Source organism: Terriglobales bacterium (assembly GCA_035651995.1).
GTDB lineage: Bacteria > Acidobacteriota > Terriglobia > Terriglobales > Acidobacteriaceae > DASRER01.
Window position 1 is genome coordinate 1 of the sequence record DASRER010000002.1, and the last position, 228,228, is coordinate 228,228.

222 protein-coding genes, 3 tRNA genes, 1 other RNA gene and 1 pseudogene (1 of these 227 only partly in view) are annotated in these 228,228 nt (G+C 63.7%); 99 read left to right on the forward strand and 128 right to left on the reverse strand.

The window, feature by feature from the left end; genetic code table 11:
* Window positions 1-339 precede the first annotated feature (339 nt).
* Genes hisI through VFA60_00055 form a run of 8 tightly spaced genes read left to right on the forward strand, consistent with a single transcriptional unit; the run spans window position 340 to window position 6,499 of the window.
* Entirely contained in the window at window positions 340-714 is a 375-nt protein-coding gene (hisI, locus tag VFA60_00020) for a phosphoribosyl-AMP cyclohydrolase (protein HZQ90159.1), read from the forward strand.
* Entirely contained in the window at window positions 711-1,580 is an 870-nt protein-coding gene (hisG, locus tag VFA60_00025) for an ATP phosphoribosyltransferase (GenBank protein HZQ90160.1), read from the forward strand. The genes hisI and hisG overlap by 4 nt, the downstream gene beginning before the upstream one ends.
* Window positions 1,580-2,824: a histidinol dehydrogenase gene (gene hisD, locus VFA60_00030; GenBank protein HZQ90161.1), complete on the forward strand. Its 1,245-nt coding sequence runs from the start codon at window positions 1,580-1,582 to the stop codon at window positions 2,822-2,824. The genes hisG and hisD overlap by 1 nt, the downstream gene beginning before the upstream one ends.
* On the forward strand, window positions 2,817-3,893 hold the full coding sequence (gene hisC / locus VFA60_00035; GenBank protein ID HZQ90162.1) for a histidinol-phosphate transaminase: 1,077 nt from the start codon (window positions 2,817-2,819) through the stop codon (window positions 3,891-3,893). The genes hisD and hisC overlap by 8 nt, the downstream gene beginning before the upstream one ends.
* The gene (gene hisB / locus VFA60_00040; protein ID HZQ90163.1) at window positions 3,890-4,480 is read left to right on the forward strand and encodes an imidazoleglycerol-phosphate dehydratase HisB; all 591 of its coding nucleotides are present in this window, start codon (window positions 3,890-3,892) and stop codon (window positions 4,478-4,480) included. Before hisC ends, hisB begins: the two co-directional genes overlap by 4 nt.
* Window positions 4,477-5,073 (forward strand): imidazole glycerol phosphate synthase subunit HisH, encoded by a 597-nt coding sequence (gene hisH, locus VFA60_00045; GenBank protein ID HZQ90164.1) that lies wholly within the window; start codon window positions 4,477-4,479, stop codon window positions 5,071-5,073. Before hisB ends, hisH begins: the two co-directional genes overlap by 4 nt.
* Window positions 5,067-5,831, forward strand: a complete 765-nt coding sequence (gene hisF, locus VFA60_00050; protein HZQ90165.1) for an imidazole glycerol phosphate synthase subunit HisF — start codon at window positions 5,067-5,069, stop codon at window positions 5,829-5,831. Before hisH ends, hisF begins: the two co-directional genes overlap by 7 nt.
* Complete coding sequence (locus VFA60_00055) at window positions 5,825-6,499, forward strand: HisA/HisF-related TIM barrel protein (GenBank protein HZQ90166.1); 675 nt, start codon at window positions 5,825-5,827, stop codon at window positions 6,497-6,499. Before hisF ends, VFA60_00055 begins: the two co-directional genes overlap by 7 nt.
* A gap of 34 nt (window positions 6,500-6,533) precedes the next feature.
* On the opposite strand, the gene VFA60_00060 is transcribed toward VFA60_00055, so the two are convergent.
* The 6 genes from VFA60_00060 to VFA60_00085 all read right to left on the reverse strand — a co-directional run bounded on the left by VFA60_00060 (window position 6,534) and on the right by VFA60_00085 (window position 13,755).
* Window positions 6,534-7,262, reverse strand: coding sequence for a hypothetical protein (locus VFA60_00060; GenBank protein HZQ90167.1), 729 nt, complete (start codon window positions 7,260-7,262; stop codon window positions 6,534-6,536).
* A 172-nt stretch (window positions 7,263-7,434) separates the two neighbouring features.
* On the reverse strand, window positions 7,435-8,064 hold the full coding sequence (locus VFA60_00065) for a protein-methionine-sulfoxide reductase heme-binding subunit MsrQ (GenBank protein HZQ90168.1): 630 nt from the start codon (window positions 8,062-8,064) through the stop codon (window positions 7,435-7,437).
* A complete protein-coding gene (gene msrP / locus VFA60_00070) occupies window positions 8,064-9,029 on the reverse strand; it encodes a protein-methionine-sulfoxide reductase catalytic subunit MsrP (GenBank protein ID HZQ90169.1) in 966 nt (321 codons plus the stop codon). The genes VFA60_00065 and msrP overlap by 1 nt, the downstream gene beginning before the upstream one ends.
* A gap of 162 nt (window positions 9,030-9,191) precedes the next feature.
* Complete coding sequence (locus VFA60_00075; protein HZQ90170.1) at window positions 9,192-10,547, reverse strand: alkaline phosphatase family protein; 1,356 nt, start codon at window positions 10,545-10,547, stop codon at window positions 9,192-9,194.
* Between the two features lie 233 nt (window positions 10,548-10,780).
* The gene (locus VFA60_00080) at window positions 10,781-12,820 is read right to left on the reverse strand and encodes a prolyl oligopeptidase family serine peptidase (protein HZQ90171.1); all 2,040 of its coding nucleotides are present in this window, start codon (window positions 12,818-12,820) and stop codon (window positions 10,781-10,783) included.
* Between the two features lie 116 nt (window positions 12,821-12,936).
* Window positions 12,937-13,755, reverse strand: a complete 819-nt coding sequence (locus tag VFA60_00085; protein HZQ90172.1) for a hypothetical protein — start codon at window positions 13,753-13,755, stop codon at window positions 12,937-12,939.
* Between the two features lie 415 nt (window positions 13,756-14,170).
* On the opposite strand from VFA60_00085, the gene VFA60_00090 reads away from it, so the two are divergent.
* Window positions 14,171-15,571, forward strand: coding sequence for a carboxypeptidase regulatory-like domain-containing protein (locus tag VFA60_00090; GenBank protein HZQ90173.1), 1,401 nt, complete (start codon window positions 14,171-14,173; stop codon window positions 15,569-15,571).
* Window positions 15,572-15,589: 18 nt separating this feature from the next.
* Window positions 15,590-16,249: a choice-of-anchor D domain-containing protein gene (locus VFA60_00095; protein HZQ90174.1), complete on the forward strand. Its 660-nt coding sequence runs from the start codon at window positions 15,590-15,592 to the stop codon at window positions 16,247-16,249.
* Window positions 16,250-16,297: 48 nt separating this feature from the next.
* Here the strand turns inward: VFA60_00095 and VFA60_00100 are convergent, their stop codons facing one another.
* Window positions 16,298-17,143: a retropepsin-like aspartic protease gene (locus tag VFA60_00100; GenBank protein ID HZQ90175.1), complete on the reverse strand. Its 846-nt coding sequence runs from the start codon at window positions 17,141-17,143 to the stop codon at window positions 16,298-16,300.
* A gap of 239 nt (window positions 17,144-17,382) precedes the next feature.
* Here VFA60_00100 and VFA60_00105 point away from each other — a divergent pair, with 239 nt between their 5' ends.
* A complete protein-coding gene (locus VFA60_00105) occupies window positions 17,383-19,374 on the forward strand; it encodes a winged helix-turn-helix domain-containing protein (protein ID HZQ90176.1) in 1,992 nt (663 codons plus the stop codon).
* Here the strand turns inward: VFA60_00105 and VFA60_00110 are convergent.
* The 12 genes from VFA60_00110 to VFA60_00165 form a co-directional block, all read right to left on the reverse strand.
* Entirely contained in the window at window positions 19,371-19,667 is a 297-nt protein-coding gene (locus tag VFA60_00110) for a cytochrome C oxidase subunit IV family protein (protein ID HZQ90177.1), read from the reverse strand. The two genes, VFA60_00105 and VFA60_00110, sit on opposite strands and share 4 nt — an antisense overlap.
* Entirely contained in the window at window positions 19,664-20,335 is a 672-nt protein-coding gene (locus tag VFA60_00115) for a cytochrome c oxidase subunit 3 family protein (GenBank protein HZQ90178.1), read from the reverse strand. Before VFA60_00115 ends, VFA60_00110 begins: the two co-directional genes overlap by 4 nt.
* Window positions 20,325-21,956, reverse strand: coding sequence for a cytochrome c oxidase subunit I (gene ctaD, locus VFA60_00120; GenBank protein HZQ90179.1), 1,632 nt, complete (start codon window positions 21,954-21,956; stop codon window positions 20,325-20,327). Before ctaD ends, VFA60_00115 begins: the two co-directional genes overlap by 11 nt.
* Window positions 21,957-21,958: 2 nt before the next feature.
* Window positions 21,959-22,963: a cytochrome c oxidase subunit II gene (gene coxB / locus VFA60_00125; GenBank protein HZQ90180.1), complete on the reverse strand. Its 1,005-nt coding sequence runs from the start codon at window positions 22,961-22,963 to the stop codon at window positions 21,959-21,961.
* A complete protein-coding gene (locus tag VFA60_00130) occupies window positions 22,964-23,743 on the reverse strand; it encodes an SCO family protein (protein HZQ90181.1) in 780 nt (259 codons plus the stop codon).
* Between the two features lie 113 nt (window positions 23,744-23,856).
* Window positions 23,857-24,318, reverse strand: coding sequence for a hypothetical protein (locus VFA60_00135; GenBank protein HZQ90182.1), 462 nt, complete (start codon window positions 24,316-24,318; stop codon window positions 23,857-23,859).
* The gene (locus tag VFA60_00140; GenBank protein HZQ90183.1) at window positions 24,308-25,519 is read right to left on the reverse strand and encodes a hypothetical protein; all 1,212 of its coding nucleotides are present in this window, start codon (window positions 25,517-25,519) and stop codon (window positions 24,308-24,310) included. The genes VFA60_00135 and VFA60_00140 overlap by 11 nt, the downstream gene beginning before the upstream one ends.
* Window positions 25,516-26,163: a cytochrome c gene (locus tag VFA60_00145; protein HZQ90184.1), complete on the reverse strand. Its 648-nt coding sequence runs from the start codon at window positions 26,161-26,163 to the stop codon at window positions 25,516-25,518. The genes VFA60_00140 and VFA60_00145 overlap by 4 nt, the downstream gene beginning before the upstream one ends.
* 28 nt (window positions 26,164-26,191) lie before the next feature.
* A complete protein-coding gene (locus VFA60_00150) occupies window positions 26,192-26,728 on the reverse strand; it encodes a DUF3341 domain-containing protein (protein ID HZQ90185.1) in 537 nt (178 codons plus the stop codon).
* On the reverse strand, window positions 26,725-28,128 hold the full coding sequence (nrfD, locus tag VFA60_00155; protein ID HZQ90186.1) for an NrfD/PsrC family molybdoenzyme membrane anchor subunit: 1,404 nt from the start codon (window positions 28,126-28,128) through the stop codon (window positions 26,725-26,727). The genes VFA60_00150 and nrfD overlap by 4 nt, the downstream gene beginning before the upstream one ends.
* Window positions 28,128-31,151, reverse strand: coding sequence for a TAT-variant-translocated molybdopterin oxidoreductase (locus VFA60_00160; protein HZQ90187.1), 3,024 nt, complete (start codon window positions 31,149-31,151; stop codon window positions 28,128-28,130). The genes nrfD and VFA60_00160 overlap by 1 nt, the downstream gene beginning before the upstream one ends.
* Window positions 31,152-31,241: 90 nt before the next feature.
* Entirely contained in the window at window positions 31,242-31,901 is a 660-nt protein-coding gene (locus VFA60_00165; protein ID HZQ90188.1) for a cytochrome c3 family protein, read from the reverse strand.
* Between the two features lie 186 nt (window positions 31,902-32,087).
* Here VFA60_00165 and VFA60_00170 point away from each other — a divergent pair, with 186 nt between their 5' ends.
* Both VFA60_00170 and VFA60_00175 read left to right on the forward strand, forming a co-directional pair.
* Window positions 32,088-33,056: a metallophosphoesterase gene (locus VFA60_00170; GenBank protein HZQ90189.1), complete on the forward strand. Its 969-nt coding sequence runs from the start codon at window positions 32,088-32,090 to the stop codon at window positions 33,054-33,056.
* A gap of 122 nt (window positions 33,057-33,178) precedes the next feature.
* Window positions 33,179-33,331 carry a hypothetical protein gene (locus VFA60_00175; GenBank protein HZQ90190.1) on the forward strand — a complete coding sequence of 51 codons (153 nt, stop codon included), beginning with the start codon at window positions 33,179-33,181 and terminating at the stop codon, window positions 33,329-33,331.
* 126 nt (window positions 33,332-33,457) lie between these two features.
* Here VFA60_00175 and galT read toward each other — a convergent pair whose 3' ends face one another.
* The 4 genes from galT to VFA60_00195 form a co-directional block, all read right to left on the reverse strand.
* Window positions 33,458-34,495, reverse strand: a complete 1,038-nt coding sequence (gene galT, locus VFA60_00180; GenBank protein ID HZQ90191.1) for a galactose-1-phosphate uridylyltransferase — start codon at window positions 34,493-34,495, stop codon at window positions 33,458-33,460.
* A 35-nt stretch (window positions 34,496-34,530) separates the two neighbouring features.
* Window positions 34,531-34,995 carry a YraN family protein gene (locus VFA60_00185; protein ID HZQ90192.1) on the reverse strand — a complete coding sequence of 155 codons (465 nt, stop codon included), beginning with the start codon at window positions 34,993-34,995 and terminating at the stop codon, window positions 34,531-34,533.
* 233 nt (window positions 34,996-35,228) lie between these two features.
* Window positions 35,229-36,602 (reverse strand): acetyl ornithine aminotransferase family protein, encoded by a 1,374-nt coding sequence (locus tag VFA60_00190; GenBank protein ID HZQ90193.1) that lies wholly within the window; start codon window positions 36,600-36,602, stop codon window positions 35,229-35,231.
* A gap of 87 nt (window positions 36,603-36,689) precedes the next feature.
* A complete protein-coding gene (locus tag VFA60_00195; GenBank protein ID HZQ90194.1) occupies window positions 36,690-36,854 on the reverse strand; it encodes a hypothetical protein in 165 nt (54 codons plus the stop codon).
* A 183-nt stretch (window positions 36,855-37,037) separates the two neighbouring features.
* Between VFA60_00195 and VFA60_00200 the strand changes: the two genes are divergently transcribed.
* Window positions 37,038-38,063 (forward strand): EamA family transporter, encoded by a 1,026-nt coding sequence (locus VFA60_00200; protein ID HZQ90195.1) that lies wholly within the window; start codon window positions 37,038-37,040, stop codon window positions 38,061-38,063.
* A gap of 246 nt (window positions 38,064-38,309) precedes the next feature.
* Here the strand turns inward: VFA60_00200 and cysS are convergent, their stop codons facing one another.
* The 5 genes from cysS to VFA60_00225 form a co-directional block, all read right to left on the reverse strand.
* The gene (gene cysS / locus VFA60_00205) at window positions 38,310-39,797 is read right to left on the reverse strand and encodes a cysteine--tRNA ligase (protein ID HZQ90196.1); all 1,488 of its coding nucleotides are present in this window, start codon (window positions 39,795-39,797) and stop codon (window positions 38,310-38,312) included.
* A 64-nt stretch (window positions 39,798-39,861) separates the two neighbouring features.
* A complete protein-coding gene (locus tag VFA60_00210; protein HZQ90197.1) occupies window positions 39,862-40,446 on the reverse strand; it encodes a CDP-alcohol phosphatidyltransferase family protein in 585 nt (194 codons plus the stop codon).
* Window positions 40,443-40,847, reverse strand: a complete 405-nt coding sequence (locus tag VFA60_00215) for a hypothetical protein (GenBank protein ID HZQ90198.1) — start codon at window positions 40,845-40,847, stop codon at window positions 40,443-40,445. Before VFA60_00215 ends, VFA60_00210 begins: the two co-directional genes overlap by 4 nt.
* 361 nt (window positions 40,848-41,208) lie before the next feature.
* Window positions 41,209-41,285, reverse strand: a tRNA-Val gene (locus tag VFA60_00220).
* Between the two features lie 54 nt (window positions 41,286-41,339).
* Window positions 41,340-43,601, reverse strand: coding sequence for a tetratricopeptide repeat protein (locus tag VFA60_00225; protein HZQ90199.1), 2,262 nt, complete (start codon window positions 43,599-43,601; stop codon window positions 41,340-41,342).
* Between the two features lie 259 nt (window positions 43,602-43,860).
* On the opposite strand from VFA60_00225, the gene VFA60_00230 reads away from it, so the two are divergent.
* Window positions 43,861-44,031, forward strand: coding sequence for a zinc ribbon domain-containing protein (locus VFA60_00230; GenBank protein ID HZQ90200.1), 171 nt, complete (start codon window positions 43,861-43,863; stop codon window positions 44,029-44,031).
* Between the two features lie 265 nt (window positions 44,032-44,296).
* On the opposite strand, the gene VFA60_00235 is transcribed toward VFA60_00230, so the two are convergent.
* A complete protein-coding gene (locus VFA60_00235) occupies window positions 44,297-45,007 on the reverse strand; it encodes a helix-turn-helix domain-containing protein (GenBank protein ID HZQ90201.1) in 711 nt (236 codons plus the stop codon).
* A 135-nt stretch (window positions 45,008-45,142) separates the two neighbouring features.
* Between VFA60_00235 and VFA60_00240 the strand changes: the two genes are divergently transcribed.
* Entirely contained in the window at window positions 45,143-45,352 is a 210-nt protein-coding gene (locus VFA60_00240; GenBank protein ID HZQ90202.1) for a hypothetical protein, read from the forward strand.
* An 86-nt stretch (window positions 45,353-45,438) separates the two neighbouring features.
* On the opposite strand, the gene VFA60_00245 is transcribed toward VFA60_00240, so the two are convergent.
* Window positions 45,439-47,415, reverse strand: a complete 1,977-nt coding sequence (locus VFA60_00245; GenBank protein HZQ90203.1) for a prolyl oligopeptidase family serine peptidase — start codon at window positions 47,413-47,415, stop codon at window positions 45,439-45,441.
* A 92-nt stretch (window positions 47,416-47,507) separates the two neighbouring features.
* On the opposite strand from VFA60_00245, the gene VFA60_00250 reads away from it, so the two are divergent.
* Window positions 47,508-48,494 (forward strand): DUF1028 domain-containing protein, encoded by a 987-nt coding sequence (locus tag VFA60_00250; protein ID HZQ90204.1) that lies wholly within the window; start codon window positions 47,508-47,510, stop codon window positions 48,492-48,494.
* Window positions 48,495-48,598: 104 nt separating this feature from the next.
* Here VFA60_00250 and VFA60_00255 read toward each other — a convergent pair whose 3' ends face one another.
* Window positions 48,599-48,970, reverse strand: a complete 372-nt coding sequence (locus tag VFA60_00255) for a rhodanese-like domain-containing protein (protein HZQ90205.1) — start codon at window positions 48,968-48,970, stop codon at window positions 48,599-48,601.
* Window positions 48,971-49,055: 85 nt separating this feature from the next.
* On the opposite strand from VFA60_00255, the gene VFA60_00260 reads away from it, so the two are divergent.
* Window positions 49,056-49,442, forward strand: coding sequence for a DoxX family membrane protein (locus tag VFA60_00260; GenBank protein HZQ90206.1), 387 nt, complete (start codon window positions 49,056-49,058; stop codon window positions 49,440-49,442).
* A 174-nt stretch (window positions 49,443-49,616) separates the two neighbouring features.
* Window positions 49,617-50,393 carry a sulfite exporter TauE/SafE family protein gene (locus VFA60_00265; protein HZQ90207.1) on the forward strand — a complete coding sequence of 259 codons (777 nt, stop codon included), beginning with the start codon at window positions 49,617-49,619 and terminating at the stop codon, window positions 50,391-50,393.
* A 131-nt stretch (window positions 50,394-50,524) separates the two neighbouring features.
* On the opposite strand, the gene phoU is transcribed toward VFA60_00265, so the two are convergent.
* The 7 genes from phoU to VFA60_00300 all read right to left on the reverse strand — a co-directional run bounded on the left by phoU (window position 50,525) and on the right by VFA60_00300 (window position 57,531).
* Entirely contained in the window at window positions 50,525-51,229 is a 705-nt protein-coding gene (gene phoU, locus VFA60_00270) for a phosphate signaling complex protein PhoU (GenBank protein ID HZQ90208.1), read from the reverse strand.
* Entirely contained in the window at window positions 51,226-51,984 is a 759-nt protein-coding gene (gene pstB / locus VFA60_00275; protein HZQ90209.1) for a phosphate ABC transporter ATP-binding protein PstB, read from the reverse strand. The genes phoU and pstB overlap by 4 nt, the downstream gene beginning before the upstream one ends.
* Window positions 51,984-52,874 (reverse strand): phosphate ABC transporter permease PstA, encoded by an 891-nt coding sequence (pstA, locus tag VFA60_00280; GenBank protein HZQ90210.1) that lies wholly within the window; start codon window positions 52,872-52,874, stop codon window positions 51,984-51,986. The genes pstB and pstA overlap by 1 nt, the downstream gene beginning before the upstream one ends.
* A complete protein-coding gene (pstC, locus tag VFA60_00285) occupies window positions 52,867-53,904 on the reverse strand; it encodes a phosphate ABC transporter permease subunit PstC (GenBank protein ID HZQ90211.1) in 1,038 nt (345 codons plus the stop codon). Before pstC ends, pstA begins: the two co-directional genes overlap by 8 nt.
* Window positions 53,905-54,017: 113 nt before the next feature.
* Window positions 54,018-55,628, reverse strand: coding sequence for a putative porin (locus VFA60_00290; protein HZQ90212.1), 1,611 nt, complete (start codon window positions 55,626-55,628; stop codon window positions 54,018-54,020).
* Between the two features lie 41 nt (window positions 55,629-55,669).
* Window positions 55,670-56,677, reverse strand: coding sequence for a phosphate ABC transporter substrate-binding protein PstS (pstS, locus tag VFA60_00295; GenBank protein ID HZQ90213.1), 1,008 nt, complete (start codon window positions 56,675-56,677; stop codon window positions 55,670-55,672).
* A gap of 104 nt (window positions 56,678-56,781) precedes the next feature.
* On the reverse strand, window positions 56,782-57,531 hold the full coding sequence (locus tag VFA60_00300; GenBank protein ID HZQ90214.1) for a PhoU domain-containing protein: 750 nt from the start codon (window positions 57,529-57,531) through the stop codon (window positions 56,782-56,784).
* A gap of 369 nt (window positions 57,532-57,900) precedes the next feature.
* Here VFA60_00300 and VFA60_00305 point away from each other — a divergent pair, with 369 nt between their 5' ends.
* Both VFA60_00305 and VFA60_00310 read left to right on the forward strand, forming a co-directional pair.
* The gene (locus tag VFA60_00305; GenBank protein ID HZQ90215.1) at window positions 57,901-58,791 is read left to right on the forward strand and encodes a PilZ domain-containing protein; all 891 of its coding nucleotides are present in this window, start codon (window positions 57,901-57,903) and stop codon (window positions 58,789-58,791) included.
* Window positions 58,792-59,098: 307 nt separating this feature from the next.
* On the forward strand, window positions 59,099-59,971 hold the full coding sequence (locus tag VFA60_00310; GenBank protein HZQ90216.1) for a PilZ domain-containing protein: 873 nt from the start codon (window positions 59,099-59,101) through the stop codon (window positions 59,969-59,971).
* Between the two features lie 12 nt (window positions 59,972-59,983).
* On the opposite strand, the gene VFA60_00315 is transcribed toward VFA60_00310, so the two are convergent.
* Complete coding sequence (locus VFA60_00315) at window positions 59,984-61,201, reverse strand: ABC transporter permease (GenBank protein HZQ90217.1); 1,218 nt, start codon at window positions 61,199-61,201, stop codon at window positions 59,984-59,986.
* 167 nt (window positions 61,202-61,368) lie between these two features.
* Between VFA60_00315 and VFA60_00320 the strand changes: the two genes are divergently transcribed.
* The 3 genes from VFA60_00320 to VFA60_00330 all read left to right on the forward strand — a co-directional run bounded on the left by VFA60_00320 (window position 61,369) and on the right by VFA60_00330 (window position 64,049).
* The gene (locus VFA60_00320) at window positions 61,369-62,253 is read left to right on the forward strand and encodes a fatty acid desaturase (GenBank protein ID HZQ90218.1); all 885 of its coding nucleotides are present in this window, start codon (window positions 61,369-61,371) and stop codon (window positions 62,251-62,253) included.
* A 108-nt stretch (window positions 62,254-62,361) separates the two neighbouring features.
* Complete coding sequence (locus tag VFA60_00325; GenBank protein HZQ90219.1) at window positions 62,362-63,273, forward strand: HAMP domain-containing sensor histidine kinase; 912 nt, start codon at window positions 62,362-62,364, stop codon at window positions 63,271-63,273.
* A complete protein-coding gene (locus VFA60_00330; GenBank protein ID HZQ90220.1) occupies window positions 63,270-64,049 on the forward strand; it encodes a response regulator transcription factor in 780 nt (259 codons plus the stop codon). The genes VFA60_00325 and VFA60_00330 overlap by 4 nt, the downstream gene beginning before the upstream one ends.
* Before the next feature lie 108 nt (window positions 64,050-64,157).
* Here VFA60_00330 and VFA60_00335 read toward each other — a convergent pair whose 3' ends face one another.
* The 7 genes from VFA60_00335 to VFA60_00365 form a co-directional block, all read right to left on the reverse strand.
* Window positions 64,158-64,271, reverse strand: a complete 114-nt coding sequence (locus VFA60_00335) for a CcmD family protein (GenBank protein HZQ90221.1) — start codon at window positions 64,269-64,271, stop codon at window positions 64,158-64,160.
* Window positions 64,268-64,948 carry a cytochrome c biogenesis protein CcsA gene (gene ccsA / locus VFA60_00340; GenBank protein HZQ90222.1) on the reverse strand — a complete coding sequence of 227 codons (681 nt, stop codon included), beginning with the start codon at window positions 64,946-64,948 and terminating at the stop codon, window positions 64,268-64,270. Before ccsA ends, VFA60_00335 begins: the two co-directional genes overlap by 4 nt.
* Window positions 64,945-65,622: a heme exporter protein CcmB gene (locus VFA60_00345; protein HZQ90223.1), complete on the reverse strand. Its 678-nt coding sequence runs from the start codon at window positions 65,620-65,622 to the stop codon at window positions 64,945-64,947. The genes ccsA and VFA60_00345 overlap by 4 nt, the downstream gene beginning before the upstream one ends.
* Window positions 65,619-66,371, reverse strand: coding sequence for an ABC transporter ATP-binding protein (locus VFA60_00350; protein ID HZQ90224.1), 753 nt, complete (start codon window positions 66,369-66,371; stop codon window positions 65,619-65,621). The genes VFA60_00345 and VFA60_00350 overlap by 4 nt, the downstream gene beginning before the upstream one ends.
* On the reverse strand, window positions 66,368-66,877 hold the full coding sequence (locus VFA60_00355) for a cytochrome c maturation protein CcmE (GenBank protein HZQ90225.1): 510 nt from the start codon (window positions 66,875-66,877) through the stop codon (window positions 66,368-66,370). The genes VFA60_00350 and VFA60_00355 overlap by 4 nt, the downstream gene beginning before the upstream one ends.
* Before the next feature lie 116 nt (window positions 66,878-66,993).
* Entirely contained in the window at window positions 66,994-67,443 is a 450-nt protein-coding gene (locus VFA60_00360) for a hypothetical protein (GenBank protein ID HZQ90226.1), read from the reverse strand.
* Window positions 67,444-67,483: 40 nt separating this feature from the next.
* Window positions 67,484-69,091, reverse strand: a complete 1,608-nt coding sequence (locus VFA60_00365; protein ID HZQ90227.1) for a VWA domain-containing protein — start codon at window positions 69,089-69,091, stop codon at window positions 67,484-67,486.
* Window positions 69,092-69,432: 341 nt separating this feature from the next.
* Here VFA60_00365 and thiC point away from each other — a divergent pair, with 341 nt between their 5' ends.
* Window positions 69,433-70,881, forward strand: coding sequence for a phosphomethylpyrimidine synthase ThiC (gene thiC / locus VFA60_00370; protein ID HZQ90228.1), 1,449 nt, complete (start codon window positions 69,433-69,435; stop codon window positions 70,879-70,881).
* A gap of 223 nt (window positions 70,882-71,104) precedes the next feature.
* On the opposite strand, the gene VFA60_00375 is transcribed toward thiC, so the two are convergent.
* From VFA60_00375 to VFA60_00385, 3 genes are all read right to left on the reverse strand, one after another.
* Window positions 71,105-72,403: a hypothetical protein gene (locus tag VFA60_00375; GenBank protein HZQ90229.1), complete on the reverse strand. Its 1,299-nt coding sequence runs from the start codon at window positions 72,401-72,403 to the stop codon at window positions 71,105-71,107.
* A gap of 319 nt (window positions 72,404-72,722) precedes the next feature.
* The gene (locus VFA60_00380) at window positions 72,723-72,926 is read right to left on the reverse strand and encodes a hypothetical protein (GenBank protein HZQ90230.1); all 204 of its coding nucleotides are present in this window, start codon (window positions 72,924-72,926) and stop codon (window positions 72,723-72,725) included.
* Between the two features lie 128 nt (window positions 72,927-73,054).
* Window positions 73,055-73,252, reverse strand: coding sequence for a hypothetical protein (locus tag VFA60_00385; GenBank protein HZQ90231.1), 198 nt, complete (start codon window positions 73,250-73,252; stop codon window positions 73,055-73,057).
* Window positions 73,253-73,411: 159 nt separating this feature from the next.
* Between VFA60_00385 and VFA60_00390 the strand changes: the two genes are divergently transcribed.
* The gene (locus VFA60_00390) at window positions 73,412-74,197 is read left to right on the forward strand and encodes an alpha/beta hydrolase (protein HZQ90232.1); all 786 of its coding nucleotides are present in this window, start codon (window positions 73,412-73,414) and stop codon (window positions 74,195-74,197) included.
* A 120-nt stretch (window positions 74,198-74,317) separates the two neighbouring features.
* Window positions 74,318-75,007, forward strand: a complete 690-nt coding sequence (locus tag VFA60_00395) for a hypothetical protein (GenBank protein ID HZQ90233.1) — start codon at window positions 74,318-74,320, stop codon at window positions 75,005-75,007.
* Here VFA60_00395 and VFA60_00400 read toward each other — a convergent pair.
* From VFA60_00400 to VFA60_00475, 16 genes are all read right to left on the reverse strand, one after another.
* Window positions 75,004-75,717 carry a PilZ domain-containing protein gene (locus tag VFA60_00400; GenBank protein HZQ90234.1) on the reverse strand — a complete coding sequence of 238 codons (714 nt, stop codon included), beginning with the start codon at window positions 75,715-75,717 and terminating at the stop codon, window positions 75,004-75,006. The two genes, VFA60_00395 and VFA60_00400, sit on opposite strands and share 4 nt — an antisense overlap.
* Window positions 75,718-75,773: 56 nt before the next feature.
* Window positions 75,774-76,763, reverse strand: coding sequence for an NAD(P)H-quinone oxidoreductase (locus VFA60_00405; protein HZQ90235.1), 990 nt, complete (start codon window positions 76,761-76,763; stop codon window positions 75,774-75,776).
* A 52-nt stretch (window positions 76,764-76,815) separates the two neighbouring features.
* A complete protein-coding gene (locus VFA60_00410; GenBank protein HZQ90236.1) occupies window positions 76,816-78,945 on the reverse strand; it encodes a VWA domain-containing protein in 2,130 nt (709 codons plus the stop codon).
* Window positions 78,946-82,374: a TonB-dependent receptor gene (locus tag VFA60_00415; protein HZQ90237.1), complete on the reverse strand. Its 3,429-nt coding sequence runs from the start codon at window positions 82,372-82,374 to the stop codon at window positions 78,946-78,948.
* Between the two features lie 79 nt (window positions 82,375-82,453).
* Entirely contained in the window at window positions 82,454-83,194 is a 741-nt protein-coding gene (locus VFA60_00420) for a DUF5666 domain-containing protein (protein HZQ90238.1), read from the reverse strand.
* A 189-nt stretch (window positions 83,195-83,383) separates the two neighbouring features.
* Window positions 83,384-83,665, reverse strand: coding sequence for a gas vesicle protein GvpG (locus tag VFA60_00425; protein HZQ90239.1), 282 nt, complete (start codon window positions 83,663-83,665; stop codon window positions 83,384-83,386).
* Window positions 83,665-84,591, reverse strand: coding sequence for a GvpL/GvpF family gas vesicle protein (locus VFA60_00430; GenBank protein ID HZQ90240.1), 927 nt, complete (start codon window positions 84,589-84,591; stop codon window positions 83,665-83,667). Before VFA60_00430 ends, VFA60_00425 begins: the two co-directional genes overlap by 1 nt.
* Complete coding sequence (locus tag VFA60_00435; protein HZQ90241.1) at window positions 84,563-84,958, reverse strand: response regulator; 396 nt, start codon at window positions 84,956-84,958, stop codon at window positions 84,563-84,565. Before VFA60_00435 ends, VFA60_00430 begins: the two co-directional genes overlap by 29 nt.
* Window positions 84,959-85,014: 56 nt before the next feature.
* A complete protein-coding gene (locus VFA60_00440; protein HZQ90242.1) occupies window positions 85,015-87,129 on the reverse strand; it encodes an ATP-binding protein in 2,115 nt (704 codons plus the stop codon).
* A gap of 33 nt (window positions 87,130-87,162) precedes the next feature.
* A complete protein-coding gene (gvpA, locus tag VFA60_00445; protein ID HZQ90243.1) occupies window positions 87,163-87,456 on the reverse strand; it encodes a gas vesicle structural protein GvpA in 294 nt (97 codons plus the stop codon).
* A gap of 33 nt (window positions 87,457-87,489) precedes the next feature.
* Window positions 87,490-87,816 (reverse strand): gas vesicle protein, encoded by a 327-nt coding sequence (locus VFA60_00450; GenBank protein ID HZQ90244.1) that lies wholly within the window; start codon window positions 87,814-87,816, stop codon window positions 87,490-87,492.
* Window positions 87,817-87,974: 158 nt separating this feature from the next.
* On the reverse strand, window positions 87,975-88,349 hold the full coding sequence (locus VFA60_00455; protein HZQ90245.1) for a gas vesicle protein K: 375 nt from the start codon (window positions 88,347-88,349) through the stop codon (window positions 87,975-87,977).
* Entirely contained in the window at window positions 88,346-89,014 is a 669-nt protein-coding gene (locus tag VFA60_00460; protein ID HZQ90246.1) for a GvpL/GvpF family gas vesicle protein, read from the reverse strand. Before VFA60_00460 ends, VFA60_00455 begins: the two co-directional genes overlap by 4 nt.
* 43 nt (window positions 89,015-89,057) lie before the next feature.
* Window positions 89,058-89,288 (reverse strand): gas vesicle protein, encoded by a 231-nt coding sequence (locus VFA60_00465; protein HZQ90247.1) that lies wholly within the window; start codon window positions 89,286-89,288, stop codon window positions 89,058-89,060.
* A 1-nt stretch (window position 89,289) separates the two neighbouring features.
* Entirely contained in the window at window positions 89,290-90,093 is an 804-nt protein-coding gene (locus tag VFA60_00470) for a GvpL/GvpF family gas vesicle protein (GenBank protein ID HZQ90248.1), read from the reverse strand.
* Window positions 90,094-90,239: 146 nt separating this feature from the next.
* The gene (locus tag VFA60_00475; GenBank protein ID HZQ90249.1) at window positions 90,240-92,183 is read right to left on the reverse strand and encodes an ArsA family ATPase; all 1,944 of its coding nucleotides are present in this window, start codon (window positions 92,181-92,183) and stop codon (window positions 90,240-90,242) included.
* A gap of 140 nt (window positions 92,184-92,323) precedes the next feature.
* On the opposite strand from VFA60_00475, the gene VFA60_00480 reads away from it, so the two are divergent.
* Window positions 92,324-94,135 carry a glycosyltransferase family 39 protein gene (locus tag VFA60_00480; GenBank protein ID HZQ90250.1) on the forward strand — a complete coding sequence of 604 codons (1,812 nt, stop codon included), beginning with the start codon at window positions 92,324-92,326 and terminating at the stop codon, window positions 94,133-94,135.
* 74 nt (window positions 94,136-94,209) lie between these two features.
* Here VFA60_00480 and hpnI (VFA60_00485) read toward each other — a convergent pair whose 3' ends face one another.
* The 3 genes from hpnI (VFA60_00485) to VFA60_00495 form a co-directional block, all read right to left on the reverse strand.
* Window positions 94,210-95,373 carry a bacteriohopanetetrol glucosamine biosynthesis glycosyltransferase HpnI gene (gene hpnI, locus VFA60_00485; protein HZQ90251.1) on the reverse strand — a complete coding sequence of 388 codons (1,164 nt, stop codon included), beginning with the start codon at window positions 95,371-95,373 and terminating at the stop codon, window positions 94,210-94,212.
* A gap of 68 nt (window positions 95,374-95,441) precedes the next feature.
* On the reverse strand, window positions 95,442-96,704 hold the full coding sequence (locus VFA60_00490; protein ID HZQ90252.1) for an ABC transporter permease: 1,263 nt from the start codon (window positions 96,702-96,704) through the stop codon (window positions 95,442-95,444).
* Window positions 96,701-97,912 (reverse strand): ABC transporter permease, encoded by a 1,212-nt coding sequence (locus tag VFA60_00495; protein ID HZQ90253.1) that lies wholly within the window; start codon window positions 97,910-97,912, stop codon window positions 96,701-96,703. The genes VFA60_00490 and VFA60_00495 overlap by 4 nt, the downstream gene beginning before the upstream one ends.
* A gap of 203 nt (window positions 97,913-98,115) precedes the next feature.
* On the opposite strand from VFA60_00495, the gene rnpB reads away from it, so the two are divergent.
* Window positions 98,116-98,570: RNase P RNA component class A (rnpB, locus tag VFA60_00500), an RNA gene on the forward strand.
* A 351-nt stretch (window positions 98,571-98,921) separates the two neighbouring features.
* Here rnpB and VFA60_00505 read toward each other — a convergent pair.
* Entirely contained in the window at window positions 98,922-99,713 is a 792-nt protein-coding gene (locus VFA60_00505) for an enoyl-CoA hydratase/isomerase family protein (GenBank protein ID HZQ90254.1), read from the reverse strand.
* A gap of 109 nt (window positions 99,714-99,822) precedes the next feature.
* Between VFA60_00505 and rpiB the strand changes: the two genes are divergently transcribed.
* The 6 genes from rpiB (at window position 99,823) to VFA60_00535 (ending at window position 106,890) form a co-directional block, all read left to right on the forward strand.
* Window positions 99,823-100,281 carry a ribose 5-phosphate isomerase B gene (gene rpiB / locus VFA60_00510; protein HZQ90255.1) on the forward strand — a complete coding sequence of 153 codons (459 nt, stop codon included), beginning with the start codon at window positions 99,823-99,825 and terminating at the stop codon, window positions 100,279-100,281.
* 3 nt (window positions 100,282-100,284) lie between these two features.
* Window positions 100,285-100,737 carry a GNAT family N-acetyltransferase gene (locus VFA60_00515; GenBank protein ID HZQ90256.1) on the forward strand — a complete coding sequence of 151 codons (453 nt, stop codon included), beginning with the start codon at window positions 100,285-100,287 and terminating at the stop codon, window positions 100,735-100,737.
* Between the two features lie 367 nt (window positions 100,738-101,104).
* A complete protein-coding gene (gene glyA / locus VFA60_00520) occupies window positions 101,105-102,379 on the forward strand; it encodes a serine hydroxymethyltransferase (protein HZQ90257.1) in 1,275 nt (424 codons plus the stop codon).
* 158 nt (window positions 102,380-102,537) lie between these two features.
* A complete protein-coding gene (locus tag VFA60_00525; GenBank protein HZQ90258.1) occupies window positions 102,538-104,409 on the forward strand; it encodes an ABC transporter ATP-binding protein in 1,872 nt (623 codons plus the stop codon).
* 106 nt (window positions 104,410-104,515) lie between these two features.
* Window positions 104,516-105,649, forward strand: a complete 1,134-nt coding sequence (locus VFA60_00530) for a glycosyltransferase family 1 protein (protein ID HZQ90259.1) — start codon at window positions 104,516-104,518, stop codon at window positions 105,647-105,649.
* 458 nt (window positions 105,650-106,107) lie between these two features.
* Window positions 106,108-106,890, forward strand: coding sequence for a hypothetical protein (locus VFA60_00535; protein ID HZQ90260.1), 783 nt, complete (start codon window positions 106,108-106,110; stop codon window positions 106,888-106,890).
* A gap of 348 nt (window positions 106,891-107,238) precedes the next feature.
* Here VFA60_00535 and VFA60_00540 read toward each other — a convergent pair whose 3' ends face one another.
* From VFA60_00540 to VFA60_00570, 7 genes are all read right to left on the reverse strand, one after another.
* A complete protein-coding gene (locus VFA60_00540) occupies window positions 107,239-108,345 on the reverse strand; it encodes an alpha/beta hydrolase family protein (protein HZQ90261.1) in 1,107 nt (368 codons plus the stop codon).
* Window positions 108,346-108,620: 275 nt separating this feature from the next.
* Complete coding sequence (gene alr, locus VFA60_00545; GenBank protein HZQ90262.1) at window positions 108,621-109,757, reverse strand: alanine racemase; 1,137 nt, start codon at window positions 109,755-109,757, stop codon at window positions 108,621-108,623.
* Between the two features lie 10 nt (window positions 109,758-109,767).
* Window positions 109,768-111,132 (reverse strand): replicative DNA helicase, encoded by a 1,365-nt coding sequence (dnaB, locus tag VFA60_00550; GenBank protein ID HZQ90263.1) that lies wholly within the window; start codon window positions 111,130-111,132, stop codon window positions 109,768-109,770.
* A 1,085-nt stretch (window positions 111,133-112,217) separates the two neighbouring features.
* Window positions 112,218-113,915: an RNA polymerase sigma factor RpoD gene (gene rpoD / locus VFA60_00555; GenBank protein ID HZQ90264.1), complete on the reverse strand. Its 1,698-nt coding sequence runs from the start codon at window positions 113,913-113,915 to the stop codon at window positions 112,218-112,220.
* Window positions 113,916-114,172: 257 nt separating this feature from the next.
* A complete protein-coding gene (gene dnaG / locus VFA60_00560; protein ID HZQ90265.1) occupies window positions 114,173-115,969 on the reverse strand; it encodes a DNA primase in 1,797 nt (598 codons plus the stop codon).
* Window positions 115,970-116,332: 363 nt separating this feature from the next.
* The gene (locus tag VFA60_00565) at window positions 116,333-117,793 is read right to left on the reverse strand and encodes a GH1 family beta-glucosidase (protein HZQ90266.1); all 1,461 of its coding nucleotides are present in this window, start codon (window positions 117,791-117,793) and stop codon (window positions 116,333-116,335) included.
* Window positions 117,794-117,857: 64 nt separating this feature from the next.
* Complete coding sequence (locus VFA60_00570) at window positions 117,858-120,359, reverse strand: Smr/MutS family protein (protein HZQ90267.1); 2,502 nt, start codon at window positions 120,357-120,359, stop codon at window positions 117,858-117,860.
* A gap of 113 nt (window positions 120,360-120,472) precedes the next feature.
* On the opposite strand from VFA60_00570, the gene VFA60_00575 reads away from it, so the two are divergent.
* The 10 genes from VFA60_00575 (at window position 120,473) to sucB (ending at window position 127,654) form a co-directional block, all read left to right on the forward strand.
* A complete protein-coding gene (locus VFA60_00575) occupies window positions 120,473-120,625 on the forward strand; it encodes a hypothetical protein (protein HZQ90268.1) in 153 nt (50 codons plus the stop codon).
* A 91-nt stretch (window positions 120,626-120,716) separates the two neighbouring features.
* Window positions 120,717-121,775, forward strand: coding sequence for a porphobilinogen synthase (gene hemB / locus VFA60_00580; GenBank protein HZQ90269.1), 1,059 nt, complete (start codon window positions 120,717-120,719; stop codon window positions 121,773-121,775).
* A gap of 69 nt (window positions 121,776-121,844) precedes the next feature.
* The gene (lipB, locus tag VFA60_00585) at window positions 121,845-122,606 is read left to right on the forward strand and encodes a lipoyl(octanoyl) transferase LipB (GenBank protein ID HZQ90270.1); all 762 of its coding nucleotides are present in this window, start codon (window positions 121,845-121,847) and stop codon (window positions 122,604-122,606) included.
* The gene (locus tag VFA60_00590; GenBank protein ID HZQ90271.1) at window positions 122,603-122,842 is read left to right on the forward strand and encodes a hypothetical protein; all 240 of its coding nucleotides are present in this window, start codon (window positions 122,603-122,605) and stop codon (window positions 122,840-122,842) included. The genes lipB and VFA60_00590 overlap by 4 nt, the downstream gene beginning before the upstream one ends.
* Window positions 122,843-122,847: 5 nt before the next feature.
* Complete coding sequence (locus VFA60_00595) at window positions 122,848-124,164, forward strand: thiamine pyrophosphate-dependent dehydrogenase E1 component subunit alpha (protein ID HZQ90272.1); 1,317 nt, start codon at window positions 122,848-122,850, stop codon at window positions 124,162-124,164.
* Between the two features lie 6 nt (window positions 124,165-124,170).
* The gene (locus tag VFA60_00600; protein ID HZQ90273.1) at window positions 124,171-125,145 is read left to right on the forward strand and encodes an alpha-ketoacid dehydrogenase subunit beta; all 975 of its coding nucleotides are present in this window, start codon (window positions 124,171-124,173) and stop codon (window positions 125,143-125,145) included.
* 27 nt (window positions 125,146-125,172) lie between these two features.
* Window positions 125,173-125,661 carry a pyridoxamine 5'-phosphate oxidase family protein gene (locus tag VFA60_00605; GenBank protein HZQ90274.1) on the forward strand — a complete coding sequence of 163 codons (489 nt, stop codon included), beginning with the start codon at window positions 125,173-125,175 and terminating at the stop codon, window positions 125,659-125,661.
* A gap of 8 nt (window positions 125,662-125,669) precedes the next feature.
* Window positions 125,670-126,047 (forward strand): EVE domain-containing protein, encoded by a 378-nt coding sequence (locus VFA60_00610; GenBank protein HZQ90275.1) that lies wholly within the window; start codon window positions 125,670-125,672, stop codon window positions 126,045-126,047.
* A gap of 5 nt (window positions 126,048-126,052) precedes the next feature.
* Window positions 126,053-126,193 (forward strand): hypothetical protein, encoded by a 141-nt coding sequence (locus VFA60_00615; GenBank protein HZQ90276.1) that lies wholly within the window; start codon window positions 126,053-126,055, stop codon window positions 126,191-126,193.
* Window positions 126,194-126,295: 102 nt separating this feature from the next.
* On the forward strand, window positions 126,296-127,654 hold the full coding sequence (gene sucB / locus VFA60_00620) for a 2-oxoglutarate dehydrogenase, E2 component, dihydrolipoamide succinyltransferase (protein ID HZQ90277.1): 1,359 nt from the start codon (window positions 126,296-126,298) through the stop codon (window positions 127,652-127,654).
* Here the strand turns inward: sucB and VFA60_00625 are convergent.
* The 22 genes from VFA60_00625 to VFA60_00730 form a co-directional block, all read right to left on the reverse strand.
* The gene (locus tag VFA60_00625) at window positions 127,651-128,154 is read right to left on the reverse strand and encodes a glucosaminidase domain-containing protein (protein ID HZQ90278.1); all 504 of its coding nucleotides are present in this window, start codon (window positions 128,152-128,154) and stop codon (window positions 127,651-127,653) included. The genes sucB and VFA60_00625 overlap by 4 nt on opposite strands.
* Window positions 128,151-128,381 carry a hypothetical protein gene (locus VFA60_00630; GenBank protein HZQ90279.1) on the reverse strand — a complete coding sequence of 77 codons (231 nt, stop codon included), beginning with the start codon at window positions 128,379-128,381 and terminating at the stop codon, window positions 128,151-128,153. The genes VFA60_00625 and VFA60_00630 overlap by 4 nt, the downstream gene beginning before the upstream one ends.
* A complete protein-coding gene (locus VFA60_00635; GenBank protein ID HZQ90280.1) occupies window positions 128,378-130,696 on the reverse strand; it encodes a hypothetical protein in 2,319 nt (772 codons plus the stop codon). The genes VFA60_00630 and VFA60_00635 overlap by 4 nt, the downstream gene beginning before the upstream one ends.
* 18 nt (window positions 130,697-130,714) lie before the next feature.
* Window positions 130,715-131,689 (reverse strand): hypothetical protein, encoded by a 975-nt coding sequence (locus VFA60_00640; protein HZQ90281.1) that lies wholly within the window; start codon window positions 131,687-131,689, stop codon window positions 130,715-130,717.
* Window positions 131,689-132,234 carry a hypothetical protein gene (locus VFA60_00645; protein HZQ90282.1) on the reverse strand — a complete coding sequence of 182 codons (546 nt, stop codon included), beginning with the start codon at window positions 132,232-132,234 and terminating at the stop codon, window positions 131,689-131,691. Before VFA60_00645 ends, VFA60_00640 begins: the two co-directional genes overlap by 1 nt.
* Window positions 132,235-132,258: 24 nt before the next feature.
* Window positions 132,259-132,684, reverse strand: coding sequence for a hypothetical protein (locus VFA60_00650; protein ID HZQ90283.1), 426 nt, complete (start codon window positions 132,682-132,684; stop codon window positions 132,259-132,261).
* Window positions 132,681-133,337 (reverse strand): hypothetical protein, encoded by a 657-nt coding sequence (locus tag VFA60_00655; protein ID HZQ90284.1) that lies wholly within the window; start codon window positions 133,335-133,337, stop codon window positions 132,681-132,683. Before VFA60_00655 ends, VFA60_00650 begins: the two co-directional genes overlap by 4 nt.
* Before the next feature lie 142 nt (window positions 133,338-133,479).
* Window positions 133,480-134,451 carry a hypothetical protein gene (locus VFA60_00660; protein HZQ90285.1) on the reverse strand — a complete coding sequence of 324 codons (972 nt, stop codon included), beginning with the start codon at window positions 134,449-134,451 and terminating at the stop codon, window positions 133,480-133,482.
* A gap of 90 nt (window positions 134,452-134,541) precedes the next feature.
* A complete protein-coding gene (locus VFA60_00665) occupies window positions 134,542-135,006 on the reverse strand; it encodes a hypothetical protein (protein HZQ90286.1) in 465 nt (154 codons plus the stop codon).
* A gap of 43 nt (window positions 135,007-135,049) precedes the next feature.
* Window positions 135,050-135,625 carry a hypothetical protein gene (locus VFA60_00670; protein HZQ90287.1) on the reverse strand — a complete coding sequence of 192 codons (576 nt, stop codon included), beginning with the start codon at window positions 135,623-135,625 and terminating at the stop codon, window positions 135,050-135,052.
* 42 nt (window positions 135,626-135,667) lie between these two features.
* Window positions 135,668-136,861 (reverse strand): phage portal protein, encoded by a 1,194-nt coding sequence (locus VFA60_00675; protein HZQ90288.1) that lies wholly within the window; start codon window positions 136,859-136,861, stop codon window positions 135,668-135,670.
* A gap of 37 nt (window positions 136,862-136,898) precedes the next feature.
* The gene (locus VFA60_00680) at window positions 136,899-137,702 is read right to left on the reverse strand and encodes a DUF3037 domain-containing protein (protein ID HZQ90289.1); all 804 of its coding nucleotides are present in this window, start codon (window positions 137,700-137,702) and stop codon (window positions 136,899-136,901) included.
* 36 nt (window positions 137,703-137,738) lie between these two features.
* Window positions 137,739-138,521, reverse strand: a complete 783-nt coding sequence (locus VFA60_00685; GenBank protein HZQ90290.1) for a HipA family kinase — start codon at window positions 138,519-138,521, stop codon at window positions 137,739-137,741.
* A 99-nt stretch (window positions 138,522-138,620) separates the two neighbouring features.
* On the reverse strand, window positions 138,621-140,018 hold the full coding sequence (locus VFA60_00690; protein ID HZQ90291.1) for a terminase: 1,398 nt from the start codon (window positions 140,016-140,018) through the stop codon (window positions 138,621-138,623).
* A gap of 184 nt (window positions 140,019-140,202) precedes the next feature.
* Window positions 140,203-140,520 carry a hypothetical protein gene (locus VFA60_00695; GenBank protein ID HZQ90292.1) on the reverse strand — a complete coding sequence of 106 codons (318 nt, stop codon included), beginning with the start codon at window positions 140,518-140,520 and terminating at the stop codon, window positions 140,203-140,205.
* Complete coding sequence (locus tag VFA60_00700) at window positions 140,521-140,706, reverse strand: hypothetical protein (GenBank protein HZQ90293.1); 186 nt, start codon at window positions 140,704-140,706, stop codon at window positions 140,521-140,523.
* A 37-nt stretch (window positions 140,707-140,743) separates the two neighbouring features.
* Window positions 140,744-141,496, reverse strand: coding sequence for a hypothetical protein (locus VFA60_00705; GenBank protein ID HZQ90294.1), 753 nt, complete (start codon window positions 141,494-141,496; stop codon window positions 140,744-140,746).
* Window positions 141,497-145,606: a hypothetical protein gene (locus tag VFA60_00710; protein HZQ90295.1), complete on the reverse strand. Its 4,110-nt coding sequence runs from the start codon at window positions 145,604-145,606 to the stop codon at window positions 141,497-141,499.
* 42 nt (window positions 145,607-145,648) lie between these two features.
* The gene (locus VFA60_00715; GenBank protein HZQ90296.1) at window positions 145,649-146,107 is read right to left on the reverse strand and encodes a dual specificity protein phosphatase; all 459 of its coding nucleotides are present in this window, start codon (window positions 146,105-146,107) and stop codon (window positions 145,649-145,651) included.
* 62 nt (window positions 146,108-146,169) lie between these two features.
* Window positions 146,170-146,409, reverse strand: coding sequence for a hypothetical protein (locus VFA60_00720; protein HZQ90297.1), 240 nt, complete (start codon window positions 146,407-146,409; stop codon window positions 146,170-146,172).
* A gap of 223 nt (window positions 146,410-146,632) precedes the next feature.
* A complete protein-coding gene (locus VFA60_00725; protein HZQ90298.1) occupies window positions 146,633-147,205 on the reverse strand; it encodes a hypothetical protein in 573 nt (190 codons plus the stop codon).
* 305 nt (window positions 147,206-147,510) lie between these two features.
* Entirely contained in the window at window positions 147,511-147,741 is a 231-nt protein-coding gene (locus VFA60_00730) for a hypothetical protein (protein HZQ90299.1), read from the reverse strand.
* Between the two features lie 196 nt (window positions 147,742-147,937).
* Between VFA60_00730 and VFA60_00735 the strand changes: the two genes are divergently transcribed.
* Together VFA60_00735 and VFA60_00740 are read left to right on the forward strand one after the other, a co-directional pair.
* Window positions 147,938-148,654, forward strand: a complete 717-nt coding sequence (locus tag VFA60_00735; protein HZQ90300.1) for a S24 family peptidase — start codon at window positions 147,938-147,940, stop codon at window positions 148,652-148,654.
* A 69-nt stretch (window positions 148,655-148,723) separates the two neighbouring features.
* Window positions 148,724-148,936 carry a hypothetical protein gene (locus VFA60_00740; protein HZQ90301.1) on the forward strand — a complete coding sequence of 71 codons (213 nt, stop codon included), beginning with the start codon at window positions 148,724-148,726 and terminating at the stop codon, window positions 148,934-148,936.
* A gap of 65 nt (window positions 148,937-149,001) precedes the next feature.
* Here VFA60_00740 and VFA60_00745 read toward each other — a convergent pair whose 3' ends face one another.
* From VFA60_00745 to greA, 7 genes are all read right to left on the reverse strand, one after another.
* On the reverse strand, window positions 149,002-149,373 hold the full coding sequence (locus VFA60_00745; protein HZQ90302.1) for a hypothetical protein: 372 nt from the start codon (window positions 149,371-149,373) through the stop codon (window positions 149,002-149,004).
* A 167-nt stretch (window positions 149,374-149,540) separates the two neighbouring features.
* Entirely contained in the window at window positions 149,541-151,439 is a 1,899-nt protein-coding gene (locus tag VFA60_00750; GenBank protein HZQ90303.1) for a LysM peptidoglycan-binding domain-containing protein, read from the reverse strand.
* Window positions 151,440-151,567: 128 nt separating this feature from the next.
* Entirely contained in the window at window positions 151,568-152,761 is a 1,194-nt protein-coding gene (locus tag VFA60_00755; GenBank protein ID HZQ90304.1) for an aminotransferase class I/II-fold pyridoxal phosphate-dependent enzyme, read from the reverse strand.
* Between the two features lie 65 nt (window positions 152,762-152,826).
* On the reverse strand, window positions 152,827-156,492 hold the full coding sequence (locus VFA60_00760; GenBank protein HZQ90305.1) for a TonB-dependent receptor: 3,666 nt from the start codon (window positions 156,490-156,492) through the stop codon (window positions 152,827-152,829).
* 147 nt (window positions 156,493-156,639) lie between these two features.
* Window positions 156,640-157,593 carry an isoaspartyl peptidase/L-asparaginase gene (locus VFA60_00765; GenBank protein ID HZQ90306.1) on the reverse strand — a complete coding sequence of 318 codons (954 nt, stop codon included), beginning with the start codon at window positions 157,591-157,593 and terminating at the stop codon, window positions 156,640-156,642.
* A gap of 22 nt (window positions 157,594-157,615) precedes the next feature.
* On the reverse strand, window positions 157,616-158,260 hold the full coding sequence (locus tag VFA60_00770) for a CDP-alcohol phosphatidyltransferase family protein (GenBank protein ID HZQ90307.1): 645 nt from the start codon (window positions 158,258-158,260) through the stop codon (window positions 157,616-157,618).
* Window positions 158,257-158,739, reverse strand: a complete 483-nt coding sequence (gene greA, locus VFA60_00775) for a transcription elongation factor GreA (GenBank protein ID HZQ90308.1) — start codon at window positions 158,737-158,739, stop codon at window positions 158,257-158,259. The genes VFA60_00770 and greA overlap by 4 nt, the downstream gene beginning before the upstream one ends.
* Window positions 158,740-158,982: 243 nt before the next feature.
* On the opposite strand from greA, the gene VFA60_00780 reads away from it, so the two are divergent.
* Window positions 158,983-159,510, forward strand: a complete 528-nt coding sequence (locus tag VFA60_00780) for a CarD family transcriptional regulator (protein ID HZQ90309.1) — start codon at window positions 158,983-158,985, stop codon at window positions 159,508-159,510.
* 101 nt (window positions 159,511-159,611) lie between these two features.
* On the opposite strand, the gene VFA60_00785 is transcribed toward VFA60_00780, so the two are convergent.
* Window positions 159,612-160,724 (reverse strand): AI-2E family transporter, encoded by a 1,113-nt coding sequence (locus VFA60_00785; protein ID HZQ90310.1) that lies wholly within the window; start codon window positions 160,722-160,724, stop codon window positions 159,612-159,614.
* Window positions 160,725-160,800: 76 nt separating this feature from the next.
* Here VFA60_00785 and ruvX point away from each other — a divergent pair, with 76 nt between their 5' ends.
* The 6 genes from ruvX to VFA60_00815 all read left to right on the forward strand — a co-directional run bounded on the left by ruvX (window position 160,801) and on the right by VFA60_00815 (window position 165,396).
* Window positions 160,801-161,226 (forward strand): Holliday junction resolvase RuvX, encoded by a 426-nt coding sequence (gene ruvX / locus VFA60_00790; protein ID HZQ90311.1) that lies wholly within the window; start codon window positions 160,801-160,803, stop codon window positions 161,224-161,226.
* A 46-nt stretch (window positions 161,227-161,272) separates the two neighbouring features.
* Complete coding sequence (mltG, locus tag VFA60_00795; protein HZQ90312.1) at window positions 161,273-162,250, forward strand: endolytic transglycosylase MltG; 978 nt, start codon at window positions 161,273-161,275, stop codon at window positions 162,248-162,250.
* 70 nt (window positions 162,251-162,320) lie between these two features.
* A complete protein-coding gene (locus VFA60_00800; protein HZQ90313.1) occupies window positions 162,321-163,265 on the forward strand; it encodes a hypothetical protein in 945 nt (314 codons plus the stop codon).
* Window positions 163,266-163,291: 26 nt separating this feature from the next.
* Window positions 163,292-164,392: an FtsX-like permease family protein gene (locus tag VFA60_00805; GenBank protein ID HZQ90314.1), complete on the forward strand. Its 1,101-nt coding sequence runs from the start codon at window positions 163,292-163,294 to the stop codon at window positions 164,390-164,392.
* Window positions 164,393-164,491: 99 nt separating this feature from the next.
* Window positions 164,492-165,031 (forward strand): AbrB/MazE/SpoVT family DNA-binding domain-containing protein, encoded by a 540-nt coding sequence (locus tag VFA60_00810; GenBank protein HZQ90315.1) that lies wholly within the window; start codon window positions 164,492-164,494, stop codon window positions 165,029-165,031.
* A 44-nt stretch (window positions 165,032-165,075) separates the two neighbouring features.
* Window positions 165,076-165,396, forward strand: a complete 321-nt coding sequence (locus tag VFA60_00815; protein HZQ90316.1) for a hypothetical protein — start codon at window positions 165,076-165,078, stop codon at window positions 165,394-165,396.
* Here the strand turns inward: VFA60_00815 and VFA60_00820 are convergent.
* The gene (locus VFA60_00820) at window positions 165,393-165,683 is read right to left on the reverse strand and encodes a hypothetical protein (GenBank protein HZQ90317.1); all 291 of its coding nucleotides are present in this window, start codon (window positions 165,681-165,683) and stop codon (window positions 165,393-165,395) included. The two genes, VFA60_00815 and VFA60_00820, sit on opposite strands and share 4 nt — an antisense overlap.
* Before the next feature lie 193 nt (window positions 165,684-165,876).
* On the opposite strand from VFA60_00820, the gene rplM reads away from it, so the two are divergent.
* The 12 genes from rplM (at window position 165,877) to VFA60_00880 (ending at window position 178,350) form a co-directional block, all read left to right on the forward strand.
* Window positions 165,877-166,317, forward strand: a complete 441-nt coding sequence (rplM, locus tag VFA60_00825; GenBank protein ID HZQ90318.1) for a 50S ribosomal protein L13 — start codon at window positions 165,877-165,879, stop codon at window positions 166,315-166,317.
* A gap of 77 nt (window positions 166,318-166,394) precedes the next feature.
* Window positions 166,395-166,790: a 30S ribosomal protein S9 gene (gene rpsI / locus VFA60_00830; protein HZQ90319.1), complete on the forward strand. Its 396-nt coding sequence runs from the start codon at window positions 166,395-166,397 to the stop codon at window positions 166,788-166,790.
* A gap of 150 nt (window positions 166,791-166,940) precedes the next feature.
* On the forward strand, window positions 166,941-167,843 hold the full coding sequence (gene rpsB / locus VFA60_00835) for a 30S ribosomal protein S2 (GenBank protein HZQ90320.1): 903 nt from the start codon (window positions 166,941-166,943) through the stop codon (window positions 167,841-167,843).
* A gap of 172 nt (window positions 167,844-168,015) precedes the next feature.
* Entirely contained in the window at window positions 168,016-168,684 is a 669-nt protein-coding gene (gene tsf / locus VFA60_00840; GenBank protein HZQ90321.1) for a translation elongation factor Ts, read from the forward strand.
* 139 nt (window positions 168,685-168,823) lie between these two features.
* Window positions 168,824-169,312: a hypothetical protein gene (locus VFA60_00845; protein ID HZQ90322.1), complete on the forward strand. Its 489-nt coding sequence runs from the start codon at window positions 168,824-168,826 to the stop codon at window positions 169,310-169,312.
* Between the two features lie 14 nt (window positions 169,313-169,326).
* Window positions 169,327-169,605: a hypothetical protein gene (locus VFA60_00850; GenBank protein HZQ90323.1), complete on the forward strand. Its 279-nt coding sequence runs from the start codon at window positions 169,327-169,329 to the stop codon at window positions 169,603-169,605.
* 87 nt (window positions 169,606-169,692) lie between these two features.
* Window positions 169,693-170,406 carry a UMP kinase gene (gene pyrH, locus VFA60_00855; GenBank protein ID HZQ90324.1) on the forward strand — a complete coding sequence of 238 codons (714 nt, stop codon included), beginning with the start codon at window positions 169,693-169,695 and terminating at the stop codon, window positions 170,404-170,406.
* 111 nt (window positions 170,407-170,517) lie between these two features.
* A complete protein-coding gene (frr, locus tag VFA60_00860) occupies window positions 170,518-171,099 on the forward strand; it encodes a ribosome recycling factor (GenBank protein ID HZQ90325.1) in 582 nt (193 codons plus the stop codon).
* Between the two features lie 292 nt (window positions 171,100-171,391).
* Entirely contained in the window at window positions 171,392-173,512 is a 2,121-nt protein-coding gene (locus VFA60_00865; GenBank protein ID HZQ90326.1) for a molybdopterin-dependent oxidoreductase, read from the forward strand.
* Window positions 173,513-173,768: 256 nt separating this feature from the next.
* Entirely contained in the window at window positions 173,769-176,630 is a 2,862-nt protein-coding gene (bamA, locus tag VFA60_00870; GenBank protein HZQ90327.1) for an outer membrane protein assembly factor BamA, read from the forward strand.
* Window positions 176,631-176,780: 150 nt separating this feature from the next.
* Window positions 176,781-177,503, forward strand: a complete 723-nt coding sequence (locus tag VFA60_00875) for an OmpH family outer membrane protein (GenBank protein HZQ90328.1) — start codon at window positions 176,781-176,783, stop codon at window positions 177,501-177,503.
* A 115-nt stretch (window positions 177,504-177,618) separates the two neighbouring features.
* Window positions 177,619-178,350, forward strand: a complete 732-nt coding sequence (locus VFA60_00880) for an energy transducer TonB (GenBank protein ID HZQ90329.1) — start codon at window positions 177,619-177,621, stop codon at window positions 178,348-178,350.
* A 247-nt stretch (window positions 178,351-178,597) separates the two neighbouring features.
* Here VFA60_00880 and lepA read toward each other — a convergent pair whose 3' ends face one another.
* The gene (gene lepA / locus VFA60_00885) at window positions 178,598-180,403 is read right to left on the reverse strand and encodes a translation elongation factor 4 (GenBank protein HZQ90330.1); all 1,806 of its coding nucleotides are present in this window, start codon (window positions 180,401-180,403) and stop codon (window positions 178,598-178,600) included.
* 192 nt (window positions 180,404-180,595) lie between these two features.
* Here lepA and VFA60_00890 point away from each other — a divergent pair, with 192 nt between their 5' ends.
* On the forward strand, window positions 180,596-181,105 hold the full coding sequence (locus VFA60_00890) for a GAF domain-containing protein (protein HZQ90331.1): 510 nt from the start codon (window positions 180,596-180,598) through the stop codon (window positions 181,103-181,105).
* On the opposite strand, the gene treZ is transcribed toward VFA60_00890, so the two are convergent.
* Window positions 181,071-182,858: a malto-oligosyltrehalose trehalohydrolase gene (gene treZ, locus VFA60_00895; GenBank protein ID HZQ90332.1), complete on the reverse strand. Its 1,788-nt coding sequence runs from the start codon at window positions 182,856-182,858 to the stop codon at window positions 181,071-181,073. The genes VFA60_00890 and treZ overlap by 35 nt on opposite strands.
* Window positions 182,859-182,933: 75 nt before the next feature.
* Here treZ and VFA60_00900 point away from each other — a divergent pair, with 75 nt between their 5' ends.
* Complete coding sequence (locus tag VFA60_00900) at window positions 182,934-183,491, forward strand: Maf family protein (GenBank protein HZQ90333.1); 558 nt, start codon at window positions 182,934-182,936, stop codon at window positions 183,489-183,491.
* 40 nt (window positions 183,492-183,531) lie between these two features.
* On the opposite strand, the gene tatA is transcribed toward VFA60_00900, so the two are convergent.
* Window positions 183,532-183,696 carry a twin-arginine translocase TatA/TatE family subunit gene (tatA, locus tag VFA60_00905; protein HZQ90334.1) on the reverse strand — a complete coding sequence of 55 codons (165 nt, stop codon included), beginning with the start codon at window positions 183,694-183,696 and terminating at the stop codon, window positions 183,532-183,534.
* A 76-nt stretch (window positions 183,697-183,772) separates the two neighbouring features.
* Complete coding sequence (locus VFA60_00910; protein HZQ90335.1) at window positions 183,773-184,909, reverse strand: M20 family metallopeptidase; 1,137 nt, start codon at window positions 184,907-184,909, stop codon at window positions 183,773-183,775.
* Between the two features lie 92 nt (window positions 184,910-185,001).
* Between VFA60_00910 and fabZ the strand changes: the two genes are divergently transcribed.
* From fabZ to VFA60_00935, 5 genes are all read left to right on the forward strand, one after another.
* Entirely contained in the window at window positions 185,002-185,532 is a 531-nt protein-coding gene (fabZ, locus tag VFA60_00915) for a 3-hydroxyacyl-ACP dehydratase FabZ (protein ID HZQ90336.1), read from the forward strand.
* A complete protein-coding gene (gene lpxA / locus VFA60_00920; protein ID HZQ90337.1) occupies window positions 185,529-186,329 on the forward strand; it encodes an acyl-ACP--UDP-N-acetylglucosamine O-acyltransferase in 801 nt (266 codons plus the stop codon). The genes fabZ and lpxA overlap by 4 nt, the downstream gene beginning before the upstream one ends.
* Window positions 186,326-187,186, forward strand: coding sequence for a UDP-2,3-diacylglucosamine diphosphatase LpxI (gene lpxI / locus VFA60_00925; GenBank protein ID HZQ90338.1), 861 nt, complete (start codon window positions 186,326-186,328; stop codon window positions 187,184-187,186). The genes lpxA and lpxI overlap by 4 nt, the downstream gene beginning before the upstream one ends.
* Window positions 187,183-188,253 carry a Gfo/Idh/MocA family oxidoreductase gene (locus VFA60_00930; GenBank protein HZQ90339.1) on the forward strand — a complete coding sequence of 357 codons (1,071 nt, stop codon included), beginning with the start codon at window positions 187,183-187,185 and terminating at the stop codon, window positions 188,251-188,253. Before lpxI ends, VFA60_00930 begins: the two co-directional genes overlap by 4 nt.
* Window positions 188,254-188,452: 199 nt before the next feature.
* Window positions 188,453-189,562 (forward strand): TonB family protein, encoded by a 1,110-nt coding sequence (locus tag VFA60_00935; protein HZQ90340.1) that lies wholly within the window; start codon window positions 188,453-188,455, stop codon window positions 189,560-189,562.
* Window positions 189,563-189,698: 136 nt separating this feature from the next.
* Here VFA60_00935 and VFA60_00940 read toward each other — a convergent pair whose 3' ends face one another.
* Complete coding sequence (locus tag VFA60_00940; protein HZQ90341.1) at window positions 189,699-190,502, reverse strand: winged helix-turn-helix domain-containing protein; 804 nt, start codon at window positions 190,500-190,502, stop codon at window positions 189,699-189,701.
* A gap of 148 nt (window positions 190,503-190,650) precedes the next feature.
* Between VFA60_00940 and miaA the strand changes: the two genes are divergently transcribed.
* From miaA to VFA60_00975, 7 genes are all read left to right on the forward strand, one after another.
* The gene (miaA, locus tag VFA60_00945) at window positions 190,651-191,592 is read left to right on the forward strand and encodes a tRNA (adenosine(37)-N6)-dimethylallyltransferase MiaA (protein ID HZQ90342.1); all 942 of its coding nucleotides are present in this window, start codon (window positions 190,651-190,653) and stop codon (window positions 191,590-191,592) included.
* Window positions 191,592-193,550, forward strand: a complete 1,959-nt coding sequence (locus VFA60_00950) for a glycoside hydrolase family 3 N-terminal domain-containing protein (GenBank protein HZQ90343.1) — start codon at window positions 191,592-191,594, stop codon at window positions 193,548-193,550. The genes miaA and VFA60_00950 overlap by 1 nt, the downstream gene beginning before the upstream one ends.
* A gap of 34 nt (window positions 193,551-193,584) precedes the next feature.
* Window positions 193,585-194,097, forward strand: a complete 513-nt coding sequence (locus VFA60_00955) for a hypothetical protein (GenBank protein ID HZQ90344.1) — start codon at window positions 193,585-193,587, stop codon at window positions 194,095-194,097.
* A gap of 42 nt (window positions 194,098-194,139) precedes the next feature.
* Window positions 194,140-194,769 carry a zinc ribbon domain-containing protein gene (locus VFA60_00960; protein HZQ90345.1) on the forward strand — a complete coding sequence of 210 codons (630 nt, stop codon included), beginning with the start codon at window positions 194,140-194,142 and terminating at the stop codon, window positions 194,767-194,769.
* Between the two features lie 78 nt (window positions 194,770-194,847).
* Window positions 194,848-195,423 carry a bifunctional pyr operon transcriptional regulator/uracil phosphoribosyltransferase PyrR gene (gene pyrR, locus VFA60_00965; GenBank protein HZQ90346.1) on the forward strand — a complete coding sequence of 192 codons (576 nt, stop codon included), beginning with the start codon at window positions 194,848-194,850 and terminating at the stop codon, window positions 195,421-195,423.
* A gap of 8 nt (window positions 195,424-195,431) precedes the next feature.
* Complete coding sequence (locus tag VFA60_00970; GenBank protein HZQ90347.1) at window positions 195,432-196,337, forward strand: aspartate carbamoyltransferase catalytic subunit; 906 nt, start codon at window positions 195,432-195,434, stop codon at window positions 196,335-196,337.
* Window positions 196,338-196,363: 26 nt separating this feature from the next.
* Window positions 196,364-197,668 (forward strand): dihydroorotase, encoded by a 1,305-nt coding sequence (locus VFA60_00975; protein HZQ90348.1) that lies wholly within the window; start codon window positions 196,364-196,366, stop codon window positions 197,666-197,668.
* Between the two features lie 508 nt (window positions 197,669-198,176).
* Here VFA60_00975 and VFA60_00980 read toward each other — a convergent pair.
* From VFA60_00980 to VFA60_01000, 5 genes and pseudogenes are all read right to left on the reverse strand, one after another.
* Window positions 198,177-199,394, reverse strand: a complete 1,218-nt coding sequence (locus VFA60_00980) for a glycine C-acetyltransferase (protein HZQ90349.1) — start codon at window positions 199,392-199,394, stop codon at window positions 198,177-198,179.
* 30 nt (window positions 199,395-199,424) lie between these two features.
* Window positions 199,425-200,477, reverse strand: a complete 1,053-nt coding sequence (tdh, locus tag VFA60_00985; GenBank protein HZQ90350.1) for an L-threonine 3-dehydrogenase — start codon at window positions 200,475-200,477, stop codon at window positions 199,425-199,427.
* A 55-nt stretch (window positions 200,478-200,532) separates the two neighbouring features.
* Window positions 200,533-200,850 (reverse strand): annotated as a pseudogene (locus VFA60_00990) (DUF1572 family protein).
* The gene (locus VFA60_00995) at window positions 200,811-201,080 is read right to left on the reverse strand and encodes a DUF1572 family protein (protein ID HZQ90351.1); all 270 of its coding nucleotides are present in this window, start codon (window positions 201,078-201,080) and stop codon (window positions 200,811-200,813) included. The pseudogene VFA60_00990 and the gene VFA60_00995 overlap by 40 nt, the downstream one beginning before the upstream one ends.
* Before the next feature lie 130 nt (window positions 201,081-201,210).
* Window positions 201,211-202,827 carry a hydantoinase B/oxoprolinase family protein gene (locus VFA60_01000; protein ID HZQ90352.1) on the reverse strand — a complete coding sequence of 539 codons (1,617 nt, stop codon included), beginning with the start codon at window positions 202,825-202,827 and terminating at the stop codon, window positions 201,211-201,213.
* Between the two features lie 140 nt (window positions 202,828-202,967).
* On the opposite strand from VFA60_01000, the gene VFA60_01005 reads away from it, so the two are divergent.
* Complete coding sequence (locus VFA60_01005) at window positions 202,968-203,390, forward strand: MerR family transcriptional regulator (GenBank protein ID HZQ90353.1); 423 nt, start codon at window positions 202,968-202,970, stop codon at window positions 203,388-203,390.
* A 293-nt stretch (window positions 203,391-203,683) separates the two neighbouring features.
* Here the strand turns inward: VFA60_01005 and VFA60_01010 are convergent.
* A tRNA-Pro gene (locus tag VFA60_01010) sits at window positions 203,684-203,760 on the reverse strand.
* Window positions 203,761-203,978: 218 nt separating this feature from the next.
* Here VFA60_01010 and hpnI (VFA60_01015) point away from each other — a divergent pair.
* A complete protein-coding gene (hpnI, locus tag VFA60_01015; protein HZQ90354.1) occupies window positions 203,979-205,184 on the forward strand; it encodes a bacteriohopanetetrol glucosamine biosynthesis glycosyltransferase HpnI in 1,206 nt (401 codons plus the stop codon).
* On the opposite strand, the gene VFA60_01020 is transcribed toward hpnI (VFA60_01015), so the two are convergent.
* Both VFA60_01020 and VFA60_01025 read right to left on the reverse strand, forming a co-directional pair.
* Window positions 205,181-206,977 (reverse strand): glycosyltransferase family 39 protein, encoded by a 1,797-nt coding sequence (locus tag VFA60_01020; protein ID HZQ90355.1) that lies wholly within the window; start codon window positions 206,975-206,977, stop codon window positions 205,181-205,183. The genes hpnI (VFA60_01015) and VFA60_01020 overlap by 4 nt on opposite strands.
* On the reverse strand, window positions 206,974-208,269 hold the full coding sequence (locus VFA60_01025; protein ID HZQ90356.1) for a glycosyltransferase family 39 protein: 1,296 nt from the start codon (window positions 208,267-208,269) through the stop codon (window positions 206,974-206,976). The genes VFA60_01020 and VFA60_01025 overlap by 4 nt, the downstream gene beginning before the upstream one ends.
* Window positions 208,270-208,379: 110 nt before the next feature.
* Here VFA60_01025 and VFA60_01030 point away from each other — a divergent pair, with 110 nt between their 5' ends.
* Window positions 208,380-210,179 carry a tetratricopeptide repeat protein gene (locus VFA60_01030; GenBank protein HZQ90357.1) on the forward strand — a complete coding sequence of 600 codons (1,800 nt, stop codon included), beginning with the start codon at window positions 208,380-208,382 and terminating at the stop codon, window positions 210,177-210,179.
* A gap of 439 nt (window positions 210,180-210,618) precedes the next feature.
* On the opposite strand, the gene VFA60_01035 is transcribed toward VFA60_01030, so the two are convergent.
* On the reverse strand, window positions 210,619-211,671 hold the full coding sequence (locus VFA60_01035; protein HZQ90358.1) for a S41 family peptidase: 1,053 nt from the start codon (window positions 211,669-211,671) through the stop codon (window positions 210,619-210,621).
* A 181-nt stretch (window positions 211,672-211,852) separates the two neighbouring features.
* The gene (locus tag VFA60_01040; GenBank protein HZQ90359.1) at window positions 211,853-214,372 is read right to left on the reverse strand and encodes an RNB domain-containing ribonuclease; all 2,520 of its coding nucleotides are present in this window, start codon (window positions 214,370-214,372) and stop codon (window positions 211,853-211,855) included.
* 285 nt (window positions 214,373-214,657) lie between these two features.
* Between VFA60_01040 and VFA60_01045 the strand changes: the two genes are divergently transcribed.
* On the forward strand, window positions 214,658-215,203 hold the full coding sequence (locus VFA60_01045; GenBank protein ID HZQ90360.1) for a polymer-forming cytoskeletal protein: 546 nt from the start codon (window positions 214,658-214,660) through the stop codon (window positions 215,201-215,203).
* 88 nt (window positions 215,204-215,291) lie between these two features.
* Window positions 215,292-215,498 carry a hypothetical protein gene (locus tag VFA60_01050; protein ID HZQ90361.1) on the forward strand — a complete coding sequence of 69 codons (207 nt, stop codon included), beginning with the start codon at window positions 215,292-215,294 and terminating at the stop codon, window positions 215,496-215,498.
* A gap of 63 nt (window positions 215,499-215,561) precedes the next feature.
* On the opposite strand, the gene murJ is transcribed toward VFA60_01050, so the two are convergent.
* Window positions 215,562-217,199, reverse strand: a complete 1,638-nt coding sequence (gene murJ / locus VFA60_01055) for a murein biosynthesis integral membrane protein MurJ (GenBank protein ID HZQ90362.1) — start codon at window positions 217,197-217,199, stop codon at window positions 215,562-215,564.
* A gap of 5 nt (window positions 217,200-217,204) precedes the next feature.
* Here murJ and VFA60_01060 point away from each other — a divergent pair, with 5 nt between their 5' ends.
* Entirely contained in the window at window positions 217,205-218,398 is a 1,194-nt protein-coding gene (locus tag VFA60_01060; GenBank protein ID HZQ90363.1) for an FkbM family methyltransferase, read from the forward strand.
* Between the two features lie 223 nt (window positions 218,399-218,621).
* Here the strand turns inward: VFA60_01060 and VFA60_01065 are convergent.
* Window positions 218,622-218,715, reverse strand: a tRNA-Ser gene (locus VFA60_01065).
* Between the two features lie 129 nt (window positions 218,716-218,844).
* On the opposite strand from VFA60_01065, the gene VFA60_01070 reads away from it, so the two are divergent.
* The gene (locus tag VFA60_01070; GenBank protein ID HZQ90364.1) at window positions 218,845-220,035 is read left to right on the forward strand and encodes a tyrosine-type recombinase/integrase; all 1,191 of its coding nucleotides are present in this window, start codon (window positions 218,845-218,847) and stop codon (window positions 220,033-220,035) included.
* A 54-nt stretch (window positions 220,036-220,089) separates the two neighbouring features.
* Here the strand turns inward: VFA60_01070 and VFA60_01075 are convergent, their stop codons facing one another.
* Window positions 220,090-220,317, reverse strand: coding sequence for a hypothetical protein (locus tag VFA60_01075; protein ID HZQ90365.1), 228 nt, complete (start codon window positions 220,315-220,317; stop codon window positions 220,090-220,092).
* A gap of 468 nt (window positions 220,318-220,785) precedes the next feature.
* On the opposite strand from VFA60_01075, the gene VFA60_01080 reads away from it, so the two are divergent.
* The 4 genes from VFA60_01080 (at window position 220,786) to VFA60_01095 (ending at window position 222,792) form a co-directional block, all read left to right on the forward strand.
* Window positions 220,786-221,064, forward strand: a complete 279-nt coding sequence (locus tag VFA60_01080) for a helix-turn-helix domain-containing protein (protein HZQ90366.1) — start codon at window positions 220,786-220,788, stop codon at window positions 221,062-221,064.
* Window positions 221,065-221,185: 121 nt separating this feature from the next.
* Window positions 221,186-221,335, forward strand: a complete 150-nt coding sequence (locus VFA60_01085) for a hypothetical protein (protein HZQ90367.1) — start codon at window positions 221,186-221,188, stop codon at window positions 221,333-221,335.
* Between the two features lie 697 nt (window positions 221,336-222,032).
* The gene (locus VFA60_01090) at window positions 222,033-222,344 is read left to right on the forward strand and encodes a hypothetical protein (GenBank protein HZQ90368.1); all 312 of its coding nucleotides are present in this window, start codon (window positions 222,033-222,035) and stop codon (window positions 222,342-222,344) included.
* The gene (locus VFA60_01095) at window positions 222,328-222,792 is read left to right on the forward strand and encodes a hypothetical protein (protein HZQ90369.1); all 465 of its coding nucleotides are present in this window, start codon (window positions 222,328-222,330) and stop codon (window positions 222,790-222,792) included. Before VFA60_01090 ends, VFA60_01095 begins: the two co-directional genes overlap by 17 nt.
* On the opposite strand, the gene VFA60_01100 is transcribed toward VFA60_01095, so the two are convergent.
* Window positions 222,772-223,095 (reverse strand): hypothetical protein, encoded by a 324-nt coding sequence (locus tag VFA60_01100; protein ID HZQ90370.1) that lies wholly within the window; start codon window positions 223,093-223,095, stop codon window positions 222,772-222,774. The two genes, VFA60_01095 and VFA60_01100, sit on opposite strands and share 21 nt — an antisense overlap.
* A gap of 383 nt (window positions 223,096-223,478) precedes the next feature.
* Complete coding sequence (locus VFA60_01105; GenBank protein ID HZQ90371.1) at window positions 223,479-223,655, reverse strand: hypothetical protein; 177 nt, start codon at window positions 223,653-223,655, stop codon at window positions 223,479-223,481.
* Between the two features lie 410 nt (window positions 223,656-224,065).
* Between VFA60_01105 and VFA60_01110 the strand changes: the two genes are divergently transcribed.
* The 4 genes from VFA60_01110 to VFA60_01125 are packed head-to-tail and all read left to right on the forward strand — an operon-like array spanning window position 224,066 to window position 226,115.
* Window positions 224,066-224,950 carry a hypothetical protein gene (locus VFA60_01110; protein HZQ90372.1) on the forward strand — a complete coding sequence of 295 codons (885 nt, stop codon included), beginning with the start codon at window positions 224,066-224,068 and terminating at the stop codon, window positions 224,948-224,950.
* Complete coding sequence (locus tag VFA60_01115; protein ID HZQ90373.1) at window positions 224,947-225,213, forward strand: hypothetical protein; 267 nt, start codon at window positions 224,947-224,949, stop codon at window positions 225,211-225,213. Before VFA60_01110 ends, VFA60_01115 begins: the two co-directional genes overlap by 4 nt.
* Window positions 225,194-225,436 carry a hypothetical protein gene (locus VFA60_01120; protein ID HZQ90374.1) on the forward strand — a complete coding sequence of 81 codons (243 nt, stop codon included), beginning with the start codon at window positions 225,194-225,196 and terminating at the stop codon, window positions 225,434-225,436. The genes VFA60_01115 and VFA60_01120 overlap by 20 nt, the downstream gene beginning before the upstream one ends.
* A gap of 25 nt (window positions 225,437-225,461) precedes the next feature.
* Entirely contained in the window at window positions 225,462-226,115 is a 654-nt protein-coding gene (locus VFA60_01125) for a hypothetical protein (GenBank protein HZQ90375.1), read from the forward strand.
* 287 nt (window positions 226,116-226,402) lie between these two features.
* Here VFA60_01125 and VFA60_01130 read toward each other — a convergent pair whose 3' ends face one another.
* Window positions 226,403-226,765: a hypothetical protein gene (locus VFA60_01130; protein HZQ90376.1), complete on the reverse strand. Its 363-nt coding sequence runs from the start codon at window positions 226,763-226,765 to the stop codon at window positions 226,403-226,405.
* 291 nt (window positions 226,766-227,056) lie between these two features.
* Between VFA60_01130 and VFA60_01135 the strand changes: the two genes are divergently transcribed.
* From VFA60_01135 to VFA60_01150, 4 genes are all read left to right on the forward strand, one after another.
* A complete protein-coding gene (locus VFA60_01135; protein HZQ90377.1) occupies window positions 227,057-227,698 on the forward strand; it encodes a hypothetical protein in 642 nt (213 codons plus the stop codon).
* Window positions 227,695-227,871 (forward strand): hypothetical protein, encoded by a 177-nt coding sequence (locus VFA60_01140; GenBank protein ID HZQ90378.1) that lies wholly within the window; start codon window positions 227,695-227,697, stop codon window positions 227,869-227,871. The genes VFA60_01135 and VFA60_01140 overlap by 4 nt, the downstream gene beginning before the upstream one ends.
* A gap of 92 nt (window positions 227,872-227,963) precedes the next feature.
* On the forward strand, window positions 227,964-228,188 hold the full coding sequence (locus VFA60_01145; protein ID HZQ90379.1) for a hypothetical protein: 225 nt from the start codon (window positions 227,964-227,966) through the stop codon (window positions 228,186-228,188).
* A protein-coding gene (locus VFA60_01150) for a hypothetical protein (protein HZQ90380.1) crosses the window boundary here: on the forward strand, window positions 228,188-228,228 show its beginning. The gene runs 625 nt beyond the window's last position; 41 of the gene's 666 nt are visible here — the first part of the coding sequence; its start codon is at window positions 228,188-228,190; its stop codon lies beyond the right edge, outside the window. The genes VFA60_01145 and VFA60_01150 overlap by 1 nt, the downstream gene beginning before the upstream one ends.

Here is a 228,228-nt window from a genome sequence, read left to right on the forward strand (position 1 = left end):
TTCAGAAAATGTTGGAAATGCTCCTCAATCCGGATTATCTTCGCCATCGGGTGTAGGTCTCCTTTCCAGGAACGGCTTCGCTTGCTAGGCAAAGCCAACTTACACCCTCTCGCTTTTTACACAATCAACGTTACGTCACCCGGCCGGCACGCCGATTTGACAGTCCCGAGCCGCTCGCTGTACCATCACTTCCCTCATGACCACGCCGACCCATCGCCACCATCATCACCACGCGGCGAGCGTGTCGGCGAAGGTCTGCGGATAGAGCCCTAAAAAGTTCATCATCCCGGCCCGCTGACGCGGCAACGTCAGCGGGCATTTTGTTTTTGCGAGGAAGACATGAAACCAGGTTCGCGGGAAGAGATCTCGATTGATTTCGAAAAAATGCAGGGGCTGGCGCCGGCCATCGTGCAGGACGCCGCAACCGGCGAAGTGCTGATGCTCGGCTTCATGAACGCCGCTGCGTGGTTCGCCACGCTGCGCTGCGGCTTCGTCACGTTCTACAGCCGAACGCGCAACAAGCTTTGGATGAAAGGCGAGACGAGCGGCAACCGGCTGGCGCTGGTCTCGGCGGCGACGGATTGCGACTCCGATTCGCTCCTGCTGCGCGTGCGCGTGGAGGGCGCCGGCGTGGTGTGCCACGAAGGCACGCGCTCGTGCTTCACGCGTCCCATCGCGATTTCGGCGCCGGCGGCGCAGGAGGCGGCGCAATGAAGCTCCGACTCGGCATTCCCAAGGGCAGCCTGCAGGAAGCGACGCTGCAACTGTTCGCGCGCGCCGGGCTGAACGTCTACACCAGCCCGCGCTCGTACTTTGCTTCGACCGATGATCCCGAGATCGAATGCATGCTGATTCGCGCGCAGGAGATGGCGCGCTACGTGGAGCACGGCGTGCTCGACGCCGGACTCACCGGCCGCGATTGGGTGGTCGAGAGCGGACTCGAGGTGGTCAGCGTGGCCGACCTGATCTACGCCAAGCAGAGCCGCGGCAAGGTGCGTTGGGTACTTGCGGTGCCGGAAGATTCCAGGTTCCAGAACGCGCGCGATCTCGAGGGCTGCATCATCGCCACCGAACTGGTCAGCGTCACGCGCAACTGGTTTGCCGAGCGCGGCGTAAACGTCACCGTCGAATTTTCCTGGGGTGCGACCGAGGTCAAGCCGCCCATGCTCGCCGACGCCATTGTGGAGGTCACCGAGACCGGCAGCTCGCTGCGCGCCAACCGGCTGCGGATTCTGGAAACCGTGCTCGAGTCAAACACGCAGGTGATCGCCAATGGGAAAGCGTGGGAGGACGCCGCACGGCGCCGCAAAATCGAGAACCTGGCGCTGATGCTGTGCGGCGCCATCGCCGCGCAGGGGCGCGTGGGACTGATGCTCAACGTGGAGAAGCGCGACCTGACCAACGTGCTTGCCGTGCTGCCGGCGCTCAAGCGTCCGACGATCTCGCAACTGAGCGACGACGGCTGGGTGGCCGTGAACACGGTCATCGAAGAAACGGCCGCGCGCGAGATCATCCCGCGGCTGAAGGCAGCCAATGCGCAGGGCATCGTGGAGTACCCGCTGAACAAGGTGGTGATGTGATGCGCATCGTGGCAGGCGGAAGGGCCGCAGCGACGGTAGCGCGGCTGGCGGACCGTGGCGCGGCAGCAACGGCGAGCGTAGAGCCGGCGGTGCGGCGGATTGTCGCCGCGGTGCGGCGCGGAGGCGATCGCGCCCTGGTTGCTTATGCGCGCAAGTTTGACGGGCTCGCGGCGAACCAGGCGCTGCGAGTGTCATCCGACGAATTGCAGGCGGCCTGGCGCGAGTGTCCTGCCGATCTGCGGGCGGCGCTTCGCGCTGCCGCGCGGAACATCCGGCGGTTCGCTCAGTGGCAGCGGCCGGCCGAATGGCGCCGGGAGATCGCGCCAGGGGTGTGCGTCGGGCAGCTCGTGCGGCCGCTCGAGTCGGTGGGCTGCTACGTTCCCGGAGGCAGGTATCCGCTGCCTTCGACGCTGCTCATGACGGTGGTCCCGGCGCAGGTCGCGGGCGTGCGGCGGATCGCGGTGGTTTCGCCGCGACCCGCCAAGGAAACGCTTGCCGCGGCGGCGATGCTGGGTGTTAAGGAGTTTTACCGCATTGGCGGCGCACAGGCGATTGCGGCGCTCGCCTACGGAACGGAAACTGTTTCGCGCGTGGCAAAGATCGTTGGGCCGGGAAATCTTTATGTCACTGCCGCGAAGAAAATAGTGGCGTTCGATTGCGGAATTGATTTCCTCGCCGGTCCGACCGAGGCGCTGCTCGTCAGGGACGACGGCGACCTGGAATTCATCGCCGCCGACCTGGTTGCGCAAGCGGAGCACGATCCCGCGACACTGCCGGCGCTGATTACTTGCTCGCGAGCGCTTGCGCAAGACGTGGCGGCGATTGTGCGGCGCAAGTCGCGTGAGAACTCGGTTGCGCGAATGTCACTGCGCCGCAATGGCGTGATTCTGCTCGCGCGCTCGCCGGAGCAGGCGATGCAATTTGCCAATCAGCTTGCGCCCGAGCACGTGAGCGTCAGCGCGGACGCCCTTCCTTCCGTTGAAAATGCCGGCTCGATTTTTGTGGGCGACTACTCGGCGCAGGCGTTTGGCGATTACGGCTCCGGACCGAACCATGTGCTGCCCACCGGCGGCATCGCTCGCTCGCGTGGCGGGCTGAGCGTGCTCGACTTCGTCAAGCTGATCACCGTGCAGGAGATTTCGCGCGAAGGAACGCGAAGCCTGCGGTGGGCCGGGCGACTCGGACAAGCGGAGGGACTGAGAGCTCATGCCGAATCCATCGAGGCGAGGTGCGCCCGTGCCTAAGCCGCGCAAGGCCGTCGCCAGGCTGAAGGAGTACCACGCGCCCATTGCAGGCCGCACCGGCCTGCGGCTCGACTTCAACGAGAACACGCAAGGATGCTCGCCGCGCGTTCTCGAGCGCCTGCACGGGATCAGCGCAGACGACCTCGCGCGTTATCCCGAGCGCGCGCCGGTGGAGGCGCGCGTTGCGCGATTTCTTGGACTCGCGCCGGAGCAGGTGCTGCTGACCGCGGGCGTGGACGAGGCGATACACCTGGCGTGTGAGGCGTTCCTCGAGCCCGCCGACGAGGCGCTGATCGTTTCGCCGACCTTCGCGATGTACGAGATTCTTACATCGGCAACCGGCGCGACCGTTCGCGCCGTTCCTGCGGCGCCGAACTTTCAGTTCCCGGCCGAAGCGCTGTTCGCAGCGGTCAATGGGAAAACGCGGATGATCGCCATCGCCAATCCCAACAATCCGACCGGCGCAGCGGTCGATCCGAAATTACTCACCGGCCTCGCCGAGACGGCGCGCGACATCGTCGTCTTCGTTGACGAGGCGTATTTCGAGTTCTGCGGGCAAAGCGCGCTCGAAGGCGTGCGGCGACTGCCGAATTTGCTCGTAGCGCGTACTTTTTCGAAGGCCTACGGGCTGGCGGCGCTGCGCGTTGGCGCGGTGGCCGGGAGTCAGGAGATGATCTCCGCGCTGCGGCGGCTGGCCACCCCCTACAACGTGAACGGCGTCGCGCTCGCGTGTGTTGAAGCTGCGCTCGCGGACCAGGACTACGTTCGCAATTACGTCGCGCAGGTGCGCGCCGGCCGCGAGGCGCTTCAAGCCGAGCTGCTGCGATTGAACGTCCCGTCGTGGCCGAGCGAAGCGAACTTCGTGCTCGCTGCGTTTGGCGACGCCCACGAAGAATTCGTAGAGAGGATGCGCGCCCGCGGAATCCTGGTGCGCGACCGCAGCTCCGATCCTGGCTGCGCCGGCTGCGTGCGCATCACGATCGGCGCCGATGAGCACAACCGACAGCTCCTGGCGGCGTTGCGCGATGCGGTCGGCGAACTGCGCCAGCGGCAAGGAGCGGCGCGATGAAACGCCGCGCGCGGCTGCACCGCAAAACCAACGAAACCGACATTCGCGTCACGCTGGCGCTCGACGGCCGCGGGCGGTACCGGGTCCGGACCGGCATTCGCTTTTTCGATCACATGCTGGAGCTTTTCGCGCGGCACGGAGGATTTGACCTGGAGGTCGAGGCGCGCGGCGACCTCGACGTGGACCAGCACCACACGGTGGAAGACGTGGGCATCGCGCTGGGTGAGGCTTTCGCCGCCGCGCTTGGCGATAAGCGCGGGATCTTGCGCGCGGGCTACTACCTGATGCCGATGGACGAGACGCTCGGGCTGGCTGCGATTGACTTCGGCGGGCGGGCAGCGGCGGTGGTGGCCACCAAGGTCCGCGTAAGGCTGGTGGGCGACTTGCAGAGCGAACTGGTGCACGACTTCTTCGAGGGCTTCGCGCGGGGCGCGCGCGTGAACCTGCACGCGCGCGTGCTTTACGGCCGCAGCAATCACCACAAGATCGAAGCGCTGTTCAAAGCGTTTGCGCGGGCGCTGCGCGTGGCGGTGGCGCGCGATTCGCGTCTTTCGCGCATGCTGCCTTCGACGAAAGGATTGCTGTGATCGCGATCGTGGACTACCAGGCGGGGAATCTCGCGTCGGTAAAGAAGGCGCTCGATCACCTCGGCTTCGAGTCGGTGATCACAAACGATCGCAAGTTTGTGGGAAGCGCCGGCAAAATCATTCTGCCGGGTGTGGGCAACTTCGCGGCGACCTCAGCTCTCCGCAGTTCAGGACTTGCGGAAACGATTCGCGAAGCGATCGCACGCGGAACCCCGTTCCTGGGCATCTGCGTGGGCATGCAATGGATGTTCGACGGCAGCGAGGAAGCGCCCGGCGTGGCGGGGCTCGGAGTGTTCCCGGGCCGATGCGGACGCTTCCCTTCCGGCGTGAAGTCCCCGCATGTGGGCTGGAACCGGCTTCAGCCGCGGCGACCGTCGCAGCTGCTCCGAGGCATCGAGCCGGGGGCCTTCGTTTACTACACGCACTCGTATCGCGCGCCCGCCGGCGCGGGCACGGTCGCGGAAAGCAGCTATGGCGGCCAGTTTGCGGCCGTCGTGGAGCGCGGGAATGCGTTCGGCGTTCAGTTTCATCCGGAAAAGTCGGCGGAAACAGGGCTGAAGCTGCTGGCGAATTTCTGCGAGGCGGCATGCTGACGCGCCGCATCATCGCGTGCCTCGACGTGGATGGCGGCCGCGTGGTGAAGGGCGTGAGGTTCCTGCACCTGCGCGATGCCGGCGATCCGGCGGAGCTTGCGCGGGCGCACGCCGCCGCAGGAGCGGACGAAATCGTTCTGCTCGACATCACCGCGACGCACGAGCGGCGCGCCACCTTGCTGGACTGCGTGCGCCGAACCGCGCGTGAACTGTTCATCCCGTTCACGGTCGGAGGCGGAATCCGAACGCTCCGCGACGCGGCCGCGGTGTTCGACGCCGGCGCCGACAAGGTCGCGATCAACTCGGCCGCGGTCGAGCGCCCGGAACTGATCGGTGAAATTGCCGAACGTTTCGGCTCGCAGGCGGTGATCGTGGCGGTGGATGCGCGCCGAGCGAACGGAAACGGCGCCGAAGTGTACGTATCCGGCGGGCGCATTCCAACCGGTCGCGATGTGATTGCGTGGGCGCGCGAAGCGGAACAGCGCGGCGCGGGAGAGATCCTGCTCACTTCCATGGACCGTGACGGCACGCGCCGGGGCTTCGATTGCGAGCTGACGGCGAGCATTGCCGCGGCGGTGCAGATTCCCGTGATCGCCTCGGGCGGCGGGGGCAGCGTGGCGGATTTTTTCGATGTGTTCCGCGCCGGCCGCGCCGATGCCGCGCTGGCGGCGAGCATTTTTCACTTCGGCGTCCACAGCGCGGCCGAGCTGAAGCAGCGCCTTGCCGCCGCCGGCGTTCCGGTGAGGTGGCCGTGCTGATTCCTTCGATAGACCTGATGGGCGGCAAGATCGTGCAGCTGGTGGGCGGCGCGCGGAAGACGCTGGAGACTGACGACTTCGACGGCTGGATGGCGCGCTTCGCCCCGTATCCGATGGTGCAGCTGATCGATCTCGACGCCGCCATGAACAAGGGCAGCAATCGCGAGCTGGTCACCAGGATCGCTTCGCGACTTCCCTGCCAGGTCGGCGGAGGCGTGCGCGACCTCGCCGCGGCCGAGGAGCTGCTGGCCGCGGGAGCGCGGCGAGTGATCATCGGCTCATCGCTGGTGAGAAACGGGAAGCCGGATGTGGCGTTTGCGGCAGCGATTGCGGCGGCCGTTTCCTCCGAGCGGCTGGTGTTTGCGGTGGATTCGCGCGCGGGCAAGGTTGCGGTCAGCGGCTGGAGCGAGCAGACCGCGCTCGAACCCATCGAGATGATGCGAGCGCTCGAGCCCTGGTGCGGAGCATTTCTGTATACGCACATTGACACCGAGGGACAGCTACGCGGGTTTCCGCTGGACGTTGCGGAACAACTGCGGCGAGCGACCGCACGGCAAATCGCTGTCGCAGGCGGCGTCCGGTCACACGAAGAAGTCGCGGCACTCGATGCGCTGGGCCTGGACGCGGTGGTGGGCATGGCAATCTACACCGGCGTGATGCAGGCGTAGGCGGCCGCCGCGCGTGGAAACACTGCTCTGTTCGCTACGACGACCTCGCGGCACGGGCGAGGTCACCCGGTTCCGCGCCGGTCTTGTTGGTGCACGCTGCCACCACGAGCACGCAGAGTGAGCTGATCAGCACCGGAAACCAGACGGCGGACACCCAAGGCTCGGGGATAAGAAAGAGCACATCGAGTTCGGTGAGCGATTGCGGCCAGCGCACAGTGACCCGGAGACCTGCGTAGTAGCAGATGTCCCACCAGGAGAAGATCCAGAGGAATGCGGCGAACCGCTCACGACGGCCGCGAGCGGCAACGGCGGCGACGGCGACCAGCATGAGGATGGTCGCCGCTTCCCGGAAGAGTTCGACCGTCATGAGGCTTGCCGGGAATTGCGCCACCGAGTCAAGGTGAACGCCAGCGCCGGTTTGCCCGGCGAGTCGCGCCACGTCGGCGAGCGTGCCGTGATAGCCCGGCAGCATGCCTGCGGCGGCGCGCAGGTAAACCACCACGGCAGCCTCCACAAAACCGAAACCAATACCAAACAGCGCGAGGTAGAACAGGTCGGCGCGCGTGAGTTGCAGCGGCCGGCGGCGCCAGCTGAGCCATGCGGCGAGGGGAACCAGGAGAAGAAGGTTCACCCAGTACGGGTAGGCCAATCCGTAGTACGACATGGCCGAATGATAGAGCCAGTCGCGACCCGGTTGCTGGCGATTCGCACCCCATTCTTTCCATGGCAACCAGCAAAGGCTCCCGCGGTCGGTGGCAACCACCGCTCATCTCACAATTCGGAAACTACTACAGCGGTAGTAGCGCCACCAGCGCTGCTCATCTTCCGGTTTCCGCTGCCGGATTGTCTTCGCTTTGCGAAGCGATGCGAGTCAAAAGGTATGCGCACGGTATGTGGCGCATTGCTCTGGGCCTGTCCGGGGCATTTTGTTAGCGCTATTCCGCCTCGGCGGTAACGACCTTGGCGCGGGGCGCGGCCGTTGGAATCAAGCGTTGCACCAGGCGATAGAGCAGCAGCACACCCAGGATGACGGCGTAGACGGCGGGAAGGGTGATGTCTGCCTTCACCAGCCACCAGTAGTGCACCACGCCCGCGATGGCGCTGGCGTAGATGAGGCGGTGGACCAGTTGCCAGCGCTTTTTCAGCTTGCGAATCGCCCATTGCGTGGACGTGAGAGCGAGCGGAATCATGAGCGCGAAGCCGAGAAAGCCGACGGTGATGAAGCGCCGCTTGGCGACGTCGGCAAGCATCTCGCGGATGTCGAAGAACTTGTCCAGCCAGATGTAGGTGATGAAGTGCAGCACACCGTAGAAAAACGCAAACAAGCCCAGCAGGCGGCGGAAGCGGATGAGCCACAGGCGGCCGGTGAGCTTGCGGATGGGAGTGATCGCCAGCGTGGTCAGCAGCAGGCGCATGGTCCAGTCGCCGGTGGCGTGGGTAATGACCTCGATCGGATTGGCGCCGAGGCCATCTTGCGCGAACTTCAGGCCGAGCAGCGCGAGCGGCAGCAGGCACAGCACCCACACCGCGACCTTCATCGCCACGATGGCGCGATGCGACGGCATCAGAAGTTCTTCCTCAAGTCCATGCCGGAATACAAGCTGGCCACCTGGTCGCCGTATCCGTTGAACATCAGCGTGGGACGCTTGAAGAACTCGCCGATGCGCCGCTCCTTCGCCTGGCTCCAGCGCGGATGGTCCACGGTGGGATTCACGTTGGAATAGAACCCGTATTCGTTGGGCGCGGTGCGGTTCCAGGTGTTGATCGGTTGGCCCTCGACCAGGCGGACCTTGACGATCGCCTTGATGCTCTTGAAGCCGTACTTCCACGGCACCACGAGGCGGATGGGCGCTCCGTCCTGGTTCGGCAACACGTCGCCGTAGAGGCCGACGGCGAGGATGGCGAGCGGGTTCATGGCTTCGTCGAGGCGCAAGCCTTCGACGTAGGGCCAGTCGAGGACGCTGCCGCCCTGCCCGGGCATCTGGCTGCGGTCGAGGATGGTGGTGAACTCCACAAATCTCGCTTTGCCTAGTGGCTCGACCTGCTTGAGGAAGTTTGCCAACGGGAAACCGACCCACGGAATCACCATGGACCAGCCCTCGACGCAGCGATGCCGGTAAATGCGCTCTTCCAGCGGGTTCGATTTCAAAATGCTGTCAATGTCGAGCGTGAGCGGCTTCTTCACCAGGCCTTCCACGCGGACCGTCCATGGACGCGTGCGGAAGTTGCGCGCCAGCCCGGCGGGCTCATACTTGTCGGTGCTGAACTCGTAGTAGTTGTTGTAATTGGTGATGTCCTTGAACGGCGTTTGCTTCTCGCTCGTGCTGAAGGCGCTCTTACCAACCGGGCCGGGCAGTGAGCCGGCATGAGCAGTTTCCACGTCGCCGCCCATGCGCAGCAGACCCGCACTGGCCGCCGCCACCGCTCCGGCGCCAGCAGCCGCCATCCCGATGAACTTGCGGCGGTTCAGGTAGAGCTTCTTGTCGGTGATTTCCGAGGACTTTATGTCTGCCGGTTTACGAATGAGCATACGATTCCCGCGGCCTCACGTCTGGTCTCTTAGACATTTTAGGTACGAAAAAGTGACAAATACAGATTTTAGTTCCTCGCCCTGATTGGGGCGCATCGCAGCGTAACGCCGACGAGCACGGGGGAGTCCGCGTTCGTCAGCCTCGAGTCCCAATCATCCCGTTTACGGCAGGTGGTCGAAGTAGCAGGGCCTTCCGCTGGTCGGCGTGGGCGGGGTTGGCGGCGTGGCCAGCGCCGCGTTGCTGAAATCGAAGAACTCGGTCATGTCGGGCTGTGCGGCGTCGCGCGCGGTAAGGTTGGGCAGCCCAAAGCGCGTCTCGATGAATTTCAGGACCGCGGAGTAGTCCATCGGGGTGTGCGAGACGAAGTGCGGCTTCACGAAAGGCGAAATCACGATCAGTGGCACGCGAAAGCCCGTGATGGTGAAGTCGCCCTGGTGGTCGGTGGGTTTCAGGTCGAGCGGCTTGATGCCGTCGGGGCTGACCGTATCCATGGGCGGGACGTGGTCGAAGAGCCCGCCGCCTTCGTCCCAGGTGAGGATGAAGACGCTGTCCTTCCACGCCGAGCTGGTCATGAGCGCGTTGATGATGTTGGCGGTGTGCTTCACTCCGGGTGTGATGGCGTTGCCGGGGTGCTCATCCAGGCCCGACGTCTCGCCGGTTTCGATGAGCGCCACCTGCGGCAGCGTGCCCGCGGCGAGGTCGGCGAAGTACTGCGAGAGCGGAACAATGTTCTCCTTGTGCTGGGTGGCGAACGGCTGAAAAACGTTCAGCGTGGTGATGCCCGGATCGGTCACGTACACCTTCCACGATATGTTCGCGTTCTGGAGCAGATGGAAGATGGTCTTGATGGGCAGCGTCCGCGGTGGATCGTTGGTGTACCCGGCCGACGTGGCCGCCAACGAGAAGATGCGGTTGGGCGGCGTTCGCGCGGGCAGCGGCGAGAACCAGCGGTCCGACGTCGCGAACGCGGTCGCCATGAAGTAGTAGTAATTGAGCTGGTCCGAATCGTAGTGGCCCATGGCGCGCCGGCCTTCCTGGTCGAAGAAGTTATTGTCACGCGCGTACTTGGCGGCGGTGTAGACGAAGCCGTCCATGGTGGCGGGCGCGCTGGGAGTGCCCGGATTGTTGCGGTTGCGATCGCGATGGCTCTCGTTCCATGAGGGGCTCGTGTTCTCCTGGCATTGGGTCGCCATCTTGAATGCTTTGATCGTTCCAGAGCCGTCGAACGTGGGATTCGACGCGTTCGCCGGGACCCCGTCCACATCGGGGCCCAGTCCCTGACTGATGCGGAACGCATTGAGCTGTCCGAAGTAGCTGTCGAACGAGCGGTTCTCCTGCATCATGAAAACGATGTGATTGATGTTGCTCTGGAAGCTGCCGCTGGGAGCCGGAGTGGGCGAGGGCGACGGCCCGGCTACGCTCTCGGGCGGTCCCTGTCTTACACCCTGACAGCCGGCAAGTGAGATGGCTACAACGATGAGAGGAATGAAGACGCGCAAAGCCCTGGGGATCGGCACCGGCGGTTCTCCTGCTGCCGATTAGAGGGACTGAAATCCCGCGCGAGTTGGCTTGTTTGGAGTTCGCCGAAGATTTTGTGAGGCAACTCGGAGCAGAGTAGCCGGGCAGAGTAGTAAGGAGGTTGAGGGTCCGAAGCCGTGAGGTTTCGAAGGGGCGTTGTGATCGCCGGCACCGCGCGCCCCCACTCGCAACAGTCCTGGAAGCGCCGAAACCTCGAACCTTCCAACCTGCTCTACTGTGCCGTCTGCATTGCTTCGCCGACCGATTCGCCGCGCTTCAGGATGCGGTCGAAGAACTCGGCGCCGGCGGCGTAGGCGCGGACCCAGTTGCGCCAAAGCAGGAAGTCGTGGATTTCGTCGGGAAAAACGATCTGCTCAAAAGGCACGCCCCGGGCCCGCAGCCGCTGGGCCAGGTCCACCGTCTGGCTGAAGGCGACGTTGCGGTCGTCGTCGCCCTGGATGAGGAGCACGGGCGATTTCCAGGTGGCAATCGAGGCGTTCGGCGACGACTCAAAGGCCAGCTTGGCGGCGGCAAGAGCGTCGGGCGCATCGCTGGCCGGCCCGCCGATTCGGCGAAGCGTGGACCAGTCGTGAACCCCGTGAAGGTCAACACCGGCGGCAAAGATGTCGGAGTTCCGGGCCAGGCCCATCGCGGTGAGAAATCCGCCGTAGGAGCCGCCCCATAGACCAACCTTTTTCGGATCGACGATCGGCAGAGACTGCAGGTACCGCCCGGCGGCGACGATGTCTTTGTATTCGGAGGCGCCGCGCCACCCGCCATCGGGCGGTTCGCGAAAGTCGCGTCCGTACATGATGCCGGTGCGATAGTTCACCGACAGGACGACGTAACCCAGGCTGGCGAGATACTGATTCGCCTCGTACGCATTGTGGTAGTAGTAGCCGTAGTGGAAACCGAGCAGCATTTGGCGCATTGAGCCGCCGTGAATGTAGACCAGCGCCGGGCCAGGCGCGGTGCGTCCGCGGGGAACGAAGAGCTGGCCGTGGATGCTCCAGCCGTCTTCGGCCTTGAAGATGACCTGCTTCGGTTCCACGAGCTGTGCCGAGGGGAAGTCTGCCGGCAGCGCCTCGGGCGCGATCATTTCCCTGCCCGACGACGTCAGCCGGTACGGCATGGCGGGCGAGGTCCCGCTCGAGCCGAAGCAGACGACGAACTTGCCATCACCGGTCTCCATGGGGCGCCACTCGATGGTCTGGCCGCGAGTCAGCGCCTGTGGGCGGCCGCCCGCGACGGCGACGCGCCAGAGGTGGCGGCGATCAACATCGTCCTGGTTCGACGAGTACAGCACGCTGTTGCGGTCGACGCTGAGGCTGACGTGCTCGACGTCGAAGTCGCCAGAGGTGAGCAGCGTTGCGGGGCCGCCGCTGGTCGCGACCGAATAAAGATGGTTGCGTCCGTCCTGCTCGCTGGCGAAGACGATTCGGCCGTTGGCAAACTGGAACGACGCGTCGGCAGTGAGCCGCGGAAAGGAGCTGCGCAGGTCAGCGGCGCTGCGCCAGATCGCGCGCGCAGTGCCGGTGGAGGCGTCGGCGATCCAGATGGACCAGGGTTGCGGCGCCACGGGGATGAGCGGCTGTCGCTGCTGGCGTCCGGGAAGGCGGATGAACGCGATCTGCCTGCCGTCAGGTGACCAGCGGGGAAAAAGATCGCGGTCCACGCTGGGTGCCAGCCAGAGAATGGTGTCGCGCTGCGCGTCGTAGACGCCGATAAAGCTGTGATCGCCGCGATCGCTGCGGAACGCCACACGTTTGCCGTCGGGCGACCACTTGGGATCGGAGTTGTCGCCGCGGACATAGGCCAGCGCCTTGGCAGGCACGCCCCCAGCGACGGGAGCGACCCACAACTGCTTGCGCGCCGCCCACAGCGCGGTCTGGCCGTCGGGCGAGATCTGAATGTCCTCGCAGCCTTCTTCGCCGCAGGCCATTTCCCCGAGCAGGCGCGGCTGCGCGGCGCCGTCAATCTCCATCGCCCAAACCTGCTGCCTGGGCTGCTCCACGCTGCTGTTGGGATTGGCCACTTCTTTGTCGTTGTTGGTTTCGCTGCCGCGAGCATAGACAATGGTCTTGCCGTCGGGCGTAAGCCGCACGCTGGAGATGGCCTGCCCGTCATCGCCGCTGTAGCGCGTGACCCGGCGGGCGCGGAAGTCGGGTGCGTCGGCGATCCACACGTTGCGCGCACCCTTGGCGGCAAAGACCCAGGCGATGCGGCCGCCCCGCGGTTGCACCGCGAGGTCGGAGGGAAACGGCGAACTCATCACTTGCTCGAGCGTGAATGAGCCCGCGGCCAATGCGACCGGGCACAGAGCGAACAGGCACACTAAAACGCGAGGAGAAAGACGAATGAGGCGGTTCATGGCGCCAGCAGAGTAATTCAGCGCGGCGTCTTTTCCAAGCGAGCTGGACTGAAGTCGGCGGGCTTGCCACCATAGCTGACGCCGGCGCGCTTGAGCTCCTCAAGCGTTGCGCCGGCGCGAATGTAGACGTCTTCCGACTTGTCGTCCGGCTGAGCCAGCACGAGCAGGCCATCGCGCAGTTGAAAAATGCCGCTCTTGGCAGGCGCGCGCGAATCGCCCGCGGGCGCCGCCAGGGTGAACGTCTGCGCGGAGAGGTCGTAACTACCTGCCGTCGTCCGCATGGGCACGCGGATCTTGGCGAGACCATCTCGCGTGAACTCATGGAAGGTGTTGCGCGCGATTTCTGCCAAAGCGGCGGCGTTCCTTGAGCCTGCTTCCTGGCCCGCGCCCTCGGCGCTGAGCGCAGCCTGGTTTGCTTCGGGCGCCGGCGCGTCCAGGACCCACACACCAACGATCGGCGGATCGCCGGGACGCGCAGGGGTCAGGCGCTTGAATCGCGCCTCGCGCCGCTGCGCTGAGCCGGGAGACGACTGGAACATGTAGTCGCCCTCAAAGCGGATCGCGGTGATCATTGGCTTGGCGTCAGGCCTGGTGGACCCGGAGGGGAGAATCAACTGGTGACCCTCAACTCGATACGGTTCCTCGACGATGGCGCCGACTGACATTCGCAGCGTTCCGCCCGGCATGAACTCCCAAATCGAGCCCAGCCCTCCCAGCGAGCGATGCACCGCTACCCACGTGCCGACGAGTTGCGCCTCGGTGACTGGTGGGGCGTTGGCCGGCTGCTGAGCGAGCGCGAGGGCGGTCAGCGCAAAGAGGAGGACTGCGTGCTTCATCGCCGATATCTCAACACTTCCATTGACGGAGGTGCAAGCCGATGACGCTGCTGAGGCAAACGCCGGACAGAAAAGATACGGTGCGGACTTCCGAAAGCGGCGTGCCATCGCTGTGCCGCGCTGTTCGTCCCATCTACTCTGCTTGCAGCAAGAACATCCCAGAGAAAAACGATCTCTGGAAAGCCGCATCCAGAGCGGCTTTCGACGTTCCTAAAAATAAGGGCCAAACTCAATCCACACGCAACCCGCATAACTGCTGGGCCATCTCTCCGAATAGAGTTGTTTCCTTCGCGGTAAAGCAGAAGCGCAGCGGACCAGGGCGCACGGTCCTCCCGTCCAGCGTGAAATTCGACCCTGCCAGGGTTTTAGTATGTTTCGGGCCCCTCGTTTCTTCTTCCTCCTCTTGATGGCCTTGATGGCCTTCACTCTTTGCAGCCAAGCCGCGTTCAGCCAAAGCGGAGACTTCACCATCGTCCTGCTGCCCGACACACAGAATGAAGCGCAGTTCTATCCCTCCGTCTTCGCCGCCCAGACGCAGTGGATCGCCAGCAATCGCTCGGCGATGAACATCCAGGTTGTGCTCGGCCTGGGCGACATTGTGAACGACGGCGCCGACAACGCGCAGCAGCAGAACGCCGACGCCGCCATCCGCAATCTCGATAACGCCAAGGTCCCCTACCTGCTGGCCATCGGCAATCACGACTACGACCAGGCAAACACCGGGGCCGCCAGGCGAACCGACACGGGATACGAAAAGTGGTTCGGGCCGGCGCGCTACGCCGGCTACAGCTACTACAAAGGCGGGTTTCCCCCGGGGACAAACGCGAACTTCTACGGCACCTTCAACATCAGCGGCAAAGGTTACCTGATGCTGGTGCTCGAGTATGTGCCGCGTGATTCTTCTCTGGCGTGGGCGGCACAGGTGGTGCAGGCAAATCCCGACAAGGAAGTGATTGTCGTAACCCATAGCTACATGTTTTACGACGCCACGCGCGTGGACAAATGCGACACCAACGACCTGAATCGCGATAACGACGGCGATGAAACCTGGCAGAAGTTCGTCAGCCAGTACGCCAACATCAGCACGGTGGTGAGCGGACACATCACGTCGGTGGGCGCGTCCCGCCGCAGCGACCTGGGCGTGAATGGCAACCTCGTGAACCAGATGTTCTCCAACTATCAAACGCTGGCGCACGGCGGCGACGGCTGGCTGCGCATCCTGACGTTCCATCCGGCGAGCGACACGATTGACGTAAAGACGTACTCGCCCTATCTGGACGCCTTCAAGACCGACGCGAAAAACCAGTTCACGCTGCGCTGGCACACGCCCGCTCCAGGCGCCACCGGCGGCGTCACCGGCCGGGTGGATTCGGCGGACTGCACCGACCTGAGCGGCATCAAGGTCACGGCGGGCAGCGCGTTGGCCACCACCGACAGCGCGGGCCACTACTCCATCAGCGGCCTGGCGCCCGGCAGCTATGTGGTAACCGCTTCCGGCTTGGGATGGACCACGGCATCGCACACTGTGAACGTGCGCGCGGCGTATCCGCCAGATGTGAACTTCTACCTGACGTCCTCGGGGAGCGGCGGCGGCCCGTGCCCGCTGAACCCCGCGGATCCGTCGGTCACCATCTGCACGCCGGCGAACGGCGCGACCGTGCCTTCGCCTGTCCACATTGTGGCGGGTACGACCGACTTGAATACGGTTTCCTTGTTGCAGATCTACGTGGATGGTGTCGCCAAGTACACGGTCAACGCCAAGTCGCTCGACACCAGCCTGGCCATGACGAATGGCGCGCATCGTGTGACGGTTTAGGCGAAAGACAGCGCCGGAGTGATCTTCAAGTCCACCATCAACATCACGGTGGGCAGCACGCCCGCGCCGGGCAGCGTGAGCCTTACGCCCACCAGCCTGAATTTCGGAACGCAGAACGTGGGCGCCACCAGCACGCCGCAGAACGCGACGCTCAGCAACAGCACATCGGCTGCCGTGGCGATCAGTTCCATTACGACCACGTCTGATTACGCCCAGACGAACACCTGCGGCAGCAGTCTCGCGGCCGGTGCGAGCTGCTCGATCGCCGTGACCTATGCGCCTTCGGCCGCCGGCACCGACAACGGCTCGTTGACCGTGACGGCCGCCGACGCCGGATCGCCGCACATTGTGTCGCTGAACGGATCGGGCGGCTCCACCTCGCCGCCTCCTCCGCCAGGACCGTGCACGATGAATCCGGACAACCAGACGGTCACAATCTGCACGCCGGCGAACGGTGCGGTCGTTGCGTCGCCGGTGCACATCGTCGCCGACACCACAGATAGCAACCCGGTGAACCTGGTCCAGATTTACGTGGACGGCGCGGCGAGATATACGGCGTTCGCCGGCAGGCTCGATACGAGCCTCGCCATGACGCCGGGCGCCCACCGGCTGACTGTGCAGGCGCGCGACACGACCAGGCTCTACTTCAAGAGCACGATCAACATCACCGTGCGATGAATGATCCAGAGCCTGCGGTATTTCTCGAAGGAATGCCCGCAGTCTCCTTCAGCGCCGCATTTGTGCCGCTGATCGTTCAAAGTCGAAGGTGATGCTGGAGACGGGAATGCCGCGCGGTCCGATGACGCCGTCGAACTGTGCGTCCTCCGGCGCGCGGTCCAGGACAAGGGCGCGCGCGCCGGCCAGCCGCAGGCCGTCGATCCAAAGATCGCCAACCTCTACTTCCGTCTCAGCCGCGGGCCCGGCCATACTGCGCATCTCGCGCGAGCGGGGGGTTTGCATTGGGCGAGGCGGCGGCAGTGTCCCGCTGGGAACGCGGTCACGATAGAGCAGAAGGCCATCGAATCCCGTGTCCACCTGGAGCCGCAAGGGCGTAGACCCAAGACGTCCCACAAGGACCAGATACGGCAGCCGCGGATCGAGCGCCACGGCATCCTCCCTGGTATGAACGCCGAAGACGATCTGCCTGCGATGGTAGTCCAGAGTGAAGCTCGCCCCGCGAAGCACGTCCATGCCCACCAGCATGTCGAGGTGGATTCCAAGGGTGCCCGACATTTCTTCCAGATCGAGGACGAAAACAGGCAGGTTTAGCACCCGTATGGGCCCAACGCGCAGTTCCGGCAACCGGCCCACGCGCGCCGGCATGGGGCGGTTCAGGGCAATGGTTTGGCCCGGCTCGGTGCGAAGCCGCAGCCGGTCGGCGATGCGCCGGTCGAGGATGGTTCGCGTGGTTCCGGTGTCTATCAGGGCGTTGACCTTGCCCCCGCCGGGGACGTCGCAGTCGGCGATGACCAAATAGTCTCGATGCAGGCGGATGGGCAAGGTTCCCGTGGCCGTCGCGGCCTGCGCCGCGGCGACCAGGGCCAGCCACGTCAGGAAACCGCGGAGAGCCAAGGCCCGTATCTCCCTTGTCGCGCGCTCCCAGTGGTAGCGGCGGCGCGGTCAGGAAGTCGGGCGGAGAAGGTGAATTCGGCGTGATGTTTTCGTCCCTCGTGCGTCATAACCACAAGAGCCGCACAGGATGGCGTGCTGGGTTCGCGTTTCGTCCCAAGGGAATATAATTTTCAGCAACTTGGGAACGCTCCGCCGCCTTACGGCTGAGGGCCGTTCTGCACCAGTCAAGGGGCCATTCTTTGGATGGCAGCTTTCATGTCGGCAGGTGGCGCGTCGAGCCGTCGCTGAACACCATCCACGCCGGCGAAACGGTGGTGCGCCTTGAGCCCAAGGTGATGCAGGTGCTGGTGTGCCTGGCCGACAGCCCCGGGCAGGTCTTGTCGAAGGACCACCTCATCCGCCAGGTTTGGGCCGATACTTTCGTAGGCGACGAGGCCCTGAAGCGCTGCATCTCCGAACTGCGCAAAGCCTTCGGTGACGACGCGCGCGAGCCGCGCATTATCCAGACAATCCCCAAGGGCGGCTACCGGCTGCTCGCGCCCGTGGCGGAAGCGCCCGCGGCGCCAGCCGGGGGCGATGGACGCAATGGCGGCGCCGCCGTGTCGGCGGAGACCGCGGCTCCGCCGTTTGCCAGCCTCGCTGACGCCAACAGGGCACGGGCCACGCTGCGCATTCCGATCGGCCCGCGGACGCTGGGCCTGGTCACGGTGACAGCCGTCGCGCTGCTGGCTCTGCTCGCGTCTCGCTTTTGGGGCAACCCGCACGCCGCACCGGCCCACACCGTCGGCACAGCGAGCACTGGCCGGGTGATGCTGGCCGTTCTCCCCTTCGAAAACCTGAGCAGCAATCAAGAGCAGGACTATTTCTGCGACGGGCTCACGGCGGAGATGATTTCCCAGCTCGGAAGCCTCTCCCCCGAACGTCTGGGCGTGATCGATTGGCTCTCCGCCAGCGATTACAAGAACACCAAGAAGAGCGGCGACGTGATCGGCCGTGAACTTGGCGTCAGTTACCTGGTCCAGGGGACAATCCGGCGCGCCGGCGACCGCGTGCGCATTACCGCGGAGCTGGTGAGCGCCAACAACCACAGCCACCTGTGGGGGAACAGCTACGAAGGCGACCTGCGCGACGTCTTCACGCTGCAAAGCAACGTGGCCCGCTCCATCGCCAGCGAGATCCAGGTGCGGCTCACGCCGCAGCAGGAGGCGCGGCTGTCGAGCCCGCAGCCGGTCAATCCCAAGGCGCACGATGTGCTGCTGGAGGGCATGCAGCTGGCCGAGAGGCCTTCCATGCCTGCAGTTCGTGGGAGCATTAAGAAGTTTGACGAGTCCATTCAGGCCGACCCGAACTATGCCGAGGCGCACGCGAAGAAGGCGTACTCCTATGTGGTCCTAGCTATGCACAACTCGGCGACGCCGGCGGAAGCCTACCCGCGGGCGCGGGCCGCGGCTGAGGACGCCCTGCGTCTCGAGGCCGAAAACGCCGCCGCGCACCACGTACTGGGCTGGATCGCCTGGCGGTATGACTGGGACTACGCAGCGGCAGAGAAAGAGGTGCGGCGCGCCATTCAGAACAGTCCCAACGTCGCGCTCTATCACGAAACCTACGCGCTCTTCCTCAGGAGCATGGGCCGCTTCGACGAAGCGCTCCGCGAAGCCAAGCGCACGGTGGAATTAAGCCCGCGCTCCGAGGTGAGCCATGCCAACCTCGGTACGCTACTCTTCCTCATGCATCACTACGACGAGGGAATGGACAGCTTCCGCCGGGCGATCGAGTTGAATCCCGGCTTAGCCTACGTGCACCAGCGCATGGGAGCGGCGCTGGCCGGCGCCGGCCGCTACGAAGGGGCCCTCCAGGCGCTGCAGCGAGCCGCCGATATCGAGAAAGATGACCCCGAGATCACGGCGTGGATGGGCTTCACCTACGCACAGATGGGCAGGCGCTCCACCGCCATCCGCCTGCTGGAGGACCTGGAGAACCTGGCGACGCGGCGCCCCGTGCCGTCGCAATGGCCGGCGCTGATCAGCATCGGCCTGGTGCACGACGCACATCCCCACCGCCGCGAAGATGCCTTCAAGTTCCTGGGCTTCGCGGTGGACGCGCACGAAAACTGGATGGTGTATCTCGACGTCGACCCGGTCTTCGCTCCCGTGCGTTCCGACCCGCGCTTCGAACAGCTTCGCCGCCGCCTGCATCTGCCTGAGCGGCCCATCTCCCAGAGACCGGCCTAGGGCGCGCGGAAGAACCACATCCGCGTGAAGAAATCGGCCGAGGTGAGCGCCAGCAGGATAGCGACGAACACCACCCCGGCGATGGCCGCTACGCGGTTCACCGGATCACTGTACTTGATGTGCATGAAGTACAGGCCCACCAGGCCGGCCTTGAATCCGGCAATGAGCAGGGCGACGACGATGCTCAACCGGCCAAGATCGTAGAACGAGAGTCCGGCGGTGACGGCAGTGAACACCATGAGCACCGCCCAGATCACGTAATAGGTCCTGACGGGAACCACGTGCTCGCTCATCCTGCATACCCCCGGTGCGCCACCAGATACAGCAGCGGATATAAGAAGATCCAGATCACGTCGATGAAGTGCCAGTAGAGCCCGAAGTTCTCAATCGGGTTGTAGTACTCGGGCGTGTAGTGTCCCTTCCACGCGAGCCACGCCAGCACGGCTGCGATGGCCAGCCCGATGGTCAGGTGCAGCGCGTGAATGCCGGTCATTACAAAATAAAAGCCGAAAAAAATCTGGCTGTGCACCGGATCGGCGCCTTCAAAGCGGAAATCCAGCTGCGGAATGTGGTGCTCGTGGTACTCGTCGGTGTATTCCACCGCCTTGATGCCGAGAAACACCGTGCCGAGCGCGATGGTGAGCAGCAAGAAGAGCGCGATCCGCTTGTGTCTTCCCACCTGCGCCGCGTGCACGGCGAGCGCCATGGTCAGCGAACTGCAAATCAGCACGCCGGTGTTGATGGTGCCGTACTTGAACAGGAGCGCGCGGCTGGCTTCGGCCCACGCCTGCGGGTAGAGGCCGCGATACACCATGTAGCCGGCGAAGAGGCCGCCGAAGAAGAGAATTTCGGTGACCAGGAAGACCCACATTCCCAGCGTCGCGGATTGGCGCTGCTGCTCCAAATCCGCAAACTGGAACGACAAGCGCTTCGCCGGCGCGGCTGCTTGATTAACGTCCAACGGGCACCTCGGCGTCGATCTCGGCGTAGTTGTAGGCTTCCCGCACCACCGGCCCAGAATCCGGCTCAAAGTTGTGCGTCGGGGGCGGCGAGGGCGACTGCCACTCCAGCCCGGCGGCGCGCCACGGGTTTGCGCCCGCGGCGGGCCCGTAGCGGATGGACCAGGCCATGTAGATCAGCGGCAGCACGTAGCCCACGCCAAGAATGGAGGCGCCCGCGCTGGAGAGCACGTGCAGGATCTGGAATTCTTCAGGGTACGCCCAGTACCGGCGCGGCATGCCCAGGTAGCCGAGGACGAACTGCGGGAAGAACGTCAGGTTGAATCCGATGAACGTAATGAGAGCGGCCAGTTTGGCCCAGCCTTCCGGATACATGCGCCCGCTGATCTTGGGCCACCAGAAGTGAATGCCCGCCATGTAACCCATCACGGCGCCGCCGACCATGATGTAGTGGAAGTGCGCGACCACGAAGTACGTGTCGGTCACGTGTACGTCAAGACCGAGCGCCGCGAGAAACAGTCCCGTCAGCCCGCCGATGGTGAACAGGCCGATGAAGCCCAGCGCGTACAGCATGGGCGTCTCGTACGAGACGGAACCTTTGTACAGAGTCGCCGTCCAGTTGAATACCTTGATGGCCGAGGGCACCGCCACCAGGTAGCTGAGCAGCGAAAAGACCAGCGCGGCGTAAACCGACATGCCGGCCACGAACATGTGGTGCGCCCACACCAGGAAACCGACCATGGCAATGCCGACGCTGGCCGCGGCCACGGCCTTGTATCCGAAGACGCGCTTGCGCGCGAAGCAAGGCACCACTTCGCTGATCACGCCCATGCTGGGCAGAATCATGATGTAGACGGCGGGGTGCGAGTAAAACCAGAACAGGTGCTGGAACAGCAGCGGATCGCCGCCGTAACGCGGGTCGAAGATGCCGACCTGCCACACGCGCTCAACCGCCACCAGCAGGATCGTAATCGCCAACACCGGCGTCGCCAAAATCATGATGAGCGCGGTCGCGTAGTTCGACCAGATGAACAGCGGCAGGCGCGACCAGGTCAAGCCGGGCGCGCGCATGCGGTGCACGGTAACGATAAAGTTCAATCCGGTGAAGATCGACGAGAAACCGTTCACGAAGATCGCGAGCCCCACCAGGATGACGTTTCCACCGGTATATCCGGTGCTGAGCGGCGTATAGAACGTCCAGCCGGTTTCCATTCCGCCGTTCAGCATGGCGTAGATCAGCATGACCCCGCTCAGCAGCCACAGGTAGAAACTGGCCAGATTGATCTTGGGGAAGGCCATGTCCTTGGCGCCGACCATCATGGGCACCAGGAAATTCCCCAGAACCCCGGGAATCGAAGGGATAAGGAACCACCACACCATGGTGATGCCGTGCATGGTGAAGAGCTTGTTGTAGGTATCGGCGCTGACTAGGTCGCCCGGCGGCGTGAGCAGTTCGAGGCGGATCAACAACGCGTAGAAGCCGCCGATAAAGAAAAAGAACGTAATGCCGAGCAGGTAGAGCAGGCCGATGCGCTTGTGGTCGGTCGTCAGCAGCCAGGACTTGATGCCCAACTGCTCGTTCAGGTAATGCTCGCGCGTATCAATGGACGTCTGCGTATGCATCACTACTTCACCTTCTCCCCTGCGGGCGGCACGTTCGCGGGCGCCGGACGGTTGGGGATGGGCTGGCCGGCGGCAACTGCTCCGCCGCGCAGAGATTTCACGTAGGCGATAAGGGCAAGCACGCCCTCTTCGTTCACCTGCGCCTGGAAGTTGGGCATGATGGGCTGGAATCCGGCGACGACCTTCGCGCTCGGATTCAGGATCGATTCACGGATGTAGCTCTCGTCGGCGACGAGGGTGCGGCCGTCGGCCAGGTGCACGGTGTTGCCGAACAGGCCCACGAGGTTAGGCCCGCGCGCGCCGCTGTCGGCGCGGTGGCAGGTGCTGCATCCCAGTTCCATGAAGAGCTTTTCACCGTTCTGCGCCAGCGAACCCGCAGTGGCGCCGCCGGCGAGCCACTGCTGATAATCGGCCGGCGACATCACGATGACCTGCCCGACCATCCCCGAGTGCTGCGTGCCGCAGTATTCGGCGCAGAAGAGGTGATAGGTCCCGGCCTTGGTGGCGTGGAACCACACGTGACTGTAGCGGCCCGGCAGGACGTCGCCCTTGATGCGGAAGGCCGGCACGAAGAAGCTGTGGATCACGTCCTGCGAGATCATGGTCATGCGGATGTCGCGCCCCACCGGAACGTGCAGTTGATTGATCTCGCGCTGGCCATCGAGGTGCTGGAACTTCCACATCCACTGCTTGGCGACGGTGTAGACCTCTTCCGCGTCACGCGGCGAGCGGTAGGCGTCGAAGTAAGTGTTGGCCCCCCAGACGAAGATGAACAGGAAGATCAGCAGCGGGATCACCGTCCAGGTGACCTCGAGCATGGTCGAGCCTTCGATCGGTTCGGCGAGATGGCGGGTCCGGCGATAGCGCACGGCGAAGAACGTGATGGTGAAGGCAATCGCCAGCGCCACCATGCCGCAGAGCGTCAGGAGAAAGATGTAGAGCGCGTCCACATGTCCGGCGTGGGTGGCGGCGCGATCGGGAAACAGGGGGAAGTTCCAGCCGGACATTTACGCCGCCCTCCCGCGCGTCTTCGTTTGCGAATCGCGGCGCACCATCACCACGATGAACGTGCCCAGCGCCAGCAATGTGAGCACACCGCCGGCGCGGACAAGATTCATCACGACCGGCGTGTATTTTCCCGTGCCCGGATCGTAGTGGTAGCAGAACAGCAGCACCTGGTCCACCACGCTGCCGATGCGTCCCTGCGAGGCTTCCATCAGTCCCAGCTTGAGATCACGCGGCGGGTACTCGATGCCGTAGAAGTAGCGCGCCAGCCGGCCTTGCGGCGTGAGCACCATGATGCCGCTGGCGTGAGCGAACTGCCGGCTGGCCGCGTCGTACTTGTAGCGAAACCCGACAGCGTCGGCGAGAGCGCGAATGTTCGCCTCATCGCCGGTGAGGAAGTGCCAGCCGGCATCGGCGCCCGCCCGGTGATAACGGCGCAGATAGAAGTCCCTCTTCGCGGCGGCTGACTCCGTCGTGTCCTGCGGATCGATGCTCACGGTCACGATGGTGAAGTCACGCCCGGCGGTGAAGCTGACGGCGCCGAGCGCGCTGGTCATGCCCGTCATCACTTCGTTGCACAACATGGGACAGGTGAAGTAGGCCAGGTTGAGTACGACCGGCTTGTGGCCGAAGTAGTCGCCGAGCTTGACTTCGCGCCCTCCTTCATCGCGGAACACGAGATCGAGCGGGACCTGCTGGTTCAGGCGCTGATCGAGGCCAATGTCCTGGAGCATGGGCGGTTTGGGATCGTCAGGCCGGTACTGCGCGGAAGCACACGGCAAAATGACAAAGGCAAAAGTGAGAACGGCGAGAGTCACTGCCGTAACGGCGCAAACTCTTGCCTCGTGCCTTTTTCCTTTTGCCTTGGCGTGCATCCGAGTTGAGCTGAACCGGTTCATTGTCCCTGCTGCTGCTTCCCTTGCGTCTTCGACGGTTGCGGTCCTGCCTTCGGCAGGCCGCGCTGTGCAACGATCTTCATCGCTTCCGCCACCGGGATGCGAACAACGCCGGCATTCTTGTCAATCCAGGCGTATCCGTTGAGCACCTGGTCTTCGGCGGCGCGCAGCCGTTCGAGATCGGCGACCGGGTTCGATTGCAGGCGCGGCTCGGGCGGCACGCGGCCGGAGTTGATCTCCGACATAGGCCCGGGCCGGCCATCAGCACGGCGAGCATTGCCCTCCATGTAGGTCGCCAGACCGAGCACCGCCAGGTGGACGATCAGCGCGAACACCGCCAGGAGCGCGACCGCAAAGACGATCATGCGGGCGTTGAGCTGCCGCCGTTCGTAGCCAACGTGAGGAGTGCGAACGTCCTCGGGTGGAACGCTGGAAGGCGAATTGGGTTGTTCAGTGCCCATCGTGCTCTTTTTCCAGTATCTGCTCCAGCATCGGGTCGTGTAATGGGACCAGGGGATGCCGTCGCAGGGTGTGAAAGAACGCCGCAAGCCACAGGCCGCCCAGGGCCGCGGCAGCGACGATGTTCATCCACGAGAACTGCATGTGGCCGCGCGTGTCGGCGAAGCTGGGCATGATCACCCAGTACAGGTCAACCCAGCGCATGACAATGATCCACAGCGCGAGCAAAGCAATCTTGTTGGCATCGCGCTTGAACTCCTGCGAGAGCAACAGGACGAATGGCAGCGCGAAGTGCGCCACGATCAGGAGCAGGCCGACGCTCTCCCATCCGCCGCGCGTCCGGTCCACGTACCAGGTGATTTCGTTCGGCAGATTGCCGGACCAGTAAATGAGTCCCTGCGAGAACGCCATGTAAGCCCACAGGATCAGGAAGGCGAACATCAGCTTGCCGAGATCGTGGACGTGCTCCTTCGAGATCAGATCGGCGAGCGGCCGATAGCGAACCAGCCAGGCCGCGATCACCAGGGCGAAAGCAAAGCCCATCAGGCCCTGCCCCGCCATGAAGTAGAAGCCGTAGATGGTGGAGTGCCAGTGCGGGTCGAGCGACATGACCCAGTCGATGGCGGCGAAGGTCATGGTGAAGCCGTAGAGCAGCAGGCCGATGCCGCCCAGGTTCTGATAGCGCTCGCGGAAGACGGCGAGTTGCGGCTCGTCCTGCTGGCGCGACCACTGCGTCAGCATCGCGGCCAGTACACACCAGACGACGAAGTAAAGGATGGCACGGCCGACGAACGCCGGCAGGTTCAGGTACTGCGCCAGGCGCTGAATGTGCTTGTCGCCTTCGACGATCTCGGGCCGCGCCCAGACAAACAGCGTGGGAAGGCCGATCAGCACCGGAATGAAGAAAAGCGCCATGAAGAACGTGTTCATGGCGCCTGCTTCGAGGATGCGGCGCACAACAAATCCCCACTGCGCGGTGACCACGTGCTGCACCATCAGAATCGCCAGGCAGCCCAGCGTGACGCCGAGGCAGAACATGTAGGCGACCAGGTAAGAGCGCAGAAAAGCCTCGGGTGCAACGATGACGGCGATGATTGAAGCGACCACGCCAATCACGCCGGCAACAAATGCGATACGCTCGGCGCGTTCGAGCAACTCTGGTCGCTCGAAGCGGAACTCGGCGGCGCGTGCGGACTCCCTCATCGGCGGCCTCCGGGCTTCTGCGCCGGCGCAGGCTGCGCGCTCTGCGTTCCAGGCTGCTCACCCGTGCTCGAGGCTGCAGGAGCCTGGGGCAGTTGTGCCGGCGTGCCGGCGATCCGGCCGCGTTCGGCCGGTGGCACGTCGGCAACCGGCGCATGCTGGCTGTACTGCAGCACGCGGATATAAGCGGCAATCGCCCAGCGGTCCGGAGGCGCAACCTGCGCGGCGTAGTCGGGCATGGCCCCGAAGCCGTGCGTCATCACGTCGAAGAAGTGGCCCACCGGGAAGGCCCGCGCCTGTTCGGTGTGGAACGATGGCGGATGGCGATATCCGCGCTGCACGATCATGCCGTTGCCATCGCCTACGCGTGAGTGGCAAGGCGAGCAGTAGATGTTGAAGCGCTCCTGCCCGCGCTGCAGGACCGCCTCGGTGACCGGGAACGGAATGGCGTCGCCGGGCTGGTTGGGCGCAATCATGCCGCTGTAGAAGTAGGCGTCTTCCTCAAGCTGCCCGCGAGCGACGGTGCCTGCCACCGGCGTGCGCGCGGTGCGCTGGTCGGCGAAGAAGTCGCTCTGCCGCAGCGGCAGCACCTTGGGCTGGTTGTGCATGTCCTGGCGGCACCCGGCAAGAGTGAGGACGAGCAGCAACGCAGCAGTGGCGAATTGTGGCCGCAAGCTAATCGGGCACCTCGGAAATGCTTTGCGGACCCAAGGTCTGCAGGAAGCGATAGGTCTCGGAAAGCGAAAACTGCGGGTCGCGCGACTCGATGACGAGGAAAAACTTGTCTTTCGTGACGGCGGCAAAGCGCGGCACATTGAACAGCGGGTGATACGGCTGCGGCAAGCGGTTCAGCGCCAGCATTCCGAACACCGCGGCCAGCGCCGCGCCGAGAATCGTCGTTTCAAACGTGACCACGATGAAAGCGGGCCAGGAGTGGAGCGGCTTTCCGCCCACGTTCAGCGGATAGGCGTACACCGAAATCCAGTACTGCAGCAGATAGCCGCCAGCGCCGCCAAGCACTCCGCCGAGCAGCACGATCAGCGGCACACTGGTCCGGTGGAAGTCGAGTGCCTCGGCAACCTCTTCGATCCCGAACGGCGAATAGGCGTCCATGCGGCGGTAGCCGGCTCGCCGCGCCGCCCACGTGGCCTCGGCGAGCTGCGTGGGAGTGGAGAACTCGGCCAGCAATCCGTAGAGGGGATTGCGCTTCATTTCTTCACCTCGGCTTCCGGCAGCAGCTCGCGCATTTCAAAGATCGAGATCATGGGCAAGCCGCGGATGAACAGCAGCATGCCGGTCGCGAACAGACCAATCGTGCCGATGTACACCGCCCAGTCCCAGCGCGTCGGGTAGTACTGGGCCCACGCCGATGGCAGATAGTCGTGCGACAGGCTTTGCACCACGATGACAAAGCGCTCCAGCCACATGCCGATGAGCACCACAACGCTCATGCCGAACAGCGCGGGCACGCTCTTGCGGAACCGCCGTATCCAGAGCACTTGCGGCACGAGCACGTTGCACAGGATGAGCGCCCAGTAGAACGGCGCGTATTTGCCGCTCATCCGGTTGGTGATCATCTGGATCTCGTACGGATCGCCGCTGTACCAAGCGATGAACGTTTCGATCATGTAGCCGTACGCCACCATCAGCCCGGTGGCCAGCATGACCTTGGCGGAGTTCTCCAGGTGATTGGCGGTGATGTAGTCCTCGAGGCCGTACACCTTGCGGATCGGGATGGCCAGCACCAGCACCATGGCGAAGCCGGAGTAGATGGCGCCGGCCACGAAGTACGGCGGGAAGATGCTGGTGTGCCACCCCGGCTCGACCGAAATCGCGAAGTCGAAACTCACCACGGTGTGTACCGAGATCACCAGCGGCGTGGCCAGCCCGGCAAGCAGCCGGTAGGCCGAGTCGTAGCGCTTCCAGTGGCGCGCCGAGCCGCGCCAGCCCATGGCGAGCACGCCGTAGATGATCCGCGCCGGCTTGCTCACGGCACGATCACGCAGAGTGGCCAGATCGGGAATCAGTCCCTGGAACCAGAAAAGCAGCGAAACCGTGCCGTACGTCGAGACCGCGAACACGTCCCACACCAGCGCGCTCCGGAATTGCGGCCAGATGCTCATCGTGTTGGGATACGGGAACAGCCAGTACGCCAGCCAGGCGCGCCCCATGTGCAGCAGCGGGAACAGCCCGGCGCAGACCACGGCGAACAGCGTCATGGCTTCGGCGAACCGGTTAATGGAGTTGCGCCACCTCTGCTTGAGCAGCAGCAGAATTGCCGAGATCAGCGTGCCGGCGTGGCCAATGCCGATCCACCACACGAAGTTGACGATGGCGAATCCCCAGCCGACCGGATAGTTCACGCCCCAGATGCCGACGCCGCGCAACAGCAGGTATCCGATGGCGAACGCCAGCATGGTGGTGAGGCCTGCGGCGGCAGCCACCGCAAGGAACCAGCCGACCGGCGTCCGCTTCGACAGGACGATGGCGCTGATCTTGTCGGTGACGGTGGCGAACGTCTGCCCCGGCGCGATCACGGCGGCGCCGCCGGAGCCAAGCTCCATCTCCGGCATCAGCTCGTCTTTGTGCTCGTGGTTGCGCTCGTCGGCCACTAGCTTCGCTCGCCTTCCAGTTCGGGATTCGGATTGCGTACGCCCGCGGTGTACGTGGTGCGCGGCCGCGTGTTCAGTTCGGTCAGCAGGCCGTACTCGCGCGGACCTTGTTTGCGCTTGCCGACCCTGCTGGCTTTGTCGTTGATGTCCCCGAAAACGATCGCGTCGGCCGGACACGCCTGCGCGCAGGCGGTGGTGAAGTCACTCTCGACGATGCGGCGATCGGCTTCTTCCGCCTCGATGCGCGCGCGTGTGATGCGTTGCACGCAATAGGTGCACTTCTCCATCACGCCGCGGCTGCGCACGGTCACATCGGGATTGCGCATCATCTTGAACTGCGGCGTGGTCCAGTCCTGGTAGAGCAGGAAGTTGAAGCGGCGCACCTTGTACGGGCAGTTGTTGGCGCAGTAGCGCGTGCCGACGCAGCGGTTGTACACCATGTCGTTCAGGCCCTCGGTGCTGTGCACGGTGGCGTGCACCGGGCAAACGTACTCGCAGGGCGCGTTCTCGCACTGCATGCACGGCAGCGGCTGAAAGAAGATGCGCGGATTGTCGGCGCTGCCCTCGTAGTAGGTGTCCACGCGCAGCCAGTGCATGGGCCGGCGGAACAGGACCTGCTTCTTGCCCACGACCGGAATGTTGTTTTCCGCCTGGCAGGCCACCACACACGAGTTGCAGCCCACGCACTTGTTCAGGTCAATCGACATGCCCCACTTGTAGCCGTCGTACTTGACCTCGGGATACAGCGTGAGCCCCGGCGGCGGGCCGGGCGCTTCTTCACGGGCGAACTTCGGATTGTGATGAAACTCTTCCAGCGTGGCCACGCGGACCAGCTCTTTGTTCGCCATGAACTGGTCGGGCTGGATGGTGGCGATGGGAATCTTGGCTGCGCCGGCCACGCGCTCGATTTTGCCGGACGCGGTCCACGGCGTAGCGTTCGCGCGCAGCGGATAAACGTTCACGCCGGCCCCGTTCGCGGTGTGGCCCAGCCGCGTGTGTCCCCCGCCAAGGAAGACCGTGACCGCGCCCTCAGGCTGGCCCGGCTGCACGTAAACGGGAAGCTGCACTCTGCTGCCGCCAACCGAGATTTCGACCACGTCGCGCGTGGTGACGCCCAGCCGCTTGGCGTCGTTCGCGTTCATCCACACCGGATTGTCCCAGGTGACGCTGGAGATCGGTTTCGGCAGCTCCTGGAGCCACGCATTGTTGCCGAAGCGCCCGTCGTAGAGCGTGGGATCGGGACGGAAGACGATCTCGAATTCGCCCTGAGATGCGGATGGAGCGCGGGCGCCCTCGCCCGCCTTCGCCTTTAGGGAAACAGTGATAGGTTTCAGCGCGGTGTCGGCCACGAAGCCGTCGTGCAGGGCGCGCCGCCAGAACTTCTCGAACGCCGGATTGCCCGCGGAAGCACCGGCCTGCGACGACGGCTTCGTGCCGCCGAACCGCTGCTCCCAGTAAGCACGGACAATCTCGTAGCTCGACTGATCAGGATTCGCCGTAAACGCAGCCAGCACCTCGTGCGCCGTTTTTCCGCCATACAAGGGCGCGATCAGCGGCTGAATAATGCTCGCAGTGCCATCATGCGCGCGCACGTCGCTCCACGACTCCAGATAGTGCGCCTGGTTGATGTGCCAATGGCAATACTCGGCCGTTTCGTTGAAGTGCGTGCCCACGTGAATGCGCAATGGGACGCTCGATATGTTCTGCGCGAAGCCCGCATCAGCGGGTGCATCGAAGACCGGATTGCCGCCCAGGATGAGCAACACGTCCACGCGCTTGGCGACAATGTCTTCCATCAGCGCGGCAAGCGACTGCGTGTGAATCTGCGGATCGGGCTCGATCGGCTCGGTGTAGAAGACCGTCTTGCCGACGTTGCCGAGTCTTGCGTTGAGTTCGTGAGCGAGCGCGTGGACCTCCGGCGGAGCGCAGTCGCCGGCGATAACCAGCGACGAGCCCGGATGCGCCGCCAGGTCCCGTCCCATTTGCACGCCGGTGCCGCCCATTCCGGCGCCTGAAATACCCGCTTCTCCGCCGATTCCAGCCGCCGCCAGCAAAGCGTGAGCGAATTGGACTACCTCCGACGCGCGGCGGCGCACCACATGGTCCGCCTTCGCCCCCGTATTCGTCGGCGTGCTCTCCACCGCATAAAACCGCAGCATCGGCTTGCCGCTCTCCGGGTCGCGCCGCGAGGCAAACTGGCGCGCGTACGTCTGGAAACCGGGACACGTGCTGTTGAGAAAATCCGCGTCGAGCGAGATGACGACGTCAGCCTGGTCAATGCGGTAGTGCGTCTCGACGATGCGGCCGTAGGCCATCTGCGCGCCGAGCTTCACGTTGTCGCGGTTGACCGGCTCCCACTGGTGCCAGCGCGCCGCCGGATATGTCTTGAGCAGCCCGCGAATCTGCCACGCCAGCGTCGGCGAGGTCACCGTCTGCGTCAGAATGCGGATCCCCGCGCCCTTGAGCCCAAGCTGCGCCGTAACCGGCCCGCGCACCGCGCCAATGAAGTTGCCCCAGGTGCGCACGTCGCCCAGGTGCTGAATGGTTTGCGAGCGGTCAGGATCGTAGAGATCGTAGAGCGAAGCCTGGGAGAACACATCGCTTCCGCCCAGGCTCGCCGGATGCTGCGGATTGCCCTCGATCTTCGTGGGCCGGCCTTCGTGGCTCTTCACCAGCATCGGGCGGCCGATGCCGCCGAGCGGCATTGCCGTGGCGTAGAAGTTCGGCTTGCCCAGAACAATCCCTTCCGGCTGCTGCACGTAGGGGACGATCGGCTCGAGCGGCTGCTTGGTGCACGCCGTCAGCCCGGCGAGCGCGAGCGTGACGCTGGCGAGCTTGAGGAAGTCGCGGCGATTGACCGCGTCCATCAATTCAGCCTCGCCGCCGGGAAATTGCGCCTCAACCGCGCGCACGAAGTCCGGCGTCTGCGCCAGCTCTTCCAGCGTGCGCCAGTAGCGCGGGCCTTTCGCGGCGCGAAGCTCGGCCGCTGGCTCTCGATTCCGGTCCTGGTCACTCTCGTTCATGCGTAAGCAATGCGCAATTGCAAATGCAAAATTCAGCCTCGCCGCCGCGCTTGTCTTTGATTTTCATTTTGCATTTTCACTTTGCATGCCCTACCGATGGCACGTGTTGCAACTGGTGATGTCCTGCACGCTGCGCAGGTGATAGTCGTGTTTCAGTTTGTTGCCCAGCGCCATCTGGTCCTTGGGCTGCTCGTAGGCCATGTTGAACACCTCCGACCGCGGCCGCAGGTTTTTCTCCGGGCTGCGATGGCAATCGAGGCACCACTCCATCTGCAAGGAGCTGGCGGCGAACGTGAGCGGCATCTGGTCCACCCGGCCGTGGCAACTGGAGCAGCCAATGCCCTTGTCGATGTGAATGCTGTGGTCGAAGTAAACGAAGTCCGGCAGATCGTGGACGCGTGTCCATTGCAGCGATTGCCCGGTGCGGAAGCTGTTGCGCACCGGTTCGAGGACGGGCGCGTTGGTCCAGATTTGCGAGTGGCAGTTCATGCACGTCTTGGTGGGCGGGATGCCCGCGAACCCGGAAACTTCGACCGACGTGTGACAGTAGCGGCAGTCGAGCCCAAGCCCGCCGACGTGGTGCTGGTGGCTGAACGGCACCGGCTGCGACTGCGCCACGCCCATGTAGGTAACGTAAGGCGAGCGCTGGATCGCTTCGCCCATGTAGCCGAAGGCCAGCAGAACGAACACCGCGCCAAAAATGGTGAAGCGCGATATGGACGTCGTGCTGCGGTGGAAAATTTGCGGCATCGGCCAGTGGTCCGTTCGTGCAGGAACGGCCGGCTTCGCCCCGGGGCTTCAGACATCTCCGCGACGCGCCGGAGAAACAGTGGATTATAGCAGCCGGACACGTCGTTCAATTTGTGTGTTCTTTTTTTGAAAACCGCGCTCGCTGGTAAGCTGCCGCTGCATCCAACTGTTCAGTTACTAATTCCTATGACATCTCAGGCGAGATCGTTTGCCCTTGTAACGCTCCTCCTCGCCGCCGTTTCCGCATATGCCGGCGAGGCCGACATCGTACTGAAGCCGGCGTCCACCGCCAGGTTCGTGATTTATGGCGACATCCGCTTCACCAATCCCGAGAACACTTCCCCGAGCGACCCGCAGCGGCGCAAGATGCTGGTGAATCACATTGCCGGCGAGCGGCCCGCGTTCGTGGCCATCACCGGCGACCTGGTGCTCAACGGCTCGAGCACCGCCGACTGGAGCGTCTTCGACGCCGAAATTGCGCCGCTGAAGTCGGCGGTGCCGATTTTCCCGGTGCTCGGCAATCACGATCTGCGCGGCAATCTCCAGAGCGCCCTCAAAAATTACTTCCAGCGTTTTCCGGCTTTGCGCAATCGCCGCTGGTACAGCATGCAGTTCGGCAGTGCGTGGTTCTTCATGCTCGACAGTTCCGCCGACCAGGTCGATGGCGACGAGTGGAAATGGCTCCGGTCGAACCTGGCAAGCCTTCCGGCAGACGCGAAATACGTGTTCTTCCTGATGCACCATCCGCCGATCACCCGCTCGTCGGACCGCATGTTCGGCGGAGGGCACTCGGCGCGCCCGCAGGAACAAAAGCTGATGGACCTGATTGAAGGCGCGCAGACGAGTTCGCGCGCACACTTCCTGGTGTTTTCCGGGCACGTGCACAACTACGAGCGCTACGAGCACGGTGGCGTGGAGTACATCGTCTCGGGCGGAGGAGGCGCCACGCCCTACATGGTGGACCGCCAGCCCGGCGATCACTACGCCGATCCCGGTCCCACGTACCATTACTGCCGCCTCACCATCACGCCGGAAGGGCTGAAAGTGGAAATGGTGAAGATGGAGCCGCAGCGTCGCGCCGCCGGCTGGTCGGTGCGCGACTCGTTTGAGCTGAGCGCCGGCGCGAGCACACGCGCACAGCCGGCCGGCCGATGACGGCCGCGTTCCGCCGCCAAGGTCTTTTCCCGCGCTGCCATCCCGCCATTCGCAGTAGAATTCCAGCATCATGTGGGGTGGCGCGCCGTGGCGGCGCGCCTCCGAATACGCTCGGAGGAATTATGCGAACCAATTTGGAAATCAATCGCCAGGCGCAAGAGGAGGCGCAGCGGGACAATCAGCGCAACGCATGGATCGTTACCGGCTACAGCATCTTCGGACTCGTCCTGCTGGTGGTGATCGCATACACCGTCGCGCAGTACGCTGTCAGGTAATTCAGCGCTCATTCACGGTGGCGGATCAGGACTTCAGGGCCGCGCTCATCCGCGTAAGCCCGCTGTAAGAATTCCAAGAAATTGGGGAGCGCTCACGCGCTCCCCGAGCTGCTCTGCTTCTGGAAACTAGACTCCGACCGGCTGCGCCACCTCCACGCTGGCCTCGCGCAGGAACTTCGCGGCTTCCTCCGGCGGTGTGGGATTGATGTAGAAGCCCGTGCCCCACTCGAAACCGGCCATCTTGGTGAGCTTGGGCATGATCTCGATGTGCCAGTGATAATAGTCGTTGGTCGTCTCCCCGACCGGTGACGTGTGGATCACCAGGTTGTAGGCGGGGTTTTCCAGCACCCGATCCATCTTGGTGAGCACGGTCTTCAATGCTTGCGCCAGGTTCTCGTAGATGTGCGACGCCGAATTTTCGAACGCCGACTCATGGCGCTTGGGCAAAATCCACGTCTCGAACGGGAACCGGGGCGCGTAAGGCGCCAGCGTCACGAACGCCTGGTTTTCGGCGACCACGCGCACGCTGGAATCCATTTCCTGTCGAATGATGTCGCAGAAGATGCAGCGCTCTTTGTATTTGAAGTATTCCTTGGCGCCTTCCAGTTCCTCCACCACCTGCTTGGGAAGAATCGGCAGCGCAATCAGCTGGCAGTGCGAGTGTTCCAGCGACGCGCCCGCCGCTTCGCCGTGGTTCTTGAAGATCAGGATGTACTTGAAGCGCTTGTCCTGCTTCAGGTCGAGGATGCGGTCGCGGAAGGCCCAGAGCACGTCTTCGATGCGCTTTTCCGGAAGTGAGGCAAGCGTCTCGTTGTGGTCGGGCGTCTCGATGATGACCTCGTGCGCGCCGATGCCGTTCATCCTGTCGAACATGCCCTCGGCCTGCCGGCCCAGGTTGCCCTCGATGCCGAGCGCCGGAAACTTGTTGGGCACCACCCGCACTCGCCAGCCGGGCGTGTCGCGCTCCGGCGGCGGCCCGCCGTTGGCGACGGTGCGATACGCGAGCACCTCCGGCGGCGTCTTGCTTTCGTTGCCCGGATCGAAGGGGCAGAAGCCGCCTTTCATTTTGACCTGATCGCGGGCGAAATCGGTGGGGCGTTTGGCGCGGTCCGTGGAAATGATCACCCAGCGGCCGACAATCGGATCCTTACGGAGTTCGGGCAAGGCTTGGTCCTTTCGCGAGAGTTCCTCGAAACATCTTAACCTATCCGAAAGGCGCCTTTGAATAAGGTGATTTGCGGAACTCTGGATCCGGAATCGTAGTACACGCTCACCACGTCAAAGCGATACGCCGTGCGCGGCGGCTGCCGTCGCAGAAATTCGCGCGCCATGCCGATCAGTTCCTCCTTCTTGGCGCGGTCAACGGCGGCTTCGGCCGGCTTCACGTCACGCGTGGAGCGAGTCTTCACCTCGATGAAGCAGAGCATGTCGCCGTCCCAGCCGATCAAGTCCACTTCGCCGGAGCGGCGTGGCGAGCGGTAGTTGCGGGCCACGATGACGTACCCCTGCTCGCGAAGGTAGAAGTACGTGGCCTCTTCGCCGCGGCGCCCGGTGGCAGCCTTGGCGGCCGCGGCCGGGTCCTTCGTTGCAGCTGACTGAGGGCGGCGCCAGCGCGCTAGCGTGTCGAACACGCCAATGGCAGCTCGGGTCAGGCGTCGAGGCATGCCGCAGATTCTACTTCGCCGGCGGCCCCGGCAGGTGTAGCCAAGCCGCACACGACATCGCCGAAGCGAATCACGCCTTCCGTCAGAATCTGCGCCCGCACGGTGGGCACAACCGGAGACAGCGGGAACGAACTTCGCCGACGCGACCTCGTTGAGCGAAATTGCCTGCGCATCAGGCGCGGGCGCGATGCAAATTGCTTCAACCCGCCCGTTCATCTCACGCTCCCTGCGGCTTACCCGCCACCCCCGGCGACCTTCTCGACGATCCCGATGCACTCCTCGAGAATGTCGAGCGCGATATCGGCCTGTTCAGCCGTCACGACGAGCGGCGGCGCGATGCGGATCGTGTTTGGCCCGGCGCCGAGGAAGAGGGCGCCGCGCTCGAACGCCAGATCGACAATCTTGTCGCGCTCGTCGCCGGCGCGCGTTTTCGTCTGCTGGTCTTTGACGATCTCCACGCCGATCATCAGCCCCAGGCCGCGCACGTCGCCAACCATCGGATGCTTCGCCGGCCACTGCCGCAGGCGCCGCATGATGTGCTCGCCGACTGCACGCGCATTGTCCTTGCCTTCGCGCTCCAGCACATCGAGCGTGGCCAGCGCCGCCGCGATGCACACCGGATTGCCGCCAAAAGTGGACGCGTGCGATCCCGGCACCCAGTCCATGATGTCGGCACGTGTGAGCGTCACGCCGAGCGGCATGCCGCTGGCGATGCCCTTGGCGATGGTCACAATGTCGGGCTCCACGCCGGCGTGCTGGATGGCCCACCATTTGCCGGTGCGTCCCGCGCCGGACTGCACTTCGTCGGCGACGAGCAGAATGCCGTTCTCGGTGCAGATGCGGCGCAAGTCCCGCAGAAACTGCGGCGGCGCGGGCAGGTATCCGCCTTCGCCCTGGATGGGCTCGACGAAAATTGCGGCAACTTCCTCCGGCGGCAGCGACGTCTTGAACAGTTTCTCTTCGATGAAGCGTGCGCAATCCACCGCGTACTGCGTGGCATCGCTGCCTGCGGGCCGGCGATACACATCCGGATATGGAACGTGCGTCACGCCCGGCACCAGCGGAGCGAAGCGGCGGCGCTGCTGCGGCTTCGACGCGGTCAAAGAGAGTGAGCCCATCGTCCGTCCGTGAAACGCGCCGTAGAACGCGATCACCTGCTGGCGTTTCGTGTGATAGCGCGCCAGCTTGAACGCGGCTTCGATCGCCTCCGTGCCCGAGTTCCCGTAGTACACCTTGTGCGGTCCGGGCATGGGCGCGATCGCCGAAAGGCGCTCGGCCAGCGTGACCATGTTCTCGTAGTAGAAGTCGGTGCCCGACATGTGGATCAGTTCACCCGCCTGCTTCTGGATGGCGGCGACCACGTCAGGATGGCAATGTCCGGTCGAGACGACGGCAATGCCCGCGGAAAAATCGAGGAACTGGTTGCCGTCCACGTCTTCCACCACCACGCCGCGGCCGCGCTTCACCACCAATGGATACGAGCGCGTATATGAAGGCGAAATGTATTTCGTGTCGCCGTCAAGAATGCGGCGGGCGTTCGGTCCGGGCAGCGGCGTGCGAATGCTGGGCGCCGTGGCCGGCGGCATGGTGTTCAGCTTGGTTGCCATGTTTTTTCTCCTGGGTCGGTTGTGCGCTGGGCGCGTGGAAGTCCGGCCCCGTCAGGCGGGACCGCCGATTGCGCAGGGAGAAAGGAACTAGTCGCCGGCGAAGAGATTGGGACGCGAACGCGAAGGCAGCAGATGCGCCCACACACGGGGACGCGCACGCATCAGTTCGCGCAGGTTGCGGGCCTTGCGGAATGAAGATACAGCCGACTTGGCCGAGTGAAGGTGCATGCGCGCGCTAGGGCAGCGTTTCACTCCCGGAAATCCTGCCCTTATTATAGCGCCGCTTGCCACCAGCCAATCCCCGCCGGGAGTGACCTCCCGAGCACCTCGGTTTGATGCATCGCTGCGAATAGCGCCCATGCATAAACCTCATTTATGCATGATGGGGAATTTTCCAAATCGGGTGCGGTTCAGTGGATTTTTTGAGCCGCAGCGATGAGCACTGAGTCTGATATGTATTCCTTCTGGCCCATGAGCAGCGCCCGATCCAATTCGTCAGGCTCGCCGCACCCCTCGGCGACGCGCGTCTGCATCGCCTTCACGATGGTGTACGTGCTCTGGGGCTCGACGTATCTCGGGATCCGCGTTGCCGTCGAGCACATTGCGCCGCTCATGGTCGGCGCATCGCGCTTTCTTGCTTCAGGACTGATCATGCTGGCCGCATGCGCCCTGGTGGGGCGCTCGCTGCGGATCACGCGCAACGAAGCCGTGCGGCTCGCCGTCATCGGCGTGCTGCTGCTCACCGGCGGCAACGTGATGGTCGCGTGGTCGGAGCAGTACGTTTCCAGCGGACTCACGGCACTGATCGTTGCGTCCGTGCCGCTGTGGGTGATGGTGATCAATTCAGTCATGCCAGGCGGCGACCGATTGTCGCCGAAAGGCGTCGCCGGGCTGGCGCTCGGCATCGCGGGAATGGTGGTCTTGCTGTGGCCGCGGATCACCGGCGCCGGAGGGCTCGCGCGCGGCGAGCTCGCCGGTTCCGCCGGACTTGTGTTCGCGTCGGCGAGCTGGGCGCTGGGCTCCGTCCTCTCGCGGCGCTGGCAGCTGCCCGTGCATGCTTTCGTCGCCACCGCCTGGGAAATGACCTTCGCCGGCGCCTTCAACCTGCTGCTCGCGCTGGCCTTCGGCCAGCAGCATCGCACCGAGGTGACGATGCGCGGCTCCTTGGCCATCGCCTATCTGGTCGTTTTCGGCTCGCTGCTCGGGCTCACAGCCTACGTTTGGCTGCTGGAGCACGTGCCCACGCAAAAGGTTGCCACCTACGCGTACGTCAATCCGGTCGTCGCCGTATTCCTCGGCTGGCTCGTCCTGAATGAAACGGTTGACCGTTACGTGATAGCGGGCACGATCGTGATCGTGGCGGCGGTGGCGTTGGTCACCACAGCACGCGTGAAGCCCGCGCGCGAAGCGGGACCGGCGATGGCAACCAGAGAACTGACGGCGGAAACCGGCGCGGACTAACCACCTGCCCGGACAGCGGAACTGGGGGCGAGTTATCTCGATTTCGGAGGGGCGCGGCTTCCAGCCGCGGCCTTTCGTCCCACCCAACGGGAGGGCTCTAGCCCCGGAGGTATTCAGCCGCGCCGAGTACGTTTGCGGCCAGAGTCGATCGCGAATCACAAAACCGAAGGCGGCGGATGAGAGGCGCGCCTTTCCGGGAACACGTCCCGATGTCAGCGTTGATCCGCGTCCATCGGCTGCAGAAATTCATTTCCTCCTCCACCGCACCCCGTCCTTCGTGTTCTCCAGCACGACTCCCGCGTCGGCGAGCTGATTGCGGAGCGCATCGCTCTGTGCGAAGTTGCGCGCCTTGCGCGCGGCGACGTGCTCGGCAACCATGCGCTCGACCTCCGCGTCGCTGATGCCGGCCGAACGCGCGACCTGCGCCGCCGCGCCGGTGATCTTGTCTTCCCTGCCCTCGGACTTGGCCCATTCCACGGCGCGGCGGACTTTTTCGGCATCGTGGTCCTGCATGACGTTAAAGATCTCGTCGAAGCGCTTCAGCACGCCGAGCAACGGCGCCACATCGTCTTTCTTCAGCTCGCCGCGATCGGCAGCGGCGTTCGCCTGGCGCACCATTTCGAAGACGGCGGCAAGGAACTGCGCCGTGTTCAGGTCGTCTTCGAGCGCCGCGCGCATCGCCAACGTCGTTGCCGCTGCAAGCTCCGCGATTTGCGGATTGCTTCCCGGAGCAAGCTGCGCCGTCTCCAGCCGCAGCTTGAAGTTGCGCAGGCGCTCTACCGACTGCGCCGCCTGCTTCAGCCCGTCGAAGGTGAAGTTGAGCTGAGTGCGGTACGGCAGCGACGCCAGCAGATAGCGGATGGACGACGGCTTGTGTCCGAGCAGCAGCAAATCGCGCAGCGTATAGAAGTTGCCGAGGCTCTTCGACATCTTCTCGCCTTCCACCAGCAAAAACCGCACGTGGAACCAGAAGCGCGCGAACGTTTTCCCGCTGAGTGACTCCGACTGCGCGATTTCGTTCTCGTGATGCGGGAAGATAAGGTCTTCCCCGCCCGCGTGCAGGTCGAAGCTCTCGCCCAGGTACTTCATGGCCATGGTCGAGCACTCGATGTGCCAGCCCGGCCGCCCCGCCCCGATGGGCATCTCCCAGAAGGCTTCGCCCGGCTTGGGCGATTTCCAGAGCGCGAAGTCGCGCGCGTTGTCTTTCTCGTACTCGTCCACATCAACGCGCGCGCCGTTTTCTATTCCGGAAAAATCCTTGCGGGAGAGGCGGCCATACGCTGGAAACTTCGCGATGCGGAAGTAGTACGAACCGTCGTCCGTGCGATACGCGTAGCCGCGTTTCGTCAGCGCGGCGATGAACTCACTCATCTCCGCCAGATGTTCGGTGGCGCGCACCAGCTTCTCCGGAGGCTCGATGGAGAGCGTGTCCATGTCCTCCAGGAACGCCTTCTCGTAGCGCCCGGTGTAATCGCGGATGCTTTTACCTTCGCGGGCGGCGTTTCGGATGATCTTGTCGTCCACGTCGGTAATGTTCATCACGTGGCGCAGCTCGAAGCCCGACTGCCGCAGGCCGCGGCGCAGCACATCAATCGCAACGAACGTGCGGAAGTTCCCGATGTGGCCGTAGTCGTACACCGTGGGCCCGCAGGCGTACATGCGGACCGTGTTGTCGGCGGCCGGCGCGAACTCTTCGACCGTGCCGCTGAGCGTGTTGTACAGGCGCAACGCCATGCTGTGAGTTGAATTTTCGATTGTAGGGGCGTGTGAAGAAGGTGGTCAATCGCCGGCCCTCCCGTCAATCGCCGGCCGCCGCGCTCTGCCGCTCGCGCACCCGCGTTCCGATCATCCACGCGTAATGCATTCCCGAAAGAATGGCGAGCGCGATTGTGCTCCACAGCCCGACGCGGCGCGTGTAGAAGAGCCACGGTTGCGGATACACGTCGTAGAGCAGCACGACCAGCAGCGTGGCGATCTGCACGCCCGTGTTCACCTTCCCAAACAGGGTCGGCCGGAAGTCGCGAAAGCCTACGGTGGCGAACAGAACGCCGGCGATGATCACGATGAAAACATCGCGAGTGAACACCCACACCGTCACCCGCCAGGGAATCTTGTGAACGGCCGATAGCACGATGAACAGCGTGGAAAGCAGCAGCTTGTCGGCAATTGGGTCCAGATACTGCCCGAGCACCGTTCGCTGGTGAAGGAGGCGCGCCAGCAGCCCGTCGAGCAGGTCGCTCAGCGCCGCCAGGATGAAGATGATGAGCGCCTTGCCGTAGTGCTGGTCCAGGATCGCTCCGGCGGCGAAGGGCACGAAGGCGAGCCGCAGCAGCGTGAACTGGTTCGGCACGGTGAAGAACTGCCGCAGAAATTTGCGGATCACGCGCGCGTCCCCGCTCGGCGAGGCGCCGCGTCCGCTCCGCGGACGGAGACGCCAAACAGCGATTGCAGATCGCGCTCGGTGGCCGACTCCAGCCGCTGGCGCACGCTGGGCAGTCCGGCCGCTCCCTTGTCCAGGTCAATCCGCTCCACGCGGTGCATGGGGAAAAACACGGTTGCGGGGATAGCGGGCTCGCCTGCGCGCAGCGCGCGAACGAAATCGTCAATCGAATTCAGGTCCAGGCCAGTCACGCTCACGCCCGCGGCAGCAACCGATCGCACCACACCGAAGAATTTCTCCCGTGGTGACGCCAGGCTCACGATCACCACCGCTCCGTTGCCGAAAACTTCGTCAGACGGCGCCGCGGGAGTCACCCCGGGGCGCTCTTCCGCGGCTGCTCCCATGCCGTGATTGTTACTGGCGCGCCAGCGGATTGCAAGGCTGAGGCCAGCTTGTTGAGAAGGTGTCTGCGAAACATCGCGCAGCCCCGCATCGCTGCTTGGGAGAATCCACCAACACCTGCCCTGCTTCGGGCATCGCGGCCAAATTGGCACGACTCCAACGATTCAAGGTCCCGGAAGGTATCCCCGACGACAAAGTGCTGTTCCTGTCCGACATCTTCCCCACCGGATGCTTCGCGGCTGAAAACCGCACATCACGCCGGGCGACACGTTCGGGCGTCCGATTCTTCATCGGGTTGCTTGTCAGAGCGTGAACTCATTCAAGGCGGGAAACAATGAATCAAGAATCCCTGGCTGGTGGGAATGGTAGGCCCGAATGGACTCGAACCATCGACCTCTTCCGTGTCAAGGAAGCGCTCTAACCAACTGAGCTACGGGCCTACGCGTATCGTTCGATTTTATCGTGCAGCGCGCGAGCGCGGCAAACGGCGGCGATCACGATGCGCTCGCCGCCGCTGCGGCGGCCGATGCCGCTGCCGCAACCTGCGCCGATTTCAGCCGCCGGTTGGCGTGGACGCGCTTGACGCCGAGCACGAACAGCGTGAACCCGATCAGCAGCGGGATGGCGCCGATCACCGATGCGCCAAACACATTGCCGAAGGCTTCATCGCCCGCCGCATGCCGCTGGATGAACGTGATCACAATCGCCAGCGAAACAAACGAGCCGAACAGCGCGACGGTGCCGCCGGCGAAGCTCATCGCCCATCCCAGGCCGGCGCTCGGAGGCTTGTCGGGCGCCTTCACGATGGCCACCAGGTCGGCCGCGCCGAGGGACGCGGCTGCCGCAGCGGCGGAGTCCTTGGTGATTTGCACCTGCTCGCGGCGCAGGCGGTTCACCAGCTTCACCGTCCACACCGCCTGGCCAGCCAGCACCAGCACAGGAATAAACGTCAGCGGGCCGATGCTCTTGAGCGCGGCCGCGCGCTCGGCCCCCGTCAGTTTGCCTGCCGCCATCGAGGCCAGCAGCGGCGCATCGTAGATCCAGTGCATCAGCACGGGAATGATGTATCCCTTCCACAACAAACCAGCGCGCCGCGGGCTGGAGAAACGCCACTGTCCGACGAAGTACCCCATGATCGCGCCGTCGAACGCATGGCCCGGCACCGCGGTAACGGCGCGCCAAACGGCGTTCCAGAAGCCGCGGTCGGCAACGTAGGACAAGTTCTCGAAGGTCGCGAAACCGAGCGACGCCACCGCACCGTACACGATGCCGTCCATCGGTTCGTCGAATTCCTTGTGGCGCGAGCAATAGAACACCACCACCACGAACTTCATCAGCTCTTCCGGAATCGCCGCGTTGAACAGACCGTCCGCGAAGCCGTACCCGATCGGTGTCTTGAACAGGCGCACCAGCGGCTCCAGCATCCCGTCAATGAACAACACCGGCGGGATGATGGCGATGCCCAGCGCAAACGTGGCCCACAGCACGCGCGCCGGCTCGGGATACAGGTCGCGCGCGCGGAAATAGCCCAGCAGCAGAAACGAAGGCACCAGCGCGCAGCTCATGGTGAAGGCGACCAGCATGGGATGCGACCAGTTCCCCGGCAGCAGCCGATGCAGGTCGCGCTCGCCTTCCAGCCGGCTGTAGTGCATCTGGTAGACCGATACCTTGGGATCTGACTGCACCGCCAGCTTGTATTCCTCCAGCGCGCCGTCAAAGTCGCGCGCCCGCTCCAGCGCCTGTCCCAGGTTGTAGTGCGCCTTGGCGAGATTGGGCTTCAGTCGAATCGCCTCGCGAAATTCCGCCACGGAAGCATCCTGGTCTCCGGCGGCGCCGCGCTTCTCCAGTGCCAATCCCAGATCGAGATGGGCGTCGGGATCGCCGGGCTTGAGGCGCAGTGCTTCGCGGAACTCGCGGATGGAGCCCTCGATGTCCTTCTGCTGAAACAGAATTGAGCCGAGGTTGATGTGACTGCCGGAGTCGGAGGGATCGAGTTCGATCGCCCGCTGATACTCGCTCATCGCGACCTTGGTCTCGCCGCGCTCCCTCAGCGCGTCGGCCAGGTGCGCATGCGCTTCGCCGCTCTCCGGCTTGATGCGCACGGCTTCGCGGTACTCACGCAGGGCGGCGTCGGGCTGTCCGTTGTTGTCGAGCAGGATTGCCAGGTTGAAGCGGTTGTCGAGGTCGTCAGGCTTCAGGCGGATCGCCTCGCGATATTCGCGCTCCGAATTTGCCGTATCTCCCTTCGCGCTCAGCACCCACGCCAGCGCGCCGTGGGCGTCGGCGTCGGAGGGCTTGAGCCGAATGGCTTCTCGGCAGGAGGCGATCGCGTTGTCGAAATCCTTCTTCTCGGCGTAGGCAATGCCCAGGTTGTAGTGCGCCTTCACCATGTCGGGCTTCAGGCGAAGCGCTTCCTGGTATTCGCGAATGGCGGCGTCGTGGTCTTCCTTCTGGTTCAGGCACCAGGCCAGGCCGTAGTGGGCGTCGGCAAGGTTCGGATCCAGCCGCAGCGCCTCGCGCTCCTCGCCCATGGCGGCGTCAATGTCGCCCTTCCAGGAGAGCGCCCAGCCGAGGCCGGCGTGCGCTTCCGCCGACTCAGGCGCGAGACGCACCGCCTCCTGGTATTCGACCAGCGCCTTTTGCCACTCGATCTTCTGGCGGAACTCCCGGGCGGCGGCCAGGTGCTCTTCGGCGCTGGACTCGCCCGCTGCGGGCTGCTCCTGCGCCGGCAGTGACGCCGACAGGATGAGCAACAACGAAATAAGGAGAAAAGGTTGGCGCCGCGGACCGCCACTCATAGACCCACCTCAAACAGCAATGCGAAAAAGGGCCGGAAAAGCAATCAGCGCGCGGGGAAACGCCGGTGCAGACGAGGGAGTGGCGCGGATTCTATTACTCCCCGCCACCGCTGGCAATCGGGGAATGCAATGAGACCTGCGGTACATGACGGCTTCCTGCCGAGACGCTCTCGCTCCTTTTTTTGGAAGTAAAATGGTTTGTTTCTGCGAGGCGGTCATGCCTACCTATGAATATGTGTGTCTCGCCTGCCACAAGACGTTTTCTCAGGTCCTGACCCTGGCCGAGGCCGAGAAGCGGAAGATTGTTTGCCCTGGTTGTCACAGCACCAAGGTTGAGCAGCGTCCGGCAGCTTTTTATGCCGTCACGTCGAGAAAAAGCGCTGCCTAAGGCGGCAAATCTTCCGATGATGTTTTGGCTGTGCCGCGCCGGGTCCCAGGGTGGATCCGCCCCGCGTGGCCTGACTGCTACGTCCAGGTTGAGCGGCGCGCGTAACATGGGTCGATGGTTCCAGTCCGGTGGTAGGAACGTCGGCCGATTTGAAAGGGCGCGGCTCAGTCGTGCCGCGGGGCCCGTTTCTTTCGCAAAGGGACCACAGCCGAGCGAGCTTCGTGACTGAGGCGCAATTCCGAATCGAATCAATATCCAGCCCGGGTTAGCGGCTCGACGGAGGAGACAGCGACCACAGAACAGGGAAAAAACGCCAGCGTGACGGCTCAGCCACGGCGACCACGTCGAACGCGGGTTGGGTCGCCAGGAGCAGCAAGGCGCCAGAGGCCCTGCGCAGCGAACGAATGAGCACGCGCCCGTCAGCGGCTATCGCTACCACCGTCCGTCCGACCAGCTCGCGCGCTTTAACAGCGGTAGCGTCAACAATCGCTATCTGCCCCGAGGTCAGACTGGGCGCCATCGAGCCGTCAGGAACCGGAATGCCAAACACGCTTCCTTCATTTGGACACATGCTGGCGGGAACGCGCATGCGAAACGCGACATCTCGCTCGTCGATCGAACGGATTTGCGCAATCGAGACCGCCTGCCGCAAGACGGTGACAACCCGCAGCGCCTCGACGTCAGCCTCCGGATTGGCCGGCGCTACGCCCGCCCGAACACCCCCGATTGCACCTGCCGATGTCAGCGGTGCGCTGCCGGCGCGCAGATCGAAGTAATCGCGATCGCTGCCACGATCGTGCGCTAACTCCGCCAGCCGGCGCCAGTTCTCTCGCGTAGGCTCGTCCTCACCGCTCTCCCAGCGCCAGATCGTGGGGTAGGAAACGGCCATCAGGTGTGCGAATTGCGCCCGCGTAATGCCCAGCGACAGCCGCAGGTCCGCCACCCGGCGGGCCCATTCCGGACGCGCCGGGACCATTTCCACAGCCCGGCCTCTCTTTGTGGTTGACAAATATGACCTCGTAGCGTATTACGTATTGCGTATACGAGCTATGCTGCTTCAGCTTATCACGCGCAGCGGCTGGCGAAAGCGTCATACTGACTTAGCGAAATCGTGAACGCACGCAGGCGTAAAGAGACCGACGTGGTTTCCCCAGCGGATGCAGTTCGCCGCCGATGCACGCAGCCCTTCTCTGGCGGAGGCGTCTACACGCCTGAGCAGATGGCGCTCCAGTCCATCGCGCTGGCCATGACCGAAATGGCGGCCACACTGGCGGAGCTGCTCGAACTGCGCCGCCAGGAACAGCGCTTCGAGCCACTCTGAAAACGGGTCGCGAGTTCCCCATTCTGGCACGGCCGCCGCTTGCAGGTCGCCGAGAACTCGAAACTTGAAACTCGAAACTGCTTTTCTCAGTCCGCCGCCTGCTCGCCCAGCAGGAATCGCCGGACGAACATGATCGTTGCGTAGAACTGGAAGTCGCGGTTCTTCTTCTTGGCGTAGCCGTGGCCCTCGTCGTTGGCGAGCAGGAACCACACCGGCACGCCGTTGGCGCGGATCTTGTCCAGGATCTGCACGCTCTCGCTGTACGGCACGCGCGGATCGTTCTTGCCCACCACGGCGAAGAGCGGCTTCTGGATCTTCTGCGCGTTGCTCATGGGCGCAATGCGCGTCAGGTACTCGCGCATCTTCGGATCGCGCTCGTCGCCGTACTCCACTCGGCGCAGGTCGCGGCGGTAAGCCTCGGTGTGCTCCAGTAGCGTGACCAGGCTGGTGATGCCCACCACCGGCAGCGAGCAGCAGATGCGGTCGCTGTAGTAGTACGCCACGGCGTAGGTCATGTGTCCGCCGTAACTGCCGCCGGTGATCATCACCTTGTCGGGGTCGAGCCCGGGCTGCTGCTTGATCCAGTCCAGCAGCGCGCCAATGTCCTTGTAGGTGTCTTCGCGCAGCGTGCCGTTGTCTTTCGCGAGGAACGTCTTGCCGTAGCCGGTCGAACCGCGCACGTTCGGGTACACGATGGCCACGCCCAGCTCGTTCAGGTAATAGTTGTTCAGCCCGATGAAGCTTGGCCGCGACTGCCCCTCCGGCCCTCCGTGGATGTTCACGATCACCGGGCGCTTGCCGCCGAACTTCGCCGGCGGCTTGTAGAGATAGCCCGACATCGACAGCCCGTCGAAGCTCTTCCAGGTGATCAGCTCAGGGACGGCGAAGTTCCCGGCGTTGAGCCCGCCGGTTTCGCTCTCCGTCCAGCGCGACAGGACGCCGGTCTGCACGTCCACCGAATAGACGTCGGCCGGCGCCTGCGCCCAGCTGAGTGCGAAGCCCACGTCGCGGTTATTGGGATGCCACTTCAGCCCGCTGATCACGCCCGCCGGAAGTTTGGGCGCCGGCTTTTCCTTCCGCGTGGCGGTATCAAGAAAGTGCAGCACGCTGGTGCCGTTCTGATTGGCGGCGAAGGCGATCGTGCGCCCATCCTCGCTCAGGTCGTATTCTTCGATGTCCCACGGAATGGACGTCGTCAGATAGGTAAGCTGTTTGCTGGCGAGATCGCAGTAGGCCAGACGGTGGAACTCGGAATCCTTGTCGGTGGTCAGATAGATGCCCTTGGCGTCGTGGCTGAACGTGGCGGGACCGTAGAAGACTTTTTCCTTCCCCGCGCTGCCGTCGAGCAGCAGCGTCTTGGTCGCCGCCGCCACGTCCACCAGCCAGAGCTTGCTCTCGTTGGCCGAGATGAATTCGGTCAGCAGAATCTTGGTATCGTCCGGCGACCACTTCGTCGGGCCCCATCCGCCGCCCTGCAACTGAAGCAGCATGCGGTCCGACTTGGGATCGCGCGGATCGATGACCCACAGATCGGTGTCCTGCCCGGTTCGGCGCGTTGAGGTATACGCCATCCGATCACCGGCGTGGGAGAACACCGCCGCCAGGTTGCGCGACTTGCCGTCGGTCAGCAGGGTGATGTCGCCCGAGCCGACGTCGTAGCGGTAGTACTGGAACCACTCGCCCCCGCCCACGTCTTTGTGGATCACGAAATACTTGCCGCTCCTGGGCTGGAAAGCCGCACCCGCCACGCGGTCGGGGAAGAAGGTCATCTGCTTGCGCGCGCCGCCCGGCATCTTCACCCAGTGCACCTGCACGGTGTCGCCGAAGCGCGTGCCGATCAACATTTCGCGCTTGGTCGGCTCCCAATCGAACAGCGAAGCGCCCCGCGTCTCGGTGTAGCGGTCCGCCTGCTGCACCACCGACATCGGCACCGGCGGAATCCCCTGCGTCACCAGGTTGTCGCCCGGCTTGAAGACAGGCGCGGAAGCCGGCGGCGCGCCCTGGGCCCAAACCAGAGTTGCGAGAATGAGACTTGCACTGAAGGTTTGCGCGCGCTTGAACATGTATGTCCTCACCGGATGAAAACGGGAGCAAAGCTTAGAGGCAACCGCGTGGCGAATCAAGGGAGAAGCGGCTCGGGTAGAATCGACACTCCATGTTGAAGCGATTTATCCCGCTGCTTGCGCTGGCCGTCACCGCCGCGGCCCAAACCCCCGTCTCCACCTTCTCCATCGTCGCCCGCGATCCCGCCACCGGCCAGATGGGCGTCGCCGTCGCCTCGCGCTACTTCTCGGTCGGTTCGGTCGTGCCCTGGGCCGAGGCGAACGTGGGCGCCGCCGCCACCCAGGCCAACGTCAACGTCGGCTACGGACGCCGCGCGCTCGAGTTGCTGCGGCAAGGCCTGACCGCGCAGAAAGTTGTGGAACAGCTGCTCGCCGAAGACAAGTTCGACGGCAAGGACGGCCGCCAGGTCGCCGTCGTCGACGCCAAGGGCAACATCGCCGCCTACACCGGTCCCAACGCGCCCACCTGGGCGGGCGACCGCCAGGGCAAGACATGGTCGGCGCAGGGCAACATTCTCGTCGGCCCGCAGGTGCCCGAGGCGATGGGCAAGGCCTTCGACGAGGCGCAAGGCGAATTCGCGGAAAAACTCTTCGCTGCCCTCAAAGCCGGCGACGCCGCGGGCGGCGACAAGCGCGGACGCCAATCGGCCTCGATGCTCATCGTCTGCGACAAGTGCGGCCGCAACACCAACAACGACCGCTACCTGTACCTCAACGTTGACGACAACCCCGACCCGCTTACCGAGCTGCGTCGCCTGCTCAACGTGGCCCTGCTTTCGAATTATCAAGACCGCTCGTTCAAGCTGCTCACCGACAAGAAATATCCGGAAGCGCGCGACGCCGCGGCCATGGCCGTGAAATACGCTCCCGAGCGCCCGGGGCCGCACTTGAATCTGGGGCTGCTGAATTATCTGGCGGGCGACAAGGACGCCGCCCTCACCGAATTCCGCCGCGCGCGTGAACTCGATCCTGACTTCCAGAAAAATTGGGACGCCATCGTGCAGGTGCGCCCGGCATTCAAGCCAGTCATGGACGATCAGGAATTTCTCGAGAAGCTGTTTCCACCAGCTACAAAATAATCTTCGTCATCCTGGGCGAAGTCGAAGGACCCCAACCCGGGCGGCAGCACCTCGCAGTCGTCAGGCTTGCCGGCCCGGGCCCGCGTTTTCGCCGCGACGGACAACTACTCCCGCGTCAGCGGGTAACCCTTCTCTCTCCAGCCACGAATCCCGCCGTCCATGGAAATCACGTTGCTGTAGCCCATCTTTTGCAGATTGTCGGCCGCCAGCGCCGAGCGAAAACCGCCGCCACAATAGAGCACGACATGGGCGCCCGTGTCGGGCACGCGCGCTTCGATGTCGCGCTCGATAACGCCCTTGCCTAAATGGATCGCGCCGGGCAGATGGTCCTTGGCGTACTCGCTCTCCTCGCGCACGTCCACCAGAACGAATTTATCGCCGCGGTCCATGCGCGCCTTCACCTCGTCCACGTTCATCTGCCGGACGCGCTTCTTGGCATCGTTCACAATCTGTAGGAAACGCGGGGAATGCTGCACGATGTAACCTCCTGCGCCGCTCGGAATCTCACCAGCGAACCTGATATTGTTGCACACCTCAAACCGGTGAATCCGGGGGTGGACCATGTTCCCCGCATTGGCTCGCTTCACCGACTGCGCCCTGCTGCTGCTGCGGCTGCTGATCGCCGCAGTCTTCGTCAGCAGCGGCTACAACCACCTGAAAGATCCCGAGGCCCGCGCCAAAAGCATCGAGGCGAGCAAGGGCCTAACCATTTTCCTCGGCGCCGCCGAACTCGCCGGCGGACTCGGCGTCGGCCTCGGAGTGCTCATCCAGCTCGCCGCCGCCGGCCTCATCCTTGTGATGCTCGGCGCCATCCAGAAGAAGATCTTTGTCTGGAAAACCGGCTTCTGGGGCAAGCAGGGACAAGGCTGGCATTACGACCTCATGTTCGTGGTGATGAACCTGGTCATCATCGCGACCAACGGCGGCCAGTATGTACTCTGGAAGTAAGACATTTGTGATTTGTAATTTGTGATTTCAGGATTTGGGATTTGTGGCTGTTCCCCTAGCTCCTGGTCAGGGCGAGTCCAAATCGCAAATCACCAATGCTTTTCGGCGCACGAACCTGACTCGCAAATCACCAATCGCAAATCACAAATGCTTTTCGGTGATAATGCTGGGTGCATGCATCCGGCGAGCGCAGCGCTCCTGTTCGCGGCGGCGGTGTTGGCGGGCGCGCTCAATTCGGTCGCCGGCGGCGGCAGCTTCATCGCCTTCCCTGCCCTCATCTTCACCGGCATCGCCCCGGTCAGCGCGAACGCTACCAACACGGTAGCCCTCTGGCCCGGCACTCTGGCCAGCGCGCGCGCTTATCGTGAGGACTTCGGCGGCATGACGCGCGCGTTGTTCATCACCCTGATCGTGGTCGGCGTGGTGGGTGGCGTTTCCGGCGCGACCATCCTGCTGCGCACGCGTCCGCAAACGTTCGTGCGCCTCATTCCTTGGCTGCTGCTTGTGGCAACGGCCATCTTTGCGTTTGGGGGAAAGCTGGCGAACGCGCTCCGCGCCCGCAACAACGCCGCACGCCACGCTCCCGTGCTGCCCCTGCCGCTGGTCATCGTGCTGCAACTCGCGGCGGCGATTTACGGCGGTTTCTTCGGCGCCGGCATCGGCATCCTGATGCTTGCCATTCTTTCCCTCACCGGACTGGAAAACATCCACAGCATGAACGCTTACAAGAACCTCTTGGTGGGCGCGATCAACGGCGTGGCGGTGGTCACGTTCATCACGGCGCGCATCGTGGCGTGGCCGGAGGCGGTGCTCATGGTCGCCGGCAGCATCGTGGGCGGATGGGCGGGCGCGCGCGTCGTGCGCCGCTTCGATCCGGCGAAAGTGCGCGTGCTGGTGATCGTGATCGCCTGCGCTATGACGGCGTATTTCTTCTGGAAAACAGGCGTGTAGCGACGTGGCTGGCTGCGTCTCGCGCCAGGTCATGGCTGATCGGCCGTCGGCGGCTGGCCGGCTTGCCCGCGAGCGGCTTGCGTCTTGGCACGATCGTTCAAGGGGCTGAATGCTGATGGCCGGTCGCTGGTTTACGTCGTTCTCGGCGGCGTTTTCTCGGCTGCCTGCTGCTGGGCGTCGCCGAAGCTATGGCGCACGTCGGCGCCGCGCACCCAGAAGATGACATCTTCTGCGATGTTTGTCGCATGGTCGGCCACCCGCTCCAGGTTGCGGGAGATGAGCAGCGTGTCGAGCGCCTGCGGAATCACCTGCGGCGCCTGCGTCATGCGGTTTACCAGCACGACATAGGCTTCGTCGTTCATGCGGTCAACGATGTCGTCCATCTTGAGCACAGCCTCGGCCAGCTCGGCCTTGCCCTCGATGAACGATTCCAGCGCGCGCCGGACCATGCCCGCTGCGGTGGACGCGATCCGAGGAATGTCCACCGGCAGGTCCACCTGCGGCGCCTTCACCAGGTTCATCACGCGTTCGACCACGTTCACTGCCTGGTCGCCCACCCGCTCCAGGTCAGCGTTGATCTTCATCACGGCGGTGATGAAGCGCAGGTCCACGGCCATGGGCTGCTGCATCGCGAGCAGGTCGATGGCCAGTTCATCGATCTCGCGTTCGGCGGCGTTGATGGCGTGCTCGCCGGTAAGCACTGCCTTGCACGTCTTCAGGTCGCGATTGCGATAGGCCTGCGTCGCCAGCTCCACGGCCTGTTCGGCCATGCCGCCCATGGTCAGCAGCTTTTCACGCAGCTCGTCCAGGCCCTGGTGAAAGCGTGTGCGCGTCATCCAAACCTTCCGGTGATGTAATCCTCCGTCCGCTTGTCAGACGGGGTCGTAAAGATCTTTTGGGTCTTGTCAAACTCCACCAGTTTGCCCATCAGGAAGAACCCGGTGTACTCGGCCACACGCGCCGCCTGCTGCATATTGTGCGTCACGATCACGATGGTGTACTGCTCTTTCAGCTGGAAGATCAGGTCTTCGATCTTCGCCGTCGAGATGGGATCGAGCGCCGACGCGGGCTCGTCCATGAGCATGACCTCGGGTTCCACCGCCAGCGCGCGCGCAATGCACAGTCGCTGCTGCTGGCCGCCGGAGAGCGACGCGCCCGACTTCTTCTTCAGCACGTCTTTCACCTCGTCCCACAATGCCGCCAGGCGCAGGGAACGCTCCACGGTCTCGTCGAGCACGCGACGGTTGCGTATGCCGTTCAGCCTCAGGCCCGCCGCCACGTTGTCGTAAATGGACATCGTCGGAAACGGGTTCGGCTTCTGGAACACCATCCCGAGCCGGCGCCTGACCTCCACCGCGCCCGACCCGTTGTAGACGTCGAGCGCGCCCACGCGCACGCTGCCCTGTACCCGTGTTCCGGGAATCGTTTCGTGCATGCGGTTCAGGCAGCGCACGAACGTCGACTTGCCGCAGCCCGACGGGCCGATGATGGCGGTCGCGTGGTTCGCCGGCACCTCCATCACAATGTCGTAGAGCGCCTGCGTGGCGCCGAACCAGGCGCTCAGGTTGTCCACCTTGACGCTGACGCCCATCAGTCTCCTCCGTGGCCGAGCACGCCATGCCGCACCACCAGCCGCACCGCCGCGAACGCCACCACGATCAGCAGAATGAGCACCAGCGCGCCCGCCCACGCCTGGCGGTGCCACTCATCGAACGGTGAGATGGCGTAAGCAAAGACCTGCAGCGACAGCGCGGCCGTGGGCTGGTTCGGCTTCAGGTTCCAGAACTGGTTGCCGAAAGCGGTGAACAGCAGCGGCGCCGTCTCGCCGGCCACGCGCGCAAACGCCAGCATGATGCCGGTGATGATGCCGCCGGCCGCCGTCCTTAGGGTGACCGAGATCGTGGTTCGCCATTGCGGCACGCCAAGTCCCAGCGCCGCCTCGCGCACCGAGTACGGAACCATCAGCAGCATCTCTTCGGTGGCGCGCGTGACGGTCGGAATCATCATGATGCCCAACGCCACACCTCCGGCGAAGGCCGAGAAGTGCTTCTGCGGCACCACCACCAGCGAGTACGCCACCACGCCCATCACGATCGAGGGCACGCCGTTCAGCACATCGGCAGTGAAGCGCACCGCGTTGCCCCACTTGTTCCGGCCGAACTCCGAAAGGAACACTCCGGCGCCAACCCCGAGCGGGACGCCGATGCAACTGGCGATCGCCAAAATCATCCCCGTGCCCACGATCGCATTCGCCATGCCGCCGCCCGGTTCGCCGACCGGCTTGGGAGTCTGCGTCAAAAGCGCCCAGTTCACCGAGCCGACCCCTCGATAAACCAGGTATCCGAAGATGGCAAAAAGTGGGGCCAGCACCAGCAACGCGGCCACCACCGTCAGCAGCAGAACAAGCTTATCGACGACGCTGCGGCGGATGGAAGCCAGCCGCGTTCCGCGCACAACGATGCTGGTTGCGGCGCTAGCCATGCGACCTCGCCGGCGCGCCGCGGGTGATGCTCCAAACCAGCAGGCGCGCTGCCGCGTTGACGATCAACGTCACGATGAACAGGGCCAGCGCGATCTCGACCAGCGCCGAGAGGTAGATGTTTTCGGTGGCCTCGGTGAATTCGTTGGCGATCACGCTGGCCAGCGTGTAGCCGGGCGCAAACAGCGACCTGGCGATCTCCGGCCGATTGCCGATCACCATCGTGACCGCCATCGTTTCGCCCAGCGCGCGGCCGAGTCCCAGGATCACGCCGCCGACGATTCCGATGCGGGCGTTCCGCAGCACACCCACGCGGATCATCTCCCAGCGCGTCGCCCCCAGCGCCAGCACCGCCTCTTTTTGCGCGCGCGGCACCGCCATCATCACCTCGCGCGTAATCGACGCAACGAACGGCACCACCATCACCGCCAGAATCAGCCCGGCGGCCAGCATGCCAATGCCATACATCGGGCCTTCAAACAGGCCCGTCCACTTGAAGTACTTGGCCAGCCACGGCTCCACCACCGTACGAAGCAGCGGCGCGAGGACGAAAATGCCCCACAGCCCGTAGATCACGCTGGGTATCGCCGCCAGCAGTTCCACCAGGAAAAACAGCGGCCCGCGCAGCGGACGGGAACACATCTCGGTAGCGAAGATCGCCACCCCCACACCCAGGGGCACGGCCAGCAACAACGCGATCCCGGAGGAGACCAGCGTCCCGAAGATGAATGGGAGCGCGCCGAAATCGCCCGCCACCGGGTCCCATGTCTGGGCGAAAAAGAACTTCCAGCCAAACTGCTTCAACGAGAGTTGCGATCCGTGAACCAGCTCCATCACGATGAGCACCACAATCGTGATCACCGAGAGGGCGCAGAGGGCGATCAGCGCCTTGAACAGCAGGTCGGGAATCCGTCCGGTGGGGCGCTCTGCCACGCGCGAGCTCGCGCTGCGCGGCGGGACCGCGACCACGGGGCGCAACTCGCGCTCGGGCGCCGGCTGGGCGGAGGGGGGTCTGAGGATGGGGGCATCCATCTCTGCTCCATGCTAGCCAGCGATTGTTAATGTCGTGTTAAAGGCCGGTTGCGAAGGGAAAAAATTGCCGGAGGCGCCGTCGCGGGCCTCCGGCTTCAGTCAGGGGGAACAGCCTAGAAGCGGTAGATGAGGTCCAGCTGTTGCCGCTTCAGCCACGGATCGGTTCCGCCCGGCCCAATTCCCGGTGCGCGGGCGGCGTTTTGCAGGGCGGTATTCAACGTACGGCCGATCCACAGCGTGTAGCTCACCGTGGTGTTGGGGCGCAGCAGCCAGTTGAAGTACACCCGGTGTTGCAGCACATTCGTGGCCGCCCTCATATCGCTCTCGTTAAACTGCGAGATCACCGCGTCCTGCTCGATGCGCGCGAAGCTGTAACCGAACTGCAGGTCGTTACGCAGCCGCTGCTGGCCGATGGTGCCCTCGAACCAGTACGCCTTGTCCTGTTTGTCGACAGTTGCCGGGTTGAGAGGGTTCAGCTTCGCCCGCGGGTTCTGCAGGTAGTCGATCAGGATGCGGACCGGGTATCGCGACCACTTCGTCGTGATTGTGTTGTCGAGAATGACCTCGTTGTAGAGGAAGCCCGAGACAAAGCGCGTAACTGCCGCACTCCCGGTGCCGGTCACCCTGCTCGCGTTGCTGAACGTGTTCGCATTGATGATGCGAACACCGGCGCCCGAGGGGCTGGCGGCCTGCGCGATCGCGTCGGCGTTGTTCCAGTTCAGGATGTTGTAGACCGGAATCAGCGTCCACCGCTTCCCCAGCTGCATGCGCGTCTGGAAGCTGCCGCCCACCGCATTCGAGTCCTGCACGCCGCCGACTTCGTTGAACAACAGTTGGATGGCCTGTGCCTGGAAGTTCTTGAACACCTTATTGGAAAGCTCCAGCGAAATCTTCTCATTGAAGCCTTCCGGATTGGTGTCGTTGTCCCACGTCATCGGCGTGCGCGTCCAGCTGTACGCCCATTTGCCGCCGGTCAGCGAAAGCCACTTGTGCGCCGCCGGGTTGTAGGTGATCCAGCCGCGATCCACGCCGATCGTCTTGCGCTCGAAAAAGCTGGTCAGGGTCTCGTTCGTGGAAACCGGGTCCTTGAAGTCAGGCGCGCCGTTCACGACCGCGCCGGTCGCCAGGTAGATGCCGCCGGTAAAATCCTCACCCAGCTTGCCGTCGATGCCCAGGCGCGCGCGGATGCGGGCGCGGAACCGGTCAACCGCATTGTCCTGCGCGAAACTCTCGCCGCGGACACGCATGTCGCCCGAGAAACGGAAGCGTCCCAGCAGACCTTCCAGCGCCCCAATGCGCTTCTGGTCTTCCTGCGTGCTCACGGCGGCGTTGGTCTGGTTGAGTTTCACGTCAGCCACGTCGGACTTGAGCTGATTCATGCCGCTGCTGGCCTCGGTGGCCGCGGTGGCAACCTCGGCCGCCTTGGTCTCAGCCTGGTTGGCGGCAGCCTGGGCCTGCTGGGCTGCTTGTTGTGCCTGCTGCCACTGCGCATCGTGCTGCCGCAGCTCCTGCTGCAACTGCAGGATCTGCTGCTGCTGTGCTGCCAGCGCCTCACGCAGCGCGCGCAGGTCCTCGGCTGTGACCGCCGGGGGCTTTGCCGCCGGGGCCTTCGCCGTGGCGGCGCCCTTGGCCGTGCTTCGCTTCTTCGTGGTGGAGCCGGACGGCTGTGACGCCGCCGGCGCGGCGCAACTCACGATCAACAGCCACACAAGAACTTGCTTCATGGGTCCTCTCAGGAATGAAGTCGTTCAGTCAAACGTGTGAGTTAACGGATCTCCTTGATGCGCGCGCGGACTTTTTCCGCCACCGCTTTCGGCAGAGGCGCGTAGTGAAGCTGCTGCGTCATTCCCTGCCCTGAATCGAGCATCCAGGTCAGGAAGTCGGTGATGACTCTTTTTTTGTTGCCGTCGCTCCACTGGGCCGGCACCAGCAGCCACGTAAAGCTGGAGATCGGGTACGCTTCCTTGCCCGGCGCGTTGGTAATTGACACGCGGAAGTCCGCCGGCATGTTGGTGACCGAAGCAGCCGCCGCGGTGGTTGACTCCAGCGACGCCTTCACGAACTGGCCCGATGCGTTCTGCACCGGCCCATAAGGAATGTTGTTCTGCAGCGCGTAGATCAGCTCCAGGTAGCCGAGCGCGCCGTCCATCTGGCGCACCATGCCGGCCACTCCCTCGTTCCCCTTGGCGCCCAGTCCCACGGGCCACTTCACCGAAGTGCCCTTGCCCACGCTGTCGCGCCAGTCATTGGAAACTTTGGAAAGATAGTCGGTCCAGATAAAGCTCGTTCCGCTGCCGTCCGAGCGGTGCACCACCACGATCGCCTGGTTGGGCAGGTTGACGCCCGGGTTCGCCTTCGCGATGGCTGCGTCATTCCACGCCGTGATGCGGCCCAGGAAGATGCCGGCGAGAATCGCCGGCGTGAACTTCAGCTCGCCCTTGAAGCCGGGAATGTTGTATGCCGGCACCACCGCCCCGAGGACGGTGGGCAGGTGGTAAATCTTGATCTTGGCCTCGCTCAATTGCGCGTCGGTCATGGGGCCGTCGCTGGCGCCGAAGTCCACGGTCCCCGCCAGCAACTGGCGGATGCCGCCGCCCGAACCGATCGACTGGTAGTTGATCTCTACGTCCGGATGCTGATTGTGGTATTCGCTGAACCACTTTGAGTAAATCGGATAGGGAAAAGTGGCGCCGGCGCCGTTCAGATTGGTTGCCGCTGCCGCCGATAGCGCAAACATCATGGCGGCCAGGACCACCAGCAATTTCTTGATCAAGGCATGCCTCCGAAGTGTGTTCTCCTCCTGATTAGTAGGTTCGAATCTTTAAAGGCTGGTTAATGTCGTTTGAAAATCTGGTGAATACCCGCCCGAAGGCGAGATCAGGAAGGTAGGCGTCGCGGCGCCGCCGCGCCCGCGTTGCGCTCCAGCAACCATTGCAGAAACATCTGCTCGAATGGCTTGTCCTTGGCGCGCAGCAGGTGGCGCACGGTGTGGCCGCTCACCAGATGGCAGACTTCTTCGGCCACGTTCTTCACGTGATCGCCGGCGCGTTCCAGCGCCTGCGCCATGAAGAGCACGTGCAGGCTGTGCATGCCGCGCAGCGCATCGTGGCCCTCGGTATGGCGGATCACCACCAGGTTCCGCAGGCGGTCCATCTCCGAATCCATGCGCAGCACGTCGAGCGCGGCGTCAATGTCGCGCTCCTGGAAGGCGCCCCGGACGTGGGTCAGCATCGCCTCCAGCACCGACGCCATGCGGGTCAGCATTTCCAGGTCGTCCATCTCGATGCGCGAGCGCACGATCGCCACCCGCTCGGCAAAGCTCACCACCAGGTCGCCAATGCGTTCCAGGTCCACCACCAGTTTGAGGCACGCCAGGAGCTGGCGTACTTCCCGCTCACCCGCATGCACGACCGCCCGGGTGACGCGTTCGTCGATCTCGGCATCCAGCCGATCGAGTTGCTCCTCGCATTGATGGACGGCCACGAACGAGTATCGCGTCCCGTTCACCAGCGCGTCGGCCGCATGCGTAGCGGCGCTCCCGGCAATCCGGCAGGCCTCCAGCGTACGCTGGAGCACCTCGCTGCTGCTGTTGTTTGGGTCGGGCGCGGGCATCGCGGTGGAAGTCACAGCATCCTCCCGAATCTCCTGGTCCGGCCACCGGCCTGGCTGCGGGGGTTAGGGAGGTCCAGGCCGGCGCCGGACCTGCTTGCAGCTAGCATGCCGCCGCTTGGTTAAGGCTCCGTGAATGCCGCGTAAAATTCCTGAAAATCGCGCTGTCGAAGACGTTCCGCCCTGGCCTCCTCCCCCACCTTCCGTTAGCTCCGAGCGGTTCCCGAAACCGCAATCTTCCCGTTTTGGCACCCGCAGGTGGGTGAGGGAGGGCGGCGCGAATTGAACCTTTACCGCTAACCCGTGGAGCTCAATCACACTGATGCGAGAACACCAGGCGCTACCCAACTTGGCTTTGGACGTGCAAAGGCGCCTACGGGCCGGCCTGTGCTCGATACCCTTCACATTTCGCCAACCGCGCTGGACGAAATCCGCAACCAGTTCCTGCGCGAACTGCGGGTGAGCCTGCAACTGCCGATTCGTGTCTGGGGCATGGACGCGAACGGCAAGCCGTTCGCCGTCTCGGCCGAAACCATGGAGATCAGCGCGCTCGGCGCTCGGCTGCGTGGCGTCACCCCGGTGAAGAACGGCGAAGTGATCGGAATTCAGTACGAGGACCAGAAGGCGCGCTTCCGCGTAGTCTGGCTGGGCGACGCCACTACACAGAGCTCCGGCGAAATCGGCGTCCGCTCGCTCGATGAGAGCAAGTGCATCTGGTCCAATGCGCTGCAATCGCCGCCTTCGGCCAAGGCGCAGGCCGCCGCCGCCGTGCCCCTGGCTGAACAGAAGTCCCTCACGCCGAACCGGCGGCGCTACGTGCGCTACCCGTGCAATGCCGAGGTCGAGCTGAGGAGCGGAACTGCCGCCATGAGCACCAGGTTCCGCCTCAGTGACATCAGCCTCGGCGGCTGCTACGTTGAAACCATGTCTCCGCTGCCGCTCGATACGCCCGTGTTCCTCACGTTGCGCACGCCGCAAGCCGTGATCGACATCCGCGGCAACGTGCGCACGTCGCACCCCTCGATGGGAATGGGCATTGGCTTCACCGACATCGCGCCGGAACAGTGGAAGCTGCTCGCCGACTACGTTGCCCAGCTCAGCGGAAAGCCGCCCGAAGCGCCGTCCGGCCCGGCCAACGGAGCCGGCGCAACACCGGCGGCGAACTCCCAGGCGAACGTGGAAGCCTTGCTGCGCCTGCTGGAAAAGAAAGGACTCTGTACTCGCGAGGAATTCCTGCGCGAGCTGGGAAACGGCTCCCGCTCAACGTCAACGACCTGAACGCCGCCGCAACCGAACGCTCGATTCAGGAGACGGGCAAGCATGGCCGCCGCCTGGTTGATCACTGTTTCGTTCGCGCCCTGGAATTCGCCCTGATCGTGTTGCTCTTTGCTTCTGGAAGCCTGGCTCCGGCTGCCCCGATTCCCCGCGGCGAGGCCGCGCCGGGCCCTTCGCCCCATGGACGCTAAGGAACGAGTCGCCTGAATAAGTTTGCATCCGGCGCGTGTCCGTGACCTGTGCCAAGCCGTAGAAACCAATTGAGTTTCTGGGCTTCCTAACCCGCCAAAGCGTGCTAACATCGCGCCCCGTGGGCAATCCGGCTGACATCTCCCAGGCGGCTTTCGACGAGATCCGCAACAAATACTTGCGCGAGATGCGCGTCAGCATGCAGCTGGCGGTGCGTGTCTGGGGCATGGACGTGAACAACAAGCCGTTCACCACCATGGCCGAAACCATCGAGATCAGCCCGCTGGGCGCGCGCCTGAAGGGCGTCAATCCGGTCAAGAGCGGCGAAGTGATCGGCATCCAGTACGAAGACCAGAAGGCGCGTTTTCGCGTGGTCTGGCTGGGAGACCCTGCTACCAACAGCGCCGGCGAAATCGGCGTCCACTCGCTCGATGAGAGCAAGTGCATCTGGTCAACCGCGCTGCAGAACCAGCCTTCGATCAAGGAGCAGGCGGCGGCAGCCATGCCCGGCGCCGAGCACAACGCGCTCACCCAGAATCGGCGCCGCTATGCGCGCTATCCCTGTTCCGCCGACCTCGAACTGCGCAGCGGCAATGCGCTGGTCACGTCGAGGCTCCGGATCACCGACATCAGCCTGGGTGGTTGCTACGCCGAGACCCTCTCTCCCCTCCCGGTGGATACGCTGCTCACCATCACGCTGCGTTCACCGAGCGGGCCGATCCACCTTAAAGGTGTGGTCTGCACCAGCCACCAGAGCATGGGTATGGGCATCGGCTTCACCGACGTCGACCCGGAGGAATGGAAGCTGCTGGTCAACTATGTTGCCCAGCTGAGTGGCAAGCCCCTCGACCCGCCACCTCCTCCTGATCCGATAGGCCAGCCGGCGCCCCCCGCCGTCCGCCGCGACGTCGAGGTCTTGCTGCGCCTGCTGGAGAAGAAGGGACTGCTCACCCGCGAGGAATTCCTCAACGCCCTGATCAATGGTCCTGACTAATCGCGGTTGGCCCTATTCGAACCTGAGCGCTTCGATCGGGTCCAGTTGCGCCGCCCGACGCGCCGGGTAGTATCCGAAGAACACTCCCACGAAGACGGAAAACAGCACCGCGACCGCGATCGCGCTGGGCGGAATCATCATTGGCCAATCCAGAGCGCGGCCGATCCCCAGCGATCCAAAGAATCCCACGGCCACGCCCAGTGCCCCGCCGAACAGGCTGAGCAGCACCGCCTCGCCCAGGAATTGCGCCTGCACGTTCCACTCCGTGGCGCCGACCGCCAGGCGAATGCCGATCTCACGAGTACGCTCGGTGACTGACACCAGCATCACATTCATGATCCCGATACCGCCCACCAGCAGCGACACCGAAGCGATCCCAACCAGCAGGAAAGTGAACGTGCGGCTGGCGTCAAGCTGCGCCTGCACAACTTCTTCGGGCTTGCGGATGTTGAAGTCGTCGTCTTGGCCTGGCTGAATGCGGTGGCGCTCTCGCAGCAGAACCGCTAATTGTTCGGTCGCAATCGGGACCATCTCTCGCGATACGGCCGAGCACATGATGTCGTCGAGCCAGCTGTTGCCGTTCAGCTTCTTCATCACCGTGGTGTACGGCATCAGGATGAAGTCGTCCTGGTCCTGTCCGAACGACGAATAACCCTTCGCCGCCAGCGTTCCGATGACCTGGCACGGGATCGTGCCCACCCGGAGGGTCGCGCCGATCGGATTCTGCACGCCGAACAACTGCTGCTGGATCGTGTGCCCGATCACGCACACATTCGCCGCGCGCGTCACGTCATCGTCGGTGAAGTTAGCGCCGGATGCGATGCTCCAGCGCTTGATCTCCAGATACGCCGGGCCCTCACCGCGATACTGCGTGTTCCAGTTGTTGCCGCCAAACACCACCTGCGTGCGCCCGTCGGACTGCGGCGAGACAGCCTTCACCAGGTTGGTCTGCCGGGCGATGGCTTCCGCGTCGCTCACCAGCAGAGTTTTGGTGCCATGCGTCCCGGTACGAACACCGTTGGGGGCGCGCCCGCCGGCTTCGATCCAGACAAGGTTGTCGCCCAGGTTCTCCAACTGGTTCTGTATCTGTGCCGAGCCGGCATTGCCGATCGCTACCACGCAGATCACCGCCGCGATGCCGATGGTGATGCCCAGCACCGTCAGCGTGCTCCGCGTCTTATTGCGCTGCAGGAAGCGGACGCCTTCGCGCAGCAGAGAGAACAGCAACATGACTGGCGGCCATTATCCCACGACGGACACGCCGCACTTCTTAGAACACCGCGCCCGGGGCCCTGTTGCGCACTCGGCTTCCCTGCTCGCAATTACACAAGTATTACATTCGCCTCGCTTTGTGCCTGTTAACTTCAAAGGTCGTACTGAGGACAACCAACCTGCTCATGAGCTCCATGGCTGCCGCTCACCCCTGCAACCCGAAGGTCAATTTTCTAACCACCACCATCATGGCCCTGTTTCACGGCGGCGCCGTGCTGGCGCTGTTCATGTTCAGCTGGAAGGCCCTGTTCGTCTCAGTCGCCCTGTGGTACGTCGCCGGCAGTCTCGGCATCGGCATGGGATACCACCGGCTGCTCACCCATCGCGGATATCAGACGCCGAAGTGGGTCGAATATTTCCTCACCATCTGCGCCACGCTGGCCCTCGAAGGAGGGCCCATCTTCTGGGTGGCAACGCACCGCATTCATCATCAGAATTCCGACAAGGAAGGCGATCCGCACTCGCCGCGCGACGGCGCCTGGTGGGCCCACATGGGCTGGATCCTGATGGGCGAGAGCCAGCACCACAATCGCCGCGAACTGGCCCGCTACACCCCTGACCTCGCCAAAGACAAATTTCATCTCTGGATTTCGCAATATCACTGGCTGCCGATTGCGCTGCTCGGCATCGTTCTGCTGGCGGTGGGCGGCTGGTCGTTGCTTCTGTGGGGCGTGTTCCTTCGCGTGGTGGTTGGTTTGCACTGCACCTGGCTGGTAAATTCGGCCACGCACATGTGGGGCACGCGTCGCTTCGCCACGCGCGACGACTCCACCAACAACTTCCTGATCGCCATAATGACCTTTGGCGAAGGCTGGCATAACAACCATCACGCGCACCCCGGTTCCGCCCGCCACGGTCTGGCCTGGTGGGAGTTCGACATCAACTGGTACGGAATCCAGTTCCTGCGCCTCTTCGGCCTGGCGAAGAAGATCAAGGTCGCGCACCTTCCCGAGCGCGCCGCTGAGCAACAACCCTCTTCGACGTCCGGCCCCGAACTGATCTCCGCATGACCTTCGTCAACTGAAATAAGCATGGGGCCCGGCCGCCCTCGGCCGGGTCTTCGTTTTGCGAGGACGATGTAGCCGAGCGCCGAATCGCAGCGATAAAATCACTGCGGCATGCGCATCTCCAGCCGCCGCGGCACGATCGTGTTCTTCATCATTCTCGGCGCCATTCTTGTGGGCGTCGCGGTGGCGCTCAATGTCAGCTGGATCATCCGCAACCTGCATGAGATCGGCACCCTGATCCTGGGCGCGATTTTCTTCGCCATCATCATCGCCGGCCTGATTCTCAACACCATCTTCCTGGTGCGCGAAATCCGCCGCAACGAGCAGCACGACAGCTTCATCAACGCGGTCACCCACGAACTGAAGACGCCCATCGCCTCCATCCGCCTGTACCTGGAAACTCTGGAATCGCGCTCGCTCGATGACCGGCAGCGGCGCCAGTTCTACGGCATCATGCGCGACGACACCGACCGCCTGCTCGGCACGGTCGAACAGGTCTTGAAGGCCGGCGAGGCGGGGCAGAAGCGCGGACCATCGCATCCGGTGGAATTGGAGTTTTCCGAGCTGGTGCAGCAGTGCCTCGACCTGGCGCGCACGCGCTACAACCTGCCTTCGGAGGCGTTGCGCTACGCCGTGGCGCCTTCCAACGGACATCGTCCTGCCGTCCTGGGCGATCCCGACGAGCTGCGCACCGCCATCGGCAACGTACTCGACAACGCCATCAAGTACTCGGGCGGCAAGGTCAGCGTGGCCGTCGAGGTCTTCGAGCCCGATGAGAAGACAGTCGCGGTTCGCGTTACCGATCGCGGCATTGGCATCCCGCGCGGAGAGCTGCGCCGCATCTTCAAGCGCTTCTACCGCGTCCGCAATCGCGCCGTGGGAGAAGTGAAAGGCACCGGGCTCGGTTTGTTCATCGTCCGCAGCATCACGCGCCGCCATGGCGGCGACGTGCTCGCCGAAAGCGCCGGCGAAGGCCAGGGCGCGACCGTCACCATCCGCCTGCCACGGGTCCGCGCCGCATGAGCCGCCTGCTCATTGTGGAGGACGAGGCGCACCTCGCCGACGGCCTGCGCTTCAATCTCGAAGCCGAAGGCCACTCGGCCGAAGTAGTTTCCACCGGCGAAGCGGCGCTGGAAAAATTACTGTCGCATGCGAACCCGTACGACGCCGTCGTCCTCGACGTGATGCTCCCCGGCATCGACGGCTTCCAGGTCGTGACCGAATTGCGACGCGCGAACCAGTATCTCCCGGTGCTGATGCTGACGGCGCGCGGCCGTCCGGAAGACGTGCTGAAGGGATTCGAGTCCGGCGCCGACGACTATCTGCCCAAGCCCTTCGAGCTCGCCATCCTGATGGCGCGCATCCACGGCCTGCTGCGCCGCAGCGATTGGACGCGCAATCACGCGCCGCGGCCGGCCGCCTCCGAGAACCGCGAAGCGGCCCCCGCCAACGACGTAGTTTCCTTCAACGGTAAGACGGTCGATTTCCGCTCACTCGAACTTCGCGCCGCCGGGCGCACCATCCACCTCACCATGATGGAGGCTGACCTGCTCCGCCACCTGATCCGCAACAACGGCCAGGTCGTCTCCCGCCGATCTTTATTGGAGGATGTGTGGGGGCTGCGCGAAGACACCGACACCCGCGCCATCGACAATTTCATCGTGCGCCTGCGCCGCTACATCGAGCGCGAACCCGCGCGCCCTCGGCATCTGCTCACCGTGCGCGGCGTCGGATACAAGTTCATCCTGGAGCCCGCCGCCGAGGAAAAGAAAGCGCGCCTCAGCCGCTGGCGCGCTTAGCTTCGATTCTGATGTCATCCTGAGCGAAGCAAATTAGCCCGGCCAAGCCGGACTGATCTTGTGAAGTCGGACGATCCCTGCCCGCATCCGCGAACTCGGGGGCCACGGCTACTTCTTTTCCTCGAACTCCTCGCGCAACCGCTTCACCCGCTGCCCCAGGCTCAACAGATACCCGATGTGGACCACCCACGTCAGAATGTAAGCCGCATAGAGGAACTTCATCGCGCCGCCGCCCCCTCAACGGTTTGTTCGTCCAACCGCTGCCGCGCGCGCTCCAGTTGATACCGCAGCGCGATCAGCAGCAGGGCAAAACACGTAAACGCCAGCCAGTTCCACAGTACCGGCGGCCACATCGAGGGATCGAGCCCCGAGCCCTCGCCGCCGCCGATCACCGGCTGTGGATGCTGCGTGCGGAAAATGCGGTTCGACACGTACACCAGCGGCACGTCCACGAACCCGAAGACGGCCAGCACCGCCGCCATCAGCGGCGCCTGTCCGCTTGTCGAGAACCGGCGCAGCACCAGATAGCTGATGTAGATGAGCCACATCACCAGCGTTGTCGTAAGGCGCGCGTCCCACGTCCACCAGATGCCCCACACAGGCTTCGCCCACAGCATCCCCTGGATCAGCACCGTGGTGCAGAACACCACGCCGACCTCCGCCGACGCCGCCGCCACCGCATCGCTTTTGCCGTCGCGCCTGGCCAGGTACACGAGCGACGCGATGAAGTTGGCGAAGAAGCAGGCGAAGGCCGTCATCGCCGAGCCGAAGTGGTAATAGAAGATGCGCTGCACGTCGCCCATCGTGCTCTCGGTCGGCGCCACCTCCAACCCCTGGTACAGCCCCCAGGAGAGCAGTGCCAGCGTGAGCACGGCGAAGATCGTGGTTTTGTTTTTCATTCTGCGTTGAGCACAGTCTCAAACAGCAGCAGACACACCGTGGTAAACACCACGTCGTAGACCCCGAGCAGTTCTATCCAGAAGCGCGCCGACCCGTCGCCGGTCAGCACCAGCGTGGTGGCCGAAACCATGCCCAGGATCGCCGGCAGCGAAATCGGAAACAGCAGCAGCGGCAGCATGACCTCGCGGCTTCGCGTCCGCAGCGAGAGCGCGGCGAAAAACGTCCCGTTCACCACCAGCGCCCACGTTCCCATCATCGCAATGGCGATGAGCTGCTCCGGCGGCCCCACCGAGCGCAGGTTGTAGAACACGATGAACAGCGGCGCCATCACCGCTTCCAGCAAGACCACGAAGAGAAAGTTGCCCGCAGCTTTTGCCAAAAACAGCGCATTCGCCGGCGCCGGCGACGCCCTGAATCCATCGAGCACCTGGTTGTGCATCTCGCGCGCCCAGGTCTGGTTCAGCGCCACGACCGACGCAAACAGAAACGACGTCCAGATCAGACCGCCCGCGATTTTGCGCGACTCTTCCGCTGTGGGATCGAAGGCGAAGCTGAAGATGACCACCACCAGCAGCCCGAAGAAGATCATCGAGTTGATGGCGTCTTTGGAGCGCCACTCGAGCCGGAGGTCCTTGGCGAGGCTGGCGCGCGTGATCGTGAGCAGGGCGCTCACAAGTCGTCGCTCCTCCACTCCATGCGCAGCGATACGGTGGAGGTAAACTGCGCGCTTCGGGCCGGAGCGCTGCCCCCCTGGTCGGTAATGCGCCCGGCTTCCATGCTGACGTAGTTGTCGGCCACGCCATCCAGCAGCGCCGGCTGGTGCGTGATCAGGACCACCGTGCGTCCGGCGTCGCGCAGCGTGGCAAGCGCGTCCACCATGTGCTGCGCCGATCCTGGGTCCACGTTCGAAAACGGTTCGTCGAGCAGCAGTAGCGCCGGATCGTGAACGATCGCGCGCGCCAGCGACAACCGTTGCCGCATTCCCTGCGAGTACTGACCTACGCGGCGCCGCAGCTTGGGATCGAGTTGCACCGCTTCGATCACATCGTGGCAGCGGCGCTCATCGTCAATTCCGTACAGGCAGGCGGTGTAGCGCAGGTTCTCCAGCCCGCTGAGTTGGTCGTAAAGCAGCGGCGCGTGCGGCATATACCCGATGCGCTCGGCCATCTCGCGCAGGTCGGCGCTGCCGAACACGGCCACGCGTCCTCGCGTGGGCTTCATCAACCCGGCGATGATGCGCAACAGCGTGCTCTTCCCCGCCCCATTTTCCCCGACGATGACATGCAGCTTCCCTTGCGCGAAGTCGGCTGTCGCGTCGCGCAACGCGACGGAGGGGCCGAATACTTTGCTCACCGCCGAAAGCTCGACGGCCGGCGTGGCGTCGCACGCTTGCTTGCGCGTGGAATAGTCCGATGTGCTCACTGCGTGCTGGGTGCGGATGGCGAATTCGCAGGCGCGCTCGCGCTCGCCGTCGCGGCCGGTTTCGCCTCGGACTTCGGCGCAGCCGGCTGCGCCCCCGGCTTGCTGCCATCCTGCGGCGCGTACTTCGATGCGCACTTCGCCTGGATCTGCTTGGCGTGGAACACGCCGTCGCGGCCGAAGCTGCCGTCAGCCAGCGCCTGCGAATCGTCCTTGAACGTGTCCGGCGGGGCCTCGGCGCCGGTGTACTCAACCTGCAGCACGTGTCCCTGCTCCACCAGGTTGAACTCCAGGTGCGTGCCGCGGCGCTTGATCGAGCCCGGGGCCACGTTGCCGGCCACGCGCAGCCGCTTGCTGTAAGCGCTGTCGCCCATGCCGCGCAGTTCCGCGATTGTCACGTAATAGCTCTTACTTTGCTCGACGCCGGTCCAGGCCAAATACGCCAGCGCCAGCACGATCACACCGATCGCCGCGCCGAAACGAACGTACTTGGATTGCGTGTTCGCCATCTGTCAAAAGCCTATGCTCGCCCTCATCAAGGGTCAAGTGAACCCCATTCTGGCAGAGGTCGCAAAGCGGCGCTGTGACGACAGTCACGGCCCGAGAACAGGCGACGCCAGCTCAGTCAGCCGCCGCCGCGCAATGAGTCCGCGCCGGCGGCGTCGCGGTACTGCCACGCGCCGGCCATGGTTGCCGCCACGATCGCCACCAGGTACACCGCGATCGATTCGCCAACCAGCCTGCGCGGCATGAATCGCAGCTCAGCCCAAAAGATGTCGGCCACGCTCAGGCAGAACCACACAGCGAGGCCGGCCATCGCGGCGGTTTTCGGGCCGGGGCCGTGGAACGATCTCATCGACGCATACAACCACATCGTGACCACGCCTAGCGCGAAGACGCCCACGTTGAACACAACTACAAACTCGGTATTGGGAATCGGAAATCTGCTGATGCCGGCCACCGCCATTTGCCACTCCTGGCCGTAGAACATCCATGCTGGAACACCCAGCACCATGACCACCAGCCACCACAGCAGCGCGCCTGTGAGTACCCTGCCGAAGTTCACCTTGCGCATCGAGTCCTCCCCGCGGCGCCCGCGGCACGCCGGGTTCCGCTCAGTTGCCGGACCGCGCCGGAATCTCGGCAGTCCCGGTCACCGTGCCGAGCAGCCCGGAGCGATTGTCGCGAACCCCGATTTTCAGAACATACTTCCCCGGCGCCAGTTGCAGGTTCTGGCTAAACTCGAAGCGCCCGGCCATCAGTTGCGAGAAAACCTTAGGTTTGACAGCCACGTTATACGTTTCCGCCACGTTGTTTACCAGCTTCCCCGCCGGAGTAAAGGCCTGGACTACGAAGTCCACGCTGGCGGCCTGCCCGCCGTCGCCCTTGGCGACAAAGGTGAGCGTATGCGGGTTCACGCCATAGTCCACCCGCAGCGGTGCACCGGCCGACGGTGTCACCCTCACCGCAAACGTCACCGTGCTCACGTCGCTCGAGCCGAACGACATCGCTTCCACGAACTCGCGCTTGCTGACCTCCTGCGCCGCCTGCACCAGGCGCGCCGGGTCGTAGGCAAAGTAGCCCTTGCGCGCGCGCACCTTCGCGCCCTTGCGGTCCACCTTCACCTCGATCTTGCGGTACTTGCCGTCCCATTCCTTACTGTCGGGGTAGTAGCCGAGGGTGTAGTAGTTGGAGCCGTCGGCGACGCTGAGTCCAATCGCGCGGTCGATCTCGTTCCGGTTGTAATAAGCGCGGCCTCCGGTCTCCTCCGCCACCTGCTCCATCGCCAAGTGCGAATCAGGCTGTGACGCCGACCGGAACGGATCGTTGGCGACCCTTTCCGCCTGCGTGGTCTGCGCTCCACTTGTGCGCGTGGTCCACGCATTCGCCAGGTCGTTTCTGGGCAGCGCCACCAGGCCGCGTGCGTCGATCGGATAGACGGCGATCTGATCCGCCGCCAGCAGCGCCGCGGTCCTCACCAGCACGTCTCCATAGTATTCAACCGCACGCGTATAGCTCGGACCGTTGGCCGGGTCATACGACAGCGGAAAGAATCCCGACAGCCAGAGCAGGTTCTTGCGCCCCGGATACGCCGCGGCATGCGCAGCGATCTGCCGAAGCGCGGCGAACGTATTCAGCATCCCCATGCGGCGGCGCTCGGTCTCGCTGAACGCGAACGCATCCTGAATGGCCTGCGCGACCCGCGGCACTTCCGCGAAGTAGGCTCCGTCAGCGCTGGGACTCGGCCGGCCGCTGTCTTCGTCGCTGGCAAGCGCCGCGGGCTGCGCGATGATGCGATCGATCGCCGCGGTCAGGATCCTCGGATCGCTCGTAAAGTCCTGCACCAGCGTTGCGTGGTTCGCGAGCAGATAGATGCATACCTGCTGGTCCTGTTGAACGGTTTTCAGGTATTTCAAGACGTCCTGCTTGGCCCGGTTCTGGTCTGCCAGCGGCGTGTTCAGCAGATCGAGCAGCAGAATCGTCGGTGGCCGGTTCACCGGCGGCGCGAAATTGGTGAACACTCCCGGCGGCAAATTGCGCCGCGCCACCGCCGCCGCGCCTGGCTCGGGGGGAGCGTATTCCTGCGCCTGAAAGACGCGGATGTTCTGCGGTTTTCCGTTTTCCAGCACCTTGAACTGCGCCGCCTGCAACCCGGTCACTGGTTTTCCGTTTTCCGTTACAACCGCGTCAATCAGCACAAGCCCGGTCGCGGTGCGCAGCACGGCTCCGGGCGTTCCCGGCGGAAGCGATTCCACCGCGGATTGTCCGCCGGCTGCCGGCTGGCTGGCCTGGCCAATGCACGGACAGCTTGCCAGGCAGAAAACAAGCCACAAACTCACACACGCTGGCGTTGCGGCATTCGCGCAATGTCGCATTTCCATCCTCCAACATCACAAACGGCTGACCGTTGCCCGCTGAGGGCGTCGCCGACCGGCAGCTTACGCGCAAATCGCCATCGAGTCGAGCTTACGCGTGCTCGCAAGCAAGCCGCCGCGTGATACGAGTCGCATTCCCCGGCAGCGTATAATTTTCTGTTTGAACCGAGCTTCACGGAGACCCTGACATGGCCACGACCGTCGGCACCACTCCCCAAAATGCAAGCGCTGTCCCTCAGCCGCGCGCTGAATGGATTGCGCGGCGCCGCGACCAGAACACAGACGGAAACTTCTCGCAGATGCACTACGCCCGCCAGGGCGTGGTCACGGAAGAAATGATGTACGTGGCCGAGCGCGAGCAGCTCGCTCCCGAACTGGTGCGCGATGAAGTCGCCCGCGGCCGCATGATCATCCCGGCCAACATCAATCATCCCGAGCTGGAGCCGATGGCCATCGGCGTCGCCTCAAAATGCAAGATCAATGCCAACATCGGCAACTCGGCGGTTACCAGCGAAATCGACGAGGAACTTCGCAAATTGCACACGGCTGTCCACTACGGCGCCGACACCGTGATGGACCTCTCCACCGGCGGCGACATCCATCGCATCCGCGAAGCCATCATTCGCCACTCGCCTGTTCCGGTCGGAACGGTACCGATTTACGAAGCGGTCTCGCGCGTCAAGCGCATCGAGGACCTCAGCGCCGACCTCATGCTCGAAGTGATCCACGAGCAGGCCGAGCAGGGCGTGGACTACATGACCATCCACGCCGGCGTGCTCATTCAGTATCTGCCGATGGTGTCCAAGCGCATCACCGGCATCGTCAGCCGCGGCGGCGCGATCCTCGCTCAGTGGATGGCACATCACCATCGCCAAAATTTCCTTTACGAACGCTTCGACGACGTCACCAGGCTCCTCGCCCGCTACGACGTTGCCTACTCGCTCGGCGACGGCCTCCGCCCCGGCTGCATCGCCGACGCCAGCGACGAAGCGCAGTTCGCCGAACTCCGCACTCTCGGCGAGCTCACGAAGAAAGCTTGGGAGCGCGACGTGCAGGTCATGATCGAGGGCCCCGGCCACGTTCCGCTCGACAAAATCAAGGAGCAGGTGGACGAAGAAGTGAAGTGGTGCCACGAAGCGCCCTTCTACACGCTCGGGCCGCTGGTCACCGACATCGCGCCCGGCTACGACCACATCACCAGCGCCATCGGCGCGGCGCTCATCGGCTGGCACGGCGCCGCCATGCTCTGCTACGTCACGCCCAAAGAGCACCTCGGTCTTCCCAACGAAAAAGATGTGAAGGACGGCATCATCGCCTACAAGATCGCCGCCCACGCCGCCGACGTGGCCCGCCATCGCCCCGGCTCTCGCGATCGCGACGACGCCATCAGCTTCGCCCGCTACAAATTCGACTGGAACAAGCAGTTCGAGCTCTCGCTCGATCCGGAAACCGCCCGCGCCATGCACGACGAAACGCTTCCCGACGACTACTACAAAGAGACGGCGTTCTGCTCCATGTGCGGCCCGAAATTCTGCTCCATGAATTATTCGGCAAAGGTGGACGAGTACAACAAGCAGGTGCACGGCCTGGAGAAGAAGGACTACTCCGACCTGCTGGTCAAGCTGACAGCAAAGTAGAGATCGAGCAGATTCCTGCGATGGAGCCTGGCCGCCCGCGGCCGGGCATTTCCGCGCAAGCCGAAGCTGCGCGATGGAGCGGCGGGCGCCCTCGCCCACCAGCGCACCACCGCTGCCGTTCATCGAAGCTGTCATCCTGAGCGAAGCAAAACAGCCCGGCGATTGCCGGGCTTTTGCGGAGTCGAAGGATCCCTGCCCGCACCACTGCGCTTCAGGAGACTGCTTACTGCAAATCCGAATACCGCTTCGGCTCTCGCCGCGTGGCTGACTGCTCTCCGCTCGGCCGCGTCTTTTCGTAGCGATGAATGATGACCTCGTCATCGGCAACGCCGGCGTCGCGCGAGACACGGCGTGCGGGAGCAGCGGTGCTCGCCGCCGGCTTTTGCGTGTGTGACCGCGGCGCCGGGGCCGTGACGGAACGCGGTGCAGCGGACTTCGTTCCGGAACCGTCCGGAAGCAGCGTCACCGGACCGAACGGCATGGCCTGCTTCATGGTCGAGTCCGTTGGCGCCGCGGCGGGCGGCCCGCCGCTGGCGGCCATGGCCCATCCCACCATCAGCACCAGCGCCGATACGGCAGCCGTCGCAAACGCCGTGCGCCATCTGCGCGGCAGGGGCCTCCGCGGACGTCGTGGCGACAAGCGCCGATCCGGCCCTCGCGCCGCATATCCCGCCCTCTTCTTCGGAGCAGCTTCGCCGGCGCCCGCGCGCCTTGACGGTGGGTGCCCCACCCTTCCGCCTTCTGTTGGCGGAGGGTGGGCGATTCCGGGTGCGTGCGCCGCCTCCGCTCCTTCGGGCGGCGCTTTCTGCGCCTCCGCGACGATCTGCGCGATTTCCATCCCCGGCGTCACCAGGACGGACCTGGGCAGCGCCGAACCCTGCTGCTGCCGCAGGGCCTCGGCGCGCTGGCGCTCCCGCCGTGCCCGCTCGTGGGCCGCTTGCTGCTGGGCGCGGCGCAGCCGCTGCGCGTGCAGCTCGTGTTGACGTTCCCTCCGCTTCGCCAGTGAACGGTTGAGCGCCTCAATCTGTCCGTTGGCAGCGCGCGCGCCGCTCCGCAGCGCATCACCCGCCGCGCTTGCGGCATCGGTCAGCACGCCGGCCATGCTGCCGAACAACCTGCGCAGACCACTGGCCGACCGTTCTGAAAGTTCGGTCCGCTCCGGAAACCTCAGCGGAGTCGGCGCTGTCTGCATGCGCGGATCGCGGCTCTCGGCCGGCGCCGGTTCAGCCGGGTCTTCCGCGGGTGCCCCATGTTCCGAGGTCCGCTCTTGACCGCTAACGTAGGGTAGCGCGCCGCCAAAAACACCCGGCGCGGCAAAGCGGGCCACGTCGTCCGCCTGCGCTGCCACGCGCGCCATTGCCGCATCAACAGCGCAGCGTTCCACACGCAGTTCCAGCTCAGCATCCATCGAGCCCATCGCGCCCGGCGGAACAACTTCCACGGTGTAACCGCGGTTGGCAAGGTATTCGGAAACGGATTCGGCGTCGTTGGGATGATCGGCGATGATGCGGGCAACCGGCATGAGCGCGTTTTCCTCTCCGTCCGCGCGAAATTCGCAGCGGAGTCAAGACGAAAAGCCGGCGGTGGCGCGCCCGGCAGGGTGGCGTAACACCGATTTTAGACGCAAATCGACCTGTGAGGGTGGCCTCTGACCTGAGTGGAGCGGACGCCCTCGTCCGCGCTGCCGGCACAACCAAATCGCCAACCTTGCGACCGCAGCCGTTCAAACCTTCTCGGTCACGGCAGCACCACGACTGCTTTTGACTTTTTGTGAAGCGTGAAACGCGAAACGTGGACCTCGTCCCGCGCCCAAACACCGGACGACTGAGGCGCCGCGGCGCCTAGTTGGTTTCCGCGAAGTCCATCCCGTCGGCATATTGCAGGCCGGCGATCACCCGCGCCCGGTACTGCACTTCCAGGTATGCGCGCAGGATTTCAATGTGCACCATTTCGCGCTGCCGCGGACCGCGGCAGTCGAAGCGAAGCGCGTCAAGTGCCTGGTACCGGTTGTGGGCGTCGAGAAATTTCTGAATGGCCGAGGTCATGTCCCGGGATTCTCGGCTTCGCGCGCGCGCCGCAGAATCGGGCCAAACACCTAGAATGCGGACCCACGTCGCCGTAGCGCCATTAGGCTGCCTTAGCGTTCTACGCTGTGCTTCGCGCTGTACGCGAATTACCGCGGCCGGACCGAAGTCCGCCACTTGGCGTGCAGCCAGAGCACGATGCCCAGCGCGCACGTCTCCAGCGGGCCGCCGGTAGGAGGCACGAGACTGGAGAGGCCGGTGAAACCTTGCGTCGCGATCTTCACCGACCAGACAACGCCGGCGGCAGCCACCAGGCTCCCGATCCGCGACTCCCAGCGCGTATCCATCGCGCGCACTCTAGCACAACTCCAGCCTTCAGGACTTGCCATCCCGAGCACGGCGTTCTCAAATCTCAGAGGGACATGCGCACGGGGATGTTCTTACCCTTTGCCAGACCTCGGCCGCCAACCTCATGGTTCCCTTAGAAGCGACCGTGGGAGGGGTATATGTTGTCTGACGGCAATCTGCCGATGACGAACATCCTCGATCTCCCGCCGCCGGCCCCTGGAACACGCCTGCACTACGGCGCTGGCGAGCTGCAATTCGGTGAGTTGCGCGTGCCCCCGGGAACTGGCCCGTTCCCGGTCGTGGTGAATATTCATGGCGGATTCTGGCGCGCCCAATACGACTTGTGTCACGCCAGCCACCTCTGCGCGGCGCTAACTGGCGCAGGCTGTTCCACGTGGAACGTCGAATATCGCCGCGTGGGCCACTCCGGCGGCGGCTGGCCCGGCGCCTTTGACGATGTCGTGGGCGCGTTCCAGTTCTTGCCGGAGCTCGCCGGGAAGTTTCCACTCGACTTGCGGCGCGTCGTGGTGATGGGGCACTCCGCCGGCGGGCAACTCGCACTTTGCCTGGCTGCTCGCGAGCCGTCATTGCGCGGCGCAATCGCGCTCGCCCCGGTGAGCGATCTGCTCCGCGCGCATGAATTGCGGCTGGGCGCGGGCGCGGTCGAGAATTTTCTCGGCGCGCCGCCAGAGCCACCGGCCGAAAATTGGCGCGCCGCTTCACCACTCGAGCTCTCGATCCGCGTTCCTCAGCGCCTGATTCACGCCGCGCTCGATGATGTCGTCCCGATCAGCTTGAGCCGGGACTACGTCGCCGCCAAGCGCGCGCGCGGAGAAAATGCGCAGCTTATCGAATTGGCCGGCGCCGATCATTTCGATGTAATCGATCCACGATCGAAGGCATGGCCGGTGGTGCAGCGTACTGTCCTCGAGCTGCTTGGGTAGCGCCCTTCTGACGTGCGACGCGACTGGTTACAATGTTCATTCGCGGGCGCGAAAGCGCCCCGCGTTCCGCGCGCACGGAACACGGGGATGCGGCGCGCACTTGGCACTCTGGGAGATTGAATGAAGGCAGTGGTGGCGCGTGAGCGCAACAAGGGCTACTACCGTGTGCTGCACGTGCCCATCTGGGTCTGGGTGTTTTTCATCCTGCCCGGTCATCTCACCTCCGACCTCTATCAGCACGGCCCGGACCGGCGGCATTGGATTTGGCTCGCCATGGTTGTCGCGGTGTGCGCGTGGCGCGGCGCGCTCGGGCGGCTTCCCGGCGTGGAGCCGCGTCCCTACATCACGCACTACGGCATGGACAAACCGAACCTCGGTTATCGCGTGGTGTGCTACACCGCCGCCTGGATTGATCTGCTGGTCCCGTACACGCTGAACCTGATCGGCCTGGCGACCGCCAACCTCACCGGCCGCTGGATGCTGCCGGAGCTGTACACCTGGCTCTACTATCCGATGGCGATCGCCGTCGTGCTCGCCACGCTGCTCAACTGGACGCCGCGCGCGCGGCGCACCACGCGCAACGAGGGCGCGGAGAAGGCGTGGTTTTACGTCGCCATCTGGACCGTGGTTCCCTGCCAGATTGCGAGCTGGGCCATGTGGCGGCTGGGCTCGCGCATGGGCCTGGATGCGACCGCGCTGGCGCGCGCGCGCCTGGGCGTGTTCGTGCTGGTTTCGCTCAGTTTGTTCCTGGTTACGTTCCTCGGAAAGCTGCCGCGGACGGCGCGCTACTACCTTCCGGAAGAAAGCTAGCCGGATTGCGAAGCGGCCTTTCGCGGATCGGGATCGTCCATGCCCGACTTCGAGGCCAGCCAGTCGAAGAATGGTTTCTGCAAACGCATAGGAATGTGCGTGAATCGGATGCCGCCCTGCAACTCGGGACTCAGCCACACGACTTCGCCCTTCACTTCCATCTTCAGCTTGATTTCGGTGACGGTGAATTCCACCTGTCCCAGCCAGCCCACCTCGATCTTCCGGTCGAGCTGAAACGCGAGGCCGCCGCTGCTGACGTTGGTCACCGTGCCGCGGATCTCATTGTTTCCGGAAAGCAGCGACACGCCGAAGCTGACGGGAAGCCGGAAGTAACGGCGCCGCTCCTGAAGCATGAGGTTGCGCGCGGCGCGCAGGCTGCGGCCGAGCAGGTCAGGGGAAATGGGCCGCTCCAGGACAAAGTTCGCGCCCATTTCGGCGCGCTCGCGCGGAGTGCTTTCGCCGTCCACGATGGCGAACACGATCGCCCGCCGGTTGGGAGCGGAGGCGCGCACGGTTCGGAGGACTTCGGCGCCGTCTTCCACCTCGACGCAGTCCACCATGACGGCGTCAAACTTGGTCGCCTGGAGACGCGCCAGCGCATCGTCGGCAGCCGCGCACACGTTGGGATGAATGCCTGCGGACTCGAGGTGGTCAGTCAAAACCCGCAATAGAGTCGGGTTTCGGACCACCAGCAGGCACTCCAAAGTCATAGTGAGAAATTAAAGCAAACCGGGCGCGGAATCCATTGCGCGGCACGTGACCATCGTCACGCGACCACGATGACCGCCTTGCCGAAGCTCTGATTACTTTCAATGTAGGCATGGGCCTCAGACGCCCTCTCCAGGGGAAACTCGGCGTCGAGGATCGGCCGCAGAGTTCCCGCGACGAAGTCCGGCAGCGCCTCGCGCTCAAAGCTGGCGGCGGCAGCGACCTTCTCTTCGAGACTGCGTCCGCGCAGGACGGTGCCGATCAGGTGCAGGCGTTTGCCGAGCACCTTGCCGAGATCGATATCGGCGTGAGTGCCCGCGACCGTACCGACCAGCATCAGCCGGCCGCGCGAGGCGAGGGCATCAACGCTGGCCGCGACGTAGGGCCCGCCGACCAGATCGAGAACGGCGTTGAAGCCGCGCCCGCTCGTCCAGCGACGCGTAGCTTCGCCCAGCGCGGAGAAGTCGCCGCCCAGCGCGATGCCATCGACCAGGCCGAAGGCGCGAGCGCGCTCGATCTTGTCTGGCGTGCGGGAAGTCCCGAAGGGTTCTGCATTGCGGGCGCGGGCGAGTTGAACGGCCGCCAGCCCCACACCGCTGGCCACCGCGTGGATCAGTACGCGTTCGCCGGGTTGTAATTCAGCCTGGGACCACAGCGCATCGTGAGCGGTGATGAAAGCTTCCGGAATCGCCGCTGCTTCAGTCCAGCTCAGGCTGTCAGGCACAGCGGCGACAACGCCTTCATGCGCGACCACGAACTCGGCGTAAGCGCCGCCGCCCACCAGGCCCATGACGCGATCGCCCTTGCGCCAGCGCTTTACGCGCGCTCCGGTATCGGCGACTTCACCGGAAAACTCCATGCCGGGAATGTCGGCGGGAACTCCGGGAGGCGCGGGATAGCGCCCGGCGCGTTGCAGCAGGTCGGCGCGGTTCACGCCCGCGGCATGCACGCGGACCAGGACTTCGTCCGGCCCCGGCGCGGGCTGCGGCACGTCGCGCAGTTCCAGCACTTCGGGTCCACCGGGACGTGCAATGACGATGGCTTTCATGGCGGTCAGCAGTCTAACGGTTCAGATGCGCGTCGCAGGTGACCGGCGGGGGCTAGCGACGCACCAGCAGGGGCACGCGCGGGAACGCGAAGTTGCCCGCGGCGTCGTCGATCACGTTCACCTGGCATGTGTAGAAACCGGGGCGGAGCTGCGTGATGGGCACTTCGAATTGAAAAACGGCGGCGCGACGTTCCGGCGTGTTCAGTTCCTTCGCCTCCACCAGCGGCGTCTCGTAAGTCTTCAGCTTGCCGTTGAAGAAGGCGATGTTGGTGAGCAGGCGGATGGGATTCTTCGGCTGCGGCGCGTCTTTCGCGGCCTGCGCCGGCTTCAGCGCTTTGGCCGGTTCGTAGACTTCGTAATAGAAATACAGCTTCTGGTTGGCCGAGAAGACGTGGGTGATGCTGGGGATGAGCTCGGTGCCCTCGTGAACGAGCGGGCTGGCGCCCTTCTTTGCTGAGCTGTTCAGCTGGCTGCCGACGAGGACCGAACTCATGCGGAGGGGGGCTTTGCGCAGGTCGGGGATGGTGATGTCGGTCTCGAAGGAGCCGAGACGTCCAGTCTGGTTCTCGCGGATGACAAACTTCAGGTGATACGGCCCCGGCGCAAGCGTGAAGCCGGTGTTGTACTGCACGTTCTTGCGGCGAACCTCCTGCGTGCCTTCCACGTTCAGCTTCACCGTCTCACGCGCGTTGCCGACCACGCGCTTGAACTCATCGCGCACCAGACCAATGATGTCGAGCGTTGCCTTGTCTTTGTCGGCGTCACGCGTGAATGGGATTTCCGAGCCGGGCACCACGATCGAAACCGGGACGAAGTAGTGCGCGTCGTCCACGCGGAAGTAGGCGGCGGCGAGATAGACGCCCAAATCGGTGGCGGGCAGCTCCGACGCCAACTCGGCCTCGAGCTGCGACTCGCGATCGTCGCGGGTGGAGTGCTGAAAGTCGCGCGGCGCATAGTAACCGGAGCGGTATTCCAGCTTGTAGCCGGCGGTCGCCGCCTGCTTCAGCTTCACCGTGATGTGGCGGTAGCGGCCGTCGCGCACCGGGTTGTTGCTGCGGTATCCGATCAGGTAGTACGTGGCCGTGTCCTGCTGCACGCGCTGGAAGACTTTGCCGAAATCGTTGGAGTCGGTAAAGGCGCGCCCGCCGGTATCTTCCGCCAGCGTGACCAGCGTCTCCTGGCTGCTGAAGTTCGCGTTCAGCGCGTTGCGCTCCGACTGGCCCGAGTACAAGCCGACGCCGCGCAGGCTTGCCCTCTGCGCCTCGCCGCCCGGCGGCAGCGCCTGCAGGCCGCGGATATCCACCGCGTAGATGGAGACGTTGCTTTTTACGGCGGTGTTGATGGCGGCGCGCAGTTGCGTCTGGTTGTCGATCCCGGTGCGGTTCACCCCGCCGCTGAAATAAACGATGGACTTTTTCTGTTCGATCCCGCCCATCGCCTTCGCCAGCGATTGCAGCGCCTGCAGCCGGCGGTCGGTGTTGAAAGTGTTGTAGTCGGTGTCGTCGGGCGTGAACGGCGCGGCGTTGTCGGCGGTGCCCTCGGTGTCGCCGGTCGCGCCTTCCTGGAAGCCCTGGCCGGAGGAAAGATTGAATTTCTGCAACGTGCGCTTGAGCTGGACGCGATCGGCGGTGAAGTCCTGCACAACTTGCAATTGCGACGCGAGCGCGGCCACGGCCACCAGGTCGGCAGGCGACATCTGCGTATCAACGTATTTCTCGGCTGCCTTCGCGGCCCGATCGATCTCTTCCGGCTCCATGCCGGAAAGATCGAAGAACAGCACCACCAGCCGGTGATCGCGTAAGCCACCGGCGTTCGGCGGAGGCGGCGGAGCAGCAGCGCCCGGAGGCTTGGGGGCGGTGAGCACCATGGCCTGCGACGGAGCTTCGGCCGCGGGCGCCTGCGCGGTGGCCACATCCACGTCCTGCAAATCAAAACTGGCGATGGTCTGCGCTTTGTTGTCTTCGCTGACCTGGAAGTCGTCTTTGGTGAGCCCGCGAACAACTTTGCCGTCGCGATCGCGCACGACCACGTTCACCAGCACCAGCTCCGAGGAGACCTTGATTCGGAAGCCGCTCTGGTCACCCGAAGTCGAAGACGCCGGACTCTGCGCTCCGAGCGGCGAAAGCAGCATGCTGGTCAGGGTGACCAGCGCCGCGAGGCGGGTTGTGAGCGACTGCCTCATCTAGAAGTGGTACCGCGCCATAAGCTGTACTTTGCGCATCGAGCCGACCGAGACCACCTGCCCGAATGTCGGCGAATTCACCGCTGTGTCGATGGCGGCAAAGCGCGGGTGGTTGAACACGTTCGTCGCAGAGAGCCGGACTTCGAGTCCCTGCGTGTCGCGGACAACGAAGTTCTTGCTCACCGACATGTCGAAGTTGAGCATGCCCGGCCCGATGATGGTGTTGCGCCCCGCGTTGCCGAACTGTCCCGGCGGAGGCGCGACGAAGGCTGCCGTGTTGAACCACTGTTCGATGCTGGGATCGGAAATCTGCACCGGCTGGCCGGTCGCGTTGGCGCGCAGGGTGCCATTGGTGCCGCGAGCGATATCGGCGAACGCGCCCAGCACGCGCGCCGTGAACGGCGATCCCGATTGCGCGCTCAGGCTGCCGCTCCACTGCCAGTCGCCGAAGACATGCGAGAGCGCGCCGCCCCGCGACAGCCAGCGCTTGTTCGTGCCGAACGGCAGCTCGTAAAGATAATCGGCGACCAGGCGGTGACGCACGTCAAAACTCGACAGCCCGCGCTCGGCCGCCAGGTCCCGCGCATTTTGCGCCACGACGACGGCGCCGCCGCCGATGGTGGAGGCGTTGTCGATGGATTTTGAATACGTGTACGTTCCGCCGATGGAGAAGCCGTGCGCCATCCGCTTGCGGATGCGCAGGTCGCCCGAGTGCAGGATCGAAGCGCCATCCGCCGTCTGCCAGTTGAACGCCTGCACTCCCGGCAGCAGCAGCCCGTTCGGACCGCGGTTCGGGGCCTGCAACACGTCGAGCCGCGTACCCTTCGCGCCACTGTAGCCAATATTGAGGATGATCGTGCGCGTCAGTTCGCGCTGAACGTTCAGGTCCCAGTTCTGCACGTAGCCGAGCGCGTAGTTGCGGTCGGCGCCGAAGTTGTTGGTCAGCGTCCCGGCGGCGGCCGTGGGGAAACCGTTTTGCAGCGTAAGCGCGCCCGCCGTGCTGGCAATGTTGGTGGCGGTGGCGGCAAACGGCGGCTGGTACGCCATCTGCTGGACAATGCTGTTGTACGCCCCGGTGTTGTAACTGATGCCGTAGCCGGAGCGCACCACGGTTTTCTGGTTCGGTCTCCAGGCGATGCCCACGCGCGGCGCGAAGTTGTTGCGATCCGGATTCATCAGCGACGCCGGGAACTTGCCCGTAAACGGACCGATTGCGTTCGGCGTGACCGGCGCAACCGCCGTGAAGCCAGGCGCAGCGTCGAGGTTCACGATGCGGTCGAATTTTTCGCTGAATGGCGAGACATACTCGTAACGCAGGCCTAGGTTCAGCGTGAGATTGCCGCGCATCCGCCAGTCGTCTTGCGCGAAGAGGTCCCAGGAATTGCCGCGGAAGTAATAGCCGGTGGCGCCGAACTGCTCCGAGGTCTGCTGCGGCAGGCCGAGCAGGAAGTCGGCCAGGTCGTAGCCGGTGGCGAAGCCGCTGAAGATGAAGGAGCCGCGCGCGTTCGAGTCGGTACGCGGGTTGAGCTGGATGCGGCGGAAATCGCCGCCGAAGCGCCAATTGTGCTTGCCCTTTACCCAGCCCACCGTCTCGCTGAAGGAGAGCGTCTGGTCGCGGCGCAGCGCGGGCGTAATGTCGCGCAATCCGGTGTAATGCGTGAAGGTCAGCCCGGGGATGCCCCAGTCGAATGGATCGGTGGCGACTCCGTTGATGCCCAGAGAGCCGGCAACGTTGTTCACGCCGGCATAGAGGTTGGTCGTTTGCACCCGGTTGCGGTTGAAGTTTACGCGGAAATTGCTGTTGAAACGCCCAAAGGTGTGCGACCAGCCAAACGGCACGTTGAGCCCGCGGACCTTGGTGCTGCCCACCACCGACGGAAACACGTTGAGCGCTTGCGTGTGGACCTGGTTGAAGTTAATCCCGAAATTGATGTTGTTGCGCGGGCGGTTGAAAAGTCCGCGCCCGCCGCCTCTTCCGCCGCGCTGACCGCCGCCGCCGGCGCGCTGCCCCTGGCCGCGCTGCTGGTTTGCCGGCGCGCCAAAGTTCTTCACGATGCGGAAATTGAACGCGTCCACGTTCGTATCGGCCGAGTTCACGTAGTGGAAGTTCTGCGCGCTGCCCGGCTGGTTTGGCAGCGGGATAAAGTTCAGCAGACCCGCGGCGGCCGGATTGATGTTCGTGATCTGGCTCCCGGGAAAGGGCTGTCCGGTCGCCGGATTGATGATCGTGACTGGCTGCCCGTTCACGAACGTGTTGCTGAAGTTGCCGGCCCGCTCAGCCGGCGTGGGCACGGTGGCGAACGCGTCGAACGGATTTGAGGCGCGCGTCCCGTTGAAACCGATGGTGAAAAACGTGCTCGTGCCGCCGTGGTAGATGTGCGGAATGTTCAGCGGCCCGCCCAGGAATGCGCCATAGCGGTTCTGTGAGTAGTCGGCCTGTGGCGCGGGCACGCCGGTGAGCGAGTAGGGACGCGCGTCGAACACCGAATTGCCCATGGAGTAGTACAGCATGCCGTGCGGCTGGTTCACGTTGAAGCGGCCACCGCGTCCGCCGATGTTGAATCCGCCGCCGCCGGGGCCGCCCATAATGACGATCTGCGGCGCGCCGCCACCACCGCCGCCGAATCCGCCTGGGTCGCCAAACTTTATGTTCGCGCCCTGCATGCCCGGGCCAAACTCGCCGCGGCGCATGCGGTCCTGGATCTCTTGCGCAATGCGGTCGCGGAGTTCTTCGAAGTTAGCGCCCATGTCCTGACTGCGGCCCATGTTGCCGCTCACGGAAAACGACTCGGTTGCTGGGTCGGCGTTGAGCGCCAGCGGAGGCATGCCGGCGGCCAGCGCTTCGTTCATGCCGGGAATCGCTCCGTTGCCGGTGGCGCCGCCACCCGGTCCAGACGCCGGGCCAGGGTCGCCGTCCATCATGGCGGAAGCGCCATCGGCGCCCGAGAGCGCGAGGTTCTGGAAGCCGCTGCCACCGCGCATCGCGCCTGCCAATTGCTGCAGTTGCGACTGCTGCTGCTGTTGCGCCTCCTGCGCGCGCGATGCAAGTTCCATGACGACGTCAACCGTGGCGCTGCGCGCGGCGTCGTTGATGAGCGCCTCCTTGGTGGCCGGCGCGAACGCCGCCAGCTCGGCGCGCACGACGTAGCGTCCCTTGCTGGGAACCTGCAGGGTGAAGTTGCCCGCGAGGTCAGTGGATGAAATCAGCTTCTGCCCGGTGAGCGTGTTGGTGGCGCTGATGCTGACGCCGGGAAGCGGCGTGGCGCCCGCCTTCACTGTGCCGCTGATCTCGCCGTAGGGCGCGGTCGCGATGGATGCAGCGCCGGCCGGCGATGCGGGAGGCTGCGGAGACGCCGGAGGAGCAGCTTGTCCCAGCAAGAAGGGCGCGCAAAGCGCGAGCGAAGCGAAGACGGCTGACTTGATTCTCATGCGGACGAAGCGACCTCGCCACCGTCGGGTTTCGCGCTGCTTCATTGGACGTGTGCGCCGGAAATCGGTTTACGCATGGTTACTTCGGTTGCGCGGGCGGAGGGGCCTGGCCGTTTCCCGCGCCGGCTCCAGTGGCTGCTCCGGCACCGGCACCGGCGCCCATGCGCATCATGAAATTGCCGGCGCTCAGCACGGATGGGACAAAGGCGCCGTTCTTGAGTTCGCCGCGTCCCATTACGTCGTCGCCCACCTTGAAGTCGGCGAGGGTCACGCTCTCGCGGTTCTTGCGAAACGAGGTGTTCTCGTCAACTTCGATGGTTTGGGTTTGGCCGTCGGGACGATCGACGGTGATCTTGAGTCCATCGATGGCCTTGATCTTGCCGACGATGAACTTCTTGCCGAGGTCTTCGGGCGACATGCCGCCCGGGCCGCCCATCATCATGCCGCCACCGCCGCCGCGCATCATGCCGACGCCGACGAAGCGCGCGTTCCAAACGCCGTCGCTGCCCCGTTCGCCGGCGATCATCACCTGGTCGCCGGTCTTGAAGTCGGCCAGCCTGGCTTCCTTCTGGTCTTTCATGAAGCGCGTGTCGGAGGTTGTTTTCACGGTGGCGTCGTCGCCGCGCATGGTCTTGATGGTGAGCGTGTCACCATTGATGGCAGTGATGGTGCCGCCCACGCCCATGCCGCGGAAGCGCTCGCGGCGCTCGCCACGTTGCGCCTCAGCTGGCTGCCCGCCCGGCGCGGCTTGGCCTTCCTGCTGCGCCAGCAACGGCATGCCGGCCAGCGCAATAATCATGATTGCCGCTAACTTTTTCATGACACCTCCCATGCGCAGCTCCCTTGGGCGCGCACACATCTTCGGGGCAGGGTTCTCCCTCGTACCCGATTAAGACGTACAAACCCTAGATTGGTAAGCGAGTTGCGGGACAGTGTCTCACGAATTGCGATGACCGCCGACAGGTGATAAGGCGCGCAATAGAAATGCCGCCCTGGGGCCGCGTTCGGGTTACCGAGTTGGCGCTCCGGGCGGGCCTTCGTCTTCTTCTACTCCCGCAAGGGCTTTGCGGCGCCGCTGGATCTCGCGCAGCTCCTTCATGATCTCGTTCTCGGCGGCGACGTACTGCTCTTCGTTGATCTCTCCCGATTCGAGCTGCACCTGCAATTCAAGCAGCCGCTCTTTGAGCGGCGCGTCGTCGGTCCACTGCTCTTCGGCCACGCGCTGCAGGGTGCGCATGATGAACTGAAAGCCGGTAATCGGGGCCAGCAGCAGATCGTCAATGAGAAGCATCAGCCCGCCGTTCCGCGCTCCAGCTTGAGCCGGATGTTCACAAAATTGTACGGCGGCCAGGGACCGGTGTACTTGAAGTTCAGCCGGTCGCCGTATTTCTTGGCAATCTTGTTCACCGCCTCATCGAACTGCGCCTCCTTGTCTTTCTGGATGAGGAAGGCGGCGTTCATGATCATTTTGTCGCCAATCGGCTTGTTGTCGCGCGAAGCGACGCACACGCCGCGCAGTCCGTCATAGATTTCGCGAACGTACTGCGCCGAGCGCTCCACCATGGCCTTGTCGATCATGCGGCCCAGCTGCATGCGGGCGAAGTAGGTGGATTGCAGGTGCTTGCGCGTAATTTCCTGGTGGAAGCGGTGGATCTCTTCATCATCGCGCTTGAGTTCGTCGATGATGCGCTCGCGGTCCCAGGTGACCTTGAGTCCGAATTCCAACTTGCCGGCCATCTGCTTGAGGACATCTTTCAGCGACGGATAAATGCCGCGCAGCACCTCGAGAATGTCGTCTTCGGTGCGGAAGATGGTGCCGAAACTCATGGGAATGATGGTGTGGTTCTTCATCACGTTTTCGATCACATGTTCGTGGGCGAGCGCATTTTCCCGCGTTGGATCGAAGATGAAGACGCTGGTGCGGCTGACGACGGCTGCGATGTCGTTGTAGTGCACGGTATAAACCATGTCACCGAGGCCGCCGATGCCGATCTTGCCGAACGAGATGGGCTCGCGCGTCTGGATGACGCCGTACACGTAGCGGCCGGCGCTGGATGCCGCCGCGGCGGGCGCCGGCATGCGCTCCACTTGGGCCAGCACCGCGGCGCCGGCTCCGCCTGCTCCTGAGACGAGCACCGGGCTCTCTTCCGCCTGCTTAGCGCTGCGTGCCGCAGCCGGTCTCTTGCGGTTATTCGCCGCTTGCTTTTGCTTGGCCATTTCCGTCTCCCAGTAAAGCAGAAATAGTCGTAAAGAATTGCTCAATATCAATCGGCTTGAACAGCAGCGGGATGTTCCGCGTTCCCGCCTTCTCCGCCGCGTCCATGGTGGCGTAGCCGGTCAGCAGCGCGGCCAGCAGCCCGGGATCGCGCTGGCGGCCAAAATCCACTACGTCGAAACCGCTGTACTGCTCCTCGAGCGACAGGTCGCAAAGCAGCAGGTCGAATGTGGAGGTCTCAAGAATTCGCATCGCTTCGCGGGCGGAGAGCACCGCCGTGACGTCGTAACCCTGCTGCTCGAGCAGCAGACGGTAGGTCAGCAGCACCGACGGCTCGTCATCAACCACCAGAATGTGCGACTTGCCCATATTCGTGTTCTTTAGAACCGCTGCCGCCACGATTGGTCACGCCGCAAGGCGCCGCGTCAGCGCACGATCGGCAACTCGATACGAAATACAGTGCCCCGGCCTACCTTGCTTCGGACCCGGATCTTGCCGCTGTGGTTCTCAAGTATGCCCTTCACAATCCACAGACCCAGCCCCGTCCCTCGTTCGCCCTTGGTCGTGTAGAACGGCTCGAAGATGGTGGCGATCGAACTGGGCGGGATGCCGGTGCCGGTGTCGGCGATGGTGATGCGGATGGTGCCGTGCACGCTGTCGGGGCGCGAAACATGCCGGGTACGGATGCGCAGCCGGCCGCCATCGGGCATGCTGTCGCGCGCATTCACGATGAGATTGGAGAGAATCTGCCGGAACTGGTCGGCCGAGCCCAAAATCGGCGGCATCGGCTTCAACGAATTCTCAACCCGCACGCCGGCGCGCTCCAGTTGCCGCGCAAACAATGCGAGCGTGTCTTCCACCAGCGAGTTGATGTCCACGTTGGTGACCTGCTCGCTGTGCCGATACAGGCCGAGCATCTGGCGGGTGATGCGCGCCACGCGCTCGGTTTCCTTCTTGAGAATGTCGTAGATGGGCTGGCCGTGAGGCTCGACCATGGAACCCATCAGGTAGATGGAGTTCTTGATCGCCTCCATTGGGTTGTTGATCTCGTGGGCGATGGTGCCGGCCAGGCGCCCGGTGGCGGCAAACTTCTCAATCTCCAGAATGCGGCGCTCCATCTTCAACTGCTCGAGTTTGCGGAGCGCCGTGAAGTCGCGCAGCACGGTGACGGTATACGAAACCTGCCCGCGTTCGTCGTAGATCTTGCCGGAGCGCGCGTCGTAGTCCACTTCCGTCTGCAGCGTGGGGTTGAACAGGCGCAGCGGCGCGCTTTCCTTGTGGCTGAAAGCGTAAGTAAAGGTGGTGACGTAGGCCTCGAAGCGGGCGAGGTTCTTCATCTGTTCGGGGGTGCGAACAGCGTCCTCTTCTTCGGCCCCGAACAGCTCGCGCGCCAGCGGGTCGAGGAGCACGAACTTGGCGTTACTGTCGCAGACGGCGATGGGATCGCCCACGTTTTCGACGATGAGGTTGAGGCGATCGCGGTCCTGGCGGACGACTTCCTCGGCAGTGCGCAGGCGGTCGTAGTTGCTGCGCAACTCCTCGTCGGCGCGGCGCAGATCGGTGACGTCGCGCATCACGGTGACCATGCCCACGCGGACGCCATCGCGCGTTAGCGTCGGCGCGCAAACGGCCTCGAACAGCACTTCGTCGCCCTCGATGGCGTCAACCAGGGTCAGGTCGCGGGAGCTTTCCGCGTCCGAAACGGCCATCGAAGACAGCGCCGCGGAAAACAGCAGGTTGTTCAGTTCGACGGCGTGGGCTAGGCCCTCGGTGACTTCTTCGGGCAGCTTGAAGAAGCGCGCCGCGGCGCGGTTCTGGAGCAGCACCCGATGCTGCGCGTCGGTAAGGATGACCGGGTCGGGCATGCTCTGCATCACGGTGTTCAACTGCGCGATGGTGGTTTCCATGTCGCGCATGCGGTTGAAGTAATGCTCGACCTTGAAGAGCCGCGCCAGGTAGCGGTTGGCCAGTTCGGCGACGGCGCGCAGCTCCATCATCTCGCGCTCCATCCCGCGCGCGGGAACTTCCACGGCTACCAGCGCCGCGTAGGAACGCATGTCGCACACCTGGCAGACCTGTTCGTTGAGGCTGAGCCGGCGCGTGTGGTTCTGGTTGAGGACGGCCAGGCAATCGGCGGAGCGATGATCGCGCTCGGCTTCCCAGCAGGGACGCCGGTTGTTGTAGATCAGCGGATGGACGTAAAGCTTGCGGTTGCGATTGTAGGCAATGGTCGCCGGCGTGAATTCATGCAGGGCCGAGAGAACCGGCGCATCGGACCAGAGCGATACCCGGAAATAATCCTGTAGCGGCCGGGGACAGTTCAACGAAGCCACGGGACGGACCGTGGCGGACTCGAAGTCAACCTCGGCCACCAGAGCACGCGAAAAACCCAGCGCGAGAATCTCCTCCAGCAGCACGGGAAAGATTTCTTCAGCGCGTTCGGCTCCGAGCAGCCGCAGCGCCGCTCTCCGGCGGTGTCGCGCCAGATCGCTGTCCCCGTTCTGCCGTTCTACGCTGCTGTTTTGACGAGCGCGTAGCATCGGGGTCGCCATGTGGCCATGCCTCCACGCCGATTAGCGGCGGCCGGCGGCCCTCCGTTGGGTTCGCGCAGGACGCGGAGTTTCAATGACGGTTTCCTCGGCCACCGACTCCAGTTGCGGACGCGACACGATGCCGGTAAGACCAACGGCGTCGGCGTACTTGAGGTAAGTGTCGATGGACGCGACCACGACGCGCGCCTCAACCGTGATCAGATCGATGCCGACGAGGGAGATGCGCACCCAGGCGTCAATGACGATGCCCTTGTCGAGTACCCGATCAAGGACGTCAATAAGACTCGAACCGCCAGATACCCGTTCAACAGCCATTCCGGTCCTCCATTGCGACGTGCCGCCTTGCTCTTACCCGCGCCGTGTTCTCGAAGGTCGAGAAGCAGTCGGCGCTGGCCGCCTTCGCGCTCCCGGCGCGGGAGAAGGCAGCGCTTGTCGTACCTTGGGAGTCGGCCCGACCGCGGTTGTCAGGTGCGGGTCGTACTTCCACCAGTTCAGGCCGATCTGCTCCGCCTTATCCACCGAGCAAACGAGCAGCCTGATTCGAATGGTCAGCAATTCCACGTTCGCGAGGGAGATACGAACGTCGCCCGCTATCACCAGACCCTTGTCCAGCACCCGGTCAAGGATGTCGAGCAGGTTGGTTGTGCCGGAGACAGTCGGAACGCGGGTATCCATAGTTTTGTTTTCTAGGGAGACTACTGTCCGGCTGAAACCTTGAACCGAACCGTTGGATGCTAATCAGACCAGAATTGGCTGTCAACCGGCGGGAAGAAAATGCCCAACGGCAACTGGCTTGAAATTCAGCTACTTACAATCAACAGCGGCCTGCCGGCCTATTTTTCAACCAAATTTCCCACAGGCCCAAGATTGATGTTGAGCACCTCCAGGTCCTCCGGACGAAGGCCGAATTCTCTCGCCATTTCGCGGACCTTTTGCTCGAGCCTCATCAGCGCGAGACCCATCTGCTCAACCTGCTCGTCGGTCAGCGAACCTCCTTCCATGCGGCGAATCGCCTGGCGCTCCAGCACTTGACGCAGCAATTCCACCAGGCCAAGCACGAGCCGCGCGACTCCCTGCTCCACGTTTTCCGGCGAGCAGTCGATGCGGCTCGCGGCACGCTGCTGCGACTGCTCGAGCGAGCGGCGAAAATCCGCCACCGCCGCTTCGATCTCTTCCGGCGAAAGGCGCCGAGGCTCGCTGTCGCTCATCGCGGACCCTCCTCCAGCCGGACTGCCTCCACGGCGGCGAGTGGAGCCTCGTTCAGCTTCATGAATTCGGCTGGCGGCCACGGCCCGCTGACCAGCGCGCGCAACGTCTTGGGCAGGTTCACGCGCAGCATTTGATCCCGGAATTCCGCAGCGGCATCGAGTTCGATAAGCGCGTAGCAGCGAAGTTTCTCTTGTTGCTCGCTCTCCTTCCATGCCCGGGCGCAGACGCCTCGCCGCAGCGCCGTGACCGCCTCACGCAGCGCCGCTCTGCGTTCGCGGATGCGGTCCAGGTATTCGCGGCCCGAAGTCGTTTCGCCGGCGGGCGGTGTGAAGGTGAGGGCCGCGTCCATCTGCGCTAGCCCGCGAAAGTACTGGAGAGCGCGCCGGTAGGCAGCGGCATGCTGCGCGATGAAGCTGCGCAGGTCCTCCTCCGTCGCCACGGGATGGCCGAAGCGGAACGGGACGGTCTGCGCCTGGGCGAAAACCGAGCTTATCAGCCGCTGAAACTCGAGTGCCGCCTCCGTGGGCATTTTCTGCGGCTCCCACGGTGAGTAGAAACAACGCACGCCGTCCGCGTGGAGTTCGCGTACTTCGGCGCCGGCCACGCCGCGCCCGGGCGCGCGCACGTCTGCCTCGCTTTCGACGACGCAATAGCAAAGGAACATCGGAACAAAGGAAGCGGGAAAACCGCCTTCCTTGACTCGGTACTCAGTATTCGCTGCTCGGTACTTTCTTTTCCAGATGCCTGAGCGCGGTCTCCACCGAGGTTACCACTGCGTTCAGCCCAACGTAGACCAGGTCGACGCCGGCGAGGGAGATGACGATGCTGCCGTGGATGACCACGCCGGAATTGAGCACGTGGTCGAGGATCTCGACGAGAGAAACGTCGTCCTGACCGTCGCTGCCGACGAACACCACCTGCGAGGAGTTGGCCGCCATGCTATCTCCCGCTCTGGCGCGTGCTCCGCGAGGCCTTCTTGCCGGACCCGTTCGGCGAAGTGCGCGGCTCGTTGACGAAGGAGTAGGGTGGCCAGGGGCCGGTGGATTCGATGCGCGCCCCGCCCAGCCGTCCCGCGAAGCGCTGCAGCACGGCTTGGAAGCGGCGCGCTTCGGTGCGGCGCACCAGATAAGCGCCCTGCCAGAGCAATCCGGGCTGGCCGGCGCGCGGACCGGCGACGGCGTCAACGGAAACGTCGCGCAGGGCTTCGGCGAAGGCGTCAATTTCAACCGGCAGCGCCCGGCCCCGCTGCTGCAGCATAGTGGACTTCTGCCGCAGGTAGTCGGCGCCGCTCTGCGCCTGCACCGGCGCCGCGTTGGGGCCGACTTCTGAAAACACCTTCACGCCCCATTCCTCGGTTCCGGCGAGGCGGCGCAGCGTGGCGTTCACAAAGCTCTTCTGCTCCTGGACGTGCTTGCGCAAAGAGGCGTGCGAGAGAAACACCGATCCGAAGCGCGTGGGAAGCAGGTCAAGCTGCTGCGCGAGCGCGCCGACAACTTTCTGGTGCCGGACGCTGGCGCCGGCAAGCCAGTCGAGGTTCTGCATGTTCTGCTCGAGTCGCTCGGCGTATTCGCCGCGCTCCACGCGGCTGATCCAGCAGAGGAGGCCGCCGCAGGAGACGGTCTCGACGGCCGAAGCGCCGTCAATGCCGGAAACAGCATCGGGCCGGACGGCGGGACGCCCGCGACTGATGCCGTAGAGATAGAGCGCTTTTGCCGGCGCGGCTGGCGCGGGCTTGGGCGCCACACGGGCCGAACGCGGCCGTGGCCTTGGCCTTGGCCTGCGCCGCGCGGCAACACTGCGCCGGCGAAGCCGGGTTTTTCCGGCGGCGGGTCGCGATGGCCTGCGCCGAGCAGGCGGACCAGTCTTCCTGCCAGCTGTGCGGCGCGATTTCAGTCGACCTGCCATAAGCGGCGTGTGAAGGCCTGCAATCGCCGTTTGCCGGCAACCTCGCCGGGCGCTTCCGCGACGACCAGCAGGTCGCGCCCGTGATGGCGGCTGCGCAACGACGCAAGTGTCGCCATCTGCCACCGGCGCGCGCTCTGGCAACGGCGGCAGTTTCGAACCGACTCCGGTAGCAAGACGCGATTGACGACCAACGGGCCGGAGGGCGCGTGCATGCCGTGTAGTGCGCCCAGCAGACGTGCGGTTTCGCGATCGGGCAGCGGCTCGGCCAGCATGATCGGCCACACGCTAACCTGGCGCGGATCACGCAACATGCGGCCCAGCTCGCGCGCCCGCTGCTCCACGGCGGCAATCTCCACCGCCAGATCACGGACCAGCGGTAGTCTACGGTGCGGGGCCAGGGTTTTCAACAGGAGGCGGGCCCATCCCTCCATTCGGGCGGGCGTCCGGAGGAGTTCCAAGGCGTGGCCGGTTGGCGCCATATCTATGATAATGAACTGTTTACCGGACCGGACCAAATCGAGGATGCGGAAGGCGGCAAACAGCTCGTCCACGCCCGGCGGGACAACGTCGAGCAGGGCCTCGAGGACCCGGCGCTCGTAGCTCAGATCAACATGGACGCCGCCACGCGTTTCGGCGGTGAGCGCCGCGCCGATCTGCCGCCGCACGCCCGCGCTCCAGCGGGCAAACTCGGCAACGGCGTCGGCTTCGACGGCCTGGAATTTCGGGTCGCCGAGCACCGCGTGAGGCTGATCGGCGATTTCGGCTTCGAAGACGTCGTCGAGGGATGGGGCGGGATCGGTCGAGCACAGCACGACGGGAATTGACTTCCTGCGCTGGCGCTGACGAAATGCCAGCGCCGCCGAAATTGTTGTTTTGCCGACGCCGCCTTTGCCGAGTGTGAAGGCGAGAGGGACGTCGGGCGAGGGCCACGGGGCTGCGGTCAGTCTGACCTCCGGCGCGCGCGTGGGCCCAGGAGCGGCGGGAAGCTTGCCGCCCTGAAATACGTGACGGCCGAACTCGGCCAGCGACTTCGGTCCGAGCATGGGGCCGCCGGGATCCTCGCCAATCACGATCGGGAGCTTGGGAAACTCGCGCGCCAGAAACGTCCTGGCCGCGCGAGCTGCGCGGACGCGAGCCAAGCAATGATTGCACTTCCGTCCGGCGGCGACGACGGCGCGATTCAGGACAATGCGCGCGATGTCCATCGTAGGCGCGCTGGCAGCCAGTTCCCGGCGCACGCGGACGGATTCCTGCAGCGAGAAATTTTCCGGCGTGGTGACCAGCACAAGCTCAGCTTGACCGGCGCTGAGGGCCTGACGGACTTCTGCGACCATGCGCTCCCATTGAGTCACGACCGGCGGAACGGCGATGGTGGTGTGGGCGAAGGTTTCGGCCAGAACGCGATCGCGGCCGGCGGCGGTCTGAAGAAAATGGAGGAAGCGCGCGAGGTGCTCGGGTAATTGGAACAGGCGCAGCGTGTGCCCAATGGGCGCGGTGTCGACAACGATTTCGTCGTAGTCGCCGCGGGCCGCCAGGCGATGCAATGCGACCAGGGCGGCGACCTCGGCCATGCCGGGCAGCGTGGCGTCGAGCAACGGTTCGATCTCGGCGGCGGTGAAGATGGTCGCGCTCTCGATCAGCTCCAGCAGCGCGCCGCGCTGTCGCTTCAGGAAACGGGCAAATTCCTTTGAGGCATTGATTTCCCACGCCCACAGACGCGTGCCGGGGCCGAGGCGGACCGCCGTCGGCTGGTCTCCAAGCTTCTGCTGCAGGACATCGGCCAGTGAGTGTGCCGGGTCGGTGGACATGAGCAGCACGCGTCGGCGGGGCTGCTGACGCGCCGTGTAAGCGGCATAGGACGCGGAGACGGTCGTCTTCCCCACACCGCCCTTGCCGATGAAGAACGTGAGCCGCGCCATGGCGCGCATTCTATGCGCCTTCGGCCCTCTCTTGGCGGAGGTTGGTCCACCATTGACCTGCCTCGTCTTTGGCGCCTGCGCAGGCTGTTGCCTTCACCCGGTGCGGCAAAGTGGAATTTCCCCTCCCGCTATAATCCACCTTCGCCCTCGTGAACTCCGCACGCCAGACAGCAGTCCCCGCCATCGTCTGCCTTGTTGTCCTTTGGGCGCTCATCTACGTTTCCGGATTGTTTACGCCCGCGCTGCTCGACGATGCCGATTCGGTCCACGCCGAGGCTGCGCGCGAGATGGTTGAGCGCGGCGACTGGGTAACGCTGCACGCCAACGGCATTCGTTACCTGGAAAAGGCGCCGCTCATGTACTGGGCGGTGGCGGCCAGCTTCCAACTCTTCGGCGTCGGTGAGTGGCAGGCGCGCCTGCCGATTGCGCTGGGCGCCCTGGCCCTGATGCTGCTTACGTGGCGCGTCGGGCGCCGCGTTTACGGCGATTCCGGCGGGTTCGCCGCAGCATTGGTGATGGCGACCGCGGTAGGGCCGTATCTGTTCACGCGGTTTCTCATCCCTGACCTGTTGGTTGGACTTTGGCTGCTGCTGACATTCGCCTTTTTCTTGCGCGCTCTCCAGGAAGATCCGCCGTCACGGACGGCGTGCTGGGGCATGGCGGCGGCCTCCGCCTTGAACGTCCTCACGAAAGGCCTGATTGGCCTGGTGTTTCCCGCGGCGGTGATCGCGACGTACCTGCTGATCACGGGCGACACGCGGCGCCTGCTCAAGCTGCGGCTGCTCTCGTCGTCGCTGGTTTGGCTCGCCATCGCCGCTCCCTGGCACTTGATGGCCGCGCTGCGCAACCCTGCGCAGGGCGAAGTGCGCGGATTCTTCTGGTTCTATTTCGTCAACGAACACTTCCTCCGCTACCTGAACAAGCGCGTGCCACGCGACTACGACACCGTGCCGCTGCTTCTCTTCTGGGGACTGGTGCTGGTCTGGCTGCTCCCGTGGAGCGCGTTTTTGCCGCAAACGGCGGCGGAGTTCTGGCGCGCCTTGAAGCGTGCGCCAATTTTTGCGCGCGCGAGTGCGCGCGAGTTGAGCGCACGCGGGCGCGCCCATCTGGTGTTCGGACTGTGGGCGCTGGTGATCCTGGTCTTCTTCAGCTTTTCAACCCGGCAGGAGTACTACGTGGTACCGGCGATTCCGGCGCTGGCGCTGCTGGCCGGCGGCTGGCTGGGCCAATCCGGCGAGGCGGGCACCGTTCCAGCGTCCGACCGCGTGTCGTCCCTGGTCCTTCTGTTGGTCGCGACAGCGGTGTGCGTCGCCTGCCTGGGATTGGCGATCAGCGCTGCGCCGCCGCCTCCAGGCGCCGACATTGCCGACCTGCTGAGGAAGAATCCCGACAAGTACGCGCTCAGCTTCGGACATTTCTTCGACCTGACGCCTGAAGCGCTGGGCGCCTTCCGCGCGCCGCTGGTCTCGACCGGCATCGCGTTTCTGCTGGGCAGCGCGATGAACTGGTGGCTGCGGCGCCGCAATCGCGCTGCGGCCGCGAATGTGGCCCTTGCCGCCATGATGGTGGTGCTCCTGAACGCCGCTCATCGGGGACTGGTCATCTTCTCGCCGACGCTGACGAGCAGGCCGCTGGCCCAGGCGATCGCCGCAAGGCTCCAGCCCGGTGACCTGATCGTGATTGACGGCGACTACGAAGAGGGTTCAACGTTGAACTTCTACACGCGCCATCCCGTGCGCGTGCTCAACCATCGCGAGGCGAACCTGTGGTACGGCTCGCACTTCCCAGACGCGCCGCGCGTCTTCGAGACCAACGAGTCGTTCCTGAAGCTATGGGAAGGACCGGGGCGAGTTTATCTGTGGAGCCAGGTGAGCGAGCCCGGGCTTCTGCGCGGCTTGCCGGCGCACGAGGTGGCGCGAAGCGGCGGGAAGTACATCCTGACGAACCAGCCCCTGCGATAACGGACATCCACCGGGGAGGAACGGAACGCACGGGGTCGGATTCACTGTTTTTCTCTGCGGTTCTGTGGTGGGTTTCACCCTGCCGGGTGCAGCTTCCCGTCGCGCAGCACGAACTGATCGCCGCGCCAGGCAACGGTGTGTCCGGTATAGCTTGCAATCCAGACGAACACCGCGATGATGTCGCGCAGGGGGATGAGCCAGAAATCGCGAACCAGGCTCCGGTCCTGAAGGACGCCCGCGCCGACTTCGAACGCGACCGCAAGACGAAACAGCAGCGCTCCGAGCAGGAGCAACCACGACCAGAGCGCGTCGTGCGCGGCCGCCACCGCGAGCAGTGCCCAGGGAACGGCGAAGGTGAGCAGGAGTCCGGCGTAGCCCCAGCGGCGCGAGTGGCGCGTGCTGCGCGCCCAACGCAGCTGGTGCTGGAGAAACTCGGAGAAACTGTACTCGGGCAGGTGCGTGTCGACGACCACGTCGGAGAGCGCAACGCTGCGTCCGCTGGCGGCCACACGCCGTCCGAGCTCGTAGTCGTCGGCCAGATAGTCGACCAGGCTTTCGAAGCCGCCGATGGCGGGCAGGGCCTCGCGACTCAGCGCCATGGTCGAACCCAGGGCGAAGCGCACCGAGCCTTCCAGCTGTCGCGCTGCGAGGACACCGGCGTGGAAATCAGTGCTGATGCCGACGGCCTCCAGGCGTGAGCCGAGCGTCGCCGAGGCGTGCCCGCGGTACATGCACGTGACCAATCCAGTTTTGGGTGACACCAGCGGCGCCATGATGCGGCGCAGGTAGTCAGCCGGAACGCGAATGTCGCTGTCGTTAATGACCAGGTAGGGATGCCGCGCTTGCTCGAGCATCTGGATGAGGTTGCTGACCTTCAGGTTCGTGCCCAGTACCTGCGGACACACGACGAGCTTGATGGCGCGCCCGGGAAACTCGCGCATCAGACGATGCACGAGCGGAACAGCGTCGTCGCCCGGATCGCTCACGCCAAAGATAATTTCGTATTCCGGATAGTCCTGAAGACAGTGGCTGCGGAAGCTTTGATAGATGTCGGGATCAGTTCCGCGCAGCGGCTTCAGGATGGAAACTGGTGGAGTGAACGCACCGGAAACCTTCTGCGCGGCCCAGTAGCGCCGAAAGCGCCGCGCACCCCACAGGCACAGCACGTAGTAACCCACTCCGCAGCTGGTACAGACCACGGCGAGGAACTGAAGCCATTCGCGGAAAAGGTGAAACATCACGACTGCCTATCTTCCCATCCTTCGAAACGCCCGCCAATAGCACCTTAGGGCTTGGCACGACGGCGCTATTCGTACCGCAACGCCTCGATGGGATCGAGGTTGGCCGCTTTCCATGCCGGGTAGATTCCGAAGACCACTCCCACAGCGCAGGAGATGGTGAAGCCGGTGAGCGTCCAGAAAATCGACATTGTCGCCGGCAGCGACTCGAAGATCATGCGCACGGCTTGTGTGACCACGCCGCCCGCAAGGATGCCGATGGCGCCGCCGAGCGCCGAAAGCGTGATCGCTTCCAGCGTGAATTGCGTCAGGATGTCGAATTTGCGCGCGCCGATGGCCTTGCGCACGCCAATCTCACGGGTGCGCTCGGTGACCGACACCAGCATGATGTTCATCACGCCGACGCCGCCGACGATCAAACCGACGCTGGAGACGGCGAACATGAAGATGAAGACGGCGCCGGTGATCTGGTTCCAGACGTCGCTGAGCGAATCCTGGGTAAAAATGGCGAAGTTGTCCTGGTCCATCGGCCGCACTTTGCGGCGCCGGCGCAGCAACTCGCGCATCTCGTCGATGGTCTTCGGCATGTCATCGTGCGAGGTCGCCTTCACGCTGATCCAGAACTGCTTCAGCTCCGGATGCAGCTTGCGGAAGGTGCCGAGCGGAAAATAAACGATGTTGTCGGCAGGATTGCTGCCGCCCTCGAACACCGTCTTGCGCTTTTCGACCACGCCGATCACGCGGAAAAGTTCGCCTTCGATGTTGATCTCCTTGTCGAGCGGCGAGGCGTGCTGGAAGAGCTCGTCGGCGGTGTCGTTGCCCAAAACGATGACCTGCGTGTGGTGTTCATCGTCGAAGTTGCTGAACCACCGGCCTTCCCGCATTTTCAGGTCGAAGACCTCGGTGACGGCCGAGAGGTCACCCTCCAGGATCACGTTCTTGGCCTTGCGGCCCTCGTATTTCACCACGTAGGCGCCGGCGTTGAACTGCGGGATCTGATAGCGCAGGCCGGCGTTCACCGCCTTCACGTGCGGAAGGTCCTTGATGGCCATCGCGTCTTCGTAGGTGAGTTCCTTGCGCCGGCGCACTTCTTCCGGCAAACGGCCGAAGTTGAACGGCTCCAGGTGGAAGGCGAAGACAACGTCAGAGCCGATCTCGCTGATCACCTGCGTGACGTTGGCGTTGAGCCCGCGCACGACCGAGGAGATGCCGATCACGGTCATGACGCCGATCACGATGCCGAGCACGGTGAGCGCGGAGCGCAGCTTGTTCTTGCGCAGCGTCTCCAGCGCCATGGCAAAGTTTTCGCCCCAATCGTGACGGCGCTTCATAGCTCGGCCCTCAGAGCAACGATGGGATCGAGCAGCGCGGCCCGCTTGGCGGGATAGACGCCGAAGAAGATGCCGACACTGGCGGAAACGATGAGGCCGGCGAGGATGGACCAGAACTGAATCGAGGACGGCATGCCCACCAGCGCGGTGATGAGCTTGGCGAAGCCGGCGCCGATCAGCACGCCCACGATGCCCCCCACCAGCGCCATCGTCCCCGACTCGATCAGAAACTGGCGCAACACGTCGGCGCGACGCGCTCCCAGCGCCTTGCGAATACCGATCTCGCGCGTGCGCTCGGTCACCGAAACCAGCATGATGTTCATGATGACGATGCCGCCCACGATCAGGGAAATTGAGGCGATGGCGATCATGGCGAAGAAGAACGTGCTGCTGAGGTTCGACCAGAGGTCGAGAAAAGTCTCGTTCGTTTCGGCCGAGAAACTGTCGGGCGTGCCCGGCAGGTCGTGCCGGCGGGCGCGCAGGATGGCGCGCGCTTCGTCAACCGCCGACTCCAATCCGCTGCCTACGCCGTAAGACTTGCCTGAAATCCGAACGCTCTGATGTGTGCCGTACTGCTGCCGATAGGATGTGAGCGGGATGATGACGTAGTTATCGGCGCTCTGGCCAAGCGTTTTGCCCTCGCGCTTGCCGACGCCGACGACGGTATACACGCGGCCATCAACGCGAATTTCTTTGCCGATCGGGTCGAGCCCGGCGAGGAGATTGTCAACAATATCGTAGCCGATGACGGCCACCGGCGTGGCGTAGTCCATGTCGGTTTCGTTGATGAAGCGGCCGAGAACGATTTCCTTGTCGGCGATGCGGCCCATGGATGGCGTCCAGCCCCGCACCCACGTGTCCGTTGTGGACTGCGTGGCGTAGCGCACTTTGCCGCTGAAATTGATGTTCGAGGCGCCCACCACCTCGCAGTGATGACAGGCTTCCAGGACGGCGTGGTAGTCCTCCATGGTCAGGTCTTTGCGCTTCTGCGAGTCGAGCCACTGGTCGAGATTGCGGATGACCGGGCTGACCTTGTTGACGATGAAGACGTCAGCGCCCAGGTTGAAGATCTTCTCCGCTACGTAGCCGTTGATGCCGTTGACGAACGTGACCACGGCGATGACGGCCGCGACGCCGATCACCACCCCGAGCAGCGTGAGCACCGAGCGCAGCTTGTTGGCCCACAGGGATTGCAGCGCAATCCTCATGGCTTCGAAGAAATGCATATAAGGTTGAAGAGGGCCGAAAAAAGTCTACCAGAGCAGCGGCGCGCCGGGCGCAGATGCTTGCTTGAGCCGCGCGCGGCCGCCAGCCTAGATACGTCCTTGCAGATCAGCAAGTTCCACCTTGAGTTTTGGGCGCCTTTTGCGCCCCGATTGGCGCTCCGAACATCTATAATATTGAACGCAGACAGCTGGACCGGACGGTCGCTGCAGCCCGACCCGCGCTTGAGGATGCGGATGTCCGGCGTCCCAATGCTCACGCATTCGGGCGCCGAAGCGGCGCAGAGGAAAGTCCGAACTCCACAGAGCGGTGTGCCGGATAACGTCCGGGGGGCGGCCTTCAAAGGCCGCCAACGGAAAGTGCCACAGAGAACATACCGCCCGGCCGGCAACGGCTGGGTAAGGGTGAAAAGGTGCGGTAAGAGCGCACCGCCGCGGCAGTAATGCCGCGGGCACGGCAAACCCCACGCGGAGCAAGACCAAATAGGAAGGAACGCCCGGGAAACCGGGCGGCGCGCTGGCTCGGCGCGCCAAACCTTCGGGTAGGTCGCTTGAGGCGCGCGGTAACGCGTGTCCCAGAGGAATGACCGTCGCGGCGGCGCAAGCCGCCAGACAGAATTCGGCTTACAGGTCCGGATGTCGCAAAATGCCCTCCCGCTCGGAAACGTGCTGGGAGGGCATCAACTTTCCGGTTTCGTCGGCCAATCCCACCCGCCGCAATATCTCCCGGAAACGAGACTCGTTGCGCAGCCGGTCGAACGCGGGCGCGACTTTCATTATGATCATCTCTTCCGTCGCCCGTCGCTGAAGTACTCCTCTCCTGGATCACCGGTGAGGTTCTTGAACGGGAGCACCGCCATGCCGTTCGCGTAGCTGCCAGCCGACCTGATTGCGTTCCTGAGCGCGCTGTAGCTGCGCATCGCAAAAAGACTGGTGCCCTCACCGAGGACGGCAGCGGCGAGGGCATCACGTTTTGAGTGCCGCGCCGGCCAGACTACTTGTTCTTCCACACCGGCTTGCGTTTCTCGAGCACGGCACGCAGGCCTTCGTGCACGTCTTCGAGCGACATCAACTGATTCAGGTAGATGTCGTGCGACTTCTTCATCGCCTCATTCAGCGGCAGGCCCATGGAGCTGGAGATAACTTTCTTCGTCATCTCGAGAACGGGTGCGCTGAACTGCGAGATGCGGGCCTTCACTTCTTCCACCGTCTTCTGCAGTTCGGCTTCAGACACAACCCGGTTCACGAAGTTGAGCGCGTAGGCTTCCTCGGCGGAAAGGGCGCGTCCGGTAAGCAGCAGTTCGTAGCTCTTCTTCGGACCGATAAGCTGGGGAAGCATCACGGCCGCGAATGGCGGGAAGACGCCCAGGGTCACCTCCGGCTGCGCGAAACGCGCGTTGGGCGTGGCGATGATCATGTCGCCGAAGGCCACCAGTTCGGAGCCTGCGCCGATCGCCGGGCCGTTGACCACCACGATGAGCGGTTTGGAAACTTCGCCGAGCGCGGTAAACACGCGGTTGAAGGCGTCGAGCGTCTGGAAAACGCGATCGGGCTTGGAGTCTTCGAGCGAAATGCCGTACGAAAACGCCTTTTGCGAGGAGTCGAGCAGGATGGCCTTCACGTCGGCGCGGCCGTTCAGGCTTTCAATCGCCTCGGCCATCTCACCCATCAGGCCGACGGTGAGCACGTTCTTGTCGGGGTGATTGAGGGTGATGTGCGCGACGTCGCGCACCACGTCGAACTTGATGAGCTTGAATGCCTGGGCCGGGACGCTGCTGGTGGCCATGGATGAGACGCTCCCCTGCGTCCGGCGCTGGTTCCAATCTGCCGGCGCGGCGTGATTATCTGCTGAAACTGATTGCGAGACAAGCGCGCTTCGCCTCTACAATGTGGCCATGCGGATAGCTCTCGGCGCCGACCACGCCGGCTTCGAATTGAAGAACAGGATCAAAGCGCACCTTGCCGCGCGCGGCTTCGCGGTGGACGACCGCGGCACCGGTTCGTCTGAATCGGTGGACTACCCCGATTACGCCCAGGCGGTCGGCCACGCGGTGGCCTCGCGCCGCGCCGATTTCGGCATTCTGGTGTGCGGCTCCGGGATCGGCATGGCGATCGCCGCCAACAAGGTTCCCGGGGTGCGCGCGGCGCACGTCTCCAGCGAATACGAAGCGCAGATGTCGCGCGAACACAACGACGCGAACGTGCTCGCCGTCGGCGCGCGTGTGCTCGATGAGCCGAGGGCGCTGGCCATCGTGGATAAGTGGCTGGCGACCGAGTTCGCCGGCGGACGTCACCAGAAACGCGTCGAGAAGATCCACGCCATCGAAGGCGCGCGCGAGTCTGCGTCACGATAGCCGATGCCTGCGTCCCGCGACCCATATTTCGTCAGCAGCGACCCGAAACTGCTTGACGTCGGCATGGTCCATCGGTTCCTGACCAACTGCTACTGGGCCAGGGGGATCCCGCGCTCTCTTGTCGCCCGCTGCATGCGCAACTCCCTGTGTTTCGGCGCGTATCGCCGCAACGGCCGCAAGTCCGAACAGGTTGGCTTCGCGCGCGTGGTCACCGATTACGCTACCTACGGCTACATCGCCGACGTGTTTGTTCTCCCCCAGCACCGCGGCCGCCAGCTGGGCAAGCGCCTGATGCGCGCCATCATGGAGCACCCGAAGCTCCAGGGCTTCCGGCGCTGGGGGCTCGTCACCAAAGACGCGCACGGGCTCTATCGTCAGTTCGGATTCAAAAACGTGAAAGCAGCCGCGAAGTATCACATGCAGATCTACAAGCACGATATGTATCGGAAGCGGTGATCGTCGGCGACGTAATGTTCGCCCCGTTCTGTGGACTTGAAACCGGGCAACACCTGCGTGGCGCGGACGCCCTCGTCCGAGCGTGTGGAACGTCACAAACAGAGGCTTCGTCGCCCGCTGAAGATGCGGCAAACGACGTCGGTAGCTGTCCGTCTTAGGTTTGAAGCGCACAGTGAGCGCGGACAAGGGCGTCGGCGCCACGCATTTTAGGGTCGGCGGCGGATCGGAACGAACGCCAGTCTACGTCACCTGATCGCCTCAGCCTCCCACGCGACGGCGACACTGCAACGCTCTGGTTACGCCCGCTGGCGTCGTCGTACACTACTTGCTTACGTCCGAGAGGTCCTCCGTGCCCGATACAAACTGGATGTCGCGCCCCCTCGCCGAAACCGATCCGCAGATTGCGGCCGCCATTGACAATGAAGTTCGCCGCCAGCACGAGGGTTTGGAGCTGATCGCTTCGGAAAACTTCGTCAGCGAAGCCGTGCTCGAGGCGATGGGCTCGGTGTTCACCAACAAGTACGCCGAGGGATACCCCGGGCGGCGCTACTACGGCGGATGCGAATTCGCCGACGTGGTGGAGGACCTCGCCCGCGACCGCGCCAAGTCGCTCTTTGGCGCCGAGCATGCCAACGTCCAGCCGCACTCCGGTTCCACGGCAAACATGGCCGCCTACGCCGCCGTGCTTCAACCGGGCGACACCATCCTCGGACTCAACCTCGCGCACGGCGGCCATCTCACCCACGGACATCACCTGAACTTTTCCGGCAAGACGTACAGGGTCGTGCCCTACGGCGTGACGCGCGAGAGCGAGACCATCGACTACGACGTGCTCGAGGACCTCGCCGAAAAAGAGCGCCCGAAGATGATCATCGGCGGCGGCTCGGCATATCCGCGGATCATCGACTTCGCGCGCATGCGCAAGATTGCCGACAAGGTCGGTGCGATCTACCTGGTGGACATGGCACACTTCGCCGGCCTGGTCGCCGGCGGCGTGCACCCGTCGCCGGTGCCGCACGCGCAGATTGTCACCACGACCACCCACAAAACGCTGCGCGGGCCGCGCGCCGGCATGATCCTGTCCAAACAGGAGCACGCGGCGGCCATTGATAAGGTCATCTTCCCGGGCGTGCAGGGCGGACCGCTGATGCACATCATTGCAGCGAAGGCGGTGTGCCTGCTGGAAGCGTCGCAGCCGGGCTTCCGCGATTACGCCCGCCAGGTCGTCGCGAATGCCAAGGTGCTGGCGGAAACGATTGCGGCGCAGGGCTTCCGCGTCATCTCCGGCGGGACCGACACGCACCTGATGCTGGTCGACGTCTTCTCCAAAGGCATGCTGGGCAGCGAGGCGGAGAAGGCGCTGGGCGAGGCGGCGATCACCGTCAACAAGAACGCCATTCCGTTCGATCAGAATCCGCCACTGAAGCCTTCCGGCATTCGCATCGGCACGCCGGCGCTGACCACACGGGGCATGAAGGAAGACGAGATGCGCCAGATCGGCCGCTGGATCGCCGAAGTGCTGGAGAACCGTAACGACGCCGCTGTGCTCGGCCGCGTCCGCCGGCAGGTGATGGATCTGGCCGAGGCGTTCCCGCTCTATCCCGGGAGACGCGCGCGGATCCTTCAGCACGCGGGAAGCTGACGTACGCCGAATCTGCGACGTTGCGTCCGGAGCAATGCACAACGCATCTATATGCTTTCCGGTAGCACTGCATTGTGAGCACAACCATCGCGCAACCCGATGCGACACGCGCCGGCCGAACTCCGCGTAGCGGCGCGCCGCCGGCGTCGCCGGCCTCTTTGACGCCCGCGAAACCGAAGAAGCCCATCTTCCAGCAGCTGCCGGAAGTGTGGGCGCTGCTGCGGCCGCGGCGCGGGCTGCTGGCGATCGGCATGGTGCTGATGGCCATCAACCGCGTTGCCGGCCTGGTGCTGCCTGCCTCGACCAAGTTCCTGATTGACGACGTCGTCACCAAGCGGCACACGCAACTGCTCGGCCCGATTGTGGCTGCGGTGCTGGGCGCGACGATGATCCAGGGCATCACCTCGTTCGCGCTCACCCAGTCGCTGTCGAAGGCCGCGCAGCGCATGATCGCCGAGCTGCGGCGCAAAGTGCAGGAGCACGTTGGACGGCTGCCGGTCGCTTACTACGACTCGAACAAGACCGGCGCGCTGGTCTCGCGCATCATGAGCGACGTCGAGGGCGTGCGCAACCTGATCGGCACCGGGCTGGTCGAGTTCGTGGGCGGATTGCTGACCGCGGCTCTGGCCATCGTGGTCCTTTTCCGGATCAGCCCGCTGATGACGGCGATTGCGCTCGGCATCATGCTGGCGGGCGCGCTCGGTTTGCGCACGGCCTTCAAGACGCTGCGGCCCATCTTCCGCGAGCGCGCAAAGATCAACGCGGAAGTCAGCGGCCGGCTCACCGAGTCGCTCTCCGGCGTGCGCGTGGTGAAGGGCTACCACGCCGAAGAGCGCGAGCACGGCGTGTTTTCCGCCGGCGTGCAGCGCCTGCTCGATAACGTGCTGCGCACGCTCACCACCATGAGCGCCATGAGCCTTTCCAGCAGCGTGCTGCTCGGCGTCGCCGGCGCCGTTGTCATGTGGCTCGGCGCGCGGCAGATTCTGAACGGCTCGCTCACCCTGGGCGGCTACTTCACCTACACCATGTTTCTCGCCTTCATGGTCGCGCCGCTCTTCCAGGTCGTGGGCATCGGCACGCAGTTGACGGAAGCGATCGCGGGCCTGGAGCGCACCCGGGAGGTCTTGAGCGAGCGGCCGGAAAACGAAGACCCGCGGCGAACGGTGGCGCTCGCCGACATTGCCGGCGACGTCGCTTTCGAGAACGTGAATTTCGAATACGACGCCGGCAAGCCCGTGCTCCAGGATGTGAGCTTCCGCGCCGCCCCGGATACGGTGACCGCGCTGGTCGGCTCTTCCGGTTCAGGCAAGAGCACGATCATCGGACTGGTAGCGGCGTTTTACGTCCCCAGCAGCGGACGCGTGCTCGTCGATGGCGTGGACCTCTCCACCGTCCGGCTCGATTCCTACCGCACGCGCCTGGGCGTGGTCCTGCAGGAGTCGTTCCTGTTTGACGGAACCATCCGCGAGAACGTGGCGTTTTCGCGCCCGAACGCCACCGAAGACCAGATCATGGCCGCGTGCCGCATCGCGCGCGTGGACGAGTTCGCGGAGCGCTTCCCGCAGGGTTACGACACGATCATCGGCGAGCGCGGCGTCAAGCTCAGCGGCGGCCAGCGCCAGCGGGTCTCGATTGCGCGCGCCATCCTGGCCGACCCGCGCGTGCTGATCCTGGACGAAGCTACATCGAGCCTCGACTCGGAGTCGGAGCAACTGATCCAGGAAGGCCTGTCGCAACTGATGCGCGGGCGGACGACCTTCGTCATCGCGCATCGGCTCTCCACCATCCGCCGCGCCGACCAGATCCTGGTCGTCGAAGCCGGCCGCATCGTCGAGCGCGGCAACCACGCCGAGTTGTTGGCCGCCGGCGATCGCTATTGGGAGCTGTACACCAGGCAGCACGGGCTGGAGCAGAACCTCTTCCTCGCTCCCGGCGAGGGCGATACGGTGGATTCCCGCGAGTCCGCGAACGGCGCCCAGGGCGCCCGCACTCCCGATATCGCCAGCATTTTGAGCGGCCGGCAACCGTAGGAAACCGCCGTTGGTCGTCGGCCGTTGGTCGTTGGCCAAACCGATTCTGCCTGTGCCGACGGCCGCAGACCGGCCGGCGACCGCCTTCCCGCGCTAAACTAGCCTCGTGAGAGTGGCGCTTGACATGCGCCGCATCGGCGCGTTCGGCGTAGGGACGTACGTTCGCAACGTGGTGCGGGCGCTGGCGCACCTCGACACCACGAACGAGTACGTCCTGATTGGCGCGGCCGGGCGCCTGCGCGAGTGGGAAGAGCTGCCGGCTAATTTCTCGCCGGTTGCTTTCACGCCTGAACCATCGTCTCCGAACTACTACCTGGAATTCCATCGGGTCCTCCGGCGCCGGGCTTGCGACGTGCTGCATGTTCCCTACTTGTTTTATCGCCCGCTGTTCGCGCCCTGCCCGTACGTGTTGACGGTGCACGACCTGCTGGCGTTCTTCTATCCGTCGCTGAACGGCAACGGCTTCAATCGCGCGCTGCACTCCTTCCTGACGCGCCGGGCGCTGAACAACGCCGCCCACATCATGGCGGTCAGCAACTTCACCCGCAACGAGCTGAAGCGGCTCTACGGTATTCCCGCCGAACGCATCCGCGTCGTCTACAACGCGATTGATGACCGGCTCGCGCGGGGGCATGCCACGCTGGCGGAGCGCCAGACGATTGCCGAGCGCTACCAGGTGCGCTATCCGTTCCTGCTCTACGCGGGGAACATTCAGCCCCACAAGAACGTGGGGCGCATCATCGAGGCCTTTTCGGCGCTGAAGAGCGAACTGCAGAAGGAAGACAGATTCGGCGACCTGAAGCTGATCATCATCGGAGATGAGCTCTCGCAGCATCCCGACCTGCGGCGCACGGTGGTGCGCGGCGGCGTGCAGAACGACGTGCGCTTCCTGGGTTTCGTCCCGATCGATTCGCTCCGAATTTTTTACGACGTGGCCAAAATCTTTGTCTTTCCCTCGCTCTATGAAGGATTCGGCCTGCCTCCGCTCGAGGCCATGGCGCACGGCACGCCGGTCGTGACCTCGAACGTCAGCTCATTGCCCGAGGTCCTGGGCAACGCCGCCGTGATGGTGAATCCCGAGAACGTCTTCGAAATTATGCGGGCATTGCATCGCGTCCTCATTGACCAGCCGCTGCGCGAACGCATGAAAGAGCGCGGCTACATCCAGGTGCAGCGCTTTTCCTGGCACAATTCCGCCGAGCAGGTCCTCGACGTGTATCGCCAGGTAGCGCAGAAATGACTTCCCACCCGGGTACGCGCCTCTCGGCTGCCCTCGAAATACCTTGTCAAGCCCTTCTGCGGCGAATTCCCTCGTAAACCCCTCAGTGCAAACGGCAAAAATCGCCACGCTGCCTTCCCATTTCCCCTCACCAATTTGCTACTCTGGAAAAGAGGCGCAAAGAAGGCCGGATCGCCGCTCCAGTTGCTCCACTCGAGATTGCGTTCGAGGACCTGGGTTCGCGCACCTGGAGGGCCAAGACTGAAAACAAACATTTTAAGACCTCGGTCTTAACCCCAACGCCTGCAGCACGTTACCGGGAAACATCGCCGCAACTCATTGAAAAATCACAGCACCAGGGGGGTGAGGGGTAGGGGAGCACCTCAACGTTACAGACAGCGCGCCTGCCTCACTGAATAGACTGCCGGCACGATACACCCGCGCTCGTCTGTGTGGCTTCTAACCTGGCAGGAGCGGATGTGAATCGGGCTCGCAAGGTCGGGGCGGTTGGCGCGGTGTTGCTGCTGCCGGCCCTGGTCTTGGCACAGCCGGCGCCTTCGCTCGCCCATTCAGCCACCAGCATTGTGCAGAACATGGTTGCCGTGCAGCGGCGCGATGCCGCCCAGGGCCGCGCCTATACGGTGGTGCGCAACTACGAGCTTTGGGGTCACGGGCCTCAGGCGCGGCAAGCCGAGGTGCTGACAAGAGTGGATTTCGTTCCCCCGGACCGGAAGTCGTTCGCCATCCTGCGCCAGCGAGGAAGTGGACGCGGAGCGAGCGTGGTGCGGCGTCTGCTGGAAGGCGAAGTGGAGAGTAGCGCCAGCAACGGTGCAAGTGAGATATCGGAGCGGAATTACCAGTTTGCGTACACCGGGCAGGAGTTGCTCGACGGCCGCCGCTGCGAGGTCCTGCGCGTGGAGCCGCGGCGGCAGGAGCGCAATCTGCTGCGCGGACGCGTCTGGGTGGATGCCTCGACCTATCGCCTGGTTCGGCTGGAGGGAGAGCCGGCCCGCAACCCGTCCTGGTGGGTGAAGGCCACTCATGTAACCATCAACTTTGCCGAAAGAGACGGCCGCTCGCTTCCGGTAGCCAGCACCATGGCAGCAGATGTACGCCTTTTCGGACCGCATCTGCTCACCTGGCACGAAGTGTCCTACCAGGGTCAGCCCGCGCCTGTCGCCGCTGATGCGAAACCACGTGGCTCGGGCAGGTGGGGCCTGCGACGCCCGGTTCCGGCGGTCATCGAACCGCCATTGCGGTAGCCTGACCATCGAGCGCGGTCTTGCTGCGGTAAGCGCGGCACAAGCGTGCCATTGCGTGTTGCCACGCCAGGCCGTAAAATCCTTGCGCTTATCCCCACGGAAATGAAAAGGACCTTTGCCGCCATACTGCTCGTCGGCGTGTGCATCGCTCCGGTCATGGCGGAGCGCAGGCAGCACGATAGCCATCCCTACCACCCTCCGGTGGTGGAGCGGAAGGCTCGCCGTGTACCGGTTACGACGCCGCAGCGCCCACCCGCTCCGCCGCCGAAGATCGCTCGCCGAAAGTAGGAACGGCGGCTCCCGAGATCAGCAGCAACTCGTGTGGCGTCGCTTCAAGCGACGACGAAGCTACAGCGTTGTCCTGAAGAAGTTCGCGATGTGATAGCCGTCGAGGAACTTGTACGGGGCTTCGCCCAGGGTGTAGTGCCCGCAGGGCAGCTCGATGGCGCGGAAGTCGAGTTCGTGGGCGCGGAACTGGCGCACGACCTCGCGGGAAAACTCAGGCAAGAAGGTCAGGTCGTAACGCGCGTAGATGACCAGCGACTTCCTGGGATAGCGCGTGAACTTCTCAAAGTACGCCGCCGGACTGATCCCCAGCCACGCCGCGCGCAGGCGGTCCAGATCGAGCGCCGGCTCGATGCCGGCGCGAATGTGGCGCGTGCTCTGTCCCGTCCACACGACATCGGCGAAATAGGTTGAGGCGTGGTTGAAGGCGTTCACCGCCACGCGCCGGTCGTGCGCGGCGGCGAGGAACGCATAGCACGATCCCAGGCTGGTGCCCAGAATGCCGAGCCGGGAGTATCCCTGCTGCTGGAGCCAGTCCAGGCAGGCGCGCACGTCGATCACGGCCTGGCGGGCAGCGTCGGTGGTGCGCGCGATGTTCGCCGAGACGGCGTAGTCGGCGCGCTCCAGGTGCGCCGGCATGCGAATGTCGTGGTACGGCATGCTCAGTCGCAGCGCCGCGATGCCCATCAGGTTGAACATCCGGCAGAGCGAATTGTGGCTGAGCGCGTCGGAGTTCCACTGCGGCATCACCACTACCGCGCGGCGGCCGCGCGCCGGGAACCAGCGCGCGTTCACCAGATTGTTTTCTGGATACGGCGTGTGCACCGGCGAAGTGAAGCGCAGGAACTCGCCGGTTTCGTCGGGTACGTCACGGTTGCGCTGCTCGCGGTCGCTGCCCGTGGCGAAGCGCTCAACCTTGCGGCGCTCCAGGCGGAAGTCGCCGGGCGTGACGTAGGAGAAAAACGTGTCGCTCTCGGCAATGATGCGGCGGTTCAGCTCGTGCAGAAAGCGCTCGGCGCCGCTCTCGTCGGCCGGGAAGTTGCCGTTCACCAGCGGCCAGCGGCAAGCCCAGTCCAGTCCCCACTCGAAGGGACGGACCACGCGATTGTTGTCGCGCGTGGTGAGGTGCGTCTCCCACTCGTACATCCATTGCTCGTAACGCTTACGCATCGCCATTGATAGGATAGCCGTTCGGCTGAGCTGCTGCGAGTATGGTGCAGCCAATGGCGCGCAGGCCAGGGCGAGCGGCGCATGATCGGCTTGAGCGGCGAGGAATAGACGGCGCGGGCGAGGAGCAGACGGCGCCCGCGCCGTACGTGCAATCCATGAACGGCGACCAAGAACGCCGAGATTAACGAGACATCTACTCTCACTCAACCGCAAAAACGCGGGTGGAAACGATTCTGTAAAACAGTATTAGTAGCGGGTTAGGAGAAAGGGCCCGGCTATTTCACCCAGGTGCGCCGGACGCGAGCGCCGATGTCGCACAGGACCTCATAAGAGATTGTTCCGGCGAGGCAAGCGTGCTCATCGGCGTTGATTGCGCACTCCCCGCTGCAACCGAGAATGACGACCTCATCGCCGACGGCAGCGTCGCCGATTCCGGTGACGTCCGCTAGGGTGATGTCCATGGAGACCCGCCCGGCAATGGGCGCGTATTTGCCGCGCACGATGACTCGCCCGGCGGAGGACAGTTTGCGGCTGAGGCCGTCGGCGTAGCCAACCGGAAGAACGGCCAGCGTTGTTTTTGCTTTTGTAACAAACGCCCCGTTGTAGCCGACTGGCTGGCCCTTGGGAACGTCGCGCAGGCCGATAATGCGGGTCTTCCAGCTCAGCACCGGCACGACCGGCAGCACCGGCGCGACAGCGGTGTGCTTGCCGGAATTGACGTAGGGCAGTTGATAACCGTAAAGCGAGATGCCCGGACGCACGAAGTTGTGCCAGGTGCTGCGCCGCGCGGCGATGGCCGCCGAGTTTGCCAGGTGGAGAAAGCGCGGGCGCACGCCAGCCTTGGCAAAGCGCGCGAACGCCTGTGCGAAGCGCCTTTCCTGGTCAGCCGCGTCTTTCGCGTTCAGCACCTCTGCCGACGCGAGGTGGCTGAAGACGCCTTCCGCGACCACGCGGCCGGACGCGAGCAGCGCCTTGAGAAACTTCTTTTCATCGCCCTGCGCCAGGCCGAGCCGCGCCATGCCGGTGTCGAGCTTAACGTGCACCGGAACCGCGCCGACGTTCATCTTCTTCGCCGCGGCCTGAAGCTGATCGAGCGACTCGCGCTGCCAGACCGCAGGCGTGAGCTTGTGCCTGATGACGGCCTCTTCTTCGCCGCGCCAGAAGCCGGTCATGAGCAGGATGCGTCCGCCGATGCCCGCCTCGCGCAGGCGGACGCCTTCCTCGGTTGAGGTCACGCCGAGCCAGGCCGCGCCGGCCTCGATGAGCGCACGCGCGCACTCGACGGCGCCGTGTCCGTAGGCATCGGCCTTGACCACGGCGCACACGGTCACGTCAGGGCCGACGTGCTTTTCAATGACACGGAAGTTGCGCTGCAGCGCGCTCAGTGAAACCTCGGCCCAAGTGGGTCGCATGCCGAGTTTTTTACTCCTCCAGTGCTCGCGACTCAAAGCGCGTGGAGTTCTTCAAGAACGCCAGCTGTACGGTTCCGGTTGGGCCGTTTCGCTGCTTAGCGATGATGAGTTCGGCCATGCCTTGCAGCTCGGGCTCGTCGGGCTTGTACACTTCTTCGCGAAAAATGAAGGCGACCACATCAGCGTCTTGCTCGATGGAGCCGGATTCGCGCAGGTCGGCGAGCTGCGGGCGATGTCCGCGGTCGCCGCGGCTTTCGGGCGCGCGGCTCAACTGCGAGAGCGCGATCACGGGAATGCGCAGCTCCTTGGCGATCGCCTTCAGACCGCGCGAGATGGCGGAGACTTCCTGCGTGCGGTTTTCGAAGCGGCGTCCGCCGCCGAGCGGCGTGGCCGACATGAGCTGCAGGTAGTCCACGATGAGCAGGTCGAGGCCGTGCTTCTGCTGCAGTCGGCGCGCCTTGGCGCGCATCTCCTGGAGCGAGACGCCGGGCGTGTCGTCGATGTAGATGGGTGACTCGGCGAGCGCGGCGAGCGCTGCCACCAGCTTCTGATAGTCCTCGCGGCCCAGGAAGCCGGTGCGCAGCTTGTGCGAGTCCACACGCGCCTGCGAGCACAGCAGGCGGAGAAGCAGCGCCTCGCGCGACATTTCCAGCGAGAAGACCCCGACCGATTTCTTGTCGCGCACGGCGGCGTTCTCGGCGATGTTCAGGGCGAAGGCGGTCTTGCCCATCGACGGGCGCGCCGCGATGATGACCAGGTCCGAGCGCTGGAGTCCGCTGGTCATGCGGTCCAGGTCTTCGTAGTGCGTCTCAAGGCCGGTGATGCGCTGGCCGCGCTCGTAGAGCTTGTCGATTGAGCCAAAGGATTCCTTGACGATCTCCGGGATGTCGAGGAAGCCCTTGCCGATGCGGTCGTCGGAGAGGCGAAAAATTTCGGCCTCGACGCCATCCAGGACCTCGGCTGCCGGATCAGCCTGCTCCATGGCGCGGGCAATGGCGCTGTTGGCGGCGTGGATGAGGCCGCGCAGCAGCGCCTTGTCCTTGACCAGGCGGATGTGCTGGACGATGGACTCGCGGCGTGGGACACCGTCCGTCAACGAGGCCAAATAGGCGACACCGCCGACCGCTTCGACCTCCTTGTGGCGGCCCAGTTCGTCGGTGAGCGAGATGACATCGATTGGGCGTCCCGACTCGGCCAAATCGCTCATGCGCTGGTAGATACGGCGGTGGGAATCGAGGAAGAACTCGTCGGGCTTCAGCGACTCGGCGGCTTCGTTGTAGGAGAAGTTGTCGAGCAGGATAGCGCCCAGGATGGAGCGCTCAGCTTCGATGGCGGCTGGCATGCCCCGGTCGAGAATGTGATCGGTGGTGGCCATCAGTGGGTACGAGCAGAGTAGCGAGAGCGCGGGGACACGTCATCCGAAGATTGGGGCTCTGCCTGAGCAAAACTCGGAAGTCGGTGGATTTCGTGGCCCACGGCGCGATTATGGCATGGAACGACAACACCCGGGTTGTGGTGGCTTGCCGGCGAGAGGGGCGGGGTCCCCCAGCGCGCCGGGTTTTGGCGCGATGAGGTGCAGACGGCGCCCGCCGTACAACATGAAGAGCATGCCATAAAAACGAAGTGGGAGTTTGCGCCAGCCACGCAAACTCCCACCGTAGGTGAGATTTCCTTTCGCCGACCTGCCGATCAGCGGCGGCGTCTTCGTGCCGCATTGTCCCGCCAAAGCGGGACCGCGCCCTGGAATGAAGTTGCGCGGCCTTGGTCTTCCGCCGCCCGCCGAGTAGGGCGACAGAAGTGGCGCCGGCTTCGGCCGTCCCGGCTTTCACCAGGACTTGACCCCGACTTTCGCCAGGACCTGAAGCTCCAACTCGCGCTGGAACTCTGCTGCCGGGCCGCCTGACCGCAACTTCGTGTCTCCGATCGGTCCGGCCTGGAATCCGAAATCGCTTTCGGACCGCTGGTGGGACCGTAACGGGATTGCTCCCGCTGCGCTTCCCTGTGCGAAGCGAGCAACGGATTGCTCCGGCTCGCCCCCGTCGGGTGGCCCTTTCGGATTGCTCCGATTGGGGGCTACCCGCGTTGCCGGCCACGCTGCCGGCGCCATGAGCGCCAGCTGCGCCGAAATCTGGCTTCACCCGCACTGAACCGGCCACCGAAGCGGCCATTGTCCAGTCGTGGTTAGGCAAGATCCGCGTGATCGAAGAACGCGTCCCAAGCGAAAACGCCTCAGGACATCTCACGCATTTCGTTGCGCGGCACTTTGCAACAGCGCCAAGGCCGCATCAAGCGGAAAGCGGGGCCGTGTTGTGACTTTCCTGTTCAGAACGCGAAAGGTTGTGGAAACGGGTGGAAAAGGAGACTCCGTGGCGCAGATTGACGCGAGTGAGGGCAGCGTCGAAGGAGAAAAAGGGATGAACTGCGGTTCATCCCCTTTGGCGAACAGCTTCCGGACGCAGGCTACTCGCGGACGCCATCCATGAACGCGCGCAGTTTGCGCGAGCGCGAAGGATGACGCAGCTTGCGAAGGGCCTTGGCCTCGATCTGGCGGATGCGCTCGCGGGTCACGGCAAACGACTGGCCGACCTCCTCGAGGGTGTGCTCGGAGCCGTCTTCCAGGCCGAAGCGCATCTTGATGACTTTCTCTTCGCGCGGCGTCAGCGTGCGGAGGACCTGAGCAGTCTGCTCCTTCAGGTTGACGTTGATGACGGCCTCGGCGGGCGAGATCACGGCGCGGTCTTCGATGAAGTCGCCCAGGTGCGAGTCTTCTTCTTCGCCGATGGGGGTCTCCAGCGAGATCGGCTCCTGCGCGATCTTGAGCACCTTGCGGACCTTGGCCACCGGAATGTCCATCCGCTTGGCGATTTCTTCGCTCGTTGGCTCGCGGCCCATTTCCTGCACAAGCTGGCGCGAGGTGCGGATGAGCTTGTTGATGGTCTCGATCATGTGCACCGGGATACGGATGGTGCGGGCCTGGTCGGCGATGGCGCGCGTGATCGCCTGGCGGATCCACCAGGTAGCGTAGGTGGAGAACTTGTAGCCGCGGCGGTACTCGAACTTGTCCACCGCCTTCATCAGGCCGATGTTGCCTTCCTGGATCAGGTCGAGGAACTGGAGACCGCGGTTGGTGTACTTCTTAGCGATGGAGACCACCAGGCGCAGGTTGGCCTCGATCAGTTCGCGCTTGGCCTTCTCGGCGTCGATGTCTCCCTGGATGATTTCGCGCTGGGTGCGGCGCAGTTCCTGGAAGGTGACGCCCGCCTCGGACTCCATCTTCTCCAGGTCGTTGCGGATCTGGCGCGACTGGCGGCGGAGTTCCTTCTTCTGCTCTTCACTGCGCGAGGCATCGGCCTTGCGGTCCAGGTTGTTGGCCTGGATGTCGAGCGCGCGCATGGTGTCGACCGTCTTGCCCACGCGGTCGATGAGGCGCTTGCGCTCGGCATTGGTGTACGGGATGCCGCGGATCACGTCAGAAATGGCGACCACTTCGCGACCCAGGTTCCAGCGGGTGCGGCGGAATTCCTTCGGCTTCTTGGTGCGCGGAATCTCGTGCAGGCGCTCGGCGAGCACCTGCGCGCGCTTGTAGTGCTTCTGCAGGTCGTCAATCCAGTCGGTGACTTCCTTCAGGCGGTTCTGGAGGACCTCTTCGGTGATCTCCTCTTCGTCGCCGAGGGTGACGATTTCCTTGATGCTGCGCACACCGCGCTTCAGGTCGTCGCCGGTGGAGAGGATCTCGCGGATGACGATGGGCGAGCGCGAAATGGCCTTGAGCACGCGGAGTTGGCCGCGCTCGATGCGCTTGGCGATTTCCACTTCGCCCTCGCGGGTGAGCAGCGGTACGGTGCCCATCTCGCGCAGATACATGCGGACGGGGTCGTTGGTCTTCTCCAGGGCGCCGGGAGTGAGGTCGAGCTCGACTTCCTCGCCGGCCTCGATCTCCTGGTCGAACTTCTTCTCCATCGCCTGCGAGGGCAGCTTGGGGCCCTCGAGCACGTCAATGCCCTGCGTGCCGATGGTGGTGAGCAGATCTTCCAGGTCCTCGGGAGAATGCACGTCGTGCGGGATAAGGTCGTTCACCTGGTCGTAGGTGAGGTAACCCTTCTCTTTGCCCGCGTCGATGAGCTTCTTAATGTCGTCGAATTTATCTTCCAGTGCCAATACCAATCTCCACTACGGCCGCGAATGTGGGCTGCGGCGGGGGGACACACCTTTTCCGCTTGCGTCCGGGTTGCAGCTTTGAGTGAGAGACAAGACGAAAGTCTTTATACTACCACGACTTAGGCCGCGCGCCTAGCTCCTGGCCCGAAATCCACACCACGGCTGCTCTGTTTTCTAAGGGATTAGATGGCGGAAGTGGGCTGACGGTTTCTGGTTTGGAGCTGAAATCCAAGACTTTGAATGCTGCCCACTCAGGCTCAGTCCCCAGACGCGAGCTGGCGGTCAATGCGGAGCTTTTCCTGGACAAGAGAGGCCAGGAGCTCGGAATCCTGGCGGCGCTCAGCGTCGGCAATCTGGGACTTGATGTCGCGCTGGCGGCGCTCCAAGCCGCGGCGGCGGAGGGCGGCCAGCGAGCGGTCGAGCAGTTCTTGGGTCAATTCCTCGTCTTCCCGCATGAGGATCGAGGCAAGCAGGTTTCGTTGCTCAGGCTCCAGCGAGATCGAGGCAGCATCCAGAACATCGCTGGACGCGAGTAGCGCCTGGATCAGTCCTTCGGTGCCGAGGCCGTGGTGGAGGGGCTCGGAGGTGAGCAGCCGGGCACAGTGAGTGCGCAGGTCAGGGTCGCCGCCCGGGGCGAGGGCACGAACCAAGAGCCGCTCGGCGTCAGTGACCGGCGACTGGGCCGCCGTTTTGATCCCACCCGAGCGCGCCGCAGCCGCCTGTTTCAGCTCCTGGCGCAGGACGGCAGAGTCGATGCCAAGCTTTTGGGCGATGTCGGCGGCGAGTTCGTCGCGAACGATGCGGCTGGGCACGCGATGCACGTGGGGGAGCAGGAAGTTCAGGGCCTTTACCTTGCTTTCGGGCGTGCGGGGCGGGAACTGGGCGCGGGCGCGATCAATGAGATAGTCGAAGTACTTCTGCGACTTGTGTAGCGCGTCGGCGTAGGCGTCGCGGCCGCGGCGGCGGATGAACAGGTCGGGGTCGAGTCCGGATTCCAGCTGCACGACCTTTACCTGAAACTGCTCCTCAACCAGAAGCCCTAGGGTGCGCTCGGTGGCGGCAGCGCCGGCGGTGTCGGGATCGAAGTTCACCACCACGTTGCGGCTGAAGCGGGCGAGCAGGCGCGCCTGGGCCTCGGTGAACGCCGTGCCGGAAGTGGCGATCACGTTGCGGAAGCCGGCGGCGAAGACCGAGATGCAGTCCATCTGACCTTCGACCAGGATGGTGTAGTCGAGCCGGCGAATGGACTCCTTCGCCTTGTCGAGGTTGAACAGTACGCGCGACTTGGAGTAGATGGGCGTTTCGGGCGAATTCAGATACTTGGGACCTGCCTTGTCACCTTCGAGGAGCGTGCGCCCGGTGAACGCGATGACTTTTCCCGCGTCGTTCGCGATGGGGAACATGACGCGCCCGCGGAATTTGGAATACATCGCCGTCGTCGGTCTTCGGTCGTCGGTCGTCGGCTTAGACGCGGGCTCAGTGTCTTTCCAGGAAAACAGCCCGCTGGCGCGTAGCGATTCTTCATCGAACTCGCCCTTCAGCCGGTCGCGCAGGATGAAGCCGGAATCCGGCGCGTAGCCGATGCGGAACTCGCGGATGATCTCCTCCGTCAGACCGCGCCCGGCAAGGTACTCGCGTGCGCGGGCCCCTTCGGGGCGGCGAAGCTGGTCCTGCAGGAACAGGCAGGCGCGCTCGTGCATGTCGAGCAGGACGCCGCGAAGCTTCGCATCGCGCGCTTCGGCGGGCGAGTCGTATTGCTGCTCAGGCAGCGGGATGCCGAGCTTTTGCGCGACCAGGCGAACGGCCTCCGGAAACGTGACGTTCTCGATCTTCTGCACGAAGGTGAAGACGTCGCCCGAGGCGTGGCACCCGAAGCAGTGGAAGAACTGGCGCGTGGTGTGCACCGAAAACGACGGCGTCTTCTCGTTGTGGAAGGGGCAGAGACCGGAAAAATTCTGCGCACCCGACTTCTTCAACTTCACGTAGTCGCCAACAATGCGAACGATGTCGGCCTGTTGCTTGACCACGTCGGAGAATGAGCCCGGGGCGGACATGATGAGAATTCTACGGGCGACTTCGTGGCCGGGAGCCTGTGAATATCATGTCAGCTTTGAGGAGGCTCCTAATTGGCGGCGCCAGTCCGCGCTGCCGGCTCGCTGAGGCTAGCAGCAAATTCCCTCAAAGTCTGCCAATACCGCTCGCCCGTCGAATAGGAGAGATCGTCGTGGCCGGCGCGGGTCGTACCAAAAGTTGCGCTTGGGCGGGTTTGCCGCCTGGTACAGCTTGAGTCCGTGCTGGAACGAGATGACGTTCTCGGCCGCGTCCGTGCATGACCCGCGCCGGACAATGAATGGTCGCCAGCTTGTTCTCGTTTTGGACATGGTCGCACCAGGCGTGAGTCGGGCGTCTCAAAAATATCAGAGCGCCGACGCAAGCAGCTTGTTCTCTGCGGCCACTTTCGCCAACCAGCGGCCCGAATCCTTAATAATGCGCTGCTGCGTGCGGAAGTCCACGTACACCAGCCCGAAGCGCTGGGTGTAGCCCTCGGCCCACTCGAAATTGTCGAGCAGGCTCCAGGCGTGATAGCCGCGAATGTCGGCGCCGTCGCGAATGGCGCGCGAGACCGCGCCGAGGTATCCGGCATAGTAGTCAATGCGGCGCCGGTCGGCCACGCGGCCGTGCGCGTCAGGCGAGTCGAGATACGAGCAGCCGTTTTCCGTGACCTCGATGGGCACGCCGGGATGCTCGCGCGACATGCGAACGAGCAGGTCATGGAACGAATCGGGCCAAACCTCCCAACCCATGTCGGTCTGCGGGCCTCGGCGATCATCGGGCAGGCCGGCGTTGCGGAACTGCAGCAGCGGCACGCTCGGATCGTGCGCGTACACGGTGCGGTTGTAGTAGTTGATGCCGAGGAAGTCGAGCGGCGTGGGCAGCTTTTCCATGTCGCCGGGCTGCACGCCGAAGGTTTCCGGCTGGAAGCCGCCCACGATCGCGTCGGGATAACGGCCCTTGAGCAGCGGATCGACGAACCACAGGTTCGAGAAAGCGTGCGCGCGGTCGGCGGCGACACGATCTTCGGGGGAGCTCGTGGCAGGTTCAGCGTTTGTGGTCGAGTACGCGCTGCCGATCTTAAGCCTGCCGTTGACCGCTTTCATGGCCCGGAAGGCGCTGGCCTGCGTCAGATTGACGACGTGGCTCGCCCGATAGAAGGCCGCACGGTCACGGCGTCCCGGGGCGTGGCGGCCAGCAGAGTAGCCAAGCTCGGTAAACACCTTCGGCTCGTTGAACATCGTCCAGTTCGAAACGCGATCGCCGAGAGCGCGCGCGACGATTTCAGCGTAGTCGGTGAAGCGACCGATTAAGTCACGATTCGGCCAGCCGCCGGCGTCTTCGAGCGTCTGCGGCAGGTCCCAGTGGTAGAGGGTTGGGAAAGGCCGGATGCGGGCCTCGAGAAGCGCGTCCACAAGACGCTTGTAGTAATCGAGGCCCTTCGCGTTGGGTGCGCCCGAACCAGTCGGCTGAATGCGGGGCCAGGCGATGGAGAAGCGATAGCTCGTGAGGTTCAGCGCGCGCATGAGCGCGATGTCTTCAGCGTAGCGATGGTAGGAGTCGCAGGCGACGTCGCCGGTGTCGGCGCCCTTGATGGTACCGGGCTTGTGCGCGAAGCGGTCCCAGATGGACTCGCCCTTGCCGTCTTCACGCCACGCGCCCTCGACCTGATAGGACGCGGTGGCACTGCCCCACAGGAAGCCTTTGGGGAAGTCTGGCGGTTTGCTCGCTTGCGCGAGCGCGCGTGGAACGAACGGCGCGGTGGCGGCCGAAACTGCGGCGATGGCAGCGGTCTGCAGGAAGGCGCGGCGGTCGAGGACGGTCATGGGCTCTCCGGCGTGCAGATGTAACGTGGAGAGCAGGCGGCGTCAAGAATTCAGATTGGGCGTCTCACATTCTGAGTTCGACGATGGTCGCACCGGCGCCGCCTTCGTTGTGTGGCGGCTCGCTGACGGACGCCACATGAGGGTGCGTCTGCAGGAACTGGCGCAGCGCCTTGCGGAGAATTCCCATTCCGCTGCCGTGGACGACGCGCACGCGAGTCAGGCCTGCGAGGAAAGCGCGATCCACGAATTTTTCAACGCGGCGAGTGGCCTCGTCCACGTTCTCGCCGATAACGTTGATCTCGCTGGCCGCTGCCGAAACTTCGCCTTCGTCAACGGAAACCGAGATGCCGCGAGCGCGCGCGGCCGCGAGCGGAGAGGCGGCTGCGCCCGCCGCCCCAGCCCGGGTGACCACTTCGGCGATGTCGCTTCGCGCCACCTTCATCTTCATGGCGCCGACTTCGACCTCGAAGGTGTTGTCGTCTACTCGGCGCTTCACCGTGCCGTTGCGGCCCAGCGACTTCAAGCGGACCGTGTCGCCTTCGCTGACGTGGCGGACGAGCGCGGGCTGCGCGTGGCTGTCGCCAACGTCGGCGCCGGTGGTGTGCGCGACCACGGACTGGTTGAACTGCTCTTTGAACTCGCGGCGGAGCTTGGCAACGCGGCGCTCAGCTTCTTTCGAGAGCTTCAACGCCGCGGCGCGGTCCTGGACGGCGCTGACGTTCTCGCGCATCTGGTACTCGAAATCGCGCAGCGATTCTTCGAGCTTCTTCTCCAGTTCGCGGACTTTTTCCTTCTGCTCCTTGCGGCCCTCCGCGGCAAGACGGTTCTGCTCGCGCGCGACCTCCTGCTCGCGCCGGCGGAGCGCAGCGCGCTCCTGCTCGATTTGACGCAACTGCTCGTGCAGGCGGTCGAGGAAGCGCGCCACGTCCTGCGTCTGCGTGCCGAGGCGGCTGCGGGCCGACTGAATGATGGCCGGATTGAGGCCGAGGCGCTGCGCGATGTTGATGCCGGCCGACGCGCCCGGCACGCCGACGCGGAGCTCGTAAGTGGGCTGTAGCGTGTGCTCGTCGAAGCCGACGGCGGCGTTGAGCACGCCCGGCGTGTTCGCGCCGTAAATCTTCAGCGACGTGTGATGGGTGGAGATGATGCTGATGCAGCCCAGTGCGCGAAACTGCTCGGCGATGGCAACGGCGAGCGCGGCGCCTTCTTCGGGATCGGTGGCGGAGCCGAGTTCATCGAGCAGCACCAGCGACTGCGGCGTGGCAGTGCGCGAGATGAAATCAATGTTGGTTACGTGCGCGGAGAACGTGGAAAGGTTCTGTTCGATGGACTGGTAGTCGCCGATATCGGCGAGCACGGCGTCGAACACGGGCAGTTCGGCGCGCTCGGCCGGAACCGGAATTCCGGATTGCGCCATCAGCGCGAGCAGGCCGACCGTTTTCAGCGCCACGGTTTTTCCGCCGGTGTTCGGGCCGGTGATGACCAACTGCCGGTCGTCGGTCGCCGGTTGTCGGTGGGCGGCGGAAGCGCCGGCGCCAAGTTCGAGCGTGAGCGGGATGACGTGGCGGCCGTGCGCTTTCAGGTTGCGCTCCAGCAGCGGATGGCGGGCTGAGACGAGCGCCAGGCGCATCGCGCTGCTCTCGGCTGCGTGCATCTGCGGCGCCACGCACGCGTAATCCTCGGCAAAGCGCGCCTTCGCGAATTGGAGTTCGAGCTCGGCAAGCGCTTCGGCGGCGGCGATGATGTTGGCCGCTTGCCCGGCGACAAGCCCGGTCATTTCCAGCAGAATGCGGTGGGTTTCGGCGAGCTCCTCTTCCAGCAGGCGAACCAGCTCGTTGTTCTGCTCGATGGTTTCCAGCGGCTCGACGAAGATGGTTTGTCCGCTGGAACTGGCGCCGTGGACCACGCCGTTCACCTTTTTCTTCTGCTCGACTTTCACCGGAATGACGAAGCGCTCGCCGCGAATGGTGATCAACTCGTCCTGCACGGCGCCGCCTTCGGCGAGCCGCCGCAGGTAACCGCGCAGCGATTCCTGGATGAGCCGCTTCTGTTTTTCGATCTCACGCCGGATGCGCGCGAGTTCGGGCGAAGCACGGTCGTCGAGGGTGCCGTCCGGAAGGATTTTCTTGCGGAAGAAGCGGAGGAACTCGGTGAAGTCGGCGATGCCGCGGGAAAGCTCCGCGACGGCCGGCCAGGCCCCGCAGGCGGAGCTCGTCAACGACGATGGCGGATCCACAGCAATCTCGCGCCACTCGGCGGCACGATCCACAACGATCAGGATGTCGCGAATCTCGAGGGTCTCCAGCGCCGCGCCTGCGATGCGCGACTTCTCCACCAGACGCGCGGGGTCGAGCAGGCCGGAGAACTCGAAGCGTCCCCCCGCGCGGCAGTAGTCGCGAATCTCGGCGGTGAGCTGTTGCTGGCGGCGGATGTAGTCGAGGTCAGACGAGGGCGCCACCGACTGCACGCGCGCCCGGCCCAGGTCGGAGACGGCGTAGGCGCGCAGCAGTTCACGCAGCGACTCGAAATCGAGCAGGCGCGCGCTGGTGTTGGTCAATGCAGTCACACAGACATCGTATCGCGACGCCGAGCTATTCGCAGAAGATGCGGAAACCTGGACGGTTCTTGATGGTGGGGGTAGCTGACGCCGAAGGTCTTCTCCATCTGCTTGATGGAGCTGTGGCAGCCTCCAAGCGCGGCGACGAAGATCTGATCGTCGGCGTTGAGTGGAGCCATCGGCGGCAGCTCGAACTCGCCTTCCAGCGCAATGCCGCCCTCGGTGATGCGCCCCCGCTCGATGACCAGGTCCCTGTCTCCGGTCAGCTTCGTTAGCGCCTGTCAGTCGCTTTTCACGGGGGACACGCACTAGAACGATGTTGTTACCGAAGCGTTGAATTCGTCTGCTTGCTGTAGAATTCGGAGCATGTCGTTCCCTGTCACCCGAATGCGTCGGCTGCGGCAGAGCGAAGCCCTGCGGGCGATGGTTCGCGAGACGCGACTCACGCCAGAGAGCTTTGTGTACCCGCTCTTCGTGTGCCCGGGTGAAGGGGTACGCAAGGAAATTGGCTCGATGCCTGGGGTGTTCAACCTGTCGGTGGACGAGGCGGTCAAGGAGGCGCGCGAGGCGCATTCGCTGGGCATCCCCGCGCTCATCCTGTTCGGGCTGCCGGAGTCGAAGGACGAAATCGCGACCGGCGCCTGGGACGAAAATGGCATCGTGCAGCGTGCGGCGCGGGCCATCAAGCGCGAGGTATCCGAGATCTTGCTGATCGGCGACGTTTGCCTGTGCGAGTACATGTCGCACGGGCATTGTGGCGTGGTCCGCCAGAAGTTGCGCGAGTCGAAGGGCCCGCGCACGGTCGTCGCAAGCCGCGGGCAAATGGCCGCGGTGATGGAGCGAGCGCTGGCGACGGATTTCGAGATCGCCAACGACGAGACGCTCGACATCCTGTCGAAAACTTCGGTTTCGCTGGCGCGTGCCGGGATCGACATCGTGGCGCCTTCGGACATGATGGACGGCCGCGTCGCCGCGATCCGCAAGGCGCTCGACGACGCCGGCCTGGTGAACGTCCCCATCCTTTCTTATGCGGCGAAATTTGCCTCGGGATACTACGGGCCATTTCGCGAGGCGGCCGATTCGGCGCCGCAGTTCGGCGACCGGCGCAGCTACCAGATGGATCCGGCGAACCTGCGCGAGGCCATGCGGGAGATCGCGCTCGACCTGGAAGAGGGCGCGGACATGATCATGGTGAAGCCGGCGCTTCCCTACCTCGACGTGATCGCCGAGGCGCGGCGACGCTACGAGGCGCCGCTTGCCGCCTACCAGGTCTCGGGCGAATACGCGATGATCGAGGCTGCGGCGCGCAACGGCTGGATTGACCGCGAGCGGATCATGATGGAGTCGCTGACCTCCATCCGCCGCGCGGGCGCCGACGTCATCTTGACGTACTTCGCCAAGGACGCGGCACAGCTGCTGGCCTGAAGTGCCGGCGGGCGCTGGTGCGTGGCGTGTCGTAGAATCTTCTCGCCGGCCTCTTGTTGCCGTCTTTCCATGAAGCTGTCTGCCGTCCAGCTCGGAAGAGTGCCCTACTCGCTGGGCCTGGCGCTCCAGGACGAGTTGATCGCGGCGCGCAAAGAAGGCCGCATCTCCGACACTCTGTTGCTTCTTGAGCACCCGCCGGTGGTGACGCTCGGGCGCAACGCGAAGGCCAGGAACGTGCTCGCCTCGGCCGAGCAGCTCAAGAGCCGCGAGGTCGAGATCTTCGAATGCAATCGCGGCGGCGATGTAACCTTCCATGGACCAGGACAGCTGGTCGGATATCCCATTGTTGACCTGTTCGGGTTCAAGCCGCGAATCGGCGCGGTGGAGTTCGTGCGCAAGCTGGAAGAGGTGCTGATCCGCACCTGCGCAGCGTACGGCATTGCGGCGCAGCGAATTCCGGGTCTGACCGGCGTGTGGACACGGCCGCAGGCGGGCGAGCCTGCCAAGATTGCCGCCATCGGCGTGCACATTTCGCGCGGCGTCACATCGCACGGCTTCGCGCTCAATGTCAGCACCGACCTTGCTTACTTCCAGCTGATCGTGCCATGCGGCATCCAGGACAAGTCCGTGACCTCAATCGAGAAGGAACTCGGTCGCGCCGTGGAGCTCGCCGAAGTGGGCGAAACGGCAGCGCGGCAGTTCGGCAGCGTCTTCGGCGAGCAGGTCTTGTGGACGGAGACCGTCGAGGCGCTGCTGGGACGCAGCGTCGGCGTACCGCTGCGCGCGCCGGCGGGCACCGAAGCGGGCGGAGAGGATGTGTGGCTGGCATGACCGACGAAGCTCCCGAGCAGGAATTCGACTGGGAGGAGTGGCCGGAGCGTCGTGCCGAGATGGTGCAGGCGCTGGACGGACTGAAGAAGCAGGCCGGCGCGCTGGAAGGCGGGCAGCAGCTTGATCCGCTCCGCGCAGCCATGGACAAGTTCCGCCGCGATATGGAGAACGTGATCCGCGCCGGTGACGAGGAGTACCGGATGCGGCATCCGGGGGCGAAGTTCGATTCCAACTAGATTCGATGGCGAAGAAGAAAAACAATTCGTCAGAGGGACGCGCCGGTGGCAACGGACGCAGCTCGCGACCGGCGGCAAGTCGCGCGGCGAAGCCTTCGCCAAACGGCGCGGGCACTGCGCAGCGCAGCTACAGCATAGCCGACTGGCGGCTAGAGCGGCCGGACTTCCGGGTCGCCATGGTCAGCGACAGCAAGGGCGTGCGCTACGAAGTGCGTGGCGACCTTTCGGCGCCGCCACCGCCAATCCGCGATTCCAAGTACCTGACGCGCGAGCAGTGCATTGAGATCTACCGCTGGATGCTGCTCAACCGGCGCATGGAGCAGGCGCTTGAGAACCTCTACAAACAGGGAAAAGTTGTAGGCGGCGTGTACTTCGGCCTGGGGCAGGAGGGGTGCTCGTGCGCCTCAGCGTACGCGCTGAAGGAAGATGACTGGTTCGGTCCGATGATCCGCAACCAGGGCGCGCTGCTGGTGCGCGGCTGGCGCGCGCGCGACGTCATGATGCAATACATGGCCAAGGCCGATTCGCCCAGTCGCGGCAAAGACGCGAACACACATTTCGGCGACATCATCAATCGGAACCAGGTCGCGCCCATTTCCATGCTCGGCGACCACGTTCCGATCCTCGCCGGCGTTGCGCTGGGCGCGCGCATTCAGGGCCGGAACATTGCGTGTCTCACCTGGCTGGGCGATGGCGGACAGTCCACTGGCCCGACCTACGAGGGCTTCAATTTCGCGGCGGTCCAGAAACTTGGTGTGGTGCTGATCGTGGAGAGCAACCTATGGGCGTACTCGACGCCGACGGAAATGCAGGTTGGCGTGCGCGACCTCGCTGAACGTGCCATCGGGTACGGCGTGCCGGGCGTGATTGTGGATGGAACCGATCCATGCCAGGTCTATGACGCGACGCATGAGGCTTGCGAGCGCGCGCGACGCGGCGAGGGCGCCACGCTGATCGAAGCCAAGATGATGCGCATGAAAGGACATGCCATTCACGACGCCGCAGCATACGTTCCGCAGCCGCTGTTCGAGTACTGGCGTAAACGTGATCCGATCGGGCGCTTCGAAGCGTACCTGCTGCAAAAGGGCTGGTTGAGTGCGAAGGACAACACAGCGCTCATTGCCGACGTGGAGCGCGAGCTCGAAGAAGACCGCGAATTTGCCGAGGAGTCCCCCATGCCGAAACCGGAGACGGCCGCGGCGGGCGTTTACTGCGAAGCGGGCTGCCACAATATTCCGGTGAAGTACGGCAAAGTCAAAATGAAGGACCAGCGCGCAGCAGCAAAGGTCAAGGAAACCGAAGCTGCGCTGCATTTCAAATAGATAAATATGGCGCAGGTCACCTATCTCGAAGCGATTCGCCAGGGGCTCTGGGAAGAGATGGAGCAAGACCCACGCGTGTTCTGCATCGGCGAAGACATCGGCATCTACGGCGGCGCGTTCAAGGTGACCGATGGCTTTATTGATCGCTTCGGGCCGGAGCGCGTGGTGGACACACCGATCGCTGAGGCGGCCATCGTGAGCGCGGCGTACGGCGCGTCGCTGACCGGATTGCGGCCCGTCGCCGAGTTTCAGTTCATCGACTTCATCTCGTGTGCATTCAACCAGATCATCAACGTGCTCGCGAAATCGCACTACCGCTGGGGCGCGCCCGCGCCGGTGGTGCTCCGCGGGCCGAGCGGCGGAGGCGTGCACGGCGGCCCGTTCCACTCGCAGAATCCCGAGATGTACTTTGTCCACACGCCCGGCCTGAAGGTCGTGTACCCGGCCACAGCGTACGACGCCAAGGGACTGATCAAGTCGGCCATTCGCGACAACAATCCGGTTCTGTTCTTCGAGCACAAGTTCTTGTACCGCCGCGTCAAGGAAGAATTGCCGGCGGAAGATTATGTGGTGCCCCTCGGCAAGGCGCGCGTGGCACGCACCGGCCAGCACATCAGCGTGATCACTTACGCTGCCATGGTGCACGTGGCGCTTGAGGCAGCGGAAGTCTTGGCGAAGGAAGGTATCGAGCTCGAGGTGGTGGACCTGCGCACGCTTCTTCCACTGGATCGCGAGGCGATCGTCGAAACCACGCGGCGGACGAACAAAGTGATCATTCTGCACGAGGACACGAAGACGGGCGGAATCGCGGGCGAGATTACGTCCATCATTAACGAAGAGGCGTTTGACGACCTCGACGGGCCGATCGTGCGCATCGCGGCCCTCGACACGCCGGTGCCGTTTTCGCCGCCACTTGAGGAGTACTTTCTGCCCAAGGTCGCCGATGTGGTGGAGAAGGCGCGCTGGCTGCGGCGGCACTGACGCTTCAGGAAGCCGCAAGGAGATCTCATGGCCAATCCTTCCGATGCGCTCGTCGCCGAACTGCTCCGCGGCCGTTACGTGGCGTCGCTCGCGACCGAGAACGCCGACGGAAGCATCCACATGGTTGCGGTGTGGTTCGCCCACCATGAGAAACATCTGTACGTGGCGACTTCATCTCGCAGCCGGAAGGCACGCAACATAAGCGCCAAGCCCAAGGCTTCTCTGATGATTGACGTTCGCGGTGCAGAGGGGCGTGGCGTAACCGCGTCTGGATTCGCGCGCGTCATCGGCGGCCAACGCTCACGCGAGTTGAACGCCCGCATCTATGATCGCTATCTGAGCAGCGAAGCGATGGCCGACCCACGCGTTGGCCCTGTGTTTGCACAGTGGAATGACGTGACCATCGAGATTGCGCCCTCGTCCTGGATTTCCTGGGACGTGCGCGTGGCCGACCGCGAGGTATTCGGCGGCGCATTCGCCAGCAGTCCCGACTACATGCTGCCCCGGCAGCTCTGAGGAGGCCTGTGCCCTACCTGCTGAAGACCGAGCCTTCCGAATACAGTTTCGACGATCTTGCCAAGGACAAGCAAACAGTATGGGACGGCGTGTCGAACCCGGTCGCGCTCAAGAATCTCCGGGCCATGAAACCTGGCGACAAGCTGGTGATCTACCATACTGGCGACGAGCGACGCGTGGCCGGGACGGCCAGCGTGGTTTCGGTCGACGCAGCGGACCCGAAGTCTCCACAGGTGGAGATCAAGGCGGGCCGAAAGTTCGCTGAAGGCAAGACGCTCTCCGACGTGAAAGCCAGCAAGCTCTTCGCCGACTCGCCGCTGGTGCGGCAAGGCCGCTTGTCGGTGGTGCCCTTGAGCGACGCTCAGTATCGCTGGCTTACGGAGTAGCGGGCATGATTCGCAAAACGCCGAAGGGCTACGTCCTGTATTCCAAGTCCACGCCTCGCCGGCGTCTCGGCGGGCCGTACAAGACGCGTGCCGAGGCGGTGAAGCGGGAGCGCCAGGTGCAGTTTTTCAAGCGGCGCAAGGGATAAGGGGTAGGCGTGGACGCCAGCGGCCCCTGAAACACCTCCTATATATAATGACCGGTTGGCCGCACTCGGCCCGATTTCACCGGCGCAGCGCGGAAGGTCCTTATGGCAACTGATGTGATCATGCCCCAGATGGGCGAATCGATTTTTGAAGGCACCATCACCAAGTGGCTCAAGAAGCCCGGCGACAAGGTGCAGCGCGATGAGCCGCTTTTCGAGATTTCGACCGACAAGGTTGACGCCGAGATTCCCGCACCGGCGTCCGGCGTGCTGCGCGAGATCAAGGTTGGCGAGGGCAACACCGTCCAAGTGAACACCGTCGTCGGCGTTATCGACGCCGATGGCGCGGGCGCCTCAGCCGCGCCGGCCGCCCACAAAGCCGCACCGGCAAAAAGCGAGGCCGCGAAACCTGAGCCAGCCAAGTCGACCGGCGCCAGCAAAGGGGGCGCCGCAGCGACCGACGGCGCAGCGGCAAAAACAGGGCCGACGTCGGCCCCACAACCGCGCGCAGCCAAGGAAGTCATTGAGTTTCCCGCCGAAGAGGAGCGCGACGTGCGCTCGTCACCGCTGGTGCGCCGGCTGGCACGTGAGAACAACATCAATCTGGAGGAAGTGTCGGGCACGGGCGCGGGCGGGCGGGTCACGAAGGAAGATATCCAAAACTACTTGCAGAACCGCGGCGCTCAGCCGGAGAGGCGGCCCGCGGCTGCTGCCGCTGCGCCGCAGGCCGCGGCGGGCGCGGCAGCGCCGGCGATCGTCCCCGGTGAGATTGTGGCAATGTCGGCCATGCGCAAGAAGATTGCGGAGCGCATGGTCGAATCCAAGCGCACGAGCCCGCACGTCCACACAGTCTACGAAGTGGACATGACGCGCGTTGCGCAAATTCGCGAGCGTAACAAGAAGACCTGGGAGCAGCGGAATGGCACGCGGCTCACGTTCATGTCGTTTATCGCCCGGGCGACGGTCGCTGCCATCCAGCAGCATCCGATCGTGAATTCGTCGGTCGAGGGCGACAACATTCACTACCACCGCAACATCAATCTCGGGATCGCGGTGGCGCTCGACTGGGGATTGATTGTGCCGGTGGTAAGACGAGCCGAAGAGCTGAACTTTCTCGGGTTGCAACGCGCGGTGAACGACCTCAGCGAGCGAGCGCGCACCAAGCGCCTTGCACCGGATGACGTCGCCGGCGGAACATTTACCATCACCAACCCGGGCAGCATCGGTGGGCTGTTTGGCCTGCCCATTATCATGCAGCCGCAAGTCGCGATCCTGGGCATAGGCGGAATCGTGAAAACGCCCGTGGTGATCAGCGACGAAGAAGGCACCGACTCGATCGCCATCCGCAGCATGATGCACGCCGTGCTCGGCTACGACCACCGCATTATCGACGGCGCCGTAGCAGGGCAATTCCTCGGAACGTTCAAGAGATTTCTCGAGACGTGGAGCGAGGACATCGGCTAGCTCATCGCCGCGCTCTCCGAAGGCTCCGCTGGCTGCGGGGCCTTTTTTCTTTCAGCATCGAGCGCGTCGAGTTTGTGATTCCGATAGATGCTGAGAATCCTGGCCGCGTACGCCGGATCGGTAGCCCAATGTTTGGCGAGCGCTCTGACAAATTGCTGTGCGTCGGTCGCGACGGCTCGCGCTTCAGCGTAATGGCTCGACCGGAGGATGAGCGCGTCGCGAAACGCGAAACACTCGCCCATGCTGGCGAATCGAGCGAACTTGGCTGCGACTTTCTCTTCTTTGCCGTCCACGATTTCGCGCGTCGGCATCTCAATGAAATCTCTTCCGCGTACCGCCTTAATTCCGAAGTAGTTGTTGGCCTCGCGCGCCAGCGCAGATCCGCCAAAATTGCTTTCGAGCGCCGCCTGCGCGAGGGTAATCCCGGGCAACAAGCCGCTCGTCGCCGACGAAGCCAGCGCGGCAGCCGCCGCCGCCCGCAGGAATTGTTCGCGTGTCAAGGCTGGTGCACTCGCGCTCGAAGATAGTCGAACACCAGGTGCGCGGCTGCGACCAAGGGCGCGAGTATCAGCGCGATGCCAGTTGCGCGCTGGATGGCCGTTTCGTGCTCCTCCACCTGAAGTTCGAGTCGCTGCAGTCGGCCGGGCTGCCCATTGCCGACGATGCTCAAGACCTGCGCCTTCAGGGTCGCCAGGTCCGATAGGACAATTTTTTCGAATTCGGTCATGCCGGGAACTCGATGTGAAACGCTGTTGTGTATCGTGAGAATCTCGGCGGCGTGGAGCCGTCATAAGCTCGTAAGAAATAGTCGGAGAGCTGCGCCGGTCGTGGCAGGGTGAATTGTTGCGTCGCAAACCGTCCGATCAGACTTGCGCTATCCGTACCCCATCCCGAATCCAAGCGACGCACTTCCACACCTCCTCCGGCAGGGGGCGGCTGTCCAACATCAATCGTGACCGTCCCGGAGCTGATGCTCACAGCCTCGGCATCCGGCAGCGACTCGGGCAGGGGCATTATGTCCGTCAGGTCGCGCGGCAGAACATCGAACAACTGCTGGCTGCGCGCCGATACGAAGCGCATGCCGGTTGGCTCCGTTGCATCGTCGGAAAACATGACCTGGTAGCGATAGCGATCGTTCACCAGGTCGACGGCCGCGACGTTCACCTCGCGGACCACGGCGGTGAACTGGGCGCCGGCGGATGGCACGTCCAGAGCGATGGCGTCGCCAGGCATGATATCTCCGTTGGGGAGGAAGTCGCTCCACACGCTGTACTCACCGGAGCGGCGCGGCTGCACGGCGTCGTCGAGCAAGGCACGGGCTGCGTTCTCGCAGTCGGCGGCAGTGAATGGCGCCGGATCCAGTACGTCGACGACGGCGGCACGCTGGCCGTCATCGCCGGGCGAGCTCAAGGCAGCGGCGCTGGCGGCGTCGGCCACGCGCGAGATCGCAGGCGCAGTCCCGCGATACCGGACCGTGATTCGCTCCTGGAACTGCGGTTTGTGGCGCGCGAAGAACTGCAGAGCCGGGCCGCCAATGAGCTGGCAGTCGCGTTCATCCGCGACGGGCCCCACACGCAGCGTCCTGAAGGGATCGCCGGGCGCAGCAGCGCGCACTTCGACGTCCGGCCCGCGAGTGACTCGAGTGGTGGCAATGTCGCAGTGCATGTTGATCGCATTCACCGGCCCATAAACCGCGAATGCGGGCGATGAAACAACGCCATCGAACAGCACCAGCGGCGGCGCTGCGAGTGAAGCGGGATTGGCCGGATCAACATCACGCACTTCGAGCACGACTCGCGAGTTTGCCGCCACCAGACCGCCGCCACGCGGGTTACCGCTCGGATGCGCCTCGGAGTGGAAGCACTGCTCGCGGCGAGACATTTCCGGCGTGTAGATGCGCGTATATAACTCGTACGTGTGTCCGCCGGCCGTCGTCATTGGAGTGCCCACGATGGCTCCGCCGATCAGCGCGGAAATGGACGGCGGCCCTGCCGAAGTAGCGATCGCAAGTCCAGCAAAGCAGTTCGAAACGCTGATGTTTCCTTCATACAGGCCGCCGAGAACACCTTGCGACGCGCCCGAGAAACTCACACTGCCGTGCGCCAGCAGCAGGGCGCCGGCAATTTCGAGCGGTTGCAAAAGAGCGGCTGTGGTTTCGCCGTCTGCGCCTGTGCCGCCGTTCACCCGCAGACGCGAGCCGCTCACGCTGATGGCGCCACCCGCATCCTGAACGTTCCAGCGTGCAGCATCAAGGGCCGAACCGTACTGCTCGTCGAGCACGATCGCGCTGTCTCGCAGGAACGCGCGCTGCGTCGTCTGAAAACTTGAGCCGACACCATCAGCGAAAAAGTATTCCCGGACATAGGCCGCCGGCCCCGGCGGACCTATCACGGTGACGTCATTGATCGCCGGAGGCTCAGTGTGCACGCTCAACCCGGCGGGCACGAACGTGGAGGACTGCGCTGACAGAACATGCGTCTGAGCGCCAATCGGGCGGAACGTAATGGATCCGCCACGGCACCGGTAGCTGGCCCGTGCGCGCGTGGCAAGGCTGGCGGCCAGTTGCGACCAGCGGCTGCCGCGATCTGGTGTGAACGCGGGCAGGATGTCGAGCGCGTCAACACCGTCGAGGTTAAAGGCGCCAGGCAGAAGCGTTTGTGTCAGCGATCTGAGCACGTCCCCGGCCGCCGCGTTGGTGAAAGCCAGCGTCGCCGGGATCGGCCGGCGATCCAGCAACGACTCGTCGCCGGCCGCGGTGACCGCAACCCGGTAGATCGGGCCTCGCTCTCCCCAACCCACGAAGTCGTAATCGGGAATTGCCGTGACGTAGCCCGTGAAGATTGATGAAGCATCTTCGCGCGCCAGCACAACGCGCGCGCTGGCACGAGGAATGGCGAGCAACGGGTCGGTGATCTGAAGCCGGAACCGGAATTCGTCGGGCGTATTCAGCCGGCGATGAACTTGCGGCAAAACTTCCGCGTCGAGCGCGGACGTGTAGTCGCGCAGTCCGGCGCCATCATGGTTGTCAACCAGCAGCTTCATGGATTTTGTCGCAGCGCGTCAGTACAGAGCGGCCGAAGCCGCCGGAAAGTAGGCGCGATAGCTGAGCATCTGTTCGCTATCGATCGGATCGACGATGGGCAGGGCGCGGAAAGATGCCGGCAGTGAATAATTCTGCAGGCTGTCGGCAATTGCCTGACTAGTCTCGTTAGCGGGGGTCGCTGCCTGCAGCCTCGGATAATGGAAGCAGAGGCGGCCACCACCATCCTCGGGCACGACGAACAGAGCCGACCACTCCTGAAAGAACGAGCTGCCATCGCGGTCCGCAAATCCCACGATGCGCTGCACGGCGGAGCCTGCCGGCGGCGCACCACCCAATAGTGGTTGCGCGAGGTCCAAGGAATTCGCTGTCAGCGTGGCGACTCGAGCGACGTTGAAACTGACCCTGCGAACGTAGTCCGTGTCGCTGTTCACGTCGACCGCCGCCTTGACACACGCGCCCGCGATTCCGGTGCCCACGTACCCAACTTGGCCGGCGTAGTCGACGTCCACCGCGACCAGATCACCGGGGGAAAACGCCGCCAGGTCCGACACACTCAGCAACAACGAACTGGCGGTCGAACCGCCCAGCACGGGTCGCGCTGACTGAGGCGTGTTCCCGCTGGAGTCTGCAACCAGGTCAGGGGCGAGCACATTCATGTGCTGCGTGCCGCAGGAAAGAGCCATCTGCAGCTTGCCCCACTGCCGGAAGTCGAACTCGACGCGTGCTTCCAGTTGCGCTCGAACCTGTGTGAGTGCCGCCGACTTGGCGCCGCCGCGCACGGCCGTCACGTTCGTCTCCGGCACTCGCCTGAAGCGGTCAATCCAACCCAGGTCAACCCATGGTGCGGGCGGGGAGGTCAGGTCAAACATGCCGTCGCGCGCGAAATTGAAGACCGTGGGTGCGCCACTGGCACGATCGACAGGCGCGAAGTAAGCTCGCACGCGTGGCGCCAGCACCGACATGCTGCCGCGATTGGCCGAAGAGGCTGCCATCAGTCTTCCATCTCCGGCATGAAGAATACGGTTAGGGATGCGCTTGCCTGCAACAGCGCTCCCTGGCTCTGCGGCATGGTGAAGCGCGGGCGGGTCCAGACAATCCGGGTCCCCAGGTCAGTGGCCGGTGATTGGGTGTAGTCCCGTTTCTCAGCGAACGGCGGCGCGCAGATCTGGAGCAACTCGAGTTCGAGCGCGTTCACAGCGCGGCCTCGATCGTTCCCCGCTCCGCCGGCGACGCCGCCCGAGCTGAACGCGATTTTGCAATCCAGCGCCAGCAGCGGACGCGGGCTCGACTGGAAGTTATCCGCCGCGCGCAGCGCGCCCCATTGCAGGTAGAACGCGTTGGGAATGGCGCTCCGTTGCGAGATCGGCTGAGTGAAGTCGACCCCCACCACGCTTGGGTCAACTTCGGTCACGGCTTCGTTTTCCGGCGACACCACGGCCGGGCGGCTCTGGCCATCGAGGACGATCGTGCGCTCGGGATTCAGCGCCGACAGCCGATCGCGCAACGTCACAAAGAATGTGTCTTTGGCAAATTGCATTTGGATCCTGTGAACTGCACCGGATTACTCGCCCGCGGTGACGCGATAAACCGTGACGATCCCGCCGAACACTTCCACAGCCAGCCCGGAGATGTGCAGCAAGGAGCCCCCGTGCACGATGCCCAGCGAGGAGTTGAACAGTGTGGCCGCGGAGTCCAGGCCGCGCGCTTCCGCCAGCGCGTCCACCGCAGATGCAGACATGAGCAGTTCGTACCGCAGCGCGCCGGAGCGCGAATCGGGCGTTAATGGCAGAATGACCACCGGCGAGACCGGCGCGTCTTCCACCGGAATCGTGCTCAGGCCGAGTTGCACTGCTGTGGCATTGCCTGCGGGAATGCCCGGCAATCGAAGGCTCACTTCTGTGCCGCCAAGCATGCGCAACATCGCATTCGCGGCACGAACAAGAGCCTGACCGTGCAGCAGCTCGCGCGATGCGGCTTGCGCTGTCACGATGCCACCTTCTGCGCCACGTAAGGCGCGAGCAACGCCGTCACGGTTTGGTCGAAGATCGAATCCTGGAAATATTCCAGGTGCATGCGATCGATGGTGCTGGCGCGCACGTTCAGCGCCGGCGTCGCCTGCGCGTTCCGAATCACCTGCGCACAGGCGAACTTCACCGCATCCGGCACGTCGGCGAGGCCCGCCGTGTACGTGATTTCGATCTCGTTGTAGGCCAGGCCGAGCGGGCCCATGGGGAAGGTCAGCTCGCCGGTCTCGCTGAAGTAGTCGATCGCGGCGGGATCCACCATCGTCCACGTTCCCGGCAATGTGAACGCTTGCGCAACGTCATATGCCAAGTCCGTGATCGGCGGCAGGTGAGTTGCCGAAGCAAACCCACCTTCGCCGCGGCGCGGCGTCGCGAACCGCGCGCGCGCTGAAACGATGGGTGACGTAGCGGGTGCTGACGCGGCCAGCGGCAAATAGCTCAACCGTGCCGTGTTCCGGCCCGCGGCGAGTCGCAGCCGCTCGACGTACTGCGCTATGCCCAGCGTGGACCGGCGGCAATGCGCGTCGAGCAGCGAGGATGCCGCCGTCACCCAAGCCTCGGGAAGGCTGGCCTCGAGGCCGTACGCCTCGTATTCCGATGGAGACAAGTAATTCATGGAAAGGTCTCAGGTTATTGGTTTCAGTTCCACGCAAGACAACCGCACTCAGTTCCCGGAAAGCAGACACAGTCGGACACTCTGCTCGCGATGCGAGACGCAACTGACTGTGAACCGCGAACCGGGAACCGAGAAGTGGTTTTTACCGGTCGACGTTCACGCGGTAGTGAGCGTAGGAAGCGCCCTTCACCACGACGCCGCCAAACTTCACCACCACCATCTGCGAGGCCAGGTTGCCGGTCATGCCGAGCTGAAAAACGCGCGGGTTGGGATCAGTGAGCCAGTGGTACTCGATCAGGTCCTCGCTCACGATGTACGCTGGCAGCACCGCCGAACCCGAGCCCGGAGTCCCGGTGTAGCCAAGCGCCCACTCCGGAATCAGCGGCAGCTCGCCGGCCTGGGTGGAAAGCGTCTTCACCGTGATGCCGCCGGCGATCTCCTTGGTGGAGAGCACGACGTTGAATTCGGTCTTCATCTCGCGGTCGATCAGGTCGAGCAGGACCGGGTTCGCGTAGATCGCGGTGGGCCGCACTTCGAACGACGAGTTCGAAACCATCTGCGCGATCGTGGACTTTAGACCATCAACGATGCTCTGGCTCGTGGTGATCGTGGCCACATTGCCGCCGTCGGTGATCTGGCCGGCCACGCCGTAATACTGCGCGGTGGTCGGACTGCTCAGCGACGTGTCGCTTCCGTTCCACAGGGCGACGTCGTGCGTACGCAGCAGGCCTTCCACAGAGTCCGCCAGGTCCTTCGCCTGCAGGAAGGCAAACTGGCTTTGCTGCGCGCCGATCTCAGCGTCGAACAGGTTGTAGTTGATCTGCGAGACGAGCGCCTTCAGTGGCACGCTGCGCTCGGAACGGCTCGGCGACCCGACCGTTGCCACGATGTTGCGCGGGTCGACGAACGCGTTGGCCGAGCTCGGCGAATTGATGGCCGTCTGCTCGAAGAAGCGTGACGGGTGACCGGTCGCCGGCACCTGCTTGATCCTTTGGCCAAAGGCCCCACGTCGGCGCACGATGTCAGTGACCTCGTTCTGGTAACGGTTGACCTCTACTGCGCCCGGCCCGAGAAAATCCGCCGCCGCGTGCAGGTCGAGAAACTGTGCTGTCATTTTCACCTCAGTCTGGTTGTCAGTTGTCGGTTGCCAGTTGGTGGAACCAACCAGCGCCGGAACTGGCCACCGGCAACTGGCAACTGCGAACTAGTCGATCAGCCCGGCGCGCGCCATTTCCGTCTTTACGGCGATGCGCTGCTCCACGCTAAGCGCGGCCAGCGACTTCTCAAGCGCAGCCGCGTCGAACCTGTCGTGCGCTTCCACGCCGTTTTTGGCGAGCAGCATGGTCATGGTCGGAGGCAGCGTCTTGCGCGCGGCGCGCTCCGCGAGCTGCGAGGCGCGCGCCTTCAGCTCGGAGTTGACGCGCTCGAGGTCGGCGACTCGGGCCTCGAGCTGCTCGCGGCAGGCCGCGCCGCTCTCGTCGATGGCGGCGACGATGCGGTCCACCTTGCTGCCGAGTTCGCTCTGCTGAGCCTCGATGTGCTGGATGACGCGCGCCATTGCGGCATCGAGCGCCTCGGCGGCGGCAGTGATGCGCTCCGCCGCTGCTGCCAATGCGGTAACGCCGATGTCGGGTTTGGGGCCGCGGTCGGTGCTGTCAGGTGTTTTCATCTGTGGTGTTGTCTCCTCGTTGCGAAATGGTTTTGTCCGTGTCTCAGACGTTGTGTGCGCTTACTACCGAAAACGACGCCTCGTTCTCCGGGCTTCCCAGTGCGATCCAGGTTGCGCCGTACGCAGCTTTCTCGCGCAGCAGCACGGCGGCTCCGGTAAACGTAAACTCCACCAGCGTCCACACAGCGGAGCGAACATCGGCGACGCGCGCGTCGGCTACTTCGTACGACATGCCAAGGTCGCGCTGTCCGGCCCCGCGGATTCGCTGGACAACTTCAGGAAAATCGCGCGCGAAGAGATACCCGCGCACGTCGACCCGCGATGCGCCCGCAGCCGCGCTTCTGACCGGCACGATGTCCGCCGCGGTGATGATGCCCACCTTGCGGCGCGCGTCATGGCCGTCGAGTTCGGGCGTGTAGTCCAGCGCCATGCCGAGCAGCGACGGCAGGGCGGCCTCCGCGGCGCGTCGCGTGAGCATCACGCGACGCCCGCGCGCGCCCGACGGCGCCTTGTCGGACGGCACGTCGAGCATCGTGAGCACGCCGTGGAATGGCTGCCGATTGGGATGCCGAGACACCCGTGGCATCTCGATCGCCATGGATTCGAGGTGAAGTCTCATGTTTTTTTGCCTGGTTTACGGTCGGAACTGTTCGCTATTTCGCTAGAGCGGCGGCAACCCACGCATCGCACGCGCCTCGTTCACCGTCAGCACACCGTTGCGCAGCAAAATTTCCTGGATCTGCACGTCCTCCATTTCGTTGCGGGCGTCCACGTCCGTAAAGACGAACTCCAGGTCGCCCCATCCGAGGCGCTTTTGAATCGCGCCACGCGACAGTTGCTCTGCGAACAGGCGCGCCGTCGGCACAATCGCAGTGCGAAACGCTTGGTCGCTCAGTTCGCCGGCGGTGGACCGGTTCACGTCGTGCTCCACTCCGAGCAGGAATGGCGGCAGGTCAAACGCATCCGCGATGATGCGCAGCAGGAACTCCTGCCATTGCAGACGCAGGTCGGCGTCGGTGCCGCCGCCAAAGCGCAGCACTTCAGGTTTCGCGTCCACCGAGAGAATCGGAACTCGGCCGGTGCCTTCGATCTCGTCCTGCCACCACCGGATCAGCCGTTCGTGATGCGCTGGCGTCAGCCCTTGCAGCCACAGGGCGTACTGCACAACCGAGTTGCTCGCCAGGCGCGCCGCATAGCGATGCGCACTGAGGAAGTTGTTGATCGTCTCGAACGCGACCTCCAATCGGCCGAGTCCAAACGGCGTGTGTGTGCGCGAATTCAGACGGATGTAGATGAGCTCGTCGTCGTTGAGCGGAACCGTCGCCTTCTTGCCCATTTTTCCAGTCGCCTGTTCGTAGCGCGGCGAATCTGGACGCCCATCCCAATCGGCGCGCACCATGATACTTGCGCCGTCCACGGGCCACAGCAGCAGCGGGCGCTCGTGGTTCCCCGTGAGCTGCACCTCGATGGCGCCGAACCCGCCCACGATCACGTCTTCCAGTACCTGCTCGGCGAACGACCGGAACGAATCTTCCGGATTTGGCGAGTCCAGGTTGTCGCTCAGGATGCGAATGCGCTCGCGAGCGCCCGGAACCTCTGGCAGCGAGCGCCCGTTCTGCGGCTGGATACGCCAGCGCATGCCGGCCACGCGGTCCTTGACGATATTGATTGCCTTGCGCGCGATCGGCGTTTCGGCAAAGCGCCGCAGGTTCGCCTGCGTCGCCTTGGGCAATGCTTCCGGCCGCGCCCAATAGGGCTGCAACAGCGACGGCAGCGATTGTGTGCGCCGCTTTTGGCGCGCACCTGTGCCTGCGATGCGGCGCAGAGCGCCGCGCAACGTTTCTGCAATTTTCATTGAGATTGAACTCGGGTAATTCGTTGACGCGTGAAACCTACAGCCGCAGTTCGCGCCGCGCCAGGTCAGCCGCTTTTGGCAGCTCGGCGCCGGTGATTACATGAACATTGCCGCGCCGCAGTGTTTCCAGCGCGAAGCCGATCTCATCGTCGTTCCTGTCGAGGCCGTCCTCCACCACCGCTGTCAGCTCGGCCTTGGTCCGGTCAACTCGCGCCATGCCCTCGGCAATTTGCGGGAAGCTGAAGGCGAGCACTTTCGCGGCGTCGATGTCGGTCTCCAGCGAGACAGCATGCAACAATTTGGTCACGCCGTTCGGGCGATAGCCGCAGTCGAGTTTCAATGGGTCGCCCCGATAGGTGTACGGCGCTACCGGAATTCTCTTCTTCATCAGCGCCCACACTCCGGCGTTCTCGAACGCCGCCCTCATTCGACCCACCAGCACCGCGCGCCCGCCCGCCTCGCGTTCCCTGGCGCGAGGCGCCGGATCCAGATAAAGCCGCGCCAACTCCTCCACTTCGCGCTCGGGAGAATCGGTAAGGCAAGCGTTTGGCGCCGATGCCTGAATGCTTCCCGAGAATGACTCGCGCATCATGTCCAGCAGCCGCTCGCGGTCTTTCACCGACTCAAGCCGCGATCGCAGGTCGTTTTCCATCGCCGCCAGCATTTCGACGTCGGCCGCCGGATCGAGGCAGCGCACGCGCTTCCAATCGCGAGCGAACCGCACGTGCGCTGAGTCATCTGCGCGGCCCAGCAGCACGACGCCGATGTTCACAAACTCATTGCGCACCGCGTCGGGAACATAACGCAGCAACACGAACTCGCATTGTTGGCGATCGGCCATGTTGCGTTTGACCTTGCCCGCGACAGCCGCAACCTGTTAGTCCGCGCTCGCTTCCGCCCGCCACTCCGGAAAAGGATCGCGCGACGATGTGCGAAACTCCTCGATCAACTCCCGCACCTGGCTCTTGCGCCGGATGAGGCCGTTGAGCAGCCGCTCCAGCGCATCCCAGTCGCCGCCGTACCACTCCGGTGGCACATCGTTGCCGCATTCCCAGATGGCCGAATCCTCGAGCTGTTCGATCCGTGTCAGGCACGGATCGAACGAGCCCCAGTCGCGAACACCCTCGTACACCTCGTTCCACGGATAGACGCCGCGCAACGGCGAGTCAGGAAATGTCCACTCACCTGCGTTGAAGCAGTACCCATGATCAATGAACGAAACCGTGTACTTGCGCTCGCGCGCCCTCTTCCAGAAGACTGCCTGCCGGCCGTTGGCGTTTGCCGTCCATTTATCGAACGCCAGCATGCCGGCAAAATCTGAAAGATTGCGCACTCGCTCCAAATGCGACTGCGGCAGCCAGTCGAGCACCTGGCCGTCGAACGGCGGCAGAATGTAACGTGAGCCGAACTGCAGCCCATCCGCGCACCGCTCGCTGCGTCCCGCCACCTGGATGGTCATCTCCGGGCTGTGCTCAATCAGCCAGGCGCTGACCTCCACGACTTCGGCCTTCGGGACCGGCAGGCCAACTTTTTCCGCCAGCCGAGTGGCCACCAGTTCGTTAGCCAGCACTCGCGGATGTTGGGGGTTGTTGCGGAATTTCACTACGTACAGGTTGCTGTCGGAGCAGCGCATCAGTTGCGATTGCGCTCCCCCGCGCATGCGTCGGACGTGTTGTATCGCTGCGATCGCCACGCCCTGTAAGCGTAGTGCCGAACAACAACTCACCCCTCAATTTGCCCATCCGGGAGGGCCGCGATTTTACCTTAACCCGTGCCGAATCGGGAGGCTGAGGAACCGCAGTCCGCTTCGGGACACAGTTGACACTTCTTTGCGCACCGCTGCTGCGATGGCCATCGCCATGATCGCATCGTCGTGTGCACCCGACGCCGCACCGGCCGAACCATCCGGACGCCGCACAAACGTTCTGCACTCGCGCAACAATCGCATACTGCTGAACAGTTGCGGCGCATCGCTCAGCAACACCGCGAACTGCTCCAGCATGTTCGGCCGCGATATGGCAGATGTGTACCAGCCCAGCTTCCCTTGCTGCTGGTAGATCTGCTGATAGTGCTCACTCGCCACCAGATGCGCGAGCACCGCCTGGCCGTGATTGTTGCGCTCCACGGCCAGCGTGGCGTGGTTGTACTCACGCCCCAATTTCGCGACCGCCGCAGCCAGCTCGCGCGGCGGCAAATGCCCGTAGAGTTCGGCGCACTGCAGGCCAGTCCTGGTCTCGACGACCTGGGCACAGGAGAAGTCTCCCTCACTTCCGCCGCCGGCCGGGTCCACACCGATGGTGTAATCGCTGCCGGGCTGCGGCGGCCACCAGATAGCGAGCCGCTCGTTGTCGCGCATTTCCAGCGGAGGCGCGCAATCAGCCAGCCGGCGGTCAATCGTCGCGACGTCGAAGACGCACTCTCCCGACGCCAGAAAACAGCTCTCGGCGTCTTCGGCGAACTCCTGCCGCGCCAGACGGCCGAACTGCGCGACAATTTCGCGCCGAAACGCGATCTGCTCGTGCGAGAGCGACCAGCGTTCCGCGAGGACCTGCTCTTCCTCCGTCAACTCCAGTGCCTGTTCCAGCGGACGCCGGTACGTTGCCTCCCACCACCAGGGAAAGAAGTGGCGGACGTAGCCGCTGTGCTCCGCCTGTTGCCACTCCCGGAAAAAACTCCCGGCGGCGCCGCTGGGAGTGGACTCCAGCACAATTTCGCCGCCGGGAACAACGGCCGCGCGCAGTGACGCCAGCGTCTCCCCGGCGTCGCGCGGCCAGCGCGCAACCTCGGAGCAGTGCAGGTTGCGAATCGTGAGCCCGCGCCCGGCATTCGCGTCACCCGCCGACTCCACTCGGTACTCGCTGTCGAGCAGCGGAAACACAATCTGCCGGACGTTGGAACGCCGCGTTTGCAGCGCCCCGGTGCGTAGCGCTTCCGGCAGGTTCTCCAAGAAGCGATGCACGATGCGGAAAATCGCCTCCGCCGAACTGTGGTCGTGCGCTACTTGCACGGTCATGCACCCGGGCCGTGTGATCGTGTCGATAAAAAACCGTGCCGCCACCCAGGTGGTGATTCCGACCTGGCGCGCCTTCAATACGATGTTGCGTGTCCCGGCCCGGCGCTCGAACTCGCGCTGCGTGGCTTGCGCCTGGAGCGGCACGCGTTGGCCCCTCTTATCGCGGACCCAGAGCAACCCTTCGATGAGTTGCAGCCTTGCGCCAAGTCTGGTGTCGCCGCGAAGCCACTCACCAAGCAAAATCAGTTCGTCGCGGTCACAGAGTGCCTCTGGCCGGACTCTCAGATCCGGTCGCCGGCCGCGCCGGCTGCGCTCGCGTCAGCTCGTTTCACTTGTCCCTCCGCAACGTCGCCAGGCTCGTTTCCCTCGCGTCCTGCATCAGCAAATCCTTGGGAATGGCGATCATCAGTCCCTTCGTCAGCGGCGATCGCAGAAACAGGAAGCATGCCGCGCCGGCTCCCGTCAGCAGCCCCGACCCAAGCGCAACCGGAAAAGTCTGTGCCGCAACCAGCGCCGTCCCCATCGCGAAGCTGAACGCCGTGCAGTAGCTCCACACCATCGCGAAGCAGAGCCGCGCCCATTCGTTCAGTCGGTGCGCTCGAACAAGCCCGACCACAAGGGCGGCGGCGCCGCTGAACGGATCCATTTAGTTTTTGCTTGCGGCAGTCGGGTGATACAGCAGCCCGCCCATGAACACCAGGAATGCGCCGAGTGACGTGAGCCCCGGATGCGTGGCCACGAACGCCGCGATCGCCGCCTGCACGCTCGGCACCTGCGCTATCGCCGTGAGCACGGCCGACGCGCTCAGCAACACTTTCGTGAGTTGCTTCATTGCTCCTCCCTTTTGGTTTTGTGGGTTCGCTGGATCTCTAGCTGCCTTTGAAGGTCGCCACAATGCAGGTCCAGAGATCGTTTGCACCCAGGCTGAACGTGGCTTTAGCAGCCTCGGTGGCGCTTACGGTCACATCTTCGCTGCCGATTTTTTCCGCCGATGTGCTCTGCCGTAGCGTCATCGGGTGCCCGTTGCCGTCGTTTCCGGCAGTAAACGTCTGCACGCCGCCGACGGATGCCGCGCCGAACACGAGTTCCTTCGCCTGCGTCGTGGTTGCGGTCGCGGTGCTGTCCGGCGCTGCGTTGGCCGCAGCGCCCGAACTTGCAGTTACCGTCTTGTCGAGCGGATCGCCAGTCGAAAGCACGCCGGAATACTCGAAAACCTGGCAACGCACCGTTGCCGCCGCCCCTGACACGGTTCCGGTAACGGTGTTGGCTCCTCCGTTGATGTTCCAGGCGTACCAAACGAAGAGGCCGTGGCCATCGCTCGTCTGATCCTGCGCTGCGGCCTGCGTCCAATGTGTGTTGCCCTGAGTGTCGGTGACCGAGGAAATCGCTCTTCCCGCGGCCGCCACACGAATCACGTAGATGGCCAGATTGCCGGCCGTACTGTTGCTCGAGTAACTCACCGCGCACGTGGTCGAGCTCCCGGGCGCGTTGTGGTTCGACTGCACATAGGTCGGCGTTCCGCCACCGCCAGCCGCGAGCGGCCGGCGCTTAACGATCGTGAGCTGCGCCGGGGCCGACACAACGACCAGCGCGGCCAGAGCCGATGTGAGAGCGCGCTTCAATTACATCGCCCTCCGAATCGTCAGCTCTACACCGATCAAGCGAGCGGTTGCCGCAATCGTATCGGCGGCGTCGTTGCCATCGCGAAACAGCTTGATGTGCAGCAGGTTTCCCGGATTACAGCCCGTAATCGTGGCTGCGCTAATCGACGACACCTGGACGCGGTTCGCCGTCCCGGGTGCCGCGGTCGTCACGGTCGAGGCCGTGTTGAATGCCGGATCATCGGTCGCGCTCGCTGCAACATCGGTGCAGGCTGTCGACAGCGACCACTTCGCATTGCCGCTCGTCGCGCTCGTCGTCCAGATGATGCGGGCATCAATGTTCCCGGTGAAGTCTGCCGGAAGAAGAAGCGTGTTCTGCGCCGAGAACCCCCCCGACGTGTCGGCGTAATCGAGCACGCCCTTCTGGGTATTCGTGCCTGTCACGCAGGCAGGGGAAGCCGGCGTGGAGGTTGGGAGGTCCCAAAACGGCGACGCAGTCGCATTGTTGCATCCCGCGGCCGGCAACCATACTTTGGTGGGGATCGTAATCACGTTGCCGCTACCCTCGGCGTCGAGCGTCTTGTTGGTCAGCGTCTCGGTGCTCGATGGCGAAACGTAGTCGGTCCCCGCCGTCGCGGCAGAAAAGGCCGACGTCCCGTTCCCCTTGACGATGCCGCTGATCGTGGTCACACCCGTGCCACCGTTGCCGACGGCGGTCGTGCCCGTTACATCGTTCGTATCGTTAAGCGCAACCTTCCTGGCAGCGGCATCGAGAGAGCCCGCCGTGCTGTGCCAAAAACCCGTGCCCGTCACCGACGAACCGCCGCCGCCGCACGGGGTGCCGGCGTCGCCAAGTTTGCCGCCGGCAACCCACTTCACGCAGTTGTCAGTTGTCGGATCCGCACCCAGGTCCGTGCTGGCGACTTTCACTCCGGGTACGCTGCCAAAGGCATCCTTCACCGCGGAAGTACCGAGCCCCAGGTTCGCCCGGGCCGTAGCGGCGCTGGCAAGGTCGCTCAAATTATTCGTGGCTTTCAGGTAGGCCACGAGCGCTCCTGAGGCTACCCACCCGGTGTTTCCCGTGCCGGATTCCTTGAAGTAGATCGACGTTCCTGCTCCGCCGTCCGTGCGATACCACGTTGATCCGACGCTCGCCGCTACCACTCCCTCGGGAGACCCCGGGCCCGACATCGCGCACACACTCCCCGCACCGAAGCAGTAGCCCTTCGAGTCGATATGCACAATGTTGCTACCGCCCACAGCCACGTAGAACCCGGCATCGGAATCCGCCAGCCCAACCGAGAGCGAGTGCGTCCCCGCGTAAAATCCGTAACCCAACGCGCTTCCAATTCGAATTCCAGGAGTTGCATTGTTTCCCGCTGGCGCTCGCAGCTGGCCGTCACAAATCGTGACTCCGTTCACCGAACTCGGGAATTGATAGAAGTAGCAACCGCCCGCGGTCGCGATTTGAAACGCCAGATCGTTGCCGCTCGTGTAGCCACCGCTGCCGTTCTTGAATGTGAGCGCCGGCGCGGTATTGGTGCCGTCCTGAGCGATCGTCACCTGCGTGAACTTGCCTGTGTTCGGTGTGGTTGCTCCGATTGTGCCTGGATTGTTCCAGTCCGTGCTTCCGCCCCCACCGGAGCCGAAACATGTCTCCGTGCCCGATGAAGCTTTTTGGCAGAGCCCGCTGCCGCTCTTGACGTACGTCCAGAACTGCCCGCTCGGCGGATTCCCTGCCGGAGTGCCCTGCGCCACCGGCTGTGTAACGCCGCGGACTTTCACGATCGTGGTCTCGTTGTACGCCGGTTTCGAGTAGTTGTAGGGGCCAGCGGGATTCGTTGTGACGTCATAGCTGGTGCTCGTCGTGTTCGCGACGAGCCCCCAAAATGAGCCGTCAGCAGGGTTGGCCGCCAGAATGTCGTAGCTTGTCGCACCGGGGGCCGCCAACCACGAAAGAGCAACGTAGTTGTTCGCGTCATAGCTGGCAGGAGTCGCGCAATTCTGGTGCCGCACCATGGCCCGGTTGCCATTCGCGTCCTTCGCCACCAGCGCATACATCCGATTGGCGCCGCCGCCGGCGCCCACGACCGAGCAGGTCAGTCCCGGCTGCATGACCGAAGCAATCTCGATTCCGCCGTGGTCAAGGCAGGTGCTTGTGCCGTCGATGGCGCACGGCAGGCCGCCAAGCTGTTGCGCCTGGTTTAGATCAAGATTGATGCCGATCAGTGGCCGCCGGAGCCCATTGGTGTGCCGCGCCTGGATGCGCCCGGACCAGCTTTCGTAAACAGGCACGCCGCCTATTGTGAGCGGCGAGCCGGCAGCGGGAAGCGTCTGATCGCCGCCGAAGTCGTCAACCTGCGACTTCGCGAGCGCCAGGTCTTTCTCAATGTTGTAGCAACTAGACGCGACCGTCGTGCCGCGGCTGAGCATCCGCGTCTGGTTGTTATCCGGAAATCCCAGGAGCCTCAGCGACGGATCAGGACAGCCGCTTCCATCCTTCACAAAGTCGAAATTGTTGTTGCGAAAGTCGACCGTCGCGTTCAACGGCATGATCACGAAGGTCTTGGTCAGGTCTGGAGTGTTGGCGCCGAAATTATTCCCGGAAATCTCCAGCGGTGGCGTCGAACTCGCCGCGGTGCCGTCAATACCCTGCTTCGAGTTTTCGCTGATATTGCCTTTGAACGTGCTCGGGTCGGTCCACCCCGTAAGCTTGAAGTCGAGGTCGTTCGTGGTGAACTCGTTGTCCTCGATCTTCCAGCTGCCATTCAGTTCGGTGATCGCCACACGGCAGTTCCCGATGAAGTTTCCGGTGATCCGGATGTTCTTGGCATTGGGATTGTTGCCGATCGTGATGCAGTCCGTGAGCCGCGTAGCCGGAAGATCGAAGTTCCCGAAGAACGTGCTGTTCTCGAAGCGAATGTCTTCCTGGTTGTTCCCCGAGTTCGACGGCGAAATCGCCACCAGCTTCGCGCCGGCGCGCGATTTTGAATTGAAATAGTCGCGCTGAAAGAGGATGTCGCTGGTAATCAGGCTGCTTCCAGCCAGATTCTGGTCGATCCTCACCACCGTGCCGGCGAGCGTGCTGCTTCCCGTTGCCCAGCCGCAGAACGCCAGCCCCTCGAACACCAGTCCGCGTGAACGGTTGATGTCGATCAGCACACCATCGTTCGCGCCCGCCCAATTGAAGCCCGCCGTCGTGCAGTCCGATGAACTGCCCTGGCCGGTGGGTGAGTAAAACTTGATCTTGTGGCGCAGATAAATCTGAACGCTTGTCGTGATCCTCATCCGAAAATTGGGCGGAACGAAGCCGCACCCGCCATCGGGGATCGCGTTGATCCACGCCTGGATCGCCGCGGAGTCATCGGTCACGCCGTCCCCCTTGGCGCCAGATGCGCGGACATCCGCGCATGGCCTCTGCGTGGCCAAATCGCTGACCGTCAATCGCCCCTGGCGCAGGTCCAGCACCGGCACACCAGCGGAGTTCGTATACGTGTCGGCGCCTGCATACGTCGAGGGGATCAGTACGGCGCCGCTCGTCCCCGCATCGTTGATCGCCGATTGGATGTTCGCGAACTGGCTCGCATAACGTACCGACGCCAGCGTGACCGGAGTGTCTCCCTGCCGGCCGAGCTTCGTCACCGTCACCGCATCCTGCGCCGCGTTCTGCGTGTCAACATAACTAACCGTGGCGTACTGCCCGGCTGAGGCGGTTGGTACCACCGAGGCGCGTATCGCCGACACCGTCGTCGGTGACGTGGTCGGCACAACCCAGGCTTCTGTGTTGGTCGTGCCGTCGTTCAATTTCAAGGTGGCTTTGTAGTAGGTACCCGGAGGCGTCGCTCCCTGATTGGGCGCCAGTGCCAGGTTCAGCGCGCCGCCGGGACCAAGTGTCACGCTCATCGCCCCCGCTGCGACGGCCTTGTGATCTGCTGTAACGAACGCGGGCCACGACAGAAGGATCGTCCCCTGCGCCGGTGCGCCGTCCGCGCGATACACAACGTCGTTGATTACCGTCGTTGCGGGCTGCGCGGCGTGCAGACAAGGCGTCAGCCAGACGCACAGCACGACGATGGCGGAAAAAGAAAGCCGCCCCGCGGGGCGGCTGAAATCAGTGCCGGTTTTTATCATGAGTTCCTGTTTCGGCTCGGTCGCTACCTGACGAAGCTGCTGCTAGTCGTTCCCCGCGGGCGCATAGCTGCGCATGAAATTCTCCACGCTGCGCACGTATACTTCCGCCAAATCCACGACGTTACGGCGGCTCACCAGCAAACGCTGCGCGTCCGCCAAACTCAAACCGCTCGCCCGCAATATCGCCAGCGTCATCATCGGCGCGCGGTGAACGCCGGCGGCGCAGTGCACGAACAGCCGGGCTGCGTCGTTCTGCAACGCAGCGGTCGCAAACTCCACACCGCGCTGAAAAACTTCGGGCGGCTTTGGCAGGAAGTCGTCATCCACAGGGTTCCACAGCACATCGATTCCGTAAGGATCAGCGAGTTTCCGGTCATCGAACTCCACCTGCATGTTGATGATGTGCGTTACCCCAGCGCGCACAACCTCAATCATGTTGGCTTCGTGCCAGATTCCGCCGCCCACGGCGATCCGCGGTGTCACCCACGTCAGGTCCATCATCAGGGTCGCGTCCGGCTCCGCGGCGGCGCTTTTCGCCCGCTCAGAGTCGGAGCGTTTCCATTCTAAATGCGGCCCTGCCCTAACTCGACTTTGCTGCCTTCGCGTACGTTACGTTGTTCCGTCTCCAGCCAGCTGATCAACTGCTTGGCCCAGTGGACACCGGCACGCTCGGTTTCCCCTGTCGCGTCCAGCGCCTGCCAGATATCAAACAGAAATCTCGCGTGCGGGCAGCTCTTTTCGGTTTGGGCCTCCCGAATGAACGTCTCCACAATGTCTGGAAGCGCCGCCGTGATCTGGGCCACCACCTGCTCGCTAACGTCTGAACTGCCTGGCCCGGCCGTCATCTCCCTGCGTCCGGATTCGCCGGCTCGCCGGTTCATCGACCGAACGCTCGGAGCTTCGCGCATAAAACGAAAGCGCCGGGCGGCTCGCCGTTGTCCCGGCGTTCCCGGCGCTTCTCAATTCCTCAGCTTCACTTTCAGAATAGCAGGTTCGGTACCCAGAATGGGAAGGCAGTCACGAAATTTATCTCGCGATGGCTGAAATGCTTACAACGTTTCCGGCCGATTTGGGGGCTTGACAACTTTTTTCCACAACCTGGTGCCGCTCGAGCGGCAACAGCAATTTTCGACGAAGCAGGATCGCCGACAGCCGATCCAACGCCTCGGGAAATCTGACCCCCACTCGGCGGCGCGAGCAGCGCAGCAGGTCCGCCGCTTCCTCTTGGGTGTAGTTTTCCAGAACCACGCACGCGATCAGCTCGCGTGAAAACGGATCGAGCAGCTTCAGGCAGCGCTCCATGTCGTGCGTGAAAATCACCGCGTCTTCAAACGTGCTGGTGCGGTACGAGCTGACGCGCGCTCGAAAAAACTCGCGACCCACAAGCGACGGCAGCCGGCCCAGTTCCACCGAAAGGCGCAAAAACTTCCGCAACAGCGCTGTGGTCCGGTCGCGATATGCCGCGATTTCCGGCGGAGCGTCTGGCTCCTGCCATTGCGCGGACGACTCCACTCTGTGCGGAGGCTTTCTGCTCCGGCTCGTGCACCCGCCGCCACCCGAAGCCAATACAGACATGCGCTCCACAGCGAGTGTGCTCATACGTTCCTCCTCAGTCTCGGCGCGGAGAGTTGCTGCTGGAGCTCTCTCCGGCATCGAAGACATTGCACTTCGTCGCTTTCGCATTTCCGAAAGAACAACCCGCCACAACGTTCGCAATACTTCAATTCGAGCTTGGCGACTGCGAGTACCGCCACTGGCATGAGCGTCTCCTCGGTGAGAGTTGAACAACACAAAAGCCCTGTGCCGCCCGGCAACTTTGGCCGGTTCAGCCCAGGGCTCGTTTTTCTTGCGAAGACCTGTGAGCTATTTAGTTTTACTCCGAGCGTTGTGCCGGCAGCTTCACCTCATAGCAGGCGAACGTCCGTGCGCCGGCTGAAGTACCCTTCTTCATACCCAGATTTCAATACCTTGCCGTTCTGCACAATCACACTCAGGCGCCCGGTGAACTGCAAATCTTCCAGGATGCGCTCCATGGCGGCCGACAGGAGTTCCGCATCGCGCACTTTCCGCCGAAACTCCAGAAATACCTGACCCGGCGCATGATGATGATGAGCCTGTGCGATTGGTGCGCCCATTGCTCCCCTGCTCTCCTGTGAGAGATTGCCAGATATAACCCTCGAACTTGTGCATGCGCAAACGCCATGATCTGTCACATCGCCATAATGTCATTTGGTTATTCTTCCCGGCTTGAGAATATCTGAACTGGAGTAACGCACGGCATTGGTGTCATGGTACTTGCTCCCGACAATATCTTTTTGTTATAAGCACCGCGTGAAAATCAAGGCACTGCAAGAAAATCTTCGCCGCATCCTTTGGTCCCGCATTGATGCCGGTCAGCTCACCGGCCTGAAGCTTGCGCGTCAGGCCGGCTTCCAGCAAGCCCACGTCTCTAACTTCCTGAACCGCAAGCGGAACCTTAGCCTCGAGTCCATGGACCGCATTCTCGCCGTTCAGCACTTATCTGTCCTCGACCTGCTTGACCCGGGTGAAGTCAGCAAGCGCGCAACCATCCTCCCTCCGAGTGACGATCAGTTCGACAATGTGCTTCTGGTTGACGCTCAAGTTGCCGCTCGCGATCCCCTCATCAGCAGCGAAAACGTCAAAGACATCCTCAAATTCAAGAAGCCTTTTCTGAAGAGGCTACGGCCTGATCCGCATGGATCACGCAATGGATGGCGGCGCTTTGTGATTCTGAAAGCCGACGCCCGCGAGGGAATGAGCATGTACCCCCGGCTGATGCCGGGCGCTACTCTGCTCATCGACCGGCATTACAACTCATTGCAGCCGTATCGTCGCGGGGAGTCGAACATGTATGCAGTCGCTGTCGACGACGGTTGTGTTGTCCGTTACGTGGAGCTCGCCGGCAAGAACCTCGTGCTTCGCCCGCACAATCAGGCATACGCAGTGGACGTGCTTCCCGTCGAAAGCGCTCGCGATGCCGCCGACCGCATCATCGGGCGTGTGTGCCACATCGGCATCGAGACGTAAGCTGCGCTGTGTCTGGCTTTGTTAAAATAGTTTCTTCGAAGCGGATCCGCTTCAGCAGTGAGGCCAGCAATGAATGATGTGGCAACGCCGGTGCTCGGGTCCCGGCGTAACGAAGACATCGCGCTCGACATGATGAAGTTCATCGCCGTGACCACTGGCTATGGCAAGACCGGCGCCGCTGCCGGATTCCAGGGCACCACCCCCGTGCGCGTCGACGAGTATGCCAACCACTTGCTGGAGCTCTACGGCCGTTGCCTCGATGCCGTGAACGGTAAGCGCTGACTCAAAAAAAAAACAAGAAGCCGCGGCCTGATTGACCGCGGCTTTTCTGTTTAACACTTGATGTCTTACCGGCGCCGCTTCTTCGACCCGCCCTTTCTCTTGCCGCCGCGCTTCGCAGCGCGCTTGCTGCCGCCGCGGCGGGAAACCGCGCGTGCTTTCTTCTTGCCGCCGGCCTTACGGGCTTTCTTGCGTGCGCCGCCCTTCTTCTTTTTTGCAGCTGCTTTCTTGGGAGCGCGACGCGGCGGACTTGGGGGAGCTGCCGGCGTGGCAGCAGGAGCTTCGACGGCCCCGCCCGTCGCGGGCGCTCCGCCTCCGGCTTCTTCCTCTTCTTCCTCTTCCTCTTCGTAGTCTTCTACTTCCTCCCCGTAGGCGCCGGCGTCTCCGTAGTCATCCATTTCGTCGTCGCGAGCATAGAGGATCTCGTCGTCTGAGAACATTACTTCCTCCTGAATCAAGACGTTTTCGGCTGAATACGCGCCGTTACAAGCGATTGCGGCATTGCCGCGCCACCGGGAAATACTGCGACCGCTACCGAACAGGCGCGGGATTATAACACAGCGTTTTTTGGGCAAAAGTCAAAGGACGACAGAGAAGTTTTTCGTCCCTAGCGGCCGTTCACAACCAGCACGTCGCCAGGGTGCAACCGCGAACTTGTCTTGCCATTGTCCCGCTGCAAAGCAGCAACCGTGGTGTTGTACTGGTTGGCAATGCTGTACAGGGTCTCTCCCGGTCGCACCGTGTGGACCTGCCGGCCCGGAACACTCGAGGCGCGTAAGCTACTGGAAGATTTGGACTTGCGTCCCTTGTGCACAGAGCTCCCCGGCATCTTGCCGTTGTCGTCAGTCGGACGATGAATCAGCAGGATACGGCCTCGGCGCAGGTCGTTTCCCTTGATTCGGTTCCACTTGCGTACCATTTCCGGCGGTACGCCCCACTCATCGGCGACCGAGGACACGGTATCGCCGCGGCGCACCTTGTAGCGGACAACCTGCCGTGAGTAGCTCGTGCGCTGCGGCTCTCGCCCGGGTGAAACCGGGATCACGAGCTTGGCATCTCTCGCCACTTCGTCTCCGTTCAGCCCGTTGACCTCGCTGATCGCCTTCACCGTGGTTCGATATTTCCGCGCGATGCTCGCCAGCGACTCGCCCTCGCCGACCTTGTGATACCGCCACCAAACGCGCATGTCGGCCGGGATCGCGGCGATGCTCGTCTCGTACTTTTCCCGAGTTCCAGCCGGCAGCTTCAGGTCGAACGGAGCGTCCTTCGGCGTTGTCATCCGCAGTAGGCTGGGATTCAGCTCCTGGAGTACAGCCACGGACGTATCCACGCACTCCGCAACGAGCCGCAAATCCACCGGATAATTGATCGTCAGGCGGTCCGTTTCCACCGGCGCTTCCGGCCGAATCTGGTCCAGCCCATACTGCGCCGGGTTCTTCGCCATGATCGTGACTGCGACGATGATCGGCACATAGTTCTTGGTTTCCTTCGGCAACACGCTGCGCCGGTATAGCTCCCAGAAATCGGCGTATCCGGTCCGCTGCACCGCGTCCTGCACGGTGCCAGGACCCGAGTTGTACGCTGCCATCGCCAGGTACCAATCGCCGAACTGGTTGTACAGGTCTTTCAGATGGCGAGCTGCCGCGCGCGTAGACTTCTCCGGATCCTGCCGCTCGTCGATCCACCAGTTACGCTGCAAACCATAACCCGAGGCGCGGCTGGCCACGAATTGCCACATCCCGCGCGCTCCTGCGCGCGACAACGCCAACGGCTGGAATCCCGACTCCGCCTGCGCCAGGTAGATCAGGTCCTGCGGCACGCCTTCCTCGCGCAGCGTCTTCAGGATCATCTCACGATAGCGGCCCGCCCGCGTCAGCGCTCGCTCCAGCGTTCCGTGCCCTCGCGCAGACGAGAAGTAGTTGATGTATCCCGCGACCTCGTCGTTGAGCACCAGCGGGAGGTCCGAGTGCGTCTGTTTCACTTCGGCTTCCGCTTTGGCCTTCAGCTTCGGATCAACCGGGAACGTCACCTGCGCCGCTTCGTCAATCGGCGCCGGCTCCGCCTTCTGCTCGGTGAACCCGTCACCCTGCTTCAGCGCCAGCATCTCCAGGTTGTTGACGCCGGTCACCACCTTTTCGAACTCAGCCTGCAGGCGCTGGTCCGAACTCACGTTGATCGGCCCCGACACGAGCACGTTGAACGCGCGATCGAACGCCGCGCGCGCCGCCTCCAGGTGTCCCGCTGCGTACTCGTCCTGGCCTGCCTGGTACTCCTTCTCCGCTTGGCGAAGTGTCTCTTCGGCCGGATCGGTTTTCTGGACTACCGATTCGGGAGCTTTCGGTGGAGGCTGTTGCGGCGCTGAAGGAACGACGTCGGGCGCCATCGCGGCCGCAGGAGGTGCTACAGCAACCTGCTTCTTTTCGGCTGTCTCGCAGCCGATGAGCAGCAGAAAAGCTGCAATCGTGCTCAGCAGGGCCGCCCGTTTTGGACCTATGTGCTTCAACAAGCTAGCCACTCCTGCTGGTTCGGGGGGCGCACCCGAACCGTGTTGCTGATTTTCCGAATCGTAGTATCGGTCCTCATCCAGGGTCAATCGAGGAATCGCCGGGCGCGTTGCATTCCGGTTACCGCGGGTCACGCCCGATCGAGTGCCTGCAACAGGTCGGCAGCCAGATCGTCTGGATTCTCGATGCCCACCGAGAGCCGCACTGTTGCCGCAGTCACGTCCATCAGCTTCAGCCGCTCCTTGCTCAGCCCGATGTGAGACGACAGCGCCGGATAGCTCACCGTCGACTCAACTCCCCCCAGGCTGGTCGCCAGGTACCACAACTCCAGCGCGTTGATAAACCGGTCTGCCGCCCGCTCGCCGCCTCTGATCTCGAACGACACCATCATTCCGAAATCGCGCATCTGCCGCTTCGCGAATTCGTGCCCGTCGCAGTTCTCGAAGCCGGGATACATCACCCGCTCCACCTTTTCGTGCCCCAGCAGCGCTTCGGCGACCGCTGCGGCGTTCTGGCAGGCGCGCTCAACCCGGATCTCGAGCGTCTTGATCCCGCGCAGCAATAAATACGATGCGCCCGGATCAAGGCACCCTCCCACCTGCTTCATAGAAGTCCGGGCACCGTCGATGAGCCGCTTGCTCCCGGCAAGCGCCCCGGCAGTGACATCGCTATGGCCTCCCAGATACTTCGTCGCCGAATGCATCACCAAGTCAGCGCCGAGTTCGAGCGGCTTCTGCAGAATCGGCGTCGCGAAAGTGTTGTCCACCACCACGCACAGCTTGTGGCGCCGTCCAATCGCGCACAGCCGCTCCAGGTCAACGCATCGCAGCGTCGGATTCGTCGGCGACTCCAAAAAAAGCATCCGCGTGTGTCGCGTAATGGAGCGCTCCAGGTTGCCCAGATCTTTGTACGCCACGCACCGGACACTCACGCCAAAGCGCTTCAGCGTATCGTCAAACAGCTTCAGTGTTCCGCCATAGACATCCAGCATCGAAACGATCTCGTCGCCCGCCGAGCACTGGCTGAACACCGCGCTGGCCGTTGCCGCCATTCCGCTGGCCGTGACCAGGCAATCCTCGGCTCCCTCCAGGGCGGCAATCTTCAGCTCGGCCGCCCGCGTCGTCGGATTCGCATAGCGCGTATACATGTACGCATCGCTCTTGCCTTCGCTGATGCGGCGCAGTTCATCGAGTCCAGGCAAGGTGAAGACCGACGTCTGTGCGATCTCCGTTGTCAGCGGTTTCCTTCCGTGCCGGTCTTCGCCGGCGTGCACGCTGAGCGTCGAATTCCCCAACTGCCTCCGTCGCGACTCTTTGGCTCGCATCGCGTCCTCCGTAAAAGAAAACGGGTCTCGCCGCGCGAGACCCGTCGGTCCGGCAACTGCTCAAATTACCACGAGAGCTTCAGCGCAAACTGGAACTGCCGCGGGTCAAACGCCGCCGTCGGCGTGCCCGCCTGCGTGTACAGCGGGTTCACGTCGGCTACGTTGAAGCGGTTGATGATGTTGAACATGTCGACGATCCCGTCCAGTTTCATTCGCTCGCCCAGGTTGATCCGTCGCGACATGCGCAGGTCCGTGAACACCACATTCGGCCGGATGCCCGCGTTGCGTCGCAGGTTTCCCGGGGCCGTTCCGTCAATGAAACATCCAGCCTGCAGGAATCCCGTCGGCGAATACTTCGACGCCACCGGCAGGTCGCCGCACGAAGTCACTGCAGCATTCGCGGCCACAACATTCGGCCGGTCAGTGTTGGAACCGAAGTCGAAGTTGGTGTCGGCGCCCGTGAGAATGGCGAACGGCCGCCCGGATGCCGCTTCGACGATCGGTGCAATCGTCCAGTCGCTGAGCAGTCCGCTCATGAATCCGCCGCTGCCTACCTTACCGCTTTGGTACACGCCGCTGATCACCAGCCGGTGACGCTGATCGAAGAGCGAGTTCGACCGCTCCGCGCCCGGGTTGAAGTTGTCTTGCGGCGAGAGCGGCGATTGCAGGTCGGTCGAGTCGTCGATCGTGTGCGACCACGTGTAGGAAACCAGGCCTTCATAGTGGTTGCTGAAGCGCTTCTTCAGATTGGCCGTCAGCCCGTGATACACCGAGCTGCCGCTCGCCACGTTCGGCGTCATCCCGCCAAACGGAACCGGCACGCCCATCCCGGTGATGCCGTAACGCTGCGCCACCGCCGCAATCAGCGGGGCCAGCGTCGGAATGGCCGGACAGGTAACGCCATTCGTCGTCGCTCCACAAAGAGCCGGATTCACTCCCGAGCGCCGGAAAAAGTTCATTACACCTGCTGACACCCAGGGCCCCTGTGGGCCTATGCCTGCGGGAAACAATGGATTCGATCCCACCAGTAACGGATTTGTTGCAAATCCAGCTTTGACTTGGGCTGGCACCGCCGGATCCGCCATTGCTGCACGCCAGTTCGAAACCAGCGCGTTGAAAATGGGCGGATTCGCATCAATCGGCCGGTTCAGGTGCCGACCGCCGTTGAAGTTGTACGCGATACTGAGTGCCGTGTTGTGGCCAAAATCGTGCTCCACGCCCAGGTTCGCCTGGTGTGAATACGCGTATTGGAAGTTCTTCGCCGTCGGAAAACCGAACGGCAGGATGGATAACGGAACGCCCGCCGTCAGAAAGTTCTGGTTTACGAAGACGGAATTCGGCAGCAGCGCATTGAATCGCTGCTCGTTCGGCAGGTAACCAAAGCTCGCCGGCAAACAGCCGAGCAAGCCTTGGAAAATCGTCGCCGCGTTGATTCCGGCAATCCCATTTCCGGTGCACGGCCCCGGCGATCCACCGGTAAACGCGAATGTCGCCGCCTGCGCGCCGTCGGCCACGTCAGAGTTGAACGCGAGCGCGAGTAGCGGATGGTCGTAGAACAATCCATACGACCCGCGCAGCACCGTCTTGCCGTCTTTCCAGGGATCCCACGCCAGTCCAATCCGTGGCGCAATATTGTTATTGTCGCGCGGAATTCCCTGCGTGATTCCCAGCGCGTTCTGTGCCGCCTGTGACAGGCTGTTGATCGCTGGAAACTCCGGCGTGAACTCAATGTCGTAGCGCACTCCGTAGTTGATCGTCAGGTTCGGGCGCGCATGCCACGAATCCTGCCAGTAAACGCCGAGTGTGTTGTTCGTGAATGAGTCGTGCGGGTTTCCGATGCCCTGAATGAACACCTGCGGTAAGCCCAGCCCGTACGCCTGCACCGGGCTGAAGCTCGGAAACGCGCGGCCGCCCAGCGGTGTGGCGAATGCCGGATTCAGCGCCGCCGCCGGCAGTTCGCCGAAGTTGTACACGCCGCCGAAGTTGACGGTGAAATCCGCCTCCAGCGGCAGATGGTTCACATCCACTCCGAACTTAGTGTTATGGCTGCCAAGTGTCCACGAATAGTTGTCCGTGAACTGATATCGCTGCTCAGTGCGGTCCACGAAGCTGAACGGTTCGCGCCCGATGAACGCGAATCCGGGAATGTTCACCGCCACGTTCGCGCCGCCCGGCGCCTGTGCAAAGTTGTAGAGCAACCCGCGCCGCGCGTACTGGAAGCGGAATTCGTTCAGCTTGTTGCTCCCGATCGTCCACGTGTCCTGCGCCGTGATTCCCGTGTCGCGGTACGTCTGCACCGAAGTGCGCGACAACGCGTTCTGCCCGAAGTTCTGCGTCGGTCCCTGCGCGTTTACCTGAATGCCGTCCACCGTGCTCGGGCTCGCCATGCCGCGCAACATGAGTTGATTGCTGTTGCTGAAACGATGATCAAGTCGCAGCGAATAGACCGTCGTCCCCTCAAAGACGGGGAAGTTTCCCGTCACCGAGTTCAGACCGACGAACGACGCCGGCATTGGAGCACAGACGGGCGTAGTCGGTTGGCAGGTCGATGGAAAGGCTGCCCGCCCGCCGAACGCCGCCGGTTGGACTCGATTCAGCGCCACCGACGAAGACGCGCCCGTCAGGAACAGATACCCCTGGAGCAGCGGTCCGGCCGCAGGGTTCGTCAACAATGCCGAGTTCGCCGCGAAGAACGACGCCTGTGCCGGCGTCACCTGGAATGTTCCGCCGGGAAACAAACCCGGAATCGCCGGAATCGTCAGCGGCACCAGCCCGAAGTTGTTCGACCCGATGCTTGAAAATCCCGTCTCATGCCGCCGGGTCGTCTCAAACGAAAAGAACACAAACGTCTTGTCCTTCTTGATCGGCCCGCTCACCGTCGCGCCCGTCTGAACCCGCGTGTAGGCAGGTTCTTTGACGGTGCTGAACGGGTTCACCGCCTGGATGTGGCGATTCCGCAGGTATCCGAACATCGTGCCGTGGAGCTGGTTCGATCCGCCGCGCGTGATGATGTTCACCACGCCGCCCGACGCACGTCCGTATTCCGGCGCGTAGCCGTTCGTGATGAGCTGAAACTCCTGCACCGCCTCCTGCGAAACCGTGGAGCGCACACCGTTCACCGAATTGTCGGTTGCGTCGGCACCGTCCACGTTCACCAGGTTGCCGCGTGCCCGCTGCCCGCCGATGTTCAACCCCGAGGTCGGCGCCGCGCCGATGCTGGGCGCCGTGTCCCGAGCCACCTGCGAATTCGTCAGCGTGAAGTTGATGTAGTTGCGCCCGTTGATTGGCAAATTGTCAATGCGCGTCTGGTCCACCGTCGTCGCCACGGACGTGCGCTGCGCCTCCACCAGTTCCGCCCCAGCCGAAACCGTTACTTCGGTCGAAGCCGCCGCGACCTGCAACGTGATCGGGAACGACGCTACCTGGCCCACGTTCAGCGTCAGGGCCGAATCCACCATGCGGCTGAAGCCGGGCGCCTCCACCGTGAACGTGTACGTGCCGGCGGGCACGAGCAGAAAGCGATACGCGCCTGCGGCGTTGGTCTTCACGCTCTGCTCGGCGCCGTTCGCGTTGTTCTTCAGCTTCAGCGTGGCGCCACTGATAACGCCGCCGCTTTGGTCAGCCACCGTGCCGCTCAGCAGCGCGCCGGTAGACGCTTCCTGTGCCGCGATGGGTACGGCGAACGACACGACCAGCAGCAAGCACAAAACTGTTCCAACAATCTTCTTCATGGCTTCGCCTCGCTGAAATCAGGTGTCCACGCAGACGAAAAGCGGCGTCTGTAATACGCAAGAATGAGGAGAATGGGTGTGCTGCAGGTTTTTACCTCATGCTGCTCTGCAAGGCAAGGCACAATGAGGTACTCGCAACGTTGTGCGCTAATGTTCCCCTCGGGGCTTCAGCTCGATGTGGTAGGCCTCGCGCTCTGCGCTCCGATACCCCACCGCCATTCGCGGCGTGTTGTGCGCCATGCCGAAACGGCCCTGGGTATCGAGCACGATGATCCCGCCGTGCCCCGCCGCGCGCGACTTCAGATACCTGATCGCGTCCCACGCAACCGGCTCCGGCGCTCCGCCTGCTCCCACGCGATCCGCGGCCCACTTGCCGAGCACCAGCTTCATGATCGGCTCGCCCCAGCCCGTGAGCGATACCGCTGCGCTCGCGTTGTCGGCATAGCATCCGCATCCGATCAGCGACGAGTCACCCACTCGTCCCGGCGCCTTGTTCAGCGTTCCGCCCGTCGAGGTCGCCGCCGCCAGGTTGCCGTTCATGTCCAGCGCCACCGCGCCCACCGTGTCGTGCGACGTCGCAAAAATATCTTCGACGGCGCCGCCGTTCTGCGCGGTTCGCAGACGCTCGCGTTCGCGCTCCAGCACCAGTTCGCTGTTGTCGATCAGCGCAATCCCGTGTTCCTGCGCGAAGCGCTCCGCGCCGTCGGCGACAAAGTAAACGTGCTGGCTCTCCGACAGCACTTTGCGCGCCGCCCGAATCGGGTTCCGGATTCGCTCCACGCACCCCACGCCGCCGGCGCGCAGCGTTGCCCCGTCCATCATCAGCGCGTCCAGCTGCACTCGTCCGTCTCGGTTCAGAAAGCTGCCGCGGCCGGCGTCGAACGTGTCGTCGTCTTCCATGCTCACGACGGCTTCTTCTGCTGCATCGAGCGCCGAGCCGCCGCGTTCCAGGACGCGCCAGCCAACCGCCAGCGCCGCCTTCACGCCGCGCAGGTGCGCCTCCACCATGTCGTCGGGAATGGACCACGCGCCGCCGTGCACCACCAGCACCGGCACGGTGCTCCGCGGGGAACTCTGATTGTCCTGAGAGCAGTCGGTCATGAATGGATGCGCCGCGGCGGGATCACGCGCGCGACGACGCCGCTACCGGCTCGCGCGTTCCTTCCCTGAGCTGCGTCTGCTGGTACGTATACATGATGCGATGGATCACGGTGATATTCGACAGCACCGCGATCACCCACAGCACCGGGGCCATGTGATTGAACAACGCCCCGATGATCACCAGCACGATCCGCTCCGGCCGCTCCATGAAACCGACCTTGCACTGTCCAATCAGCGATTCCGCCCGCGCCCGCGTGTAGCTCACCATCACCGAGCCGGTCATCACAATCGCCACCATCACGATGTAGAAGAACCGGTTCGCGCGCGCGTAATAGACGAGCAATCCAAAGAAGAGCGCCAGATCGCTGTACCGGTCGACCACCGAATCGAAGAACGCCCCGAACTGCGTCACCTGTCCGGTCGCCCGCGCCACCCGGCCGTCCACCATGTCGAAGATTCCGGCCCCGATAATCACCAGACCGGCATAGAGAAACATGCGCTGCTGGTTTTCCGGCTTGGCATAACCGAACAGCACCGCCGCGCCGATATTGATTACCAGGCCGATGAACGTCAGCAGGTTCGGTGAGATGCGGGTCAGCGCCAGCCCGTGCACAATGCCGCGCAACAGCACACGTGAACCGCGCCCCACTGCGCTCGTCCAGGTCATTGGGCGCCGCCTGCCTCGTCGTAGATCGTCTTCAGCCTCAGCACTTCCAGTTCGCGCTCGCCGCTCGGCGTCACCACCGTCGCGCTGTCCCCGATCTTCTTTCCCATCAGGGCCCGGCCGATCGGAGACGTCGTTGAAATCTTCCCGCGCGAGACGTCCGACTCCTCGCTCGTCACCAGTTGGTATTCAATTTCCTCTTCCTTGGTTTGGTCGAACACAACCACTGTCGAGCCCAGCCCGGCCCGGTCCTTCGGAATGTTGCTCATATTAATGAGCGAGAGCTCCGCCATGCGCTTTTTGAGCTGGCCCAGCCTGGCGCGGACAAACTCCTGCCGTTGCTTCGCCATGTGATATTCGGCGTTCTCGCTCAGGTCACCTAGCGCCACGGCCTTCTTCAATTCCTTGGGGAGTTCGTGGTTCAGCTCGTACTCCAGGCTTTGGATCTCGTCTTCCAACTTTTTCCGGATATGTTCTGGCATGGGCTCCAAGTCCCGTCTGGTTGGCCGCTGAAGCCAGCGGCATGGGTCTTACTATCGGATTTTATTCTTACTGCGTCAGCTTGAACACCGCCAATCGCCCAATTGCGCGTCCGCTTATCCTCAACATTCTTAATGGTCGGACCGTCAACCGGTATCTCTGCTAATCCCTGTCTTCGCTTGACCTTGGCGTGTTTTCCACATATAATAATTCATGTCCCCCCTGCCCCCGGACGGGTGCCCTTCATGAGTAGCGTTAACTTCCAGATTGGCGACAAGGTCGTATACCCGAATCATGGCGTCGGAATAATCGAGCAGATAAGCAGCCGGACCGTCGGAGCCACCGTCGAGCGGTTTTACCTCCTCAAGATTAAGTCCAGCAATCTCAAGGTGATGGTGCCTTTCCAGAACATCACCAGCGTCGGCCTTCGCCGGGTCATCAAGAACGGCGAGTGCCAGAAAATCCTCGACTACCTTACCGACGGCAAGTGCGAGAACCATGCCGACTGGAAGTACCGGTTCAAGGAAAACTCCGAAAAAATGAGGACCGGGTCGCTGCTGGAGGTTGCCGGCGTCCTCAAGAGCCTGCTGATGCTCAACCAGAGCAAGCCCTTGTCCTTCCGCGAGAAGAAGATGCTGGAGCGGGCCCGCTACCTGCTGGTCAGCGAGCTGGCCATGGCCAAGAATCTCGACGAGGCCGACATCGAACATCTGCTGACCAAGGCCCTGGCCAAGTCGAACCTGCGCTTCCCTGAGATCATTGCCGAAGCGTAAGCCTTCGCGCCTCTCGCCTGACAAGAGCCCTCGTGCGAGGGGCCTTCTTGTTCCTTAGCCAGCAGCCAGAAGCGAGCAGCCAGCAGCGTCTTTTCCCCTGTCTACTCGCCCAGCCACGCTCCCCACGGCCGCAGCGGCTCCACGTGGTCGAAGATGATCTTCATTGCCGCCGTGATCGGCACGGCTAGCACCAGACCCATCGCTCCCCAGAGCCACCCCCAGAACAACAGCGCGAGCGTCACCGTCAGCGGGTTCAGCCGAACCCGGCTCCCTACGATCTTTGGGTAGAGCACGTTCAACGCAAAGATGTGCAGCGCGAAAACGGATGCCACGATCACCAGCGCGTCTTTGAATCCGATCTGCCCCAACCCGGCGACTAGCGGCGGCAACACCGCCAGCGGCACGCCCAGGTACGGCACCAGGCTCACGAACCCGCTGATCAACCCGATAAAGTAGAAGTACGGCAGACCCAGCGTCCCGAAAATGATGCTGGCCACGGCCGCCATAAAAAGGCCCACCAGCACGTTGCCCGCGATGAACGCACGGATCATGCGCGCGATCTCGCCCAGCGTTACGTACGCCGTGTTCCGGTTCTCCATCCGGAACAGCATCACGGTTGACGCCCGCACGTGCTCCTGCCAGCTCAGCATGAAGTACACCAGGAACGGTATGAAGCTGATGATGAAAATTGCTTCCGTCAGTGACCCCGCCCAGTTGCTCAGCCATCCCGTCCAATTCGGCGCCTGCTCCACTTTGACAGTGCGCACATCGCTCGGCGCGGGCAGCACGGTCTGCGTCGTCTTCTGAATGTCCTCTGCTTTCTTGCGGAAGCGCGCCACCGTTTGCGCCATCTTGGCGGAATACTTCGGCAGGTCGCGGACGAACTGCGACGCCGCGCTGTACGAGTAGTACGTAAACCCGTACAACACGCCTGCCATCAGCAAGACCGAGATGAGAGACGCAATCGGCCGTGGAATCCGAAAACGTTCCAGCAAGTCCGCCACCGGCGCCAGGAGGAATGCGATCAAAATCGAGACCAGCAGCACCACGAACACCGGCTTGGCGAAGTAGCACGCCGCCAGCACCAGAATCAGCGCGATCACGCTCAGCGCGACATTGCTCTTCTCGCCGCGCGCGCGAGGCACCGTGACCACCGCCGGACGCTCCAGCTCCCGTTCTTGCGCGCTGTCGAGTTCCACCGGCTCGCTGCTCATGCCGTTATGGTATTCCGATGCGGCTTGGCCGCGAACCTATAATCGCCATGTGTCGCTCGAAAGTACTGCCCCACCGTTGGACCGCGGTCGTATCCTGGCCCTCGATTTTGGCGCGCGCCGCATTGGGCTCGCCGTTTCCGACCCTCTGGGCGTGTCCGCCCAGGGATTGCCGACCCTGCACCGCAAGAACAAGCGCTCGGACTTGCAACACCTATCTGAGGTCGTCAGCCAGTACAAGGTTTGCGAAATCGTCGTGGGACTGCCGCTCCCGCTCAGCGGAACTCCCGGCGCCCAGGCTGAAAAAGTCCGAACCTTTGCCGGCGATCTCCGCAAGCAATTTTCCCTGCCCGTGCATCTTTGGGATGAGCGCCTCACCTCCGCCCAGGCCAATCGTCTCCTGCGCGAAACTGAGATGAGCATCCGGCGCCGCGGCCAGGTCGTCGACCAGATGTCGGCCGTCCTCATTCTCCAGTCGTTCCTGGACCACCGTCACTACCAGTGACACCGGCTTCCGTCGACCAGGAACTCGCATCCGATACACTGCAGCCATGCGGTCCCTCGTTCGATGGATGGCCGTGTTCCTGCTCGCCGCCGTTGCCTGGCTCGTATGGGCAATCCTGGTGCCGCGGCAGCTTGCCGCGCCAATCTCGGTCCTGCTTCGCAACGGCTGGTCATCGCGCCGCATCGCCGCCGAATTGCAGAACGGCGGCGTCATCCGCAGCTCCACCGCGTTCCTCATCGTTCACTACTTCAAACTGCGTCCGCTCAAAGCTGGCGAGTACGTATTCGACGGCTCTGTCAGCACCTCCCAGGCCTACGACAAGATTGCCCGCGGCGAAATCGCTTTCCACACCGTCGTCGTCCCTGAAGGCTACAACATGTTCGACGTCGCCGCCGCCATCGAAGCCGCTGGCCTCGCCTCGCGCTCCGAGTTTCTTCAACAGGCCCGGACCGATGTCACCCTGATCTCCGATCTCGACCCCGAGGCGCGGTCCCTCGAAGGCTATCTTTTCCCCGATACGTACCGCTTCACGCGCACGCAATCCACGCAAGACATGATCGCCGCCATGGTGCGGCGCTTCCGCCAGGAAGCCGCGCACATTGGCCTGAACGCCAACGTGCACCGCATCGTCACTTTGGCGTCCATCGTTGAGAAAGAAACGGCAGTCCCGGAAGAACGCGCGCGCGTGGCCGGCGTATATACCAACCGCCTGCAGCGCAACATGGCGCTCGACGCCGATCCCAGCATCATCTACGCCGCGCTGCTCGATGGCCGCTACTCCGGCGCCATTCATCAGTCTGACCTGCAGGCGAATTCGCCATACAACACCTACAGATTTGCCGGCTTGCCGCCTGGACCCATCGCCAATCCGGGCGCCGATTCCCTGCGCGCGGCGCTCAACCCTGAGCCCAACGACTTCCTTTTCTTTGTCAGCGATGCCCAGGGGCACCACCGCTTCGCGCGCACCATGGACGAGCACAATCGCAACGTCGCTGCCTACCGGCGCGCGCTCAGCGACCGTTAGCCTGCACCGTACCGTCCCGTCGCCGCACCGTACCGTCCCGTCGCCGCGATATACTGACGGAACGTACTCAATGAGGTTTCGGCGTCCATATAGCGTCCTCCTGCTCGCGATACTCCTTCTTCCCGCAACAGGATGCCTCTTCCGCACGCACCGCGTTGAACCGCGGCCTACCGGCGCCACTCTGCGAGAAGCCACCAAGGACGACCTGGTTGAGCGCATCAACCTCGAGGCCTCCAAGATCCGCACGCTCGACGCCATCGTCGACATCGCCGTCAGCGTCGGCGGCGCCAAAAAAGGGAAGGTTACCGAGTATCGCGACATTCGCGGTTACCTTTTGGTCCGCGAACCTGACCAGCTGCGGCTTATCGGCCTCTTTCCCATCGTCCGCAACCGGCTCTTCGACATGGTGAGCGACGGCCGCGAGTTCAAGCTCTCCATCCCGCCGCAGAACAAGTTCGTGGTCGGCAGCAACGACGTGATCCAGCCCGCCAGCTCGGCTCTGGAAAACCTGCGCCCTCAGGCCATCTTTGACGCGCTTCTTCTGCATATGATTGATCCCCAGAAAGAAATCAGCGTCCTCGAAGCTGGCACGGAAGATGTTATCGATCCGAAAACGAAGAAGACCTTCGAGCAGCCCGACTACATGATTGACGTGATTCGTCACGGCGATAAGGATTGGTATCTCTCACGGAAGATCGTCTTCAGCCGCGTCGACCTCCAGCCCCACCGTCAGATCGTTTACGACAAGATGGGCAATGTCGCCACCGACACGCGCTATGAAAAGTTCCGCGACTTCGGCGGCCTCAACTTCCCGTCAGTCATTCACATCTGGCGCCCTCAGGAGGAGTACGACATCGTGCTCACCATCGAGAAGCTCCAGGCCAACGTTCCCCTGCGTGACGACCAGTTCGCGCTCCAGCAGCCGCCGGGATCGACCCTGGTGCGCCTGGGCGCCGGGCAGCCTTCCTTCACCTCCAGCGACGGCACGCATCCCCCAGCCGACAAGCCGAGGTAAAGCTCTCACCGTTTACAATCGCCGCAATGAACAAATTGGTCCTCTCCAACCTGGTGCACCGCCCGCTGCGGTCGCTCATCAGCATTGTCGCCATCGGAATCGAGGTTACGCTCATCCTCGTCATCGTCGGCCTGTCGGTCGGGATGTTGAATGACGCCGCGGAGCGTCAGCGCGGTATCGGCGCCGACATCATGATCCAGCCGCCCGGATCGTCGTTCATCAGCACCATCAGCGGTGCGCCGGTTTCCATCAAGCTCGCCGACGTTCTTCGCAAACAGCCACACGTCGCCATGGTCTCGCCCGTCATAACCCAGCTCACGACGGGCGGAACGTTGGAAGCCATCACTGGCGTGGACCTGAACACCTATCCGTTGGGGCATCCGCTGAAATACCTCGCCGGTGGCCCATTTCAAAATCCGGACGACGTTATCGTAGATGACGTGTGGGCGCGCTCGCACAACGCGCGTGTCGGGGACCGTGTGGACGTGCTGAATCACCAGGCGCGCATCTGCGGCATCGTGGAGCACGGTGTTGGCGGCCGCAGGCTGCTGCGGCTCGATACTCTGCAGGATTGGATCGGCGCTCCCGGCAAGGCGACCATCTTTTATGTGAAGGCCGACGATCCCGGCAACACCAACCTGATCGTTGACGAGCTAAGAAAGCTTCCCGGCATGGAGGGATACCAGATTCGGTCCATCGCCGATTACATGACCATGATGACGACGGAGAACCTGCCCGGCCTCTCGATTTTCCTCAACGTTGTCATCGGGATCGCGGTGATCATCGGCTTTATTGTGATCTTTCAGGCCATGTACACCGCTGTCATGGAGCGCACTCGCGAAATCGGCATACTTAAGTCTCTCGGCGCCTCCAAGGTTTACATCGTGAACGTTGTTCTGCGTGAAACCGTGCTTTTGGCGATTTGCGGCGTAGCTGTCGGAATCGGGATTAGCTTCGCCACTCGCGGCGCGCTCGAGGCCCGCTTCCCCACGCTTCCCATCGAGATCGGCGCGCGCTGGCTCGTGCGCGCCGCCGGAATCGCTGTTGTCGGCGCGCTTCTGGGCGCGGTTTACCCTGCCTACAAAGCGGCTCGCAAGGATCCGATCGACGCCCTCGCCTATGAGTAAGTTAAGTGGTTGAAAAACAAAGCTGTAGATGGCTTGAGCCGCTGACGGCTTGCCGCCTGGTAGGAAAGTAAGATATTCTTACTTGCGGAGGCGTGCGTTGTGAAGGTTCCTCCGGAAAAGATCAAACCGGCCGTCGTCCGTCTGCGCCCTAAAAACCAGATCACACTGCCCAACTCCCTGGTCGAGCGGCTTGGGTTGGAACCCGACGACTACCTCGAAGTCTGTATCGGGCCGCGCGGCGGTTTCGAGTGCGTGCCCGCCCGCTTCGTCCGCAGCGGGACTCGCGAGGCAGCCGCCGAAGAACGCCAGGTCGACGCCGAGTTGGCCGCCGGCGACTACCAGAGTTTTTCCAGCGTGGAATCCGCTCTCAAAGCGCTCGACGCGGCCGCCGCCGGCGCCAACCTCGAGACCAAAGCCGAAGCAGCCTCTTTCGCCGAAGAGTCCCTCGCAATCCACCGGCAGCTCGAGCAGGCCGACCTCGCCATCCGCAACTTGAGCCGCCTGGTGGACGACATGCGCACGCGCGCCAACGCCGTCTACGGGCGCACCGGCACGCCGCGGGAGGTTCGCCGCCAAAAGCCAAAGACCAAGAGCGCTCGCCGTCGGGATGAACGGGATGAGCTTACGGCTGGTGACTGAAACTTTGCGGCCGCATACAATGCCCGCGCGCTACTCTGCACGCCGTGGCTGACCTGGAAGTCGAAATCCGCATGCCCAATTCCTTTCGCAAGCGCTATGCCCTGCTGCTGCGCTCCCTTCGCGAGGAACAAGGCGACGAGGCGGCCATGGCCACTCGGCAAGCTTTTCAACGCGCCCTCCAGGCGCTCCAGTCCAAGGGCTGGAAGAACGCCCCTCCGTTCAAGACGGAAGGTTTCACCGGATATCGCTTTTCGTATCCCCTCTCGGCCGACTATCTGCTCATTCTCGACGTGCAAACGTTCTTCAACGATGAGAAGCCCGTTCGGCGTGTTCTCACGCTCCGCCGTATCGCCCGCGCCGGCTAGCCCAGTTTGCTGTAGAGATCGCAACCGAAGCCCAAAGTCATCAGACCGAATCCGAGCCGAGCCAGCACCACCGAGTGCCGGACCACGCCGCGCCGGAAGCGCTCATAGGAGAGCGGTCGCCCGCCGCCCGTTCTTACCGGCACGCCGGCTGCGGCGGCATCCTCCGTGGCCGCTTTTGTGCCCTCGTCCACCACATCGCGCGACTCGGCGGATAGCGCATCGATCGCCAGAATCACGCCCCCAAAAAAGTTCAGCAGTACACCCGCTACTTCGGCGTTGTTGCTCATCGGCTCCTCCCGGATCGCGAGTGTAGCAACCTCCGTTTTGCCCCGCCGTTCGTTGACAATCCGCTCTCAAGTCCTGTATCTTTTAGACTTTGCTGTACCTGCAGTTGCCCGCCTGGAGAACCCCTTTCTGTCGGTTCTGCGCGGAATGTGGGCTCAGCGGTCTTTCTTTGCGTCATTTTCTGGGAGAGTTCAGATGTCAACCTATTTCCCCAAAGAGGGGGAAATTGCGCGCAAGTGGTTCGTCGTGGATGCCTCGGGGCAGACGCTCGGGCGCCTCGCTACGCGTGTCGCCAGCATCCTCGCGGGCAAGGAAAGCCCGCGCTACACGCCCTTCATTGACGTAGGTGACCACGTCGTCGTCGTGAACGCCGACAAGATCCGCCTCACCGGCATGAAGGCCGAGAGCAAGGTGTATCGTCGCTACACCGGCTACCCCGGCGGTCTGCGCTCGGAGGAGTTCCGCAAGCGCTTCGCGCGCCGTCCCGAAGACGTTGTTGAGGACGCCATCACCGGCATGCTGCCCAAAACAAAAATGGGCCGCGCCATGGCGAAGAAGCTGAAGGTTTATCGCGGCGATAAGCACCCGCACCAGGCCCAGCAGCCGCAGGCGCTGCAGGAAGCCAAGCGGGCATAGTTTCAGGCGGGCCGTATTCGGCTCGCCTCATTTTTTGGAAAGGGTTGTCGCGGGACATCGCGCCCGCATCTGAAATCATGGCTGATCTGGTTCAGTACTACGGCACGGGACGTCGCAAGTCGAGCATCGCTCGCGTGTTCTTGCGTCCCGGCTCGGGCGAGTTCACGGTGAACGGTCGCCCCTTCGACCAGTATTTCGTGACCGAGGCGCAGCGCAACACCGCCAAGCGCCCTCTCGCCATCGCCGAAGTCGGCAGCAACTTCAACGTTGTCGCCAATGTGTCCGGCGGCGGCGTCAACGGGCAGTCCGGCGCCGTCAAGCTGGGCATCGCCCGCGCGTTGCTGGAGTTCAACGTCGAGCTCCGCTCCAAGCTGAAGGCCGACGGCCTGCTCTCGCGCGATTCCCGCGCTAAAGAGCGCAAGAAGTACGGCCAGAAGGGTGCGCGCAAACGCTTCCAGTTCAGCAAGCGCTAGTTTGGGTTTTGGTTTTCAGTTCTTTTGAGAACTGAGAACTGGCAACTGAGAAATGATCTTTCCCGTTCCGCCTCTGGCGAAGCGGGGGCGGGAAAATAATCTGCTGCCGCGCTCGTGCCGGCAGCGGATGCAATCTATCGAGGAGGTTGTTTGGCTAACATCACCATGAAGGAGCTGCTCGAAGCGGGCGTCCACTTCGGGCACCAGACCAAGCGCTGGAATCCCAAGATGAAGGAGTTCATCTTCGGCGAGCGCAACGGCATTTACATCATCGACCTGCAGAAGACGCTCAAGATGTTCAAGGAAGCGTCCAAGTTCGTGCAGGACCTGGCCGCCGAAGGACGCATCGTCCTCTTCGTGGGCACCAAGCGCCAGGCACAGGACGCGATCGCCGAAGAAGCGCAGCGCTGTGGCATGTTCTACGTTAACCAGCGCTGGCTCGGCGGCCTGCTCACCAACTGGGTCACCGTCCAGAAGTCGGTCAAGCGCCTCAAAGAGCTCGACGACATGGCCACCGACGGCCGCTACGAGCTCCTTCCCAAGAAGGAAGTCATCAAGCTGGAGCGCGAGCGCAAGCACCTCCAGGCCAACCTCGCCGGCATCAAGCAGCTCAACCGTCTGCCCGACGCCATCTTCGTGATTGACTCCAACAAGGAGCAGATTGCCGTGCGCGAGGCCCGCAAGCTCGGCATCCCGGTCGTCGCCGTGGTTGACACCAATTGCGACCCGAGCGAGGTGGATTACGTAATTCCCGGCAACGATGACGCCCTGCGCGCCATCCGCCTGTTCGCCTCCAAGATTGCCGATTCCATCGTCGAGGGCGCCCAGAGCGCGACCGACAAGCAGGCCGCGGAGTTCTCCGCCGCCGCCGAAGCAGGCGATGTCGCAACCGAGCCCGGCACAGAGATTTCAGGCGAGGGCAGCGGCGACTACGCTGCGGATTCCGAAGACGTCAGCATGGCCGACGTGCTCGGCGAGCCGGTGCGCAAGCACCCCGCAGCCGCTGAGAACGCTCCCGAACCGGCAGAAGCGCGCCACGCCGAGACGCACTGAGCCAGGCCTGAATCTCCGCGCAACGCGCCGGAATCTAATGGCTATCAGGCCCGCGCCCGGGGCTTCGCGGCGCGGGTCAACCTATGTTCGGCCTCCCTGTTGAGGCCCCAGCGCCAACCGGCGCTCAACACCAGAAAGGTCGAGTTGAGAATTTATGGGTACAACCGCAGGAATGCCCGATCCCACACAGAGCCCCGTCTCCGCCGCCCAGGTTCGCGAACTACGCGACAAGACCGGCGCACCCATGATGGACTGCAAGAACGCCCTGAGCGAAGCTCGTGGCGACATGGACCAGGCCATCATCCTGCTGCGCAAACGCGGCATGGCGATTGCCGGCAAAAAGGCCGCCCGCGCCACCACCGAGGGCTCGGTCTCGAGCTACATCCATGCCGGCGGCAAGATCGGCGTGCTCGTTGAGGTCAACTGCGAGTCCGACTTCGTCGCTCGCACCGACGATTTCAAGGAACTGGTGAAGGACATCGCGATGCACATCGCCGCGTCCGACCCCAAGTTCATCCGCAAGGAAGACGTCACGCCCGAGGCCTACGAGCGCGAGAAAGACATTTACCGCTCCCAGGCTGCGCAGACCGGCAAGCCGGCGAACGTCATCGAGAAGATCGTGGAGGGCAAGATGAGCAAGTTCTACGAGGAGGTCTGCCTCTACGAACAGCCTTTCATCAAGGACCAGACCGTTTCGGTCTCGCAGCTCATCGCCGCCAAGATCGGCAAGCTCGGCGAGAACATCAGCGTCCGCCGCTTCGCCCGCTTCAAAGTCGGCGAGCCCGGCTGGACCATCGCCCAGACCAGGCAGGCCGACGCCGGCGATGCCTCCGCGAAGTAACCGCCCGACAACACGTGATTCAACGGCGCAGCGCAAGCTGCGCCGTTTCACATTTCTGAGCGATTTCCGCAGCAGCTCGGCAACCAAATCAGCCGATTTCGCTTCAGTCTTTCTCGAGCTTTTTTCCGGAGAAAACTGAATGATGAAACGCACTTTCGCCTGGGGACTCTCTCTCCTGCTGTTTCACACCGTTCTAGCAGCCGACGCCTTCGCCGTTACCTCTACCGTCACGCCGCCCACTCGTCAGGCGATCAAGGTCGCTGCCGCCGTGCAGCGCATCGGCAGCGGCGAATACTCGCTCGTTGCTCTCCGCCTCCACAACCGGGCCGTGATCAAGGGTTACGTTTCGGAGATCGGCGCCGATTCATTCACCGTCACCGACAACGACTCCGGCATCGAGCATCGCGTCCCTTACTCGACGGTCGCCCGCCTGCAGGGAATGAACCTGGTCAGCGGAACGCAGGCCGGCATTGGCGGCGGTTTCCGCGCCGGCGTTGCGCGTGTTGCCGGTTTCCTGCTGCCGATTCACACCCGGCCGGTCAACAACCTGACCACCGGCGAGAAAACCCTGCTTATCGGGATCGGGGTGGGGATCCTGCTGGCCATCATTCTGGCTAAAGCGCTCTAGGCGACTCGCACGACTTGCACCGGGCTCCCGGCAGCGTGCGGCGCATCGGCGAGTCTGCAACGGCGGCGATTTTGCGCGAACGTGAAGTATTGCCCGGCGTCTGCGCCGTGGGCCTCACCTCCGGCGTGCCACTCGACAGCACCCGGCCCGTCTGCGTCGTTCCGCAACACCATCACCATACCAGCTACCAGAAGCCGCTCACACTCATCGCCAACGACTCCATGCTCAGCGCTGACGACAAGAAGCAAGCCACCGAGCTGATCAACCAGCGCATCGCTGTTCTGCGGAAATAATCGAAAACCAAATCACCGGGTACCGGGAACTCTCCTCGATACTCGCCACTCGGTACTGTTTTTTCGCATCGGCTATACTGAAAACTGATGCCTCCTGTCTTTAAGCGTGTTCTCATCAAGCTCTCCGGCGAGGCGCTGGCCGGCGAGCAGGGCTTTGGGGTGCAGCCGGCGCGCATTCATGCCATTGCCGGCGAGTTGCAGCAGGTGCAGGAACTTGGCGTGCAAGTCGCCATCGTGGTCGGAGGCGGCAACTTCTTCCGTGGCGTGGCCGAGCAGGCGCGCGACATGGACCGCGTTTCCGCCGACCACATGGGCATGCTTGCAACGGTCCTTAACGCCATCGCTCTTCAGGATGCGCTCGAGAAGCGCGGGGTCTACACGCGCGTGATGTCGGCGATCGAGATGAACCAGGTCGCCGAGCCCTTCATCCGGCGCCGCGCCATGCGCCACTTGGAAAAAGGCCGCTTCGTCATCTTCGCCGCCGGCACCGGCAGCCCGTACTTCTCCACCGACACCGCTGCATCACTCCGCGCCATGGAGATCAAGGCCGACGTCATCATGAAGGCGACCAAGGTTGACGGCATTTACGACGCCGATCCGGTCCTGGTCAAAGACGCCAAGATGTTCGACCAGATCAGCTATCTCGACTTCCTCAAGCGCGGACTCAAGGTGATGGACGCGACCGCCATCTCGCTTTGCCGCGAGAACAACCTGCCCATCATCATCTTCAACCTGAACCGTGCGGGAAACATCAGGCGCGTCCTTACCGGCGAAAAAGTGGGATCGCTGGTCAGCGCCTGAGCCTTCTCGAACCGCTCGAATGCCCTGCGCGGCTGAGCTTCGCTTGCGGGGCTCTCCGCTGCGCGACCTGCTTTATAATCGTGCGTTTCACAGCCCGATCAGGCGGAGCCTATGGCACAGTCAGCAAGCGTTCCCGCGCTCAAAGATACGTTTTCGCAGCTCAAATCGCGCATGGACAAAGCGGTGGAAGACTTCCGCCAGGCCATGACCGCGACCCGCACCGGCCGCGCCTCCGTCCACATGCTCGACACCGTCCGCGTGGAAGCCTACGGCACCGAGATGAAGCTCAACGAGCTCGGCCAGGTGCACGCGCCCGACGCGCAGCTCATCACCGTGCAGCCCTACGATCCCTCGCAGCTCGGGGCCATCGAGAAGGCCATCCGCTCCGCCGACCTCGGCCTCAATCCAAGCAACGACGGCAAGATCATCCGTGTGCCGGTGCCGCAACTCACCGAAGAGCGGCGCAAAGAGATGGTCAAGCACCTGCACAAGGTGCTCGAAGAGCATCGCACTGCGGTGCGCAACATCCGCCGTGACGGCAACGACCTGATCAAGAAAACCATGAAGGACAAAAAGATCAGCGAAGACGAAGAGCGCCGCGCGCTGGAGGAAATCCAGAAGCTCACCGACGCCGAGATCAAGAAGATGGAAGAGATGAGCGCGGCGAAGGAAAAAGAATTGATGCAGGGTTAGAGGCGCTTCAGTCTCGGCGACACGGCGGGCAAGGTCAACCACGAATCCGACTCGATTCGTAAGACTGAGCAGTCGTGCCTGTTTTGCCACCCACTCAGTCAATCTCGGAGTAATTCAAAACGAGCCATGCCAGGCCTCAGCGACTCGGGACTCCAGCTCAGGACGTGCCAGCGCGGCAAGCAGCAGACCACTGACGGTCCACAGTCGCCAATCGAACATTCCATTCGCGGCGCTCGGGGGAAGAGGATACGCCGGCCGCTCACGGTTCACCGCCTGCGGTACACTTGGACGCATGAAGCGCGTCGTCCACGCCGCATGCCCGCACGACTGTCCTGACGCCTGCGGTGTGCTAATCACCGTGGAGCAGGTGAACGGGGCCGAACGGGCGACCAAGATACAAGGCGACCCATCCCATCCGGTGACGCGCGGCTTCTTGTGCGCCAAGGTCGCAAAGTACCTGGACCGCGTGTACTCGCCGGATCGCGTGCTGTATCCGCTGCGACGTGTGGCGCCAAAAGGACCGTCCAGTGCCGCTTTCGAGAGAATCTCCTGGGATGCGGCCCTCGACGAAATCACCGCCAGACTGCGGGCCGTCTCCGATGAGTTCGGCTCCGAAGCCATCCTTCCCTACTCTTACGGTGGAACGCTGGGCGTTCTCGGCAACGCTTCGATGGATCGCCGCTTCTTCCACCGGCTGGGCGCGTCGCAACTGGCGCGGACGATTTGCGCCACCGCCGGCGGCGACGCGCTGCTCTCGGTTTACGGACGCAAGCTCGGCACCGAGCCCGAGCAGTTCCGCTACTCGAAAACCATCATCGCCTGGGGCGCGAACATTCACGGCGCCAACGTGCACCTGTGGCCCTTCGTCGAAGAGGCGCGGCGGGCGGGCGGACGGCTGATCGTCATCGATCCCTACAAGACGCGCACCGCGAGGGTGGCCGACTGGCACATCGCCATCAATCCCGGTACCGACGTGGCGCTCGCGTTGGCGATGATGCACGTGATCATCGGCGAAGGTCTGCACGACGCCGACTACGTGGAAAAACACGCGCATGGCTTCCCTGAACTGCGCGAGCGCGTGCGCGGGTACACGCCGGAGCGCGTTGCCACGTGGGTCGGCATCGCCGCCGCCGACATCGTAAAGCTGGCGCGCGAGTACGCCACGGCGCGTCCAGCCTCCATTCGCATGAACTACGGCGTGCAGCGCTCGGAGAATGGCGGCATGGCGGCGCGCGCCATCGCCATGCTGCCGGTGGTCACCGGCTCGTGGAAGGAAATCGGCGGCGGCTTGCAGCTCTCCACCAGCGGCAGCTTCGTGCTCGACCGCGCCGCGCTGGAGCGTCCTGACCTGATGCAGAAGAGCCCGGCCGGCCGCGCCACGCGCGTGGTCAACATGTCGGCGCTCGGCTCGGCGCTGACCGAACTCAGCGGTCCGCCGGTGAAGGCGCTGTTCGTGTACAACTCCAACCCGGCGGCGGTCGCCCCCGACCACAACAAAGTCGTGCGCGGCCTGCTGCGGCCCGACCTGTTCACCGTGGTGCACGAACAGTTCCTCACCGACACGACCGATTACGCCGACATCGTCTTGCCCGCCACCACCTTCTTCGAGCACAAGGAGCTGCAGGCTTCTTACGGCCACTACTTCCTGCAAATGTCACACGCGGCGCTGGAGCCGCTGGGCGAGTGCAAGTCGAACGTGGACCTGTTCCGCGCAATGGCATTGCGCATGGGCTTCGACGAGCTGTGCTTTCGCGAATCGGCGGACGAGATGATGGACGCGGCGCTGCGCACCGGCGATCCGTGGCTGGCGGGCATCGATCGCGCGCGGCTGGAGCGCGAAGGGCACGTGCGGCTTGCGCTCCCGTCTAACCGCGGAGGCGCGGAGACGCGGGGGACGACGGATCAGAACTTTTTTTTGCCGTTCGCCAACGGCGGCTTCGCCACCGCGAGCGGCAAGGCGGAACTTTACAGCGAATCGCTCAATGCGGAGGGGCTCGATCCCGTCGCGTCGTTCGTTGCGCCGGAAGAGTCGCGTCACAGCCCGGCCGCGCGTGAATTTCCACTGGAGCTGCTTGGTCGCAAGGCCGACAATTTCCTGAATACTTCCTTCTGCAATCTGCCGTCGATCCAGGCCATGGAAGAAAACGGTGTGCTCGAGCTCAGCGCCGCCGACGCGGCCGCGCGCGGCATTCGCGACGGTGACCGGGTGCGCGCGTTCAACCGTCGCGGCGAACTGCGCTTTACAGCCAAAGTGAATGGCGCCGTGAAGGCGGGCGTGGTCGCGGCACTGCTGAACTGGGCCAAGCTCGACCCGCAAGGCAAGAACGTCAACGTACTCACATCTGAGAAGCTGACCGACATCGGAGCCGGCGCCACGTTTTACTCTTGTCTGGTGGAAGTGGAACGCGCCTGAACGCAAGAACCCCCTGCACAGCCGTTCTCTGGGGCGGGGATTCGTGTCTTTGACGTGCGCACCTGATTGGCCAGCATGCACGAAGTCCCGTATAATTCCGGTTTCCGCGAGTCCAAGACGAGGTTGTCCCATTTCTGCCTTGCATGCCCGGGACGCTCGCGCCGAAAGCGGGGGCGCGGTGTCCTGCACGGAAAATAATGCATTCCAGTTTGGCTCCCCGGCACCTTGCTCGCGGAGGGCCCGTGCGCGCCTCTTCGTGCTGTGCCTTGCCGCAATCCTGCTTTCGGCCACTCTCGCGGTAGCGGCCCCCAAGCCGGCCGCTCCGGCTGCCGCCGCCGCTCCGCAGCAGCGGGAAGAGCTGATCACCGACATCCGCATCATCGGCAACCGGCGAATTCCGGCTGAGACCGTGCGCGCCCGCATGTTCACCAAGGCGGGCGACGTCTTCGACCCGGTTTCCCTGGAGCGCGACTTCGCCTCCATCTGGAACACCGGATACTTCGAAGACATCCGCTTCGAGCGCGAAGAGACCCCCAAGGGCGTGCGCCTCAACGTCTATGTCAAGGAAAAGCCGACCATCCGCGAGATCAAGTACATCGGTCTGAATTCGGTCTCGCAGTCCGACGTGCTCGACCGCTTCAAGGAGCGCAAGGTCGGTCTCACGGTTGAAAACCAGTACGACCCGACCAAGGTGAAGCGCGCCGAGGTCACCATCCGCGAACTGCTCGCCGAGCACGGACGCCAGTTCGCCACCATCCGCACCGAAGTCCACCCAATTCCTCCGGCCGCGGTCGGGGTGAATTTCGTGGTGAAGGAAGGTCCGAAGGTCAAGGTCGGCAAAATCAGGATTGAGGGCAACAAAAAGGTCGGATCGAAGACCCTGGTGCGTGCAATGAAGAACTCGCACCCCATCGGCATACCGCACTCCATCGTACTGGAAAGCCTCTTCCACAAGACTTTCGACGCCACCAAGCTCAGCGAAGACGCCGAGCGCGTCCGCATGGCGTACCAGGACCGCGGCTACTTCAAGGCGCTGGTGCAGGAGCCGACCACGAAGATCCGCGACACCGGCGGCGGCTTCCGCATCTGGCCGTTCGGGGGCAAAGGCAAGGCGGTGGACATCACCGTGCCGGTGGAAGAGGGCGAGCGCTTCCGCCTGGGCCAGATCACCTTCAAGAACAACAAAGCCGTCACCAACACGGCGGGCCTGCGCAAGCTCTTCCAGTTGAAAGACGGCGACGTCTTCAACCGCACGGCCATCGCGAAGGGCCTCGACAACCTGCGCAAGGCCTACGGCGAGCTCGGGTACATCAACTTCACTTCGGTTCCCAACACCGAGATCGACGACGACAAGCGGCTGATCAACCTCGAAATCGATGTTGACGAGGGCAAGCAGTACTCGGTGCGGCGCATCGAGTTCAAGGGCAACACCACCACGCGCGACAAGGTGATCCGCCGTGAGCTGGCGCTGGAAGAAGGCCAGGTTTACAACAGCCGCGCCTGGGAGTTCAGCGTCCTGCGCCTGAACCAGCTCAACTACTTCGAAGCGCTCAAGCCCGACCAGGACACCGAAACCAAGCGCAACGACCAGGCTGGCACGGTGGACCTCACCTTGAAGGTAAAAGAGAAGGGCAAGAACAGCATCGGTTTAACGGGCGGCGTCAGCGGTCTGGCCGGATCGTTTATCGGCCTGAACTACCAGACCAATAACTTCCTCGGCCTCGGCGAAACGCTCACCATTCAAGCCGACGTCGGCAATCGCCAGCGCGACTTGCTTTTCGGCTTCACCGAGCCGTACCTGTTCGACCGCCCGCTGCAGCTCGGGTTCACGGTCTACACGCGCCGTTACAACTTCGACCAGGCGCAGCAGTTCAACATCCTGGCCGGCCAGCGGCTGAACTTTTCCCAGTCGTTCCTGAACACGCTGCAGAATTACACGCAGTCGAGCACCGGCTTCACCGTCTCCGCCAGCTACCCGCTGCATCGCTCGCTCAAGCGAGTGGGCCTCACCTACGCGCTCGACAACACCAGCATCACCACCTTCAGCGACGCGAGCCGCGACCTGTTCGAGCAGCTCGCCTTCCGCAACTTCGCCGGCCCGAACGCGCTCAAGGGCGTGGTCACCAGCAAGCTGCTGCCGGTGTTCTCCTACAACAGCGTTGACCGCAGCTACAACCCGCACAGCGGGAAGAGCCTGTTCCTCTCGGCCGACATCTCGGGCATTGGCGGCAACGTCGCCTCCATCCGGCCGGTGGTGGACTTCAAGCATTTCATCCCGCTGCGCCTCTTCAAGCCCGATCGCGAAGGGCGCAACGTGCTCGGCTACCACGTGCAGGGCGCCTTCCTCACCGGTTACGCTGGCAAAGTGGCGCCGCCGTTCGAGCGCTTCTACCTCGGCGGTGAAAACGATCTGCGCGGCTTCGACATTCGTTCCGTCTCTCCGGTCGCGTTCCTCGTCGACAAGATCGACTTCCCGCTCATCAACCCCGACGATCCATGCGCCACCAATCCCGCCACCCAGTGCACCGGCGTGCTCAAGGACCCGACCAACCCGCGCCGCGGCACGGTCACCGTCCCGATTCCGGTGCATCGCATCGTCTTCCCGGGCGGCGACACCAGCATCGTCGGCAACGTGGAATATCGCATCCCGATCGCCGGCCCGGTGAACCTGGCCATCTTCACCGACCTCGGATTGAACTTTATTACGCGCTCCTCGCAGTTGCGCGTGAACGAAGACCAGCTGAACACGCTGAATACCAGCCCGTTCGGATGCCCCACGTTCGACGCCACCTTCAACTGCGTTGGGACGAGCAGCTTCACCTTTGGCTCGGAGCTGAAGCCGATTTCCGGGACGAACTATCGGCCTCGCATGTCGACCGGTGTGGAATTGCAGGTGCTGATGCCGGTGATCAACGCGCCCTTCCGCTTGTACTGGGCATACAACCCGCTGCGCCTGGACACGCTCACGACCACGCCGAGCGAGATCACGCGCAGCATGTTCCCGGCCGGCGGCGCCGGCGACTTCACCTATCACCAGGCGCTGGCAACATGGGCCCCGAACTACCGGCTGAAGGAACCGCTGAAGACGTTCCGCTTCACGGTCAGCACTACGTTCTGAGGCCGGCAGGAGTTTGACGGTGTACTCGGCACGAACCTATAATGCAGGTACCGCTACCCTGAACTTTTCCGTCGTCCGCAGGGCCGCGCGCCCCGGCTCGAGAAGTATTTCAGGAATTTCGGCATCCGTTCCGAAGGAGTCCACACAAGAATGAAACGCACGCTCACCGCATTTTCTCTGTGCGCCATTGTCGCGCTCTCCGTGACCGCGCTGGCGCAGGGCGCAGCCGCCACCAGTCCCGGTGGCGCGGCCTCCGCGCCCCCCGTCGCCCCCAGCGGGTCCAGCAAGGTCGGAATCATCAATATTCAGCAGGCCATCCTGGCGAGCAATGAAGGCCGCCGGGACTTCGAAGCGCTGGCCAAGAAGTACGAGCCCCGCCAGGCCGAACTGCAGAAGGAAAACAACGAGATCGACGAGCTCAAGAAGCAGCTCAACACCCAGGGCGACAAGATGAATGACGACGCCAAGAACTCGCTCGTCAAGCAGATCGAATCGCGCCAGCGCAAGCTTCAGCAGAATGCCGAGTCGTTCCAGTCTGACGCGCAGGCCGAGCAGAACGACCTGGCCAACCGCATCGGCCAGAAGCTGATGACCACGCTCGACAAGTTCGCGAAGGAAAACGGCTACGGCCTCATTCTTGACGTCAGCACTCCCCAGAGCCCGGTGCTGTGGGCCAACGTTGATTCGGTGGACGTGACCAACGCGGTGGTGAACGCATACAACGTGCAGTCTGGCGTGCCCGCGCCTCCGGCCGCGGCGCCTTCGGCGACTCGTCCGGCAGCGCCGGCGGCGCGCCCCGCCGGGACGGGAACGGCTCCGGTTCGTCCGGCAACGACGACACCGCCGGCAACAAATCCGCCTCCCAAGAAGTAAGAAAAAATCGGGGGATTCACGACGGCCGCCCGCTTTAGACGGTCGTTTTCTTTTGCGCGCAGGCGCCGACTTCGTCGCTCCGGTGTCAATCCATGCGAATGGAGGTGCCGCCGTGATGTTCGCCGATTCTCTCCTCCACACTCACCCATCCACAGCGCGCCGCTGGACAACGCTCATCTCTTACGGGGCGGAGCTGGCCGCGGTGAGCGTGCTGGTTATCGCGCCGCTGCTGTACACGTCAGGCCTGCCACCTATGCGGCTCGCGTCACCGTTGCTGCACGTCCCGCTCGCCGGATCGTACGAGCCGCGCCCACCGGCCTCGGGCGCGACACAGCCTTCACACACTTCCTCTCTCACTCAGTTCACCGACACAAACATCCATGCGCCCGGGAGAATTCCGCCGCGCATCGCCACCGGGCCTGACGTCGAAGCGCCGCCCCCTGGAGCATTCGTCGGCTCGGGCAGCTCGGGCATTCCCGGCGCTGGCGGCGTCCCGAGCAGCATTTTCGGCGACGCGGCCGCTCCACCGCTCCCGGCGCCGCCGCGAGAGTCTCTCGGCGATCGGATAGTTGTCTCCAATCCCGAGCCTGCAAATGCGCTCAGCCAGCCTATACCCCAATATCCGCGCATCGCTGTGGCTGCGCACGTCGAGGGCGACGTAATTCTGAACGCCGTCATCGCGCGCGACGGCTCCATCGCGCGCCTGCACGTCGTCTCCGGACACCCCTGGCTGGCACAGGCGGCGCTCGACGCCGTACGCCAGTGGCGCTATCGGCCGTACTTCCTGAACGGCGCGCCGGTGGAGGTGGAAACCCAGATCACCGTCGTGTTCCGGATGGAACACTGAGGGTGGTACTTTTTTCCGAACGCTTGTGGATAAGATTGTGGAAGATGTGCCGAGAGGGCTGCTGCGCCTACTCTCCCTAGGCGGCTATATAAATGCCATGTTAATGACGGGGATGCAGACAAGCTGTTGATTCGGCAGAGTTTTTATTGAAAGCAACAAGCCGGCACGGCCAAGTTATTTACTTCGTAACTGGCCCGAAAGCGCGCTCCTACGTTTTGCACACATGGCGGCCCACACCGCTATGAATTTATTGCCCTTCCGTCACACGCAGCACCGCCAGGAACGCCTCCTGCGGGATGTCCACCCGCCCGATGCGCTTCATCCGGCGCTTGCCTTCTTTCTGCTTTTCCAGCAGTTTGCGCTTGCGCGTGATGTCGCCGCCGTAGCACTTGGCGAGCACGTTCTTGCGCATGGCCGGAACGGTTTCGCGCGCGATCACCTTGCCGCCGATCGCCGCCTGGATGGCGACCTCGAACATCTGCCGCGGGATCAGTTCCTTCATCTTCGCCGCCAGCGCGCGCCCGCGCTCGTACGCCGATTCGCGATGCACGATGATGGAGAGAGCGTCCACCGGATCGCCGGCCACGAGAATATCGAGCTTCACCATCGGCGACTCCCACCAGCCCGACAGGTGATAGTCCAGCGAAGCGTAGCCGCGCGAAACCGACTTCAGCCGGTCGTAGAAGTCGAGCACGATCTCGTTCAGCGGCAACTCGTAGGTGAGCATGACGCGCGTGGAAGTGACGTACTCGAAATTCTTCTGCTTGCCGCGCTTCTCTTCGACCAGTTTCAGGATGCTGCCCACGTACTCCTCGTTCGTGAGGATCGTCGCCATGATAATGGGCTCTTCCACCTTGGCGATTTCGCTCTGCGGCAGCCAGCGCGAGGGATTGTCCACTTCAACCTTCGTGCCGTCGGTCCTGGTGATGATGTAGCGCACGCCAGGCGCCGTGGTGATCAGGTCGAGGTTAAACTCGCGCTCCAGCCGCTCTTGGATGATCTCCATGTGGAGCAGCCCGAGGAACCCGCAACGGAATCCGAAGCCCAGCGCTGCCGAACTCTCCGGCTCGAAGAAGAACGACGAATCGTTCAGCCGCAGCTTCTCCAAAGCCTCGCGCAGCAGGGTGTGCTCGTGCGCGTCCACTGTGTAGAGGCCGGCGAAGACCATCGGCTTGATGTCCTCAAAGCCCGGCAGCGGTTCGATGGCGGGCCGAGCGTCGTCGGTGATGGTGTCGCCTATCTTTGTGTCGGCCACATTCTTGAGATTGGCCATGAAAAAGCCGACTTCACCGGCCTTCAGTTCGTCCACTTCCACTGGCTTGGGCGTGAGGACGCCCAGCGTCTCAACTTCGGCCACGTGGCCGTTCGACCATAGGCGAATGTGCTGTCCGCGCCGCATCGTGCCCTGGAAGATTCGCGCCAGCACCACGACGCCACGGTAGGAATCAAACCACGAGTCGAAAATCAGCGCTTGGAGCGGCAGCTTCGCCGAACCCTTCGGATGCGGAATGCGTCTTACGATCGCCTCCAGCACCTCCGGCACCCCGTCGCCGGTCTTCGCGCTCACCGGCAGCGCGTTCGACGCGTCAAGGCCGACGGCGCCCTCGATCATGTCTTTCGTCCGCTGAATGTCGGCGCTGGGCAGGTCAATCTTGTTGATAACGGGAATGATTTCCAGTCCGTGATTGATCGCCAGATACGAGTTCGCCAGCGTCTGCGCTTCCACGCCTTGCGAGGCGTCCACCAGCAGCAGCGCGCCCTCGCACGAGGCGAGCGAGCGCGACACTTCGTAGCTGAAGTCCACGTGGCCTGGGGTATCGAGCAGGTTGAGCTGGTAGGTCTGGCCGTCGCGCGCGGTGTAGTTCATGCGCACGGCATGCGCCTTGATGGTGATGCCGCGCTCGCGCTCCAGGTCCATCGCGTCAAGCACTTGGGCCTGCATCTCGCGCGCGGTAAGCGCTCCGGTCAGCTCCAGCAGGCGGTCCGCGAGCGTGCTTTTGCCATGATCGATGTGGGCGATGATGGCGAAATTGCGGATGTGGGTGATGTCCATCGCGGCGGGGTCAGACCTGCTCACCGCTGACGCGCAGAGTTCGCGGGGCCTCTTTGCCTTGCAGATTCCCGGTGAAATCGGCGGCTCGGCGGTGAATACTTGATTCTAACAGGCGGCAGGGTTACTTCCGTGCCGCGTGCGGATTGCGCCGCGCCCGCGAAGCAACCTATGCTTGTCGAGAGAGGTTAGAAAATGCCTGAGCGAGCCCTCGACGTTGTTCGTCCCCTGGCGGAGAAGCTGCCCGCGGCTTCCCTTTCTGCCGACGACTTGATGCGCAAGATCTGCCATCTGCTCCACGAGCGCCTGCTCAAATACAACTGGGTCGGCTTCTACATGCTGGAAGGCGGCGCCGGCGGTGACACGCTGGTTCTCGGCCCGTTCGCCGGCAGCATGACGCCGCACACGCGCATCCAGCTGAACCAGGGCATCTGCGGCGCCGCCGCGTCGAGCGGCAGGACCATCGTCGTCGACGACGTAAACAGCGACCCGCGCTACCTGGCCTGCTCCATCGAAACCAAGTCGGAAATCGTCGTTCCGGTTTTCGTCGGCGGAAAAGTCGTGGGCGAGCTCGACATCGACAGCCATTTCCCCGCCGCATTCAAAGACGACGACCGCGAATTCGTCGAATACTGCGCGGGGTTGGTCGGCAAAGCGCTGGAAGCGGAATCTAAGGCGCCGCAGAAGACGGCGACGACTCGCTAGCCGCAGCGAGAAAGATTCGCACCGCGTACCCATCCTCCTCCGAAGCCAGCGCTTCTTCCCAACCGGGCTCGCCGGGAGCATCTGCGCCTGGCGCAAGTGATGCCGTTACCCGCAGCACAGGCCTCACCGCCGCCACGTCGAGGAAGAGCATTTCGTTCACGATGCGTGCGCGGCACGTTCGCTCGGCAGGCAGCACCACGCGCCGACGCAGGTCGAGCACGTCGCGATGCCACTTCAACATGGCGTTGTGACCGTGCAGCGCCAGGTCCCAGTTGAGCTTCGAGAGCTCGAAGGTCTGCGGGTCCTGCGGATCGGGCACCTCGTCCCAGTTGAATTCGCGGAATTCCCGGCGCCGGCCGTCGCCCACCGCGCGCTGCAGCTCGGGATCGCTGAAGTCGGTGAAGAAAAGGAACGGCGCAGCCTCGTCGTACTCCTGTCCCATGAAGAGCAGCGGCGTTTCCGGCGCGAGCAGCAGGAGCGCGGCCATCAGTCTGCGCACCCCGCGCGGGACAAGGTGGTGCAGCCGCTCGCCCAGCGCTCGATTGCCCACCTGGTCATGGTTCTGTATGCAGATCACGTGCTGCGGCAGGCGCATGTCGCGCGCCGGTGTCCCGCGCGGCCGCTCCCAGAACTGGAAGTACTCTCCTTGATAGACGAACCCCTGCTCGAGAGCGCGGGCGATCTGCTCCGGACGCCCGAAGTCCTGGTAGTAGCCCCGCCGTTCTCCGGTGAAGTAAGCGTGTACCGCGTGGTGAAAGTCGTCGCTCCAGAGCGCATCCAGTCCGTAGCCGCCGCGCCTCGCCGGACGCACGATGCGCCCATCGTTTTCGTCGGTTTCGGCGATCACGCACACCGTCCGCCCCAGTTCGCGCGCCAGTTCCTGCACGTTTTCACCGATTTCCGCGAGAATGTGCGGTTGCGACGCGTCGTGCATCGTCTGCACGGCGTCGAGCCGCAGGCCGTCGAGGTGATACTCCGCGATCCAGTAGAGCGCGTTCTCGATCACGTAGCGCCGCACGCCTTGCGATCCGGGCCCGTCGTAGTTGATGGCGTTCCCCCAAGGCGTAGGATAGCGGCCGGTCAGATACGGACCGAACATCGGCAGGTAGTTGCCCTCGTTGCCGAGGTGGTTGTAAACCACGTCGAGCACAACGGCCAGGCCGGCAGCGTGCGCTGCATTCACCAGCGTCTTCAAGCCCTCGGGCCCGCCGTAGCTCGCCTGCACCGCGTACCAGGCCACACCGTCGTATCCCCAATTGCGCGTTCCGGGGAACGCCGCGACCGGCATCAATTCGATAACCGTAACGCCGACGTCACGCAGATATTCGAGCCGCTGGAGGATGCCGTCGAAAGTGCCTTCGCGCGAGAACGTGCCCACGTGCAGCTCGTAAAGGACGTAGTCCTCCGGTCGCAACCCTCGCCAGGCATCGTCAGTCCAGCGAAACGCGTTGGGATCAACAATCTCGGTGGGCCCGTGGACTCCTTCCGGCAGCAGGCGCGAGACGGGATCGGGCACCGGTTTGCCGCCGTTCACGCGGTAAAAATAGCGGCCGCCGGGGCCGGCCTCCAGCAGCGCGGTAAACACGTCGCCCGCCTGGCGTTTCAGAGGAAACTCGCGGTAGCCGTCGCCGGCGCCGGGCTTGTCCAACAGGCGCACCACAAGCTCGCGCGCCGCCGGCGCCCACACGCGGACCTCGGTTCGGCTGCCGGACGTGATCGCGCCAAAGGTGGCGGTACGGGCTTGGATCCTCAACGATTTGAGCCGCAAGACTGCCTACTCTAAGATGCCTGCTGCGGCGCATGCGCCCGACGAAATCTGGAATCTTTCATGCTCATTCTTGCTTCTTCCTCTCCGCGCCGAGCCGAACTGCTTCGCAACGCGCGCATCGAGTTCCGCGTGTGCCCTCCCGAAGTCGTGGAAGAGCTTCACCCCGGCGAGTTGCCCATCCACTTCGCGCGCCGCATGGCGGAAGCGAAGGCGCACTGGGTGTTCGCGCGCGAGCAAGGCGCTACCGTTCTCGGCGCCGATACCATCGTGACCGTGGGCGATTGCGTCCTTGGCAAGCCGCGCGACCAGGACGACGCCATGCAGATGTTGCGCCAGCTCTCTGGCCGGACGCACCAGGTCACAACCGGGATATGCCTCATCGGCGGCGATACCGAGCTGCTGGAGGACGAGACCACCGAAGTTGTGATGAGCGAAATCTCCGAGGACGAGATTCGCGCTTACGTCGCCACCGGCGAGCCCATGGACAAGGCCGGCGCCTACGCCATCCAGGGCATGGCTTCGCGATGGGTGAGCCGCATCGACGGAGACTACTGCAACGTGGTGGGACTGCCAGTGGCGCGGGTCTGGGGATTGATGCGGGAGTTGGCGCTGCGTTAGGCGGGCGCGCCGGCGCCCGGCCGACGCGCGAACAGGCGATCTACTTCTTTTCCGGCTCGGCTTCGCCGTCCTTCATGGCGCTCTTGAAGTTCTTGATGCCTTCGCCGAGGCCCTTGCCCAGGTCAGCAACCTTTCCTGGCCCAAAAATCAGCAGCGCAATCGCGAAGATGACCAGTAGTTCCGGGACCCCTAGTTTGCCAAGCATACTTCCTCCATCTGCAGGGGGAGCTGAGAATAGGATTCTAGGCGCTCCGCCAGCCCGAGTCAAAGCAACCAGCGCCTTACGGCGCAATGGCTTCGATCAGGGCAGCCAGCAGCGCCGTCCGGCGCGGGATTTCATCAATCAAGACCGATTCGTTCAGTGCATGGGCGCCTTCACCCACGCCGCCCAGTCCGTCCAGTGTCGGTAACCCCAGCGCCGCAGTGAAGTTGCCGTCGGAGCCACCCCCGGTGGCGGCCTCGTCGAGCTTCCACCCGATCTCACCGGCGAGTTCCCGTGCCTGGCGGTAAAGCGCAATCACTCCCTTGCTGCGCTCCATCGGCGGACGATTCAGGCCGCCCGTGACCTCGAGCTTGCAATGCTTGTTCCTGGGCTTGAGCGAGCGGAACTTGCGCTCGAGCACCGGACCGTCGGCGAGTCGGGCAATGCGGACGTCAACGTCCACGCTCGCCTCCGCCGCGACCACGTTGGTGCGCGTGCCGCCGCGAATCACTCCCGGGTTCACCGTCATGCCGCGCTTCACATCGGTGAAGCGCGCAACCGCGAGCACCTGGCGCGCCAGCTCGAGGATCGCGCTCTGCCCTTTTTCGAAGTCCACACCCGAATGCGACGCGCGGCCCGTAACTTTTATCGTGTAGTCGCCCACGCCCTTGCGCGCGGTCTTGACGGCCGCGCCCTGCGCCGGCTCCAGCACCAGCACGGCAGCCGACTTCTTGGCCAGCGCCTCGGTGATCGGCCGCGACGATTCGCTCCCCACTTCTTCGTCCGTATTCAGCAACACGGAGACCGGCCGCGGCAGCGCGCCACCCAGCTCCTGCAGCCCTGAGATGGCGTACATCATCATCACGATACCGGTCTTCATGTCGAGCACGCCCGGTCCCCACAGCCGGCCGGAGTCGTTCCGCCACGGCATTCTCACCAGTGTGCCGGTGTCCCACACCGTGTCGTGGTGACCGAGCAGCATGATAGGCTTCGCCTTCGCGCGACCGCCGAAGTCCACCTGAAGATGATCTCCGTACTGCGAGGCGGAGTGAAACTTCACTTCGCCGCCAATCGCCTTGAACTTCTCCGCCAGCACGCGGCCCAGCCGGTCGACGGCGGCCTTGTCGCTGCTGGGAGATTCCATCTCCACCAGCTGCTGGATAGTGGCGATCATCTCCGGCTGGCGGCGATCGAAGTACTCGCGTAATTCGGGCATTCGAGTGGAACGCTGGCTGTGCGCGGTCATGGTGTGGGTCGGGGTGTGGCGGCATCTACTATAATTGCCACGATTCCTGTGAAGATATCAGCATGAGCCAAACCACCGAAGCAACGCCGCCCGTGGCCGGCGCCGAAGCCATCCTCGACAACGCGGCCATCCAGCGCATCCTGCCGCACCGCTACCCCATGCTGCTGATCGATCGCGTGCTCGAAATCGAGCGCCGGCAGCGCATCGTGGCCATCAAAAACGTCACCATCAACGAGCCCTTCTTCGCGGGACACTTCCCCGGCTTCCCCATCATGCCCGGCGTGCTCATCGTGGAGGCAATGGCGCAGGCCGGCGGCGCGCTACTGCTCACCGAAGTTCCCGATCGCGACGAGAAGCTGATGGTCTTCACCGGAATCGAGAAGGCGCGCTTCCGGAGGCCGGTATTGCCCGGCGATCAGCTGCGCCTGGTCATGGAGGTTCTGGCCTGGCGCACCACGGCAGTGCGCCTGCAAGGGCAGGCTTTCGTCGGCGAAAAGCTCGCGGCTGAGGCGATCATCACTTCTCAACTGGTGGACCGCGCCCGCGCCGAGGGCCGGCGCGGCTCGTCCACGCAGGAATCGCTATCGTCATGAGCGCGGTCGCCGGACAGTCTGTGCACATTCACCCCACCGCCGTCGTCGATCCGTCGGCGAAAGTCCCGGAGTCATGCCGCATCGGGCCGTACTGCACGGTCGGCGCCGCTGTCGAGATGGGCGAGCACTGCGAGCTGATCTCTCACGTCGTGCTCGATGGCCCGACGCGCCTGGGCAGCCACAACCGCATCTTTCCCTTTGCCTCCGTAGGCCTCGAGCCGCAGGACCTGAAATTTGCCGGCGAAAAAACATGGCTCGAGATCGGCGGCCACAACACCATTCGCGAGTTCGTCACCATTCATCGCGGCACAGTGGGCGGAGGCGGCATTACGCGCGTGGGCAGCCATTGCCTCATCATGGCGTACACGCACATCGCGCACGATTGCACGATCGGCGACCACGTGATCATGGCCAACGGCGCCACGCTCGCCGGCCACGTGACGGTCGAAGACTGGGCCACGGTCGGCGCGCTCTGCCCGGTCCACCAGTTCGTGCGCATTGGCGCGCACGCCTACATCGGCGGCGGCACGGTGATCACGCAGGACGTGCTGCCGTTCTCTCTCACCAGCGCCTCGCGGAACAACCGCGCCTATGGCGTGAACACCGTTGGCCTGGAACGCCGTGGGTTTTCCGCCGATCGCGTGAAGAAGATCCGCCACGCCTTCCGCGTGCTGCTCAACTCGAAGCTCAACATCGCCGACGCCCTCGAGAAGCTCAAGTCTGGGCCCGATGCCGGCGACGACGTTGCCAGGCTGCTGCGCTTCATCGAGACCTCCGAGCGCGGGATCATCAAGTGAGCGAGCTGCGCCAGCGCCTGGGCGTGATCGCCGGCAACGGCAGCTTTCCTCTGCTCGTGGTGGACGCCGCCCGCAGCCGCGGCTACGATGTGGTTGTCGCCGCGATCAAGGAAGAAACGTTTCCCGAGATCGAGTCGCGCGGGGCTTCATCGGTTCACTGGATGTCCCTCGGTGAACTCTCGCGTCTGATCGAGACGTTCCAGCGCGAGGGTGTTCACCAGGCCGTCATGGCCGGCCAGGTGAAGCACAAGCAGATTTTTTCCAGCATCAAACCCGACTGGCGCCTGGCCAAGCTGCTGCTCTCCCTGCGCACGCGCAACACCGACGCGCTGATCGGCGCGGTCGCCAGCGTCCTCGCCGGGGAAGGCATTACGCTGCTCGACTCCACCGCGTTTCTGGAGCCGCTGCTGGCGCGCCCCGGCGTACTCACTCGCCGCTCTCCGAGCGAGCAGGAGCAGCACAGCATCGCTTACGGCCGCGGCGTGGCGCGCCACCTGGCCCGCTTCGACATTGGCCAGACCGTGGTCGTGGCCGGCTCCGCCTGCGTCGCCGTCGAAGCCATGGAAGGCACCGACGCGACCATTCGCCGCGCCGGCGAGATCATGGCCGCGCTCGGCGGCGCCGCATCCACGCTGGAGCGCGCGCTCATTGTGGTCAAAGTGGCAAAGCCCAACCAGGACATGCGCTTCGACGTCCCGGTCGTCGGCGCTGGGACCATCACCGCCATGCGCGAGGCCGGCGCCGTTTGCCTCGCGCTCGACGCGGGCAAAACGCTTCTGCTCGACGGCGACGCCGTCATCGCCGCCGCCGACGCCGCCGGTATCGCCATCACTGCCGACGCGACTCCGCAAGCATGAGCAACGACTCCAACCCGTTGCGCGTTGCTGTGGTCGGCGTGGGCGCCTTCGGACGCAACCATGCGCGCGTGTACCGCGAGCTGGAGCAGGCGGGCGAACCGGTGCGGCTGGCCGCGCTCGTAGATCGCGATCGCGCCAAGGCCACCGCCCTCGTCGAGCAGCTCGGTGCCGACGCACCCGTCCCGGTGTTCGCCAGCGTTGCCCACCTGCTCGCCTCGAATGCTCAGATTGCCGCGGCCTCGGTTGCCGTCCCGACCCTAGACCACCACGCCACCGCTATCGAACTGATGAACGCCGGCGTGGACGTGCTCGTCGAAAAGCCGTTGGCTTCCACGCTCGCCGAAGCCGACTCGCTCATCGCGCTCGCCGCCCGTACAAAACGCATCGCGCAGGTCGGGCACCTCGAGCGCTTCAATCCTGCGGTGCAGGCCGCCATCCCGCTGGTGCACACGCCGATGTTCTTCGAGGTGCACCGGCTCAGTGTGTTTTCGCCGCGCGCGCTCGACGTCGACGTGGTCCTGGACCTTATGATCCACGATCTCGACATCGTCCTCTCGCTCGTGCATTCGCCTTTGCGCGAAGTCCGCGCGGTCGGGATTCCGATCCTTTCCTCGAAGGTGGACATTGCGAACGCGCGCCTGGAGTTCGAGTCCGGATGCGTGGCGAACTTCACCGCCAGCCGTGTGAGCACCGAGCGCGTGCGCAAGTTGCGGCTGTTCCAGCCGCACCAGTACGTTTCACTCGACTACTCGCGGCAGGACGTCTTCGCCCTGTCGGTCGAAGCAGCCAAACCCGGCGACCCGCCTCCGGCTGCCGCCGCGCAGTTTCCGCCCATGCCGCTGCCCGCCGGAATGCGCATCACTCCCTCGCGCCCGGCGATCGCCAGCGAGGAGCCGCTGCACGCCGAGTTGCGGTCCTTCCTGGAAGCGGTACGCGCGCACCGCCCGCCCGCCGTCACCCTCGAAGACGGCCGTCGCGCCCTCGACGTCGCCTTCCAGATCCTGGCGCAGATTGCCGAGCACTCCGGCCGCGCCAACCTGGCCGCCATGGCAAGGCCTCAAGGGTAATCTCGGCCGCTACCCATGCGTCTAATTTCATTGGCCCTTTCAAGTGCAATCAGGTGAGCACTTTAAGCCAACAGTGCGGCTCGGGCCCAAGCCCCCGCGCGGCAAATCTAATGAGAGAATAGAAGTGGCTCGTTTGCGGACGCAGTGCGCCTGTTTCACCGGACGCAAACTTCGGCCGCGCCCAGCGTCTTAAGGCCGGATGTCCATCACCGGAATTACTCCCGTCGCCAGCCCGTCGCCGCCGCAGGAAGGCGGACGCCGCAGCCCGCTCCGCCGTCACACACCAGCCCCTCCGGACTATACGCCCGAGCTGCTGCTCCAATTGCAAGACGATCTGGCGCGCTCGCGCATGCGGGAAGCGCTGTGGCTCTCCGTCATTCTGCACCTGATGGTGGTGATGGCGCTGCTGTTCGCGCCGCGCCTGCTGCCCACGCGGTCCGCGATCGTCCTGGTGACCCCGCGGGAATTGATCAACAACCAGGAACTCACCTATCTCGATCTGCCCAAGGACCAGCAGACACCGCCACCCACGCCGCCTAAGACCGACATCATCTCCGACAAGAACCGCATCGCCACCTCGCACACGCCGCGCCTCAACCGCGAGGAGCTGAAGCGCATTCTCGACAGTGCGCGTCCCGGCGCGCCCGGCGCGGGCGTGAGCGCGCCGCCCTCGCAGCCGGCGCCGCAGGTCGCGCAAGGCGGCGGCCAGCAGGCGCAGCCCCAGCAGCAGACCTCCCAGCAGCAGCAAGGCCGCGGGCCAACGCCCCCGCCGACGAGCCAGACGGCGCAGCTGGAAACGCCGCCCGGCGCAGCTTCGCCCGGCGGCGGCGCATTCCGCAGCGGAGGACTCTCACCCGGGTCACTCATCGACCAGGCTGCTCGCGCCGCGGCCGCCAATCGTGGCGCTGGCGGCGTCGGCGGAGACTTTGGCGTCGGCTCGCCAACGCAGGGACAGGTGCTGGGCAACATGGAAGTGCTCAGCGACACCATGGGCGTGGACTTCGGCCCTTACCTCTCGCGCGTGCTCCACGACGTCCGGCAGAACTGGTACCTGCTGATTCCGGAAGTCGCCCGCGCGCCCATGATGAAGAAGGGCAAGGTCTCGATTGAATTCGCCATCACGAAGAACGGGCAGGTCGCCGGCATGCGCCTCATCGCACCGAGCGGCGACGCCTCGCTCGATCGCGCCGCCTGGGGCGGAATCACCGGCTCGAATCCTTTCCAGCCTTTGCCCACCGAATTCCGCGGCGACTACCTCGCGCTCCGCTTCCACTTCTTCTACAACCCGGATAGGAACGATCTGCGGTAACGGCAGTTGTCAGTTCCCAGGTGTCGGTTGCCAGTTGAGTTCACAGTTCACAGCTCGAATCCCTTATCGGAAAATTTCTTGTGAGCGGCAGCGTACGGCCCTCAACTGGCAACTGACAACTGGCAACCGGCAACTGCTAGTACGCCATCCTCACCAGCGTCCTTTGACCAAACGGCAGGTAGAGAAGTGCCGCTGCGGCGGCGAATGCCAGGCCAAGGCCGATCCGGTCGGCCAGCAGGAACGGTGTGAGCGCCCACAACTCGTCCGCCACCAGCAGCGCGGGGAAGAGTTTCTCAAACTTGCGGGCGAAGGACCGGTAGTCGAACGCCACCGCGAAAAGCTGGAAGAAGCGCAGCGGAATGCCGGCGGACGCCACCACCATCACCGCCACCGCCAGCGCGAAGGCCTGCCGCGGTACGGCCTTGGCGATCTCGCGCTCAACGCCGGCCACATGGCTCAGCGCCGCCACGTACAGCGCCAGGTACATGATCTGCGCCAGCACAAACAGCGACCGCACCAGCGCCCGTTGTGGACGCGGAAGTTCGTCGGCCACTTCGCCGCCGGCGGCGGTCGGTTGCGTGGCGCCCTCCGCGCCCGCCGCCGTGACCGGCGCGATGAACCGGTAGCCGCGACGCGCCAGTGTTTCGATAAAGCGGGGATTCGTGCCCGAATCGCCCAGCGCTCCGCGCAGTTTGTTGATGGCCGTGTTCAGGCCGTGATCGAAATCGACGAAAGTGTCCTGCGGCCAAAGCGCTTCGCGCAGTTCTTCCCGCGTCACCACCACCCCTGGGCGATCCAGCAGGATCGCCAGCACCTGGAACGGCTGCCCTTGCAGGCGCACCTTTGCGCCGTTGCGCCGAAGCTCGCCTGACCGCAGGTCGGCTTCGAAGATGCCGAAGCGCAGCAACGACGGGCCAGGCTTGGAATCGGAAGCGGACACTCGTCAGTAGTTTACGTCAGCAGATTCACTACAATGCCGCCATGCGGCCCACCCGCGAACTCGCCGTCGGAATGCTCCTCATCGCGCTGCTGACGCTGGTGTTCATTGTTGCTCGCTACGGCCGTGTCCTGCCCTGGGCGGCGCGCTGATGTCTTCGGCTCACAGCGATCCCTTGCTGGTCGCGCTGCTCGGACCGACCGCCAGCGGCAAGACGGCGCTCTCGCTCACCCTCGCCGAACGCTTCAACGGCGAAATCCTGAACTGCGATTCGGTCGCCGTTTACCGCGAATTCGATCTGGGCACCGCCAAGCCGTCGGCAGAAGAGCGTAGCCGCGTTCCACATCACCTGCTCGATGTCCTCGCGCCTACCGAATACTTCACTGCCGGCGACTACGCCCGTCGGGCGCGTGCGGTACTCTCGGAAATTCGCGAACGCAAACGACTGCCCATCGTTGTCGGCGGCGCCGGCCTGTATCTGCGCGCGTTACTCGATGGCCTCTTTGCCGGGCCGCCGCGTTCGGAAGAGTTGCGCGCGCGTCTCCGCGATCGGGCCGCCGGAAAAGGGTCCGCGTACCTGCACCGTGTCCTCACGCGCCTCGATCGCGCCGCCGCCGGGCGCATCCATCCGAACGACGAGGCCAAGCTCATCCGCGCCATCGAAGTCTGCCTCGCCGCGCGGCAGGCGATGAGCGACCTGTGGAAGCGGGGCCGCGACCCGCTGCGGGGCTTTCGCATTCTGCGCGTCGGCCTCGATCCCGACCGCGCCCAGCTCTACGACCGCATTAACCACCGCGCTGAAGCCATGTTCCAAGGCGGCCTGGTGGAAGAAACGCGGCAGCTGCTCGATCGCTATGGCGCTGCTGCAACACCGCTCGCCTCGCTGGGCTATGCTCAAGCCGTGCAGCTTCTGCGCGGCGAACTCGACCGGAAGTCGGCCGTCGCGGCCACCGCGCAGGGACATCGCAACTACGCCAAGCGCCAGATAACATGGTTTCGCCGCGAGCCCGAGGTCGCCTGGCTGCGCGGCTTTGGCGACGATCCCGCCATCCAGCGCGCCGCCGCCGAGATAATCGAAAAGGCTCGCCGCTAGTGCCCGTCCGACGCCGCTTTGATATGTTTGCTGGTATGGTGCGCCGCTTCGCCCTCGTCTTTCTGCTCTTCTCCCTCGTTTTCACCGCCGCCGCCCCCGCCAAAGACCGCTTCCAGGCGCCTGGCGCCGTGCACCTCGATCGCGACGGCGAAAAGTGGGTGGAGAAAACGCTGAAGCACCTCTCGCTCGAGCAGAAAGTCGGCCAGATGATCGTCATCTCCGCCGAAGCGGAGTTCATGAACCCGGCCAGCGCTGAGGCAGTCAAACTGCGCGACCAGATCCGCAAATATCATCTCGGCGGAATTGTGCTGACCGTCAAATACCAGGACGGCTTCCTCTACCGCAATCAGCCCTACGAAGCCGCCGCCTGGACCAACGCCTTGCAGCGCGACGCGGAGCTGCCGCTGATCTTCGCCGCCGACTTCGAGCGCGGCCTCTCCATGCGCTTGCAGGGCGCAACCACGTGGCCGCACGCCATGGCTTTCGGCGCCGACGGCAAAGTTGCCGACGCCGAAGCGTTCGGGCGCATCGTCGCGCTGGAGTCGCGCGCCATCGGCGTCCACTGGAACTTTTTCCCCGTCGCCGACGTGAACTCCAATCCCGACAATCCCATCATCAACACGCGTTCCTTCGGCGAAGATCCGCAGCAGGTTTCGGCGATGGTGGCCGCGTACATTCGCGGCTCGCGCGCCGGCGGAATGCTCACCACCGCCAAGCACTTCCCCGGACACGGCGACACCGCCACCGACTCGCACCTCGCGCTCGCCATCGTCCCCGGCGACCGCCAGCGGCTCGAATCGGTCGAGCTGCCGCCGTTCCGTGACGCGATCGCCGCCGGCGTCGATTCGATCATGGTCGCGCACGTCACCGTGCCCGCTCTCGATTCCGACGCGAACCGTGTAGCGACCACGTCGCCCGCCGTGGTCACCGATCTGCTCAAGCAGCAGCTCGGCTTCCACGGGCTGGTGGTCACCGACGCGCTCGATATGCGCGGTCTCACCCGCCACTACGCCGGCCCCGGCGGCGTGGACAACGGCCGCGCCGCGGTCGAGGCGGTGAAGGCCGGCAACGACGTGGTGCTGCATCCGGGCAACGTCGGCGCGGCCTTCGATGCGCTCGTCGCCGCTGTGCGCTCCGGCGAGATTCCCATGGCGCGGATCGATGAAGCCGTGCGCAAGATTCTCCGCGCCAAGGCCTCGGTTGGTCTGCATCGCGCACGTTTCGTCGACCTGAATGCGCTGGCAACCTCGATCGCGCGTCCGGAAAACATCGCCGCCGCCCAGCAGGTGGCCGACGATGCCGTCACCCTGGTGCGCGACAATGGCCGCGTTCTCCCCTTGAAAAAGACCGGAACCGCGGCCCCACGACCCGCGTATGGAGAAGTAAGAGAGCCGGGGACACGTACGTTCGCCTTGGTCCTCACCGATGATGTCCGTTCCGAGCAGGGCCGCGTCCTGGCGCACGAACTGAAGGCGCGCGTGCCTGATGCCGCGATCATGCAGTCCGATCCGCGGCTGGCGCCGTTGATGGCGCCGCAGATCATCGCCGCTGCCGACCGTGCCGAGAGCGTGATCGTGGCGGCTTACATCACACCGGTGTCGGGCAAGGTGGTGAAGGTGAACGGCGGGTACGAAAACAGCGTCTCGCTCGATCCGGCCGTGGCCGCGCTGCTGCACGACCTGCTGCGCCGCAACGCCGCGAAGACGGCGATGATCGCCGTCGGCAGCCCATATCTGGGCCGCAGTTTCCCGGAAGTACAAACGTACTTGTGCACGTTTTCGAATTCCACGGTTTCAGAACTCAGCGCCGTGAAGGCGCTGTTCGGAGAGATCAACATTCGTGGGCATCTTCCCGTCACCATTCCCGACTTTGCCGCGCGTGGCATGGGCATTGAACGCGCCGCGCTGTCGGCCTCAGGAGCTTCGCATGACGTTGCCGGCAACAATTCGACCCGCTAAACCAGCCGCCTCCGTTCTTCTGCTCGCAGCCGCCTTGGTCGCTGCGGGCTGCAGCATCAACAAGAGTGAGAACGGCTCCGGCAAGAACGTGGAGCTGAAGACGCCCCTGGGCGCCATGCACGTCACCACGGAAATCGATCCCAAGGACATCGGTATCCCGCTCTATCCTGGCGCTCGGCGCAAAGCCGACGACAATGACAAGGACCAGAGCAGCGCCAACGTGAACATCTCCAGCCCGCTGTTCGGCGTGAAGGTGCTGGCCGCCAAGTTCGAGACCGACGATCCTCCCGACAAGGTCCTTGCTTTTTACCGCGACAAGCTCAAGACCTGGGGCAGCGTGGTGGAGTGTGAGGGTGCCGCCGGCGATGTCAGCGTCCATACCGGCGCAGGCGACCTCGACTGCAAGGGCGACAAGCACGGCGGCAGCACCGAGCTGAAAGTCGGCACCAGGGAGCGCCAGCACGTGGTTTCCGTGAAGCCCGCAGGACACGGCAGCGAGTTCGCGCTCGTCTACGTGCAGACCCGCGGCAAGAACGACAGCATGTGAAGTTGCGGCCTGCGCGCTCCCTGCTGTAGCTTGAACTTGCGGATGGAGCACGCCTGTTATCAGTGCGGGGCCGCGGTGCAGGACGGCGCGCGCGCCTGCTCCGCTTGCGGCGCTCCCCAGATTCGCGTCGCCGGCGGCGACCCCGAATCGTCGCCTTCCCGGAACGAACTTCGCCCGGCCCTCCTCGCGCGTTCGCGCATCGACTGGCGCCACGGGCTTCCCGCCGCCGCCACCGCCGGCATCGGCGCCGGAATCCTCTCCGCGCTGCCGTTGCTCAGCCGCGGGTTCTTCATCTGGATGCTCGCCGGTGGCGCCGTCGCCGTATTGCTGTATCGCCGGCGCTCCTCGGCGCCTCTGATCACCGGCGGCATGGGCGCGCGGCTCGGGGTGGTGTCCGGCCTGTTCGGCTTCGGCAGCTTCGCCGTGCTGCTCTCCGTGTTCCTTCTCGGACGCAGCAGCGAGATGCGCGAACTGCTGCGTCGCATGCTGGAAGAGGCCGCCTCGCGCAATCCCGATCCGCAGGCCCAGCAGATCGCCCAGCGCATGATGACGCCCGAAGGTCTCGCGGTGCTGGTCACGCTCACGCTGGCGCTTTTTTGCGTTGCATTCCTCGTGTTGGGAAGCCTGGGCGGCGCGCTCGGCGCTTCCATGGGGCCGCGCGAACCCCGCTAAACACGCCCTCTCGGGCCAGCCTGCGCACGCGACTCCGCAGCTTGCCCGGCCCGGCTGCGCCCGCGTATCATCCTGTGAATGTCTGCTATCACCTCAGCCCGCCCGTCGAACCTGCGCGAAAAATCGCAGCTCATGTCGAGCTCTGAAATTGAGCGCACGCTGGTGCGCCTCGCCCACGAAATCGTGGAAAAGAACGGCGGCACCGATCGGCTCGGGCTCATCGGTATCCGCCGCCGCGGCGTGCCGCTGGCGCAGCGACTGGCCAAACTGATCGAGATGATTGAGAAGAAGCCGGTCCCGACCGGCACCCTCGACATCACCCTCTACCGCGACGACCTTTCGACCGTCGGCGCCAAGCCGGTCGTGCAGAAGGGCGAGGTCGGCTTTGAAGTCACCGACATGAACGTCATCCTGTGCGATGACGTGCTCTACACCGGGCGCACCGTCCGCGCCGCGCTTGACGCGCTCTTCGACCACGGCCGCCCGCGCCGCGTGCAGCTCTGCGTGCTCATCGATCGCGGACATCGCGAGCTGCCCATCGAGGCGGCCTTCATCGGCCGCAAAGTGCAGACCTCGGACCGCGAGATCATCGAGGTCAAGTTTCACGAGGTGGATGGCGCCGAGAAAGTTCTTCTCGTCGAGCGCACCGACTGATCTCGCCAATGAAAGCAAGCCCGTCGCTGCTGGGAATCGAGCCGCTCGACGCGCGCCAGATCACTTCCCTGCTGCGCTCCGCGCGCCGCATGGCCCGCGGCCGCCCGCGCCCGGTCCTTCGCGGCCGCCACATCGTCCTGCTCTTCTACGAGGCCTCCACGCGGACACGCGTGTCCTTCGAGCTCGCCGCGCAGTCGCTCGGCGCAACCACGTACCTGGTGCACGCCACCGCCTCCAGTATCGAGAAGGGCGAGACCCTGCTCGACACTGGCCGCACGTTGCGCGCTATCGGCGCCGACGCCATCGTCATCCGCCATCCCTCGTCCGGTGCGCCGCACCTGCTCGCGAAACATCTCGACATTCCCATCATCAACGCGGGCGACGGCATGCACGAACACCCGTCGCAGGCGCTGCTCGACGCCTATACCATTCTCGAGCGCAAGAAGCGCATCGAAGGTTTGCGCGTCGCCGTGGTCGGCGACATCTTCCACAGCCGCGTCGCCCGCTCCGACATTCACCTGCTCTCGCGCTTCGGCGCCCGCCTCACGCTCTGCGGCCCGCCCGACCTGGTGCCTGATGTTGCCGTCACGCTTGCGCCCGGCCTGCGCGTCACCCGCTCCATCACCGAGGCGCTCACCGGCGCCGACATCGTTATGCTGCTGCGCGTGCAGAAAGAGCGTTTTGCCGGGACGGAACTGCGTCCCGAGAGCTACGCGGCCGAATATCAGCTCACGCCCGAGCGCCTGCGCCTCGCCAAGCGCGATGCCATCGTGATGCACCCCGGCCCCATGATTCGCGGCATGGAAGTGGACGACGCCGTAGCTGACAGCACGCAGGCCGTCATCCTCGACCAGGTGCGCAACGGCGTCGCCGTCCGCCGGGCAATCCTCGCGCACGTTCTGGGGGCCGCATGAGTGCGCAGAAGAACAACTCACCGCGGATGAACGCGGATGACCGCGGATCAAGTCATTCCGTTCTGATTCGTGGTGGGCGCCTGATTGATCCTGCTGCAGGCGTTGACGGCGAGCGCGACGTACTGCTGCGGGATGGCCGCGTTGCCGAGGTCGCCGCGCCCGGCACGCTCAAAGACCCCGACGAAGTCTTCGACGCGCGCGGCCTAATCGTTGCGCCCGGTTTCGTTGACCTGCACGTCCACCTGCGCGAGCCAGGTCAGTTCCACAAGGAAACGATCGCGACGGGCACAGCGGCGGCGGCCGCGGGCGGATTCACCTCCGTCTGCGCCATGCCGAACACGAACCCGGTGAACGATTTGCCTGCGATCACGCGCTGGATGCGGCAGCCCGAGCGCGGCGCCATCGTCAACGTCTTTCCCATCGCTGCCGCGACGTTCGGCAGCGCCGGCGAACGCCTCACCGACTTCGCGGCTCTTCGCCAGGAAGGCGCAGTGGCGTTCACCGACGATGGCAAACCGGTGCTCGATCCGCAGCTCATGCGCGAGGCGTTGCGCCAGGCCGCGGCGCTGGGCGTGCCCATCGTGCAGCACGCCGAAGACACGCGCATGACCGCCGGCTGCCACATGCACGCCGGCCCGACATCGTTCCGCCTCGGCCTGCGCGGCATGCGTTTTGAAGCCGAGTCGGGAATCGTGGAGCGCGACATTGATCTGGCGCGCGAAACCAAGGCGCACCTGCATGTGGCGCATCTCTCGACCGCCGCCGCGCTCGATGCCGTCCGCCGCGCGCGCAGCCTTGGGGTGCGTGTCACTTGCGAAGTCGCGCCGCACCACTTCACCCTCACCGACACCGACGTCGGCGAGTACGACACCAATCGCAAGATGAACCCGCCGCTGCGCTCCTCCGCCGATCGCGACGCGCTCCTGGCGGGCTTGGCTGACGGCACGGTGGACGCCATCGCCACCGACCACGCACCGCACGCCGCCTTCGAGAAAAACGCCGAGTTCGATCGCGCGCCCTTCGGCATCATCGGCCTGGAAACCGCACTGCCGCTCGCGATCGGCGAATTGCACCTCAAACGCCGCCTGCCGCTCACGCGCATTGTCGAGCTGCTGTCGTCGAATCCGGCCCGCATCGTCGAGCTGACAGGCCGCGGCACGCTCGCGCCCGGCTCAATTGCCGATGTGACGATCTTCGATCCGAAGAAGAAGTGGGCCTACGACGTAGCGCGCTCGCGCTCCAAGTCGCGCAACTCGCCGTTTGATGGATGGAAGATGACCGGCCAGGTGGTCATGACCGTAGTAAGTGGAAAAGTAGTTTTTCGCGGCTAGTTGCAGACAGGTCCTAGCTGCGCGGCGTCGAGGGGCAGGTGATACGTTTCTGTTCGAAACGACGCGTCGAGGGATGGATCGCCTCCATTCCATATCCCGGGAATAACCAGGTCGATCCGTTCCGGCTTTGTACTGATGTGAGCGCTTGCTTTCGTGTTCTGCTTCAGCCGGAGTCTTGGTCTACCAGACTCGTACGCAATCACAAATACGCGATCGGTCGTGCCTCCACCGGTCTCGACAATCGCAATTTTGTCTCGCACGAGCGACTGCACAACGAAATCTTGTCCCGTATCAATCACTAGCGCGCGAGCGCTGGGCGCTGACGAAAGAGCCACTAGCTGTAATCCGCCGCTGCCGATGCATCGCCTCACTTCAATGCGGGCTCTTCGACCGTTAGGGCCACATCCGTTCACGCCGCCGCTGAGAACGGCAACGCTCTTCTCACAGGGGGTTAATGCCTGTGCGAATGAGCCGAGTGTCGTGATTAACGTGATCAGAATCGCAGCTCTCACTGCACAATCCCCAGCCGCCGTGCCACTCGCCGCATGATCTCCAGCGCCTGCGCCAGCTCTTCGCGGGTGTGCGTTGCGGTGACGATCGTGCGGATGCGCGCTTTGCCTTCAGGAACCGTGGGGAACGCAATCCCCGTCGCCATAACGCCTTCTTTGAACAGCTCGCGGCTGAACTTCATCGCCAAGCGCCCTTCGCCGACGATGACCGGCGTGATCGGCGTCTCGCTCGCCGGCGTATTCACGCCGCCGATGTTGAATCCTGCGTTGCCCAGTTCCTTCTTGAAGTAGCGCGTGTTCTCCCAGAGTTGTTCAATCCGCTCCGGTTCGTTTTCCAAAACATCGAAAGCTGCAATGCACGTCGCCGCCACGCTCGGCGGATGCGACGTGGAAAACAGGAACGGCCGCGCCCGGTGATACAGGAAGTCAATCAGATCACGCGAGCCGCAAACGTATCCGCCCAGCGACCCAATCGCCTTCGACAGCGTGCCCACCTGCACGTCCACGCGTCCATGCACGTGGAAGTGGTCAATCGTGCCGCGACCGTTGCGGCCGAGCACGCCTGACGCGTGCGCGTCATCTACCATCATGATCGCGCCGTATTTCTCGGCCAGATCGCAGAGCGCGGGCAGCGGGCCGATGTCGCCGTCCATGGAGAAGACGCCGTCGGTGATCAGCAGCTTCCGCCCCGGCTGGTCTTTCACCGACGCAAGCTGCTCCTCGGCGTGCGCCACATCTTTGTGACGAAACACCAGGATCTTCGCCCGCGAGAGCCGCGCGCCGTCAATGATCGACGCGTGGTTCAGCTCGTCGGAGATGATGAAGTCTTCCTTGCCCAGGATCGCCGACACCGTCCCCGCATTCGCCGTGAAGCCCGACTGAAAGACCACGCACGCCTCCACGTTCTTGAAGCGCGCAATCTTCTCCTCCAGTTCCATGTGGATCTTCATCGTGCCGGCAATCGTCCGTACCGCGCCCGACCCGACGCCGTACTTGCGCGTCGCCTCCAGCGCAGCCTCGCGCAGCTTGGGATGCGTCGTAAGCCCGAGGTAATTGTTCGACGCAAGATTGATGACCTCTTTCCCGTCGAAGCGTGTGACCGGCTTCTGCTCGTCATCGAGCACGCGGAGATTGAAGTGTGTTCCCTTCTTCTTCAGATCATCAATCTGGTCGGTGAGATAACCGAGTGGATTGGCGCGAGTGGTTGCGGTGGGCATGATCGGACAAGTGTAAAGCAGCAAAAAAGTCTACTTCACGCCATTGGGATACACCAGAATCTTGCTCGCCTCGCCGGTTTGCAGCCGTTGCATTGCCGCGCCGAAATCCTTCATCGCCACGCGATCGGTGATCACCGGATGCATGTCGAGTTTGCCGGCCTTGAGCAGCGCCGTCATCTGGTACCAGGTCTGGTACATGCGTCGGCCGTTGATGCCTTGGATCGTGATGCCCTTGAAGATGATGTCTTCGGAAAAATTCAGCGAGATGGGACGCGAGGTGAGCCCAAGCAGCGAGACGCGGCCGCCGCGGCGGACCACGTCGAAAGCTGTTCGGATCGCGTCCGGATGCCCGGCCATCTCCAGCACCACGTCGGCGCCGGCGCCCCCGGTTACGTCCAGCACGGCCGACTTCACGTCGTCCTTCGCGGGATCGAGCACGTAGTCGGCCTTCATCTGCTTGGCGATCTTGCGGCGGTGCTCGTTCACCTCGACGGCAATCACCGTGGTCGCGCCCACCGCGCGCGCCACTGCGATGGAAAACAACCCGATCGGTCCCGCGCCGGTGATGACCACGCTCCGCGCGGCGATCTCCCCTGCCAGCACCGCGTGCACCGCGTTCCCGAGCGGATCGAGGATCGAGGCGTACTCCGGCGGAATTGCTGGATCAAGCTTCCATATATTCGACTCGGGAATCGCTACGTACTCGGCGAACGCGCCATTGGCGTCCACGCCAATGATCTTCACGTTCTGGCAGATGTGCGCTTCGCCGATTCGGCATTGCACGCACTTGCCGCACGCCACGTGCATCTCGGCGGAAACGAAGTCGCCCGCTTTGACCGTGGTGACTTCACGCCCCACGGCCGCTACCGTGCCGCAAAACTCATGACCCGGAATGAGCGGCGGATGGATGCGCCGCTGCGCCCAGGAATCCCAGTTATAGATGTGCAGATCGGTGCCGCAGATGGAGGCGACGTTGACCTTGACCAGCACTTCGCCCGGACCGATCTCCGGCACCGGGACCTGGCGAACTTCGGCGCCGGGCGCCGCTTCCGGCTTGACGACCGCGAGCATGGTTGCAGCCATGATGAATGGATGCGCCGGTGGGCGCGGCGCAAACACGTGATTCTAGCACCCGGAGTTATTCCTGCCGTTTGCGGCGCTCGAGCTCGGCTGCGCGACCCGCCTGCTCTGACATGCCGCGCGGAATGCTCAGCGACTTCCACTCCGCGCCGCGTGCGTGCTTGGCGAGCAGCACGATTTGTCCGACGTGGTACGCGTAGTGCGCCACCTGGCGGTTGATGGCCTGCAACACCGTGTGCTCCTGTCCGCGGATTGTGACCACGCGGCCCAGGTCATCCGGCTTCAGCGACTCAATCGCGCTGAACACCACCGTCCAGCTCTCCTCCCACACGCGCATCAGCTCGGCACGCGTCGCTCCCGTGTCCATTTCGAACTCGGTATCGCGCTTTCGCCACGGCTTTCGCCGTCGCTCGTTAAAAAGTCGGTAAAGCGCGAGCGCATATTGCCGGTGATGTGCTTCATCACGACCGCGATGCTGTTCGCCTCGGGATCGAGTTGCGAGAACAGCTCCGCGTCGCTCACCTGCGCAATCGCGCCCTCGGCCAGCCGCTTGTGTCCGCGCAGGCTGCGCCGCGCTTCGTCCAGATAAGCGGCGCCGACGTCCATCGTGTCTCCTCGTGTCGATTGCGGCGGCCTAATCCACCGACCGTTGAACTGCAAAACCGGCCGCCGGCGTTTTTTTAATTCGGCAATTCCGCACTTCGGCAATTCGGCAATCGTGTTCAGGCGCCCTTCTTCAACGCCTAGCGGGCCTGCGTCGGCTTGTCGCGCTTCCCCATCCGCCGCCGCCTGGCGATTCGATGCGGACCCTCTCACCGGGTCGCAAATGTACGCTCGCTTTTCCCGCCAGCAGTTCACGCGAGCCCCCGTTGCGAATGATTTCCGTTCTTCCCGCGGCTCCGTCTTCGCCGCCCGCCAGACCCCACGGACCGCGCTCCCGCCGCTCGGAGAGCAGAGTGACCTCGGCGTTGGTCAGTACTTCCACCTCGCGCACAATGCCGTCGCCGCCGCGATACCGCCCGGCGCCTCCCGAACCGCGTCGTAGTGCATAGCGCGTAATGCGAAACGGATACGCGTACTCCAGCGCCTCCGCCGGCGTGTTCAGCGAGTTGGTCATGTGCACGTGGATGCCGGAGACGCCGTGCTTTGTCGGCCGCGCACCCATGCCGCCGGCAATCGTCTCGTAATAAGCGAACGGCTCGGCGGTGCGCGGATCGGTGCCGCCAATCGTCAGGTTGTTCATCGTCCCCGATGCCGCTGCTGGAATTCGCTGCGGCAACGCCTGCGCCAGAGCCCGCAGCAGCACGTCCACAATGCGCTGCGACGTCTCCACGTTCCCCCCCGCCACCGCGGCTGGCGGACGCGAATTCACGATCGTGCCCGCCGGCGCCATCACTTCAATCGGCCGCATCAGACCCGCCGTTGCGGGCACGTCATCGGTCAGCAGGCAGCGAAACACGTAGAAGCACGCCGACCACGTGATCGCTTCCACTGCATTTACGCTGCCTGCGACCTGGGTATCGCTTCCAGAAAAGTCCACCGTCGCCATCGGGCGGCCCCGCGCGGCCTTCGCGAACGTAATGCTTACAGCTATTCGCACCGGCCCAGCCCCCTGGCCGTCATCGTCGAGGAAGTCTTCCGCCGAAAATGTTCCATGTGGAACACTTTGCAGGAACGCGCGCATCATCTCTTCCGAGTACGCCAGCAGATCGGCGGCGGCGCGATGCACGCGCGCCAGCGAGTAGCGCGCGCAAAGGTCCCGTAGCCGCTCGGCGCCGGTGTGGCAGGCCGCCAGTTGCGCCGCCAGGTCGCCTTCGCGCTCGCCCGGCGTGCGCACATTGTTCAGGATGAGCGCGAGAACATCCCGCTGCATCTCGCCGCGCCGCATCAGCTTCACCGGCGGAATCCGCACGCCTTCCTGGTAAATCTCGCGGCAGGTTCCCATCGAGCCCGCGTACGTGCCGCCCACGTCCGCGTGGTGCGCGCGCGACGCGACAAAAAACGCCGCCCGCGCTCCGCGCCGCTTCTCGACAAACACCGGCGCCACCAGCGTGATGTCGGGCAGGTGCGTGCCGCCGCGAAATGGATCGTTGAGGATAGCGACATCGCCCGGCTGCAAAGTCAGCTCGTCAATCGCCGCCCGCACCGACATCGGCATCGAGCCCAGGTGCACGGGCATGTGGTCGCCCATCGCGATCACGTTGGCGCCCGCGTCGAACACGGCGCAGGAGTAGTCGCGGCGTTCCTTAATATTGGGCGAGAAGGCGGTGCGGCGGAGCGCGGCGCCCATCTCCTCCGCGATGGAGTGGAACAGGTTCTTGAAGACTTCCAGCTCGATCGGATCGCGTGCCATACGGGAATCGCCTGCAAGTCTACGCGCTTGCCGAGGCGATGCGCGAGCGGCACCTTCTTGGACGGGCCCTGGCCCTCACGCAAACTGCTTATTGACGCTGACGATGAGCCGCCGTAGTATCGCGCCACCAACTTGGCCGCATGAGTACCCACGCGAAACCGAAGCCGCAGCGTAAAGCGAAGAGATCGAAAGAGCGCAGCCAGGATGACATACTGATTCCGGATAAGCTCTACTTTCGCATCGGCGAAGTGGCCGGGCTTTGCCGTCTGCCGGCCTACGTCCTGCGCTTCTGGGAGACCGAGTTCCCGCAGCTGAAGCCGGTCAAGAGCAGCACCGGTCAGCGCATGTATCGGCGGCGCGACGTGGAAAGCGTTGTCCGCATCAAGCAGCTCCTCTACGACCAGGGTTTCACCATCGCCGGTGCGCGCCAGCGCCTGCGCGACGAAGCCAAGCCGGCGCGCGACCAGTCGCCGCTGCCCTTCCCGCAGAAGTCAACCGTCGAACTGAAAAAGGTGCGCCAGGGGCTGCAGGAGATACTCGGTATCCTCTCTGCACGGCGCTGACGCCGTTCAAACCAGGTTTCGTCGAGGCCCGGCGGGCCTCGCGCACGCGCCCTTTGCCGGTGCTAAACTGCGCCAATGCCGGGAAAGAAGCGCAACAGGTCCAGCCGCTATCAAGGATTCAGCGAAGAAATCTGCCAGACTCATCACGGGAGCGAAGGAAATCTACTATCCCGGCAGGCCGCACGGTCTGACGGCCACGCAACAGGACGAAGTCAACGCCGACCCGCTGGAATTCGTGAGCTCGGTTCAAAAAGGTCGCAGCGCAGCCTGAATCAACAATCAACTGAGAAAACTGGTCGGGACGGGCAGATTTGAACTGCCGACCCCTCGCACCCCAAGCGAGTGCTCTACCAGGCTGAGCCACGTCCCGACTGGATGATCGCCGCGAGGACCGCGGCGGGGGTTGACCCACCAATTCTACAACATCGCGTCCATGGCCCACGGGCGCCACCTTCCAAAATCGGGATTCCTCGCTCCACCGAAAAAAATCCGGGCTGACACGCAACCTTGCCGCCACGTACGTGTTGCAGAGCATCAGAGTCAGCAAGTCGGCCTGGTCCGCGCGGGTTCCGCTGTCCCGGAGAATGCATGCTCGCAGGGCTTTTGTTGGCAGTGGCGGCGCTCGGTATCCTCACGTCCACCGTTTACCTCGCCCTAGTGCTGGTAGGCGCGCTGCGCTTCCGCCGTAGTGCCGTTGTCGCGCCGCAATTCACCGAACCACTGCCCGGCGCAACCGTGCTGAAGCCGTTGCATGGCATGGAGCCGGGCCTGCGCGAGAACCTGGAAAGTTTCTTCCGCCAGGACTACCCCACCTTCCAGATCGTTTTCGGCGTTCGTCACGCCGACGATCCCGCGCTCGACGTCGTCCGTGAGTTGAGGGAGCAATATCCCCGGGTGCCAGTCCAGATCACCGTTTCAGGCGACCCCACCTGGCCGAATGCAAAAGTCCAAAACCTGCACTCCATGATGGCGGCGGCCGACCATCCGCTGCTGGTCATCAGCGACAGCGACGTGCGTGTTTCGCACTCGTACCTGCGCGAGGTCACGCGCCCGCTCCTCGACCCCAAGATCGGCATGGTGACGTGCCTGTACCGCGGGGTGAACACGGGCGGGTTCTGGTCGCGGCTGGAAGCCATGGGCATGTCGACCGAACTCACTTCCGGCGTGCTGGTGGCCGACCTGCTGGAAGGCACCAAGTTCGCGCTTGGTCCAACCATGGCCACGCGACGCGAAGTGCTGGCCGCCGTGGGTGGGTTCGCGGCACTCGCCGACTACCTGGCCGACGACTACGTTCTGGGCAACCGCGTTCATGCGGTTGGCTATCACGTAGTGCTCTCGCGCCACATCATCGAGCACATGGTGATCAATCGCGCCATGCCTTCGTCGTTGCAGCACCAGGTGCGATGGGCCAAGAGCACGCGCCGCTCGCGCCCCAAGGGACACATTGGCAGCGGGCTCACGTTCTCCGTTCCCTTCGGGCTGTTGGGCCTGATTGGCGGCTTCGCTTCCGGAAACTTGGGGTTGGGCGCCGCGCTGCTCGTTGCGGGCGTGCTCAACCGGATCGTGCAGTCACTCGCCGTGGGCTGGGGCGTGGTGCGCGACCGCGATTCGCTGACCGGCGCGGCGCTCTACCCGCTGCGCGACCTGCTCGGCTTCATGTGCTGGGCGGCCAGCTTCCTGGGCGGACGCCGTACATCGTGGCGTGGCGATAACTACGTCCTGCAGAACGACGGGCGCATGGTCCGCGAGTCCGCGCTGGCTGGCGCCGCCGGATCGCAGCAGAGCGCCGCCTAGCGCTCGCGGTTGCTGTACACCCGCTTCCCCGAACTCTCCGCAATCAGAAAACGCGGCCCGAGCGCGAGACGGTCTGCGTCTTCCCGGCGCTCGCGCGAGACAAACAGGAAAAGCCGCGTTCCGCCACTCCATTCACGAGCAAGCTGCGCATCGTCCCAAAAGACAGGCGGCGCGTCCGGAAACCGCGAGCCGTATTCGAGGCTGGTGGTGCGGCCGTTCACCAGCCACGCTGGTCGCTGAAGGTAAAACGTGAGCGACGAGCCGTAAGAGAAATCGCCGTAAATGACCAATCTGTCGTCCGGCCGGATGAGCGGCTGCACGGCCTGCGCGAGAGGGCGCGAGGAGAGATACGGCTCGAAGCGCGCCAGCGCCAGGTGCGCCGCCACCAGCAGTACGGCCATGCCGCCGGCCAGTGCCCAGGTGGCCGCGCGCGGGCGATGTTTGAATCGCAGCAGCAGCGACGCAACCGGCGCAATCAGCAGCGCAAGCGCCGCCAGCGCGGCGGGCAGCCGCAGCGCGGCGAACGCGCCTCCGGTCAGGTCGAAGAAGTGCGACATCGAGAGCGTGTAATTTCCCACGCCGCGTTCTACCAGCGCCGCGCCGATGTCGGGCACGAATGGCAGGTGCCGCGACTGCCACAATCCGGCAGTGAGCGCGATCGCAGCTGCCGCGCCGATCAGCGCAATCACCGCCGTCGAACCGACCAGCAATTTGCGTCGCGCGGGTTCCTGTTCCGCCCGCGCCACGGCGTCGGCAATCAGGATGAGCAATGGCAGGTAGGCGGGAAGCGTGTAGTACTCCTGGTTGGTCGAAAGCGAGAAGAAGACCAGGACCAGCGCGGTCAGCAACCAGCACATCAATCGCGTGCGCCAGGCAAAGTCATGCGGTCCGCCGCGCTCGCGGCGAAAAAGCGCCGCCGCGAACATGCTCCAGGGAAACAGCCATGCCAGGTGCAGTCCCCAGTAGGCCAGCGCCGGCAGCTTGTTGTAGTCGCGCGGATAGCGCTTCCCCAGGAATCGGAGAAAGTGCTCGTTGACGAAGTAGAACCAGAAAAACCCTGGATTGCGAACTCCAGCCAGCAGATGCCACGGCGCCGCGATGGCGACGAGCAGCGCGGCGCCGCTGAGCAGCCGGAATTCGCGCCAGCGCCGCCAGTCGCTTGTCCACAACAAGTACCCGAAGGCCGTTCCGCCGATGAAGACCAGCGCAACCAGCCCCTTGCTCAGCACTGCCAGCGCGCATGCGGCATAGCCGGCGTACCAGCGCCAGGCGGATCGCTCCTCCAGCGCGGTCATGAAGAAGTACAGTGCGGCCGCGATGAGCAGCGCCAGCAGGACATCGGGAATGAGGATCCGGGTGAACAGGAACACGCCGGTCGAGGTGAGGACGAACAACGCGGCGTACTCGGCTGCGCGGTCGCCAAACGCGCGGCGGCTCCACTTCCATGCGAGGAGAGCAAGCAACAGCACGCTCAGCGCCACCGGCAGGCGAGCAGCGACAGCCGAAACGCCAAAAACTCTGAAGCTGCCGGCCACGAGCCAGTACATGAGCGGCGCTTTTTCCAGGTAGCGGATGCCGTTCACGTGCAGCGTGACGTAGTCGCCGGCAGCGGCCATTTCGCGCGCGGCCTCCGCGTGGGTGGCGTCGGCGTCGTCGAGCAGCGCGGGCGAGAACAGCGAGCCGATGTAGACCGCGGCAAACACCGCCAGCAGCAGCATCCACGTCGCCCGGGCAGACGCGGCCCCGCGCGCCGGCGTCTGGTGAGTTGCGGGGGAAGCAGTCGAAGGGATCAAGCGGAGCGACGCCTGCTATGCGTGATCCATGATTGTACTCGCGCCGCCACCACGCTCGCGAAAAACGCGGCAAGCAACAACATCACCGGCTCAACCGGGTGGCGATAGCGCGCCTGCGGATAGGTGATGTAATACGGCGCGGGATAAAGCACGATCCACACCAGCAGCCCCGCTCCGGGCCGCCGCCGCACCAGGGCGAGGAGCAGGCCGCCGGCGGCGAGTACGGACAGGAACGCAAATTGCAGCGGCGTCCACGGGGCCGTGTCGTACGCGTAGGTGAGCGAGGCGCCGTCCCAGAACGCAAGGAAGCGCGTCCCGCACAGCGATACAAATTCGCCCGGATACTCGCGGATAAATTCCATCGCCGCGCGCCGGTGCTCTTCAACGAACTTCATCTCCCCCAGTTGGCGATAGCGCTCCCACTGCGCGCGGTTGCGGCTGGGATGCATTCCGCCCCACCCCATGCCGAAGCTGCCGTGATAGTTCCCGAGGTGAAGTTCGAAGCCAAAATTGCTGCGCAGGAACACCCACTGCCCAAACACGATGCGATTGCGCGCAAGCCACGGCGCAAACATTGCGCCGGCGAGCAGCATGCTCAAGACCATGTTGCGCAGCAGTTCGCTGCGCGGTGATGCTCGCCGCCAGATCCACGGCAGTGCGATCGGCAGCAGCGTGACGAGCACCGGGTTAGTGAGCGCGATCGCGCCCCACAGAACTCCATAGAGCAGCCAGCGCCGGAGCGACGGCGCTTCAGCGAGCCGCAGCGTCATCAACAGCGCCAGCATGACCAGCAGCGCCGAGAGACTCGTCTCCCACACCAGTTCGGTGGACCACTTCATGAAGTGTGGCGCCGCGCTCCAGAGCAGCGCCGACCACCAGCCGACGCTGGAGCTGAAGGTGCGGCGCCCGAGTTCGTAAACCGGAAAACAGGTCAGCGCAGCGAACACGCCATTCAGCGCCAGGAGCGCGATGGCCGAGGCGTCGCTGAAGGCGCCAAGCATCTTGAACACGACTGCGCACAGATACGGATACGCGGGCGCGATCCACGCCGTGGGGCCGGTGGACCCGGTGAACGGCGAGGCGAAACCTTCGCCGGCGGCCACAGAGCGCGCGATGCTTCCGCTCTCGAATCCGAAACGGAAGTGGTCCTGGCCGGCCGGGTAGTGATACGTACCGGTGAACAGGATGACGCCCAGGCGCAGCAGCAGCGCGAGCAGCGCAACGCAAGGCAGTGAACGGCGGCGCCAGTCCGGCGGGGTTGCTGGTTGCAGTTGCGGCGCGGCGCTGCCCATGGGTGAAGTGGCCGTGACGCCATTTTGTCCGCGCCTTGCGTCGCCGACAAGGAAATTCCCGCTGGATGACGCGGCGCGAATCGCATACGATACCGCCAGAACCTCTCCTGATGACCTTGACCGCCAGCGGGCCCCGCACTTCGGCCGTCGAACCTGGTTTGTCCGCTCCGCTCAACGCGCGAATCCTGCTGGCCTTCGTGCTGCTCGCCGCCTTTCTGCCCTACGTGGGCACGCTGCGCTACGACTGGGTGTACGACGACGGCGGACAGATCGTCTACAACCCGCTGGTGCAGTCGTGGCGCTTCGCTCCCCGCTACCTGGTGGAGCACATGTGGAGCAACCAGATCAACGTTCCGCCGAACTACTACCGGCCAATGTTCCTGCTCTGGTGCCTGCTGAACTACAGCGCCTTCGGGCTGAATCCCATGTGGTGGCACCTGAGCACTCTGGTGCTGCACCTGCTGAGCACGGCGCTGCTGTTTTACCTCGCGCGGCAACTGCTGCGCGACGACTTTTCCGCAACCATCGCGGCCCTCATCTTTGGCGTGCACCCGATCCACATCGAAAGCGTGGCGTGGATTTCCGGCGTTACCGATCCGCTGCTGGCGATGTTCTTCTTCGGCGGCTTGCTCTGCTACTTGAGTTTTCGCGACGGACGGCGCTGGGGCTGGTTGCTGGCGTCCCTGGCGCTGTATTTCTTCGCCATGGGCAGCAAGGAGACCGGCATCGTGCTGCCGCTGGTGTTGCTGGGATACGAGTGGACGGTTGGCGAGAAGGAACGACGCCGGCGGCGCAGTGTGGCGGTCACGGCGGCGTACGGCGCTGTGGCCGCCTTGTATCTTGGCCTGCGCTTTCGCGCGTTGAGCACGTTCGGCAACCCCGTCGTGGGACTGCCGTGGCAGTCGTTCCCGCTCACCTGGCCGCTGCTGCTGTGGTTCTACGTCCGCAAACTCTTCTGGCCCGTCTCGCTCAGCCCGTTTTACGACACGCCTTACGTCACCCGGTTCGACGTGCAACTGTTTCTGCTACCGGCGCTGGCATTGCTGGCGGCGGCCGCCGCGGGGTGGATGCTGTGGCGGCGGCTGAAAAACTGTGAAGCCGCGAACCCAGACACGCCCTCGGCGTCGCAGGTCGCGCTTTTCGCCCTGGTGCTGATCGCCGCGCCGCTGCTTCCGGTGATGGACATCGTGAGCCTCGAGCCGCACGAGATTGCGCACGACCGCTATCTCTACCTGCCGTCGGCGGGATTCGCGCTGCTGATCGCGATTGCCGTCCAGCGTATTCCAGCGGGCGAGCGGACGCTTTTTGGCCGGCCGGCGACACAGGTCGCAGCTGCGCTGGCGCTGGCGCTGGCCGGCGCGATTGGCGTGGCGACGCAAAGCGTCTACTGGGCAAACGATCTGCTGCTCTTCTACCGTGCCGTGCGGGTGGCGCCCGGCAGCATCAGCGCGACCAACAACCTGGCGAACGCACTGCTGGAGCGCAAGTACTACGACGAGGGCATCCGGCTGCACCAGCAGATCCTGCAGCGCGATCCCAACTACTGGCTTTCCTGGTACAACCTGGGCAACGCGTACACCAAGCTCGGCCGGCTGGAGGAGGCGCAGGAGCACATCTACCGCGCCGCGCAGCTCAACAACAGCAACCCCAACATGTTCCTGTACCTCGGGCTGTTGCAAATGAGGATGGGCCACTATCGCGAATCCGAGGCCAACATCCGCGAGGCGTTGCGCATTTGGCCCACCGGCCTTGGCGCGCACAACGTTCTCGGCATGGTGCTGGAGAAGCAGGGCCGCGTCGCCGAGGCGGCGGAGGAATACCGCCGCGAGCTGGCGCTCGATCCCGACCAGCCGAAAGTGCGCGAGCAATTGGCGGCTGCCGAGCAGCGGCTGAAGGACGCCGCGCGCTGACCCGCTGCCTCACGGACATATACCCCTCCCGGTCGCTGCCAATGAAATGTTGAGGTTAGCGACCAGGATCCGTCAGCGATCCGTCGATCTAAAGGACTTACGCGTAAGATCCGTTGTCTAAAGGAGTTAGCGGCGCAAAGTTGTCAAAGAAGAAGGACCCGCGCGTGTGCGCGGGCCTAGTTCAAGGGTAGCAGATTGGGCGGGGAGAATGGGAAGGCGAGGGCCAAGTTTATTCCTCGTGTTTGGTTTGGTGTGCGGGGAAAGCCGGGCCGTGGGGGCTTGACAGATTTTGACGGCCAGGCGGCTGAAGCCGCTGTTTTGGAAGGATAGCCACGTGGAAGGTTGTGGCTGGCAGCAGGGCGCCGAGCGTCGCAGGCCCGGTCGTGGGCGACCGGGCCCCGTTTGCGAGCGCGGCGCGGAAACGCAGGGAGCTGCGTCTCTAGTGGGCCAGGCGCGCAATGGCGGCGTCGAGCACCGGGTCACGACCGGCGGCGAAATCGGCTGCGGAGGCCGCGACCTGAATCGCGGGCGCGATTCCCTGGTCTTCGATCACCTGCTTCTCCGCCGTGTAATCAATCCAGCGTGAGACGGTGTACGACCAGCCGCCACCGAGCTGGAACGTCCCGGGATTTCCCGAGGCCCCCGCGCTGGTGTCGCCCATTACGGTCACGTTGGGCAGCTCGCGCATGGCCGCGATGAAGCTCTCGTTGCTGCTGGCGCAGCCGCGGCCGATGAGCAGCACCACGGGACGGGTGAACTGGAACGCGCCGCGGGGCGCGATGGTGCGCGACTGGAGCGCGGTGAAGTCGGAGTGCAGCGGGCCATTGCGGAACTGCACGAACTCGGTGGTGCGCGTCGCATCGGCGAAGCGGCCGGCGAACTGGTAGGCCAGCTGGTCGTCGCCGCCTCCGTTGTTGCGCACGTCCACGATCAGCGCGGCGGTGTTGCGGAAATTTTCCATCGCCGCATCCAGGTCTTCAATGTGCACGGTGGTGGTATTCCAGCTCGAGATCTGGATATAGCCGACGCCGTTGAAGAACCCGAAGCCGAACCTGCCGCCCGGGCCCGGCGTGAAGCTGGCCCGCTCCGCGTATTGCGAGTTGAAAACGCTGGTGTCGAAGTTGACGGGCTGCGACGGGACGAACGTGCGCACGGTTGCCCCCGTCGGATCAATCAGGGTCACATGCTGGTCGTGAAGCGTGCCGAGCATGTCTTTCACCACGGCGACGAGCTGGTCTTCGGTCCGTGCCGCCTGGGCGCGCGCGCGAAACGTGGCGCGCGCCGCGTCCCAGTCAATGTGCTTGTAGTCGAAGTAGGAATAATTCTGGTTGAAGGTGCTCCACAGCGCATCGAACTGGCCGGCGAAGTCCGAGGCTGAAACCTGCGCGCTTCCGGCGGTAACCGTGGAGCCGTGGCCGCCTCCGCATCCCAGCAGCAGCGTGAACGCGAGCACCGCAAGCGCGCACGGCGCAAAATGACGACGTTCGAACATCCTGTCCATCTCCTGGCGGCCCGTGCCCAAGACCCGAACTCGATGGCCAGCTTCCGAAGATAGACATGGGTCCGCGTTAAGTGTTGCGCATTTTCATGAAACGTTTACGAAAAGGGGTTAGCGGTCTGTGTGGAGGGACGAATCGCCGGACGGCAAATGCCGAACGAGCTGGAAACCGGTGTCAGCGGCCACGGCCGCGGCCACGCTGGACCGTGGGCCCGTCTTCGACCACCGCGAACTGGAGCTTGCGCTGCACGCGGTCAATGCGGTCGAGCAGCACGCGCACGCGATCGCCCAGCGAGTACGTCTTGCGGCTGCGCTCGCCGATGATCTGGCGCGTGTTCTCGCGGAACGTGTAACGGTCGCCGGTGAGGGTCGCCATCGGAACGAGGCCTTCCACGAACAATTCGGTCAGCTCGACGAAGAACCCGAACTTGGTCACGCTCACGATCAGGCCGTCGAATTGTTCGCCGACGCGGTCCTGCATGAACTTGATCTTCTTCCACTCCATGAGTTCGCGCTCGGCGTCGTCGGCGCGGCGCTCGGCCTGGCTGGACTCTTCGGCGATGTCGTGCAGTTCGGTCTCGTCGATCGGCCCGCTGAGTTCGGGGCGCGGCCCACGTGCTGGCGCTGTCCCGCCCAGGCGCTTGGCCTTACTCCAGGGCGACGGCGAGTGCCGGCCGTGCTCGTCTTCGCCGTGCGAGGTGACCGGCACGCCGCGGCCCACCGGAACGTCGCCGTCGTAGTGTTCCGCTGAATCGCGGAGCACCTGCTTGAGAATGCGGTGCACGATGAGGTCGGGATAACGGCGAATCGGCGAGGTGAAATGGGTGTAGGCCGGCGCCGCCAGGGCAAAGTGCCCTTCGTTGATCGCGGAGTACCGGGCCTGGCGCAAGGAGCGCAGCATCAGGTAGGAAAGGATCCGCTCCTCGGGCTTGCCGGCGATCTTCTGCGTCAGCTTCTGATACATGCGTGGCGTGATGTGCACGTCCCTGGGAATCTCGATCGTTTCCGGACGACGTCCGGCGCCATGACGCGCGCGGCGATCGGCCCGCGGCTGGATGCGCTGGACGGGCAGGGCGCCTATGCCGAGCGAACACCCGAACGCGGCCGCCAGCATCTCGAATTCGAAAACCCGCCTGGGATCGGGCTTTTCGTGGACGCGGTAGAGCGAGGCGATGCGCTTGGTCTCCAGGTACGAGGCCACGCACTCGTTGGCGGCGAGCATGAATTCCTCGATCAGCCGGTGGGCGATGTTGCGCTCCGAGCGCGTGATGGCGCGCATCAGGCCGAGCTCGTCGAACTCGATCACCGGCTCGGGCAGGTCGAAATCGATGGAGCCGCGGCGCACGCGCTTGCGGTTGAGGATGAGCGCGAGATCGCGCATCAACTCGAACGTGGGAGTCAGCGCCGAGTAGCGCTGCCGCAGTGATTCGTCGCCTTCGAGCACGGCATTCACGTCGGTGTAGGTCATGCGCTCGGCCGAGCGGATGACGCCTTCGCTCAGCTCGAAGCCCAGCACCTCGCCGCGCGGATCGATTTCCATCACGCAGGAGAGCACCAGGCGGTCCACGTGCGGCCGCAAGCTGCACACGTCGGTGGAGAGTTCGACCGGCAGCATCGGCACCGCCCGGTCGGGGAAATAGACGGACGTGCCGCGCACGCGCGCTTCCAGGTCCAGCGGAGCAGCGTCACGCACGTAGTGCGCCACGTCGGCAATGTGCACATGCAGCTCGAAGTTGCCGTTGGGCAGGCGGTGGGCGGTGACGGCGTCGTCGAAGTCGCGCGCGGTCTCGCCGTCAATGGTGACGATGGGAAGGGAGCGGAAGTCGCGACGGGCGCGCAGCTCGGGCGCGGAAATGATGTCCTCGACCGCCTGCGCTTCTTCCAGAACCTCGGAGGGAAACCGGTGCGGCAGGTGGTACTTGCGGATGACGATCTCCACGTCAACGCCGAAATCGTCTTCGTAACCGAGGATTTCCACCACGCGCCCGCGCGGACTCTGCGTGGGCGTGGGCCAGTCTGTGATTTCGACGTCAACGACCACGCCTTCCAGGTCGGCCCATCGTTCCCGGTTGCCGTCGCGCTTGGGGTCGGCGCTGAAATCGCGCCGGCGCGCTTCCTTGCCGATGACGCGATGCTTGCCACCGGCAACCTCAGGCTGCTGGGGCCACTCCCGGCCGGGCGGAATGATGATGTCCTGGGTGATCTTCTCGTCGATCGGCGAAACGTAGTTGCCGCGCGAGCCGTGGTGGAAGGTACCCACCACGGTGGCGTGGGCGCGGCCGACAATGCGGACGATGCGCCCTTCGGCCCTGCCGTCGGGGCGGACCGGGCCCATCTCCACCAGCACGCGGTCGCCATGCATGGCCGATCCCACGGCCGGCGGGGGGATGTAGATGTCGCCGCTGATTTTCTGCTTCATCTCAGGGGCCTCGGGCACGACGAAGCCGAAGCCGTCGCGATGCATGCTGAGCCGGCCGGCGACCAGGTTTCTTCCGGCTGCGGCGCGCGGCAGGGCGAAGCGGTCGCGCTCGATCTCGATCAGCTCGCCGCGCTCCACCAGCTTGCGCAGGCGTTCGGCCAGCTCGCGGCGCTCCTGTCCGCCGCCGGCGCGCAGTTCGCGCACCAGCTGCTTGAACCCGGCGGTGTGGCGTGGCTGCCGTTCAACGCGTTGCAGAATGGCCTTGTCAGAAATCATCGACCGAAGACCGGGGTGAAGTGCCGCAGTGCAATTGTTACCACCCCCGTATGCTAAGCGCGAATCGTTCCGGCGGTAAGGCCTTCTCCCGATATAAGAAATGCAAACCGCAGAGGAATATTTACCTCGCCTCCGAGGTAACGCCAGCCGCAAGCAGCCGCGCCGCGAGCACGTTCGGCGCCGCTCCCATGCTGCTGCGGTGAGCATTTCCAGAGGCCCGGGTGAATTTGGTGGCACACGTGCCTCAGAGTTCCCCGATCCCCCGAACGAAAGGAACACGACGCCATGTGGAAGCCTACCAACTCCCCCGCTGCCCCTCCGTCCACACCCAACCCGGAGCCTGCCAAGCCGCAGAGCTCGGCGGCACCCGAACCGACACCCATGCCGGCGCCGCGCAGCGCCGCCAGCTCGCCGCAGGACCAGGCCACGATCGGCAAGTCGCTGGTCATCAAGGGTGAGGTAACCGGATCGGAATCGCTTTACATCGACGGACGCGTGGAAGGCTCAATCAACCTCCCCGGCAACCGCGTCACGGTGGGACGCAACGGCGTGGTCGCGGCCAACATCACCGCGCGGGAAATCGTGGTCATCGGAAAGGTCCGCGGCAACATGATGGCCAGTGACCGGGTGGACATCCGCAACGAAGGCTCGCTCACCGGCGACGTGGTGGCCCAGCGCATCAGCATCGAAGATGGCGCTTACTTCAAGGGCGGCATCGACATTCGCAAGCCCGGCCAGAAGGCCAACGGCGAAGTGAAAGACGGGCGTCCCGAGCCGGTCGCCGAACCCGCGGCTGTGCCCGCGGCGGCGGCAGCCTCGGCGCGCGCCTAGCTGCCGAACCAGTTTTTCACGACGGCCTGCGCGCTCACGCGGCGCCGGGCCGTCGCTCAACATCCGGCCCTGCGCCGGCGGTGTCGCCATGGTCGAACGTCTCTTGCAGTTGCTCTCGGTCACCTGCTCGCATCGCAAGACATCCCAGCCGTTCGCGGCCGCCAGCAGTCTCCGCGCCTCCCGCTCCGATTCCGATTGGGACGAGCCCACGCCCGCAGGCTCGCATTACGTGGTCTGTCTCGATTGCGGACGGAAGTTTGAGTACGACTGGGAGCGGATGAAGATCGTGCGGTAAAGTCTGCAGTTCACAGTTTACAGTTCACGGTGAAGCCCACAGGGCCTTACCGAGAACTGAGCCTTACTTTGGTCTGCGCAGCAGCTCAGCCAGCAGATCCGACCTGGTCAGCCACAACCCCGCTGCCACCGCGCCGGCCCATGTGACGGTGATCAGCGCCAGCGACTCGATGTCCCGCAGATGGCTGCCGTTGAGCGGGACGGCACGCGCCACCATCATCCCCAGCCCTGCCGCCAGCAACGAAGTGGTGAGCGCCTTGACCAGCTTTCCCCAGGGCATCTCGCGCAGGTCCACCAGTTCGCGGCGATGCAACAGCCAGGCCAGCACCGCCGCCTGCGCCAAAATGCCTATATCGGACGCAACCGCCAGGCCCACCGTGCCCATGGCGCGGTACAAGACGTCAAATGCGGGCACGGAGATGAACGTGAGCGACGTGGCGGCGATCATCGGCGTCACGGTGTCGCGCGTGGCATAGAAGGCGCGCTGGTAAAGCGTTTGTGCCGTCCAGAACGCCAGTGAGGCCGAGAACACGGCCAGGTAAACCGCGGCGACTTCCGAATCCACGAAGACGAGCTTGCCGCGGCGCATGACCAGGTCGAAGGCGGGCAGCGCCGCCGCAACCAGCCACGAGCTGAGCAGGAACGAAGCCGACGCGGCCCGATATACCGCACCGTTGATGCTGGCGGCAAACTCATCGAGGCGCTTCTCGCTGTAGAGGCGCGAGAAGAAGGTCATGCCCGCCACGCCCACCGCCAGTCCAAGCACGCCGTAGGGAACGTAGAACAGCCGCTTGGCGTAGTTCAACAGGGTGATCGCGCCGGCTTCGCCCGAAGCGAACCAGCGCATGATCCACTCATCGGCCGTGCCGAGGGAGACGCCGAGCATCAGCGGGATGGCGAGCGCGATCCACTCGCGGAAGCCAGGCTCGCGCAGGTCGAGCGCGGGCCGATAGCGCATTCCCGCGCGCGAGGCGCCGATCACGTTCATCAGGAACGGCCCGGCGAACGCGCCCGCCACGGCGCCGACGGCCAAGGACGCAATTCCCAGCCGGGACGACAGCGTGATTCCGCCCAGGATGATCCCCAGCGTGTAAATGATCGGCGCGACCGCCGGCACCAGGAACAACCGGCGGGTTTGCAGCACGGCCGAAGAGGTCATGCCCACATAGAACAGCAACTGCATGGGCAGCAGGATGCGCGTGAGCAGCACGCACAACTCCACCTGCTCGGGCATAAACCTGGGAAACATGAGCTGCACCAGCGGCCGCGCCCATATCTCGGCGATCGAGGTCAGCGCCAGGAACAGCAACATCATCACGGTGAGAATGACGGAAAAGACACGCTGCGCTTCGGCCTCGCGCTTCTCGGCCAGGTAGCGGCTGTAGATGGGCACGAACGCCGCCGAAATCGCTCCGCCGGCGAGGACGTAATACAGGTAGTCGGGCAGCTGAAACGCCGCGTAATACACGTCGGTGACAGGATCGGCGCCGAACTTCCAGGCGATGTATGCATCGCGCAGGTAGCCGAAGACACGCGAGAGCATTTGCGCGGACACCAGCAGCAGGGTGGCCGAATACGCGCTGTGTTCGTGCGACGGCCGGAGCTTACCCAGCGCCCGGAACAACAGGTTCGGCGCGGCTTCCACGAGCGGCCCGGACGGCGCGTGGGCCGCTGCGCGAGGGGAATCGGGTGCGGAGGGCATCAGCTATGGGCGATTCTATAACGCGTTTAGGCGCGCCCCTGGTTAGCAATCCGGTGCCGCCCGATACCGAAGAAAACCGGCGCTGCGGTATGCTGAGCGAACTCGCCGACACCGGAGACAGCTTGGACACGGGAACCGCGGCACACAGCGCGCTGCTGAACGCCCTGCGAGAACTTTCTTCGTGTAAACAGAGCGCGCGCGCCGTGATCGATTTTTGCCGCGCCCTGGAGGCCAGCGGCGCCTTTCCTGCCGACGCCAACGTCCGCGAAACCATTACCGGCCCCATCATGGACGCCGTGTTTGCCGGAAGCACGGGCCTGCGCAAGGTGCTCGAATCGGGACTGGTCTACAACTTCGACTACACGTCGAAGATCGCGCGTGACCTGCTGCTGGGCGAAGACCATCCCGACCACGTGTTCGAGCCGCAGACGACGCGGCTGCTGCTTCATCTCGCGCGCGGAGCCACGCACGTGCTGATCGGCGGCGCCTACGGCGGCGATCATGCGCTGCTGGTCGCGCAGCAGATCGCAGGCAAGGGCGGCATCTGCTACGCCTTCGAACCCAACCCTGAGCAGATCAACACGCTGCGCCGCAACGCCAAAGCCAATCGGCTGACGAACATTCAATTGATTGAAGCCGGATTGTGGTCTGACGACTGCACCCGGCTGACGCTGGTCGGCGATGACGCGCTGGGCCGCTCCGAACCGGCGTCGGGCGCGGCGGGATCGGTCTCCGGAATGACCATCAATCGCTTTGGCCGCGAGCACGCGATCAAGAACCTGGACGTGATCATGCTCGACATCGAGGGTTCGGAGCTGCAGGCGCTGCGCGGCGCGAGCGATTACCTGCGGCAGCCCCCCGGCACGGCGCCCAGCGTCATCTTCGAAGTGCACCGCCGCTACGTCGACTGGAGCAACGGGCTGGACTCGACGCCCGTCGTGCGGCTGCTGCGCGATCACGGCTACCAGGTTTTTGCGATACGCGACTTCCAGTCGAACGTGGACATGCGTCGCTGCAAGATCGAGCTCGTGCCGCCTCACACCGCTTACCTGGAAGGCCCGCCGCACGGATTCAACATGCTGGCCATCAAGGACAAGCAACAGATCGCGGGCGACCTGTTTCGCGTGGTCGAAGGCGTCAGCCCCAAGCTGCTGCGGCATCGCGATCCGGCGCTGCACTATCCGACCGAATGGCGGTAGCTTGCCCGATCAGCCCGCGTCAGCAACCATGAGACCGCAGGTTTTGGGGCTGGGCCGGAATTCTGAGAACGGCGGCCGGCGGATATGCATAGTGTGGAAACACGATGGATTCTAAAATGACGGTTCCCTGAACTGAGAGCGGCCGCGAAAGTCGAACCGCCGTCCCGCATTCGGCCATTCAGTAGCGGTCCAGGGCGCGTAAGTGATTGGGATTGGTGAGATCTGGCGGAGAGGGGGGGATTCGAACCCCCGATAGAGCTTTTAAACCCTATAACGGTTTAGCAAACCGCCGCCTTCAGCCACTCGGCCACCTCTCCGCATCGACTACTAACGCCCTGTTTCCAGCAGCTTACGGGTAATCTGCCGGAAAGTACCTTCGTAATCTACTGCATAATCACTGCATGATGGCATGATTGACCCGCTTGAGAGGCGGGAGGCCATCAGCGATGGGACGCAATCAACGCGGCCAAATTTACGAGGCAGGCGGATCATTCTTCGTCAGGTACTACGTCACGGAAATTGTACAGGGAAAGACGGAGCGCGTACAGCGTTCGCACCGGCTCCCGTGTGAGAAGGATGCCAAGCATTATCTCGCCCCGATCCCCGAGCAGCGCCGCAAGGGGCGTAGGAAATATGCGGCCTCTTCCGCGCTCCGCCGCTTGGCGGACGAGTTCATTGCGACGGTCAACGCGCAGACCGCTCGCGGTCACGTCGCGCAGCGTGACATGACAGTCGTTGAGTTTTGGGATCAGATTTACTGGCCCTTCGCGCAAGAGAATCTCCGCCTCTCCAGCACGAAGGGATACGAGAAGATTTGGGAGCAGCACCTCAAGCCGCACTTCGGAACGCGAACGCTGCGCCAATACACAACGGTGATGGGCAGCGAACTGCTCACGGCCCTTGCGAAAGAATACGGCAGGAACACGATCCAGCACATTCGTTCGTTGGCGAGCGGCATCTTCACGCACGCTGTCAACAAAGGCCGCGTATCAGTGAATCCCTGGCGCGAAGTGAAGGTGCTCGGCAAGGTGAAGCAGCCCGAGCAAACGCCGCACTATACGCTTTCCGAGATTCAGGAGATTCTCAACGCGCTCGAAAACAATCCCGATGGACAGCTAGTGATGGCGCTGACGTTTTTCCTTGGATTGCGGCCCTCAGAGGTGAACGCGCTTCGATGGGAAAACTTCCAGGACGGCAGAGTCAATATCGAGAAGGGCTTCGTGCGCGGCAGGGTTGATGAACTGAAGACGAAGGCCGCCAAGGCGAGCTTGCCGCTGATTGAACCGGTGATCTCGATCCTGAAGCGTTGGCACGAACAGTCCGGCTCCCCGTCGAATGGTTGGTTGTTCCCCAAGAAGGGAACGAACGAAATCCCTGCCGGGATCGTAGGCATCACGCGCCGCGCGATCCTGCCTGCACTCAATGACGCGGGGATCGCCTGGAAGGGTTTGTACGCGGGCCGCCGTGGTGGGGCTACGATGCTCGTTGATCTGACGAAGGGCCTTGTCGCTGCTCAAGAACTGCTCCGTCACAAGAGCATGACAACGACTGCGCTGTTTTACAAAAAGACCACGCAGAACGCGCTGCCCGAAGGTATGAAGCTCCTGGAGGCGTCCTACGCTGCGAACGGCAAGTGAGAAGCCGCCCTTTATCGCGCCACAATCGGCGGATCACGAAAGAATATCCTCGGTTCAAACACTGCCAATCGCCCAAACATCGATTTCCCGTGACTTCGATTCTTCCACGTCCTGATAGGCGCGGTTCGTTTGAACGTGAAAGCCGAGCTTTTCCAATATTGTGGCAACCTCTTGCTCTATGAGATAGCCGGACGCTTTGATGGCGGCCACAATGTCTTCCGCCGTGGGCTGCCCTTTAGCAGTCTGCTGTGGCGGCGTCGGTTGTGGCGTCGGTTGTGACATCGTTCGTCACCTCTACGCTGTCGCTCTTGCGGCCTTCTTCTGCTTGGCCCATCTCGCGCGCTGAGCCGCAGCGATCTTTGCTCGGGCAGCAGCCGACATCGTGCGGCGCTTCCGTCGCCCGTTCCCTACACCTGAGCCTGCCAAAACAGCACGCGCTCTTTGCAGCCGCTCAATCTCCGCGTCAATCTCGTTGATCATCGCAGTACGATCCATACTGTCAGTTCCTCCTGGGTGGAAATGAGTACACAATACTACTCTATTGTGTACTCTATCTGCCTACTTTCTTATTGAAGAAGTAAGCCCGCTATGCTAGTATTGCACCCGATCTGAAGTCATTCCTGCCGAGAGCAGGCTGCTTCAGCGGGGCGAATCAACGCAGATGTTTCGTTGGACGCTTGAGGCTGATCCAGGTGGTGCGGCGCTCGCCGCGTAGGCCGAAATCCACGGCTCCGAAGTGGCAAGAAGCACTTGAGCACAACGCAGTCGCTACCAGTAGCAAAGCTCCCCTTCCCCGCTCCACAATCCGACATCCTCACCGTTGAAGAGGCTGCGGCCTTCCTGCACATGACCAAGCGTCAGGTCTGGGAGATGACGCGCACGCGCGGACAGCAGCGTATGCCGATCCCGATCCCGATGATGCGCATCAACGGGAACATCCGATTCCGTCGCAGCAGCCTGGAGCAGTGGATCGACGAGCTTGAGCAGTACGAGCGCACCGGCAAGCTGCCGTCTCACAAGAAGCAGTAATCGGGGCTGATTACCTTGGTATTCCATAAAAGAGTTTGCAGCAAGTTCTGCTTGACGGAGCAGGACGGGCGAGGCAATGATTCACGCGGGCCAGAGAAAAACAAAACTGTGAGGAGGAGAGATGCTGACGGACGAACAAATCGCAAGGGTTCGCGCTGCTGTCAAAGAGCAGCTAACTGAGATGGCGGGCAGTGAGGCGACGGCTCAGCAGGTAGATGCTGCCATCCATGAAGCAGGGCTGCACGCGATTCACGAAGACTTGTTTGAGTAAAGGACTGGAGGCATTGAAATGATACACAGGACAGGGATCGCAAAGCAATTGGCCCGAGAGCGCAAAGCGGAACTTCTCCGCGAACGCAGGGCGGAACGTAGAGCACTCGATACCACTAAGGAAATCGCAAACCAGATGGCAAGCGAGCGCCGTGAGGAACATATCCGCGAACACATGGAAGAGTTAGCGTAAACGTTACGCTGTGCTGTCCTACTCTATCCAGGCTTAGCCCCCGCCCGCGCGTGATCCTTTCGGTTGTGACCACGGATCGGCGGATCGGGTGCGATTCAGGCGCAAGGCAGTAGCGGATCAGGGGCTTACAACGCGCTATTTGGGGCATGGTTGACCTAACCGCCACCTGTCTTGAAGCCCGCGATTATAGCGGCCCTGCGAAGGGTCACTGCACGATCACTGCATGATCCTGGGGCTTCTGCCTAGAAGAAAGGAGTCTCTAAAAGCATGCTTCTCAAGGGGATGGCCGGGGACGCCCGGTACCCTATCGCCAGTCAGCGGGCTTGGCGCGGCCTAACGACCCGACACTGAGCCGACACGAAAGGGGGTCACTTCCCTAGAAACCGTTTATAGGTGAAGGGCCACTTGAAGGTACTGTATCGGGTCATTTCAGGGACTAGATCGCGTACTGAAATTATTCTTGCCAGTGCGAACGCTCGGGCGCTCTATACACGTAGAGGAACTCATGCAGAGAGAGCTACGGCGGATCGCCGACGAAGCCTGGAAGATCGTACTCGATACGCGCAGCACGCGGATTGAGAAGCTGGAGGCGCTGAAGCTGATCGCAGCCTGCAAGGGCGTCTTGCTCGCCGAGCTTGACGAGCGTTGGCTGACGGTCAAACAGGTGTGCCAGCTACGGCAGGCGAAGCAGCAGATCGTGGAACGGGTGCTACGCAAGAAGGAACGGCGCAAGCGTGCGAACCGCCGCGCGTACCTGCGTCGGGCGATCCGGGCAGCAGAGGCACAGCAGGAGGGACACAGTGAGCAAATCCATTGACGAGTTAAAGGCAGAACTCTCCAGTCTGGAGAGCAAGGAACAGAACATAGCAACGGCCCATGACCCCGGAGACGTTTCGGACGATGATCCGGCGATTGAGGCGTGCATCATTACACCGGACAGCGAGATTGGGCGGCAGTTCCCGTTCTTGGTGAGGAACCGCGAGCAGGCGAAAGCAGCAATCGTGCGCCAGAGGCGACTCCAGCGGCTATACGCTGTAATCGTCAACGAGTCCGCCCCGATGCCTGAGCGCATAGCGGCAGCAGCCGTAGTCAAGGCGCAGCTTGCGCCGTGGCATTTCACAGATCGGTATTCACCGGACGAGCTTGTCCGCCGCGTGCGCCCACGCACGGATTCCCGCCTGGAATACAACCGCGAGGCGGATCGATACGAGCGCCGCCCGCTGGCCGATCCGCCGCAAGAGCCGTTAGACGTGTGGTGCGTCTGAATCCGGTCGCCGATCTAGCCAGTCGTTTACGGCCCCGCAAAGCAACGTCGCAACCGGTACATCAGATTCCTCGGCGTGCTGCTCGATACGCCGGAACGTAGCAAGCTGCACGGCGTTTTCTTCCGGCTCGTCGGCAAGGTCAACGACAGCGGCGGAGTTCTCGTACCAAGACTTGCAGAGCGCGTCCATCGCTTGAAACACATGATCCTTGAAGCCGTATTTCGGAAGCAGGGTGTTAATGATTTCTTCGTGCATCGCTTCAACGCGATATGCGAACGGTAGCTGTGCTGTCTGACTTGCCATGATGATGCGCCTCTCTTTTCTGGGGGAGATGTCGATGGTATGAGAGAGCTAGAAGTAGTTACAAGCAACTAGTTGATACATTCGACAGAGCGGCGACTGTTGCCACTCAGCTATTAACTGACAATCTTTGTGAATTATTCAACGACCTACTACCAGAACGCCAAGATGATCTGCGCCGAGGCCCCGTCGCCGTGGCGCGCGGTTCACGTTCGAGTGGGTGCCGAGAGAAGTGAATACGGAATGTGACAGGTTGTCCAAACTACATCTGTCAAATAGTTGAAAACAAAGCACCCGCTTGGAGGCCAGTGTGTCCTCCAAGCTGAAGCAGCAGAATCAGCAGGTTACATACATCTGTGCCAATCTGGCAAATTCCCTGTTTGGTTCTAGCTGCCGTAGTACGTGATGAATTTATCTATGCTCTCAACGAACGCCTCGCCTCGCTGAACGGAGAGCGCGCGAAACGCGCGGACGTACCACATACGGACTTCATCCAATGGCTTTCCGGCGAGCCACATCTGAAGCGCCTCTGCCAGCAGGTTTGCGTCTTCCTGGGCTGCCAAGGTTGCAGGCCAGACAGTATGCGACCGTGAAGCCACGGACGCCGGAGTCAAGGCTCGCCTTCTGAGCGGTGACGCAGAGCAGTTGCCAGTCGGGTTCGAGCGGCTCTTTCATTCTTGGGGTGTGGCAACCTATCGGGTCTGGGAAGTTATGTCAATGATCGTCTCTGGACAAACTTGAGGTTCTGTAGTAGAATAGTGGCCTTCGTTGAAGTTGCTGCGGCAGGGTTGTGACGCCGCCTTGTGGTTGGAAAGAGGCTCTCCCGCTTCTGTTGTCTGTGCCGACGCTGTGAATCACAGCCGCTTCGACACAATGCCCCTCCCATAAAACATTTTTAGATCGTCCGCTCGTTATCGTGCGGGCGCAGCACACATTTGCGGCCCGGTTTCATCGGTCGCAGGAAAGGATTTAGATGAAGAGCACTCCGCCCACCACAAAATGCTTCGCTCATTACCACATGACCGCGAAGGAGTACGGCTTCTGGGACGTTTGCCGTTCACTCTCGCACGAAACCGGCATCCTCTACTTCAATGGGCGTGGGATCGCGTCCCGTTTCAAGGGAATGCAGAAGACCACAGCCTACGAATTAGCTGACTCCCTCTCACAGTCAGGTTGGTTCAAACTGCTGAAGGACTCTGCGCGGCGCAGCGATGGCATGTTCTCGCCGCGACAATACCAGGTTCTCAGTCACGCGGAGTGGGCTGCTGAACACCCTGATCAATGCGATCAACCTGTCCGCTCGGACGGACTGGATAACGATTCACCTGTCCGCTCGGCAGACTATCCAGTCCGCTCGGCAGACCAGCCTGTCCGCTCGGGCGGACATAATCTGATAGAAACCCTATCTGATAGAAACCCACCTGATAGAAAACCTGACTACCAAGCGCCTGTCCGCTCGGGCGGACTGGAGGGCTTTGTCGAACGATTCTCTAAACGCCGAAGACCGGAGGCCAGCGCGAAAGCGGCAGCGCCAAAGCTAACGGCGCAACCTGTCCGGGATAGCGGACAGGGAGAACGCGATACGCAGCGCGAAGCCGAGCGGCTCGCAACCGCGATTGCAAACACGCTGGGGCTTGCGCATCCCGAAACACGCGCGTCATGGAACGCGGGCGTCAAGGCGCTACTAGACAAAGGGCACCCGCCCGAGCTTGTGCAGTCGGTCGCAGAGTACGCGCACGCGGAATTTGGCCCTGTCACCATGACCGTGGAAAAAGCGGCGGGCTTTGTTCAGCATTTCGACGGCATCGCGGAACACATGCGGCGGAAGCGGCAGCAGGAAGGAGCGATGAACCAATGAGCTTGATTCAGCGGATCGAGAACATAATTCGGCTGTGGCAATTGATTCTGCCCGACATCCCCAAGCCGCAAGCGGTTTGGGTGAGCAGGTGGTGCAGCTATCCGGATTCGGCAATTGAGAAAGGCATCGTGAGAGCGAGCAAGAAATTTGCGCCCAATCGAACCGGCTCTGTCATTCCTGATCCCGAGTTGGTTTACCAGTACGTGTGCGGCGTAGCCCGCCACGAATCGAAAGGGGAACAAAATGCAACGCGGACTAATTGAGCTTATCTGGCAACAGCAGTTCGGCGAACTTCCTGACGAACGTTTTCTGAGCCTCTTCAGCACCACGTTCAATACCGATGATGACGAGCGGCGCTTTTCTTGGCTGCTTATGCAATCGAGCGGACGGCATTTTGATACCGAAGATGCGCGGGCCGCTTGGATCGCTGACGGCACCTGGAGAGCCGAGCTTGAAGGCGACTCCACGCTGCCGCCGTGGAAGTAGCAGCACAACTCTCAAACAGGAGCGAATGCAGAGTGAAGATCGCGCGAAGTCGCAAACGATAGCCGAAATCGAAAGCGATGCGAACACACAGGATCGGCAACGAACAAACGAGCAGTTCTATCAACAGAATTACGGCAGGCTCTTAGACTCCTGCCTTGAATCCGGCAGCCTGTTCATTCAGGACGCAGAGCGGCTGATCCAGAATCTTGCCGCTCACCTTCCACGATTCACCGGCAGCACGGATGAAGAGTTCATCGCGTGGGCCAGTGACATTCTGCGGCCCGCTGCTGAACGGCTTTCCGCCTTCTACGCCTTGCGAACTCCCCAAAACGAGCGAGGAGTCCGCAACGGCATTCGCTCCGTGCTGAAGCGTGCCAGCGATTTAGGACTGAAAGGCACGGGCAAACTGAGCGGCGATACAGAACGCGAAATCGAGGAAGCAGCTTGGTTCAAGGTGTTCGAAGGGCTTGACGCTTGGATCAAACCCGGCAGGGCAAAGCTCACAACGCGCCTCTACGCGCAAGGGCGATCCCTCGCTCTCGGCTGGAGAACCTCGTCCCTGCGTCACCGTGACCGGCACCCTGACGTTGATGTTGAACGCTGCGGTGCGGACGCTTGGGGCAGTCTGCACATTGATCCCCAAGCGGAAGACGACAGCAGGCATTTGGGAACAGACTGAGGAATGTCGCGTAAAAAAAGCTCCGGCAAATGACGTTCTGGTGCTCTTAACCACTAGGAGCCAAATTCAGAACGGAGGATCGTGGAAGCTACTACAAACTGTTTTACAGAACTGAGCCTGAAACGAAGCCGCGCCAAGCTGCTCTGCCCGGACGGGCATGGCGTGAAACGGGTAACTAGCGTGGCGGATGGCCTAGCGCGCCTTTCCTGCGGCTGTACGCGCGGTGAGACGCTGCCCGCGAAGGGCGTTAGCTTAGAGAACCTCTCGCGCTTTGCCGCGAAGAAGGATCAGGCGCTCGCGCGACGGCTGTTCCCCGCTGTTTGGGATGACGAAACGACAACGCAGCGTGAATGGTACGAGGCTGCATGACCGAGTTCAGAACGCGCCACGTCGGGCTGAGTGCCTTCTTGCGGTACTGCTTGGGAAGTGATGCACACCTCGGAACGCTCGCGCTTGAGCGTGGTTTCGAGTTTGTTTTTTCTGATAACGGGAAGTGTCGCACGTTGGCTGATCAGTTCTTCAGCGCGGAAGGCGCAGCAGTGACCGACGCGAGGCAACTCCTGGAGTGTGTCAGGGAAATGCGCATATCGACCGGAAAAGCGAAAGAACAGGGATGTTGGGATCGCGCCACAGATTTTCAGGAGGAGCATTGTTCGTTGGACATGAAGACCTAACCGGACAGGTGATCTGTGGCCTGCGCGTGCTGCGCATTGTCCGCCGTTCGCCCGAGCTTGCGTACTCAGTCGAATGCACGAATCCAGGATGCCAAGCGCAGATGACAGTTTCACATCGACACTTGCAGACGGGAGCCGCTCGCTGTCTTCGCGGGATCGCCTGCGACCGAGCGCGGCCTGAACCGGTAAGCACAGAGCCGAAGCGCCCAGAGCTTGATCCGAACCGGCTGACAGTACCGGGCCGCGTTCCGTGGTAGGGAGGATGAGTTGTTAGAACGAGACCGAATTTCGTTGCGAAAACATCGCGCAGAAATCGCGGCGCAAGAAGAGGCGGCCCGAATCGAGCGAGAGCGCCCGGTGCGCGAGGCTGAGACTGCGTTACAGCAGTCGGCAACTGAACTCGGCAAGCTCACGCGCGAAATGATCCAGAGCGGCAAAGACTCTGACTTTCAACTGCCCGCATCGGTTGCTGGCCGGGGAATGGATTATGAAGAGGCGAGGAAATTTAACGGCTCAGAGATGCGCGCTTTCATTGCGAGCGAGCCTAGCTTTTTCGACTGCCCCGAGAACCGGGAAGCACTGATTGACTACTTGCTGCGGCAGGATTGCGTTATCGCGGATGCAGCGACTTACCAAGCGGCGTTTCTGCGACTGCGCGAATACGGCTTGCTAGAAGAGCGTCCCGAGCCGGAGCCGATTCAGGAACCGCCAAAGCCGCAGCCGGTCGCAGAGCCGACGCCAGAGGTTTTCAAGGGAGTTGATCCAGCTACCGGACTGGAGCGCGAGTTCTCGCGGCGCGAGGTTCAGAGAATGGATTCGCTTACCTACCGCAAAGCTTTTGGCCTGTACGGCGAGAACGGGCCAACAGAAACGCTACGTGCAAGCTTGCTGGGCAACAGGCTGCCATGACCGCAACGACACACGATCAACAGATGGCCCGATTTATCGAGCAGTACCGCTCATCTGTTGAGGAAGACGCAAACGATCTGAACGAAATCGAGCGGCTGAGAGCCGCCATCGAAGAAGGACAGCGACAGATCGCTGCGTTAGAACGCGAGATTGAAGAGCGATCAGCACGATAGTTGCGCTGAGGGATTCCGCTGCCGTCTGGCAACAACGCGGAGCGCGGGCAGCGGGATCACCATGTCACGCTCCGCAAGACTTTAGGAAATCTATGGTTCAGAAATTCATCAACAAATTGCAGTACAGAGCGGAGCGCGTCGTTGTGTGGGCACTCCGGCGCTGCCTGACCGGCTATTCCGCTGTTGTGGCGTGCGAAGTCGCCCGAATCAACGCCGAGCACCGTCAATTACGTGCGGAAGCTCAGTTCGTTGCCGCAGATCATTGGCGTCATTTGAATGAGCTACACGCTCGCCTGACCGCACTGGAGAAAAGATAATGTGCGGCGCATCCGGTGAGCAGAAGAGCATGTATCAAAG

Excerpts from the sequence above, each read along its gene's own strand:
- VFA60_00800 (HZQ90313.1), top strand. The coding sequence starts at position 162,321 with ATGAGGTTTCGGCGTCCATATAGCGTCCTCCTGCTCGCGATACTCCTT.
- VFA60_00935 (HZQ90340.1), top strand. The coding sequence starts at position 188,453 with ATGTCCATCACCGGAATTACTCCCGTCGCCAGCCCGTCGCCGCCGCAG.
- VFA60_00495 (HZQ90253.1), bottom strand. The coding sequence starts at position 97,912 with ATGAGGATTGCGCTGCAATCCCTGTGGGCCAACAAGCTGCGCTCGGTG.
- VFA60_00745 (HZQ90302.1), bottom strand. The coding sequence starts at position 149,373 with ATGTTCTCAGACGACGAGATCCTCTATGCTCGCGACGACGAAATGGAT.
- VFA60_00080 (HZQ90171.1), bottom strand. The coding sequence starts at position 12,820 with ATGAGTTCGCCGTTTCCCTCCGACCTCGCGGTGCAACCGCGGGGCGGC.
- VFA60_00565 (HZQ90266.1), bottom strand. The coding sequence starts at position 117,793 with ATGACCGTCCTCGACCGCCGCGCCTTCCTGCAGACCGCTGCCATCGCC.
- VFA60_00065 (HZQ90168.1), bottom strand. The coding sequence starts at position 8,064 with ATGCCGTCGCATCGCGCCATCGTGGCGATGAAGGTCGCGGTGTGGGTG.
- VFA60_00455 (HZQ90245.1), bottom strand. The coding sequence starts at position 88,349 with ATGAGCGACAGCGAGCCTCGGCGCCTTTCGCCGGAAGAGATCGAAGCG.
- fabZ (HZQ90336.1), top strand. The coding sequence starts at position 185,002 with ATGAGCCAAACCACCGAAGCAACGCCGCCCGTGGCCGGCGCCGAAGCC.
- VFA60_00730 (HZQ90299.1), bottom strand. The coding sequence starts at position 147,741 with ATGGGCGCACCAATCGCACAGGCTCATCATCATCATGCGCCGGGTCAG.
- VFA60_00265 (HZQ90207.1), top strand. The coding sequence starts at position 49,617 with ATGCATCCGGCGAGCGCAGCGCTCCTGTTCGCGGCGGCGGTGTTGGCG.
- VFA60_00780 (HZQ90309.1), top strand. The coding sequence starts at position 158,983 with ATGAGTAGCGTTAACTTCCAGATTGGCGACAAGGTCGTATACCCGAAT.
- VFA60_00450 (HZQ90244.1), bottom strand. The coding sequence starts at position 87,816 with ATGGATACCCGCGTTCCGACTGTCTCCGGCACAACCAACCTGCTCGAC.
- phoU (HZQ90208.1), bottom strand. The coding sequence starts at position 51,229 with ATGACGCGCACACGCTTTCACCAGGGCCTGGACGAGCTGCGTGAAAAG.
- VFA60_00725 (HZQ90298.1), bottom strand. The coding sequence starts at position 147,205 with ATGAGCACACTCGCTGTGGAGCGCATGTCTGTATTGGCTTCGGGTGGC.
- rpsI (HZQ90319.1), top strand. The coding sequence starts at position 166,395 with ATGGCTGATCTGGTTCAGTACTACGGCACGGGACGTCGCAAGTCGAGC.
- VFA60_00405 (HZQ90235.1), bottom strand. The coding sequence starts at position 76,763 with ATGAAAGCCATCGTCATTGCACGTCCCGGTGGACCCGAAGTGCTGGAA.
- VFA60_00110 (HZQ90177.1), bottom strand. The coding sequence starts at position 19,667 with ATGAGCGAGCACGTGGTTCCCGTCAGGACCTATTACGTGATCTGGGCG.
- VFA60_01005 (HZQ90353.1), top strand. The coding sequence starts at position 202,968 with ATGAGTACCCACGCGAAACCGAAGCCGCAGCGTAAAGCGAAGAGATCG.
- VFA60_00980 (HZQ90349.1), bottom strand. The coding sequence starts at position 199,394 with ATGCCCACCGCAACCACTCGCGCCAATCCACTCGGTTATCTCACCGAC.
- VFA60_00235 (HZQ90201.1), bottom strand. The coding sequence starts at position 45,007 with ATGGTCCCGGCGCGTCCGGAATGGGCCCGCCGGGTGGCGGACCTGCGG.
- pstB (HZQ90209.1), bottom strand. The coding sequence starts at position 51,984 with ATGGGCGTCAGCGTCAAGGTGGACAACCTGAGCGCCTGGTTCGGCGCC.
- VFA60_00685 (HZQ90290.1), bottom strand. The coding sequence starts at position 138,521 with ATGCGCGGGGGAGCGCAATCGCAACTGATGCGCTGCTCCGACAGCAAC.
- VFA60_00970 (HZQ90347.1), top strand. The coding sequence starts at position 195,432 with ATGAAAGCAAGCCCGTCGCTGCTGGGAATCGAGCCGCTCGACGCGCGC.
- cysS (HZQ90196.1), bottom strand. The coding sequence starts at position 39,797 with ATGGCGTTGCGCCTGTACAACACGCTCAGCGGCACGGTCGAAGAGTTC.
- VFA60_00640 (HZQ90281.1), bottom strand. The coding sequence starts at position 131,689 with ATGGCAGCCTCTTCGGCCAATCGCGGCAGCATGTCGGTGCTGGCGCCA.
- VFA60_00880 (HZQ90329.1), top strand. The coding sequence starts at position 177,619 with ATGTTCGCCGATTCTCTCCTCCACACTCACCCATCCACAGCGCGCCGC.
- VFA60_00090 (HZQ90173.1), top strand. The coding sequence starts at position 14,171 with ATGGCCTTCACTCTTTGCAGCCAAGCCGCGTTCAGCCAAAGCGGAGAC.
- dnaB (HZQ90263.1), bottom strand. The coding sequence starts at position 111,132 with ATGGCCACCACCGATCACATTCTCGACCGGGGCATGCCAGCCGCCATC.
- hisF (HZQ90165.1), top strand. The coding sequence starts at position 5,067 with ATGCTGACGCGCCGCATCATCGCGTGCCTCGACGTGGATGGCGGCCGC.
- lepA (HZQ90330.1), bottom strand. The coding sequence starts at position 180,403 with ATGGACATCACCCACATCCGCAATTTCGCCATCATCGCCCACATCGAT.
- VFA60_00170 (HZQ90189.1), top strand. The coding sequence starts at position 32,088 with ATGACATCTCAGGCGAGATCGTTTGCCCTTGTAACGCTCCTCCTCGCC.
- VFA60_00200 (HZQ90195.1), top strand. The coding sequence starts at position 37,038 with ATGAGCACTGAGTCTGATATGTATTCCTTCTGGCCCATGAGCAGCGCC.
- VFA60_00230 (HZQ90200.1), top strand. The coding sequence starts at position 43,861 with ATGCCTACCTATGAATATGTGTGTCTCGCCTGCCACAAGACGTTTTCT.
- VFA60_00600 (HZQ90273.1), top strand. The coding sequence starts at position 124,171 with ATGGCGCAGGTCACCTATCTCGAAGCGATTCGCCAGGGGCTCTGGGAA.
- VFA60_00890 (HZQ90331.1), top strand. The coding sequence starts at position 180,596 with ATGCCTGAGCGAGCCCTCGACGTTGTTCGTCCCCTGGCGGAGAAGCTG.
- VFA60_00165 (HZQ90188.1), bottom strand. The coding sequence starts at position 31,901 with ATGCCGCAAATTTTCCACCGCAGCACGACGTCCATATCGCGCTTCACC.
- VFA60_00875 (HZQ90328.1), top strand. The coding sequence starts at position 176,781 with ATGAAACGCACGCTCACCGCATTTTCTCTGTGCGCCATTGTCGCGCTC.
- murJ (HZQ90362.1), bottom strand. The coding sequence starts at position 217,199 with ATGCCCTCCGCACCCGATTCCCCTCGCGCAGCGGCCCACGCGCCGTCC.
- VFA60_00410 (HZQ90236.1), bottom strand. The coding sequence starts at position 78,945 with ATGAGGCAGTCGCTCACAACCCGCCTCGCGGCGCTGGTCACCCTGACC.
- VFA60_00700 (HZQ90293.1), bottom strand. The coding sequence starts at position 140,706 with ATGAAGCAACTCACGAAAGTGTTGCTGAGCGCGTCGGCCGTGCTCACG.
- pyrR (HZQ90346.1), top strand. The coding sequence starts at position 194,848 with ATGTCTGCTATCACCTCAGCCCGCCCGTCGAACCTGCGCGAAAAATCG.
- VFA60_01085 (HZQ90367.1), top strand. The coding sequence starts at position 221,186 with ATGCTGACGGACGAACAAATCGCAAGGGTTCGCGCTGCTGTCAAAGAG.
- VFA60_00390 (HZQ90232.1), top strand. The coding sequence starts at position 73,412 with ATGTTGTCTGACGGCAATCTGCCGATGACGAACATCCTCGATCTCCCG.
- VFA60_01000 (HZQ90352.1), bottom strand. The coding sequence starts at position 202,827 with ATGGCACGCGATCCGATCGAGCTGGAAGTCTTCAAGAACCTGTTCCAC.
- VFA60_00715 (HZQ90296.1), bottom strand. The coding sequence starts at position 146,107 with ATGATGGACCTGACGTGGGTGACACCGCGGATCGCCGTGGGCGGCGGA.
- dnaG (HZQ90265.1), bottom strand. The coding sequence starts at position 115,969 with ATGTCCGCCCCGGGCTCATTCTCCGACGTGGTCAAGCAACAGGCCGAC.
- pstC (HZQ90211.1), bottom strand. The coding sequence starts at position 53,904 with ATGGATGCCCCCATCCTCAGACCCCCCTCCGCCCAGCCGGCGCCCGAG.
- VFA60_00465 (HZQ90247.1), bottom strand. The coding sequence starts at position 89,288 with ATGGCGGCCAACTCCTCGCAGGTGGTGTTCGTCGGCAGCGACGGTCAG.
- VFA60_00995 (HZQ90351.1), bottom strand. The coding sequence starts at position 201,080 with ATGGACGTCGGCGCCGCTTATCTGGACGAAGCGCGGCGCAGCCTGCGC.
- hpnI (HZQ90251.1), bottom strand. The coding sequence starts at position 95,373 with ATGTTTCACCTTTTCCGCGAATGGCTTCAGTTCCTCGCCGTGGTCTGT.
- tatA (HZQ90334.1), bottom strand. The coding sequence starts at position 183,696 with ATGCTTGGCAAACTAGGGGTCCCGGAACTACTGGTCATCTTCGCGATT.
- hisD (HZQ90161.1), top strand. The coding sequence starts at position 1,580 with ATGCGCATCGTGGCAGGCGGAAGGGCCGCAGCGACGGTAGCGCGGCTG.
- sucB (HZQ90277.1), top strand. The coding sequence starts at position 126,296 with ATGGCAACTGATGTGATCATGCCCCAGATGGGCGAATCGATTTTTGAA.
- VFA60_00900 (HZQ90333.1), top strand. The coding sequence starts at position 182,934 with ATGCTCATTCTTGCTTCTTCCTCTCCGCGCCGAGCCGAACTGCTTCGC.
- VFA60_00635 (HZQ90280.1), bottom strand. The coding sequence starts at position 130,696 with ATGAAGCTGCTGGTTGACAACCATGATGGCGCCGGACTGCGCGACTAC.
- VFA60_00175 (HZQ90190.1), top strand. The coding sequence starts at position 33,179 with ATGCGAACCAATTTGGAAATCAATCGCCAGGCGCAAGAGGAGGCGCAG.
- frr (HZQ90325.1), top strand. The coding sequence starts at position 170,518 with ATGGCACAGTCAGCAAGCGTTCCCGCGCTCAAAGATACGTTTTCGCAG.
- VFA60_00385 (HZQ90231.1), bottom strand. The coding sequence starts at position 73,252 with ATGGATACGCGCTGGGAGTCGCGGATCGGGAGCCTGGTGGCTGCCGCC.
- VFA60_00645 (HZQ90282.1), bottom strand. The coding sequence starts at position 132,234 with ATGCAATTTGCCAAAGACACATTCTTTGTGACGTTGCGCGATCGGCTG.
- VFA60_00190 (HZQ90193.1), bottom strand. The coding sequence starts at position 36,602 with ATGGCAACCAAGCTGAACACCATGCCGCCGGCCACGGCGCCCAGCATT.
- VFA60_01060 (HZQ90363.1), top strand. The coding sequence starts at position 217,205 with ATGGGCGATTCTATAACGCGTTTAGGCGCGCCCCTGGTTAGCAATCCG.
- VFA60_01070 (HZQ90364.1), top strand. The coding sequence starts at position 218,845 with ATGGGACGCAATCAACGCGGCCAAATTTACGAGGCAGGCGGATCATTC.
- VFA60_00355 (HZQ90225.1), bottom strand. The coding sequence starts at position 66,877 with ATGGCGAACACGCAATCCAAGTACGTTCGTTTCGGCGCGGCGATCGGT.
- VFA60_00320 (HZQ90218.1), top strand. The coding sequence starts at position 61,369 with ATGAGCTCCATGGCTGCCGCTCACCCCTGCAACCCGAAGGTCAATTTT.
- glyA (HZQ90257.1), top strand. The coding sequence starts at position 101,105 with ATGTCGCGCCCCCTCGCCGAAACCGATCCGCAGATTGCGGCCGCCATT.
- VFA60_00330 (HZQ90220.1), top strand. The coding sequence starts at position 63,270 with ATGAGCCGCCTGCTCATTGTGGAGGACGAGGCGCACCTCGCCGACGGC.
- hemB (HZQ90269.1), top strand. The coding sequence starts at position 120,717 with ATGTCGTTCCCTGTCACCCGAATGCGTCGGCTGCGGCAGAGCGAAGCC.
- hisG (HZQ90160.1), top strand. The coding sequence starts at position 711 with ATGAAGCTCCGACTCGGCATTCCCAAGGGCAGCCTGCAGGAAGCGACG.
- VFA60_00630 (HZQ90279.1), bottom strand. The coding sequence starts at position 128,381 with ATGACCGAATTCGAAAAAATTGTCCTATCGGACCTGGCGACCCTGAAG.
- VFA60_00400 (HZQ90234.1), bottom strand. The coding sequence starts at position 75,717 with ATGACTTTGGAGTGCCTGCTGGTGGTCCGAAACCCGACTCTATTGCGG.
- msrP (HZQ90169.1), bottom strand. The coding sequence starts at position 9,029 with ATGCTCATTCGTAAACCGGCAGACATAAAGTCCTCGGAAATCACCGAC.
- VFA60_00140 (HZQ90183.1), bottom strand. The coding sequence starts at position 25,519 with ATGAGGGAGTCCGCACGCGCCGCCGAGTTCCGCTTCGAGCGACCAGAG.
- VFA60_00975 (HZQ90348.1), top strand. The coding sequence starts at position 196,364 with ATGAACGCGGATGACCGCGGATCAAGTCATTCCGTTCTGATTCGTGGT.
- VFA60_00540 (HZQ90261.1), bottom strand. The coding sequence starts at position 108,345 with ATGCGTAAGCGTTACGAGCAATGGATGTACGAGTGGGAGACGCACCTC.
- hisI (HZQ90159.1), top strand. The coding sequence starts at position 340 with ATGAAACCAGGTTCGCGGGAAGAGATCTCGATTGATTTCGAAAAAATG.
- VFA60_00655 (HZQ90284.1), bottom strand. The coding sequence starts at position 133,337 with ATGAATTACTTGTCTCCATCGGAATACGAGGCGTACGGCCTCGAGGCC.
- VFA60_00820 (HZQ90317.1), bottom strand. The coding sequence starts at position 165,683 with ATGAGCAACAACGCCGAAGTAGCGGGTGTACTGCTGAACTTTTTTGGG.
- rplM (HZQ90318.1), top strand. The coding sequence starts at position 165,877 with ATGTCAACCTATTTCCCCAAAGAGGGGGAAATTGCGCGCAAGTGGTTC.
- VFA60_00805 (HZQ90314.1), top strand. The coding sequence starts at position 163,292 with ATGAACAAATTGGTCCTCTCCAACCTGGTGCACCGCCCGCTGCGGTCG.
- VFA60_00515 (HZQ90256.1), top strand. The coding sequence starts at position 100,285 with ATGCCTGCGTCCCGCGACCCATATTTCGTCAGCAGCGACCCGAAACTG.
- VFA60_01075 (HZQ90365.1), bottom strand. The coding sequence starts at position 220,317 with ATGTCACAACCGACGCCACAACCGACGCCGCCACAGCAGACTGCTAAA.
- VFA60_00375 (HZQ90229.1), bottom strand. The coding sequence starts at position 72,403 with ATGCCGGTTGCCCGCATCATCGCCGATCATCCCAACGACGCCGAATCC.
- VFA60_00605 (HZQ90274.1), top strand. The coding sequence starts at position 125,173 with ATGGCCAATCCTTCCGATGCGCTCGTCGCCGAACTGCTCCGCGGCCGT.
- VFA60_00160 (HZQ90187.1), bottom strand. The coding sequence starts at position 31,151 with ATGAACGAGAGTGACCAGGACCGGAATCGAGAGCCAGCGGCCGAGCTT.
- VFA60_01050 (HZQ90361.1), top strand. The coding sequence starts at position 215,292 with ATGGTCGAACGTCTCTTGCAGTTGCTCTCGGTCACCTGCTCGCATCGC.
- VFA60_01040 (HZQ90359.1), bottom strand. The coding sequence starts at position 214,372 with ATGATTTCTGACAAGGCCATTCTGCAACGCGTTGAACGGCAGCCACGC.
- miaA (HZQ90342.1), top strand. The coding sequence starts at position 190,651 with ATGTCTTCGGCTCACAGCGATCCCTTGCTGGTCGCGCTGCTCGGACCG.
- VFA60_01100 (HZQ90370.1), bottom strand. The coding sequence starts at position 223,095 with ATGGCAAGTCAGACAGCACAGCTACCGTTCGCATATCGCGTTGAAGCG.
- VFA60_00440 (HZQ90242.1), bottom strand. The coding sequence starts at position 87,129 with ATGCTACGCGCTCGTCAAAACAGCAGCGTAGAACGGCAGAACGGGGAC.
- VFA60_00755 (HZQ90304.1), bottom strand. The coding sequence starts at position 152,761 with ATGCGAGCCAAAGAGTCGCGACGGAGGCAGTTGGGGAATTCGACGCTC.
- VFA60_01115 (HZQ90373.1), top strand. The coding sequence starts at position 224,947 with ATGAGCTTGATTCAGCGGATCGAGAACATAATTCGGCTGTGGCAATTG.
- VFA60_00085 (HZQ90172.1), bottom strand. The coding sequence starts at position 13,755 with ATGAAGCACGCAGTCCTCCTCTTTGCGCTGACCGCCCTCGCGCTCGCT.
- VFA60_00290 (HZQ90212.1), bottom strand. The coding sequence starts at position 55,628 with ATGAAGCAAGTTCTTGTGTGGCTGTTGATCGTGAGTTGCGCCGCGCCG.
- VFA60_00150 (HZQ90185.1), bottom strand. The coding sequence starts at position 26,728 with ATGAAGCGCAATCCCCTCTACGGATTGCTGGCCGAGTTCTCCACTCCC.
- VFA60_00865 (HZQ90326.1), top strand. The coding sequence starts at position 171,392 with ATGAAGCGCGTCGTCCACGCCGCATGCCCGCACGACTGTCCTGACGCC.
- ccsA (HZQ90222.1), bottom strand. The coding sequence starts at position 64,948 with ATGAAAAACAAAACCACGATCTTCGCCGTGCTCACGCTGGCACTGCTC.
- VFA60_00475 (HZQ90249.1), bottom strand. The coding sequence starts at position 92,183 with ATGCGCGCCATGGCGCGGCTCACGTTCTTCATCGGCAAGGGCGGTGTG.
- VFA60_01125 (HZQ90375.1), top strand. The coding sequence starts at position 225,462 with ATGCAGAGTGAAGATCGCGCGAAGTCGCAAACGATAGCCGAAATCGAA.
- VFA60_00430 (HZQ90240.1), bottom strand. The coding sequence starts at position 84,591 with ATGGCCAAGCAAAAGCAAGCGGCGAATAACCGCAAGAGACCGGCTGCG.
- VFA60_00435 (HZQ90241.1), bottom strand. The coding sequence starts at position 84,958 with ATGGGCAAGTCGCACATTCTGGTGGTTGATGACGAGCCGTCGGTGCTG.
- VFA60_00215 (HZQ90198.1), bottom strand. The coding sequence starts at position 40,847 with ATGGGAGCAGCCGCGGAAGAGCGCCCCGGGGTGACTCCCGCGGCGCCG.
- VFA60_00660 (HZQ90285.1), bottom strand. The coding sequence starts at position 134,451 with ATGACAGCACAGTTTCTCGACCTGCACGCGGCGGCGGATTTTCTCGGG.
- VFA60_00930 (HZQ90339.1), top strand. The coding sequence starts at position 187,183 with ATGAGCAACGACTCCAACCCGTTGCGCGTTGCTGTGGTCGGCGTGGGC.
- VFA60_00670 (HZQ90287.1), bottom strand. The coding sequence starts at position 135,625 with ATGAGACTTCACCTCGAATCCATGGCGATCGAGATGCCACGGGTGTCT.
- VFA60_00335 (HZQ90221.1), bottom strand. The coding sequence starts at position 64,271 with ATGAAGTTCCTCTATGCGGCTTACATTCTGACGTGGGTGGTCCACATC.
- VFA60_00380 (HZQ90230.1), bottom strand. The coding sequence starts at position 72,926 with ATGACCTCGGCCATTCAGAAATTTCTCGACGCCCACAACCGGTACCAG.
- tsf (HZQ90321.1), top strand. The coding sequence starts at position 168,016 with ATGCCCGATCCCACACAGAGCCCCGTCTCCGCCGCCCAGGTTCGCGAA.
- VFA60_00360 (HZQ90226.1), bottom strand. The coding sequence starts at position 67,443 with ATGCGCAAGGTGAACTTCGGCAGGGTACTCACAGGCGCGCTGCTGTGG.
- tdh (HZQ90350.1), bottom strand. The coding sequence starts at position 200,477 with ATGGCTGCAACCATGCTCGCGGTCGTCAAGCCGGAAGCGGCGCCCGGC.
- VFA60_00695 (HZQ90292.1), bottom strand. The coding sequence starts at position 140,520 with ATGGATCCGTTCAGCGGCGCCGCCGCCCTTGTGGTCGGGCTTGTTCGA.
- lipB (HZQ90270.1), top strand. The coding sequence starts at position 121,845 with ATGAAGCTGTCTGCCGTCCAGCTCGGAAGAGTGCCCTACTCGCTGGGC.
- VFA60_01030 (HZQ90357.1), top strand. The coding sequence starts at position 208,380 with ATGACCTTGACCGCCAGCGGGCCCCGCACTTCGGCCGTCGAACCTGGT.
- VFA60_01025 (HZQ90356.1), bottom strand. The coding sequence starts at position 208,269 with ATGGGCAGCGCCGCGCCGCAACTGCAACCAGCAACCCCGCCGGACTGG.
- VFA60_01110 (HZQ90372.1), top strand. The coding sequence starts at position 224,066 with ATGAAGAGCACTCCGCCCACCACAAAATGCTTCGCTCATTACCACATG.
- VFA60_00590 (HZQ90271.1), top strand. The coding sequence starts at position 122,603 with ATGACCGACGAAGCTCCCGAGCAGGAATTCGACTGGGAGGAGTGGCCG.
- VFA60_00260 (HZQ90206.1), top strand. The coding sequence starts at position 49,056 with ATGTTCCCCGCATTGGCTCGCTTCACCGACTGCGCCCTGCTGCTGCTG.
- VFA60_00770 (HZQ90307.1), bottom strand. The coding sequence starts at position 158,260 with ATGACCTGGACGAGCGCAGTGGGGCGCGGTTCACGTGTGCTGTTGCGC.
- VFA60_01140 (HZQ90378.1), top strand. The coding sequence starts at position 227,695 with ATGACCGCAACGACACACGATCAACAGATGGCCCGATTTATCGAGCAG.
- VFA60_01120 (HZQ90374.1), top strand. The coding sequence starts at position 225,194 with ATGCAACGCGGACTAATTGAGCTTATCTGGCAACAGCAGTTCGGCGAA.
- VFA60_00675 (HZQ90288.1), bottom strand. The coding sequence starts at position 136,861 with ATGAAAATTGCAGAAACGTTGCGCGGCGCTCTGCGCCGCATCGCAGGC.
- VFA60_00315 (HZQ90217.1), bottom strand. The coding sequence starts at position 61,201 with ATGTTGCTGTTCTCTCTGCTGCGCGAAGGCGTCCGCTTCCTGCAGCGC.
- VFA60_00135 (HZQ90182.1), bottom strand. The coding sequence starts at position 24,318 with ATGGGCACTGAACAACCCAATTCGCCTTCCAGCGTTCCACCCGAGGAC.
- VFA60_00505 (HZQ90254.1), bottom strand. The coding sequence starts at position 99,713 with ATGGCCACCAGCAGCGTCCCGGCCCAGGCATTCAAGCTCATCAAGTTC.
- thiC (HZQ90228.1), top strand. The coding sequence starts at position 69,433 with ATGGCCACGACCGTCGGCACCACTCCCCAAAATGCAAGCGCTGTCCCT.
- VFA60_00710 (HZQ90295.1), bottom strand. The coding sequence starts at position 145,606 with ATGATAAAAACCGGCACTGATTTCAGCCGCCCCGCGGGGCGGCTTTCT.
- VFA60_00425 (HZQ90239.1), bottom strand. The coding sequence starts at position 83,665 with ATGCTTCTCATTGACGATCTGCTGCTGGCCCCGATTACCGGCTTTCAG.
- pstA (HZQ90210.1), bottom strand. The coding sequence starts at position 52,874 with ATGGCTAGCGCCGCAACCAGCATCGTTGTGCGCGGAACGCGGCTGGCT.
- greA (HZQ90308.1), bottom strand. The coding sequence starts at position 158,739 with ATGCCAGAACATATCCGGAAAAAGTTGGAAGACGAGATCCAAAGCCTG.
- hisB (HZQ90163.1), top strand. The coding sequence starts at position 3,890 with ATGAAACGCCGCGCGCGGCTGCACCGCAAAACCAACGAAACCGACATT.
- VFA60_00765 (HZQ90306.1), bottom strand. The coding sequence starts at position 157,593 with ATGACCGACTGCTCTCAGGACAATCAGAGTTCCCCGCGGAGCACCGTG.
- VFA60_01090 (HZQ90368.1), top strand. The coding sequence starts at position 222,033 with ATGCAGAGAGAGCTACGGCGGATCGCCGACGAAGCCTGGAAGATCGTA.
- VFA60_01035 (HZQ90358.1), bottom strand. The coding sequence starts at position 211,671 with ATGTTCGAACGTCGTCATTTTGCGCCGTGCGCGCTTGCGGTGCTCGCG.
- VFA60_00615 (HZQ90276.1), top strand. The coding sequence starts at position 126,053 with ATGATTCGCAAAACGCCGAAGGGCTACGTCCTGTATTCCAAGTCCACG.
- VFA60_00760 (HZQ90305.1), bottom strand. The coding sequence starts at position 156,492 with ATGAAGAAGATTGTTGGAACAGTTTTGTGCTTGCTGCTGGTCGTGTCG.
- VFA60_00845 (HZQ90322.1), top strand. The coding sequence starts at position 168,824 with ATGATGAAACGCACTTTCGCCTGGGGACTCTCTCTCCTGCTGTTTCAC.
- VFA60_00415 (HZQ90237.1), bottom strand. The coding sequence starts at position 82,374 with ATGAGAATCAAGTCAGCCGTCTTCGCTTCGCTCGCGCTTTGCGCGCCC.
- VFA60_00245 (HZQ90203.1), bottom strand. The coding sequence starts at position 47,415 with ATGTTCAAGCGCGCGCAAACCTTCAGTGCAAGTCTCATTCTCGCAACT.
- VFA60_00740 (HZQ90301.1), top strand. The coding sequence starts at position 148,724 with ATGAATGATGTGGCAACGCCGGTGCTCGGGTCCCGGCGTAACGAAGAC.
- lpxA (HZQ90337.1), top strand. The coding sequence starts at position 185,529 with ATGAGCGCGGTCGCCGGACAGTCTGTGCACATTCACCCCACCGCCGTC.
- VFA60_00460 (HZQ90246.1), bottom strand. The coding sequence starts at position 89,014 with ATGTTCCTTTGCTATTGCGTCGTCGAAAGCGAGGCAGACGTGCGCGCG.
- coxB (HZQ90180.1), bottom strand. The coding sequence starts at position 22,963 with ATGTCCGGCTGGAACTTCCCCCTGTTTCCCGATCGCGCCGCCACCCAC.
- VFA60_00785 (HZQ90310.1), bottom strand. The coding sequence starts at position 160,724 with ATGAGCAGCGAGCCGGTGGAACTCGACAGCGCGCAAGAACGGGAGCTG.
- gvpA (HZQ90243.1), bottom strand. The coding sequence starts at position 87,456 with ATGGCTGTTGAACGGGTATCTGGCGGTTCGAGTCTTATTGACGTCCTT.
- VFA60_00395 (HZQ90233.1), top strand. The coding sequence starts at position 74,318 with ATGAAGGCAGTGGTGGCGCGTGAGCGCAACAAGGGCTACTACCGTGTG.
- VFA60_00910 (HZQ90335.1), bottom strand. The coding sequence starts at position 184,909 with ATGCCCGAATTACGCGAGTACTTCGATCGCCGCCAGCCGGAGATGATC.
- alr (HZQ90262.1), bottom strand. The coding sequence starts at position 109,757 with ATGCGACCCACTTGGGCCGAGGTTTCACTGAGCGCGCTGCAGCGCAAC.
- rpiB (HZQ90255.1), top strand. The coding sequence starts at position 99,823 with ATGCGGATAGCTCTCGGCGCCGACCACGCCGGCTTCGAATTGAAGAAC.
- VFA60_00420 (HZQ90238.1), bottom strand. The coding sequence starts at position 83,194 with ATGAAAAAGTTAGCGGCAATCATGATTATTGCGCTGGCCGGCATGCCG.
- ctaD (HZQ90179.1), bottom strand. The coding sequence starts at position 21,956 with ATGCATACGCAGACGTCCATTGATACGCGCGAGCATTACCTGAACGAG.
- VFA60_01045 (HZQ90360.1), top strand. The coding sequence starts at position 214,658 with ATGTGGAAGCCTACCAACTCCCCCGCTGCCCCTCCGTCCACACCCAAC.
- VFA60_00960 (HZQ90345.1), top strand. The coding sequence starts at position 194,140 with ATGGAGCACGCCTGTTATCAGTGCGGGGCCGCGGTGCAGGACGGCGCG.
- hpnI (HZQ90354.1), top strand. The coding sequence starts at position 203,979 with ATGCTCGCAGGGCTTTTGTTGGCAGTGGCGGCGCTCGGTATCCTCACG.
- VFA60_01145 (HZQ90379.1), top strand. The coding sequence starts at position 227,964 with ATGGTTCAGAAATTCATCAACAAATTGCAGTACAGAGCGGAGCGCGTC.
- VFA60_00185 (HZQ90192.1), bottom strand. The coding sequence starts at position 34,995 with ATGCCTCGACGCCTGACCCGAGCTGCCATTGGCGTGTTCGACACGCTA.
- VFA60_00665 (HZQ90286.1), bottom strand. The coding sequence starts at position 135,006 with ATGAAAACACCTGACAGCACCGACCGCGGCCCCAAACCCGACATCGGC.
- VFA60_00680 (HZQ90289.1), bottom strand. The coding sequence starts at position 137,702 with ATGGCCGATCGCCAACAATGCGAGTTCGTGTTGCTGCGTTATGTTCCC.
- pyrH (HZQ90324.1), top strand. The coding sequence starts at position 169,693 with ATGCCTCCTGTCTTTAAGCGTGTTCTCATCAAGCTCTCCGGCGAGGCG.
- VFA60_00490 (HZQ90252.1), bottom strand. The coding sequence starts at position 96,704 with ATGAAGCGCCGTCACGATTGGGGCGAAAACTTTGCCATGGCGCTGGAG.
- VFA60_00325 (HZQ90219.1), top strand. The coding sequence starts at position 62,362 with ATGCGCATCTCCAGCCGCCGCGGCACGATCGTGTTCTTCATCATTCTC.
- mltG (HZQ90312.1), top strand. The coding sequence starts at position 161,273 with ATGCGGTCCCTCGTTCGATGGATGGCCGTGTTCCTGCTCGCCGCCGTT.
- VFA60_00595 (HZQ90272.1), top strand. The coding sequence starts at position 122,848 with ATGGCGAAGAAGAAAAACAATTCGTCAGAGGGACGCGCCGGTGGCAAC.
- VFA60_00250 (HZQ90204.1), top strand. The coding sequence starts at position 47,508 with ATGTTGAAGCGATTTATCCCGCTGCTTGCGCTGGCCGTCACCGCCGCG.
- VFA60_01130 (HZQ90376.1), bottom strand. The coding sequence starts at position 226,765 with ATGCTCCTCCTGAAAATCTGTGGCGCGATCCCAACATCCCTGTTCTTT.